Genomic DNA, 226454 nt, shown 5'->3' with positions numbered 1-226454 from the left:
CTGCCGGGCAGGAGCAGGTTGGTGGTGATGCCGAAGCTCGCCACTTCGGCGGCAAGCGTCTTGCTCCAGCCGGCAAGCGCCGGGCGCAGCGTATTCGACAGCGCCAGGTTGGCGATCGGTTCGATCACGCCCGATGAGGCGACCGTCAGGATGCGGCCCCAGCCCTGCGCTTTCATATCAGGCAGCAGTGCATTGGTAAGGGTGATCACGCGGGCGACCATGGAGAGGAAGTAGGCTTCGAGCTTTTCGGCCGTCATCTCCTCGGTCGTGCCGGGCGTCGGTCCGCCGGTATTGTTGACGAGGATATCGAGGCCGCCGAACTTGTCCTTTACGGCCGTCGTCGCCGTCTCGACGAAGCGCTCGTCTGCGAGGTCGGCCCAGGTCCAGTCAGCCCGGCCATTGCCTTCGCTGTTGATTGCCTTGCAATTGGCCTCGAGCTGCTCGCCGCTGCGCCCGCAGAGCAGCACGTTGGCGCCCTCCCGCGCCAACGCCACGCCAATGCCGAGGCCGAGCCCGCGTGAGGAGGCGAGAACGAGTGCCCTTTTGCCCTTGATGCCGAGATCCATGATATCCTCCGATGTCTTCGAGCGATGTATAAGGCGCAGGCGACGAAAAAGGAAAGGGAGAGCGGTAACCCGACCGGGGTTTCCCAATTGACGTTAACGTAAGCGTTATTATAAATTTTCGATCGGCTGAATATCATTGTGCGAATTGAGGATTGGCTGTCGCATCCCGGCTCGACAATGCTTCGTCGTTTTGACAAGACAGGGACCATGGGATGATGGCCACAGGTGGCCAAGCGGAGACGAATGAATGACCGAGACGACTGAGCTGCCCGAGCGCGAGAGCATGGAATTCGACGTCGTGATCGTCGGAGCAGGCCCTGCCGGGCTTGCGGCGGCGATCCGGCTGAAGCAGGTCAATCCGGAATTGTCGGTCGTCGTGCTGGAGAAGGGGGCCGAGGTCGGCGCCCATATTCTCTCGGGCGCCGTCGTCGATCCCATCGGCATCGATCGGCTGCTGCCCGGCTGGCGCGATGAGGCCGATCATCCCTTCAAAACTGAGGTGACAGACGACCAGTTTCTGCTGCTCGGCCCGGCCGGCTCGATCCGCCTGCCGAATTTCATGATGCCGCCGCTGATGAACAATCACGGCAACTACATCGTCTCGCTCGGCAATGTCTGTCGCTGGCTGGCCGGCAAGGCCGAGGAGCTCGGCGTCGAGATCTACCCGGGCTTTGCCGCAACCGAGGTGCTCTACGACGACAAGGGCGCGGTGAACGGCGTTGCCACCGGCGACATGGGCATCGAGAAGAACGGCGAGCCGGGTCCCAACTATACCCGCGGCATGGAGCTGCGCGGCAAATACACGCTGATCGGCGAGGGCGTGCGCGGCTCGCTCGCCAAGCAGCTGATCGCCAAGTTCGCCCTGCAGAAGGATCGCGAGCCGCAGAAATTCGGCATCGGCATCAAAGAGCTCTGGCAGGTTAAAGCGGAGCACCACAAACAGGGCCTGGTGCAGCACTCCTTCGGCTGGCCGCTCGGCATGAAGACCGGCGGCGGCTCCTTCCTCTATCACCTCGAGGACAATCTGGTGGCGGTCGGCTTCGTCGTTCACCTCAATTACAAGAACCCCTATCTCTACCCGTTCGAGGAGTTCCAGCGCTTCAAGACCCATCCGGCGATCCGCGGCACTTTCGAGGGCGGCAAGCGGCTCTCCTATGGGGCGCGCGCCATCACCGAAGGCGGTTACCAGTCGGTGCCGAAGCTCTCCTTCCCCGGCGGAGCGCTGATCGGCTGTTCGGCCGGTCTCGTCAACGTGCCGCGCATCAAGGGCAGCCACAATGCGGTGCTGTCGGGCATGCTGGCGGCCGAGAAGCTGGCGGCGGCGATTGTATCAGGCCGCAGCCATGACGAAGTCGTCGAGATCGAGAACGACTGGCGCCAGGGCGACATCGGCCGCGATCTCAAGCGGGTCCGCAACGTCAAGCCACTGTGGTCGAAGTTCGGCACCGCCCTCGGCGTGGCACTCGGCGGCCTCGACATGTGGACCAATACGCTGTTCGGCTTTTCCTTCTTCGGCACGCTGAAACACGGCAAGACCGATGCGCAGTCGCTGGAGCCGGCCTCGCAGCACAAGCCGATCGCCTATCCGAAGCCGGATGGTGTGCTGACCTTCGACCGTCTGTCCTCGGTGTTCCTGTCGAACACCAATCACGAGGAAGACCAGCCGGTGCACCTGCAGGTCAAGGACATGGCGCTGCAGAAGAGCTCCGAGCTCGGCATCTATGCCGGCCCGTCGACCCGTTACTGTCCGGCCGGCGTCTATGAATGGGTGGAGAAGGATGGCGACAAGGCCTTCGTCATCAACGCCCAGAACTGCGTGCACTGCAAGACCTGCGACATCAAGGATCCCAACCAGAACATCAACTGGGTGCCGCCGCAGGGCGGCGAGGGACCGGTCTATCCGAATATGTGAGGGCGATTGCCGGCTGCGGCCGGCAATTTCACCCGCTGACGCCTTCGTGATCATATTCCCACGGCCGTCCTTAGCGATTCATTAACCATAATTTCCTTAGCTTGCGACATCGTGTTGACGCACTAAGGACACATTCATGACGATCTCCCGTCGCGGCTTTCTGATCGCTCTGCCGCTCTTTGTTGCCGGCTGCTCTTCGACCGGTCTCAACAGCCAGACGAATTACGCTGCGCTTCCGGACGAAAAATTTCCGCTGAAGCAGGTGCCGATCGACAAGATCAAGCCGGAGCTGCGCCGCCAGGAGGTGGCTTACGAAAGCTCTCACGCGCCGGGCACGATCGTCATCGACACACCCGCGCGTCGCGCCTACTACGTTCTCGGTGACAACAGGGCGATGCGCTATGGCGTCGGTGTCGGCCGCGAAGGGCTGGCATTTGCCGGCAATGCCTATATCGGCCGCAAGGCCGAATGGCCGAGCTGGACCCCCACGGAAAACATGCAGCGCCGTGAGGAGCGCTACCGCCGGCTTGCCGGCGGCATGCCGGGCGGCCCGAACAACCCGCTCGGCGCGCGGGCGATGTATCTCTATCGCGGCGGCAACGATACCCATTTCCGCATCCATGGCACCAACCAGCCGGAATCGATTGGGCTGGCGATGTCGAGCGGCTGTATCCGCATGATGAATCATGACGTGATCGACCTCTATAGCCGCGTCGAAGTCGGCGCCAGGGTTGTCGTCATCCAGGCTTGAGCGGCTAAAGCGGACCCATCAAAAAAGCCGCCGCAGTCCTGGCTGCCGGCGGCTTTTGGCTTGGCGCCGACGTTGGCGCGTCAGCGGCGGCGTGCGGCAATCCCCGTCGAGAGCGCCACGCCGATGCCGGTGATGACGGCGGCGCTGATTTCGGCTGTGCCGACCGTTTCGCGGAGCAGGAAGCCGCCCCCGAGCGTCGCCAGAACCGGCGTCAGCGCCGTGAAGGCGGCGGCCTGCGTTCCGCCGAGGGTGCGGACGGCCGTGCCATAGGCGACCATGGCGACGAGACCGGAAAGAATGCCCTGGCTCAACACCTGCAGGCCAATTTCGGGAAGCGTCGCTTGCGGCAGTGAGATGCCGAAGACGAGGGCCAGCACAGCCATGATCAGGAAAGACCAGACGGCAATCAACGCGCTGGCCTGAATGGCGGTCAGGCCCGAGCGGCGGAAAGCATGCGTATAGCTTGCCCAGAGCACGGCGCCAGCCGGCAGCAGGACAAAGCTCGTCCAGGGCAGGGAGGCATCGCCAAGGCTGCGGGCGAGCAGGATGAGAACACCGCCGACGATCGCCAGCAGCCCGGCGATGCGCGTGACATCGGGCCGCTCCCGAAACAGCAGAATGCCGATCAATGCCGTGGCAAGCGGCATCGAGCCGCCGAGCAGGATGCCCGAAGAGGCGGCCGGCGTGGAGTGAATGGCAAGGGTCGTCACCAGGAAGAAGATTGCGCCGCAGCCGGCGACCATGATCGTCAGCACATGCAGCGGCAGCCCCTTCGGCAGCAGGCCGATCCGAAGCCAGACGGGCGAAAGCACGAGCGCCGGAATGCCGAAGCGGATGAGGCCGATATCGACTGGGCCGAGCGAGGTCGCGGCGCTGTGGCGTGTCGCCAGAAACCAGGTCGCCCAGATCAGCACGGTAATCGTGCCGGCGGCATAACCGAGGGACTGCGAAGGCAATTTGTCGTTTGAAAATGCGATCGTGCTCATCGTCCTAATCCTTTCCTCCGTCCGGATCCTGTCCGGTTGAAGGAAAGATTAACGCCAGATGCCGGGGCATGTCCTTGCTATCTGTGGCTGGAAATTCGTGCTATACGCAATCTTCTGCCAAATGATGCCAATGGATATTATGAAAATGCCAAATCTCGATAAATTCGATATCGCCATCCTGAAATGCCTGCAGGAGGATGCGCGTGCCACCAATGTCGAGATCGCCGAGAAGGTCAATCTTTCCCCGTCGCCCTGCCTGCGCCGCATCCGCAATCTCGAACGCTCCGGCATCATCCGCGGTTACACCGCCGATATCGACCGCAAGGAAGTCGGTCTCGGCCTGACGGTCTTCGTCGAATTCAAGGTCGTCCACCACAGCCGCGAGAATTCCGAGGCGCAGCAGAAGGCGCTGCTTGCCATCCCCGAGATCGTCTCCTGCTTCCTGATCTCGGGAACGGCCGATTTCCTCGCCGAAGTGGTGGTGGAGGATCTCGCCGCCTATGAGCGGCTGCTAACGGAGACGCTGCTGACGCTGCCGAACGTCAGCGACATCCGGTCGAACTTCGCCATCCGCAGCATCAAGACGCACGGGCCGCTGAAGCTGCCCGAGGGAAAATGATTTCTCGGCCTAGTGCTCGGAGCCCGCCGCAGCCTCTCCGTCCCTCGCTCCGCTCTCGCAGGGCACGTCCCCTCTCCCCGTTTGACAAGGAGAGGGCTAGGGTGAGGGGCAAATCCCAGGCGCTACAGCAGCGTCCCGCTGAGGATGAGCAGCGCCACCGAGAAGTAGATGACGAGCCCGGTGACGTCGACCAGCGTGGCGACGAAGGGGGCCGAGGCGCTGGCCGGATCGAGCCGCAGCTTCTGCAGCACGAAGGGCAGCATCGAGCCGCAGATCGAGCCGAAGGTGACGATCCCGATCAGAGCGGCAAACACCGTGATGGCCACCATCTGCCAGTGCGGGCCGTAGTCGTAGAGCCCGGCGGTCTGCCAGAAGACGATGCGGATGAAGCCGACGAGGCCGAGGATCGCGCCGAGCACGATGCCGGTCGGCAGTTCGCGGAAGAGCACCTTCCACCAGTCCGAAAGCTTCAGCTCGCCGAGCGCCAAGGCCCGGATGATCAGCGATGTCGCCTGCGACCCGGAATTGCCGCCCGAGCTCATGATCAGCGGGATGAACAGAGTCAGCACCACGGCCTTTTCCAGCTCGCCCTCGAAATGCTGCATGGCGCTTGCCGTCAGCATTTCGCCGAGGAAGAGTGCGGCAAGCCAGCCGGCGCGCTTGCGGATCATGCCGGCGAAGCCGATCTTCATATAGGGCTGGCCGAGCGCCTCCATGCCGCCGAACTTCTGGGCCGCTTCCGTCGTATCGGCGATCATCGTATCGATCACGTCGTCGACGGTGACGATGCCGAGCATCCGCCCATGTTCGTCGGTCACAGGCAAAGCGAGCAGATCGTGCTTGCGGATCAGCCGGGCGACATCCTCCTGCTTCATCAACGGATCGGCCGCAACCGGAACGCCCTTCTGCGCCACCGTAAGAATGGAAGCACCGGGCTCGCCGGTGATCAGGCGGCGCAGCGTCACCACATGCATGAGGGCATGGCTTGCCTCGTCGAGCACATAAATGGCGTAGACGGTCTCGCGCGAACGTTCGACCTGGCGCACATGGTCGAGCGTCTGGCCAACGGTCCAGCTGTCAGGCACGCTGACGAACTCCGTCGTCATGATGCCGCCGGCGGTGCGCGGCGGATAGCCCATCAGGTGCTGGATGGCGATGCGCACCGGCTCGTCGAGGCTGGCGAACAGCCGGGCGCGGGTCTCGCCGTCGAGTTCGAGCAGCACGTCGGCGACGCGGTCGTTGGACATGCCGTGCAGCAGCCGTGCGGCATCCTCGGCGCTCAGCAGCGCCAGGATCTGCGCCGCGTTGCGAAGCTCCGGCCGGTCGAGAATGTTGACGGCATAGTCGAGCGGCATGCCGGTCAGCACGCGGCCGGCATCCTGGACGGTGAGTGCGTTCAACGCGTCGACGCGCTCGGCGATCGTTGCACCGCGGCTGTTGTTGATGAAGGCACGGGCGGCATGGCCTGCCCGAAGAGGGAAGCGATTGATATTCATTGAGGCTCGCCTTTCCGTCGATCCGCCGTAGCGTCCCGACGGGCGAGCCGACAGGAGTCGGTCAGCGCACGAGGGCCGCGTACGGCAAGGGCAATCGACTGCTACTGTCGCTTGGCATCTGAGTGATGGCTCCGTTGAAATCCGTGGAAGACAGGTGTCATCCACGTGTCATGCTAGGTGGTCCCAAACGCGGAATAAGTCAAGCGGGAGAAATGCTTAACGCCAGAATGTCGCACCCCGCGCGATGCGACACCCAATGTTCCTTGATTGCGTCTTACAGCCCCTTACGAGAAGTTAGGCGTGCCGTCAAAATCCGGCAAGCACCGCCTTGCCCTTCATCCGGCCGCTTTCGACCATCATATGCGCCTTCTTCAGGTTGGCCGCGTTGATCGGACCGACGATCTCGGAAAGCGTCGTGCGGATTTTGCCGGCGTCGACGAGCTCGGAAACCTTGTTCAACAGCTTGTGCTGCTCGATCATGTCGGGCGTGCCGAAAAGCGGGCGGGTGAACATCAACTCCCAATGGATGGAAACAGCCTTGCGCTTGAAAGGCACGATATCGAGCGCCTTCGGATCGTCGATCAGCGCAAAACGGCCCTGCGGTGCGATCGCTTCGACGATGTCGCCGATATGGCTGTCGGTATTGGTCGTCGAAAAGATGAAGCCGGGTGCGCCGAGGCCGAGCGCTGCCACCTGTGAGGCGATCGGCTTGGAGTGATCGACGACGTGATGCGCCCCGAGTTCCTTTACCCAGCCCTGTGTTTCCGGCCGTGACGCCGTGGCGATAACGGTCAGATCAGTGAGCGCGCGGACGATCTGGATGGCGATCGAGCCGACGCCGCCGGCGCCGCCGATAATGAGGATCGTGCGGGGCGCGCCCGCCACCGGGTCCATTACTTTCAGCCGGTCGAAAAGCGCCTCATAGGCGGTGATCGAGGTCAGCGGCAGGGCGGCTGCCGCCGCGAAATCGAGACTCGTCGGTTTCCTGCCGACGATGCGCTCGTCGACAAGATGGAACTCGGCATTGCTGCCCGGGCGGCTGATCACACCGGAATAAAAGACTTCGTCGCCCGGCCTGAACAAGGTGACATCGGTGCCGACGGCCCTGACGGTGCCGGCGGCATCCCAGCCGAGCACTTTGAGCTGGTCGGCCGGCGGTGCGGAATGGGCGCGCACCTTTACATCGACCGGATTGACGGAGATCGCCCGGATTTCGACGAGCAGATCGTGGCCGCTGGCCTCGGGCATCGGCAGATCGACATCGATCAACGAAGTGTCCGAGGTTATGGGTTGGGGCGTCTTGTAAGCAACGGCGCGCATCGGAAGCTCCTGTGTTCATTGCACGGAAGCTAGATGCGCATTACGCTCAGGCAACGCAAGAATGCACAAATTCTGTACGTAGTACCAAAAAGGATACTGTCGATGTCGCTGCCCCGCGCCAAGCTTGTCAAGAATTTCCCGGGCTGTCCGGTTGAGGCGACGCTGAGTTTTCTCGACGGCAAATGGAAGGGCGTGATTCTTTTTCACCTGATGCAGGGCACCCTGCGGTTCAACGAGTTGCGCCGAAAGCTGCCGACCGTGACACAACGCATGCTGACCAAGCAGTTGCGGGAATTGGAAAAGTCAGGCCTGGTGTCGCGCACCGTCTACCCGGTCGTGCCGCCACGCGTCGAATATAAGATGACGCCGCTTGGCACGACGCTGAAACCCGTCATCCTTGCGCTGGCCGCATGGGGAGAGGAACATGTCTTCTGCAGCCCGGAGGGCCGGGAGGTGCGACTCGCTTCAGAGGGCTTCGACGCGCCCACTGCGGCGCTCCAGGCGTAGCGAGGCTGCAAAGACGAAAAGACCGAGGAAGGAGAGTGCGGCGCCGACATAACCGGTTGCCGCAAAACCATAGCCCCAGGCGATGACGAGACCACCCAGCCAGGCGCCGAGCGCATTGGCGACGTTGAAGGCGGAATGATTGGAGGCGGCGGCAAGCGTCTGCGCATCGGCGGCGACATCCATCAGCCGCGTCTGCAGCGCCGGGCCTGCGGCGAAACCGCAGCCGACGAGGAAGACCGAGAGGCCGAGCATATAGGGGTTGGCGGCGGTCAGCGAGAAGGTGGTCAGCACGACTATATTATAGACGAGCGAGCCGCCGATCGTGCCGAGCAGCGACTTGTCGGCCAGCCACGAGCCGATGAAATTGCCGGCGTTCATGCCGACGCCGAACAGCACCAGCATGATCGGAACCGCGGTTTCCGGCAGCATCGCCACCTCGGTCGTCGTCGAGGCGATGTAGCTGAACATGGCGAACATGCCGCCATAGCCGACGGCGGCGATGCCGAGCGTCAGCCAGACTTGCGGCCGGCGGAAGGCGCCAAGTTCGCGCAGGAAGCTCGCTTCTTCGGAAACCCTGTCCTTCGGAACGTGGAACCAGATCAACGCCACCGTCAGCAGGCCGACGACACCGACTGTCAGAAATGCCACCTGCCAGTCGAGCGATTGGCCGAAGAGCGTTGTTGCCGGCGTGCCGAGAAGGGTGGCCACTGTCAATCCGAGCATGACGCGCCCGACCGCGCGTGCGCGCCGATGTACCGGCACCATCGAGGCGGCGACCAAGGCCGCAACGCCGAAATAGGCGCCATGCGGCAGGCCGCTGACGAAGCGCAGCAGAGTGAAGGTCTCGAAGGTCGGCGCGACGGCGCTGAGAATGTTGCCGGCGGCAAAGACCAGCATCAGCGTCAACAGCAGCGTGCGGCGCGCCATCTTGGCGGCGAGCACGGCGATGACCGGTGCGCCGATGACGACCCCGAGCGCATAGGCGCTGATGACATAGCCGGCCTGCGGCGTCGTCACCGAGAAGGTTTCGGCGACATTGGGCAGCAGTCCCATGATGGCGAATTCGCCGGTGCCGATGCCGAAGCCGCCGCAGGCAAGCGCCAGTTGAACCAAGGCTACAGTCGTCGCCGACGGCAGTTCGGCAGCCGGCTGGATTTCGACGGGTTCATTGATCGCGATCTGGCTCACGAGAGCTCCTTGAGACGGTTCTCTGCTTGGCAATGGCCCTGGCGCGGAGGCGGGCGATCGTTTGGAACGGCAGGACGTGGAGAGGTATTGGGAACCTCTATCTATCCGTGAGGTCCCTGCCGGCGTCGAGTGCATTTTTTGCAGTGCAGCGTCCTGTTATGTGCATATGTCTGTTGCAATTTTTGCATTTCTGGCTCTTCTGAGGAAAAGCGCCGGCGCTTGAAATCGCCGATACCGCAACCATCTCAGGAGCAAGGCAGGAGCAGTTCCGCGCCAGAGAAGGGAGGCCTCATGAAGCTTGTAGGCTATTTTAATCGCGACGGCGGCACCTTCAGGACCACCGACATGCTGGCCTACGAGAAGAGGGCGGAGGCGGCTTTCCGCGAAGCAGGGCACGATTTCGAAGCCATCGTTTTCTCCGGCAAGGAGATTATTCCCGCCATGGAGCGGGCCGCCAGACGCGACGATATTGACGGCATCGTCGCCGGCGGCGGCGACGGCACGATTTCGGCGGCGGCATCGATCGCCTGGAAAAACGGCATTGCCCTCGGCGTCGTGCCGGCCGGTACGATGAACCTCTTTGCCCGCTCGCTGCGCGTGCCGCTCGATATCTGGCAGGCCCTCGATGTGCTTGCGACCGGCGAGATCGACAATGTCGATATCGCCAGCGCCAATGGCCGGCCCTTCATTCACCAGTTTTCCGCCGGCCTGCATGCCCGCATGGTGCGCTACCGCAACGCCTATAGCTATCGTTCCAGGCTGGGCAAGATCCGGGCGAGCACCAAAGCCGCTCTCGGAGTGATCTTCAATCCGCCCGAGTTCGAGGTCGAGTTCGAGGCGGCCGGGATGCGCGAGCGCCGCTGGGTGTCCGCGGTCTCGGTCTCCAACAATCCATTCGGCGAGAACGCGCTGCTCTACGCCGATAATCTCAGAAGCGGCGAACTCGGCTTCTATACGGCAAATCCTTTGAAGCCCCTCGGTGTCGCCCGCCTTGCCATCGACATGCTGCGCGGCAAGGTCCGCGAGAATGCCGACGTCATGGTGATGCACCCGGCCGAAGTGCACCTGCACTTCCCGAAACTGCGCTCCAAGGCCAATTGCGTCATGGACGGCGAGTTGCTGCCGCTCGCACGCGACGTCTCGATCCAACTGCACCCGGGGGAGCTGAAAGTCCTCGTCAAGCAGGGGCTCGCCGCTCAGGTGAATGAGGACGAACGCCGCGAGCCCGCTGCGTAAGTCGGCCGGCTGCGTAAGTCGGCGCGGCATAAGCCTCAGAGCCGCGGCAGATAGGTGCGATAGTCGAAATCCGAGACGGTGCTGAAATACGCAAGCGCTTCCTTGCGCTTGGTGTCGCCGTAGAGTGCCTGGTAACGTGCGCCGAAGATGTCGGCGATGAAAGGCGACGTGCGGAACGTCTCGACCGCGCTGAGGAAATCATGTGTCAGCCGCGTCGTATTCGCGGGCGTGTATGAAGGCGTTGTCTCCTCGCCGGGGTCGAGTTCTCGGTCGAGCCCATTCAGCATGCCGCCGAGGATTGCCGCGAGTAGCAGATAGGGATTGGCATCGGCGCCGGCGACGCGGTGCTCGATACGCGCGGCCGGCCCGTCCTTGTCAGGGATGCGGATCGCCGTGCCGCGGTGACCGCTGCCCCAGGTCAGATCGACCGGCGCGAAGGAGCCCGGCTGGAAGCGGCGGTAGGAATTGGCGAAGGGCGCGAAGATCAGCTGCGCCGCGCGCATGCTGGCGAGCAGACCGGCTGTGACCGATTTCAACAGCTTCGGCTCGCCGCCCTTGGCATCGAGGATGTTGCGGCCCTGGCTATCGATGACGCTGGCATGAACATGCAGACCGGAACCGGCAGGCTCGGAATAGGGCTTGGCCATGCAGGTCGATTTCAGCCCGTGGCGGCGCGCCGCCTGTTCGGCGATGCGCTTGAGATAGAGGCAATCGTCGGCGGCGGCCAGCGCATTGGCGCGATGCATGAGATTGACCTCGAACTGGCCCGGGCCGAATTCCGCTGTCGTCGCATCCGCCGGCAGTCCCTGCGCCTTGGCGTAGGCCTTGAGCGTCTGCAGATAGTCCTCGAGCGCATCGACGGCGCTCATGTCGTAGAGCTGAAAGCCGTTCGGTTCGCCGCGATAGGTAAGGCTTTCGGGCGGGGAGGGACTCCCGGTTTCGCGCCAGTCCCCTGACATCACGTAGAATTCCAGCTCGGTGGCGACGACAGGCGTCAGCCCGCGGCTGCGATAGCGCTCGACCACCGAAGCGAGGATGGCGCGCGGATCCATGAAGCTCGGGCTGCCGTCGAATTCACACATGGTGGCGAGCACCTGCATCGAGCCCTCCGGCGCCCAGGGCATCGGCGCAAGGCTGCGCCGGTCGGCGACGACCATGCCGTCGGGATCGCCGATCGTCAGCGACAGGCCGGTAATGTTGTCATTGTCGTCGCCCCAGATATCGAGCGACTGCGTCGACGTCGGCAAGCGGATCTCACCGGCCCAGACCTTGCCTTCGGCGCCTGATGGAAGCTGCTTGCCGCGCAGCTCGCCGTTCATGCCGACGATCAGGATCTCGAAACGCGGGTCGCCACCGGCCTTGCCGTCCATCCTGTCGCTCGCCATGACCTTGAAAATCCTCCGGGACAAGGCCAAGCTCCTGTCCCATCGATAGCAGCCTTTCAATCCGCGAGGGTCTTTCACCAGCCATGCCCGATACTTACCCGCCCTCGAACCTTGCCGCGATAGACGCAGCCCATCATCTGCACCCCTTCGCCGACATGAAGAAGCTGAATGCCGATGGCGCCCGCGTCATCCAGCGCGGCGAGGGCGTCTATATCTTCGATGATCGCGGCCGGAAATATCTCGACGGCTTCGCCGGCCTCTGGTGCGTCAATATCGGCTATGGCCGACGCGAGATCGCTGAGGCCGTCGCAAGGCAGATGAACGAGCTGCCCTATTACAACACCTTCTTCGGCACGACCTCGACGCCGACGGCGCTGCTGGCGCAGAAGGTGACGTCGCACGCCGGCGCGCGTTTCAACCATATCTTCTTCACCGGCTCCGGCTCGGAGGCGAACGACACCTGGTTCCGCATGGCCCGTGTCTATTGGAGCGCCGTCGGCAAGCCGTCGAAGAAGATCGTCATCGCGAGAAAGAACGGCTATCACGGGTCGACCGTCGCCGGCGCCAGTCTCGGCGGCATGAAATACATGCACGAGCAGGGCGACCTGCCGATCCCTGGAATCGTCCATATCGGCCAGCCCTATTGGTACGGCGAGGGCGGCGATCTCTCGCCTGATGAATTCGGGCTGAAGGTCGCCCGCGAACTCGAAGCGAAGATCGATGAGCTGGGCGAGGAAAACGTCGCCGCCTTCGTCGCCGAGCCGGTGCAGGGGGCTGCCGGCGTAATCATCCCGCCGGAAACCTATTGGCCGGAGATCGACCGCATCTGCAAGGCGCGCAATATCCTGCTGGTGACCGACGAGGTGATCTGCGGTTTCGGCCGGTTGGGCGCCTGGTTCGGCCACCAGCATTTCGGCGTCGAGCCGGATCTTGCGCCGATCGCCAAGGGGCTTTCCTCCGGCTATCTGCCGATCGGCGGCGTGCTCGTCAGCGATAGGATTGCCGATGTGCTGATCAACGAGGTCGGCGAGTTCAACCACGGCTTCACCTATTCCGGCCACCCGGTCTGTGCGGTGGCCGCCCTCGAAAACCTCCGCATCATCGAGGCGGAGGGGCTGGTCGAACGCGTGCGCGACGATATCGGCCCCTATTTCGGCAGCGCCTGGGCAGCGCTCGGCGAACATGACCTGGTCGGCGAGGCCGTCAGCATCGGCCTGATGGGCGGCTTGCAGCTTGCCGCCGATAAGAGCACGCGCACGCGTTATGAGAAGCCCGATCAGGTCGGCGCGCTGGTGCGCAACCACGCGCTGGCGAACGGCCTCGTGCTGCGCGCCACCGGCGACCGCATGCTGGCCTCGCCGCCACTCGTCATCAGCCACGCGGAGGTGGACGAGATGGCCAGGATTACCAAACTAGCGCTGGATGCGGCGTGGAAGGAACTGAAAGCGTGATTTCGCTCAGCCGACCAGGTCTGTTGCGGATGGGCGATAATCAGGCGCTTCGCAACGCTGCCCGCGCTCCGGTGGTATCGCACTATTGACGCCCCCGCCTGAAACACGGGTGAGGAACGGAGTAGCAAGGCTGGCCTAATGAAGCACCCGCTGTGGTGTGTCTCCGTACGCCGGCGGCGAGTTTGGTGAGAACGCCAACCCCACTCTCTCCGTCATCCCAGGCCTTGAGCCTGGGATCCATGCGACTGCAGCTAATGGATGCGGTGTGGATGCTCGGCTCAAGGCCGAGCATGACGGAGGGTGGGGTGGGCAGGAGAGACCCTTCACAGCGCAGGCGCCCGTGTCAGCGACGCATCCGCTAGCGAAACCAGACAATGCCAGTCACAGCCTAGCTGACTTTGGTGAAAAGGCGGACGATAGCCCATGTGCAGATCAACGAGGTCGACCACTTTAATCACGGCTATACCTATTCTGGCCATTCGGTCTACGCGACCGCCGTACTCCTATTTCACTCAGTCTGGCTGCTTGACCCAAGCATACCCGAATCGGTAGCGGTCGTCGCCGCGCTGATAGAAATAGGGCACGTCGATCACCGATGCCTCAGGCGCGGACGCGCCGAGATTGGCCCGGAGCCATTCAGCCATGGCCGGCGGAAGCCCTTCGCCTCCCCCCTTCGGCGGGATCAGCCACACGAGAAGCAGCGGTTGCCGGCCGCTAAGATCCGGGCGGAAGCCGGGATAATCCACGGAGAGGACCGGCACATCAGGGATATCCTGCCTGAGATTGCCGGCGAGCAGGCTGTCGCCGGCAAGGATCGCTGCCGGTTCGGCCTGTTTGCGCAAGCTTTCCAGCATCGTCGCATAGGGCCGGTTCAGCCGTTCGTAATGGCCGGTGAAGCGTGCGGCGGCGACGCTGCCGTAAAGGGCGGCCGGCACGCCGATCATGATGACGGCGACGACGGCCATGAAACGCCGGAACGCTTTGTCGGTCACGACGCCGGCGGCGTCGATCTTCAGGCAGAAATAGAGCGGCAGGATGAACAGCATCGGCACCAGCCAGCGATCCTTGATGCCGGCAGCACCGCCGAAGACGATCAAAAACAGAATGCCGATGACGAAGACGAGCATCATCCGCTCGACAAGCCGCGTCCATTCCGACCGAGCGGCCAATGCCGGGCGAAGGTTCTTGCCGAAGACGACGGCGAACACCGCCACAGTCAATCCGGCAAAGCTGACGATGGCAAGAGCGAGCGAGCCGACGCCCATGGCCACCTGCATAGGATAGCTGGCATTGTCGCTGGCGGTCATCTTTTCCAGGGTGCGGGCGGTGGCGAAGTCGAGATTGTCCTTCAGCCAGAAGAGATGCGGCAGGGTGATGACGAGGGCAACGATAGCGGTCACCGCCAGCCGTCGGTCGAAGATCCGCCCCCGCCAGCGCGCATCCGCCAGCGCGCCGATCAAGGCCGCGGCCGGCAGGATGGCGAAATTATATTTGGCGAGCAGGCCGAACCCGATGCCGATGCCTGTTATCAGGTAGGAGGCAAGGCTCGGCTGTTTCAGACTGCGGATGAAGCCGTAGAAGAAGATGCTGGCCGAGAAGAAGACCGCGACCGTGTGCGTCAGGTCTCGCTGCATCTCGAAAACCATTTGCGGGATGGTCAGCAATCCGAGCGTCGCGATTGCCGCCAGCGCCTTGTCGCGCAAAATGAGACGCGCGGTCAGGCCGTACAGCAGGTAGGCGCTGAGCAGCAGGAGATTCTTCACCACCGAAAGCGCGACAAGCGAAACACCGACAAACTGGAAGGCGGCATATTGCAGCCAGTTGTAGAACGGCGGCTGCGGGCCGTAACCGGCGGCGAGCCATTGCGAGCGGAAAACCTGTTCGGCCTCGTCGAGATCGAGTGAATGCGAGGTTGCCAGCCGCACACCGACCTGAATCGTGAAATAGACGGCCAGCAGCACGAAAATCCAGCGCGCGTCGCGAAGACCGGTCTTGATCATTCTATCTGGCCCCCGGCCGAACCCAGGCATAGCCGAGTGCGAAATTATCGCCCTGGCGGCCGAAATAATAGGGAAGCGATAAGGCGCCGATCTCCTGCGGCGTGATGCCCGCCGCCGTCAGCGCCGATGAAAACCGCTCCGGCATGACGGCATCCGCCGCCGTCGCCGTCTTCTTGCCGCGCCAGACGATCAGCACCGGTCCGCCTGCTGTCGTGTAGGCTGGAATGCCGGCAACGGGAAAATCGGGGATGACGACGGGCACATGGGGAAGCTGCAGACGCATGTTCCCGGCGACATAGGGATCCGAGGCAATCACCAGTGCGGGTGCGGCCTGCCGGGTCATTTCGCGGGCAAGATCGGCCATCGGCACATTCGGTCGGCTATAGGTGCCGATCAGCCCGGCGCCGACCACGCGGAAGCCGAGCGCGACCAGCACACAGGCCATCAGCACCGGCACCACCGGCCGGAAGCGGCGCAGCCCGACGGAAAGATCGAGCCCGGCCGCCTTCATCTTTGCCAGGAAGTAGATCGGCAGCACCAGCAGGAACGGATCGAGCCAGCGCTCGCGCACCGTGGTGGAACCGGTGAACAGCACGATCAGCAGGATTCCGGCGATGCTCGCAACCATCATCCGCTCCATCATCCCGGTCCAACGGTTTCGGGATGAAAGCATCAGGACAAAATCCCGACGAAAGGCGGCGGCGAAAATTGCGACCGGGAGTGCTGCAAAGGCGAGGATGGCGACGACAAAGGCGAGAATGCCTTTGCCAATCCGCACGATGCCGGCGGGTTCGTTGCCGGCGGCCATCTTGACCAGAGTGTCGGAGGAAGCGAATGCGAGATTGCCCTGCAGCCAGATCGCGTGCGGCAGGACGATGACGAGCGCGACGGCGACCGCGATCAGCATGCGCCAGTCGAGCGCTCTGCGCCGCCATTCGGCGTCAGGCAGGATGGCAATCAGCGCGACCGCCGGCATCAGCGCAAAATTGTACTTCGAGATCAGCCCGATGCCCGTTGCAATCCCGAGCAGGAGATAGCTGCCGACGCCTGGCCGGTCGAGCGTGCGGAAGAAGCCATAGAGGAACAGGGAGCTGGCAAAGAGCAGCGCCGTCGTGTGGGTGAGATCCTGCTGGGCCATGTAGGAGACCTGGGGCAGGGTGATCAGCGCCAGCATGCCGACGGCGGCGAGCGCCTGGTCCTTCAGTGCTTCGCGCCCGGCAAGGCCGTAAAAGAGGTAACACAGGAAGAGCAGGATATTCTTCGGCACGATCAACGCGCCGATCGACATGCCCGTCACCGAAACGACGGCATATTGCATCCAGTTGTAGAAGGGCGGCTGCGGGCCGTAGCCCGCCAGCAGATATTGCGAGAAGAAGGACTGCTCGGCCTCGTCGAGCTCCAGCGAATGCGGAAGCGCCAGTCGTAGCCCGACGTTCAGCACGAAATAGGCTGCAAGCAGCAGAGCCGCGATTCCGATCGTCCTCGTCGCGCGTTCCAGCATCGTGCTGCCGGCTTAGGCTTGGCTTTGATCGTCGAAGATCTGCCGCACGATATAATTCGGAGAGGCGTCGTCACGGTAATAGGTGCGCGCGATCATTTCCGCCAGAATGCCGGTGGTGATCATCTGCACCGACGACAGCAGCAGCACGACGCCGACCATCAGCATCGGCCTCGTGCCGATGTCATTGCCCATGATGAACTTGTCGAAGCCGAGGTAAAGCAGGATCAGCATCGCGACGGCGCCGAGACCGAGACCCAGCGAGCCGAAGAAATGCCCCGGCCGCGCCTTGTAGCGCATGAAGAACATCACCGACAGCAGGTCGAGGATGACGCGGAAGGTGCGCGAAATCCCGTATTTCGAAACGCCGTGTTCGCGGGCATGGTGGGTGACGGCCATCTCGCCGATGCGCGAGCTCGGCACGACGCCGGCCACCCAGGCCGGGATGAAGCGGTGCATCTCGCCCATCAGCTTCACCTGCTTGATGATCGAGGCACGGTAGATCTTCAGGCTGCAGCCGTAATCGTGCAGCTTGACGCCGGTGATGCGGCCGATCAGGTAGTTGGCGCACCAGGAGGGTATCTTGCGCAGGAACAGACCGTCCTTGCGGTTCTTGCGCCAGCCGACCAGGAGGTCGAGTTCGCGCCGCTCGAGCTCCGAGACCATCGCAGGAATGTCCTTCGGATCATTCTGCAGGTCGCCGTCCATCGTCGCGATCAGGCGGCCCTGGGCGGTATCGATGCCGGCCTGCATGGCGGCGGTCTGGCCGAAATTGCGCTGCAGCTCGACGATTCTCAACGCCAGCCCCTCGCGCCCGACGTATTTGCGGGCGTTGACGAGCGTCGCATCCGTGCTGCCGTCGTCGACGAGGATCAGTTCCCAGCGATGAGGATATTGGGACATCGCTGCAAGGATACGTTCGACCAGCGGGCCGACGCTTTCCTCTTCGTTGAAAACGGGCACGACCAGCGACAGCTCGAGCGATTGTACCGGATCATTCGTGCCGCGAATGGGCTCTACCGTTGTCTGCAACTTTCATCTCCAAAAGGCCGGGCGGACTGGCAGTCCTTACTGCCGCCACCGCGTTTGCGGAAGCCTACTACATGAACTGCCCGTCCGTTGCCAGCGGCCAATGCCGGTTTCCCCGCAATCGGCCGACTTGCCGCAGCGCTATTTCGCGCCTCCCTCCACCCAGGAGTAGCCAATGGAGAAGGTATGTTTGCCGTCACCGAAAAGATAGGGCAGCGTCAGGGTATTTATCTCTTTCAGATGGATACCCGATCTGACGAGATCGTTGGCGAAGCCGGGAGAGATGGTTGGATCATTTGCGGTTTCGCCGCGCCAGACAACCAGCACCGGCCCCTTCGCCGTTGCGTATTCCGGAACCCCTGGGCCGGGAAAGAACGGGATCACGACGGGAACGTCGGGAAACTCCAGCTTCATATTGCCCGCCACGAACTTGGTCCCCGCCACGATGAGAACCGGTTTGCGGGTCGCTGTCAGTTCGGTCACGTAGTTCGCGAAGGGCACGTTCGTTCTCGTATAGGTGCCGATATATTGAATGGCGACGATCCGCAGCAACAGGATCGACAGGATGACGATCATGAAAACCGGCACCACGGGCCGGAAGCGTGCAAGGCCGGCGGAGAGATCGAAACCTGCTGTCTCCAGTTTCAGGAACAGATAGATCAGCAGGACGAGCAGGCACGGGTCGAGCCAGCGCTCATGGATGTCGCTGGCGCCGGCGAAGACGACGATGCCGGCGAAGGCGAGCAGGCTGACAACCATCATCCGCTCGATCACCCGGATCATCGGACTGGACGAAGAGAGCGCCCGGAAGAAATCCCGCCGGAAGGCAGCCGCGATGAGAACGATCGGCAACGCGGTGAAGCCGAGCACGGCGATGACGAGGGACAACAGCCCCTGTCCGATGCGGGGGAGGCCGGCCGCGGCCTCATGCTCGGCAGTCATCCGCTCCAGCGTCGGGGCCGAGGCGCTGACGAGGTTATCGGGCAGCCAGAGCGCATGCGGCAGAACGATCAGAATGGCGATGACGGCCGCCGGGAGCAGGCGCCAGTCGAACAGGCGGTTGCGCCACTTCCAGTCCGGCAGCACGGCGACGAAGGCGGCAAAAGGCAGGATGGCGAAATTATACTTGGAGATGAGGCCGATGCCGGTGGCGATGCCGATGACGAGGTAACTGCCGATCGTCGGCTGGCGCAGCGTCCGGAAAAAGCCGAAGAGGAAGAGCGAGGTCGCAAACAGCAGGGCAACGGTATGGGTGAGCTCGCGCTGCGCCATCAGACCGACCTGTGGCAGGGTAATCAGGCTCAGCATGGCGATGGGCGGGAGCAAACGGCTCTTCAGCACCTCGCGGGCAGCCAGACCGTAGAAAAGATAGCAGCCGAACAGGATGATGTTCTTCGGAACCGAGAGCGCCCACATCGTGATGCCGGTCACCGAGACGATGGCGTACTGGATCCAGTTATAAAAGGGCGGCTGCGGCCCGTAGCCGGCCAGAAGATATTGCGAGTAGAATGATTGCTCTGCCTCGTCGAGATCGAGCGTATGCGGCAATGAGATGCGGAGCAGGATGTTCAGCAGGAAATAGACTGCCAGAAAAATGCTGGCGCTCTTGATGCTTATGGTAATGCGCTCCAACATCGATCTCCAAGTCAAGCCGGCAAGGCCTCGCCATCTGTCGGTCTGCCGCGCGGATCGCCGGCTTGAGGCGATCCCGCCGTCACCGTCATCAACTCCGCCGTTGTGCGCAACCTTCATTTCTCCTAAAACGCCGGGGACGGAACCGAGGCCCATGCCGACGCCAAGCGAGGAATGCCTACTACATGAAGAGTTCGATCGTTGAAAGCCAGCAGTCCTGGTTTATGCGCAATCGCATGACGGCGCTAACGGTCGTAATTGTCGCAGCCTATGCGCTCTTCGTGCAGTGGTTCTGGGGGTGGCCCGTCATCATCAGCCAATGGGCCGATGTCGGGGCAGGTCCGGTGATCGGCGCCCTCGTGGCTCTGACGGGCACCTATTTCCTGCGCACCTGGCGCATCTACGACTATTTTCCGCAGGAGACCGCGGGACGGTTCGCGACCCTCTTCCGGGTCACGCAGATCCACAATCTCCTGAACATCATGCTGCCCTTCCGGACCGGCGAAACCAGCTTTCCCCTGTTGATGCGCACTGAATTCGGCGTTCCGCTGACGCGCGGAACCTCGGCACTCCTAGTCATGCGGCTGCTCGACCTGCACGCTCTGCTGGCGGCTGCCGGCATCGGCTTTGCGCTCGCCGCACCCGATGCGCTCGTCGCATGGTCGCTTTGGGCGGCCTTCCTGCTGCTGCCGGTCGCAGCCTTCGCCGCGCGCAAGCCGCTGTTGCGCGTCGCCGCCAGGCTTCTGCCTGCAAAGGTGCAGAAATTGGTCGTTGAGATCGAAAACGGCTTGCCGCTCGATGCCGCGGCCTTTGCACGCGCCTGGGCGATGACCATCGTCAACTGGCTGGTGAAGGTGATCGTGCTTACATGGGCGCTCGGGCTGATGGGCGTTGTGCCGATGGCGGCCAGCTTCGGCGGTGCGCTTGGCGGCGAACTCTCCTCCGTCCTGCCGGTGCACGCGCCGGGCGGGGTCGGCACCTATCCGGCCGGCATCACTGCCGGCGCCATTGCGCTCGGAGCGTCGAGCGAGCGGGCGGCGCTCGCCGTGCTGGCGCAGGCGAGCGTCAATGCCCATCTGCTAATCATCGTCTCGGCGCTGACGGGCACGGCGATCTCACTGCCGCTCGGGCGCCGCGGCAAGCGCTGAAATCCGCTTTCGCAGAAACGCCTGCTCCGGCTCCTGCCGGCAGAGCGACAAGGCCGTCTGGTAGGCTGCGATCGCCTCTTCTCTTCGGCCGAGCCGGCGCAGAAAATCGGCACGGGCCGAATGGGCAAGGTGATAGGCCTGCAGTTCCCGGCGTCCCAGAATGGCTTCAATCAGATCCAGCCCCTTTGACGGCCCCTCGGCCATCGAAATCGCCACCGCGCGGTTGAGCTCGACGACCGGTGAGGGCTGGGCTGCCAGAAGCAGGTCGTAATAGAAGGCAATCCGCGGCCAGTCGGTTTCCTCGGCGGTCGCCACCTTCGCATGTTCGGCAGCGATCGCTGCCTGTACCGTATAGGTGCCGATCTCTTCTGTCCGCATTGCCTTGGCCAGGAGCGCCAGGCCTTCCGAGATCTTGGCGCGGTCCCAGAGCGAGCGGTTCTGATCTGCAAGCAGCACCAGCGCTTCCTCCTCGCTGCTGCGGGCGCTGCGGCGGGAATCCTGCAGCAGCATCAGCGCCAGGAGTCCGCAAACATCAGGATGCGGCAGCAGCGCCAGCAGCAGCCGCGCCAGCCGGATGGCCTCTCCGGTCAGGTCGGCGCGAACGACCGCGTCTCCCGAAGAGGCGGAATAGCCTTCGTTGAAGACGAGATAGATGACATGCAGCACCCGGTCGAGCCGCTCGGGCAGCGCCTCGCGGCCCGGCACTTCATAAGGGATGTTCGCGGTCCGGATCCTGCCTTTGGCGCGCACGATCCGCTGGGCGACCGTCGGCGCCGGAATGAGGAAGGCATGGGCGATCTCTTCGGTGGTCAGTCCGCAGATTTCCCGAAGCGCCATCGCCGTCTGCGCGTCCGCCGGGATAGCAGGGTGGCAGCAGGTGAAGATCAGCCGCAGCATGTCGTCCTCGATCGCTTCCATCTCGCCCCTCTCCGTTTCGTCGACGCTGTAGAGGCTGTCCTCGATGTGCTGCTGCGCGGCATCGAAACGCGCTCGCCGGCGGATCGCGTCAATCGCCTTGAAGCGGCCGGTCGACACAAGCCAGCCGGAGGGGTTGTCGGGAACGCCGTCGACCGGCCATGTTCGTGCGGCCGCTGCAAAGGCATCGTGCAGCGCTTCCTCCGCACGGTCGAAATCGCCGAGCAATCGGATCAGCGTCGCCAGCACCCGGCGAGACTGGCTTCGGTAGATCTCCTCGATGACGCTTTCCAAGGGAAGCACCTCAGTTCGGAAGGGTGAGTGTTCGCACCGGTCTCAGTTCGACCGCGCCGTAGCGGGCCGACGGAATTCGCCCGGCGATCTCCTTCGCCTTTGCCATGTCAGGCGCCTCGATGACGTAGAAGCCGGCCAGATGCTCCTTCGTTTCGACATAGGGGCCGTCGGTAACGGAGAGCCTATTGTTTCGAACCCGCAGCACGCTCGCCTGGTCAGGCATTTCGAGCGCATCGGAATGGATCATGAAGCCGTCGCGTTGCAGTTCCTCGTCGAAGGCGAAATGCGCTTTGATGAGGTCGACGCCTTCGTCAGCTGTCAGCCTGCCGTCGGTATCGGTGCTGTTATAGATCAGGCAGATGTAGCGCATCGCTCAGCACTCCTCCTTAATCGAATAGGCCGGCCGCACCTCGATCGCGCCATAGCGCGCCACGGGAAAGGTCGCGGCGATCGCCGTTGCTTCCGCCATATCCTTGGCCTCGATCAGCACGAAGCCGCCGAGATGTTCCTTGATCTCGGCGAAAGGGCCGTCCGTCGCCGTCACTTCGTTGCTGCGAACCCTGACCGTCACGGCCGTCGACGGCTCGCGCAGCGCCAATGCGACGAGCAGGTGGCCGCTGTCGCGCAGTCGGTCATCGTTGATGATCGAATCCTTCGTCAGCTTTTCGCCTTCGTCGGCGGAAATGGCGTTGATCTTCGCGGTTTCGAACCAGACCTGGCACAGATATTTCATTGCCGTCTCCTCACGTGTCTTTTCCGAAGGAATGAATGGGCCGCACCTCGATCGCACCGAGCTTTGCAAGCGGGATGCCGGCGGCGATGCGGATCGCTTCGTTGAGGTCCTTGGCCTCGATCAGGATGAAACCGCCGATCGCCTCCTTCGTCTCGGCGAAAGGGCCGTCCGTCACCGAGGTCTCACCGCTACGCACCCGCACGGTCACCGCCGATGTCGGCGGCTGCAGCGCCTGGGCGACGATCATGTGGCCGCTTTCGGCAAGGTCCTTGTCGTAGTTCAAGGAATTCGCGCCGAGCTCGGCCTTCTCCTCTTTCGTCATCGCGGCGAGCACCGCGCCGTCGAACCAGACCTGACAGAGATATTTCATCGCAGACAGCCTCCTTGGGATGTTTCAATGACTCTGGACGATCGAGCTTCACACATTTCGACAGCGGCAGAAAAAAATCTTTGTCGCCGCCGGCTGTCGAAATCACAAGGCGGCACTCGACAAGGCTTCATCGAAACCTGTCGAGGAGAACGGCAATGAGTATTCTTGAAATCGCGCTTGCAAGCCAGATCTGGGCTCGCCGCCACGACCAGCGTCGCCAGGCGTTCGACGAAGGCGATGGGCTAAAGATTCTGCTGCGCACCGCTTTCATCGTCGTCGGCTTCACCCTGCTGATAGCAGGGCTGAACCTCGCTGCCGGCAGACCGCAGGTGGTGGCGCAGCAGCCGGCGCCTGTCGTGGCAGGCAGATGAGGAAACGGCCTACAGCAATTTCCTGCAAAAATGCGCGGCGCTTTTGCCGGGCAAAGCGCGAAGCGCCTTTACCGGGAATGCTTGAAAACAAAGAGATTTCCGTGATTCGAAGAAACGGAAATACTCTATTGGAAGGCCGTCTCGAAGAAACTGCGCAGCTTGCGCGAATGCAGGGCTTCCTTCGGCATGGCGGCCAGCTTCTGCACGGCGCGGATGCCGATCTGCAAATGCTGGTTGACCTGCGTGCGGTAGAAGGCCGTCGCCATGCCCGGCAGTTTCAATTCGCCGTGCAGCGGCTTGTCGGAGACGCAGAGCAGCGTGCCGTAAGGCACGCGGAAGCGGAACCCGTTGGCAGCAATCGTTGCCGATTCCATGTCGAGCGCGATGGCGCGCGCCTGCGATAGCCGCCTCACCGGTCCGCGCTGGTCGCGCAGTTCCCAGTTGCGGTTGTCGATCGTGCCGACGGTGCCGGTGCGCATGATGCGCTTCAGCTCGAAGCCCTCGTAGCCGGTGATTTCGGCGACGGCGGCTTCCAGCGCCACCTGCACTTCGGCGAGTGCCGGGATCGGCACCCAGACCGGCAGGTCGTCGTCGAGCACATGGTCCTCGCGCATATAGGCATGGGCAAGCACATAATCGCCGAGCCGCTGGCTGTTGCGCAGGCCGGCGCAGTGGCCGAGCATCAGCCAGGCATGCGGGCGCAGCACGGCGACATGGTCGGTGATCGTCTTGGCGTTGGAGGGACCGACGCCGATATTGATCATGGTGATCCCGGCATGGCCCTTCTTCTTCAGATGGTAGGCCGGCATCTGCGGCAGGCGGGCAAGTGTCGCATCCGTTTCCGGCCCGCTCGAGCCGGGCAGGGTGACGATATTGCCGGGCTCGACGAAGGCGGTATAACCGTCGCCGCCCTCTGCCATCTGCTTGCGCGCCCAGCTGCAGAATTCGTCGATATAGAACTGGTAGTTCGTGAACAGCACGAAGTTCTGGAAATGCTCGGCATGCGTCGCCGTGTAATGCGACAGCCGGGCGAGCGAATAATCGATACGCTGGGCGGTGAACGGCGCAAGCGGCGAGGGCTCGCCCGGCGGCGGGATATATTCGCCGTTGGCGATCTCGTCGTCGGTGGTGTTGAGGTCGGGCGTGTCGAAGATATCGCGCATCGGGACGTCGACGAAGGCGGAGGCCGATGCTTCCACATGCGCGCCCTCGCCAAAGGCGAAGTGCAGCGGAATCGGCGTCGTCGATTCCGAGACGATCACCGGAACATTGTGGCTCTTCATCAGCAGCGACAGCTGCTCCTTCAGGTAATGCTTGAAGAGCTTCGGCCGGGTGACCGTCGTCGTGTAGATGCCGGGCGCCGTGACGTGGCCGTAGGAGAGGCGCGAATCGACATGGCCGAAGCTGGTCGTCTCGATGCTCACCTGCGGATAGAAGGCGCGGTAGCGCGAGGCGATCGGAGCGCCTTGGGCAAGCTCGGTGAAGCTCTCGATCAGAAACGCCGTATTGCGCTCGTAGAGTTCGGTCAGCGTCTCGACGGCCTTGGCGGGATCATCGAAGCTCTGCGGCTGGAAAGGGGATGGAGAGGAAATGTCGAGGGGCGACAAAGGGGAGATTCGTTTGTTCATGACGCATTATAGAGAGTTGTTTTTGACAAGCAAACGACGTGCGCCGGCGGAAATCGATTTTTTATCTTCGTCCGTGTCTGTACTGCTCACCGCACCGTCGGCGCGCAGAAGGTCCCGTTTCTCTCCAGGCAGGTATAGCTCGCACCGAAATGCGACTGCGTGCCGCCGCCGCCCTCATGCACGACGACCGCCGAAAATGTGACCGCGAAGATCGCTGCGAACAGCGTGATGATGCTGAAACGTCTTGCCAGAATGTAGAGGTTCATCTCATGCCCCGATACGGCAACCTAACCATGACAAGAGTTTTGTCATGCGGCGGCTGAACGGGTGCTGAGATGCCGGTTCATCCACCGTTCAGCTTGCGGGGCAGGGGCGGGCGATTGTCGTCAAGATCGGCGGGCGGAGAAACTTTCGAAGCATGCCCGCATTTCCGCCGGCATGCTTGTGCGTTTTGAATGTTTGCTGCGCGGCCTTATCGCATCAGAGCCGCGTCCAGGTCTGCGACTTGCAGAGGATTTTCAGGACGCAGCCCTGCATCCGCAGCGAATTGCCGGAAACCTTGCCCGAGCCGCTATAGGTCTTGTCGGCGGCCGGATCGGTGATCTCGCCGGCGTAGCTGCCGCCGGTGCCGGCAAGCGTGCCGATTTTCCGGCCGCTGTATTTGCCGGTTTTCAGCGTCACGCAGTAACTGCCGCCGCAGGCCGCGATCACCGCCGTTTCGCCCGAGGCGGTTTTCCAATTACCGACGATCGGCTCTTCGGCATGCGCGGTGCCCGCGATCATGGCGATGGCGCCGGCGAGAATGAAGCTGCGGATCATCTTTTCCTCCCTGATGTCCTTTTTGACCGGCCGCGAAAATAACTGACGCGAACGTAAAGGTAAATACAGGCGATCGGCTATTGCCGGAGATCGCCGAAAGCAGAAAAAAGCGAGAGGTCGAGGCGTTTAAACTGTCGTCTGCTGTTTTCATGATGAACGATCGGTTTATTTTCGAATCTGAATCTTTCGTAAAATTCGAACGAAAACCCCTAAGCTCCAAGGCATCCGATGTTTAACAAAAATCCAATTTTACCAAGTGTTTGCACTTTGTTTGTCTCAAATTAATCATGGATTTTAGGCGTTTTTTGAAGGCCGTTCGGCATAGTGAAGCCATCAAACGAGCGGGGCCAACCCGCCGAAACTGAAGGGCTGCAAGCCGCGCTAGACGGCAAGGTCCGGAGGTAAAACAGGGTAAGTCATAAACAGGCTAACAGGGATAAAACCGATGGCACGCTTTGAAATGCACAATGCTGAAACGGCCACCATGGGTGGCGACAACAGCGCCGATGTCTTCTGCGAAATGGGTCTGATGTATGCGACCGGCCGCGGCTGTGCCGTCGATCTCGTCGCTGCCCACAAATGGCTGAACATTGCCGCAATCAAGGGCAACGACCGCGCCGCCGAGCTTCGCGCCGACGTGGCCGCCACCATGAACAAGATGCAGCTCGTGGAAGCGTTGCGCGCTGCCCGCGAATGGATGACGGTTCACTGAAACCGTCTCCTGCTGGCAGTTTGACAGAAATAACAACCTCGAAAGAGGGGCGGGCGCGGCGATTCGAAACGCCGATGCCGGGAGAAGAGCACCGCGGCCGGATATCCTCCACCGGCCGCGGCTCCTCGTTAAATTATCAGCATGATGTCGTCCGAAAACCGCTCACGCTTTTCGGCATCACGCTTGATCAGCCGATCGCCTTCAGCACCTGCGGCAGGGTTTCCTCGAACAGCGCCATGTCGATCTCCGGTCCGACGCTGACGCGGATGCAGCGATTGAGCGGTGCCACACCGGGCATGCGGATGAAGACGCCATGCTCCATCAGCCCGTCGACAATCGCCCGCGCATAAGCGCCGTCGCGGCCGGCGTCGATTGCCACAAAATTCGTCGCCGAGGGCAGCGGCTCAAGGCCGTTTGCCCGGGCGATGCGGCCGATCCGCTCCCGCGCCGCATGGATCTTGCCGACCACCTCGGTGAGATAGGCCTGGTCCTTGAGGGCGGCGAGCGCGGCGGCCGTCGCCAACCGGTTCATGCCGAAATGATTGCGGATCTTGTCGAAGGACTGCGCCGTGCCCGGCGTCGAGATGACGTAGCCGGTGCGGGAGCCGGCAAGGCCATAGGCCTTGGAGAAGGTGCGGGTGCGCACGATGTTCGGCAGATCGATCAGCGAAGCGATCGACGGCAGCGAATTTGCCGGCCCCGTCTCGCTATAGGCTTCGTCGAGCACCATCAGCGTCGTCTCGGGCAGTGCCCGAGCGAAAGCGACGATGCTGTCGGCGTCCCACCAGCTTCCCATCGGATTGTCGGGATTGGCGAAATAGACGAGCGGCGCATTCTCGCGCCTGACGGTATCGAGCAGTCCGTCGAGATCCTCGCGGTCGTTGACATAGGGCACGGTCACCAGCCGCCCGCCGAAGCCGGCGACATGGAAATTGAAGGTCGGATAGGCGCCGAGCGAGGTGACGACCGGCGCGCCGGCTTCGATCACCAGCCGGACGATCTGGCCGAGCAACTCGTCGATGCCGCCGCCGATGGCGATATTGGCGGAGGAGGTGCCGAGATGATCGCCGAGCGCCTCCTTCAGCACGAAATTTTCCGGATCATTGTATTTCCAGATATTGCCGGCTTCCTCGCTTATCGCCGCAAGCACGGAAGGGGCCGGGCCGAAGCCGTTCTCGTTGGCGCCGATGCGTGCCCAGACGGCACGTCCGCGCTGGCGCTCGATGGCCTCGGGGCCGACGAAGGGAACTGTGGAGGGCAGAGCGCTGATGAGGGGCGTGAAGCGCGAAAAGGCGGACATGCGAAGGCAAGTTCCCGGACATGTTGACGGTTGGCGCAACAATAGGCCGGGGTACGGCCAAGGCAAGCAAGATTATTTCGACAGCTGACCGATGGGCGACGCTTGCGGGCGGAAGATCGGCGCACGCCGTGCATCGATCGCTTCCATGTTGCCGACAAGGAAATCGGTGCGCACCACGCGGCGCAGGACCTCGGGATCCATCAGGTTGATGAACCGCACGCCGATGCGTTCTTTGTGACGGTAGACCTCGGCACAGCCGATCCGATAGGCGAGGCCGAGAATGTTGAGATAATAATGCTTCGGCAGACCGGCGGTGGTCGACACGATGAAGGTGGCGCCGCCTTGCGAGATATCGATGATCTCGGCGCTTCGCATCGACACGCCGGTGAGGCACGGCCGGACGGCGACGATACGGGCGGGGCGCTTGACGTGGAACTCTTCCCAGCGCAGGTCGTAAATGGCGGATTTGACCGTGGCAAGGTGTGTGGCGCGGAGCATAGTCATCTTACATTCTCCGTCAGGCAGGGCACAGTTGGGGTTCTTGCTCCGGCCAAGGTCACATGAATGTTTTGCGCATTCGTCAAAGATAAAATGACAATTTTAACGAGTTTAAATTTTGTTCCCAAGCGGGACGCCCGATGTTCCCAATCGGGACGCGGGTCGTCAGTCCAATACCCGTTTCAGCCGACACCGCCTGCACAAATTGCCGCGGCGGCGAAAGACGGGAAAACAGCGATGCTTGGAAACCGGATCGCCGCTCCAATCGATTCCCGGCGCAATTTCTCGAACTCTTTCAAGGGCCGGACGTTCTGTCTTGATCGATGAAGCATGGCGCGCTTCGATGACGACAGCGAGGAGTTGAAGATGACCGACGTCAGAATTCCCGGAAAATCATGGGTCGTAGTCTGCAATGGAGCCAAGGCCCTGATCATGCAGAATGCCGGCGATGCCCAACTGGTGAACCTCAAGGTGTTGGAAACCCTGACGCAGCCGAACGAGCCCGATCGCGAGATCGGCACCGACAAGCCCGGCCGCAGCCACGCCGCCGATGGGTTCAGCCGCAGCGCTGTTGAAGAGACCAACTGGCAGGAGCAGGCCGAAGCTCAATTTCTGAGACATGTGGCGGAACGAATGGACGAGCTGTCCCAGACAAAGGATGCACACCGCATCGTCCTCATCGCGCCGCCGAAGGCGCTCGGCACCTTGCGCCCAGCGCTCAGTGCCGAGACGCAGGCAGCGATTTCGACGGAATTGGCGAAAGACTATACCAATCTGCCGATCGATGAGATCGAGCGACATCTCGCCGCCTGAGACAAGTAAGAGCAAAGCGGGTTCCATTCTCTTTACAGAGGTTAGGTTGATGCCGTGATTTGCCCTCACCCTAATCCTCGCCCCGTAAAAAAGGGGCGAGGGGACGTGCCATACGAGAGGTGGGAGAGGGACGGAGAGGGGGTCGCGACCAGCGGCTCGACCCCGGTTGGGGGCGCAGCCGGATGGGCTGCCGGATTTACCAAGAAAAATACGTAAAAACAAATGGATAGAGTGATTTCCGCCAGTTCAGGAAATCTCGAATCCTTTGGCGGACCCCTGCGGCCTCTGCCCCGCAAACAGATCTTCATGATCGGCAAACAGCGCTGCCAGGCGGTCGATGACAATCCTGACGTCCGGCCGTTGCCGCTCATCGTCATGCGCGACGATCCACATCTCGTAGGTCAGATCGTCGATGACAGGCCCGGCGCGCACGAGCTTGCGCTCCTGATCGCCGATGAAACAGGGCAGCACGCCGCGGCCGGCCCCGCCACGGATCAGGTAAAAGAGCATATGCGGCGTGTTCGTCCAGCTGGTGATCCAATAATCCGGCTGTTCGAACGTCCATTTGTCCGCCGGCGTGATCGCGGTGTCGGTGCCAAGCGAAATCCAGTTGCAATTGGTCTGCGCAAAGTCGGCCGCCTGGTAAGCGGCATGGGCCACTTTGACCGAACGGCGGATCGCGACGTTGCCGCTGTCCGGCCGGCTATGGCGAATGGCGATATGCGCCTCGCGATAGGTGAAGTCGACGCTCGCATCACAAGTCTTGTAGCACATGCGGAAACTGTCCTTCGGCGTCCAGACGCCGGCCAGATGGTCGGCGATGAAGCGCAGGGTCCAGCTGTCGGCGGCTGTCGAGACGATCGGCAGCATCAGCACCTCGCCGCGCCAGTCGGAGATCGCCTGCGCCGCATCCTGCATCCGCCGGACGCGATCGAGCAGCTCCTGCCCGTCCTTGGCCAGAAGGTAACCGGTCGGGCCGCGGCTGAACAGCGAGCGGCCGGTCACCCGTTCGAGCGCCAGCATGCGCCGTCCGATCGTCGGCGCGCTAAGGCCGGTGCGTGCTGCCGCGGCCGAAAGCCCGCCGCCGGTGGCGACATGGAAGAAGAGTTGCAGATCGTCCCAGCTCGCATCTTTCATGGATGAAAACCCCCTTTCCCCGGCGCCTCTACATAGCCAGCGCGTTAAGGCCTAGCTCAAGTGCTCCAGCAATAGATGGAGGATAGGCAATGCTTCTCAACTGGGTAGTTCTCTTCGAGGAAGTCGAAACCCGCAAACGCCGCATGCGCCGCGATCCCATGGCCGATCCGCTCGATGGCCCGGAATGGCGCGGACTTCTCTGGATCATCCCGATCATCGCGTATCTCTCCTCAAGAAGAGGCGAGACGAGGCCGCGCCGCGATAAGGCGCGGATTGAAGGAAGCCTCAGGTTTCGAAGCTCAGTCGCAGCACGTGGTGCAGGAATTCCGGATTGAGCAGCATGTTGAAACTGACCGTCACCAATTCGCCTTCGCGCTTGACCATGGTGGCGCCGATCTCGTCGTGGATGCCGAGGATTTCGAGAAAGAAATGGCTCGGCATCTCCAGGCCCGGGCTGACTTCGAGCATCGCGCCGGCCAGCGTGATCGTGCGGATCAGGCAGCGCACCTGCGTTCCGGTGCTGAGGTGATGGCCGACGAAAATGATGTTGCCTGGCCTGTCGAGGTTGAATTCCCTGTAAGCCCGTTCCGGCTTGGGGTGTTCTGTGTCGAGGTGCATCTGAAAGGCCCTTTTAGCCTCCGCTATCATATGACAAAATTAGCACGAGATTACTGATAGCTGCTGAATAACATTGTTAAGATTGAAGTTTTCTCGGGAGATTGCCGGAAATCGCATCGATTTCGGGCGGTTTTGCCCCAACTGTGTTCATTCCCGGTGCATATCGGCCATTCTTGACATGTCGGCGGCCTTCGCGCATACAAAGTCCCGGTTCGAGGCACCGGCCGCTCGCGGATGAAAATCCATGGTGAAGTCCTCGCGATCATGGTCACGGCCCCTTGTGCATGCTGACTGACGGCAATGCGAGCTCCCATCCACAGTCGAAGAGCATGCCTTTTGCGAAGGCCCACTCCATGACGACGACCTATCCCGGGATTGACGAATTGAAGGCCCAGGCCAAGCGCCTGCGCCAGGCGATGAGCGATCGCGGCACCGCGCTGACCCACAGTGCGGCGCTCGAAATGATCGCCCGCCAGCACGGCGCGCGCGACTGGAACACGCTGGCAGCGCTGGCGGCGAAACCCAATGCGGCTGCGAAGACACCCCTTTTCGTCGGGGCGCACATTCGCGGCCGTTATCTCAATCAGCCGTTCACCGGCGAGGTTCTGGCGCTGTCGGCCCTGCCGGGAGGCGAACTCCACAGGATCACCATCCATTTCCACGAAGCGGTCGATGTCGTGACCTTCGAGAGCTTTTCAGCCTTTCGCCGGCGTGTGAGCGCGCAGATCGATGCCGACGGCGTCTCGCCGAGGAAAACCTCGAACGGCGTGGCGCATCTGGTGCTCGATCTATAAATCACTTTTGATTCGCTTTGAGGCCGTCTGAATCCGGATGATGTCATCCCGGATCGGACCTCGCCATGTCGCACGGATTCTCCATGACCGATCTTTCCCACGGCAATGCTTTTCTCACCGGCTGGTTGCCGGGCGTCTTCATCAGTACGGCGGCGCCGATCGTCGCGATCACCACGCTCAACGGCCTCTTCACCGTCGTCGACGCCTATTTCCTCGGCGCCTATGTCGGCCCCGATGCGCTCTCTGCCGTCAGCCTGATTTTCCCGGGCCTGATGCTGCTGATCGCCCTGCAATCGCTCGTTTCGAACGGTATGGCGAGCATCCTCGCCCGCCGGCTCGGGGCCGGCGATCGCCAGGGCGCGGGCAGGGTATTTGCCGGCGCCCACACGTTGGCGCTGGCCGTCACCCTGGTTCTCAATATGCTCTACTGGACCTTCGGCCGCCAGATCATCGATACCGGTGCCGGCACGGCCGCCGTGGCCGATGGCGCCATGCTGTTCATGGGTGCGATGATTGCCTTTGCGCCGGTGAGCTTCTTCCTGTCGCTGCATCTCGACGGATTGCGCTGCGAAGGCAAGATCGGCTTCATGACGCTGGTGACGCTGTCGGCCTCGCTGCTCAACATTCTCGCCAATTGGCTGTTCATGGCGGTGATGCATTGGGGCGTGCTCGGTTCGGCCGCCGGCTCCATCGCCTCGCAATTCGGCTGTCTCGCTGCCGTGCTTGCCTATCGCTGGCGCCGGCCGGCGGCACTCAGGCCTTCTCGAGGATTCGCCCTTGCCGAATGGCGCGGCATCGTCGCCTTTGGCGCGCCGATGAGCCTCGGCTTCATCGGTATATCGCTGGCATCCGCCGCCATTCTCGTCAATATCTCGCTCTGGAACACACATGATTATGTCGCGACGATCGCCGCTTACGGCATCATCACGCGGATCATGACCTTCACCTATCTGCCGCTGCTTGGCCTCAGCATCGCCCTGCAGACGATTGCCGGCAACAATCACGGCGCCGGCCTCGGGCTTCGCGTCGGCCGCAGCCTGCAGATCGCCATGCTTTCGGCGCTCGTCTATTGCAGCCTGGTGGAAATCGCGGTCGAACTTTTGGCTGGCCGCCTCGGCGCCGTCTTCGTCGCCGATCCCGCCATTGTCGCCGAGGTCAGGCGAATTCTGCCCTGGACGATCGGCGCCTATTTTCTCTTCGGGCAGATGCTGATCCTGTCGTCCTATTTCCAGTCGATCGGCGATGCACCGCGCGCGGCGATCTTCGGCCTGTCGCGGCCCTATCTGCTCACCCTGCCGCTCACCTTCCTGCTGCCCTTCGTCTTCGGCGAGCAGGGGATCTGGATGGTGCCGGTCTTTGCCGAAGCCGGCATGGTCGTTCTGGCCGTGCTGGTGCTGTCTCAAAACGCCAAACGCCGCGGCTGGCGCTACGGGCTTCTGCCTGGCTGAGGTGGCAAAGCCGCGCGAGTAAGCGCGGCTTTGCCGGATATTCTATTCCCTGCCTGCGAGAGCCGCCGATGTCGCGGCTCATCCTCGTTTGGATGGAGCCAGTCAACCATCGACGGCAGCTTCGTACCGTCAGATCATTTCGCGATCTAAAGCAGCCCTCACGCCTTCACCAGCCACTCGTGCTCGACGGCATTGTGGAATTTCCAGATCCGCTGCGGCCCGGCCATGACATTGAGGTAATAGAGATCGTAGCCATGGCAGGCCGCGCACGGATGGTAGCCTTTCGGCACCAGCGTCACGTCTCCGTCCTCGATCGCCATCGCTTCGTCGAGCGAGCGGTCGTCGGTGTAGACACGCTGGAAACCGAAACCTTGCGGCGGATTGAGCCGATGGTAATAGGTCTCTTCCAGAAAGCTTTCGTTCGGCAGGTTGTCCTGATCGTGCTTGTGCGGCGGATAGGAGGAAGTATGGCCGCCCGGCGTGATCACCTCGACGACGAGCAGCGAATGCGCCGAATTGTCGTCCTCCGGCATGATATTGTTGACGTAGCGCACATTCGTGCCCTTGCCGCGCGTCACCTGCGGATGGGTGCCGGGCGGGATTTCCTTCGCCTGGTAGGTGCCGCCGCCGGGCGCCGAGCAGACGGCGAGCTCGAGATCGGTCTCCGCCGTCACCGACCATGTCGATTCCATCGGGATGTAGAGCGCATGCGGAGCGCCGTCGAAGGGGCTCATCCGCTCGCCGAGGGTACCGAAATCCGTGGTGCCGGCGGACGCTTTCCCCTTGCCGGTGACCCAGACGAGGCAGATTTCCCGATCACCGGTCTCTCCCGAAACCGTTTCGCCCGGCTTCAAGCGATGCAGATCGAAGCCGACATAGGTCCAGCCGGCATTCTCAGGGGTGACATGCGTGACGCGGCCATGCGTGCCGGATGGTTTCACCTTGAGGTTTGGCATTGGTGTTTCTCCTCGTAACGTTAGCGGGCGCGGCCCCCTCATCCGGCTGCCGCCACCTTCTCCCCGAGGGGAGAAGGGATGTGCCGCGCCGGCCAGTTCCCCCTTCTCCCCAGCGGGAGAAGGTGCCCGAAGGGCGGATGAGGGGGCTTCTTGCCCCGGCGATGCTATTCAGCCTTCCCCTTGCGGGAGAGGGTTCTTCTTTTCCGTTATCCCTTGGGAAAACCTTCCGTTTCCACGGTATAACCCGCGGCCGTCATCACCCGCATCAGTTCGGCATGACCGATCTCGGCCATCTTCTGCGGCGGCGCTTTGCGCGGATCCTGTTCGGCCTCGACGACGAACCAGCCCTCATAGCCGTGGTCGGCGAACCGCTGGACGATGGCGCCGAAATCGAGCGAACCGTCGCCCGGCACGGTGAAGGCGCCCAGCGCCACCGCATCGAGGAAAGACTGCCGGCTGCGGTCGAGACCATCGACCACAGCTTTGCGGATGTCCTTGACGTGAACATGATTGATGCGGGCATGGTGATGGTCGATGGCGCGCAGCACGTCGCCGCCGGCAAAAGCCAGATGCCCGGCATCGAGCAGCAGCGGAATGCCTGCGCCCGAATTGCGCATGAAGGCATCGAGCTCCGGCTCGGTTTCGACGACGGCCGCCATGTGGTGGTGGTAGGAAAGAGGCATGCCCTGCTCGGCGCACCATTCGCCGAACTCGGTGACGCGGCGCGCATAGGCCTTCATCTCGTCGTCGGCGAGGCGCGGCTTGGTCGCGAGCGGCTTGGAGCGGTCGCCCTGGATGGAGCGGCCAACTTCGCCATAGACGATGCAGGGCGCATTGACCGCCTTGAACAGTTCGATCATCGGAGCGATGCGGTCCTTGTTGGCCGCAAGCTCCTCATTGACCAGCGTGCCGGAGAACCAGCCGCCGCACAGCGTGACGTCGGCGGCGCGCAGGATGGGCAGCATTTCTTCTGGGTTGCTGGGGAAACGGCGCCCTTGCTCCATGCCGGTAAAGCCGGCGCTGCGCGACTGCCGCAGGCATTCCTCCAGGGACACATCGTCGCTGAGTTCGGGAAGGTCGTCGTTCCACCAGGCGATGGGTGACATGCCGAGTTTGGCCTTCATCAACATTCTCCTTAAATATAACGCAGGAGGAGCGGTTCCGCTCCTCCGAAAAATGACAGCACTGATTTAGCCGATGCGCTGGGCGGCGCGTGCTTCGATGTAACCCTTGCGCGCTTTGTTGACCTCTTCGCGTGGGCTGACCTCGGGCACCGCGACATCCCACCAGTGGCCGCCGGCCTCCGTGGTGATCAAGGGATCGGTGTCGATGACGAAGACCGAGGTTCGGTCGTTCTTCTTTGAGCTGGCGATCGCCTGCTCCAGCTCCGCGATCGAGCCGACCTTGACGGCGATGGCCCCCATGCTTTCGGCATGCGCGCGGAAATCGATCTCAGGCATCACCTCGTGGTAGGAGTCCTTCAGCAGATTGTTGAAGTTGGCGCCGCCGGTTCCCATCTGCAGCCGGTTGATGCAGCCATAGCCGCGATTGTCGAGCACGACGATGTTGAGCTTGAGGCCTAGCATCACCGAGGTTGCGATCTCGGAATTCATCATCATGTAGGAGCCGTCGCCGACCATGACGACGACATCGCGTTCGGGACGCGCCATCTTGGCGCCGAGGCCGCCGGCGATTTCGTAACCCATGCAGGAAAAGCCGTATTCCATATGATAGCTGCCGGGCGCCGTCGCCGGCCAGAGCTTGTGCAATTCGCCGGGCAAGCCGCCGGCGGCGCACAGCAGCGTCGTGTTGTCGCCTCCGATCGTGCGCACCACTGCACCGATCACCTGCGCATCGGAGGGCAGGGCGGCATTGGTCGTCGCCATGGCGTTCGCCGCCGCTTCCAACCAGGCCCTTTTCTCGGCCGCGGCTTTCTCGGCCAGCCCCGCCGGCGCCTTCCAGCCGGAAAGGCCCGCCGAAAGCGCCTTCAGCCCTTCGCGGGCATCGGCAACGACAGGATGGCTGTCATGTTTCACCGCGTCATAGGCGGCGATATTGAGCCCGATCATCTTGAGGCTATCGTTCTTGAACAGCGCCCAGGAGCCGGTGGTGAAATCCTGGCAGCGCGTGCCGACGGCGATGACGAGGTCCGTCTCTTCGGCGATCGCATTCGCTGCCGATGTGCCGGTGACGCCGACCGAGCCGAGCGCTAGCGGCAGGGTTTCGTCGATTGACGACTTGCCGGCCTGGGTGACGACGACGGGAATGGCGTGGGCCTCGGCGAAGGCCGCCAGCTCCTTCGTCGCCTGCGAATAAAGCACGCCGCCGCCGGCAACGATCACCGGCTTCTGCGAGGCTTTGATCAGCGCGATGGCATTGGCGAGCTCATCCGCATCCGGCTGCGGCCGGCGGGTCGTCCAGACCTTTTCCTCAAACAGGCTCTCCGGATAATCGAAGGCTTCGGCCTGAACATCCTGGCAGAGCGACAAAGTCACCGGACCGCAATCCAGGGGATCGGTCAGGACCTGCATGGCGCGCTTCAGCGCCGAAATGATCTGCTCCGGCCGGGTGATGCGGTCGAAATAGCGCGAAACCGGGCGGAAGGCGTCATTGGCCGAAACCGTGCCGTCGCCGAAATCCTCGATCTGCTGCAGCACCGGATCCGGCGCGCGGTTGGCGAAGACGTCGCCCGGCAGGAAAAGAACGGGAATGCGGTTGACGTGTGCGACACCGGCCGCCGTCACCATGTTCAGCGCGCCGGGACCGATCGAGGTCGTGCAGGCCATGAAGCGCGTGCGGAAATTCGCCTTGGCATAGGCGATCGCGGCATGCGCCATGCCCTGTTCGTTGTGGGCGCGATAGGTCGTCAATTCCCCGCGCACCTGATAAAGCGCCTCGCCTATGCCGGCGACGTTGCCATGGCCGAAGATCGCCCAGACGCCGCCGAATATCGGCACCTTTTTGCCGTCGACAACCGTCATCTGCTTCTTGAGGAAATGCGCGACGGCCTGCGCCATCGTCAACCGAATCGTCTTGCCCATCGGGGTCTCCCGGAGTTTTAACTCTTTATCTTTTTCCCTCCCCAACCCCTCCCACAAGGGGAGGGGCTAACCTGTTCGGCTCTTTGCGTTCCCGCCGCAACGTTTCATCCGGAGGATGCTCGATGATGGCGTGAGGCGGTGCCTCAAGTTAAGTCCCTCGCCCTTGTGGGGAGGGGTTGGGGAGGAGCTTAATTCTATTGCTACTGAAGCCCGCGCGTCTTCAGCCACGCCTCTGTCAGTTGCCGGAAGCGATCGGCCATGTCGGCGATCGCCTCCTCGTCGTTCATGGCGCCCGAAAGCCAGGCGCGCGCCGCATCGGCAAAGATCGTCCGGCCGACGGCGAAGCCCTTCACCGAAGGGGCTGCCAGCGTCGCCTCGAAGCAGGAGATCAGTTCCTCGGCGGGCGCCTCGAGGCCCAGAAGCACGATACCGCGGCACCATGGATCATTTTTGGCAATCACCGCATCGATCTTCTTCCAGGCTTCGCTGGAAGCCTGCGGTTCCAGCTTCCACCAGTCCGGCTTGATGCCGAGCGCATAAAGTTCTTCCAGCGCGGTCGCGATCGTATCGTCGGTAAGCGGTCCGTTCTTGCCGGCGATGATCTCGACCAGCAGCTCGCGGCCGACCTTGCGTGCGGCTTCGAACAGCGTGCGCAACTTCTCCTGCTGCTCGCTCTTCAGGGCCGCCGGGTCGTCGGGATGATAGAAGCACAGGCATTTGATGCAATGGCCGAGCGGCCATTCGACAAGCTGCGAGCCGATATCCTGGCTGAATTCGAAGCGCAGCGGCTTCGAGCCCGGCAGCTCCACCGGCCGGCCGATCCAGGAGAAATTCTTCGTCGCCGCATCGAAAAAGGCGTCGCGGCCGAAGCGTTCGTCGATCAGCATGCCGTAGCCGTCACGGCCGTTCGAAACGCGCGCCGCCGCTTCGACCGCCAGCCGCTTGAAGGCGACGATTTTCTCGTGACCGACGCCGACTTCATCGGCGACGCTGACAAGTTGCGAGCGGTGATCGATCGCCAGCGCCATCAGCAGCGGGATGTCGCCGCGCCGGGTCGATGCCCAATGTATATGGTTGATCGCCTCGTCCTTGCGCAGCGCCCGATGTTTGCTGCCGGTCTTCAGGAAGAAGTCGAGCTCCGCCCAGGTCGGATATTCCGGCGAGCAGAGCAGCCGGGAGACGGCGAAAGCCCCGCAGGCATTGGCCCAGGTGGCGCAGGTCTTAAGCGGCTCGTCGCGCAGGAAGCCACGCAGGAAGCCGGACATGAAGGCATCACCGGCGCCGAGCACGTTGAACACCTCGATCGGGAAACCCTGGCCGACGATGCCGGCTTCGAGGTCGTCGGCGATCGGTCCGTCATAGACGATGCAGCCCATGGCGCCGCGCTTCAGCACGATCGTCGCCGGCGTCAGGCGGCGGATTTCCTTCAGCGCGCCAAGCACGTCGTCGGCGCCGGAGGCGATGAGGATTTCCTCCTCGGTGCCGACGATGAGATCGCAATCGGGCAGCGTCTCTTTCATCTTCGAGGAGACACGGTCGGATTTCACGTAACGCTCGAAGCCTTCCGCATGGCCGGCAAGGCCCCAGAGGTTCGGCCGGTAGTCGATGTCGAAGATCACCTTGCGGCCGTTCGCCTTGGCGATGCGGATTGCCTTGCGCTGGGCCGCCTCGGTATTCGGGCGCGAGAAATGCGTGCCGGAAACGAGTACGGCGCGCGACGACCTGATGAAGCTTTCATCGATATCGCCTTCCTCGAGCGCCATGTCGGCGCAGTCGGAACGATAGAAGATCATCGGCGATACGCCCTCGGCCTCGACCGCAAGCAACACGAGCGCCGTCAGCCGCTCCTTGTCGGTGACGATGCCGTCCGTTGCTACACCTTCGCGTGCCGCCTGCTCGCGGATGAACCGTCCCATCTGCTCGTCGCCGACGCGGGTGATGAGGCCGGATTTGAGGCCGAGCCGCGCCGTGCCGATGGCGATATTGGACGGGCAGCCGCCGACCGATTTGGCAAAGGAGGCGATATCCTCCAGCCGCGAACCGATCTGCTGGCCGTAAAGATCGACCGAGGAACGGCCGATGGTGATTACATCAAGCGCCGGCTCCGGCTGTGAACCCGGATTCGATTGTACCATGATGTCCTCCCGCTAGATTTTGCGCGGCTTCCAGTGCCTGCGAATTTCAATAATGAAACATTGGTTCCGATATTTTGTCAATTCGGAATGTTTATTCCATTTTCGCTTTTCCAGCTTTTGCGTGCTGTCGCTTGCGCCGCCGCTCGGCGATGGCGACCGGCAGTGCCATGGTCAGCGCCATTGAGGCCGACAGCGAGCGGAAGCCGGCGAAATCGGCCTCCGCCACCTCGAACCAATGCGTGGCGCAGGCGGCAAGCGGCGAGAAGGCCGAATCGGTGATCGCGATGATGGGGACGCCGCGGTCAGCGAGCTCCTGGCTCTGGCTGAGGCTGTCGGCCGCATAAGGCGAGAAGCTCGCGGCGATCGCCGCATCCTTCGGCGTTGCGAACTGCACCATTTCGGGATCGACGCCGTTCGGCGACGCGACGATCTGGTGGCGGATGTTGAGCTTGGAAAAAGCGTAGGTCATATGCGCCGTCAGCGGATAGGAACGCCGCTTAGCGATCAGATAGATCGTTTCGGCGGCGGCCAGGATATCCACCGCTTTCGTGAACGTATCGCTCTGCACCGTCGCCGCCAGCCGGTTGACCGACTGGCTTGCCGCTGCAATGAAGCCGGAGAGGAGGTTGGCGTCCTCGTCGTCGCCGCTCGCCTGCTCCAGTGTGACGAGCCGTTCTTCATAACTCAGCGTCCGGTCGCGCAGCCTTTCGCGGAAGATGCTCTGCAGATCGGAAAAGCCTTCGTAGCCCAGATGGTGCGCCAGGCGCACCAGCGTTGAGGGCTGGACGTCGGAGGCAGCGGCAATGCTCGCCGTCGTGCCGAAGGCGATTTCGTCGGGGTTGCCGAGCGCGAAGGCGGCGACCTGCGCCAGCCGCTTCGGCATGCTCGCCTTGCGCTCGATGATGGTGCTGCGCAGGCTTTCGAAATCGCGCGGCACACGTGCGTGCCTCTGGGGGTCATTATCCATGCTTGCGGCTCACGGGATGAAACAAATATTCCATATTGTCGAGCATAAACGATTTCAAACACCGCGCCTAATTGTTTTTAATGGCCTGTAATTCAAGGCGTTTAAACGGTTTTGGTCGGGAAGGACGCGGAAGTGCCGGTGAACGGTGTCTTGCCAAAATGATCCAAATATTCCAAAAAATCCGCGCACAGTCCTGGAGGAGACGGAAATGAAGCCACTTGGCATCGGGTTGATCGGCACGGGTTATATGGGCAAGTGCCATGCGCTGGCGTGGAATGCGGTGAAGACCGTGTTCGGCGATGTCGAGCGTCCGCGACTCGTGCATCTGGCTGAAGCCAATGCCGGGCTTGCTAAGGCCCGCGCCTCCGAATTTGGCTTCGAGAAGGCAACCGCCGACTGGCGGGCGCTGATCGCCGACCCGGAGGTTGACGTCGTTTCCGTCACCACACCCAATCAGTTCCACGCCGAGATGGCGATTGCAGCCCTCGAAGCCGGCAAGCATGTCTGGTGCGAGAAGCCAATGGCGCCGGCCTATGCCGATGCCGAGCGCATGCTGGAAACGGCGGAACGATCCGGCAAGGTGGCCGCCCTCGGCTATAATTACATCCAGAATCCCGTCATGCGGCATATCAAGACGCTTGTCGGTGAGGGCGCCATCGGCACGGTCAACCATATCCGCGTCGAAATGGACGAGGATTTCATGGCCGATCCTGACGTCTTCTTCTATTGGAAGTGCGAGCTTGCCGCCGGCTACGGCGCGCTTGACGATTTCGCCGTGCACCCGCTGTCATTGCTCTGGTATCTATTCGGCCACGTCGAGGCCGTCATTACAGATATGGTGAAGCCCTATGCCGACCGTCCGCTCAGCGCGGGTGGCCGCCGCGCCGTCGAAAATCACGACGCCGCCAACGTGCTGATGCGGCTTGGCGGCGGCATCTCCGCCGTGTTGATGGCGAATCGCGCCGCCTGGGGCCGCAAGGGCCGCATCGCCCTGCAGATTTACGGCTCGAAAGGCTCGATCGTCTACGATCAGGAGCGGATGAACGAATTCGAACTCTATCAGGCCGAGGGTCGAGGCTCCGAACAGGGTTTTCGCAAGATACTGGCGGCACCTGCCCATCGGCCCTATGATCGGTTCATTCCGGCGCCCGGCCACGGCCTCGGCTTCAATGATCTCAAGATCATCGAATGCCGCGAGTTGATCCGGGCAATATCGGGGGAACCGTCGTCGATCGTGACATTTAAAGACGGTCTCAGGATAGAGAAGTCGGTGCATGCCATGGCACAGTCATTCCACGAGCGTCGCTGGATCGAAATCGGCTGAAGGTAAGAAGCCGCTTTCCGTTGACGGCGCTCCGGGCAGGGGATAGGCCTTGACGTGGTTGTCGGGCGCAGTTTCGGGAGTGAAATCGTGACGGATAGATTGGTGATCATCGGCGCGGGGCAGGCCGGTTTCGCATTGGCGGCCAAGCTGCGAGCATTGAAGGATACGCGCCCGATCACCCTTATCGGCGCCGAGGATGTGGCGCCCTATCAGCGCCCGCCGCTTTCGAAGAAATATTTGCTCGGCGAAATGAGCTTCGACCGCCTGCTGTTTCGCGACCAGCACTGGTATGGCGACAATGACGTCGACCTTCGCCTTTCCACTTGGGCCGAGGAGATCAAGCCGGACAGCAAGCAGGTTCTGCTGCAGGACGGCTCCGTTCTCGACTACGGCACGCTCGCGCTGGCCACCGGCTCGACGCCGCGCCGGCTGCCGGCCGCAATCGGCGGCGATCTCGAAGGCGTCTATGTCGCCCGCGACAAGCGCGACGCCGATCTGCTCGCCGACGAGATGCGTCCCGGCCGTCGCGTCCTGATCATCGGCGGCGGTTATATCGGCCTGGAGGCGGCGGCCGTTGCCCGCCATCTCGGCCTTGAGGTCACCGTCATCGAGATGGCCGACCGCATCCTGCAGCGCGTTGCGGCGAAGGAGACGGCTGACATCATGCGCGCGATCCATGAGGGCCACGACGTGGTGATTCGCGAGAAAACCGGACTCAAGCACTTGATCGGCAAGGACGGCCGTGTCGCTGGTGCGGCGCTTTCCGACGGATCGACTATCGACGTCGATTTTGTCGTCGTCGGCATCGGCGTCGTGCCGAACGATCAGCTTGCCAAGGAGGCCGGCCTCGAAGTTGCCAATGGCATCGTCGTCGACGAATTCGCCCGCACTTCCGATTCGGCGATTTTCGCGGCCGGCGATTGCGCCGCCCTTCCCTGGCAGGGCGGACGCATCCGGCTCGAATCGGTGCAGAATGCCGTCGATCAGGCTGAAGCGGCCGCCGCCGTCATCGCCGGCGGCAATGATCCTTATGATCCCAAGCCCTGGTTCTGGTCCGACCAGTACGACATCAAGCTGCAGATTGCCGGCTTCAATCTCGGTTATGACGATACGTTGCTGCGCCCCGGCGCCCGCGAAGGCGCCCATTCGGTCTGGTACTTCAGGGAAGGCCGGTTGATCGCCGTCGACGCGATCAACGACGCCAAAGCCTATGTGACCGGCAAGAAACTGCTGGAATCCAGAATTAACCCCGACCGATTGAGTCTCGCCGACCCCGCCGCCGATCTTAAGAGCCTGCTCCGCTGAGCCAGGAGGCGATACCGCAAGGAAAGAGCCCTTTGCCTGACACAGAGGGCGCGGCCCTCTGCTGAAAGGCCGTGATTGCAATGGTTGGTTAACCTTTGGTCGCGTGTCATTTTGCGATCCGAGGGTCTGCGAATCGAAACCGTTTCGCGCTCGCTCTCCCCGAGCGGCTGGTGGTAGAGCGCGGTCTCCTATTGAAGAGACGCGCGATCGAATTATGCAGATCACGGGCAGGCAGCAATGCCCCCGTTGCCCAACCCGGTCGAAATGCCGGCCGCTGCATTTCTTCTAATGAAAACTCAAAAAACCCTTGCATTCACAGACCGGTCACCATAGTTAGGCCGCACCGGAGAGGTGGCCGAGTGGTCGAAGGCGCTCCCCTGCTAAGGGAGTATACGTCAAAAGCGTATCGTGGGTTCGAATCCCATCTTCTCCGCCATTTCGATTTCCGCAGCGCATGTCGTGTCTTACCCTCCGGCGGGGAATCATGGTCGCTTAGTCGGCTATGCCTCGCAGTCGCGCGGTGGAGAAATCTCCTCCCTTCGATAGAGAGAGAATCGCCGACGGGAATCACTTCCCGCGTTCCTGTCCTCGGCGACCGGCGGAAGTGGATCGGTGAACGGCCGGTTACGCTTCCGAGGATCCGGAAGTCTCCGACAACAATCGGATTTTGTCAGAAAAGCGTCATGAATGTGTCGAAAGACGCATGTCCAGCACGTTGTCGATCTCGCCTAAGTTGCCGCAAAACCAAGCTTTTCTTAACAAACTATAAAAGAAATCGGGGCCGGCTGCCCGACTTGTGTCCTTTCAGCAACAGAATGCGGGGAAGGCTCCTTCAAACCCCTTGTTGGAGCAAGTTGGTGATTGCGTGACGGCCGCCGTCTTGTATTTTCACCCTCGGAAGCAAGGGCGACGGATCGTCCACTTCTTGAAACACGGGGATGGGGCAGGGAACGCTGCTCAGCGAAAGATCCCAAACCCGATCGAAACTTTGAATTGGAGGTCATTTATGAACATCAAGAGCCTTCTTCTCGGCTCCGCTGCTGCTCTGGCAGTAGTTTCCGGTGCTCAGGCTGCTGACGCTATCGTTGCTGCCGAGCCGGAACCGGTTGAATATGTTCGCGTCTGCGACGCTTACGGCACCGGCTATTTCTACATCCCGGGCACTGAAACCTGCCTCAAGATCAACGGCTACATCCGTTTCCAGGTTGACGTTGGTGATCAGCCGCTCAACGGTTCGCTCAGCAACGACTCCGATTGGGATGCCCGTACGCGCGGCCAGGTTCAGTTCACGGCCAAGAGCGACACCGAGTATGGTCCGCTGACCGGCGTCATCGTCATGCAGTTCAATGCTGACAACGCGTCGGATCAGAGCGCCAAGCTCGACTCCGCTTACCTCGACATCGCTGGCTTCCGCGCTGGTCTGTTCTACAGCTGGTGGGACGACGGCCTCTCGGGCGAAACCGACGATATCGGCTCGCCGGTCACGCTGCATAACTCGCTCCGTTATCAGTACGAAACCGACGCCTTCTACGCTGGCATCAGCGTCGACGAACTCGAAGACGGCTTCTACAAGTCTGACGAAGATCCGAACAACGTCGGCGTTGCCGTCGGTCTCGGCGGCAAGGCTGGTGCGTTCAGCTACCAGATCACTGCCGGCTATGACGTCGACAACGAAGAAGGCGCTGTCCGTGCAATGGGTACGGTTGACATCGGTCCGGGCACGCTCGGCCTCGCTGCCGTATACGCTACCGGCCCGAGCTCCTACTACACCAAGGCTGAATGGGCTATCGCTGCCGAATACGCAATCAAGGCCACCGACAAGCTCAAGATCACTCCTGGCGTCCAGTACTACAGCAACTACTACGTTGCCGGCGACGACTTCAGCGATGACGACGCTTGGAAGGTTGGTCTGACGGTCGATTACCAGATCGTCGACAACTTCTACGCCAAGGCTTCGGTTCAGTACCTCGATCCGGAAAACGACGACGACTCGACGGCTGGCTACTTCCGCCTGCAGCGCTCGTTCTAATCTGATCTGACTTCGGTCAATCAGGAAAGCCCGGCTCTCGAGCCGGGCTTTTTTTGTATCTGCACGAACGGCAAAGAGGCGGTTGCGCATCGGCCTGGAAATTGGAGCCGGTTACGGAAACCCGCCGGCTTGCAAGGCTATGGCGCCTTTGCCTGTCTCAAAAGACGCGCGGCTGCAGCTGAACGGTCTCCGTCAGCTATCGGCAGCTGGCGAGGAAAGCTCCAATGGCTGCAGGGATGTCGCCAAGATGGAGGAGGGGCGCATGCCCTTGTCCCTGAGCTGCGTGCAGGATCAGGCTCGGATGCCGGCGGGCCATTTCCGTAGCCGTCTCCTTTGAGAGCAGAGCGGTATTTTCGCCGCGGATCAGCATCAGCGGCAACCGGCACAGGCTTTCGAATTGCTCCCAGAGCTCGGGCAGCGGCTGGCTGAAATCGACCGATCGCAGCGCCTCGGCGATCGCCGGATCGAAGTCGGCGACCGGTCTTCCGTCGGCGTCGCGGTAAAGCGCAAGCGCGATCTCGCGCCAGTCTTCCCCTGCAAGCGCGGTAAACGAGGCACCGTGATTCTGCTGCAGTATATCGGCCGCCTCTTTCCAATCGGCCGGCTTCCTGCCGCTGTTCAAGTAGTCGCGAATGAGTGCCAGCCCCCCGGCCTCGATCGCAGGGCCGATGTCGTTCAGGATGACGGCTTCGAGAAGATCCGGCCGTGTCGCCGCGATCAGATGCAGGATCAGTCCGCCGCGCGATGTGCCGATGAAAACCGCCCGCTCGATGCCGAATGCAGCGCAGGCGGCAATAACGTCGCCGGCCTCGACGGCGAGAGTGTAATTGGCCTTGTTCTCATCCCATGCGGAATTTCCGCGTCCGCGCGAATCGAGCGCGATGACCCGGCGTGGGCCTGTCTCGTCGCGGCAGAGACGCAGCGCAAGCGGGTGAAAATCCCGGCTATTGCGGGTCAGACCGGGCAGGCAGATCACCGGCAGCCGTCCGGCGGCTGCCGCCCCGTCCGGCCTGTAGTCGCGGGCATAAAGCGTCAGCCCATCGGCAGAAGAATAATATCGTTCCTGGAAACCGCCTGCATCCATGTCCGCCATCGCATCCTCAAGGCCTATCTGAACCCGAAGATGTAGCCTGCTTTTCAAGCCGCGCCAAACGGCTTCAGGAGGCGCTGCGTCCGCCGATCAGGTCGCGCTCGATATCCGTCGACTGGCCGAGGCGAGCTTTGTAGACTTCGTAATTCTCCATCACGCGCTGCACGTAGTTTCGCGTCTCGGGGAAGGGGATGCGCTCGATCCAGTCGACGATCTCGTCGATCGGCCTGCCGCGCGGGTCGCCGTAGCGGCCGATCCATTCCGGCACCCGCTTCGGCCCGGCATTATAGGCGACGAAAGTGAGAATATAGGAGCCGCCGAAGGCCTCGATTTGCTCGCCGAGATAATGCGCGCCGAGCGTCGCATTATATCCGGCATCGGCCGTCAGCTTGTCCTTCGAAAACGTGATGTTGTGGCGCTTGGCCACCGCCTGGGCCGTGCCGGGCAGAAGCTGCAGCAGACCGCGCGCATTTGCTGCCGAAACGGCGGCCGGATTGAAGGCGCTTTCCTGCCGGGCGATGGCATAGGCGAGCGCCTTGCCGGAGCCGGATATATTGGCATTCGCCGGGATCACTCCGACGGGAAAGGCAAGCGCTGCGACGTCGATGCCGCGGCCATAGGCGATCTTGCCGATCTGCAGCGACAGATGGTGATTGCCCGATTGCTCGGCCTGTGCTGCGAGGATAGCCAGTTCCCCCGGGCTCTGCAACTGGTCGGCAAGCGCGAGATAGAGAATGTCGGCGCGCCAGCCGTGACCTGCAGCCTCGAGCCGGGTGATCGCCTGCACGGCTTCGCGCGCCTGAAGGTGCTGGCGGTCGGCCGTGCTCGGCGCGGGATAGGTGACATTGAGCGTTTTCCGTCCCAGCCTTTCGGCTGCGAGCTGGCCGTAGAAGGTGCCGGGAAAATTTGCGGCCTTGCCGTAGAATTCGCCTGAATTGCCGGGGCCACCGGCCTCGGCTGCCCGCCCGAGCCAATACCAGGCGCGCGACACCGAGATCGGTCCGTTCGACGTCGCCAGAATTTTGCGGAAATGTCTTTCCGCCGTTGTCGGGTCCCGCAGGCCGCGAAGCGCATACCATCCGGCGTGGAACTCGGCCTCGACGATGTCGGTCGGGCTGGTTGCCGCGTAGTTTGCGACGATGCGGTAGGCCGGTTTGAATTGTCCCTGGTCGACGAGGCCGCGGCTGACGATCCGCTGCTCGTTCCACCATTCGCCGGAATTGACGAGTTCGCCGGCCTCGCGCGGCATCTTCTCCAGCAGGGCTGCCGCCTCGGCATATTTGTCCTGCTTGCGCAGATATTCGATCTTCGCAAACAGCAGGCCGGCATCGCCTCGCCATCTCGCGTCGACGGCATTAAGCAGCGCGCCGGCGTTGGCGGCTTTGGCGTCGACGGCGGCCCAGGCCTTGTAGAGCGATTGCGCCTCACCCATGTCGCCGAACCGCTTGGCCTGGGCCACCCGGCCGCGATACATCAGATAGTCCATCCGCGCCTTGTGGTCGGCCGGTGTCAGCAGGGCGGAAAATTCAACGAGGATCTTGTCTTCAGCCGCCTTGTCGAGCGCCTCCGTGCGCCAGAGCTTGCGGATATATTTTGCCGCCTGCGCCTGCTTGCCTGAGGCAACCAGCGCCCGCCCGAGAATGACGGCGCCCTGCATCGTCTCGGGCGCGGTGTCGCCGAAGGCGGCGAGCACGGCTGATGGGGCGGGGTTTTCATCGAAGAGTGCCCGTTCGGAATAGGCGCGCAGCCGCGAAAGGCCGGGCCATCCCTTGAGCTCCTGCACTGCGCTGGCGATCTCATAGGAGGGAACGCCCTTCAATCCGGATACGGCGATCGCCCAGGTGAGGATATGGCGGTCGAGCATCCCCTGCCGCATGCTGTCGCGGATCGACAGAGCCAGTTGCGGATTCTTGGCGCCAAGCGCGTCGAGACCGGTTTTCAGATCACTGGCGACCGGCGCGATGGCCGGATTGCGCGGGATGGCGCCGGTGGTCAACGCCTCCGGTATCGATGTCTCGGGAACGAAGCCGATCGGCTTGACGTCAGCCGCAGGAAGGTTTTCGCCGGCAAGCGGCGACGCAATGCTGCCCCACGCGGCGGCAACGAAGCCGAAGGCGGTCAGAATCAGGACAGCTTTCTTCATCCGGGATCTCGCAACGAAAACACGCCCTACCCATTTGGCTGGAGGCATCTTAACGAAACCTTACCGTACCAGGTAAAATTCATTCACATCTGCTATCGGATTTTGCCCTAAACCGAACTCTCCGCGCTTGTCGCGATGATTTCGGCGCTCTATGGTGCGCAACTCTTAGTCATGGAATGCGGCCGAAGCAAGGATTTGGTCGTGAGGAGCTTTGCATGTTCAATGGGTCCATTCCCGCCCTCGTTACCCCCTTCACCGATACCGGATCGATCGACGAAGACAGCTTCGCCGCCCATGTCGACTGGCAGATCAAGGAAGGCAGCGGCGGTCTCGTTCCGGTCGGCACGACAGGCGAATCGCCGACGTTGTCGCATGCCGAACACAAGCGGGTCGTGGAACTCTGCATCGAGGTGGCCGCAAAACGCGTTCCCGTCATGGCCGGCGCCGGTTCGAACAACACGCGTGAGGCGATCGAGCTTGCCCAGCATGCCGAAAAGGTCGGCGCCGACGCTGTGCTTGTCGTCACGCCCTATTACAACAAGCCGACGCAGAAGGGGCTGATCGCGCATTTTTCCGCGATCGCCGAGGCCGTCGCTCTGCCGATCTATATCTACAATATACCCGGCCGTTCGGTGGTCGACATGACGCCGGAAACGATGGGTGCGCTCGCCAAGGCGCACAGGAATATCGTCGGCGTCAAGGATGCGACGGGCAAGATCGAGCGTGTCTCCGAGCAGCGCATCACCTGCGGCAAAGACTTCAGGCAATTGTCCGGCGAGGATGCCACGGCGCTCGGCTTCAACGCTCATGGCGGCGTCGGCTGCATCTCGGTAACGGCCAATGTCGCCCCGCGCCTCTGTGCCGATTTTCAGGCGGCAACGCTGGCCGGCGAATACACCCGCGCGCTGGAATATCAGGACCGGTTGATGCCGCTGCACAAGGCGATCTTTCTTGAACCCGGTCTCTGCGGCGCCAAATACGGCCTCTCCAAGCTCGGCCGCATGAGCCGCAACGTCCGCTCGCCGCTGCTGTCGACGCTGGAGCCGGCAACCGAATCGGCGATCGACGCAGCTCTGCGCCATGCCGGGCTGCTGAACTGAAGAGACCGCCCGTCTTCACAAGGCCGGGTCGTTCCCTTACATAAAGGGCAGCAATGAGGGCGCGGCTTTTCGCGCGCCTCGAAGGAAATATCGTCATGGCCCCCAAAGGCAGCCAGCGCGTGGTGAACAAGGTCGTGGCCGAAAACCGCAAGGCCCGTTTCAACTACGAGATCATCGATACTTACGAGGCCGGCCTCGTGCTGATGGGCACGGAGGTCAAGTCGCTGCGCGAAGGCAAGGCCAATATCGCCGAATCCTATGCCTCGGATGAGGGCGGCGAGATCTGGCTGATCAATTCCTACCTGCCGGAATATCTGCAGGCGAACCGCTTCAACCACGAGCCGCGCCGGCGCCGCAAGCTGCTGCTGTCGGGCCGCGAAATCCATCGCCTGCGCTCAGCGGTCAACCGCGAAGGCATGACGCTGATCCCGCTGAAGATCTATTTCAACGATCGGGGACGGGCGAAGATGGAACTGGCGCTCGCCAAGGGCAAGAAACTTCACGACAAGCGCGAATCCGAGAAGGAGCGCGATTGGAACCGGCAGAAGAGCCGTTTGTTGAAGGATAATGGCTGAGCCATCATGCCGCAGCTGATCGGCTCGCCGCGCTTTCGATCAGTCCTCGAAATCGCTGGCCGGGGCGACCTCGGCCGGACGCGGCGCCCGCTCCGACGGATCGCGACCGATCTCAGCCTTCAGAGACAAGAGGTCGATGAAATGATCGGCTTGGCGGCGCAGGTCGTCGGCGATCATCGGCGGCTGGGTCGCCATCGTCGAGATCACCGAGACCTTGCGGCCTCTGCGCTGCAGCGCCTCGACCAGGTTGGTGAAGTCGCCGTCGCCGGAGAAGATGACGAGATGGTCGACGGTTTCGGATTGCTCCATGGCGTCGATCGCAAGCTCGATGTCCATGTTGCCCTTGATCTTCCGCCGGCCCATGGAGTCGGTAAACTCCTTGGCGGGTTTGGTGACGACCTTGTAGCCGTTGTAATCGAGCCAGTCGATCAAAGGACGGATCGATGAATATTCCTGATCCTCGATCAAGGCGGTATAGTAGTAGGCGCGTAGGAGGTAGCCGCGTTTCTGGAACGCTTTCAACAGCTTGCGGTAATCTATGTCGAAACCGAGGCTCTTGGATGCAGCGTAGAGGTTGGCGCCGTCAATAAAGAGTGCAATTTTTTCGCGTGGGTCAAACATCGCTTACCAATTCCTAATGAGAGAAATGGAAATTCGCAGGGCATCAAATTTCAATAAATACAATGGCTTATTGTGATTTTTGATTTGATCCTTACTTTACTAAGTGTTCATATAAGAGAGATTTAGGGCACGATTCGTCATATTCCAAGCAACCTTCGGTGGAATTGTGACATTCCCCATGGAAATTTAGCTCAGCCACGGATAAAGACGAGGGGAGCCGGAACGAAAAACTTGTATTTGCCCGGTTTTAATTGTATCGGGCGTGTTAATCCCGAAATGACGACCGTAAAGGACAGGCAATGGCCCGTGTCACAGTTGAAGATTGCATTGACAAGGTAGAGAACCGGTTCGAGCTGGTTCTGCTCGCCAGCCACCGCGCCCGGCTGATTTCCCAGGGTGCCTCGATCACCATCGACCGCGACAATGACAAGAATCCTGTCGTCGCTCTGCGCGAAATCGCCGACGAGACGCTGTCGCCCGATGACCTCAAGGAAGATCTGATCCATTCGCTGCAGAAGCATGTCGAAGTCGACGAGCCCGAGCCCGATCCGGCCAGCATGATCGCCGCCGGCGGTGTTGCCGCAGCCGACAGCGAGGAGCAGGACGACCTGCCGGAGACGATCACCTTCGACCAGATGTCGGAAGAAGAGCTGCTTGCCGGCATCGAGGGCTTGGTGCCGCCGGAAAAGAGCGACGATTATTAAGCGCGCCGTCCGGTTCTGATCCGGAAAAGAGCGACGATTACCAATCGTCAATCTTGCGCCTTTATTGCTTAGGCATATTATTGCCCATGTGTGCGCCAATCGTTGATTGGCGCGCTTTTATTTTTACCGGAGTGGCTTTGGAATGATGCGGCAGTACGAGCTCGTGGAGCGGGTTCAGCAATACAAGCCCGATGCCAATGAATCACTGCTGAACAAAGCCTATGTCTACGCCATGCAGAAACATGGCCAGCAAAAGCGCGCGAGCGGCGATCCCTATATTTCCCATCCGCTCGAGGTCGCCGCCATCCTCACCGACATGCATCTCGACGAATCGACGATCGCGGTTGCCCTTCTGCACGACACGATCGAGGATACGACGGCGACGCGCGCCGAGATCGACGAACTCTTCGGCGAGGATATCGGCCGGCTGGTCGAGGGCTTGACGAAGATAAAGAAACTCGATCTCGTCACCAAGAAGGCCAAGCAGGCCGAAAACCTGCGCAAGCTGCTGCTCGCCATATCAGACGATGTGCGCGTGCTGCTCGTCAAGCTCGCCGATCGCCTGCACAATATGCGCACCCTCGATCACATGTCGGCCGACAAGCGCGCCCGCATCTCCGAGGAGACGATGGAAATCTATGCGCCGCTCGCCGGCCGCATGGGCATGCAGGACATGCGCGAGGAACTGGAGGAGCTCTCCTTCCGGCACATGAACCCGGAAGCCTACGAAACCGTCACGAAAAGGCTGGAAGAGCTCTCCAAGCGCAACGAGGGCATCGTCAAAAAGATCGAGGCCGAGTTGCGCGACCTGCTGGTCGCCAGCGGCCTGACCAGCGCCTATGTCAAGGGCCGGCAGAAGAAGCCCTATTCGGTCTTCCGCAAGATGCAGTCGAAGTCGCTGTCCTTCGAACAGCTTTCGGATGTCTACGGCTTCCGCCTGATCGTCGAGGACATCCCGTCCTGCTATCGGGCGCTCGGCATCGTGCATACGCGCTGGCGCGTCGTGCCTGGCCGCTTCAAGGACTATATCTCGACGCCGAAGCAGAACGATTACCGTTCGCTGCATACCACCATCGTCGGTCCCTCCAGCCAGCGCATCGAACTGCAGATCCGCACCAGGCGCATGCACGAGATCGCCGAATTCGGCATTGCCGCCCATACGCTCTATAAGGACGGCGCCACCAATGCCGACGGCGACATCCTTTCGCGCGAATCCAATGCCTATTCCTGGCTGCGCCACACGATCGAGGCGCTCGCCGAGGGCGACAGTCCGGAAGAATTCCTCGAGCACACCAAGCTCGAACTTTTCCAGGACCAGGTCTTCTGCTTCACCCCGAAGGGCAAGCTGATTGCCCTGCCGCGCGGCGCCACGCCGATCGACTTCGCCTACGCCGTTCACACCAATATCGGCGACACCACGGTCGGCGCCAAGATCAACGGCCGCATCATGCCGCTGGTGACGCGGCTGGCCAATGGCGACGAAGTCGAGATCATCCGTTCCGGCGTGCAGGTTCCGCCGGCCGCCTGGGAGGAGATCGTCGTCACCGGCAAGGCGCGCGCCGCCATTCGCCGCGCCACCCGCATGGCGATCCGCAAGCAATATGCCGGCCTCGGCCACCGCATCCTCGAGCGCACCTTCAACAGGGCCGGCAAGATCTTCTCGCGCGAGGCGATGAAGCCCGCGTTGCACCGTCTCGGCCAGAAGGATGTTGAGGATGCGATCGCCGCCGTCGGTCGCGGCGAGATGTCCTCGCTCGACGTGCTGCGCGCCGTCTATCCCGACCACCAGGACGAACGCGTCACCGTCAAACCTTCCGGCGACGACGGCTGGTTCAACGTCCGCAGCGCGGCCGGCATGATCTTCAAGATCCCCGGCAAGACCAAGGCCGGGGCCGAGGGCGGCCATTCCGAACTCGACGCCGATGTCGATATCGGCCCGATCCGCGGCCTGTCCGGCAATGTCGACGTCAAGTTCGCCTCGACAGGCGCCGTGCCCGGCGACCGCATCGTCGGCATCATGGATCAGAGCAAGGGGATCACCATCTATCCGATCCAGTCGCCGAGCCTGCAGCGCTTCGATGATCAGCCCGACCGTTGGATCGACGTCCGCTGGGACCTCGACGAAGCCAACAAGTCGCGCTTCATGGCGCGCATCATGGTGAATGGATTGAACGAGCCCGGCACGCTCGCCAAGGTCGCCCAGACGGTTGCAAGCCTTGACGTCAATATCCGCCTGCTGAACACCGTCCGGGTGGCAGCCGATTTCACCGAAATGATGCTCGAGGTCGAGGTCTGGGATCTGCGTCAGCTCAATCAGCTGCTCGCCCAGATGAAGGAACTCGACTGCATCGCCACGGTCCGGCGGCTCTACGAATAGGCTTTTGTCTGTCAGCAGAAGTCTCGTCCCCAACAGCAGCAGATTTGAGTGAGAGCCACTTGGAAATCCCGGGTCAACCACAGGACAAGGCTGCTTTGGCTGCCCGAATTCTGAATCAAGCCGCCTGATGCCGCGTTTGATCTTCCCGATCGGTAAGAAATGCGCAGTTGGCTCTGAATTCTTAGCGATCGGGAAGATCGTCAGCTCAAGACTTCGACAATTGAAGCGAATAATGTCCGCTTAGGGCCTTTCGCCGCCAACACCTGAGGACAGCACTGCGCGAAAAACCCACCGAGGGTCGGGCCAGCGCTGGGAAAGTAAGGACGAAGAAGGTGTCGCGACACCCTAAGCCCGACGGCCTGAAGGTCCATCGAAATGCTCTACCACGTCGCCAAGCTCCACCCACGGATGTCTCGATTGTTCGAAGACTGATATTGCAGGCGGCGAATAGGCCGGATCGGCAAAGGAACCGACACCTACACCGATCCAGGACGGCGCGACGTCGGCCCTCCAATAGACTGTCGAACCGCAGGTAGGGCAAAAATGCATGTGAACCTTGCGACCGCTGTCGGCGGTGCGAACGAATTCCGTCGACCTTCCGGATATTTGGACACAGTCAATGTTATAGAATGCGTTGGCGCTGAATGGTGCGCCCGTTCTCGTATTGGCTCCGGCCCAGCCAACCGCCTATGAACTTGCTGACGCGCCAAAGGCACTCGCGGCTTTGCAGGACCGCTCCAGCGTCGGCAGGTTGGCGCTGCGTCCCTGAACCAAGTCGAGACGTCGGGCACCTTGATCCGTCGATCTGGCTTCGCCACGCACACGCTCTGTGGGCCAGCATCGAGTGTCTGCAATCAAGTGATCGCTTTCGAGGTGCGCTGGGACATCCGTTCTCGGCGCAATCGAGCTTCATCTATAACCTATGACTTGAACTGTACCAACGAGCCGACTCCGGGCTCGCTACGCGCAGTCGACCTTCTTAGCGTAATAGCGATGGTCACGCAGTTCTATTTCGCGTGGCAGCCGTTTCGGGTTTGGATGGCAGTGTCGAGGATTTTAGGCAGGGCGTATCCGCGAAGGTGTTGGCTTTCGCTTAGCAATGTGAATACTAGCAAGATCGATTTCTTGGAGCTTTTGATGACACTTTCCGGCTTTCTGGCCTATTCCGGCGCGTTGACTCTCGCCGCAATCATACCGGGACCGCAGATCGTTGCCATCGTTGCGCAGGCGCTTCACGCCGGCTATCGCAAGGCCGCATGGATGACTGCCGGCATGGTGGTCGGCGACGTGCTCTATCTCTCGTCGGCATTGGCAGGGCTCGCCTATATCGCAGCAACCTTCACCACTTTGCTGATCGTCATCAAATGGGCTGGCGTCGCCTATCTCTGCTGGCTCGCCTATCAATTCTGGAGCGCCCCCAACTCGCTGCAGCCGCAGCAAGAATCCTCCACCGCAGGCGGCGTGTTCGGCTCCGGCGTTCTGGTGACGCTTGGCAATCCGAAATCTGTGTTGTTCTACGTTTCTATTCTGCCGACAGTCGTGGATGTGAATGCACTATCGGGCACGGATATCGTCCTGCTGCTTGTCACGACGGCCCTGATCCTCACGGTCGCCCAGTATCCCTTCGCTCTCGCGGGCGCTCGGGCGCGAATGGCGCTTACATCGCCGAGGGCGATGTTACTGATGAACCGTAGTGCTGCTCTCTGCATGGGAGGCGCAGCCGTGGCCATCGCGACACGTGCGAGGGATTGATGCCACGCTCCGCCTTTCCGCGTCGGCGACTTCGAGTTCGCCAACACGCCCGTCAACGAGCCTCTAGTTCGGGACCTTGCCACCGCCACCTTCGTCGCCAAGCAGCGTAACGTCGCTTTCGGCGGCGGCACAGGGACGGAAAAAGCGCTCATCCGCGATGGCACACCAAGACCTGTCCTTTAATGTGGTTCACACCCCTATTAGCTTCACTTCGAAGTTGCCGACCATGTCAGTCGGCCAGTCAGTCGTGATGCGTCTCGCCTGCTGGAGCGCTCCCAACGGAGAAGATCTGGTGCGGCTGTCCGAAAACTTCCTGATGTCGCTCAGAAGGTCCACAGAACGGCTCGTCAAATCAGCAGCCGCGTCAGAGCATCCTCGTCTTTTTACCACGTGCTGGAACGACTGGATTATGCGCTTAGCCAACTCGTCCCGGTCCTGATCCGTCGCGATCCGTCATACCGAACAGACTGGTCGAATACCCTTGGCAGATGGCAACCCCTCGTCGCCCATCAAAGCTTGTACTTCCGCTAACTTGGATCTGATCCAAGGAGGGTAGGGCGGGAAAGGGTCTGTTCACGAATCCGGGCGCCTTGTTGCTACGAAATGACATCCTATCCGCTGAGATCAACTGGACGAATGATCTCGGCTCCAGCTCTTCTGGTGGAGATGACGCCGCGGGCAATCGGCCGCACTATACCGTCTTTCCGAGTCGACGGCTTCGCCCAGTTTTAGGTGGACGGGATCGTTCGCTGCGACGCTCGAGCCACTGGCTGCACATCGCGTCATTCGCTGATAATCTAGCCGGAAGCAACAGGAAGATTGGACATGATACCTCTCGGCAAGCCAATCGAACAAATTCTAGGGGTCGGCGCCCTACTTCTCCTTGCGGTCGGCTGCGCTCTCGTCCTTCTGCCCTTCCTCTCAGCTATCCTGTGGGCCGCGGTGATCTGTTTCTCGACGTGGCCGGTTTACAGGAGGTGCGAACGGGCAGTCGGTGGCAACAAAAGCGTGGCCGCCGCCATGATGACGTTGCTGGTCGCCCTTGTTTTGGTCGCACCGTTCGCCGTGGTGGTGCCGACGTTGACGGACAGCGTGAGCAACCTGCTCGCGGCTGTGAACCAGGTTCTCGAGCAAGGCCCCCCGACGCCGCCGCGCTGGGTCGCAGGACTGCCGGTAATCGGCGAGAACCTGGCTGCCTACTGGGAGCGCTTGGCCCACAATGCGCCTGCGTTCACCGTTGAACTCAAGAAGCTGATCGGCCCGGCCACAGACTTTGCAGTAGCCAGCGGGGCGGTGCTCGGCGCCGGGCTCCTCGAACTCGGGCTGAGCGTATTCATCGCCTTTTTCTTCTTCCTTCACGGCCGGCGGATGGCAGCCCACGTGCGCGCAGTCGGCGAAAGATTTGCGGGGCTCCGCGCTCGAGAACTGCTTATGGTCGTGGGCGCAACTGTCAAGGGCGTCATTTATGGCTTGATAGGCACGGCACTCGCCCAAGCCCTCCTAGCCGGCATTGGTTTTTGGATCGCCGGAGTACCTCAGGCGCTGCTGCTTGGTTTCCTTACCTTCATCCTGTCGTTTCTGCCGGCAGGCCCCCCTATTGTATGGGGCTCCGTGGTGCTATGGTTCCTTGCCCAGGGAGCCGTTTGGAGGAGCATCTTCGTCGCAGCGTGGGGCTTGCTCCTTGTCAGCAGCATCGACAACGTCATCAGACCCTACATCCTGGGCAAGGCCAACAACCTGCCGGTGTTGCTCGGCCTCTTCGGACTCCTTGGTGGCGTCATCGCCTTTGGATTTATCGGGATCTTCCTTGGGCCAACGCTGCTGGCGGTCGCCTACAGCCTCTTCCGTGAGTGGACCATGGCCGAAGTCGAGGAACGCGGTAACCCCACCCCGCCTTCCGACTCCGACTGATCGAATTTCAATGAGAGTTTAACCGACGCCAAAGGCACGCCACGGCCCATGCCTTTGACGATGTTGCTCTCGACGACCTGCCTGCCCTTCGCGTCCATCCAAACTCTGCGGGTATGGCCGTGTATCAAACTCGCTCCGAGTTGGCTCGGTAGCAAGGGCGTGCACCACAGACCATTTTTGGCGATCTGCTCGGCATTCCGTGCTCGGCCCGTCTGGTCATGCGTACCGTTCCAGATTGAAACCGAAGGCCGGGCCCGTGGTGGTTTGATGCGCTCTTGAGAACGGATTGGAGCTCGGAGAGAGTCGGCGGATTGCATGAGCGAACTAGCAACAGACCCATTTGGGTCAAGTACTCGCCTGCTTCAATTTCCCACAGTCGGCGCTGCCGAATTCAATGGCTATCACCAGAGAGGCCGGCCTCCCATCGCTCTTTGCTGTCTTAGGGCGACATTTTGTGACCGTTTTAGAGGCAATGTATGCGTTCACTGCATGGCTGTCCCCATGTTGCGGGCGGTGGTAATTAACCTTTGCCGGGACTATCTTCTGATCGTCGAAAACGTAAACAGAAGATGAGACAAGGAAATGTTTGATCCTATCAGGAAAATCGCTCGCGCTCTTCGCGCTCCGACCACGCAGGAACGTGAAATGGCCTATCTGAACGGCTCGTTCGATCGTATCGATCTCGAGTTTCGCCAGCGCCAGGTCGACCGCGGTCTGTTCCGCAGCCGCTAATAGCGGATTTATACTTGGACGAGTGGGGGACGTGCGTTACGAACGCCCCTCGGCATGAGGCCGCTGCTCCGCAGAGAAAATTGAGCGGCTGTTTTTCGGGTGGTATCATTTGCCGCTCTTGTCACGGTCCCGTGCGCTGCACTAAATAGCCGCCATGTTGTTTCGCCGTCGCAAACCTGTGGGTTTCAAGGAAAAGATGCGGGAGCTTCTGTGGCCCCGAAAAGGTTTCCTTCGCCCGATCCGTTATCTGACAATGCGCATTCTGCGCCTGAGCGCCTCGCCGCATGCGGTTGCGGCCGGCGTGGCCGCGGGCGTCTTCGTCTCGTGGACGCCTTTCATCGGAGCGCATTTCGTCATGGCTTTCGTCATCACCTATTTCCTCTCGGGCAATATGGTGGCGGCCGCCCTCGGTTGCGCTGCCTTCGGCAATCCGCTGACCTATCCCTTCATCTGGGGCATCACCTGGGAGATCGGCCATCTGCTATTGAGCCGCGAGGATCATCTGGCCGGTCAGGCGGTGGATCTCGCCGCCCTCTTTCACAAGCTGAACTTCGCCGAATTATGGAAGCCGGTGCTGGAGCCGATGCTGATCGGCGCCATTCCGCCGGCCGCCGTGACCTCCGTTGCACTCTATGCGTTGACGTTCTACACCGTGAAGGGGTTTCAGACGCGCCGCCGCACGCGCCTGATGGAGCGGGCGCGCCTGCGTCTGGCGGGGCCGGTCAGCGACATGCCGAGCGTATGAAACCCGTGCAGAATGCTTAAGCGACGGAAGGGTCCGGCATGATCATCGGCATTGGCAGCGATCTGATCGACATTCGCCGTGTCGAAAAATCGATCGAGCGCTTCGGTGAGCGCTTCACCCATCGCTGTTTCACCGAGATCGAGCGCGCCCGTTCCGACCGCCGGGCAAACCGTGCCGAATCCTATGCCAAGCGTTTCGCCGCCAAGGAGGCCTGTTCCAAGGCGCTCGGCACAGGCCTCGCCCAGGGTGTCTTCTGGAAGGACATGGGCGTCGTCAACCTGCCGAGCGGCAAGCCGACCATGGTTCTGTCAGGCGGTGCCGCCGCAATCCTCGAATCGATGCTGCCCGCCGGCCACAGGGCCGCCATTCATTTGACAATAACCGATGATTATCCCTTGGCGCAGGCCTTTGTTATCATTGAGGCGTTGCCTGAGAGCCTCTGATCGTGACCTCGGCGAGCGTTGATCGCGACCTCTCGTCGCTTTTGATGTTGTCGCCATTGCCGCAACCGGCCGAAGCCGCTAGAACAGGATGATCTGAAGCCGGTCGGCCTGAATCCTGTTCTGGATTAAAGAGTTGGAGCATGATGTTGTCCGAAAGCTGCTGACACTTTTCGGCATCATGCCCTACAGCGCCGCGCGTCTCCTCAGGTGCGCAGAGGACGCCGTAGCACTTTGAATTGCTGCATAATTCCCTAAATCGATATTGGTTTAGGGAATTATGCAGTAAGAGAACGACAGAAAGAATTGCGCCTCTGCGGCGTCTTGAAGGAATAAGACTGCGTGTCCGAAAAAGTCCAAACCAAGCCGAACGCCCTCTGGGAAAATATCAAGGTCATCATTCAGGCGCTGATTTTGGCGATGGTGATCCGAACCGTGCTGTTCCAGCCCTTTACCATCCCGTCCGGCTCGATGATGCCGACGCTGCTCGTCGGCGACTACATCTTCGTCAATAAGTTCGCTTACGGCTATTCGAAATATTCGCTGCCCTTCTCTCCCGATGTCTTCAGCGGTCGTCTGTTCGGCTCCGATCCGAAGCGCGGCGACATCGTCGTGTTCCGCTTCCCGCCCAATCCCGATATCGATTACATCAAGCGCTGTATCGGTCTACCTGGCGACCGCATCCAGGTCACCGACGGCGTGCTCTACGTCAACGGCAAGCCGGTTCCGAAGGTTGCGGACGGCAGCTTCACCTCGGATTACAAGCTCGATCCGGGTGAGGACGTACCGGTCTTCCGCGAAACTCTGGACAATGGCAAGACCTTCGACACGCTCGACCAGTCTCCGGTTTCGCGCGGCGACAACACCCGTGAATTCATTGTGCCGGAAGGCCATTATTTCATGATGGGCGACAATCGCGACAATTCCCTCGACAGCCGCTTCGATGTCGGCTTCGTGCCGGCTGAAAATCTCGTCGGCCGCGCCAGCGTCATCTTCTTCTCGCTCGGCAACGACACGTCTTTCCGCGAAATCTGGAAGTGGCCGACCAATATGCGCTGGGACCGCCTTTTCAAGGTTGTTGAATGAGCAAGGCGCAGATGCTTTCTGCGGCGGACCGCGCAAAGCTTGAAAGCCTGATCGGTCATGACTTCGCTGAAAAGGCACGACTGGATCGCGCGCTGACCCATGCCAGCGCCCGGACGGAAAAGGGCGGCAATTACGAGCGGTTGGAGTTTCTCGGCGACAGGGTCCTCGGACTCTGCATCGCCGAGCTCCTGTTCCGCACCTTCGGCACGGCGGGGGAAGGCGAGCTCTCGGTTCGTCTCAACCAGCTCGTCAGCGCCGAAACCTGCGCTGCGGTGGCCGACGAACTCAACCTTCACCTCTATATCCGCACTGGCGCCGATGTGAAGAAGCTGACCGGCAAGCGCATGATGAACGTGCGCGCCGATGTCGTCGAAAGCCTGATCGCCGCGATCTATCTCGACGGCGGCCTCGAAGTCGCACGCCGCTTCATCCTGCGCTATTGGCAGGGCAGGGCGGCCAGGGCCGATGGCGCCAAGCGCGACGCCAAGACCGAGCTGCAGGAATGGTCGCATGCGAAATTCGGCGTCACGCCGATCTACCGGGTTGATGAACGCAGCGGACCGGATCATGATCCGCGCTTCAAGGTGACGGTGGAAGTTGCTGGCATAAAGCCGGAAACCGGCGTAGAGCGGTCGAAGCGTGCCGCCGAACAGGTGGCGGCGACCAAGATGCTCGAGCGCGAAGGCATTTGGCAGCAATCGCCTGCCGGAAATTGACGGGACAATGACACAAGAAGAAGAAATCGCGGCTGAAGCTGCTGCAGAAACCCATGGTCCGACGCATTCGGGCTTCGTCGCGCTGATCGGAGCGACCAATGCCGGCAAGTCGACGCTGGTCAATCGCCTCGTCGGCGCCAAGGTCTCGATCGTCAGCCACAAGGTGCAGACGACCCGCGCGATCGTGCGCGGCATCGCCATTCACGACAACGCCCAGATCGTCTTCATGGATACGCCGGGCATCTTCAAGCCGCGCCGCCGGCTCGACCGCGCCATGGTGACCTCGGCCTGGGGCGGTGCGAGGGATGCCGATCTGATCATGCTGCTGATCGACAGCGAGCGCGGCCTGCGCGGCGATGCCGAAGCCATCCTCGAAGGGCTCAAGGAGGTCCAGCAGCCGAAGATCCTGGTGCTGAACAAGATCGACCGCGTCAACCGCGAGGATCTGCTGGCGCTGGCCGCGAGCGCTAACGAGAAGATCGCTTTCGAACGCACCTTCATGATCTCGGCCGAAAACGGTTACGGCTGCGACGACGTCATGGACTATCTTGCAGCGACCCTTCCCGAAGGGCCGTGGTACTATCCGGAAGACCAGATCTCCGATCTGCCGATGCGTCAGCTCGCCGCCGAGATCACCCGCGAGAAGCTGTTTCTGCGGCTGCACCAAGAGCTTCCCTATTCCTCGCATGTCGAAACGGAGAAGTGGGAAGAGCGCAAGGACGGCTCGGTGCGCATCGAGCAGGTGATCTATGTCGAGCGCGACAGCCAGAAGAAGATCGCGCTCGGCAAGGGTGGGGAAACCATCAAGGCGATCTCGACGGCGTCCCGCAAGGAACTGTCGGAGATTCTCGAACAGCAGGTTCACCTCTTCCTGTTCGTCAAGGTCCGCGAGAATTGGGGCGACGATCCCGAGCGGTTCCGTGAAATGGGTCTCGATTTTCCGAAATAGCGGTGGCAAGGATTTTATCGGGCAGACGCCAGTCCCTTGTTTCCTTGGAAAAAAACCGCTTCGTTGCGGAACGAATTCATGGCTTTGCGCATTCCCTGCTCGACGGTGCGTCGATGAGGGGCCGCCGGTTTGCAAGACCGCGGGAGCAGGCATGGCAACGTCGAGACCCATCCATTCCTTCAAGACCCCTTGCCAGCTGTGTCCCTTGCGGCCCCTGCCGCATTTCAGGGAGTTCAGCCGCGACGAGCTGGAATTCGTTTCCCGCTTCAAGCGTGGCGAACTCGCCGTCGATGCCGGCTCGACCATCCTCGTCGAGGGCGCCCATAGCGCCCATCTGTTCACCGTGCTTTCCGGTTGGGGCTTCCGCTACAAGATGCTGGAAGACGGCCGCCGCCAGATCCTGAATTACATCATGCCGGGTGACCTGATCGGCCTGCAGGGAACGATTGCCGGCGAGATGCAGCATTCCATCGAAGCGCTTTCGCCGGTTTCCCTCTGCGTCTTCGAGCGCGACAGGCTGATGACGCTTTATAACAAGCACCCCTCGCTCGCCTTCGACATTACCTGGATCGCCGCGCGCGAGGAGCGGATATTGGATGAACATCTCCTCAGCATCGGCCGCCGCACAGCACTGGAAAGAGCGGCCTATCTGCTCGCGTTCCTGTTTGAGCGCGGCAGGAAGCTCGATCTTTTCAACGGCCGCAAGTTCATCCCCATCACCCAGCAGCACATCGCCGACACCCTCGGTCTTTCCATCGTTCATACCAACAAGACTTTGAAGAAACTCAGCGAACGGGGATTGATCCGCTGGCAGGAGCGCGGTTGCGAGGTGCTGAACGGTGAGGAACTGATGGCGATTGCCGGCTGGGATGGGCTTGGAGAGGGCAAGCGCCCCTTCATCTGAAGCATGGCGCGCAAGAGCGGGCAGCGTCTTGCGATAGCGACATAGGCGAAAAAGACCTGAAGCGCGAGGTGTGAGCTGAAGGTTGGGTTGCGCGCCGCGGCTATCCGACAGATGCGGCGTGCGGAAACGCACAGCCGGCCTGTCTATGTCTTTTTTAAATGCGCATTAGCATCTGGCAAAATAAGGTCGGCCCTCGTCTTTCCTCCGATTTGATTCTTATTGGCCGGACAGAAAAATGGTTTATTCAGAAGTGGTGGCGGAATTCACCGATAGCGTGCCATGCGGGGCACCGGAGGGCAATGATGTTGGCGAAACGGCCGGGGCGCTGCGACGGGCGCTCGACGAGGGGCATGGAATCATGAGCGCAAACCGTGTTCTGGTTCTTGAGGACAGTCTGATCATCGCCATGGAGGCGGAGGATATTCTGCGTCTGGCCGGTGTCGACGGCATCGACATCGTCGGCAGCCTGGAACAGGCGAGGGCGGCGATTGCTGCGGAAAGCTATGATTTCGCCCTTCTCGACATCAATCTCGGCGAGGGCATGAGCTTCGGATTTGCCCGCCATCTTCTCGATGTCGGCATCCCCTTCGGCTTCGTCAGCGGCTATTCCGATATACGCGATTTCCCGCCCGACCTGCAGCATATACCGCTTCTGGTGAAGCCTTTCGACGAGAAGGCGATGCGCGAATTCCTGCAGAGGCTTCTTCCGGCCGCGGCATGACCCGGCCAGACGCCGAAATCACGCTGTAACGCTTTGAATTACTGCATAATTCCCTAATTCGATTTCGATGGCGGGAATTATGCGGTAGGATGGAATCGTCAGCCGCAGGGACTTCTTTCGATGCAGTGGCAGGACCACGCGATCATTCTGGGCGTCAAGCGCCACGGTGAGACGAGCGTCATCGCCGAGGTGATGACGCGTGATCGCGGCCGCCATCTCGGCCTGGTGCGTTCCGGCCGCTCTCGCGCCATGCAGCCGGTGCTGCAGCCGGGCAATGCGGTGGAGGTTATCTGGCGCGCCCGGCTCGACGAACATCTCGGCGAATTCCGCGTCGAGCCGGTGACGCTGCGCGCCGCGCGCCTCATGGAGACGGCGACCGCCGTCTACGGCGTCCAGGCGATGGGCGCGCTGCTGCGGCTGTTGCCGGAGCGCGACCCGCATCCGCACCTTTTCGACGCGTTGGAGGTCATCCTCGATCATCTGCACAATCCTGCAGACGCCGGCGAACTCTTCGTGCGTTTCGAGCTGGCGGTGCTGAACGATCTCGGCTTCGGTCTCGATCTTGCCGAGTGCGCGGCGACCGGCGCTCGTTCCGATCTCGCCTATGTCTCGCCGAGATCCGGCCGCGCCGTCAGCCGCAGCGCCGGTGCGCCGTGGGCGGACAAGATGCTGCTCCTGCCGCCCTTCCTCGGCGCCGAAGGCAATCACGCGGCGGACTTCGATAGCCTGGCAGCGGCATTCCGTCTGACGGGATTCTTCCTGCATCGCCATGTCTACGAGCCGCGCGGCATGGAGGCTGCGGCGGCGCGTGACGGCTTCGTCCAGGCCGCACTCAAGGCGCTCAATCCAGCCTTGCGGACGCTTTCCGGTCCAAACGGCGTCTCCGCCTGACCTCGTTTTTTACTGCTGCAAAACATCCTCCGGATTTGGCGGTTTACCCGCCTGGGAGCTCTTCCTATGTCTTGAAGGGCTGCCAACCACGGAGGAACTTCATGCTGACCAAGACCGCATCACCGACGACCATCACGCTCTGGAACGGCCGCGAAATTCCGCGCCTCGGCATGGGATGCTGGGCGATCGGAGGTCCTTTCTTCGCCGGCGACACGCCGCTTGGCTGGGGTGAGGTCGATGACGACGAATCGGTGGAAGGAATTCATCGCGCCATCGCCCTCGGCATCCGCTTCTTCGACACCGCCTCGAATTACGGCGCCGGCCATTCGGAGGAGGTGCTCGGCCGGGCGATCGGCAATCGCGACGACATCATCGTCGCCACCAAATTCGGCTTTGCCACGGATCCGGAAACGAAGCAGGCAACCGGCGCCTTTGCCGATGAGGCGTTCATCCGCCGCTCCGTCGAGACATCGCTGCGCCGTCACAAGCGCGACCGCCTCGATCTCCTGCAATTCCACATCAATGATTTTCCGCTGGAGCAATCGGATGCCGTCTTCGATACGCTGGAGGCGCTGCGTGCCGAAGGCAAGATCGATGCCTTCGGCTGGAGCACCGATCATCCCGATCGCGCCGCCCGCCATGCCGGGCGCAAGGGCTTTGTCTCGATCCAGCATACGATGAATGTCTTCGAGCCGGTGCCGGAGATGATCGCCGTGGTCGAGCAGAAAGGCCTGATCTCGATCAATCGCGGTCCGCTGGCCATGGGCCTGTTGACCGGCAAGTTCACCGCCGACAAGGCGGTCGGCGCCAAGGATGTCCGCGGCGCAGCGCTCGAATGGATGGTTTACTTCAAGGACGGCCGCATGGCCCCGGAATTTGCCGCAAGGCTTGATGCCGTCCGCGACCTTCTCAAATCAGGCGGCCGCACGCTGACGCAGGGGGCGCTCGCCTGGCTCTGGGCAAGGTCGCCGCGCACCTTCCCCATTCCGGGTTTCCGCACCGTCGCTCAGGTCGAGGAAAATGCCGGCGCGCTGGAGAAGGGGCCGTTATCGGCCGCTGTCATGGCGGAGATCGATGCTGCACTCGGGCATGCATGAGAGGCGGTGAATCTGCCCCAAGGCTCCCTCATTCCTGTGCCTGTCACAGGAAGGGGGAGAATGTTGCAGCGTTTTCGGAAGAAAGCGCCGTTCAACTAGCCTTCCCCAATTCGACCTATCCGCGGGCACGAACCTTCAAGGCCCAGCCCTCCGGCCTCTCCGCGATGATCTTCACCGTATCGCCGATCATGATCCTGCCGCTGCCGCGCGGCGTGACGTTCCAGCCGAACAGCGGGCCGGGCACGCGGCGGTCGGCCGACATGCGGATGCGGCCCATGGCCGGCATCGGGTTTGCCACTTCGCGTGACCCGGTCAGCTGGTCCTGCGTCGTCATGATGCAGCGCGAGCAGGGCTTGACGAGATCGAAGCGGATGCCGGCGATCTCGATCGCCGCCCAGCGATCCTCCGGCCAGGCTTCGTCGGTATCGATGACGATATTCGGTCGGAAGCGCTCCATGCCGACTCTCCCTTCGCCATGGGCGGCGAGATCGTCGTTCAGTGCCTGCAGCGAGCCGGTCGTCGTCACCAGGATCTGGTAGCCGTCGGTAAAGCTCACCGGCGTGCCTTCGCCGGCCCATTCGGCATTCGCCGTCCGCTGTGCCTGCCCGTCGAAAAACACCAGCCGCACTTCGCGGCCGAGCCATTCGGACAGTTGGCGGTTGCTCCCTGCATCGGCGACGGCGGCGCTGACGGTCGATTTCCACACGCTCACATCCATGCGGCTTTCAGGCCGGGGCGGCGGCACCGATATCTCAGGCTTGCCCTGCATCAGCAGCCGGAAGGCGCCGGCCTCTGGCCGCACTTCGATGCGCGCGAGGTCCGGCAGTTCGCGCTGGGTGATGAAGTGGCCCTGCGGGTCGGTGATCATCGCCCGCCGGTCGCCGGGAAGCCCATAGGCGTCAATATCGGCGGCGGGCAGCGCAATGGCGCGAGCGCTCTTGAGCGGGTAGATGAAGAGGTCGCTGACACGCATGCCGTTCTCCTAAATTTCGTCCATGAATGCCGAGAGAAAATCACGCAGACTTTGGTCACGAGCAGCTGCCAGCCGGCGGCCGGTCTCGGTCTGGAACCCTTCCGCCAGTTTGAACAGCTTCGTCTGGAAATGGTCAATGGCATAACGCTTGTCATCGAGGGGACGGTTCGATGCCGCCGGGTCGAACGGATCATAGAGCCCGGATCCCATCCGTCCGCCGATATAGAAGCAGCGTGCGACGCCAACCATGCCGATCGCGTCCAGCCGGTCGGCATCCTGCAGGATCTTCGCCTCGATCGTCCGAGGCGTCACCCCGGCGGAGAAACTGTGAGCGGTGACGGCATGCGCCACGGCGCCGATATCCGCCGCGCTCCAGCCGAGTTCGGCCAAGATTGCCGACGCTTTTTCTGCCGCCAACGCCGATGCTTTGGCCCGCAATGGGGAATTCTTTTCGACCGCGACGCAATCGTGCAGAAGCACGGCAGCGGCGAGGATGCGTCCGTCTCCACCTTCGCCCGCGTGGATGCGCATGGCGTTTCTGAAGACGCGCAGGATATGGGCGAGATCGTGTGAACCGTCGTCGCCTTCGGCCGCATGCGCAATCAGCGACGCAGCGAGCATCTCATGAGGGGAGAAGGCTTCGGCCTTGAACATTGCGCCACCTGTTATTGGGGAAAATCGTCCATAGCGCACCGGCCGAAAGCGAGGCTTCCGGGAAGCGGCGCGGCTACGAAGAGCTGCAGAATACGGAGCGAGTTTTGTAGCGGCTTGCCAGGCGAGTCGCAATCATGAGGAGTTCGGCGCTGACCTCAGGAGAAGTCTGTCGCACCGTCGCTCGCCGGCGGCATGGAGAGAAGGTGCGGCACATCGCGAGCGGGGCGCGGCGGGCTGATGTGATAGACTTGGACCTCGTCGATTCCTCGCATTCGAGCAGCGCCAGCTGGGCGGCGGTCTCGACGCCTTCGCCGGATTAATATTCGGTTGCAGTGCAGCAGGCGCACGCGCGATCCGAACCCGTGTTTTTACAATTAAAAACCGCTGAAATATCAGGGAGGCTGGCGACAAAGGGCCGATCTGACAGTCATCCGTTAATGCCCGTCAATCTTTATTAATGAGAAGTTAACAACTTATTGACGCACTGCGCAAATCAGTTTAACCACCGAGTCACTCGTTATTTTCCGCTCTCGTATTGCGTACAAACACCACCGGCAAAAGGCGGTGAATGGAGGTTTGTATGACCCGTACCACATCCGTTTCAGATACTTCATATGCATATCTTGCGACACTTTCGCGGCTCGATTCCAATGGTGACGGCGTGCTCAGCCGCGGCGAACGTGCCGCCGAAGAGAAGCCCGGTATCATCAAGCAACTGCTGGAAGACGACACGGCCAGCGACACGCAACCGAAATTTTCCGGCAGCCTGATTGCGTTGATGATGGACACGCGCGACACAGCCACGACGAGCAGCATCGCCGTTTCCTATCCATTGCAGCAGACCGCGCCGACGACCGGCGATCAATCCGACGATCTTTACCGCAACACCTACGGCCAGTTCGATTTTGACGCCGTCGCCTGACGGCTCTAGGTCCAGGCGATCTGCAAGCCGGCCCGTTGGCCGGCTTTTTCGTTGGATGGTCCGCAGAGGAACACCTTCCGGGTTGACACGTTCAGAAGGACAACCGGAGGGAAGGAGATCTCCATGAAAGCCATGCGCATCATCGCCGCCGTGAGCCTGCTTGCGATTGCCCTGCCGGCAGGCGCTCAGGACAAGCAGACGGCGGTTGCCAATTTCGTCGGCAAGGACGGCAAGGAAACCGGCCGCGCCCAGCTGACCGCCGCCGCCAATGGCGGCGTCCTGATCGAAGTGGAGATATCGGGACTGCCGGCGAATAAATGGGTGGCCTTTCATGTTCACGAGACCGGCCGCTGCGATGCGACAACCCATCACGAGTCGGCAGGCGGCCATTTCAACCCGAGCACGGCCGAGCACGGGATTCTGGCGGCCAAGGGACCTCATGCCGGCGATATGCCCAATCAATATGTCGGACAGGACGGCGTGTTGAGAGCCCAGATATTCGACGGCATGGTCACGCTTGACGGCAAGAAGGATGGCATCCGCGGCCGCGCATTGATGGTGCATGCCAATTCGGACGATTATCGCAGCCAGCCTTCCGGTGACGCCGGGGAGAGACTTGCCTGCGGCGTCGTTCAATAGGCCGACGACCGCCCCCGCGCAGCAATGTTTCACTGTCGCGTCGGCTTTTCGGCCGTCGCGGTGCCGTTGGACCTCTTTCCCGGCGCGGAGTTTGAATCGTCCCGCAAAGCGGCCGGATCGTCCTTTTCGTCGAAGGCAAGTTTTACCCGCTTCACCATGTCACGGCTGACCTGCCACCAGTCAGCGGTCTTTGCCCAGTAGCGCAGCGTCACCGATATTGTGCTGTCACCGAGGCTGTCGATGAAAACGCTCGGTGCCGGTGACGGCAGCACCCTGGGACTGCCTTTGGCAATGCCCATCAACGTCTCCATCGCCAAATCAAGATCGTCCTCACGAGAAATGCTGACCTTCAGGTCGTTCTGCCGCGTCGGTTCGCGGCTGAAGTTGGTAATCGGCGTGTTCCAGAGCGTCGAATTCGGTGCCAGCCGATAGAGCCCGTCGCCGGTCCTGAGTTCTGTCGCAAACAACCCGATCTCGCGCACCGTGCCGGCCACGCTGCTGGTCTCGATATATTCGCCGACGCGGAACGGTCTGAGGATCAGCAGCATGATGCCGGCCGCAATATTCTGCAGTGTCCCTTGCAGCGCCAGCCCGATCGCCAGGCCGGCTGCGCCGAGGGCGGCGATGATCGAGGCGGTCTGGACGCCGAATTGGCCGAGCACGGTGATGAACACCAGGATCAGCAGTGCATAGCGGATGACATTGGTGAAGAAGCGCGCCAATGTCTCGTCGATGCCATGGATGCGCGACAGGCCTTCATAGGCCCAGCGGCTGACGAAGCCGGCCAGCGTCCAGCCAACGACGAGCAGGATCACCGCTCCGAGGATGGAAAAGGAATACTGGACTGCGAGCGCGCTTGCCTGGCTGAGCGCCGTCTGGGTGGCAAGAAGGACGTCGGCTGCTTGTTGTTCCATGATTTGGCCCTGCGAATTGTGCGTGGTCGAGGGCAAGATGGAGCAGCCGGCGGCAGCGTCAACCGCAGGCGGCGTCCCGAATCCCAAGCAAAAAGGCCGCATTGCCGTCGGCATCGGCGCCGCGCCCGATCGTCCGTACGGCCGCGACGAGCCGGCCGCCGCGGTCAAGCAAGGTGTCGCCGATCTCGATCAGCCGGGTATTCGGCGTCGCGAAAGGCGAGGCGGCGCGCAGCCGCCGGGCCAGCTCTTCCTCGCTCTGATCCGGTGCGAGGGACAATGCGGCGATGAGAGCGGCCGCCGGCGATCGCGACACGCCCATCCAGCAATGGATGAGCAGCGGCGTCTCCTGCCGCCACGATGCGGCAAACTCGATAATCCCCTGCACATGCGTTTCATCAGGCGCCACGAGACCGCCGGTGCCCTTGAACGTGATGTCGTTCATTGCAAGCGTCAGGTGGCGCTCGGGCGCGATCACGCCCGGCCGGTGAAAGGCCTGTTCCCTAGCGATCAGACTGATCATGTCGCGGGCCTTGTGGCGCACCGCCATTTCGGCGATGCGTGACAGCGGCGAGACGACGATGAAGCTCACGATCCCATCTCCCGCTCAGTCTCGATCGCCGCGAAACGCTCGCAGAACAGCCGCTGCGCTTCCACTGCCGGAAGCGGTTCGATCATCAACATTTCCCTGTTGATGCCGCGCGGCTGGCCGAAGAATTTTTGCGCTTCGGCCGGCGTGAAGCCGGCAAGCACCGTCGCCTCGAAATAGGCGGCAATCGTGTCGGCCTTCTTGATCCGGTCCTTGAGGTCGCGTGTGGGATGCGGCGGCAGGCCGAAGCGCAAGTGTATGGCCGCCTCCAGCCGCATTTCCACCGTCTTGTAGCCGCCGCCGACCACCGATTTGAACGGCGAGATTATGTCTCCGATCACATATTCCGGCGCGTCGTGCAGCAGCGCCATCAGGCACTCCTCCGGCCGGGCATTGTTGAAGCGGCGGAAAATATCTTCGACGACGAGACTGTGCTGCGCCACCGAAAAAGCATGATCGCCCGACGTCTGGCCGTTCCAGCGGGCGACGCGCGCGAGCCCATGGGCGATGTCGGCGAGTTCGACATCGAGCGGCGAGGGGTCGAGCAGGTCGAGCCTGCGCCCGGACAGCATGCGTTGCCAGGCGCGCGGAGCCTTAGTCGTCACGCGCTGGCCTCGTCGGCGCTGGTGGGGAAGACAAGGCCGGACCATGGCGGCAGGGCGAGAGAAACCGACGCCCCGTCGGCCAGCAGCGGCGTGCCTTCCGCCATCGCGGCACCGGCGCGGTCGATGCGCACGATCGCAAGGCCGCTGCCGCCCTCGACGGAGCCGAGTGTGCCCACTGGCTTGCCGGCAGCAGTGATCGCGGTGCCCGTCCCCGGCAGCGCCGCTGCGGCGGATACCGTGACGACGCGCCGGCGCGCGGTGCCGCGGTGCTGCATGCGCGAAATCACTTCCTGTCCGACATAGCAGCCCTTTTTGAAGGAGAGGCCGCCGTTCAGATCCATCAGCACGTCATGCGGAAAGGCATCCTGCAACGCGAAGTCCGATCCCGATATCGCAATGCCGTGGGCGATACGCAACGCGTCGTAGAGCGCCTCAGCGCCATCACCGTGCCGTCCCGGCCGGCGGGTCAGCGTGATGCCGGCCTTGGCGAAGCGGCTGTCCCAGACGCCTTGGCTGTCCCGGACGCCCTGGCTGTCCCGGACGCCTTGGCTGTCCCCGCCGCCCTCGGCATCCCTGATGCCATCGGCATCTTCGCCCCAGCAAACGCTGATGCCTTCTTCGGCGACAGGCGCAAGCGTCACGGCGGCCCGCAGCTTGTATATCGTCAGCCGCTTCATGAGCCCGTCACGCTGGCCGGCATCGCTTTCGATCACATAGCCGTCGCCGTCCTGCCAGATCATGAAGTCGAATAGGATCTTGCCCTGCGGTGTCAGCAGCGCCCCAGGCCGCGCCTCGTCTGAAGCAAGCGAGGTGATATCGGTGGTGATCAGGTTCTGCAGGAACGATTGAGCGTCCGCGCCGCCGACGGAGAGCAATGAGCGGTCTTTCAGGAATACGGATGGCATGGCGGAACCTGTCGCGTTGGTCATCGCTCAGAGGTATGACTTCATAAGGTGGATCGCAAGCGCCATGCGGCTTGCGTGAGGCGTCAGTCGCCTGCCGTGAAGAATTTCCATTTGCCGTCGGGCGTAATACCGAGGCGGTAGAAGTTATATCCGCCGAATTCCTGCATGTCGGACAGATCGCCGGCGGTGACGATGCGCAGCAGTTCAACGCGTTCCGGCGGCGTCAGTGACTTCAAGTCTTTCTCGGCGAAATAGGGCCAGACATACATGTCTTCGGGTGTGCCCTGGCCGACATGCACGAAGCCGGTCGAGACGATGTCGAGCATGATGGCGAGGATTTCGTCCCCATCGGGATCGCCGGAGAGATCCTTCAGCGTGCCGATCGGATCGTCTGTGGGCTCGCCGACGGTTACCTGCGTCTGTTCTGCGCCGGCGCCCATCAGCGGCCGCAGCCGTTCGAGATCGCCGGAGGCCGCCGCCTCGACGATCTGCTGGCGCATCTTGCGCACCGGCTCGGGCGCCTTGCTGATGTCGTGGATCACCTCGACGGGCTTGGAATTGTCCTGCGTGCCCGGCGTTTTGTCGACGCCCTGGCTGTTCTGGCTGTTGACCAGCGGATCGGCCATGGGAACGCCGGGGGTGGTGCCGCCCTGCGGCTGGCTCTGCCCCTGGGCGTTTCCCTGTGCCGGCTGATCGTTCGGTTGGCCGGGGATCTTGTGCAGTTCGGAAAGCGCATAGGCCGAGGGCGCAAGGGCGAGGCTGCCGGCGGCAAGGCTGAATGCAAGCATCACCGGCGCGAGCGGAATTCGCGAAACTTTCTCTTTACCGATGCGCATCGAACTCTCTGATAATAACTATTGCAGGGTGCGGTTGGCGGAGAATTCGCCGGCAAGCATACGGTCGCGCAGCGAATCGAGCAGAGCTTCGGCGCTGCTTTCCCCATGCAATCTAATGGTCTCGCGCAGTGCATGCGCGATGGCGGCATCAGCAATGATCTCAGGCTCGATCCCGTCGGCCATGCCGTCGGCCCAAGCCTCGTTCTGGTACTCCAGAGCTGCCTGCATCTTTTCGTGGACGATCATGTCGTCGATCTCGTTGAGGCTTGCTTCCATTGTCTTTTCCTCAGAACTTCTCATCTCTTACTGCACCGTTAACAACACTAACAGCCTTTTCCCAAAACGACACGTCCGCATGCGAAAACAGGTTAATTAAACGTCAATTTCCAAAGCGCGAGGTAATTTCTGTGGCAAGTGTTGCACCTTCGTTACGGTAGCGCTCTTCTGCCACGATGGCCGCCGGGGTGCAATCCGTATAGACCGAGGCGAAGGCGCGATAGCCGCGATTGAAGGCTGCAGTGAGCCTTTCCTTGCGTGGCGGCTCGTTGCCGGCCTCCGAATCGAGCAGCTGCTGCATGCCCTTTCGCCACTCATCACCGCCCGTCGCCTTGCAGAGGGTTCTCAGATAATGCACCGAACCCAGCACTTCAGCGAGCCGCGCCAGCTTGTCGTCATAAGGTACGATCGCGGCCGGTGGCGCAATCTCCTCCTCCTGTGGAGGCGGCGTGTTCTTGCCCTGAGCCATGGTGGGGCCGGCGAGCACGAGCAGGGACAGGACAACGCGTCGAACGGGAATCATGCTCCCAGTTGATACGTCGAGCATGACGGCAACAAGGCGCGCTTGAAAGTTTCCACTTCTATTCGCCGCCCGCCAGAGCATGATGCCGAAAAGTGTCAGCGGTTTTCGGATGACATCATGCTCTAAACTTAATTCAGAATAGGATGATTATCGGCCGGTTGGCCGATAATCATCCTGTGCCAGCCGTTCCGCGCATTCGAGCACGCTCTGCGGCACCGGCAGTCGCCGAATCTCATCCACCGTGTACCAACCCAGCGCCGCTGCATCGTCTGCGGCTTCCGCCACCATGTCCCGGTCGGCCTCGACGCGAAAGACCGACAGGAAGAAATGGCTCTTGAGGCTGCCGTCCGGCCCGTGCGTCTTCAGGTCATAGGTCGAAAACAGCCGGGGATTATGCGCCGCGATGCCGGTTTCCTCGCGGAATTCCCGCAGCGCCGTCTGCTCCGGCGTTTCGCCCGGCTCGGCGCGCCCACCGGGAAAGGCATACATGTCGGCGGAAGGCGGGTTGCGTCGCAACACCAGCAGGAATCGCCCGTCGCGTTCGAGAATGGCAGAGGAGGCGGCTTTGGCGGTGGAGATCATAAGACTGCCCTCGTTGTGACGATCGATTCTATCGCATGGACCGATTGTTGCATGCCGCCACTGCCTGGCTTCCGCAATTTTCGTGTGGGCCGTCTCGGAAGACAAGGCCCGAAAGGCGGCGCAGCGGTTCCCGAGATGAGGACATGTATGCAACAAATATTCCAGATTTTCGAAAGGGCTTTGCGTGACCTATATCATCTACGCCTTCGCCGCCGTTTTCGAGATTGCCGGCTGCTTCGCCTTCTGGGCGTGGCTGAAGCTCGAAAAGTCCGTCTGGTGGCTGGCGCCGGGTATGATCTCGCTCGCGCTTTTCGCCTGGCTGCTGACGCTGGTGCCGAGCGAAGCCGCCGGCCGAGCCTTCGCAGCCTATGGCGGCATCTATATTCTCGCGTCGCTCTTCTGGCTGTGGCTGGTCGAAGGCCGCGTGCCCGATCGTTATGATATCGGCGGCGGATTGATCTGCCTTGCCGGGGCGAGCGTCATCCTCTTTGCGCCGAGGGGCTGAAGTCGCACAAGCTCAACGCGGTCGCTCTTTGGTCGCGGCATGTTCTTGTCTTAAACCCTGTACAGTCTCGCGCGGCATGCTCAGGCGCCTTGACCGGACTCGGACCGAGTGCAAAGACAGGCCGATGTGTGGACGTTTCGCCCTGACAAATTCCAGCGCAGAGCTGAGCAATTTCCTCTCCGGTGTCGATCTCGACGATTTTCCGGCGCGCTACAACATCGCCCCGACGCAGCCGATCCTCGTCGTCATAGCAGGTGAGGGCAAGGAGCGAGGCAGCAACGTGGCCGACCGGCGCGCGGTGTTGGTGCGCTGGGGTTTTACCCCGGCCTGGGTCAAGGACCCGAAGGAATTTCCGTTGCTGATCAATGCGCGCGCCGAGACTGCGATCGGCAAAGCCTCGTTTCGGGCGGCGATGCGTCACCGCCGCGTGCTCATTCCGGCCTCGGGTTTTTATGAATGGCATCGTCCGCCGAAGGAAAGCGGCGCCAAGCCGCAGGCCTATTGGATCAGGCCGCGCCACTGCGGGATCGTCGCCTTTGCCGGGCTGATGGAAACCTGGTCCTCGGCCGATGGCTCGGAGGTCGATACCGGCGCGATCCTGACGACGTCGGCCAATGCGGGGATCTCGGCGATCCACGATCGCATGCCGGTCGTTATCAAGCCGGAGGACTTCTCGCGCTGGCTCGATTGCAGGACGCAGGAACCGCGTGAGGTGGCCGACCTGACGCAGCCCGTTCGGGACGATTTCTTCGAGGCCGTACCGGTCTCCGACAAGGTCAACAAGGTCGCCAATATGGGGCCTGATCTGCAGGAGCCAGTCGTCATCGAGCGGCCGCTCAAGGCACCCGAGAAGCAAAGGCCGAATGACGGCCAGCTCAGCTTTTTCTGAAACGCTATCGGCCGCATATGGCGTGGTGGCCTGTTCGGCTCATTCGCGATGTCGGGGGCATGTCGCGCAAAAGCGTGTTGCGGTTTTGCGGCAACGACATGCCTGCGAACAAGACCCATAGCGCAAGAAACGAATCCGCTAGATCACGACGCTTTAGAAACATGCCGCAGTCTTGGGGCAACGGCATGCCGGAAACTGGAAGGTGAAGCGCAGGTGACGGCAGTTCGAAGCTCGACGCTTCAAGCGGATTTCTTGACGCTCTCCGGCTTGTTCTTCGCCATCAGCGATGCTGCGGCAACGGCCTTCAGGCCGACGGGGCGATAGTTGGCGGCGAGGTCCGGCTTGGCCGTCTGCTGTTCGCCGGTACTGTTCTTCTTCAAAGTCACGGATACTCTCCTTTACGTGGTTCTTCCCTGGATATTTTATTTTTGCAGTTTCGCCAGAAATAGCGACAAATCGGCGGCGTCGCTTATCAGGAATTGTGAACGCCCACCATAATTCGCGAGGCTTAACTGAAGCCTACGTTGGTTAATACTTACTGAAGGAAGGGGTTCCAAAAAAACTGCGCAGCCGTTTTCCCCGGGAAAGCTCATGGCTTTCCCCGGAAGAAACGCACGTTTTCCGGGAATGTGCGAAAACCAGGGGAGACGCATTTCCAGGGGAAGAGGCCAGGAAATGCTTGAAGGTCAGATGTGACGGCCGATATCGTCGTCGCCGACGCCGGGCTCCTCGATCGTCAGCGTCCCATATTTCCGCCGCCATTTCCGCGCGCCGAAGGGAAGCGATACAAGGTAGGCGGCAACCGTAAACACCATCACCTCCCAGGTGTAGCTCATCAGCAGAGCCACATAGAGTACGACGCCGAGCATCATCGGCAGCACGAGATCGCGCCGCAGCCGGTTGCCGTCCGATTTGCCCGACCAGACCGGCAGCCGGCTGATCAGCAGGAAGGCGATGAACACGGTGTAGACCGACGAGACGAAGGCGAAGGTGCGGTCGGTCGCGATCCCAAGGAAGCCGAGATAGACCGGCAGCAGCACCAGCATGGCGCCGGCCGGCGCCGGCACGCCGACGAAATATTCCGACTGCCAGCTCGCCTTGTTCTCGCGTTCGGCCATGACATTGAATCGGGCAAGGCGCAGTCCGGCGGCGATCGCATAGATCAGCGCCGCGATCCAGCCGAGCGAGCGCGCCTGGTCGAGCGCGAAGACATAGACGACGAGGGCGGGCGCGACGCCGAAATTGACGATATCGGCAAGCGAATCCATCTGCGCCCCGAACTTCGAGGTCGCCTTCATCAGCCGTGCGACGCGCCCGTCAATGCCGTCGAGGAATGCGGCGACGAGCACCATGGCGACGGCGAGCTCGTAGCGATTCTCGAAAGCCAGCCGGATGCCGGTCAGCCCGGCGCAGATCGCCAGAATGGTGATGAGGTTCGGAAAGACGAGACGGAGCGGGATCTCACGCAGACGCGGGCCGCGGGCGGAATCATCCGGACCATTGGGCTCGAAGGGCGGAAAAGGCGTTTCCATATCGCGTTCCAATCTAAACCTAGCTGCGGCGGCTGATGACGGGACCCTTGGCCGAGGCGAATTCGGCGATGACGGTTTCTCCGGCGATCGCCGTCTGGCCGAGCGAGACACGTGGCGCCGCACCGGCGGGCAGGAAGACGTCGAGCCGGGAGCCGAAACGGATCAGCCCGAAGCGCTCGCCGGCATCCACCGGCTCGTTGGGATTTACCCAGCAGAGGATACGCCGCGCCACGAGGCCGGCGATCTGGACGACGCCGATCTGGCCGTGGCGGGTTTCGATCACCAGGCCGTTGCGCTCGTTGTCCTCACTGGCCTTGTCGAGCTCGGCGTTGACGAAGCTGCCGGAGCGGTAGTTGATGCTGACGATGCGCCCGCGCATCGGCGCCCGGTTCACATGGCAGTTGAAGACGTTCATGAACACCGAGATGCGCAGCATCGGCTCGGAGCCGAGGTCGAGCTCGGCCGGCGGGGTCACCATCTGGATCGCCGAGACCCTGCCGTCGGCGGGAGAAATCACCAGATCGTCGTCCTGCGGGGTCACGCGCTCGGGATCGCGAAAGAAATAGGCGCACCACAGGGTGAAGATCATGCCGATCCAGAAGAGCGGCTTGAAGATCCATCCGAGGATCAGCGAGGCGACGAAGAAGGCGGCCACGAAGGGATAACCCTCCTTGTGCACGGGGACGATCGTGTTGCGAACCGTGTTGAACAGGCTCATGGCTGCCGGTCTCCTTGCGTTGTCGTTTTTTGCTGGTTAGCGAAAAACCGCCTCCGGGGCAATGCTGCGGCCTCGGCCCCCGTTCGACTGCCGGGGTTCTGAACAACAAAAGCCTGTACCGGCGTCTGGTTCCCCAATCAGTTCGCCGGCGTAAGCCGCGCGATCACGCCCATATCGTCGCTTTCGCGCACCTGTTTCAGGTGCTCCTCGGCCTGTGTGGCCTCGCGCTGGCGGTTCCACATCGAGGCATAGAGACCGTTTTTATCAAGCAATGAGGCATGCGTTCCGCGCTCGGCGATCTCGCCGCTTTTCAACACGATGATCTCGTCGGCGCTGATGACGGTGGACAGCCGGTGAGCGATGACCAGCGTCGTCCGGTTCTTCGAAACCAGGTCGAGCGCCGTCTGGATTTCCCGTTCCGTCGTCGTGTCGAGCGCCGAGGTCGCCTCGTCAAGGATAAGAATCGGCGGCGCCTTGAGGATAGTACGGGCGATCGCCACCCGCTGCTTCTCGCCGCCCGAAAGCTTGAGCCCGCGCTCGCCGACTTTCGTTTCGAAACCCTCTGGCAGCATTTCGATGAAATGCGCGATCTGCGCCACCTCGGCCGCGGCAAAAACCTCGCTATCGCTGGCCGACGTGCGGCCGTAGCGGATGTTGTAGGCAACGGTGTCGTTGAAGAGCACGGTATCCTGCGGCACCATGCCGATCACCGAGCGCAGGCTCTTCTGCGTCACCGTGCGGATATCCTGGCCGTCGACCGTGATCGTACCGCTCTGAATATCGTAGAAACGATAGAGCAGCCGCGACAGCGTCGATTTGCCCGCACCCGACGGGCCGACGACGGCGACCGTCTTGCCGGCCGGCACGTCGAAGGAAATCCCCTTGAGGATCGGACGGGCCGGGTCGTAGGCGAAGTGCACGTCCTTGAAGGAGATCGCGCCCTGGCCGATCCTAAGCTCTGTCGCATCGGGCGCGTCCTTGACCTCGGCCTTCACCTGCAGGAGATCGAACATCTGCTCGATATCCGTCAGCCCCTGGCGGATTTCGCGGTAGACGAAGCCGATGAAATTGAGTGGCGCGGAAAGCTGCAGCAGCATCGAATTGACGAAGACGAAATCGCCGACCGTCTGCTCGCCGCGCTGGACGGCCAGCGCCGACAGCACCAGCATGATCGTCGTGCCGATGCCAAAGATGACGCCCTGGCCGAAGTTCAGCCAGCCGAGCGAGGTCCAGACATCGGTCGCCGCCTTCTCGTAGCGCTCCATCGATTTGTCGAAACGCTTGGCTTCCATCTCCTCGTTGCCGAAATATTTGACGGTTTCGAAATTGAGGAGGGAGTCGATCGCCTTGGTGTTGGCGTCGGTATCGCTGTCGTTCATCGACCGGCGGATGGCGATGCGCCAGTCGGATGCACGGATCGTGAACCAGATATAGGCCCAGACCGTAAAGGCGGTGACGGCGAGATAGGAAAATCCGTAACCCCACCAGAAGATCGCGGCCGTCAGCAGGAATTCGATGACGGTCGGGACCGAATTGAGGATCGTGAAGCGCACGATCGTCTCGATGCCCTTGGTGCCGCGCTCGATGATGCGCGAGAGACCACCGGTCTTGCGTTCCAGATGGAAGCGCAGCGACAGCTCGTGCATGTGCACGAAGGTCCTGTAGGCGAGCTGGCGCACCGCATTTTGCCCGACGCTGGCAAACAGCGCGTCGCGCAGCTGGTTGAGGCCAAGCTGGATCAACCGGGTGACGTTATAGGCGATGACAAGCGCGATCGCGCCGGCAACGAGCGGCGGCACGGTGCCGGCCAGATCCATCCTGCCGTTCAGCGCGTCAGTCGACCATTTGAAGAAATAGGGGACGAGTAGCAGGACGAACTTGGAGATCAGCAGATAAACCGAGGCCCAGACGACGCGCATCTTGAGGTCGGGCCGGCCGGCCGGCCACATGTAGGGCCAGAGGTTAAGAAGCGTGCTGAGCAGGTGGGATTCCGAGACAGTCTTGCCGTTTGCCATGCGTGTCTCCAGCCCGGTCGGATTGCCGCGGTCGTGTGTGTCGATGCCGGCAAAGCGCGAACGGGACGTGCTCGAGCGCTTCCCAATCACCGCCAGATAGGGTGCCGGGCGGATGAATACAACAAATGCGGGGTTCAGGAAAAGCTAAAGCGCGTCGCATCAAATTTGATTCCTGCGACGAGCTTTAGCCCTTTGTTTTTATGCATGTCGTTGTCCCGGAACCGCTGCACACTGTCGGGCGACATGCATTAGGCCGGACGGTTATCCCGCCCGGCCCCATCATGTTCTTCTGCTATGTTTACAGTTGCCGGTTGGATAGGCGTTTGCGGTGCAGTTCCTCGGCATTCGGCAAGGCATCCTTCGGCAGGCCGAAAATCTGGCCGGGGCGGATGCGGTCGGGATTAATGATCTTGTCCTCGTTGGCGATGTAGATCGTCGTATAGCGTACGCCGAGGCCATAGGTCCGGCGCGAGATCTGCCACAGCGTGTCGCCGCGGCGAATGATGACCGCCGCGTTGTTGGCCGTCAGCGGCGCCTGTTCGATCGTCCTCGGCTGGTTGCCGGCAGCCTCGTTTGCAGCCGGTGTCGCGGACGCGGGCGCAGCCGGCGCGGGTGCTGTGGTGAGTTCGGCGATCAGCGCGCCGAGCCGGTCGAGCGCGGCGCCGACCGACCTCGCGTCCTGCGGCAGCCCCTGCAGCACTTTCAACGCATTGGAAGCAGTCTGCGAGGCCGCGCCGGAGGCTTGCTTGAACGGGTCGGACGCGTCGGCCGCCGGGCGGAAGTCGGCCACCGAGCGCAAAGCGAATTCCGTTGCCGAGCGTGCCGCGGCAAGCTGTTCGGCGCCGGGCAGCTTGCCATCGGCAAACAGTCCCTTCAGCAGGCCGAACGCCTTGCCGGCTTCGGCCTTGAGCTTGCCGAGTTCGCCTTCGTCGAGCGGCACCATCGGAGAAGCGCCATTTGCATCGGTGGGGCCGACTTGAGCGGCAACCCTCACCTGGTCGCCCGCCGGGCGATTGAAATTCACGGCGGCGCGCACAATCACCTTGCCCGTGGGATCGACGACGTCGACGCGGATCTTATGGTCGCCGACCGAGAGGGTCGCAACGCCTTCGATGACGAAATGGCCGTCGGGGCCGGCAGTATCCTGGCCGACAAGGCTGTCGTCGGCATAACCGAGAACCTTGGCATTGGCGCGCGCCGTGCCGGCAATGAATATCTTGTTACCCTCGATCTCGACGGCGTTGACCATCACATCGGGCGCAGTGGCCTTGTCGGTTCCGGCCGCACCGGGAACGGCCGGCGCCCCATCCGTGCCACCGGCGGCGGGCAGGCCAGGGGTCTGCAGCGCCAGCTCACCCGGCGTTACAGCTGGGGCGGCAGGAGCGCCCGCTGCAGCGGCAGCGGTCTCGCCGGCCGCGGTCTTGCCGACAGGCGACGCCATCGGATTGGAGGCGTCGGCGACTTCGGTTCCGCCCGTCGGCGCCGTGATGATGCGGCTTGCGGTGCCGGGCTTGGAGACCATGGCGAGCAGATTGGCGCCATTGCCGTCCTTCGGCACCGAAACGGTCGCGACCTCTTCGGAAAGTGTGGTCTTGCCATCCTTGCCCGTCACCTTGAGCACGAGCTGGTGGTCGCCGGCCGGAAGCGGATTGTCGAGCACGGCGGCGAAGTCGCCGCTCGGACCGACATCGGCCGTCGTCACGACCTTTTCGCCGTCGAGCACTTCGAGCTTGCCGTTCGGCTCGGCGGAACCGGCGATGACGGTCGAACCGTCAGGCTCGACGCGCAGGACGTCGAAGGCCGGAAGTTTCGGGCCGGCATTCGCCGCCGCAGCGGCGGGCGCGGGCGCTCCGGTCAGCGCAGCCTCGGCCCTGGCGATTGCGGCTAGCGCATCGGTGACGTTTTCAGGCAGCGACTGCACGATGGCGAGCGCCTTGGCGCCACCTTCCTTGGCCTTCGTGGCAACGGCTTGCGTTGCGGGATCGACGCCCTCGGGAATGGTGAAGCCGGTAAGTGCGGTGAGCGCATTGATCGTCTTGGTCTTAGCGGCGGTGAAGACATCGATGGCCGGGCCTTTGCCGTCGGCAAACAGCGCCTTGAGCTCGCCGAGCGCCACGCCGGCATCGGCCGAAAGACGGCCCAGCTGATCAGCTACCGCAGCAGGGGAGCGCGATGTCTTTGCCGCTTCGTTAACCGTGTTCTTGAGCTCCGTGCCCGCCTGGTTGATAGCGTCGCCGACCTTGGTTGCATCGCCGCCGATGCGCGGCATGACAAAGAGCACCATAAGTAGGATTGCGGATACGAGCACTGCAAGGGCCAGCAAGCCGGCACGGTTCTTCATCATTATGTCTCCCAAGGCGGCAATTTGCCGTAGTACCGAAAATTGCTAGCGATTCCCGTTGCTTTTCACAAGCATTCAAAGCAATTAGACAAGCTAGGCACGCTGCTTTTCAGTCAATTTTCTTGACTGCATTGAAATGAAATAGTTGTTTCGCCTCCATGACCGAACAATCTGTATCGATTCGATCCATCTGCGTTTACTGCGGCTCGAGGCCCGGACGCGATCCTTCCCACATGGCGGCCGGGCGCGCTCTCGGAAGAGAGATCGCCGAATACGGCCTGCGCCTCGTCTATGGCGGGGGTACCAAAGGCATCATGGGCGCGGTTGCAAGCGGGGTGCTTTCAGGCGGCGGTCAGGTCACGGGCATCATCCCGGAGTTCCTGATCGATATGGAAGCGACTCGCCATTCGCTCGGTCAGCTCAACGAACTCATTGTAACCCCTGACATGCATGCGCGCAAACACACCATGTTCGAACGCTCCGATGCCTTCGTGGCGCTGCCCGGCGGCATCGGTACGCTGGAGGAAATCGTCGAGATCATGACCTGGGCGCAGCTCGGCCGCCATGAAAAGCCGATGGTCTTTGCCAACGTCAACGGTTTCTGGGATCCGATGATGGAGCTGATGCGCCATATGACCGAAGAAGGCTTCCTGCACACCGCCCACCGGGTGCAGCCGCTCGTCGTCGATGACGTCTCGGGCATCATTCCGGCGATCATGGCCCAGGCAGCCCAACTCGCCGCCGATCGCGACGGCGAGGACGAGGTGATCTCGAAAATGTAGGCGGGGCAGGCGGCCTTGGCGCGGTCAAGCTATGTTGCGAGCGAATTCAGCTATAGGCGAAACAAGCTGCGTCACCTGAGATCGCATCCATCGATTGGCGGGATCATTGTCGCTTGCCGCCGACCAGACCATCGATATCGGGCTTACCGTTAAATCGAGGGGAACGTCGGCGACTGCCAAGCCAAACAGGCCGGCATACCGCTTCACAATTCTGGTCGGCAGCGTCGCGATCAAGGGCGCTTCCAGGACAGCAGTCAGCACAGTCAGGAATTCCGGCGCTGCCACCGACACGTCGAGCCGCACGTTGATCCGCTTCAACGCATCATCAATGCAGCCTTCGATGGCATCCTTCTGTGAAACCAGTGCATGCTTCAGCCCGACATAGCTGTCGCGGTCCAATGTTTGGGGAAGATCGAGAAGCTTCGGATTGTAGCAGCACATCAGTGATTGCTCGAACAGCAGGCTGCGCCGATGCCTGTTGTTGCCGTCATCGTAGCAGCCGACGCCGAGATCGATGACGTTGTCGTCCAGAAGCTTGTGGACCATCTCGGGATTGACCGCACGGGCGAGCACTCTGATACCAGGCGCCGTCTCGTTCAACATAGCGGCGAGACGCGGCACGAGCAGCACCTCAAGCTCGCTGGAAAAGCCGATACGGAAAATCTGCTCGGCCTGGCCGGGCTCAAAGGCAGCAGGCGTTACGATCGCCTGCTGCGTACGGCTGAGTATCTGCTCCACCGCCTCGGCGAAACGCAGCGCGCGATGGGTCGGCTGCATGACCTGGCCGACACGCACGAATAGTTCATCCTGAAGCAGTGTGCGAAGAGTTCCGAGATTGTGGCTCATGGCAGGCTGCTGGATTTTCAGACGAACAGCAGCTTTCGTTACGCTCCGCTCCTTCATCAGCGCATCGAACGCGACGAGCAGGTTCAAGTCAAAAGACCACAAATTGAAATGATCGATGGAGACAATTTCATTCATCGATTTGATCGTTGCACGAAATCTCCCTATTGTCCATAGGCATCAGACAGCGCTGTCCCCGATTCCAGTTCAACTTGAAAGGAAATTCCATGAGCGATCTTGGAAAGGAGTATCGTATTGCCGGCGTGACGGTGAGGAAGGTGCAGGAGCGGTATCTGCACAACGTCCCGCCCTCGTTTCTCTATCCGGCTGCCGCTTCTGAGGAACTCAGGGCGATCGAGCCGCGGCTTTCCGCCGTCGATATGGAAGAGGGCCGCGATGCCCTTGTGGTGAGTATACACACTTGGCTCGTAAGGACGCCCGACCACATCATCCTCATCGATACCGGCTCGGGCAACGACAAGGAAAGACCACGTAATCCCAGCTTCCACCATCAGACCATCCCGTTTCTCGACAGGCTGCGCCAGGCCGGTGTCGGGCCGGAAGACGTCGATTTCGTCATAAATACCCATCTCCACGTCGATCATTCCGGCTGGAATACCGTGCTTGAGGACGGAAGATGGATCCCCACTTTCAAAAATGCGCGCTACATCTTCCCCCGCGCCGAGCAGGAATATTACTCGTCAACGGCAAGCCACAACGACGTCAACATTCCCAGTTCCGGCGTCTATGAAGACAGCGTGCGACCCGTGATCGAGGCAGGGCTTGCTGATTTCATCGACAGCGCAGGCGGTCCTTTCCTGGATCGATTCACCTTCTTGCCGACACCTGGCCACAGCATCGGCCATATGTCCGTTCTTCTGGAATCGGACAATGAAGCGGCGATTTTTGCCGGCGATGTTATGCACCATCCCATCCAGGTGGAGCGTCCCGACCTCAACACGGTGTTCTGCGAATTCCTGGATCAGGCTGCCCAGTCCAGACGGCGTGTCCTCGAGTTCGCAGCCGATAATCGCGCCATTTACTTCTCCACGCATTTCCCCGGCTCGTCTGCTGGTTATGTGACCCGCGACGGCGAAAAATTCAGGTGGTCCTATGTCTGAGAACAAACTCGCATCTTCAGCTTTTGACGCAGGCGAGATCGTATTCGACGAGCATTACGTCGACAGCGGAACCGACGGCATCAAGCTCTATCTCCGCAATAAGCGAAGGAGAGATCACAAAGCCTTTCTCGCGGAGAAAACAATCGTGATGGTGCACGGGGCGACCTTCTCATCCGGAAGTCTCTACGATGTTCCATTCAACGGGATCTCCTTCATTGACTTCCTTGCATATCAAGGCTTCGATGTCTTTGCGGTTGATGTCCGGGGCTATGGAAAGTCGACCCGCCCGCCGGAAATGCAGGCGGAGCCCGATCTTAACCCGCCGCTTGTCGCCACCGACACTGGTGTTGCGGACTTCGCTACGGCGGTCGATTTCGTCCTCCGACTTCGTGGTCTCAACGCCGTCAACGTCTTCGCAATGTCATGGGGTGGTACCGTGGCGGGCGCATATGCTGCGCGCAACGGCGACAAGGTTGTCAAGCTCGCGCTGCTCGCGCCGCAATGGCTTAGCGACATTCCCATCCCGATCGACCAAGGCGGCCCCCTGGGTTCCTATCGGCTTGTTCCAGTTCATGCCGCCTTGGCGCGTTGGTTGAGCACGGCACCCGAATACGCGCGTGAACGGCTTGTTCCCGAAGACTGGTTCGATCTTTGGGCAAAATTCACGCTTTCAGAAGAGACCTCGGAAGCTGACAGGGAGCAAGGAAAACTCCGAGCCACCAACGGGCCAATCCAGGACATCCGCACCTACTGGAAAGCGGGAAATCCCTATTATCAGCCGAGCGAAATCCGCGCCCCGGTGCTGCTGTTGCACGGCGAATGGGACATCGACGTTCCGCTTGATCTGGCGCGGACCTATTTCGAGCAGCTGACCGGCGCCTCCTACAGGCGATGGGTGGAAATCGGGGAGGCGACGCACCTCGCTCTCATGGAAACCAACCGCATGCAGGCCTATTCCGAGGTTGCCCGCTTTTTCGATGAATCCTTCCAACCGGAATAGAATTCGAACCAACGGGCTCCGGGATCGGATTTCGGAGCCCGCTTCCTCCGTTAAGTCCGCCGCAAGTCCGGCGCGGCCATCAAGCCACTCGTTCCCATGACAATTCTGATCACCGCCATTCTGGATGCCGGACGAAGTGCCGTCGACATAGCGATATTCACCTTTCTGCCGTTGATGATCGTGACCTTCTCGCTGATGCGCTATCTCGAAGGCATGAGCGCATTGCGATGGATCGGCGGGAAGGCCAATCCGCTCTTCAGATTGTTCGGTCTGGACGGTTTCGGAGCCTTGGCGGTTATCCAGCTCAGCCTCGTCAGTTCGGCTGCCTCGGTCTCGGCCCTGTCGCTCATGGCACACAAAAGAATGTCGGAGAGATGCCTGGCCGCTGCCTTTGCCGCGGTGCTTGCGGCCGCGCCGGCAAATGCCAGTTTTCCGCTAGCAAGTCTCGGTGTCGATCCCGGCTTGATCATCGTGAACGGTATTTGCGGAGCGCTTGTGGCCTCCACTCTTGCCTGCTGGATGGTTGGACGCCGCTCCCTGTCTGGAAAGATCTGTTCCTGTTACAAGGTGGATGAGTCCGTCGCCGTAAGGCTCGATCTGCTGACGGCGATCAACCGCGGTGGCGCAGATGCCGTTCGGGTCATTTCTGCAATCTTGCCGGTGCTGGTGATCTCACTTGCAATGGTCAGGCTTATCCAAAGCACAGGTGCACTTTCGGCCTTTACGTCCGTCGCGCTGCCCTTGCTTCAGTTGCTCGGCGCCTCGCAGCAGGATGTCCTGTTCTTCCTCACAAAGTGCCTGGCAGGATCAAGTGCAGCGGTCACGCTGTTACTCGACGTCCACAAGGAGCTGAGCATTCCGCCTGAGAAAATCATTCGCGGGTCGGCATTTCTGCTAAACCCTCTCGACCTTCCCGGTCTTTCCATCCTTATCGCTTCGGTGCCAGCGCTCCGGTCGGTGGCAGCCATCGCCATCGTGAGCGCATTGGCCGGAATCCTTGTCCGCACAGCGCTGCTGTCCTGGCTTTGAGCCAACGCGCTCCTGCTTTGATGGATCGATCGTTACGGATCACCGACTACATGCTTCGGGCTGTGGCCAGGAAAAGCTCGCAACTAGTGCCCTCGGCTTCCCTTCAGCATCGACCAGCTATAGAGAAACAGCCCCGCCCAGATCAGCGGGAAGGCGATCATGCGCGCCGTGCCGAATGGCTCGTGAAAGACGAAGACGGCGATCAGGAAGATCATCGTCGGCGCGATATACTGCATGATGCCGATCGTCGAGAGTTTCAAGAGCTTGGCGCCGTTCGCATAGATCATCAGCGGCACGGCGGTGATGACGCCGCAGCCGAGCAGCAGGATCGTGTCGGCAAGGCTGGTGCGATAGAGGTGGCCCTGGCCGCTGCCGAATTCGAGATAGAGGATGTAAAGGAGGGCCGGCCCGCTGAGGATCAGCACTTCGAGGAAGAAACCCTGGTTCGGCCCGAGCGGCAGCGTCTTGCGCAGCAGGGCGTAAAAACCCCAGCTGATCGCCAGCGTCAGCGCTACCCAAGGGATGCCGCCGCTGTCCAGTGCGAGAATGGCGACGGCAAGTGCTGCAAGCGCGATCGCCGCGATCTGCAGCGGCTGCAGCTTTTCCTTGAGGAACACTGCGCCGAGGAAGATGCTGAACAGCGGATTGATGAAATAACCGAGGGCTGCGTCGAGCGAATGGCCGGCGCCGATCGCCCAGACATAGGTGCCCCAGTTGATGGTGATCAGCGACGCCGTCAGCGCCGCCATCGCCAACATGCGCGGCGAACTGAGCGCTGCGCGGATATCCCCAGTGCGCCCGAGTACGATCAGCACGATGCCCGCCAGCGGCAGCGACCAGATGATGCGATGCGCGATCACCTCGGCCGGCGAGATATGCGCGACCGCCTTCATGTAGAAGGGCAGGAAGCCCCAGAGCAGATAGGCCGTCAGCGCGAAGGCGAAACCGCGCGGACTGTCTTCGTTCTTGGCCAGCGGAACGGATATATCGGTCGACATCGGCGTGTTTCCATCTTTGTTCTTCTTCTGATCCGGCCTAGCTTAAGCGCCGTGAATAGGCCAATTCATTTCGTTGAATGAAGAGTGAGAGGATTTGAAGCGGAAACGCGGCATGGGCGGAAGATGACGGCATCCGCCGCCTCGCAGAACCGGCGGAACAGATTTATTCCGCCGCGATCTTGCCCGCCAGCTGGCGGTTCTTCATCAGCTTGTAGATGACGGAATCCATCAGCGCCTGGAACGAGGCGTCGATGATGTTCTCCGAGACGCCGACCGTCCACCAGCGCACGCCGTCGCTGTCGGTGGATTCGATCAGCACGCGGGTGATCGCCTCCGTGCCGCCATTGAGGATACGCACCTTGAAATCGGCGAGCACTAGATCGTCGATCTCGTGCTGGTATTTGCCGAAATCCTTGCGCAGCGCCAGGTCGAGCGCGTTGACCGGGCCTTCGGCATCGGCAACCGACATCAGCGTCTGTCCGTCGATGGTGATCTTGACCACCGCCTCCGAGACGATCTTCACGCGGCCGAGACTGTCGAAGCGGCGCTCGATCATCACCCGGAAGCCTTCGATGGTGAAGAATTCCGGGATGGTGCCGAGCGTGCGATGCGCCAAGAGCTCGAAGCTCGCATCGGCGCCCTCATAGGCGTAGCCGATGGATTCCCGTTCCTTGACGATCGAGATCAAGAGATCGAGCTTCGGATCGTCCTTGGCGACGGTGATGCCGCGCCGCTTCAGCGCATTGATGAAGTTCGCCTTGCCGCCTTGGTCGGAGACCATGACCTTTCGGAAGTTGCCGACGCTTTCCGGCGGCACATGTTCATAGGTCTTCGGGTCCTTCAGCAGCGCCGATGCGTGGATGCCGGCCTTGGTGGCGAAGGCGGAAGCGCCGACATAGGGCATCTGGTGGTCGGGCGAGCGGTTGAGCAGCTCGTCGAAGGCATGCGACAGCCGGGTGAGGTTGAGCAGCCGCTCCTCGTCGATCGCCGTTTCGAACCGTGTGTTGTAGGCACTCTTCAGCGCCAGCGTCGGGATCAGCGTCACCAGATTGGCATTGCCGCAGCGTTCGCCGATGCCGTTCAGCGTGCCCTGGATCTGCCGGACGCCGGCTTCGACCGCTGCCAGTGAATTGGCGACGGCCTGGCCGGTGTCGTTATGGGCATGGATACCAAGATAGCGGCCGGGAACGCCGGCTGCGATCACCGCCTCGACGATGGCACGGATTTCCGGCGGCTGCGTGCCGCCATTGGTGTCGCAGAGCACGACCCAGCGGGCGCCGCCCTCATAGGCGGTCTTGGCGCAGGCGAGCGCATAGGCCGGATTGGCCTTGAAACCATCGAAGAAGTGCTCGCAATCGACGATCGCCTCCTTGCCGGCGCCGACCGCCGCCTTGACGCTTTCGGCGATGCTTTCGAGGTTTTCCTCATTGGTGCAACCGAGCGCCACCGCGACATGGTAATCCCAGCTCTTGGCGACGAAACAGATGGCGTCGGATTTCGCCTGCAGCAGCCCGGCAAGGCCCGGATCGTTGGAGACCGAAACGCCCGCCCGCTTCGTCATGCCGAAGGCGACGAAGGTCGCTTCGCTGGTGCGCTTCTCGCTGAAAAAGGCGGTGTCGGTCGGATTGGCGCCGGGATAGCCGCCCTCGACATAGTCGAAGCCGAACTCATCCAGCATGGCGGCGATCGCAATCTTGTCCTCGACGGAAAAATCGATGCCGGGCGTCTGCTGCCCGTCCCGGAGCGTCGTGTCGAAGAGGTAGATGCGTTCTTTCATGTCGTGTCCTCCCGCCAGGCGGGTGTTGTTGGAATGCGTATGCTGCCCCTCATCCGGCTGCCGCCACCTTCTCCCCGCGCGCGGGGAGAAGGCTAGGGTGAGGGGCTGCCTTGTTCAGGGCAATCAGTCCCGCTTGCCGGCAAACTTGTCCGTCGCCCGGATCAGCCGATCGAGAATCCCGGGCTCCGAATAGGCATGGCCGGCACCTTCGATCAGGTGGAACTCCGCCTTCGGCCAGGCCTTGTGCAGCAGCCAGGCATATTTGGCCGGGCAGGGCATGTCGTAGCGGCCATGCACGATGGCGCCGGGAATATCCTTCAGCCTGCCGGCGTCGCGGATCAGCTGTCCTTCGTCCATCCAGCCGGCATTGACGAAGAAATGGTTCTCGATGCGGGCGAATGCATAGGCGAATTCCGGCTCCTCGAACTTGCCGCTCGTCGAAGGCTCGGGCAGCAGCGTGATCGTTTCGCCTTCCCAGATGCTCCAGGCCTGCGCGGCCGCAAGGCGCACGTTTCTGTCCTCATGCGTCAGGCGGCGATGATAGGCCTGCATCATCTCATGCCGCTCTTCCGGTGGGATCGGAGCGATGAAGCGCTCCCACTTGTCCGGGAACATCTCCGAGACGCCGAACTGATAGTACCAGTCGAGTTCGGCTTTGGTCAGCGTATAGATGCCGCGCAGGATGAGCTCGGAGACGTGCTCCGGATGCTTTTCGGCATAAGCGAGCGCCAGCGTCGAGCCCCAGGAGCCGCCGAACACCTGCCAGGTCTCCACGCCGGCCATTTCACGCAGGCGCTCGATATCGGCGACGAGGTCCCATGTCGTGTTGGCATTGAGCTCGGCATGCGGCGTCGACCGTCCGCAGCCGCGCTGGTCGAACAGCATGACGTCGTAGAGGGCCGGATCGAACAGCCGGCGGTGGGCCGGCGAGAAGCCGCCGCCCGGGCCGCCATGCAGGAAGACGACGGGCTTGGCGCCGGGTGTTCCCGATCGCTCCCAATAGATCACATGGCCGTCGCCGACATCGAGATGACCGGAGGCATAGGCTTCGATTTCGGGATAGAGGGTGCGCAGGATTTCGGTCATATCTTCACGCCTTTTTCGGGCCAGACTTGGGTGTCGTGATCGGGATGCTGAAAGGAGATGATCGCCTCCTGTCGGGCATAGAAATCCGGGTCCTTGTGCACCGGGGCTTCGAAGATCGTCTCGACCCAGGGTAGTCGGGCGTCGTAATTGACCTGGATCTGCGGCGCGAGATCGCCGCGGTCGTCGAACGCGCCGATCGCAAGCTCCAGGCCACCAGGATGACGATAGGTCATCGGCGTACCGCAATTGCTGCAGAAGCCGCGGTCGATATTAACGGAGGACTGAAAGTAGCTCGGCTCGCCGCGCGTCCACTCCATTCCTTCTTCGGGTGCCGTGACCAGCGCGGAAAAGAAGCCGCCGAACTGCTTCTGGCACATGCGGCAATGGCAGATCGAGGGTCGCCCCAGTTCGCCTGCGATGCGGAAACGCACGGCGCCGCACTGGCATCCGCCTGTTCTTATCCTATCCGTCATAGGCGTTCTCCGAATGGCCAGCTTTTCGTATCGTGGTCGGGGTGCTGATGGTTGCTTGCCGCGATCGCGTTCTCGCGGTCGGGCGTTTCAGGCTGCGGCTCCACCGGCAGACTGTCGATCGCGTGAAACCAGGACATCTTGCGGCCGGTGCTCGATTGCATCACGGGCTTGACCGCATCGGGCTCATCAAGCGAGCCGAGCGTGATGTTGATGAAGTTAGCGCCCGGGATGTCGTAAAACAGCGGCGTGCCGCAATCGCTGCAGAAGCCGCGCCGCACCAGATCCGAGGACCGGAACCATTTCGGCGCGCCGCGCGTCAGCTCGAAATCCTCGCGCATGGCAGCCGCAAGCGGCAGGAAATAGTTGCCGGCCGCCTTCTGGCACATGCGGCAGTGGCAGATATGGGGATAGCCGAGTTCGCCGCGGGCGCGATAACGAACCGCGCCGCATTGGCATCCGCCGGCCTGTTTCGTCATTTCGCTCAAGCGCGATCCTCCGGTGGCCAGACCTGCGTGTCATGGTCGGGATGTTGATAGGAAACGAGTTCGTGCAGGAAGGAGCCTGCCGTCAGATCGGCCTCGGTCCGCTCTCCCGGCAGTTCGTGCAGGCGATCGACGAAGCCGAGCTTGCATTCCACCCCCCATTGAATGGTCGGCGGCAGCGACGACGGATCGTCGAAGGCGCCCGCAGCAATCGCCATTCCGTCTGGCGCTTCATAGGTCAGCGGCGTGCCGCAGTCACCGCAGAAGCCGCGCTCGACGAAATTGGAAGAGCGGAATTTTTTCCGCTCCCCCCGCGTCCATTCGAACTCGGCGCCGCGCACCGAGACGAGCGGCGCATAATAAGCCCCGAACGCCTTCTGGCACATGCGGCAATGACAGATCGACGAATCCTTGAGTTCGCCGCTGACACGGAAGCGGATCGCTCCGCACTGGCAGCCGCCGGTATGGGTGGTCATGACAGATCCTCCCGCAGCGACGTCGATGAGAAAAAGAAAACCCCTCCCAACCCTCCCCACAAGGGGGAGGGCTCTCTCGTGGCGCCGTCTTCGTTTCCATCTCGAATGTTTGCAATTGGCGTGAAGTCGCTTCGGAGCAGCGCGGCGCCGTAGCCCCTCCCCCTTGTGGGGAGGGGTTGGGGAGGGGTCTTATCCCAACCCACCACTCTCACCGCTTCACCTCCCACGTCGTCAACCGCTCGCCCGACGCTGGATCCTTGCCGTCCTTCAGCTGAATGCCTTTCGCCGTCAGCTCGTCGCGGATCTTGTCGGCTTCGGCAAAATTCTTCGCCTTCAGCATTTCCAAACGCATCGCGACCAGCGCATCGACCGCCGCTGCGACGGCTTCGTCGATTTCGGCCCTCTTCGGCAGCACCCCGAGGAGGGCAGCCGTCGCGGCAAAACGGGCGCCGGCGGCAGCATCGGTATGGGCGGCCTGCGCCAGCGCATGCAGCGCCTGCACCGCCGCCACAGTATTGAGATCGTCCGCCAGCGCGTTCAGCACAGCCTCGTCCGGCTTGGCGTCGCCGGGTTCCGTCGCCGGCCATTTGGCGAGCAGCCGTTCGGCCTCTTCCAGCCGCTTGATCGAGAAATCGATCGGCTCGCGGTAATGCGTCATCAGCATGGCAAGACGCAGCACCTCACCCGGCCATTTGCGGCCGCCGAAGACCTCAGTGTGCAAGAGATCGTGGATGGTGACAAAATTGCCTTCGGACTTCGACATCTTGCGGCCTTCGACCTGCACGAAGCCGTTATGCATCCAGACATTCGCCATCACCTCGGTGCCGTGGGCGCAGCGCGACTGGGCGATCTCGTTTTCATGATGCGGGAAGATCAGATCCAGCCCGCCGCCATGGATGTCGAAGACATCGCCGAGATAACGCCGGCTCATCGCCGAGCACTCGATGTGCCAGCCGGGCCGGCCGCGGCCCCATGGGCTCTCCCAGCCGGGCTCGTTATGGCTCGACAGTTTCCAGAGCACGAAATCGCCGGGATTCTTCTTGTGCGCATCGACGGCAACGCGGGCGCCGGCCTGCTGCTCGTCGAGCGGGCGCTTCGAGAGCTGGCCGTAATCCGCCATAGATCTGGTGTCGAACAGAACTTCGCCTGATGCGACATAGGCATGACCGTTGGAGATCAGCTTCCCGATGATCTCGATCATTTCCTCGATATTGTCGGTAGCGCGCGGCTCGACGCTCGGCTCCAGGCAGCCGAGCTCGGCGACATCGGCGTGAAACTGCGTCTCGGTCTTCTCGGTGACCGCGCGGATCGCCTCGTTGAGCGGCAGACCCGGATGATCCCTCAGCGCCCGCGCATTGATCTTGTCGTCGACGTCGGTGATGTTGCGGGCATAGGTGACGTGATCCTCGCCATAAACATGGCGCAGCAGCCGGAACAGCACGTCGAAGACGATGACCGGCCGCGCGTTGCCGATATGGGCGAAATCATAGACGGTCGGGCCGCAGACATACATGCGGACGTTGTCGGCATCGATCGGCGAAAACACCGATTTTTCCCGCGTCAGCGTGTTGTACAGCTTCAGTTCCGGCGTGCCGCCCATACCACTCTCCCATAAGTACATCAGAAAATATTGCGACCGGCGGGCCGGGGCGTTTCGCATCTTGACTATTTGGGAGACGAAAACGGCCGGGCCAGCGCGTGCGCTAGCGAATAATCTTCCGGCAGATAATGCAGATAACCGTTTTCATGGCGGGATTTATGGCGCGGGAATGGTCTTTGGTCAAGAGGGGGCGAGGAACGATCCGGCGGCGCGGTGCGTCTGCCATTTCGCGGCACAAATCGCTTATAGGCAGTTGGGAAGTTGCTGATAATGGGGGAAATGCGTGAGAGGTTTGGTTCGGGGGATGATTGGAGCGACTGGAATTCTGGCAGTCGCATCGGCTGCCTATTTCGCATACGATTTCGGAATGCTTCGTTTCAACAATCCATCTTTGTCGACCTATCCGGTCCAGGGCATCGACGTCAGCCATCACCAGGGCGATATCGATTGGAAGACGGTGGCCGCGCAGCCGAACGTGCGTTTCGCGATTATGAAGGCGACCGAGGGCGGGGATCACCGGGATTCCCGGTTCGCCGACAACTGGCAGCGTGCCGGAGACGCTGGGGTGGTCAGGGGTGCCTATCATTTTTTCACCTTCTGCCGCCCCGGCAAAGATCAGGCGCAGAATGTCGTGGCGACCGTGCCGAAGGCGCCGGAGACCCTGCCCATCACCGTCGATCTGGAGTTTGTCGGCAATTGCGCCAAGGTCCCGACGCTCGAGGAAATGGTGGCGGAGGTGAACGCCTTCTTCGCTGAGCTTAAAAACACCTTTCCGGAAAAGCCGATTTTCTACGTCACGCAGGAATTTTATGATCAGTATCTGAAGGGCAATGAATCTCGCTTCCCCGACCATTACCTCTGGCTTCGAAGCGTGTTCCAGGAACCCCAGCAGGAAGGATGCAGTCGTTGGTCGATCTGGCAATTTGCCGACAACGGCACTGTCGACGGCATTCAGGGGGCGGTGGATCTCAATGCACTGTGCCCGTCGGAAACGGGTTTCGCACATCTGTTTCCGGCCGTTGCTGCCAAGTGAAACCCCGGCCTATTCCGGCAGGCGGTAGTCGACGAGCTTGTTCTCGCGCACGATAAACAGCTTGCCCGTCTCGGTGACGCCGGGGCCGAGCAGCGGCAGGATCGCTTTGGCGACCTCGGAAGGGTGCGGCAGCGTCTGCGGATCTTCGCCCGGCACGGCCTGCGCCCGCATTGCCGTGCGGGTGGCGCCCGGATCGACGCTGGTGATGCGCAACGGCGTCGATTGCGTCTCGCCGGCCCAGGTGCGGGCGAGCGCCTCGACGGCAGCTTTGGAGGCGGAATAGGCGCTCCAGAAGGGGCGGCATTTGTGCGCGGCCCCGGACGACAGGATGACGGCGCGGCCGGCATCCGAGCGGGCGAGCAGCGGGTCGACGGAGCGGATCAGCCGCCATGTCGCCGTCACGTTGATGGTCATCACTTTTTCGAACACCTTCGCCTCGATATGGCCGATCGGCGAGATGACGCCGAGCACGCCGGCATTGGCGACGAGGATGTCGAGCTTGCCCCAGCGCTCGAAGATCGAGCCGCCGAGCGCATCGATCGCGTTCATATCGGCGAGATCGAAGGGCACCAGCGTCGCGCTGCCGCCGACCGCCTTGATCGCATCGTCGAGATCCTCCAGCCCGCCGACCGTGCGGGCGCAGGCAATGACATGGGCGCCGGCTTTGGCAAGTTCCAGCGCCGTGAAATAGCCGATGCCGCGCGACGCACCGGTGACGAGTGCGATCTTGCCCTCAAGATTGATGTTCATCTGTCCGGTTCCGGATTGGCTTGCGAAGGTGAGGGGCGCAATTGGGCCCCACGGAAGCGAAGTTCAAAGTGGCAAGCGGCTCAGCCGTTGCTGGCAAGCATCGAAAGCTTGTTGCCCATGGACTCGCCGTTCTTGTCGAGCAAACGGGTCGGGTAGTCACCGGTGAAGTAGTGGTCGGTGAATTGCGGGCGGGCCGGATTGCGGTCCTCGCCGCCGACGGCGCGATAAAGCCCGTCGATCGACAGGAAGGCGAGCGAATCCGCGCCGATATATTTGGCCATGGCTTCGACATCGGCATACTGGTTGGCGAGCAGCTTGTCGGCATCGGGCGTGTCGATGCCGTAGAAATCGGGGAAGAAGATCATCGGGCTTGCGACGCGAAGATGAACTTCGCGCGCGCCGGCTTCGCGGATCATCTGCACGATTTTGAGAGACGTCGTGCCGCGCACGATGGAATCATCGACGAGCACGACGCGCTTGCCTTCGATCATCGCCCGGTTGGCGGAATGCTTCAGCTTCACGCCGAAGGCGCGAATCTGCTGCGTCGGCTCGATGAAGGTGCGGCCGACATAATGGTTGCGGATGATGCCGTATTCGAAGGGAATGCCGCTTTCCTGCGCATAGCCGAGCGCCGCCGGTGTGCCGCCGTCCGGCACCGGCACGACCACGTCGGCCTCGACCGGCGCTTCCTTGGCGAGGTTCATGCCCATGTTCTTGCGTGTCGTATAGACGTTGCGGCCGCCGACAACCGAATCCGGCCGGGCGAAATAGACATATTCGAACAGGCAGAGGCGCTCCGGCTGCGGCTTGCCGGGCTTGCGGGCATCGATGCTGATCGAGCCGTCGGGCTGGATTTCGCAGATGATGACTTCGCCGTTTTCGACATCGCGGATGAACTTGGCGCCGATAATGTCGAGCGCACAGGTTTCCGAGCAGAAGATCGGCTTGCCGTCCAGTTCGCCCATGACGAGCGGGCGGATGCCGGTCGGGTCGCGCGCGGCGATCAGCTTGGTGCGCGTCATGGCGAGCATCGAATAGCCGCCTTCCATCTGGCGGATCGCATCGATGAAGCGGTCGGAGGTGGACGCGTGGCGGGAGCGGGCGATGAGATGAAGGACGACTTCCGTATCGGAGGTCGACTGACAGATGGCGCCGGTGGCGATGATCTGACGGCGGAGCGTCAGGCCATTGGTGAAATTGCCGTTATGGGCAATGGCGATACCGCCTTCTTCCAGTTCGGCAAAGAGCGGCTGCACGTTGCGCATGGCCACTTCGCCTGTTGTGGAGTAGCGGGTATGGCCGATCGATATGCTGCCGGGCAGGCGGGCGAGCGTCATCGGATTGGTATAGTGGTCGCCGACGAGGCCCATATGGCGCTCCTGGTAGAAGCGCTTGCCGTCGAAGGAGACGATGCCGGCCGCTTCCTGTCCGCGATGCTGCAGGGCATGCAGGCCGAGAGCCGTGAGTGCGGCGGCATCGGGATGTCCCAGAATTCCGAAAACGCCGCATTCTTCGTGCAGCGTATCTCCGTCGAGCGGATCGTCGGTCGGGAAGGAATGGGACTGGTTCATTTCTGCGGGCCTCTGCTCTCACAAGAATGGATCGGCATTTCCAGTATCATATATCGGAAACTGATCCGATAATGTCATGCTGAACGACATCCGCTTTCAAAGCCCGCTCGCCGGGCTCTGAAACGGCTGAGGTCCGGCGGAGCTGAATGCCCGGCCGGACCTTTATTTCACGTCCCGCTCAAATGGCAATTGCCGGACGGCGGATCAAGCTCTTGAACACTGTGTCAATTCGTCGGCTGCTGTGTACCGCCTGCAGGCGCGTCTTCCGCCGGAGCCTGATCGGTGGCCGGCGGTGTGGTGCCTTCGCCGCCCTGCGCCGGCGACTGCATCTTATCACGGAAGCTTGCCTCGATCATCTGGGCAAATTGCTCCGGCAGGACGGCCTTCAGCTTCACCACCATCGAATCCAGGAAGGGCTTCGACTTGGCCTCATTGACCCAGGTCGGCCGGTGGTCGACATCGACGAGCCAGTTCCAGAACGCGACGGCGACGACCATCAGCAGCAGGCCGCGCGCCGCGCCGAACAGGAAGCCCAGCGTGCGGTCGAGCGCGCCGATGCGGCTGTCGATGATGAAATCGGCGATCTTCATCGTAATGAAGGAGATGACGATGAGTGCGATCAGGAAGACGACCGCGGCCGAACCGGCAATCGCGATGCGGTCGTCATCGGTGTATTTCTTCGCATAAGGCAGCAGGTACGGATAGAGGTAGTAGGCGGCGGCGGCCGAACCGCCCCAGCTTGCGATCGAAAGGATCTCGCGGGAGAAGCCGCGGACCATCGCCAGTACGGCGGAGAAGAGCACGACGCCGATGACAATACCGTCGAAAATCGTAATGGGCATATAATATCAACTCCAGGACTGCCGCTTGGCGGCCGTGTCGTGCCTTATCGTGTGCTTCCTATATCATCACCGTTCCCGGCAATGAAAGGATCAAACCTCGTCTTCCACACGCAACGCTCCCTTCGATCCGGCGATGCGCGCGACCAGATCCGGCAGGCTTTCGACCTCATTCCATCGCCCGCCGGAACCCTTCGGCAGCTCGGCGGAGGCGGAAGGAAGCAGCGCTGTCGAAAAGCCCAGCTTCTCGGCTTCCTTGAGGCGCTGGGCGGTGTGCGCAACCGGTCGGATGGCGCCCGACAGGCTGACTTCGCCGAAATAGACGCAATCGGCGGGAAGGGCAATACCGGCGAGCGACGAAACGAGCGCCGAGGCAACGGCGAGATCGGCCGCCGGTTCGGAGATGCGGTAGCCGCCGGCGACGTTCAGATAGACGTCGTGCTGGCCGAGCCTGACGCCGCAATGGGCCTCCAGCACCGCCAGGATCATCGACAGCCGGGCCGAATCCCAGCCGACCACGGCGCGCCGCGGCGTGCCGAGCGAGGTCGGCGCCACCAGCGCCTGCACCTCGACGAGCACGGGCCGCGTGCCCTCCATGCCGGCGAAGACGGCCGCACCCGGCGATTTTTCGTTGCGCTCGCCGAGAAAGAGTTCGGATGGGTTGGCGACTTCGCGCAAGCCTCTGTCGGACATCTCGAAGACGCCGATCTCGTCGGTCGGGCCGAAGCGGTTCTTGACCGTGCGCAGGATACGGTAGTGATGGCCGCGATCGCCTTCGAAGTAAAGCACGGCGTCGACCATGTGCTCGACGACGCGCGGCCCGGCGATCTGCCCGTCCTTGGTCACATGCCCGACGAGCACCATGGCTGCACCCGTCTGCTTGGCGAAGCGGATCATCGACTGCACGCCGGTGCGCACCTGCGTCACCGTTCCCGGCGCGGATTCAGCAAGCTCGCTCCAGAGCGTCTGGATGGAATCGATAATGACGAGATCAGGACGTTTGCCCTCGGCGAGCGTCGCCAGAATATCCTCGACATTGGTTTCGGCCGCCAGCATCACGTCGGTATCGGCTGCCGCAAGGCGCTGCGCCCTCAGGCGAACCTGCGCCACCGCTTCCTCGCCGGAGACGTAGATGATCCTGTGGCCGCGCCGCGCAAGGGCCGCGGCCGCCTGCATCAGCAGCGTCGATTTGCCGATGCCGGGATCGCCGCCGATCAGCACCGCCGAGCCGCGCACGAAGCCGCCGCCAAGCGCGCGGTCGAGTTCCGAAATGGCGGTATGGATGCGCGGCGCCTCCTCGATCTCGCCGGACAGCGCCGTCAGCGCCACCGGCCGGCCCTTCTTCGGCGTCTTGCCGGGGCCCGAGCCGATGCCGCCCATCGGATCTTCCTCGACGATGGTGTTCCACTCGCCGCAATTGTCGCATTTGCCGGCCCAGCGGTTATGCACCGCGCCGCAATTCTGGCAGATGAATTGTGTCCTGGCCTTCGCCATCAATGATTGCTTTCGATAAAATCTTCAGGTGACGCATCTTCCCGCCCATGCAGGACACGTATGACGTGAAGTTCGCCGTCTCGGACGACGAAATAGATGCAACGATTCTTGTGAATAACGGCTCTGAGACCCGGGCTCAGCCAGCTGCGATTGACGCCCGTAAAACCAATCTTCTTGCCGATCTGGTCGATGAGGCGCCTGGCGGCGACTGGAGCGTCCGTTGCTATATAGCGGAACATGGATGTCAGATCGTCGATGGCCTTGCGGGAGACGGTGAAGCGGCGGGATCTAATTATCGGTCTCCGCGGCTGCCTGCAAAATCAACGCCGTCAACTCTTCGGCACTGTCAAAAGACACGAGACGCCCTGTCTCGATATCGTGCTGGCCTTCTTGAATGAGGGCCCGAAGCTTCACGATCTTCGCTTCGCGTTCGCGCAGAAGCTCGAGAGCGGCCTGAACGACATCATTGGCATTGTCGTAATACCCGGCCTTGATCTGCTGCTCGATAAAGGCCTCTTCGGCGGCGTTGAGACGGATTGTCGTCATGGCAGACTCCTTTGCTGCTATATAGCAATCTGCCAAGAATATTCCTACTCCTCGGCCACATAGCGCCGCTCGTAGCGCAGCCCCATGCTGGTCAGGATCTCGTATCCGATCGTCCCTGCCGCCCGTGCCACGTCGTCCAGCGCCATGTTCTTGCCGAACAGCTCGACATAGTCCCCGGCGCGCACGGCGTTTTTAGGCAGATCGGTGACGTCGAAGATCGTCAGATCCATGGTGATCCGGCCGGCGACCGGGACCTTGTGTCCGGCGATGAAGCCATGTCCGCCCTGCGGCACGGCCTGGCGCAGCGGCACGCCGCCGCTCGACTGGCTGCGCATATAGCCGTCGGCATAACCGGCCGAGACGATCGCCAGCCGGCTGTCGCGGCGCAGCTGCAGCGCTCGCCCGTAGCTGACGCTCTCACCGGCTTCGACGCTGCGCACCTGGATGACGCGAGCCTCCGCGGTAGCGACCGGCCGCATCGGGTTCGCCAAGCCGCTGACCGCTTCGCCGCCATAGAGCGCGATGCCGGGGCGGGTCAGGTCGAAGTGATAGTCCTCGCCGAGAAAGATGCCCGCCGAGGCGGCAAGGCTTGATTCGATGCCTTCATAGGCGGCGGTAACCCTGCGGAATGATTCGAGCTGTTGCCGGTTCATGACGTGAGTGGGATCGTCGCCGCAGGCGAGATGGCTCATGACGAGCACCGGTGCGAAGCTTGCCGGCCGCGACACGTCGTCGGCAAGCGCGATCGCATCGTCGATATGCAGCCCCAGCCGGTTGAAGCCGGTGTCGACATGCAGCGCGCAAGGGTAATCGCCATAATCGGCAAGCACTGCCATCCAGAAGGCGAACTGCTCGTCGGAGGAAATCACCGGCACCAGGTCATTGTCGAAGAAGCGCCGTTCGGTGCCCGGCCATATGCCTGACAGCACGAAGATGCGCGCATCCGGCGCATAGAGGCGAAGTGTCACGCCCTCATCGACGGTCGCGACGAAGAAATCCCGGGCGCCTGCCGTGTAGAGCGCTTCGCCGGCATCCTCGATGCCGAGGCCGTAGGCATCCGCCTTGACGACGGCTGCGGCGCGCGCAGCGCCGGAACGGTGCGCCATGTCGCTCCAATTCTCCGTCAGCGCGGTGAGGTCGACGGTCAGCCGCAGGCCTGCCGAAGCAAAGGTGTCGTCTTCGGGGGCGTCGAGAAATTCGCTCATGATCCACATCGAAAAGAGGCCGGAGTAGGATTCTCCGGCCACATTAAAGGTCGATTTTGTCCAGGGAAAGCCCGATGCTGCAGCATCGCCGGGAGTTCAATGCTCTTCATACTGGATGAAAGAGGGATCAGCGAGATCGGCAAAACGCGTGAATTCCGCCTGGAAGGCGAGCTTCACCGTGCCCGTCGGCCCGTGGCGCTGCTTGGCGATGATGACGTCGGCCGTGCCCTTCACCTTGTCGAACAGCGCTTCCCATTCCGGATATTTCGGATCGTGGGGATCACGCGGCTCCTGGTTCTTGACGTAATATTCCTCGCGGAACACGAACAGCACGACGTCGGCGTCCTGCTCGATCGAACCGGATTCACGAAGGTCGGAAAGCTGCGGCCGCTTGTCGTCACGGCTTTCGACCTGACGCGACAGCTGCGACAGCGCAATGATCGGAACGTTGAGCTCCTTGCCGAGCGCCTTCAGGCCGGTGGTGATCTGGGTGATTTCCTGGACGCGATTGTCGCTGGATTTACCCGAGCCGGTCATCAGCTGCACGTAGTCGACCACGAGCACGTCGAGGCCGCGCTGACGCTTGAGGCGGCGCGCGCGGGCCGAAAGCTGAGCGATAGAGATACCGCCGGTCTGGTCGATATAGAGCGGCACCTTCTGCATCATCATCGAGCAGGCGACGAGCTTTTCGAAATCGGCATCGTTGATGTCGCCGCGGCGGATCTTCGAGGAGGAGACTTCCGTCTGTTCGGAGATGATACGGGTGGCGAGCTGTTCGGACGACATTTCGAGCGAATAGAAGCCGACGACGCCGCCATTCCTGGCCTTCATACTTCCGTCCGACTGCACCTCGCCCTCGTAGGCGGCGGCGATATTGTAGGCGATGTTGGTGGCAAGCGAGGTCTTGCCCATGCCCGGGCGCCCGGCGAGGATGATCAAATCCGAACGCTGCAGGCCGCCCATCTTGGCGTCCAGCGAGTGGATGCCGGTGGAAATGCCGGAAAGGCCGCCGTCGCGTTCCTTGGCGACGGCCGCCATGTCGATCGCCAGCGCAACGGCGTCGTTGAAGGACTGGAATCCGCCGTCATAGCGGCCGTTTTCCGCGAGTTCGAAGAGCCGCCGTTCGGTATCCTCGATTTGCGACTGTGGCGGCATGTCGAGCGGTGCGTCATAGGCGATGTTGACGACGTCCTCGCCGATGGTGATCAGCGCCCGGCGCAGCGCCAGGTCATAGATCGCTCTTCCGTAATCCTCGGCATTGATGACGGTGACGGCGTTGCTGACCAGGCTCGCCAGATATTGCGAAACCGTCATGTCGCCGACCTTTTCGTCGGCCTTGAGGAAGGTCTTGATCGTTACCGGGTTGGCGATCTTGCCCATGCGGATAATGTCGCCGGCCACCTCGAAGATCTTCCGGTGCAGCGGTTCGTAGAGATGGATCGGCTTGAGGAAATCCGACACCCGGTAATAGGCGTCGTTGTTCATCAGGATGGCACCCAGAAGCGCCTGCTCGGCTTCGATGTTGTTGGGTGCTTCGCGATAATGCTGCTCCGAGGGAGCAACAGCTGCAATCTTTCGAGCGGCGTCGTTCATCATCATCCGTTCTGTCTTTTTCCAACTCCGGATTTGCAATTCCGGATGGAGAAAATCAAGGGGCTGCAAAAGGAGCGGAGGCCCGCATCGCCTAAATCCCGAACGCTGTGCACGTTGTTCGACTTCTCCACAGTCCAGGGGCGACACAAGCGAGAAATACCGGGAGTGTCACCCTGAGGACACGGTACGGAGCCGACTCAGCTCATTCGTTCCGGAGATGGACATGGTAACGCGATGACATCGGGCACGCAGCAAAAACATCAGGAAATCCCCCGATAAAAGGTCTCCCCGGTTGTTTCCCATCAAGCGAATGAAACGAAAAAGCCCGGCGCAACGGCCGGGCTTCCCTCACGCGGATCGTGTCCGGCGAGACTTATGCTTCGTCTTCGTCGATGCCGTCGGCTTCCGGATCGAAGAAATCTTCCGGACGCAGTGCGTCTTCGTCGACGCCGTAGATCGCGTCGACCGAGGTGAGTTCTTCGCCCTTGGCCTGGCGCTCAGCCTCATCGGCGGAACGGGCAACGTTCAGCTCGACATTGATTTCGACTTCGGCATGCAACTGAAGCTCGACCTTGTGCAGGCCGATCGCCTTGATCGGCGTGTTCAGGTGAACCTGGTTGCGGCCGATGTTGAAGCCTTCGGCGGCGAGAATCTCGACGACGTCACGGGCAGCGACCGAGCCGTAGAGCTGGCCGGTTTCGCCGGCGGAGCGCACGACGATGAACGACTTGCCGTCGAGAACGTCGGCGACCTTCTGGGCTTCCGACTTGCGCTCGAGGTTGCGGGCTTCGAGCGTCGCGCGCTCGGCTTCGAAGCGGGTCTTGTTGGCGGCGTTGGCGCGCAGCGCCTTGCCGAGCGGCAGCAGGTAGTTACGGGCAAAGCCGTCGCGAACCTTTACGGTTTCGCCCATCTGGCCGAGCTTGGAGATGCGTTCGAGAAGGATGACTTCCATTTTCTTTGTCCTTTCTGTGTCTCAGATTTTCGTATCGGGTTGTTTGGGGGCATCGGCATCTTTCGCCGGGGTCAGCGCGATCGCCTTGCGCGTATCGACGAGACCGAGGACGAGGATGAGGAGAGCTGGCAGCAGCATGAGCATGGAGGCCAGGTAGCAGAGGATGAGGGCCGGCAAACGCCAGTCTTTGCCGCGCGTGCGGAAATGCAGCGAGGCGAAGCCGGAGAGCATGAAGCCGGCGCCGAAAGTGCCGATCACGGTTGCGCCGATCAGCGCCGGAACGCCGCCGAAGAAGCAGGCGGCAAGCCCGGCGAGGAAGACGAAGATCGAGTTGCGGTTCATGCGCAGCGATGAGGGAATGTCCTCGCGGGGGCGAAGGCCGCGGCCGGATGCTGCGACGATGCGCACCGCGAAATAATAGGCTGCGAACAGCATCGTCACCCACATGCCGCCCTGCAAAGCCGGCAGCATCAACAGGATCAGCGATTTAGTCTGCGCGGTCGCCGCCGGATCCGGCATGAATTCCGGCTGCTGCTGCTTGACGGAGGCGATCAGCAGATCGACGATCGGATCGGTGATCTCAGGCCCGTAGCCGATCATCACACCGATGACGATGACGGCGAACGTCACCAGGCCGCAAAGATGCAGCAGGATATCGGAGAGCGGATACCAGGCGAGCAGGTGGTCCGGACCGCCGAGTTCGGATGCGGGGCGGGCGAGATTGGCGAGGTGGCTGAGCCAGCCGGCCGGCAGCAGCGTCACCAGCGTCATGATCAGCGCGAAGGAGGGCGAGATGAAGGCCGCGCCAAGTGCGGCTGCAGTGACGACGGCCACAATCGCGGCGACATTGCCCCAGCCGAGCCCGACAAGCAGGATCGGCAGTGCCGAAGCAGTATAGAGGAGCGCGCTGAAAAACGACGGCTGCACGCTCGCGCCGAGCACCAGCAGGGCAGCGGTCAAGCCGGCGAGTGCGCCGGTCAGCAGCGTTTTAAGATCCAGTCGTTTCAAGGTCGCTGTCCTGCTTCATCAAGCAGTTAGAGGATGTTGCTGAATCGAATTCAGAAACGTCTCAACATGGGTTTTAACAGTTCCGATCCGCGCCCATCGCGGAAGGGAGGCAACCCCCGGATCAGAAATCCGGGGGTCACATATTCTATCAGGCGACGACGTACGGCAGCAGGCCGAGGAAACGGGCGCGCTTGATCGCCTGGGCGAGTTCGCGCTGCTTCTTCTGGGAAACGGCCGTGATGCGGGACGGAACGATCTTGCCGCGCTCGGAAATGTAGCGCTGCAGCAGACGGACGTCCTTGTAGTCGATCCGCGGTGCGTTTGCGCCGGAGAACGGGCAGGTCTTGCGGCGGCGATGGAACGGGCGGCGGACTGGTGCGGAGGAAGCTTCAGACATTCTTATATCTCCTTATGCACGGTCTTCGCGGGGAGCGCGATCTGGACGCGGGCCACGCTGGAAGTCGCCGTCACGGCGCGGCGGACGGTCGCCGAATTCGCGGCGCGGGCCACGGTCGCCGCCTTCACGCGGGCCGCGGTCGTCGCGGTCGCGCTTCTGCAGCATGGCAGACGGGCCTTCTTCGTGCTTTTCGACGGCGATGGTCATGTAGCGAAGAACGTCTTCGCTGATGCGCATCTGGCGTTCCATTTCCTGGATCGCAGCAGCCGGAGCATCAATGTCCATCAGCGCATAGTGCGCCTTGCGGTTCTTCTTGATGCGGTAGGTGAGGGACTTGAGGCCCCAGTTCTCGATACGCCCGACCTTACCGCCGTTAGCTTCGATCACGCCCTTGTACTGTTCTACGAGGGCGTCGACCTGCTGAGCGGAAATATCCTGCCGGGCAAGGAATACATGTTCATAAAGAGCCATGACAGCTTTGCCTTTCTTGCGTTTGGTTCAACCCGATATTCGGCGGCTAAGCCTCAACGACTGCTCCTGATTGGGCGGACCCAGGCAAGAAAGCGTTTTCCGAGACGGTCGAGAGCGGAGACACGGGAGGCTGGAACGCTTCCGTTCCGAACGATTTCCGAGGAAACCGGCCCTCCGTTCAGCCACCAGCCAGAAGACCGGGTTAACGAACAGCGCGGCTTATACGGATTTTTTGGGGAAAGGCAACCCCAATCGGACATTCGAGCCCGACTGAGATCAAGCGGTAGCGCCGGGGCGGGCCATCAAAGCGTCAGCGGATACTGCCGGTGCACCTTGGCAATCTCCGCCAGCACCTCGTCCGAAAGCTTTAGCTCGGCCGCGCCGAGATCGATTTCCAGCTGTTCCATCGAGGTCGCGCCGATGATGACCGAGGTCATGAAGGGCCTCGATCGGCAGAAGGCGAGCGCCATGACTGCCGGGTCGAGACCGTACCTTGCGGCGAGCGCCAGATAGGCCTTGGTCGCCGGCTCCTGCAGCGGCTGCAGACGGCCGCCGATATCGGGATTGATCGAGGCGCGCGACCCCTTCGGCCTGCCGCCATCGACATATTTGCCGGTCAGGATGCCGCCGGCGAGCGGCGAATAGGCGAGCAGCCCGACGTCCTCGTGATGCGAGAGTTCGGCGAGATCGAGGTCGAAATGGCGGTAAAGCAGATTGTACTCGTTCTGAACGCTGGCGACGCGCGGCAGGCCCTTCTGTTCGGAGAGGGTCAGGTATTTCTGGATGCCCCAGGTGGTTTCGTTGGAAAGGCCGATCGCCCGGATCTTGCCTTCCTTGACCAGCGCGCCGAGCGTTTCCAGGATGTCGAGCATGTTGGCGACGGCCTTGTCGCGATCCTGGTTGAAGGGGTTGTAGCTCCAGTTCTGCCGGAAGTGGAAATGGCCGCGGTTCGGCCAGTGCACCTGATAGAGGTCGACAAAATCCGTCTTCAGCCGCTTCAGGCTGGCCTCGAGCGCCAGGCGGATATTCCTCGCGTCGGCGCCTTCGCCGCCGCGCAGATAATCGCGGCCGCGGCCGGAGACCTTGGTGGCGAGCACGATTTCCCTTCGCTTGCCGGTCTTTTCGAACCAGCTGCCGATATAGTCTTCGGTCCAGCCCTGCGTTTCGGGCGAAACCGGGGTGGTCGGATAAAGCTCGGCGGTATCGAAGAAATTGACACCCTTTGCGACGGCGTAATTCATCTGCGCATGCGCGTCGGCTTCGCTGTTCTGCGAACCCCAGGTCATGGTACCGAGGCAGATCTCCGAAACGGAAATGTCGGTACGGCCGAGTGAATTGTACTTCATGCAAAAACCTTAGGGGTTGGAGCCTTGGGGAGGACCGGGCAAATCTAGGCCGGATTTGACGGAGCGCAAGAGCAAAAACCCGGCTTTTGCGCCGGGGCGAAAGGCTTTGCGCAGAAGGTGCCGCCACTTGACTCTGCCGGAAAGAATGTCAATTGGAGGCAAAACAGCCTCGAGGGGCGCAATCAGGGACATCAGAATGACCATTGCTTTCACTTTTCCCGGCCAGGGCAGTCAGGCCGTCGGCATGGGCAAGGATCTGGCCGAGAATTTCGCGGAAGCCCGCGCCGTTTTCGAAGAAGTCGACGAGGCGCTCGGTGAAAAGCTTTCGGACGTCATGTTCAACGGTCCGGAGGACACGTTGACCTTGACGGCGAACGCCCAGCCGGCGCTGATGGCCGTCTCGATCGCCGTAGTCCGTGTTCTCGAAGCCAAGGGGCTGGATCTGAAGTCCAAGGTCGCCTTTGTCGCCGGCCACTCGCTGGGCGAATATTCGGCACTTTGCGCCGCCGGCACCTTTTCGCTCGCCGATACGGCGCGGCTGCTGCGCATTCGCGGCAATGCCATGCAGGCCGCCGTCCCCGTCGGCGTCGGCGCCATGGCGGCGATCATCGGGCTGGAACATGCCGACGTCGCAGCCGTCTGCGAATCGGCGGCCGCCACCGGCGCCTGCCAGATCGCCAACGACAATGGCGGCGGCCAGATCGTCATTTCGGGCGAGAAGGCGGCCGTCGAAAAGGCCGCCGGTCTGGCAACCGACAAGGGCGCCAAACGCGCCATCCTGCTGCCGGTCTCGGCTCCCTTCCATTCCAAGCTGATGGCGCCCGCCGCAGAGGCGATGCGCGCAGCGCTGGCGACGGTCGCCAAGTCGGATCCCGTGGTGCCCCTCATCGCCAATGTCCGCGCCGCCCCGGTGACGGGTGCCGACGAGATCACGAACCTCCTGGTCGAACAGGTGACCGGCCAGGTCCGCTGGCGCGAGACCGTGGAGTGGTTCGCCGGCAATGGCGTGACCACGCTTTATGAACTCGGTTCCGGCAAGGTGCTGACCGGTCTTGCCCGCCGCATCGACAAATCAGTCAACGGCATCTCCGTCGGCGGTCCGGCGGATATCGACGCGGCCGTCGCCGCCCTCATGGCCTGATTGATATCTCCAGATATAAGGAACGTTTCCATGTTCGATCTTTCCGGCCGCAAGGCTCTCGTCACCGGCGCATCGGGCGGTATCGGCGAGGAAATCGCCCGCCTTCTTCATAAGCAGGGCGCCACCGTCGGCCTGCACGGCACCCGCGTCGAGAAGCTGGAAGCGCTGGCGGCCGAGCTCGGCGAGCGCGTCAAGATCTTCCCGGCCAACCTGTCGGACCGCGATGAGGTCAAGGCGCTCGGCCAGAAGGCCGAAGCCGAACTCGAAGGCGTGGATATCCTCGTCAACAATGCCGGCATCACCAGGGACGGCCTCTTCGTGCGGATGAGCGACGAGGACTGGGATGCCGTTCTCGAAGTCAATCTGACGTCGACGTTCCGCCTGACGCGCGAGTTGACGCACCCGATGATGCGCCGCCGTTATGGCCGCATCATCAACATCACCTCCGTCGTCGGCGTCACCGGCAATCCGGGGCAGGCCAACTATTGCGCCTCCAAGGCCGGCATGATCGGCTTCACCAAGTCGCTGGCCCAGGAAATCGCCACCCGCAACGTGACCGTCAACTGCGTCGCACCCGGCTTCATCGAAAGCGCCATGACCGGCAAGCTGAACGACAAGCAGAAGGAAGCGATCATGGGGGCGATCCCGATGAAGCGGATGGGCACGGGCGGCGAAGTCGCTTCGGCGGTTGCCTACCTCGCGTCCTCCGAAGCTGCCTACATGACCGGCCAGACACTGCACGTAAACGGCGGCATGGCGATGATCTGAAACGACAAACCATCGGCATGGGGATAATTACGCCAATAGCATGTTGAGCAATCACGAAGCGTTGATTTTCTGGCTTTGCGGCAGACTTAAACCATGTTAAGCGGGCCATGACTGTGAACAGTCGTCCCGAGAAAGCAGACGGACCGGCGGGCTTTTCGCAAGCCTCGGAAATCTCTGAAGCCGGGTAAACGAGTTTGCCGAGGATGTCTGAAAACATCGCAGGCTGAAACAGGGTAGGGGTGCCGCAAGGGCATTCCGATCAGGACATAAGGTCGAGGAAACCGACATGAGCGATATCGCAGAACGCGTAAAGAAAATTGTTATTGATCATCTTGGCGTCGATGCCGACAAGGTCGTCGAGAGCGCCAGCTTTATCGACGATCTGGGCGCCGACTCGCTCGACACGGTCGAACTTGTCATGGCTTTCGAAGAAGAATTCGGCGTTGAAATCCCCGACGACGCTGCCGACTCGATCCTGACGGTCGGCGATGCAGTGAAGTTTATTGAGAAGGCCCAGGCCTGATCCTGTAGATTTGAGAAAGGGCGGGCCTGGAGTCCGCCCTTTTCTTTTCGGCCTATTTCTCCATAGAACATAAGAGACGGGGGAAAGCACGCGATGAGACGTGTCGTCATCACTGGTACCGGCATGGTATCACCCTTGGGATGCGGAACTGAGGTGACGTGGTCGCGGCTGCTCGCCGGCCAGAACGGCGCCCGCCTCGTCACCGAATTCGAGGTCGACGACCTTCCCGCCAAGATCGCCTGCCGTATTCCGCTCGGTGACGGCGCCGACGGCACCTTCAATGTCGATCAGTGGATGGAGCCGAAGGAACAGCGCAAGGTCGATCCCTTCATCATCTACGGCATGGCCGCCGCCGACATGGCGCTGGCCGACGCGAACTGGCATCCCGAGAGCGATGAAGATCAGATCGCCACCGGCGTGCTGATCGGCTCCGGCATCGGCGGCATCGAAGGCATCGTCGAGGCAGGTTACACCCTGCGCGACAAGGGCCCGCGCCGTATCTCCCCCTTCTTCATTCCCGGCCGCCTGATCAATCTGGTTTCCGGCCAGGTGTCGATCCGCCACAAGCTGCGCGGACCCAATCATTCGGTCGTCACCGCCTGCTCGACCGGCGCTCATGCGATCGGCGATGCCGCGCGGCTGATCGCGCTGGGCGATGCCGACGTCATGGTCGCCGGCGGCACGGAATCCCCCGTCAGCCGCATTTCGCTGGCAGGCTTTGCCGCCTGCAAAGCGCTGTCGACCCAGCACAACGACGACCCGCAGAAGGCTTCGCGTCCCTATGACCGCGACCGCGACGGCTTCGTCATGGGCGAAGGCGCCGGCATCGTCGTGCTCGAAGAGCTGGAACATGCCAAGGCGCGTGGCGCCAGGATTTACGCCGAGGTCGTCGGCTACGGCCTGTCGGGAGACGCCTATCACATCACCGCACCCTCCGAAGACGGCGAGGGGGCCGGCCGCTGCATGGCGATGGCGCTGAAGCGTGCCGGGCTGACGCCGGCCGATATCGATTACATAAACGCTCACGGCACTTCGACCATGGCCGACACGATCGAACTCGGCGCGGTCGAGCGGCTGGTCGGCAATGCGGCGTCGAAAATCTCCATGTCCTCGACCAAGTCGGCGACCGGACACCTTCTCGGCGCTGCCGGCGCCATCGAGGCGATCTTCGCCACGCTGGCCATCCGTGACAATATCGCGCCGCCGACGCTCAATCTCGACAATCCCGAACGCGAGACGGCGATCGATCTTGTTCCGCACAAGGCTCGCGAGCGAGAAATCAACGTGGCCCTGTCCAATTCGTTCGGATTCGGCGGCACGAACGCATCGCTCGTGCTGCGCCGTTACGCGCAGTAAAGGGCTTGCCATAGCAGGCGCGCTAGAGTTGAACGACCGGCAACGGGTTCGTTGAACTGTGGCAGAACCTGTTTTTGCCGCATTGCTTCGCGAAATAGCGGAATGAGGGCCAAGTTTTAGAGGATTGCCGGTGAGCGATACGACGAACCAGAGCAACGACAGCCAGGCGCAGAAGGGACCGATCATCCCGAAGTCGCCGAACGAGGCCCTGCGTCCGGAACGCGTTCCGGAGCCGCCGAAACGCTCCAAGAACGCGCGCAGCCAGATCGTCCTCTTTCTGAACTTCATCATGACGATGGCGGTCCTGGTCTGCGTCGTCGCGGTCATCGCCTTCTACTACGCGACATCGACCTATCAGAGCCCGGGTCCGCTACAGACGAACACCAATTTCATCGTCCGCAACGGCGCGGGTCTCGCCGAAATCGCTTCGAACCTCGAGCGCAATGCGATCATCTCCGATGCCCGCATCTTCCGATATCTGACGGCGACACATCTTTCCGCCGGCGAGAGCCTGAAGGCCGGCGAATACGAGATCAAGGCGAAAGCCTCCATGAGCGATATCATGGAGCTGCTGAAATCGGGCAAGTCCATTCTCTATTCGGTTTCCTTCCCCGAAGGCCTAACGGTTCGCCAGATGTTTGACCGCATGCTGCAGGATCCGGTCCTGGAAGGCGACCTGCCGGCCGCACTGCCGGCCGAAGGCAGCCTGCGTCCTGACACCTACAAGTTCTCGCGCGGTACCAAGCGTTCGGAGATCATCGAACAGATGGCGGCGGCACAGCAGAAGCTCGTCGATCAGGTCTGGGACAAGCGTGATTCCTCGCTGCCGCTGCGATCCAAAGAGGAATTTGTCACGCTCGCCTCCATCGTCGAGAAGGAGACCGGCGTTCCCGACGAACGTGCCCATGTCGCCTCCGTTTTCCTGAATCGGCTTGGCAAGGGCATGCGCCTGCAGTCCGATCCCACGATCATCTACGGGCTCTTCGGGGGCGAGGGAAAGCCGGCCGACCGACCGATCTACCAGTCGGACCTGAAGCGGGACACGCCCTATAATACCTATGTCATCAAGGGCCTGCCGCCGACGCCGATCGCCAATCCCGGCAAGGATGCGCTGGAAGCCGTCGCCAACCCTTGGAAAACCCAGGATCTCTATTTCGTTGCCGACGGCACTGGCGGCCACGTTTTCGCCGCGACGCTCGAAGAGCACAATGCCAACGTCAAGCGCTGGCGCAAGCTCGAGGCCGACAAGGGTTCGGATCCGAACATTGCGGTCGACGGCCAGCCGGAAGAGCAGCCGGGCGAGAACGGCGCGACTGTCGTGCCGCCGAAGAAAAAGAAGATCAACTGACGGATTTCGGGAGGCTCGCATGGCTTTGCAGTCCATGACCGGTTTTGCGCGGCGTGAGGGAACGAGCGGCCGCTGGCGCTGGGCATGGGAATTGCGCTCGGTCAACGGCAAGGGCTTCGACCTGCGCCTGCGGCTGCCGCCCGGCCTTGAACGCATGGAGGCGGAGGTCCGCCGCCTTGCCGGCGAAAGTTTCAGCCGCGGCAACCTGCAGGCCTCGCTCTCGGTCACTGCCGACGAGAACCGTTTCGAGGCGGTGCTGAACAGGCAGGCGCTTGCCGCCGTGCTTGCCATGCGCGAGCAGCTGGTGGACGTGATCGATCCGGCGCCGCTGAAGCTCGATACGCTGCTTCTGGTGCGCGGCATCGTGGAGTTCCGCGAGGGCGAGGACGGCGAGGATGCTCTGGCCGCCCGGGATGCCGATATTGCCGCCGGCCTCATGGGCGCGCTTGCCGACCTCCGCGCGATGCGCGAACAGGAAGGGGCGGCGCTCTCCCGCATTCTTCTCGATCACGTCGCAACGATCGAGGGCCTGACGCGGACGATCGAGACGGATCCCTCGCGCTCGCCGCAGGAGATCGCCTCCCGGCTCGTGGCACAGGTCGCCTTGCTGATGGACGGCATGGCTGCGCTCGACCGCGACAGGCTGCATGCCGAAGCCGCGCTGTTGGCGACCAAGGCGGATCTGCGCGAGGAAATCGACCGCCTGAAGGCGCATGTCGCCGCAGCGCGCGATCTCCTGGTGAAAGGCGGACCTGCCGGACGCCGGCTGGACTTCCTTGCACAGGAATTTAACCGCGAATCGAATACCATCTGCTCGAAGTCGAATGCCTCGGCGGTTACCGCCGCGGGGATCGAGTTGAAAGTCGTGATCGACCAGTTCCGCGAGCAGGTCCAGAATTTGGAGTAAGACATGAAACCGGCGAAATCCTCGCCCGTGCAGATCGCCCGCCGCGGTCTGATGCTTGTCATCTCGTCGCCGTCAGGCGCCGGCAAGTCCACCATCGCGCGCACGCTGCTGGAGCAGGACAGGCAAATCGGCCTCTCCGTCAGCGTCACCACGCGCCAGCGCCGCCCGAGCGAAGTCGAGGATGTGCATTACCACTTCAAGAGTGTGCGCGAGTTCGAGCGGCTGCGCGATAGCGACGCGCTGCTGGAATGGGCCGAGGTGCATGGCAATTTCTACGGCACGCCGCGCGAACCTGTGGAGCAGGCGATGGCCGAGGGCCGCGACATGCTCTTCGATATCGACTGGCAGGGCGCCCAGCAACTGCAGGAGAAGATGTCGGCCGACGTCGTCTCGATCTTCGTGCTGCCGCCGACCATGACGGAACTCCAGTCGCGGCTGCACCGCCGCGCCGAGGATTCCGAGGAGGTCATCCAGACGCGTCTTGCCAACAGCCGCGCCGAGATCGGTCACTGGCGCGAATATGACTATGTCATCGTCAACGACGATCTCAACGCTGCCTTCGACTCCGTCCAGTCGATCGTCAAGGCCGAACGCCTGCGCCGCGACCGCCGCCATGGCATGTTCGATTTCGTCCGTGGATTGCTGGAAGAGACGCCGTCGCTCTAAATAAAAGCATATCGCGCAAAGCTGCGCACCGGTTAAGGGCGCTTTAAAGGCTGCTTGCCAGAAGGCAGAACTCCTCGACGGACAACGTCTCCGCCCGCCGCGCCGGATCGATCCCGGCCTTGACGAGCAGACTCTCGCCGCCGAGTGGCTTCAGGCTCTGGCGCAGCATCTTGCGGCGCTGGCCGAAGGCGGCCTGCGTCACCTTTTCCAGATTGGCGACGGAGCAGGGGATGGGATTTTCCCGGGGCGTCAGATGCACCACTGTCGACGTCACCTTCGGCGGCGGTGTGAAGGCTTGCGGCGACACGTCGAAGGCCATGCGTGCCTCGGTCCGCCAGCCGCAGAGCACGCCGAGACGGCCGTAATGGTCGTCGTCCTCGCCGGCGACGATACGCTCGCCGACTTCCTTCTGAAACATCAGCGTCAGCGACTGCCAGAACGGCGGCCAGGCTCCCGGCAGCAGCCAGTTGACCAGCAGCTGCGTGCCGACATTATAGGGCAGGTTGGCGATGATCTTGACCGGGCCTTGCGGCGCCAGGGACTCGAAATCCGTCTTCAGCGCATCTCCTTCGATCACCTCCAGCCGGCCGGGATAGTGATCGGCGATCTCGGCGAGCGCCGGCAGGCAGCGCGTGTCCCGCTCGATGGCGATCACCTTCCTGGCGCCAAGCGCCAGGATCGCGCGCGTCAGCCCGCCTGGGCCAGGGCCGACCTCGATCACGGTCGTTCCTTCGAGCGCTCCTGCCGTGCGGGCGATCTTCTGCGTCAGGTTGAGATCCAGCAGGAAGTTCTGTCCGAGCGCCTTGCGCGCATCGAGGCCGTGACGCTGAATGACGTCGCGAAGCGGCGGCAGGCCATCGAGTGCTGCCATCAGCGGCGGCTTTCCCAAGTGCGGCCGAGTTGGAAGGCGAGCTTCAGCGCCGCAACGAGGCTCTGCTCGCGCGCCAGCCCTTTGCCGGCAATGCCGAAAGCGGTGCCGTGATCCGGCGAGGTGCGCACGAAGGGAAGTCCTAGCGTGACGTTGACGCTATCGTCGAACCCGAGCGCCTTGGCGGGGATCAGGGCCTGATCGTGATACATGCAGATGGCGACATCGTATCGCGCCCGCGCCTCGTCATGAAACATCGTATCGGCGGGCAGGGGGCCGATGGCGTCGATACCCTCGTCGCGCAGGTGCTCGATTGCCGGGCGGATGACATCCTCGTCTTCCCTGCCGATTGTTCCGGTTTCGCCGGCATGGGGATTGAGGCCGGCAACCGCGAGCCGCGGCGCATCGATGCCGAAGCGCTGCCTCAGATCTTCGTGAGCGATCCGGCAGGTTTCCATGACCAATTTGTCCGTCAGCGCTTGCGGCACGTCCCGCAGCGGAATGTGAATGGTGACGGGAATGGCCCTGAGCTTCGGTCCGGACAGCATCATGACAGGGGTCACCGGCCTGCCGGTTGCCCTGGCGGCGAGATCGGCGAGAAATTCGGTATGGCCGGGAAAGCGGAAGCCCGCCTCATAGAGCACGGCCTTGGCGATCGGATTGGTGACGACTGCGAGCGCCTCGCCGCCGATGACAAGCGATACGGCTTTCTCGATCGCCGCGATCGTGCCTTTCGCCGTAGCCACATGCGGCTCACCGGCCACGACCTCAATACCAACAGGCACGCTCATGACGGGCAGTGCATCGGCAAATATGCCGGTGGCCTCGTCGACCCTGTCGATCTCACGGATAGAAACCGCCAGGTTGAGCTGGCGGGCTCGCAAGGCCAAGACATCAGGATCGCCGATCAGGAAAAAAGGCGGGAGCCCAAGTTCACGCCGCCGGAGCCAGGCCATCAGCGTGATATCCGGCCCGATGCCGGCGGGATCGCCCTGGCTCAGCGCAAGCGGCCGTGAGAACGGTATAGCCATCGTCGGTCAGCGATAGGCGATCTGCGCCTTCTTGCGCAGTTCATCCAGATATTTCTTGCTGTTCTCGTTTTCCGGCGGACCATTCTTGGCGGCCTTGGACTTGTCGAGATCCTCCTGGCGGAAGACCATTTCAGCGGCCTGGTCGTCGGAAACCTGACGTTGGCTGCAGATCGCCAGATATTCGACACCCTTGTCGGTGACGCGGGTGCCGGTCGTGTTGCCCTTGGCCTGCTCGACCAGAGGCTTCCACTCCGGCGGGATTTCGGGAGCGAGCATGCGGCCGAGGTCGCGCACGGCGACATCGCGCATCGTTGCGGCAAAGACCTTTGCCTGGTCGCAGCCGGGGAATTTCGAGCGCGACGCCTCGGCCTCGCCCTTGCGCTTGCCGGTGATGGCGGCGCGCTTGGCTTGCGGGATGACGAAGATGATCTGCTGCAGCATATATTCCGTCGTCACCGGCTTCTGCTTGTTGTTCTGCATCATGCGCGAGACGAGATCATAATTCGACAGCCGCGAGGTAGAGCCGTAGCGCGCATTGACGACACGCGGCCAGCTCATCTGCACGGCGATGAAGCCCTTGAAATGGTCGACGCCGACGCCGGCGCGGTCGAGGATCTGCGACATCTGCTCAACGGAAAGCTTGTTGCCGGCCGAAAAGCGCGCGAAAGACGCGTCGACGTCCTGCTGCGAAACCGACATACGGACGCGGGCGACCTCCTGCCGCTTGAGCGTTTCGTCGATCAACTGCTCCTTGGCGGTCTTGGCATCGGCCTTCGTATGCTGCAGGCGCAGGAAGGCCTGCCGCTTGGCGACATCGCCGCTGGTGATGGCAGTGCCGTTCACCACGGCCTGCACTTCGCTTGCCGCCAGCGCCGGGCCCGCAAGGCCCGTCAGCAAGGCAAGTGCCGCGCCGGTGAGAAAGGCGGTTATGGCTTTTTTCGCGTCAATCATCTGTTGACCTCCCAATAGCGCCGCGAGACGGTATTCGCGGCGTTCTTACCACAGTGCGAGACACGCGGAAATCGCTTCCGTCACGGCGCGAATCCCCTATGCCTCAGATATCGGCTGGCGGCAATGTCCTGCACAGGCTTACGGCGAAAGAATGACTTGAGGCCATGTTCACGTCGTCCGCCGCTAGTTGGAGAGGGTATCGGTGCCGATCTTGATGTCGCCGAGCGTGCGGAACGTCAGCCGCGCGCCGATCGTCCAGTCGCTTGCCGACTCGTCCTCGGAATCCCTGCTGTCCGTATAGGCGATCGTGAAGATCGTGCATTCGTCCTCATAGGAAAGGCCGAGCGTCCGGCGGCTGATCACATCATTGTTCAGATCCCAGGCGATGCCGCCGAATATCGACCAGTAATCCTTGAACTTGACTTTGCTGCTGGTCTGGATCTCGTCATTGTCCTCGGCGAAGCCATAGGCCGGCTGGGCGCTGAGATGGGTGTAGGTCACCTGCGTCTGGAAGGTGTCGTTCTGGTAGGCCGTCGTCAGGTCGCCGCGCCGGAACTCGAAATCCTTCTCGTCGAGACGGTAGGAGGCGGCGACGGAGACACCGTATGGCGTTTCGACGCCCCCGAGACCGACATAATCGGACCGATCGGTTTCGAGGCCCGAATCCGCGCCGACATTGACGAGGTCGTCGGTCGCGAACGAGTTCTGGCCGGCGATCTGGTAAGACTGGCCGAAGATGCCGTGCAGCTTGTAACCGCTGTCGAAAGTCCCGGTATACTGGACGCCGACATTGGCGCGGGTGCCGCCTTCAATACGATCGTAGCCTGAGAACTTGTCGCGGTCGAAAAGCGACGTGGCGTCGAAGACGAAGCTTTGCGCATCCTCGTTCGGCAGCCGGCCGGCGAGTTGCTCGTCGGGGCGGGCATAGATCTGCGCGATCGGCTCGAGGATATGCGTGCTGTTTTCCGTCGTCATCAGAATTGGATAACGCACCTCCAGCCCGGCGGTGAGCATCGAACGGGTGGCGGAATTGTCGTCAAGGTAATTGCCGGCGTAACCGGTCGGATCGTTCATGTTCAGCGCGAAAGCGTCGCCGCGCGCGGCCAGAAGCGGCGTGATCACCAGGCCGGTCGGCGTGACGTAGGTGCGTTTCCACTGAAGTTCGGCGGTCAGACGCGACGTCTGGCCCTTCAGGCCGCGGAAGCGGTCGAATCCGTCGACAGTATAGAAGTCGTCATGCGTGCGCGAAATATTCGTCAGGTTGACATCTGCGGACAGTTCGCCGCCTGCAAGCGGCTGGGGGGCTACATAATGATAATCGAGCGCGGGATAGACGATCGCCTGCTGTTTTTCGGCGGTGTTCGTGCGGTCGGCATCCTGGACGTCGAAATAAAACGCCCGCATGTCGAAATAATTCCGCTTGCCAAGCCCGGTCAGGTAGATCTGGTTCGTGCGATCGGTGCCGCTCAGGCCGCGGAGCTTGTATGTCTTCGAGAAATTGTTGTCGCTCTGCATCATGACGTCCCAGCCGAACGTCCAGCGCGGATTGATGCGGAACTCCGCCTTTGACGCCACCATGCCGCGCTGCTCGGCTTCGGCATCGCTGGTACCGGAGCTGAAATTGCCCGGGCTCGCCTGGTCGATGCCGGCGACGCGCAGGATATGCGTGCCGTTTTCGAAGCGCTGACGGAATTCGCCTTCGACGAGGAAGCCCTGGGCCGTGTAGCCGGTTGCGGTGACCGTCGCATCCATGCTCGGCGAGATCACGTAATAATAAGGAATGGAAAGACCGAAGCCGAGATTCTGCGACAGGCTCATCGTCGGGAACAGGAAGCCGGACTTGCGCTTCACCGTATTGTCGGGAACCTCGATGAACGGCACGAAGGCAATCGGGTAGCCGAGCAGCTCGAAGCGAGCCCGCTCCAGGCGGATCGTATGAGTCTCGCCGTTCTGGATCACGCGCTTGGCCTTGACCTGCCAGAAGGGCGCACGCTTCGGATCTTCGGCGCAGGGAAGGCAGGCGGTGTAGACGCCCTTGTTGAGAATCATCTTCGTGCCGCCGACACGCTCACCGCTTTCGGCGACGATACGCGTATTGTCGGCGGTCTCGATGCGCAGCGAGTTCAGGAACCCGTCGGCAAAATTGTCGGTCACGTCTAGGTTGTCGGCATAGATGCGGTTGCCGTCCGGGCTGACGAGCTCGACATTGCCGATCGCCATCATCCGGCCGGTCTTCTGATTGTACTCGACCTTCTGCGCGACCATTTTGTAGCCGCCATAGTTGATCTGTACGCCGCCGACCGCCGAGACGAGCTCGGCGTCACGGTTATAGACGAGTTCGTTGGCCGAAAGCAGAAGCTTGGCCCCTTCGGGAATCTTATTCTCGATATTTTGCTCAGGCGTGCTGGCCTGGCCGTAGGAGGCCGGGGCGCTGCCGAAATAGGAACATAGAGCCGCACCGACAAGCAGGGCAACCAGTTGTTTACTAAAATACTTGCGGTCGCCTACCGCCACTAGCCGTCCTCCTGATGAAGCAAAATAGTCGCGCCCAAGGCCAGCGCGACGACCACCGGTATCCAGGTCGCCACGAAGGGAGGCACGACTCCACTGCTTCCGAATGCTTTTACAAGCACGGTGATGACATAAAGCATGAAGCCTGACAGGATTCCACCCAGAATCACGGGGCGGGATTGGTTGAACCGGCTAAATTTTAGGGACACTGTTGCAGCAATGAGAGTCATGGCCACTAGCAGCAATGGCTGGGACAACAGAGAGTTGAATTGCGTCTCCAATGCCTTGGTCGAGATGCCGAAGGATTTGGCCGCCGCGATGCGGTTGGAAAGGTCAAAGAAACCAATTGTTTCCGGCGCTGTCAGCCGCTCCTGGACGAAATCCTGTTTCAGATTGGTGCGAAGTTGGACCGAAGCTTTGCGCAGCGGGATTTCCCCAGGCTTACGCTCAACGACGCCGTTAAGCTGCCAGTAACCATCTTCCAACTTTGCCGTGGCGGCATCCTGTCTCAGAATGACTCGGCCGCTTGAATCGAAATGGATCAACACGGCGTCAACCAGCTTGGTGCCGTTCTCCTGGACCGTCTGCGCGCCGATGATGACATCGTCGCGGCCGCTGATCTGGCGCAGCCACGGAATCTGCGGCGCCTTGCGCAGAACCGCGTTTTCGCCGCGCCAGTCGGATTCGACGAGCAGTGCCTGGCGCTGTCCCCAGGCGGCAAGCGGATTGAGCGCCGTCATCGTCAGTACGCCGAGCGCCAGCGAGCCGGCGATGAAGGGAAACATGAACTGCCAGACCGAGATGCCGGCCGCGCGGGTGACGACGAGCTCATATTTGCGATTGAGCCCGATCAGCACCGTCATGCCGACGAAGAGCGCGATGAAGGGGATTGTCTGCTGCAGGATGAGCGGCAGGCGCACGGCGGTCATCACGATGCCGCCGCCGATGGTGTAGCCGGGCAGACCGGACATGCGGCCCGCCGTCTCGCTGAAATCGAGGAGGAAGGCGATCGCCGACACGCCGATCAGGAACCAGCCCGTCGTCGCCAGGTAGCGGCGAAAGAAATAGCGCGACAATGTCCCGAACATCATTGGGCAGCGCCCCCGCCGGACCTGCTGGTCGCGGCAAGCAGTCTTTCCTGCATCCGTCTCCAGGAGGCCGATATCCGCTCCCAGATGAACGAAGGCATGACCAGCCGCTTGTGCATGCTGAGGAAAATGATCGAGACGATGCTGCTGACGATCGGAATGGCGTAGAGAACGGCGATATATTCCGGATCGGTGTCGATTTGGTTCGCCGCGTAGAAGGCAGCCCATCGGAACGCGAAGGCATAGGCGAGCGCGCTCACCATCGGATGCAGCCGTGCTTCGCGATGCGACCGCGCATCGCCGGCGATCGCCAGCGAAAACAGGGCAAAGACGACAGGCAGGATCCAGTCCGTCAGCCGCCGATGCAGTTCGGCGCGATAGCTCTGCGGCCGGATCGTAAAGTCTTTGTCGTTCGGATCCGGATTGAACAGGAACCATAGGTCGCGGTCGCTGGCTTTCAGTGTCGCCTGACCGCGGTTCTCCGTCATGTCAGAGAGGTCGAAGGAATAGGAATCGAAATTGATGACCGAGACGTTGCCGTCAGGCGTTTTGCGGTGCACCTCGCCGTCATGCATGATCAGCGTCGTGCCGGTATCGTCGACCGCGCCTTCCTTGGCGTAATAGATCAGCTCATAGGCCGGGTCCCGCTCATCGGCGACGAACAGGCCTTTCAGCATGCGGCCCGCCAGACGCTTCGAGATCTGCACATAGAGACCCTCGTCGATCTTGCGGAAGGTTTTTTCCTCGATAACCGAGGAGAGCAGATCGGCATAGGTTTCGGCGATCATCTGGCGCGCCACGGTCTTTGCCCGCGGCTCGACGATATTATCGACGAAGAAGGAAAAGACGCTGATGACGGCGGCAAGCAGCAGGATCGGGCGGATCAGAATACTGCGCCGTGCCCCGGCCGCGTCGATGACGGTCAGCTCGGAATCGTTGTTCATCGTCGTCAGCGTCTGGGTGATGGCGATGACAAGCGCGAAGGGCAGCACGACAGGAATGATCGACGGCAGGATCATCGTCGCCAGCTTGGCGAACGACCCGATCGACTGGCCGCTGTCGGTGACGAGGTTGATGCGCTGCAGCACCTGTGTCGTCCAAATGATCGCCAGCACGGGCAGGAGCGCCACGAGAAACATCTGGCCGACGCGCCGCAATATGTATGTCTCGAGTAGTTTCATGCCGGCCCTTGAAAGCACCTGCAGGCCCCAAACGGCTTGCAGGAGAATCCCTCTACGCTCTTTGTCGCGCTTTTGCGACAAGCAGGTGTCAAAAATTCATTCAAATTTCAGAATTTTTTTGGCTCTGTTGCGACTCAGTTAACGCCAGAAGCGCTGCGAAGACGACAAGCGAGGACAGCCATCCGAGCGTCACGTCGGAGAGGTAATGCGCGCCGAAGGACAGCCGCATGGCCGGCGTGAGGATCGAGATCGCGGCGACCGGCGGTACCAGCGCGTAGCGCAGCGATTTCGGAACGAAGAGCAGCAGGCACAACAGCCAGCCGGCGCTCGCCGCCTCGCCGGAGACGAAGGAGCAGTTTGACACGCATTTGCCGGCAAGCGAACCGGCCTCGACGAAATGCAGGGCGCCGCCGAAAATATCCGTCTGCACCGGCCGCGGCCGGCCCCAATGTTCCTTCAGGATGACATTGACGAATAGCACCGGCCCGATCAGCAGCGTTCCCAAGGCGACTTTGAGCTTGCGCGCCCGCTCGGCATTGAAGGTTGCGCCGTGCTGCTGGTAACATTCGATGAGCTTCCACACCATCACGATCGCCACGACATAGGGGAGGCGGAAGAAGATCGTGCGCAGCAGGTCGAAGTCCCCCGAGTCGCGATAGGGAAAGCCGCCGCAGATGCTTCCGGCAGCGACGGTCGCGTCGCAATCGGTGCTCACGAAAAAAAGCTGGGAAAAATAGATGTCGATCCCGGGGAAGGCGCGGAAGACGATCAGCAGCCCCCACCACGCCCAGAACAACAGCATGAATGCACCGAAGGTCGTCTTCGGCAGGCGGATCACCGGGCCCCGCCATCGATTTTTCGAAAAAACTGTCAACGCGAATATCTACGAAACTGACGAAAACATGTGGGCCTGGACGGCCGCGGGCGACCATAACAAGTGTCGCAAGCCATTGACAGACCCGACAAACGCGAAATTATCCGCCAGGGACGGATTTCAGAGAATCCCAGCGGAGAAGACATGTCAGCAAAGTTTGAAATTTCATTCTCGAAGTCGGCGAAGCTCCATGGCGGGCTGGCGATCCTGTTGAAGACTGCGGAGGCCGACGGCGCCGCAGGCGCTGAAACGGCCGATCCGGCAGGCGTGATCGCCAAGGCTGCGAAGATCGCGCGATTCTCCGGAAAATCCATGGCCGCGCTCGATATCGTCGCCCCGGAAGGTGCGCCGGTCGAACGCATCGTCGTCCTCGGGCTTGGCAAGGCCGCCGAACTCACCGCCCATGACTGGCTGAAGGCCGGCGGTGCTGCGGCATCGAAAATCAAGAATACCGACAAGGCTGCCATCTTCATCGACGTCCCCGGCCTGACGACGGACGCGCGCGCGGCCGCCGATTTTGCGCTCGGCATGCTGCTGCGGGGCTACAGCTTCGACGCCTATAAGACAAAGAAGAATGACGACGAGGAGAAGCCGGCGAAATCCGTCAAGGTGACGATCGTCACCGCCGATGCGACCGGCGCCAAGAAGGCATTTTCCGATTCCGAAGCGATCGCAGGCGGCGTCAATCTTGCCCGTGACCTTGTCAACGAGCCGCCGAATGCACTTGGCCCAGTCGAATTCGCCGCCAGGGCAAAGGAACTGGAAAAACTCGGCGTCGACGTGGAAATCCTGACCGAGAAGGAAATGCGCCGTCTCGGCATGGGCGCCTTGCTCGGCGTCGCCCAGGGTTCCGTGCGCCCGCCGCGTCTCGCGATCATGCAGTGGAAAGGCGGCAAATCCAAGGATCGTCCGATCGCCTTCATCGGCAAGGGCGTCGTCTTCGACACCGGCGGCATTTCCATCAAGCCGGCCGCCGGCATGGAGGACATGAAGGGGGATATGGGCGGCGCCGCCGCCGTGACCGGCCTGATGCATGTGCTCGCCTCCCGCAAGGCCGCCGTCAACGCCGTCGGCATCATCGGCCTGGTCGAGAACATGCCTGATGGCAACGCCCAGCGTCCCGGCGATATCGTCACCTCCATGTCCGGCCAGACGATCGAGGTGATCAATACCGATGCCGAGGGCCGCCTCGTGCTCTGCGACGCGCTCTGGTATTGCAATGATCGCTTCAAGCCGCAGTTCATGATCAATCTCGCCACCCTGACCGGCGCAATCGTCGTGGCGCTCGGCAATGTGCATGCCGGTCTGTTCTCCAATGACGATGAGCTTTCCGGCCAGCTGACGGCGGCCGGCCTTTCGACCAATGAGAAACTCTGGCGCATGCCGCTCGGCAAGGATTACGACAAGCTGATCGACAGCAAGTTCGCCGACATGAAGAACACCGGCGGCCGCCAGGCCGGCTCGATCACCGCGGCACATTTCCTCAAGCGTTTCGTGCAGGAGACACCCTGGGCGCATCTCGATATCGCCGGCACGGCGATGGGCTCGCCGCAGGATGAGATCAACCAGTCCTGGGGATCGGGCTTCGGCGTGCGCCTGCTCGACGAGCTCGTTCGCGCCCATTATGAAGCCTGATGACCGACATTCTCTTCTACCATCTGACCGAAACCAGGCTGGAAGACGCGCTTCCGCCGCTCATCGACAAAAGCGTCGAGCGCGGCTGGCGCGTCGCCGTTCAGACGCGTGAGCCGGCGCGGCGCGATGCGCTCGATGCGCATCTTTGGACGTTCCGCGAAGAGAGCTTCCTGCCGCACGGCACCGACGAGGCCGATTTCGCCGAGAACCAGCCGGTGCTTTTGACGATCACGTCGGACAACGCCAATGCGGCGACGGTGCGTTTCATCGTCGACGGCGCCGAGCCGCCGCCGGCAGACCTTTACGAGCGCATCGTCTTCATGTTCGACGGTCACGATCAGGAGCAACTGGAAGCGGCGCGCGCGCAATGGAAGAGGCTGAAAGGCGAGGGGCATAACCTCACCTATTGGCAGCAGACGCCGGAAGGACGGTGGGAGAAGAAGGCCTGACTAGGCCCCTAGAGCCTTTCCTGGTTAGATTGAAGCATTCTGCCGGAGCAGGTTTTCGTCAGGGCAGAGGCGATTGGCGACGGGCATATCCCTTGGTACGTCCGAGCCGATCGCCTCTGATCCTGGCTAGAGATGCCCGGCCCACCGGCCGCACCGCTTCGCTATGACGAAGCGATAAGTGCGTCCGGCGCTTTTGAGTCTTGCAGATTTGCCAGGCAAATCTGCGGGAGGGTTGGCTGAAACGGGCCGGCTGATCGACCGGCCGGCTTGGCCGTAGAGCTGGGCTACGACGCGCGCCGGCCGGTCGACCATCCGACTCCGTTTGAGCCAACAGAATGATTCAATCTAACCAGGAAAGGCTCTAGGATGGTCCTTGCCGTCGGGCTGACAGGCAAGGATCGCGAAGTGGCTCAATCGTGGAAGGCTTCGACGAATTTCCGCTTGCCGAGCATGAAGGCGTCGGCGACATGGCGCAGCGGCGCCAGATCGACATCCGATTTGCCGGCCTTGATGATTTCAGCAAAGCGACGGTAGAGCGAGGGATACTCCTGCTCCGGTTCGGCGAAGGTCAGCGTCCCGTTGATCGAAAGCTTGGCGCCGCCTTCGGCAAGCACCATCTGGCCGGCTGCCGTTTCGGCGACGATGTCCCAGCTCTGCTTGCCGGTCTGGCGCCAGTCGAATTCGGCGCGAACCGGCAGGCCGTCGGCATTGCGGAAACGAATGTCGGCGGCGATCGGCGCATCGCGGTTTTCGGGAAATTCGAGCACCGCCTCGGTGATGAAGATCGGTCGCGGCAGGATGTGGGTGACGATCGATAGCGCATTGATGCCGGGATCGAAAACGCCGAGACCGCCGGCCTGCCAGATCCATTCCTGGTTCGGATGCCAATGGCGGACATCCTCTTTCCAGATCACATGCACGCTTTCAATCGTCGTCGAAGCAAGAAACGTCTTGGCGGCTTCGACCGCCGGCGCATAGCGCGAATGCCAGCTGGCAAAGAGCGACGCGCCCTGCTTTGCGGCAAGCGCCTCGAGATCGGCCACTTCGCTCAGCGTCGCGCCGGGCGGCTTTTCCAGGAAGACATGCTTGCCGGCGACGAGCGCCTTATAAGCGGCCTCGTAGCGGTATTGCGGCGGCATGCAGAGCGAAACGGCGTCGATCGAAGGCTCGGCGTCGAGCATCGCCTCGATCGTCGTATAGCTGTTGATGCCTTCGACCGTGCCGTGGCGGCTGGCCGTGGCGACGAGTTTGAAATCGGCGTTCTTGGCGATGGAGGGGAGGTGCTGGTCGCGGACGATCTTGCCGACGCCGACGATGGCGAGATTGATGGGAGACATGGTGTTTCGCTCGAACCTGTGAAAAGTATGATTTATTGCGCGTCTTGTAGCAGAAAGAGGAGCGCCGACAAGCTCTCCGCTTCATTCTATTGCATCATCCTACCCCATGATGGTCTGGCGAAGGAAGCTGTAACCCATCGCCGCGCGGGCGGCGCGCTCTTGCGAATCGCCGTCGCCGCCATGCCCGCCCAGGCCGAATTCATGGAAGAGCGGCTTGTGTCCTTCCTCCTCCAGCCGCGCGGCAAAGCGGCGTGCATGCGAGGGGTGCACACGATCGTCATTGGTGGAGCTTTCGATATAAATCGGCGGATAGGCGATCTCGCTCGCCGGCCTGACATTGTGAAGCGGTGAATAACCGAGCATGAAGTCCCGATCCACCTGGACTTCCGGATCGCCATATTCGTCCATCCAGGCCTGCCCTGCGCTAAACAGGTGGAAGCGGGTCATATCGAGCACCGGCACCTGGCACCAGATCGCGCCGAAATCGTGCGGATAGCGCGTCAGCATTACGCCGGTCAGCAGGCCGCCATTGCTGCCGCCCTGGCAGGCGATCCGCGACGGCACGGTGTAGCCGCGGGCGACGAGATCGCGGGCAATGGCGACGAAATCGGCAAAGGCCCGGTCTCGCCCCTGCCGTTTGGCGCTGCGATACCAGTCCGGCCCGAATTCACCGCCGCCGCGGATATAAGCCTGTACATAGGCGCCGCCTTGCTCAAGCCAGCGACCGGTTACGCCGGAATAATTCGGCGACAGCGCAACGTCGAAGCCGCCATAGCCGTAGATCAGCACCGGCAGCGCGCCCCTGGTCCACTGTCTCGGCAGGACCAGCCGATAGGCAACCCTCGTTCCGTCTTCGGAAACCGCCTCCAGCAGCTCGGACGACATGCCGGTCGCATCGAAATAGCTCGGCGCCACGGCGGTGAACACCGGCTCGGGCGGCTTGCTGCGATCGGAGAGTTCCAGGCGATAGCAGGTGGGTGGCTGCAGGAAACCCTGACCGACGATGTAGAGCGTGTCGTCGCCGAGATGCAGATCCGCATAGAGCGGCCTGAAATGAGCCGTCTGCATATCCGCCGGCAGCGCGATTTCCCGCTGTTCGGCATTGGGCTTCGTCAGGTCGAGCACCATGAGACGCGGGCGCAGCCGATCGGAGACGATGAACACGCACCACTCGCGCATCAGCATCATCTGCGAGATCGACTGGCCTTCACCGGGTTGAAACAAGATCCGCTCCGGCCCGAGCGGAACTGTCTCAGAGTTCGGATCGAAGCGCTGCAGCACCAGGCTGCCTGTCGGAACGCGCTCGTCGGTCTTTGCCCGCCAGAGGCAGTGATCGTGGTTGAACTGAAAGTCCGCCTCCTTAGGCAGGTCGATGCGCCGTTGCCTGCCGTCATCGGATATCAGGTAGGCGCTGGCGACGCCGATCTCGTGCGCGGCGACGAAGATGTCGATCAAGCCGACATCCGCCGAGGTGCCCGACAGGGCAGGGTCGATAACGAGATTGAAGCCATAGACGTCTTCGTCGGCGGCTGCGAAGAGGATGGCGGCATCTTCCGGCCGCTGGCCGCGTTTCAATCGCCGCCCGACGCGCGGCCATCCCGAACGGGTCGCCGAAAATCGGTCGATCGAACCGAAATAGCAGATCTCGTCGCGGCTTAGCCAATTGGCATGCGATCGCGCCGCCGGCGTGTCGAAGCCGCCCGTCACGATCTCTTTGTTCTCTGCGTCGAATTCGAGCAGGCGGACAAGGTCCGAGCCGCCGTCCGAAAGCGTGAGCAGCACGCGCGTCGGTTCCCAGGGGCAGGTGACGACGCCGCGCCAGGTCCAGCGCTTGCCTTCACTGAGGCAGAAGGCGTCGAGATCGAAGACCTCCTCCCAATCGGCCTCCGGCAACGGCTGCCGATCGGCCGGCAGGCGCAGCCAGACGCCGAGCGGATTGTCCTTGGACTGGCGGAAATCGAACAGCCACTTGCCGCGGCGCATCGGCACGATCAGCCGGTCCTGACGCTCGATCAGCGTCTTGATCGCGTCGCGATCCTCAGCGAATTCCGGCGTCCTCAATGCCACGTCGGACAGCGCGTTGTGTTCGTCGATGAACTGGCGGGTGCGCGGATCCTCGTCCGCTTCGAGATGAAGGTTCATGTCCAACCTGCCGGCTCCTGTTTAGCGTCTTAAGACGCTGTAGCATTTTGAATTGTGCAGGAGCCAATATTTTGTAGAGTTAGGGCGAAATTGGCGCAGGCCGCGTGAGGCCGAGATGTTCGCGAAGAGTTGAGCCGGCATATTCCCTGCGGAACAGGCCGCGTTCCTGCAGGATCGGCACGACCAGCTGCGCGAAGTCTTCCAGGCCTCCGGGGAAAAACGGCGGCATCACGTTGAAGCCGTCGGCGGCACGGCTGTCGAACCATTGCTGCATCCGGTCGGCGATTTCGACCGGCGTGCCAAGGACGATATGGTGGCCGCGGCCGGCGGCAACGCGCAGCGCCAGCTGCCGGATCGTCAGATCTTCGCGTCTTGCCAGCGCGGTCAGCAGTTCGGCGCGGCTGCGTAACTGGTCGGAGATTGGCAGATTCGGTAGGGGGCCGTCGAGATCGTATTCGGCAAGGCTGTGGCCGATACGTTCTTCCAGAAGCGGCATGGCGCTTTTGATATCAGTCCACCTGTCGAGGTCTGCAAGCTTGTCCGCAGCCTCCTTGGCCGTGCGGCCGATCACCGGCAGGAAGCCCGGCATGACGGCGACGTCGTCCGGCTGGCGCCCGAAACGAGCGACACGCTCCTTGAGGCTTCTGTAAAAAGCCTGCGCCTCTTCCAGGCTCTGCTGCGCGGTGAACACCACGTCGGCGGTGCGGGCGGCAAGATCCTGGCCCGGCCCGGACGAGCCGGCCTGGATCAGGATCGGGTGGCCCTGCGGTGGGCGCGGAATGTTCAGCGGTCCCTTGACGGAGAAATACTTGCCCTTGTGGTCGAGGATGCGGAGCTTGGCCGGGTCGGCGTAGACGCCGCTCTGCTTGTCCTTGACGAAGGCATCGTCGTCCCAGCTGTCCCAGAGGCCGCGCACGACGTCGACGAATTCCTCGGCCACGGCATAACGCTCGTCATGCTCGGGATGGGTCTTGGAGAAATTGTTTGCCGTGCGGGCATAGGAGGTCGTGACGATATTCCATGCGGCGCGGCCGTGGCTCAGATGGTCGATCGAGGCGAAGGCGCGGGCGGTGTGGTAAGGCTCTCCGTAGGTCGTCGACGCCGTTGCCGCCAGCCCGATCCTGTCGGTCACCACGGCCAGCGCGGAAAGCAGCGTTAGCGGTTCGAAACGGGCAATCGTCGAGGGATGCGCATCGACGCCGCTGGTCAATCCGTCGGCCAGGAAGACCATGTCGAATTTCGCCGCCTCGGCGATCTCAGACACGCGCTTCAACAAGCCGAAATTCTCGCTGCCCGCCTCGGCGTCAGGATGGCGCCAGCCGGATACGTGGTGGCCGGCTCCTTGCAGGAACAGGCCCAGATGGATTTCTCTCTTGCGGGTCATGGCAGAATCTTTCGTCAAACGAGGTTTTGGGCGGCATCTTGATTGAGCAGCGCCAGGAGTTGGCGAAGGTCGGCGGTGCTACTCATTGTCCGGACGAGTGAGGGGATGTCGGCGAAGGCCGGATGGCGACCGGTCGCGTCACGAAATTTTTCGGTCGGATCGGTCAGCCCCGGCAGGCCGTCGAAACGGCGCTGTATCGTACTGCCGTCGGCAAGCGCGATATCGACGATCACGAAGCGGGTCTGTGGATCGCTCGACATGCGCGCCGCGGCCTCGTCATGGCGGCGGCCGGCGCGCTTGGCGAGCGCAATCAGCCGCGGCGCGACCGGCTGCCCGTCAAAGTGATCGAGCCGCAAGGCGCCGTCGATTAGGGCCGCCGCGAACACGTATTCCGGGCTGAAGCGCGCCTCGATCCCATTGGTGGGCCTGCTCACCACCAAGGCGGCATCGGCACCGGGTGGATAGGTGAAGGTGATGCGCTCGATTGCGTCCGCGCGCAGGCCTTCGCGGTTGAGGTCGATGCCGAGAGAAGCGACCGGATGGCTGGCGGTGCAGCAGGGATAGGCCTTCAGCGTCAGCCCGGGCGCGACGATCTGCCAGGGTGAGTCCCAGCCCTCGGTCAAGGCGGACAAGCGTTCGGCGCCGAAAGCAAAGACCGAATGGAAGCCGACCGGATTGTCGAGGAAATCGGACGCGCCGCCAAAGCCGGCCGTCGCCAATCGCGCCGACAGGAGCCCCGATCGTGCCGCCATGCCGGCATGAAAGGGTTTGGCGTCCTTGCCGAACTGTAGCCGCAGGCCGGACGATTGGGTTGCCGCAAGGCCGAGTGCGACAGCGGTCTCGTCCACCGAGGCGCGTGTCAGATGGGCGATTGCGGCAGCCGCGCCCACTGTCCCGAGCGTTGCAGTGGCATGGAAACCCTTCTCGTAATGCTTCGAGCCGAGAGATAATCCCAGCCGCGCCATGGCTTCGAGCCCGACGATATAGGAGGCGACCAGCGCCTCCGCGGAAATTTCGCGCTCGGCAGCGAGCGCCAGCAGGGCCGGGATGATCACCGTTGTCGGATGGCCGCGCACGCTTGCATGCACGTCATCATAGTCGAGCACATGGCCGGCATAACCGTTGACGACCGACGCCGCCAGCGGATCGGTACGGCGCGCGCTTCCAATCAGGATCGCTGCGCCCGGCAGATCGGCTCCGACGGCAGCGACCAGAAGGCCGGTGGTCCTGTCTCGGGCGCCGGCAATCGCACAGGCGAGAAAATCGATGATCGCCAGACGGGCAGCGTCCATCGCTGCGGAATCCTTCAGCGGATCCGATGAGGTGATCGCTTCGGAGAATGCCGAAGTCAGTGGAGCCGACGGGCTGGTCATGACAGTTCCTGGACGGCTTCGGTGCGAACCGTTCCGCGACCGCCGGCAAGGCCGCCGACGAACTGGCGGATACGGGGGTTGTCGAACGTATGGAATATTTCTGCAGGGGAGCCGTGGTCGACGATCCGTCCGTTCTCGGTGAAGACGACTGTGTCGCTTATCTCCTCGGCGAAGCGCATTTCATGGGTCACCAGGATGCTGGTCATGCCGTCTCGGATGAGGTCGCGGATCACCCCCAGCACTTCGCCCACCGTCTCCGGATCGAGCGCCGAGGTCACTTCGTCGAACAGCACCAGCTCCGGCTTCATCGCCAGTGCGCGGGCAATCGCGACGCGCTGCTGCTGGCCGCCGGAAAGCTGGCCGGGATAGGCGCCGGCTTTTTCGGAGAGCCGCACCTTTTCGAGCAGTTCGCGCGCAAGTTTTTCGGCCTCGCCCCGCGCAACACCGAGGATGCGGGTCGGAGCCAGGACGATATTGTCCAGCACCGTCAGGTGCGGAAAAAGATTATATTGCTGAAAGACGATGCCGACGCGCTTGCGCAACGCAATGCGCTCGCTTTCCGTGGCCAACTGGTCGACGCGGGTGCCGCCGACCGTGATGCGGCCGCGCTGCGGCGTCACCAGTGCGTTGATGCAGCGCAGGATCGTCGACTTTCCGGAGCCGGATGGGCCGATAATGGAAACCGCATTGCCCCTGTTGACGGTCAGGTCGATGCCCCTCAGCACCTCGGTCTGGCCGAAGGAAAGGTGTATGTCTTCCAGTCGTACGATCGCGTCGTCGCTTTTTGTGTTCATCGTCTCAAATCCTGGGGCCTGCGTTGAAGCGCTGCTCGAGGCGTCGGGTCAGGCGGGCGATCGGGTAGCAAAGCGTGAAAAAGGCGGCCATCACCACGATGTAGGCGATGATCGTGAAATCGAGCCGGCGTACGGCCGTGCTGGCATCGGTTGCCGCATGCAGCAATTCGTGCACGCCGACCAGCGAGGCGAGCGAGGTGCCCATGGTGATGGAGGCCAGTATGTTCATCCATGGCGGCAGCGAGCGCCGCAGGCATTGCGGCAGGATGATCCAGCGCAGCGCCTGGCTGCGGGAAAATCCCAGTCCTTTTGCCGCTTCCCATTGCGTGGTCGGGATCGAAAGGATGGCGCCACGGGTAATCTCGGCCACATAGGCGCTGGCCGGTATGGCAAGCCCGATCACCGTTTTCAGCCAATCGGGGAAGGGCAGGTAGTTGCCGAACACGACGATCTCGAAGGGAAAGATGTAAGTCGTGGCGAAAATCAGCACGAGATGCGGGGCATTGCGGAAGGCCTGCACATAGGCGACGACCGGGTACCGCGCCGGCCTGTAGGGCACCAGTTGAAGAATGCCGAAGATGGTTCCGACCACCGTTCCCAATGTCATCGCACTGAGGCTGATGACGACGTTCATCAGGAAGCCGGAGGCGAGATAGGGAAGCCACTCCACCAGTTCGCGCCCGAGGGTGAGATCGGCCAGCGACCAGAGGAGAATGACGGCAGGCAGTGCTGCGAAACCGATATTGCGCAGCAGGTGGCCGCTCTTGCGCGGCTCGGAAAGCGCCACTGTCGTCATAGGCCATACCCCGGAACGGCGAGCTTGCGCTCCACCCACAGGCCGACGCGGGCGACGACGAGATTGATGATACTGAAGAACAGCAGGATGACGATCATCAGCGACACCACATTGTCGCGCTGCGTCCACACCATGATCGAGGCATAGGTGATCTCGCTGACTGCAATCGCATTGCCCACCGTCGTCAGTTTCACCAGGTTGATGAGGTTGTTGACGATCGCCGGCAGTGAAGCCCGGAATGCCAGGGGAATTTCGACGTAACGAAGGATCTGCAGCTTGCTGAAGCCGATGCCGCGCGCCGCCTCCACGGTCGAAGCCGGAACCGCTTCGATGCCGGCGCGGATTGCCTCGGCATGCAAGGCGGCGATGTGCAGCCCGACCACCGCCACCACCCAGAAGAACGGCGTCAGCGGATTGTTCTGCGCGCCGCCGACCAGGTTCGACACGAAGGTATTGAGGACGAGGAAGCTGAACATCAGCTGCACCAGCGTCGGCGTGTTTCGGGTGATTTCCACGAAGGCGCGCACCGGCGCAGAGTGCCAGAGCCTGCCCGATGTCAGGCAGGCGGCAAACAGCAATCCGGCAATCAGGCTGACCGGGATCAGCAGGGCGATCAGATAGAGCGTGGTCATGAAACCGTCACGCCATATCTGCGCCTCGTAGCCCGTTGCCAGAAACTCGTAGTTCAGGCCAAGCCTGTTCGTCAGGTCGACGAACAGGCTGGTTATGCCGCTATCCCACATGTCGATCTACCAGTGCGACCCGTCTCATTTGCTGGCTGACAGGGTCTTGCGCTCCTGCTCGAGATATTCGGTGTTGCTGAGCCTGTTCGCCTTGGCAAACTCCAGCAGCTTTCCGGAGGTATGGAGCTGGCGGATTGTCTTATCGAGTGCCTCGGCCGTTTCCTTTTCGCCTTTGCGAACCCAGATGACGGAATCGGAAGGGATCAGTTCCGTCGGGAAGAGAATGGCGTAGTCCTTCCAATCCTCAGGGCGATCCTGCAGCAGCAGGCCAAGGGTTGCGCCGACATGCACCGCGACCACGCAATTGCCCCCCTGCAGCGCCAGCAGCGATTCCGGCTGGCTCGGCAGGCCTTTTACCTCGGCGCCGTATTTTTCGATCAGCGGCTGGGTGTAGTTCGACCCCTGCGAAACGCAGACCGGCTTTCCCTTGAGATCTGCCCAGTCCTTCAGGCCGCTGTCCTTGCGTCCGACGGCAGCGCCGCCGCTGCGGTCGTATGGCGTCGGCACCCAGTCGAGGACTTTGGCGCGATCTTCGGTGTATTGCATGTTGGCAATCAGAATATCGACCTTGCCCTGCTGGAGAAATTGCACCCGGTTCGGCGGCGTGACGGCGACCGTTTCGAGTTTGACGCCGAGATCGTCGGCGAGCGCTTTTGCGATATCGAGATTGTATCCCTTCTGAGTTTGCGATGTCGGATCGATATAGCCGAACGGCGCGCCGGACAGGATGACGCCGACGGTGAGGGTGCCGCGAGCTTTAATGCGATCAAGCGTGGCATCGGCGAATGCCTGCGTTGCGGCCAGCAGCGAAATCGACATGGCGAAAAGCGCCTTTGCCAGAACCTTATGTGACATGTTTGAGCTCCATTGCGAGACGAAGGAAGGAAAGACAGGGATGGAAAAGAGAAGTCCGATGACATCGAAGCCGGCGATGAGCTGGCGCTTCGGGCATGATCTCGCTCATGCCTCGTCTCCGGACACGTTGAAACTGCCGGCCTGAAGAAGAGCCGCGACCGCCTTTCGGGCGATCTCCGCCGGCCTCGCTTCCGGTCGCAGGACCGATGCGGCAAGCACGCCTTCGTAGACAACCAGCAATTGCTCGCCGACCTCGTCGTGAGCAGGGCCTTGCGGGACAAGCCGGCCGAAAAGTTCGCGAAGAAATACCTTATGCGTGCGCGCCACGTCCTGGATCGCTGCCGAGCCGGGATTTTCGGTCACCGCAATCAGGAAGGCGCAGCCCCGGAAGCTTTCGCTGCGCGTCTTGTCGGCCAGACTGTCGAAGATCGCAAAAATGGCCGACGCACCGCCTTTGCCAGCGACAAGCTTCTCCAGCTGATCACTGACCAAGTCATGGCGATGGCTGAGATAAGTGACGATGAGGCCCTCTTTGCCGTTGAAATGACGGTAGAGAGTGGCGCGGGCAATTTTTAGCTCCCGTACGATTTCGTCGATGCCGACCCGATAGGTGCCGCGCCTGTAGAAAAGGTCGCTTATCGCATCGATTATTCTTCCGCGGGGCGACAGTTGGGCAGTTTTGAAAGGCATCGGTGACCGGAGAGAGAGAAGGAACGTTCTTTCTCGAACAGATCACCAATATGGTCGATTTTATAGATTTTATTTTTCGAAAAGCGCGGAGGCTTTGAAAAATCCACCGCGTGGGACACGGTGCATCGGCTTCCCGTTCATCGCATCCTCACGAAATCGGCCGAAGCGACGAGGTTGTTCGGGGCCTGCGTCTTCTCTGCGTGACGGAGACCGGCGTCGTGGCGAAATAGTCCTTGCTGTCGATGTCGACATCCATGACCACCATGTCGCGCATGGCGATGGCGGCTCGACTGTGGCTATCCCGCCATCGCTTCTTCGTATTCCGACGACAGCATCAGCCATTCTTCCTCGGCAGCAGCGAGTTTTGCCGCGGCCTCACCGCGCTGCTTTGCCTTTTCGGCGGCCTTGGCGGGCGTTTTCTCGTAGAGAGCGGGATTTGCAAGTTCCGCGTCAAGCGCATGAATCTGTTTCTCCAGCTTCGCCGTCAAGGATTCGATTTCGTTGATCTTTTTCTTCAGCGGCGTCAGCGAGGCGCGCCTCTCCGCATTGAGCTTGCGTTGATCGGCCTTGGAGGTCGCATCGTCAGCCGGCTGCGGCTTTTCTTCTTTTTTTTTGCCCGAGGCGACGATCAGGTCGCGATATTCGTCCATATCGCCTTCGAAGGCGGTGACGGTGCCGCCGTTGACCAGCCACAGCCGGTCGACCGTCGCCTCGATCAGGTGACGGTCGTGCGAGATCAGGATGACGGCGCCTTCGTAATCGTTCAGCGCCTCGATCAGTGCGCGCCGGCTGTCGATGTCGAGATGGTTGGTCGGTTCGTCGAGGATGAGCAGGTTCGGCGCATGGAAGGCGGCAAGGCCCATCAGCAGGCGAGCTTTTTCGCCGCCGGAAAGATCCTTGGCGGCGGTCGCCATCTTCTCGGTCGCCAGTCCCATCTGGGCGACACGGGCGCGCACTTTGGCCTCCGGGTCGCCAGGCATCAGCCGCCGCACATGCTCCACCGCCGACTGCTCGGGGATGAGGTCGTCGAGCTGGTGCTGCGCGAAAAAGCCGATCTTCAGGGAGGGCGCAAGCTTCACTTCGCCACTCTCCGGGGCAAGCCTGCCGGAGATGAATTTCGCGAAGGTCGATTTGCCGTTGCCGTTCGAACCGAGCAAGGCGATGCGATCGTCATTGTCGATGCGCAGATTGAGGTTCTTCAGGATCGGCTTGCCCGGCTGGTAGCCGACGGCGCCGCCCTGGACCGCGACGATCGGCGAGGCCGGCTGCTTTTCGGGCTCGGGAAAGGTGATCGGCTGTACGTGATCCTCGATGACGGCCGCAACCGTGCCCATGCGCTCGAGCGCCTTGACGCGCGACTGCGCCTGCCGGGCCTTGGAGGCCTTGGCCTTGAAACGATCGATGAAGCTCTGCAGATGTTTGCGCGCCGCCTCGTTCTTGGCCTTGGCCTTCGTCTGCAGTTCGTCGGCTTCCGCCTTCTGCCGCTCGAACTGGTCGTAATTGCCGCGGTAGAAGGTGAGCTTTCTCTGGTCGAGATGGACGATGGAATTGACCGCATTGTTCAAGAGGTCACGGTCGTGGCTGATGATGATGACCGTGTGGGGATAGCGGCGGATATAATCCTCCAGCCACATCGTGCCTTCGAGGTCGAGATAGTTGGTCGGCTCGTCGAGCAGAAGCAGGTCCGGCTCGGCAAACAGCACGGCGGCGAGCGCCACGCGCATGCGCCAGCCGCCCGAGAAGGAGGAGGCGGGGCGAGTCTGCGCTTCCCTGTCGAAGCCGAGGCCGGCGAGGATGCTCGCCGCGCGCGCCTCGGCCGAATGCGCATCGATATCGACGAGGCGCATCTGGATTTCGGCGATGCGGTGCGGATCGCTCGCCGTTTCCGCTTCGGCAAGCAGGGCCGCGCGCTCCTTGTCGGCGGCAAGCACGATCTCGATCAGGGGCTGCTCGGTTCCCGGCGCTTCCTGGGCCACCTGGCCGATGCGCGCCGCCTTCGGGATCGACACCGATCCGCTCTCCGAGCCGAGATCGCCGGTAATGACGCGAAACAGCGTGGACTTGCCGGCGCCGTTGCGGCCGACGAGGCCGGCCTTGGTGCCCGACGGCAGCGACAGGCTGGCATTGTCGAGAAGCAGGCGCCCGGCGATGCGGGCGGAAATTTCGGTGAGCGTGATCATGGCCGGCGTTTTGGCCGAAAGCGCCCGCCAAGGCAAGAGCTTGTCCGTGGCGAGAATACTTGTCCGCTTCTCAGCGGCCGAAGGCCTGCACCGGCTGGCGAGGGTTCGATTGAGCGGCGAGAAGGGCGACGCGGGCATTGGACTGCAATTGCCCTGGTGTTGCCGCGTCCGTGCTGAGCGCCACGCCGACCGAAATGGTCAGCCTGCCGCTATCGCCCTTGTCTGAAGTCGCGAAGACCAGATTGTCTTCGACGGAGGCGCGCAGGCGGTCGGCAATCGCCATCGCATCCTGCATGCCGACATTGGAGAACAGCAATGCGAATTCGTCCGCCGCGGTGCGGGCGACGAAGTCGTTCTTCTTGACCGACTTTTGGAAGAGGCCGGCGAGCTTCTTCAAGAGCTTGTTGCCTGCCGGCGTGCCATATCTGTCATTGAGATCGGTGAAATTGTCGACATCGACCATGACAAGCGCACTGCCGGCGGCACCCTCTTCGCGCTCGTAGAGGTCGGCGATCACGCGATTGAGCGCGATGCGATTGGGAAGTCCGGTGATCCTGTCGGCGACGGCGGCCGCCTGCATCGCCGAAATGCCGCGCTCGAGCGTTTCCAGCCTCTTGATGTCATCCGCCAGCCTGGCGCCGATTTGCATCTCCGCGGACGACACGCTCGTCAGCGAGGCCGAGAGGTAGTCGAGCTCGCCGATGAAGGCGGCAAGGCTTTGGTCTTCATGACTGGAGACGGATTTCAGGATCGTGTCGCAGGCGCGCGCGAAGGCATCCCGGTGCCGCAGCCCTTCGGCAAGCCTCTCCGCCACCTCGCGCAGCAAGCGGCTCGCCTCGTTCCGCGACGTCTCGCCTGCCAGCCCGCAGTGGCCGACGAGGCGGTATTTCAAGCCGAGCTCGTCAAGCATCGCTTGTTGCGGCTGGGACCCGAGTGCGGCGATATCCTGGGCAAGGCCTCCGTTGAGCCCGACGATTGCCTCATGGAAGAGTTCATAGTTGCGCGGCAGCCCGGCGACGTTGAGACGCGCCATGTGCTGGGCGATCTTCTGGATGTCCGCAATAGGCCCAGGGCGCACCGCCTCGCGCGGCACCAGTGCGTTTGCGCTTGCATTCGGCATGACGATTCCTCGCGGCCCCGGCCTTTTCCGTCATTCCGCTATGCCCCGCAAGCTTTTAAGAGAGGCTGAATCTCTGGATGGGAAGCGCTGGATTCCAGGCGCAACCGGTAAAGGCGGTTAATGCCCTGTTGATGCGGAGACGCTCACATCCACTCGCGGCCCTCGCTGCGCAGGAAATAGATGAGGTCGAGCCCGAGGCTCGGCTTGCCGAGCGCCGTCAGCGTCATGTGGCACTGGCCGCGATGGTGGGTCTGGTGGTTGAAGAGATGCGAGAGCGCGGTCCACAGCGGCTGGGTCATCACGATCGGTTGGGTCACCGGCGAGTAGGTGAAGTTGGCGGCCAGGCTTGTTTCGTCCAGCGTGCCCGTCCAGGCGATGATCCGCTCGTCCTCTGCCTTGCGTGCAACGGCAAGTGCATCGAACTCCTCGAAAAGCACGGCATCGAGGCTCGTCGGCGCCTCGCCGGTGCCGGTGAAGCGCTTCATCCAAATTCGGTCGGCAACGAGCAGGTGGTTGAGGGTTCGATGCAGCGAGCCGAAGAAGGCGCCGCGGTCGCTGCGGAATTCCGGCTCGCTGAGTTCGGCCGCCGCCGCATAGACCTGGGCATTGGCCCAGTGATTATAGGCGGCGAACATCCTGTATTGCCTGAGCATGCGCTCCTCCTGTCTTGGCAAGGGCAATCTAGCTTGCTTCCGCAGAAATCGCAGTGATGACGCCATGAAATTTCCTGATTTGATCGCAGGCGCGTTCTGTCGTCGAATGCAGGGAGTTGCGATCTCGAAAGGACTGTCATGACCAGAGCTCTCTATTCCCTCTGCGGCGCCGATGAGCGGCGCTTCTTTTCGCCCCATTGCTGGAAGGCGGTGATGGCACTGGCGCATAAGGGGCTCGACTTCGAAGAGATTCCGACGACCTACGCCCGCATCCGCGAAATCGGCGGCGGTGTCTCGCCGACCTTGCCCGTCCTCGACGACAACGGCCGGCTGATCCCCGACAGTTTCGCCATCGCTCTCTATCTGGAGGAAGCCTACCCGGAGCGGCCGTCCCTCTTCAACGGCGAGGGCGGCAAGGCGCTGTCGCGCATGGTGGAGGGCTATTCGCAGATGATCGTTCATCCGGCGATCATGCGGATTGCGCTTCTCGACATCCATGCGATCCTCGACGAGGGAGATAAGGCCTATTTCCGTCAAAGCCGCGAAGCGCGTCTCGGCAAGTCGATGGAAGTCATTGCCGCCGGCAGCGAGGCGGAGAAAGCCGCCTTCGGCGCCAAGCTGGAGCCCCTCCGGCATATGCTGAAGTTCCAGCCTTTCATCGGCGGTGGGACGCCGCTCTTTGCCGACTATATCGTCTTCGGCGCCCTGCAGTGGCTGCGTGTCTGCGCGGGTCTAGCCATGCTGGCCGCCGACGATCCCGTGATCGCCTGGTTCGAGCGCTGCCTCGATCTCCATGAAAGCCGCGGCCGGACTGTGACAGCGGCGTGAAATTGCCGTCGACCTCTTGTTTTCGGGCGTTGGGGCGGGTAAAGACCGCCCACTTTTCCCGAGAAAACAGAGGATTTGACTATGGCGATTGAACGCACCTTCTCGATGATCAAGCCGGACGCAACCAAGCGCAACCTGACGGGCGCCATCACCAAGATGCTCGAAGATGCGGGCCTGCGCGTCGTCGCCTCCAAGCGCGTCTGGATGAGCCGCCGCGAAGCCGAAGGCTTCTACGCCGTTCACAAGGATCGTCCCTTCTTCGGCGAACTCGTCGAAGGCATGACCTCCGGCCCGACCGTCGTCCAGGTTCTGGAAGGCGAAGGCGCCATCCTCAAGAACCGCGAGATCATGGGCGCGACCAACCCGGCAAACGCTGATGAAGGCACGATCCGCAAGGTCCACGCCCTGTCGATCGGCGAAAATTCCGTTCACGGCTCGGACGCTCCGGAAACGGCTGCCCAGGAAATCAAGTACTGGTTCTCCGACACCGAAATCGTCGGCTGAGGCCACGCTTCGGCATTGGCTGGCAACGCCTTGAATTGACTCTCGAAAGCCGGGGCCTCGCTCCGGCTTTTTCTATTCCGGTCCTATGCCGGGCATTTGTCGGTGTTCGAGAAATCGACGCTGCCGTCGGGCTTGAAGACCTCCGGGTTCTTGTCATAAAACGCACCGACCACGAGCGGCTTGCTCGGCAGCACGGTCTGATCCAGGTCGGATCGGAACTGCGTCTTCAATTCCTGCAGCACCTTGCCGTCCTTATCGACCAGCCGGATGCTGACGGAATAGGGACGGTCCTTGCGCACGCAGTGCAGGTTTTCACTCTGCAGCGCGATCTTGTCGTCGATCGGGTAGATTTTCTGGTTCAGCACCAGCGGCGCGCCGCCTTGAGGATTTTCGAATTCGGCGATGATGACCGAGCCGTCGGGAATGGGACCGGTTTTCTTCAGCGTCAGCAGATAGGTGGCGCTCGCCACCCGATAGTTGAAGACGAAAAGATGGCCGGTGACCTCGACCAGGTTTTCCGCCTGGCGCTGGCAGGCGGACAGCGCCAGGCCAATTGCCGCCGCTGTGACGATCAGATGTTTCCTCATGGGATTTCCTCCTTCTTGCGGCGGTAGTGCCGGTTCGCCTTGGCGCGGTTGCCGCAGACCGCCATGTCGCACCAGGCCCGGCTCCTGTTCTTGCTGCGATCGATGAACAGCCAGCCGCAATTGCCGCAGATCTTCATGCGCTCCGGATCGGGCATGGCGATCAGCCGCAGCACCGAATGGGCGGTCGCCGCCGCCAGGCTGAGGGGGTTTGCTTCGCGCAGCACCTTTGCCACCGACTCCAGCAGTGCCGCCAGCGATTGGTCGCCGCCGCCCGTCAGTATACGCTCGCGGAAATAGCGGTCGATCGCTTCCCGCAGCGCGATGAAATCCGCCTCGTTTTCCCTAGCCACCGGGACGATATTGCCGAAGAGGGCGCGTTCGGCGCAGAATTCGGCGGCAGCGTGCGGAAAGTCGTGCATCTGATTGCTGACGGCAAAGCGGTCGATCCGCCGTGCTGGATCGTGGCGCAGAACGACGCTGTTGGCGACATCGAGCGCCAGTGCGCCGCCGGCAAAGCGGTGAGGGGTCCAGGAAAAGCTCATGATGAAATTATAACTGGCGAAATGAGTTTTACCAGTTATAATTTTGGTGACGCGGAGTGTCCGGAATGGCCTATCTTCTGCAGCAGCTGGCGAATGCGGTTCCGCTTGCCGCCCTCTATGCCGCGCTCGCCTTCGGGTATGCGGTCGCCTTCGGCGTCACCAAGCGGGCCGACATCACCTATGGGGCAATTTTCGCCTTCTCCGGCCAGATCCTGCTGCTTTTCACCGAGCTCGCCTTCAATCGTTTCTGGCTGGTGCTGCCGGCCGCCCTTGCCGTCGGCACCTGTGCCGCGATCGCCTATTCGCTGGCGGCGGGCATCTGGATCGGCCGTTCGATCATGCTGCCGCTGGTCAGCAAGTCGCCGAATACGGTGATCGTTGCCGCGCTCGGCATCATGATCGTGTTGATGGAAACCGCCCGGCTCGCCGCCGATACCAGGGCGATCTGGCTGCCGCCGTTTCTGAACGACACGGTGGTCTTCTGGCGCGACGGGCCGTTCAAGGTGACGCTCACCTATATCCAGCTGATCGACACGGCGCTGATGGCGGCCATCGTCGCGGTGGGTGCGCTGATCCTCAGGCGCACCGCCTGGGGCCGCATCTGGCGCGCCGTCACCGACGATCCGTTGGCCGCCGAGCTCTGCGGCACTAGCGCCAGCCGCGTTTTCCTTGTCGCCTATGCGGCCGCCGCCCTGGTCGCTACGATCTGCGGCATCCTCGCCACCTTCTATTACGGCTCGATGGATTTCGGCGCCGGCCTGATGTTCGGGCTGAAGGTGCTGCTGATCGCCGCGGTCGGCGGCTATTCCGATCCGCTCCGCTCGGCCGGTGGCGCCGCCGGGCTTGCCGTCGTCGAAACCCTATGGGGCGCCTACGGCCCTTTCGTCTGGCGCGATCTCGTCATTTTCTCGCTGCTCGTCCTATTGCTGGTCATGAGCCGCAGAGAGCGCGTGGTGCTCTGAGCAATTCCAGCAAAAGTGCGCAGCGGTTTTGCGTCCGGAATTGCGTAAAACAAAAAGAGCGGCGCATTTCCGTCGCTCGGATAGTCAGGAAATGCGCTGATTTATTTCCACTTGTCGCGTGCTGCATCGTCGGCATCTTTTGCCGCGACCCAGTCGCCGGCGGCGCCGTCCTTGCCGTGCTCCTTCTTCCAGAAAGGGGCCGCGGTCTTCAGGAAATCCATGACGAAGTTGGCGCCGTCGAACGCCGCCTGCCGGTGCGGCGCGGCCGCGATGACGAGCACGATATTCTCGCCCACGGCGATCTTGCCGTAGCGATGGATGGCGGTGAGGCCGAGCAGCCCGAAACGCGCGATGGCGAGTGCGCCGATGCGGGTCATCTCGGCTTCGGCCATGCCGGGGTAATGTTCGAGTTCGAGAGCGGCGAGCATGCCGCCGTCATCGCGGCATAGGCCGGAGAAGGTGACGACGGCGCCGACACCGGGTTTGCCTTTGGAGAGCAGGTCTACCTCGGCCTGAAGGTCGAAACCCTCGCGCTGGACGCGGATCGTGGGGGTGATGGTCACGGCGAAATCCTCCGCTGCTTTGATGCAGCTGCAAAGAATGCGGAAGCGCTGTGCCGTGGAAGCCCCCCTCTGGCCTGCCGGCCATCTCCCCCACAGGTGGGGAGATCACAAGTGGCACGACCTTCCTGCCCCTTTACCGTTCCGCCGGGCTGAAACGTTGATTGTTTGGGCGAGCCGGCACTCCCAGCCAATCTCCCCACCTGTGGGGGAGATGCCCGGCAGGGCAGAGGGGGGCGATCTGGCACGGCCGTCACCGCAATCACCCCCCCGTCATCGGCGGAAAAATCCCGATCTCCCGCGCGCCGGATATCGGCTCGTCATGCTCGACATGCTCCATGTCGAGCGCCACGCGGATCACCTCGGGATATTGAAGTGCGGCCTGATATTCTTCGCCCAGCGTCTTCAAATGATTCAGAAGATCGGCGACGGTGACGACGGAGGAGGGGAGGTCGATCTCCTCCTCCCCCTTACCGATGCGCTCACGCACCCAGGCGAAATAGACAAGTCGCGTCATTCTTCGTCATCCACGATATGTTTCAGCCCGGCGCGGAAATAATCATAGCCGGTATAGATGGTCAGCAATGCGGCGATCCACAACAGCGCGATACCGGTCTGCGTCGTATAGGGGAAAATCTCGTCGCCGGCAGGGCCTGCGAGCAGGAAGGCGATGGCGACGAGCTGCAGCGTCGTCTTCCATTTGGCGATCCGTGTCACCGGCACGCTGACCTTCAGCGCCGCCAGATATTCACGCAGGCCGGACACCAGGATCTCGCGGCAGAGAATGGTGATTGCCGCCCAGATCGACCAGCCGGCGATGGTCTGGTCGGCCGCGACCAGGAGAAGGATCGAGGCGACCAGCAGCTTGTCGGCGATCGGATCGAGCATGCGGCCGATATTCGACGTCTGGTTCCAGATTCGGGCGAGGTAACCATCGAGGAAATCGGTGAGCGAGGCGATGATGAAGATCCACAGCGCCACCCAGCGCGCCGTATTGCTGATCGACAATCGGCCTTCGATGAAGAAGCAGAGGACGATCAGCGGCACGGCGAGGATGCGGCCGTAAGTCAGAAGGTTGGGGATGCTGTACGCACGCGATGCCATGGGATCGTTTCTCTGAACTGATGCGCCGCGATAGCGCCGCGCGTCTTTACGAAAATCGATTCCGATTTTCGGGGCCGATGCCGTAGATGACGGCTTTGACCGCAGACCGTCAACATTGTTTCTGTCTTTTCACTGCCTTTGCGTGGAATTTGCGACGGCCGCCGGTTATTTCGCGGCGTCCTCGTGGAAATGGTTGTAAACTTGCCTGGCGACGGCTTCCGAGATGCCCTCTACGGCCATCAGGTCGGAAAGAGCGGCGCGCGAAACCGCTTTCGCCGTGCCGAAATGCTGCAGCAGCGCCCGCTTGCGCGATGGGCCGATGCCGCCGATCTCGTCGAGCGGGTTTTTGACCATTTCCTTCTTGCGCCGCGCCCGATGCGAGCCGATCGCGAAACGGTGTGCCTCGTCGCGCATGCGCTGGATGAAGTAGAGCACCGGATCGCGCGGCGGCAGCGTGAAGCTCTCCCGCCCCGGCGGAAAGAAGCGTTCGCGCCCGGCGTCGCGGTCGACACCCTTGGCCACCCCGATCGCCATGACGCTGTCGGTGATGCCGAGCTCGGCGAGGATGGCGCGCACTGCCGTCATCTGCCCCTGGCCGCCGTCGATCAGGATTACATCGGGCCAGGCCGGGAAGGGCATGTCGGCGGCGTCGGTTGCCGTTGCCTGCGCTGTCCGGTCGGGAATGCCTTCCTCCTTGATCAGCCGCGAGAAGCGCCGCGTCATCACCTCCTTCATCATGCCGAAGTCGTCGCCGGGCGTGATGTCGGTCGATTTGATGTTGAACTTGCGGTACTGGTTTTTCACGAAGCCTTCCGGCCCCGCCACCACCATGCCGCCGACGGCATTGGTGCCCATGATATGCGAGTTGTCGTAGATCTCGATGCGCTGCGGCGCATAGGCAAGCCCGAAGGTGTCCTTGAAGCCTTCGAGCAGCCGTGACTGCGACGCTGTCTCGGCAAGTTTTCGCCCATGCGCCTCGCGTGCATTGCCGACGACATGGTCGACGAGATCGCGCTTTTCGCCGCGCCGCGGCACCAGGATCGACACCTTGTGGCCGGCCTTTTCGCTGAGCGCTGCGGCGAGCAGCTCCAGTTCCTCGACCGTCTCCGACAGCATGATCTGTTTCGGCACCGGCTTGTCGTCATAGAACTGCGCCAGAAAGGCATTCAGCACTTCGGCGCTGGAAAGCTGCGGATCGGCCTTCGGGAAATAGGCACGGTTGCCCCAGTTCTGGCCGGTGCGGAAGAAGAATACCTGGATGCAGGAGACGCCGCCTTCGTGATGGATGGCGAAAACGTCGGCCTCCTCGACTCCAGCAGGATTGATGCCCTGGTGGCTCTGCACATGCGAAAGTGCCGCCAGGCGGTCGCGATAGATCGCCGCCCGCTCGAAGTCTAGATCCTCGGCCGCCTGGTTCATCGCTTCGGCCATGTGCGATTTCACCTTCTGGCTCTTGCCGGACAGGAAGTCCTTCGCCTCCTGCACCAGTTCGGCGTAACCCTCGTCGCTGACCTCATGGGTGCAGGGCCCGGAACAGCGCTTGATCTGGTAGAGCAGGCAGGGGCGGGTACGCGTTTCGAAGACGCTGTCGGTGCAGGTGCGGATCAGGAAGGCGCGCTGCAGCGAATTGATCGTCCGTCCGACCGCGCCGGCCGAAGCGAAAGGCCCGAAGTAATCACCCTTTCGCGCCCTGGCGCCGCGATGCTTGAAAATCGCCGGCGCCCGGTGATCGCCGGTGATGAGGATATAGGGAAACGACTTATCGTCGCGCAGCAGCACATTAAAGCGCGGCCGCAAGCGCTTGATCAGATTCGCTTCCAGCAGCAGCGCTTCGGTTTCCGTGCGCGTCGTCACGAATTCCATGTTCGCCGTCTGCCGCACCATCTGGGCGATGCGGTTGGAATGTACGCGGCCGACGGCGTAATTGCCGACGCGCTTCTTCAGGCTGCGCGCCTTGCCGACATAGAGCACGTCGCCTTCGGTATTGAACATGCGGTAGACGCCGGGGCTGTTCGGCAGCCGCTTGACGAATTCGCCGATCAATTCCGCGCCGATGAGCCCGGTCTCGTTGAGGCTGCCGGCGTTCCAGTCGACCGCTGCCGCAAGAGGGGCGGCGGAAACCTCGCCTTCCACCTCGATATCGTCTTCGCTCTCATCCGTATCGTCGTAGAGAACGCCGCCATCCGGCAGCTTTCGTCCGTTCATTCCGTAATCTCCGCCACGTCGGGCGTCTGCCAGGCGAGGTGCTGGCCGCCGTCGAGGGCAATCATCTGGCCGGTGATCGAGGGCGTGTCGAAGAGGAAGCGAATCGTTTGTCCGAACTCGCCGAATCCCGGCCCTGCCTTCATGATAAGCCCGTCGATCTGAGCCTGGAAGTCCTCTTCCGATTGCCGCGCGCTGCGCACCGTCGGGCCGGGGCCGATGGCGTTGACGCGCAGCTTCGGCGCAAAGGTCTGTGCCATCGTCTGCGTTGCCGTCCAGAGCGCCGCCTTGGAGAGCGTGTAGGAGTAGAAGCCCGGATTGAGCGCCCAGACGCGCTGGTCGATGATGTTGACGATCAGTCCGGTCGTTTCGTCAGGCAACTGCTCGGCAAAGGCTGCGGCAAGTATAGAGGGCGCGCGCACATGAATATCGAAATGCTGCGCCCATGCTTCCGCATCGAAACCGCGGGCCGAATCCTGGCGGAAGATAGAGGCATTGTTGACCAGCAGGTCGATCGGACCGAGTGCTTCCGAGGCTCTTTTTATCAGCTCGCTGGTTTCGCCGATATCGGTAAGGTCGGCCTTGAGCGCGATCGCCCGATACGCCTTCCGCCGCAATTCCGCCGCCAGCTCTTCGGCTTCGCCGAGGGAGCCGTTCGCATGGATGGCGACGGAAAAGCCATGTGCAGCAAGGTCTTCGGCGATTGCCCGGCCTATTCTCTTGGCAGCCCCGGTTATGAGGGCGGCGCGAAGTCTTTTGTGGTTCAAAATCTTGCCTTCTGATCCCGCGAGTCTGTTGGCAGACTATATAGGTGGCCGGGGAGATTATATAAATAGGCTGCTGCGGTCGCCTTCGTTGCCCTGATATTCTATGTATTATTTAAGAATGCGATTTCTTAAAATAAGTATTTTAAGTTTAACACTTCTGTATGGTTAATGAAGTGTATGTTGCGCTTAAGCAACATCGAATTTCGGCCATGTGGCAGCCACAATGATATCACAATTTGGCTCTTTCAAATCCGCATTTCAGTTTCAATTTCAGTCTCGATCCGGAAGGGACATCTGGCAATTTCCCCGCCAATGCTTCGCTGATAGACAGATGAAAAGCGGCGCGGGACTGAAAGGAGAAAAGTATGCGTGTACTCATTGCTGGCCTCATGGCCTCTGCTTTTGCAATCGCGGGCGTCTCGGCAGCTCAGGCGGCCGATGCCGTCGATCAGGTTCCGGAAGCACCGATCGCCCAGGACGCCCCGGTCAAGCCGGCCGGCAACTGGGAGGGCTTCTACCTCGGCGGCGCCGGCACCTACAACATGGGTGACTTCGGTTCCGACCGTCACACCTACGGTTTCGGCGGCCAGGTCTTCACCGGTTACAACTGGCAGCAGGGCCAGATCGTTTACGGCGTTGAATCCGACCTCGGCTACAGCGGCGACGACGTTTCCTCGGGTGGCGTCAAGAACAAGTATGGCTGGAACGGCTCCGTTCGTGGCCGCGTCGGCTACGACATGAACCCCTTCCTGCTCTACGGTACGGCCGGTCTTGCCCTCGGCAACATCAAGGTCTCCGACGACACCTCGGACGAAAGCAAGACGGCTTACGGCTATACGGTCGGCGCCGGCGTCGAAGCCTTCGTGACCAACAACATCACGACGCGCCTGGAATATCGCTACACCGATTACCAGAGCAAGGGTTACGACCTCGACTCCGGCAGCTTCTCGCGCGGCTACGACGAGAACAGCGTCAAGCTCGGTATCGGCGTCAAGTTCTAAGCCCAACAAAAGCATCCAAACATGAAGAAGCCGGGCATTTCGCCCGGCTTTTTGCTATCTGCTCGTTGTTTGCAGGCGCGCCGCCCGGTTTTCGGACTATGCGCTGGGTTTGAGCTCTTGATAGGCCGGAAATTTCTTTTCGAACTGCGCCAGCCAGTCGATCAGCGGCGCGTGATCGGCTTCCCACTGGCCCTTGAATCGCAGATCGAGATAGCCGAGCGTGGCGGCGAGCGCGAGATGTCCGCCGTTGAGTTTCTTGGCCGATTTCGGGAGATTGGCGCTGAGATGAGCAAGCCCGCTCGTCGCTTTCTTCCATTGCCGGTCGATCCAGGGCTGGTGAACCTTTTCCTCATCGCGGAAGCGTCGCTCGTAGATGATCGCCAGAAGGCAATCGCAGATGCCGTCCGAAAGCGCCTCCAGGACTTCCACGTCGGTGCGTTTGCCCTTCTTGGAAGGATAGAGCTTGCCCTTCGCCAGCCGGTCGAAATAGTGCATGATCGCCACACTGTCGAAGACCGATGCGCCGTCGTCGGTCAGAAGCGTCGGGATCTTGCCGAGCGGATTGTTTTCCACCAGGATCGCCGGCGCGGTATTCGTGTCGACCCGGATCTCGTTCAGCTTCAGACCCAGAAAATGAGCGGCCATCCGCACCTTGCTGGAATAGGGCGAGGAGGGCGACCAAAGAAGCTTCATGCGACACCTGATGGATTATGGGCCAATGCATCTCGCCCAAAAGTGTACAGCGGGTTTGGGACGGCGACATGCATAAAACAAGGAACTAAAGCGCAGCGCATGAAGAACATGCGATGCGCTTTAGGGGCGAACTATTCCCGAAGCGGATCGCCCGGTCAATCGTCCTTCACCGTCTTATTCTCGCCGCGCAGCCAGAAGGCGCGGTGCGAGGCGAAGCGGTCCTGCGCGAGATGGTCTTTCAGCGCCGGCAGCAGCTGATGCAATTCGTCCTTCAGCGTGAAGGGCGGATTGACAATGACGAGGCCGGAGCCCGTCAGTCCTGTCATGCCGCGATCGCTGCGTACGATCAGTTCGGCGCAGAGCATTTTGGGAATGTCGAGCGCCTTCAGCGTCTCGTGGAATTCCTTGATCGGGGCGCCCTTCTTCAGCGGATACCACAGACAGTAGGTGCCGCCGGGAAAGCGCCGATAGGCCCTCTCCAGCCCCTTGGCCAGGCGCTGATATTCGTCCTCCTCCTCGAAGGGCGGATCGACGAGCACGATGCCGCGCTTTTCTTTCGGCGGCAGATGCGCACCGAGCGCCAGCCAGCCGTCGAGTTCGGTGATGCGGGCATGGTGATCGCCTTCGAACAGCCGATGCAATCGGGCATAGTCCTCGGGATGCAGCTCCATCGCCGACAGCCGGTCCTGTGGCCTGAACAGTATGCGCGCCAGTTTCGGCGATCCGGGATAAAAGCGGATGCCGCCCTCGGGATTGAGTTCGCGAATTGCCGAGAGGTAGGGTTCCAGCAGCTCGGAAACCTGCGGTCCGAGCTCGGCCTCCATCAGCTTGCCGATGCCCTCAAGCCATTCGCCGGTTTTCTGCGCCTCCTCGGAGGAAAGGTCGTAGAGCCCGATGCCGGCATGCGTGTCGAGCACGCGAAAGCCACCTTCCTTCTTCTGCATATAGCGGATCAGTCGCGCCAGCACGGCATGTTTCAGCACATCGGCAAAATTGCCCGCGTGGTAGATGTGGCGGTAGTTCATTTTCGCTGATGTCCGTATGAATTCGCGTCATGGGGAGTTTTTCTGGCTTTTGGCCATTCAAGCCTTGGAATATACAAATGCCATGAACATTGCGACCCCCATCGACACCAAATCCCCGAAGTCGGACACCAGGTTGGGCCACACGGCCTGTCCGCACGACTGTCCCTCCACCTGCGCACTGGAGGTCGAACTATCTGAGGACGGCCGCATCGGCCGCGTGCGCGGCGCCAATGATCATTCCTACACCGCGGGCGTCATCTGCGCCAAGGTCGCCCGTTATGCCGAGCGGCTCTATCATCCCGATCGGCTGATGCATCCCTTGCGCCGCAGCGGCGCCAAGGGGGCAGGGCAATGGCAGCAGATCTCATGGGACGATGCGCTGGACGAGATCGCCGAAGCCTTCGTCAAGGCCGAGGCACGGGACGGCAGCGAGGCGATCTGGCCCTATTTCTACGCCGGTACCATGGGCTGGGTGCAACGCGATTCGATCGACCGTCTGCGTCACGCCAAGCGCTATTCCGGCTTCTTCTCGTCGATCTGCACCAATCCGGCATGGACCGGCTTCACCATGGCGACCGGCGTGCTGCGCGGCCCCGACCCGCGCGAGATGGGCCGCACCGATTGCGTCGTCATCTGGGGCACCAATGCGGTTTCGACCCAGGTCAACGTGATGACCCACGCCATCAAGGCGCGCAAGGAACGCGGCGCCAGGATCGTCGTCATCGATATCTACGACAATCCGACGATGAAGCAGGCCGACATGGCCTTGATCGTCAGGCCCGGCACCGACGCGGCCCTGGCCTGCGCCGTCATGCACGTCGCCTTCCGCGACGGCTATGCTGACCGGGATTACATGGCGAGATATGCCGATGATCCCGATGGTCTCGAAACGCATCTGAAATCCAGGACGCCGCAATGGGCGGCCGAGATCACCGGCCTTTCTGTCGCGGAGATCGAAGCCTTCGCCCGCCTCGTCGGCACGACGAAAAAGACCTTTTTCCGCCTGGGCTACGGCTTCACCCGCCAGCGCAATGGCGCGGTCGCCATGCATGCGGCCGCCTCAGTCGCCACCGTGCTCGGCTCCTGGCAATATGAGGGCGGCGGCGCCTTCCACTCCAACAGCGATATCTTCCGCATGAACAATGCGGAACTGACCGGCCGCTCGATGAAGGATGCCGATATCCGCATGCTCGATCAGTCGCAGATCGGCCGGGTGCTAACCGGCGATCCGGTGGCGTTGCGCCATCGCGGCCCGGTGACGGCAATGCTGATCCAGAACACCAATCCGGCCAACATTGCTCCCGAGCAGCGCCTGGTCAGACGCGGCTTTGCCCGCGACGACCTGTTCGTCGCCGTGCATGAGCAATTCATGACCGAAACGGCCGAGATCGCCGATATCGTCATTCCCGCGACGATGTTCGTCGAGCATGACGATATCTATCGGGCCGGCGGCCAGAACCATATCCTGCTCGGGCCGAAGCTGGTCGAGCCGCCGCCAACCGTGCGCACCAACCTCTTCGTCATCGAGGAACTGGCAAAACGCCTCGGCGTCGCCGATCGCCCCGGCTTCGGCTTCACCGCCCGCGAGATGGTCGACCGCGTGCTCGAATCGAGCGGCCTGCCGGGTTACGATTATTTCCTCGAACACAAATGGTTCGATCGCCAGCCGCCTTTCGAGGAGGCGCATTTCCTCAACGGCTTTGCCCACCCCGACGGCAAGTTCCACTTCCGCCCGGACTGGATCAACCAGCCGGCGCCGAACAAACCTCCGGCGGCGATCGGCGCGCTCGGCCCGCATGGGGAGCTTCCCGCCTTCCCCGATCAGGTCGATGTCATCGAAGTCGCCGATCCCGAGCATCCCTTCCGTCTGGCCACGTCGCCCGCCCGCAACTTCCTCAATTCGAGCTTTTCCGAAACCAAGACGTCGCGCCAGAAAGAAGGCCGCCCGGAGGTCATGATCAATCCCGCCGACGCCGAGGCCAATGGCATTGCGCATGGCGACCTTGTCCGCATCGGCAACGGCCGCGGCGATCTGCGCATCCATGCCCGCATCACCACCGAGGTCAAGCCGGGCGTGCTGATCGCCGAAGGCCTCTGGCCGAACAAGGCGCATGTCGACGGTGAGGGCATCAACGTTCTGACCGGCGCCGACCCCGTTGCGCCCTATGGCGGAGCGGCCGTACACGACAACAAGGTCTGGCTTCGCAGGGACACAGCATGATGCAGCCGAAATCACGCATGAAGATCGTCAGCGAGCAAACGCTGTCGAATGGCTGGACGCGGTTGAGCAGCTATCTGCTCGATTACATCGATCGCAAGGGCGCGACCCAGCAGTTGAAGCGGGAGGTCTACCACCGCACGCCCGCCGCCTGCATCCTGCTTTATGATCCCAAACGCGACCTCGTCGTTCTCGTCCGCCAGTTCCGCCTTGCCGTTCACCTGAACGGCGATCCCGCCTGGATGATCGAGGTGCCGGCCGGCTTGCTCGACGACGACCATCCCGAGGCGGCGATCCGCCGCGAGGCGATGGAGGAGACCGGCTATCGCCTGCGCGAGGCGCGCTTTCTGTTTAAATGTTATATGTCGCCGGGCGCCATCACAGAAGTCGTCCACTTCTTCGCAGCCCTCATCGACACCGAAGACCGCGTCGCCGAAGGCGGCGGCCTGGAGGAGGAGCACGAGGATATCGAGGTTCTGGAAATCCCGCTCGACGATGCCGCCCGGATGATCGAAGCCGGCGAGATTTTTGACGCCAAGACGATCATGCTGCTGCAATGGGCGGCGTTGAACAGGAACAGGATCGGATAGCGGTCGGGCGTCTCGGGCGACGCGCCGGTTGCACCCATGACGGCTCCCGCATCGCGCGGCCAGCGCTTGAGAATTCATACGTTTGTCACGAAGCGGTTCTATCCGCTGCGTTTTGTCGATCATCGGATGCGGTCAGGAGAAAGCCCATGTGGCTCAGCAATTTCACCCTTGTTCTCCCCGACCAGGTGGTGAGCGACGGTTCCGTGCGTATTGAGGATGGCGCCATCGCGGAGATCCGGCCGGAGCCGGTCGCCGGGGCTGCGATCGACGGCGGCGGGCGGCTGCTGATGCCGGGATTCGTCGATCTGCACGGCGACATGATCGAGCGCGAGATCGCGCCGCGGCCGAATGCGACGATGCCGATCGATTTCGGCATCCACGAGCTCGACAAGAAACTTGCCGCCGCCGGTGTCACCACCGCCTTTGCCGCCGTCTCCTTCGCCACCGAAAGCGTCTACGGCCACGTCCGCTCGCTGGAGACGACATCGGCGGTGATCGAGGGCATCAACCGCCTGCGCGACAATCTCTTGATCGACCACCGCGTCCATGCCCGCTACGAAATCACCAATGTCGGCGCCGCGCCGGCGCTCGAGCGCCTACTGAACGCCGATCAGATCGACATGGTCTCCCTCACCGACCACACGCCCGGCCAGGGCCAGTACAACAACCTGCAAAGCTATATTCTCAGCATTTCCGAGCGCCGCGCCATCTCCGAGGAAATGGCCGCCGAGATCGTCGCCAAGCGCATCGCCATGCGCAATAACCCCGACATCGAGGCCAAGCTGAGGGAGATTGTCGCGCTGTCGCTGAAGGACAAGCTGTCGCTTGCCTCGCATGACGATGACAGCGTCGAGAAGGTCGCCGAAATGCACGATCTCGGCGTCACCATCAGCGAATTTCCGGTCACCGCACCCGCCGCGGAAGAGGCGCGCCGCCGCGGCCTCTGGACGCTGATGGGCGCGCCGAACGCGCTGCGCGGCCAGTCGATGTCGGGCAATCTCAGCGCCCTCGATGCCGCCAGGGCCGGCCTCTTGAGCGTCATCGCCGCCGATTATCATCCGGCCGCCTTCGTGCCCGGCATCTTCAAGCTCGCCGACACGGTGGAAGGCGGCCTGCCGGCCGCCGTCGCCATGGCGACCGGCAACGCCGCCCGCTCCGCCGGCCTCCTGGACCGCGGCGAAATCGCCATCGGCCAGCGCGCCGATCTCGTCGCGGTCGAGCTCGGCGACATCAACCGCATCCGCGCCACCTTCCGCGCCGGCCGCTTCGTCTATAGCGACGGCACGCTGCATCCGTTGCGGGCGCTGGCTGCTTAAGCGCGATCACCGATCAGCGAGATGAGCTGAGCTTTGGGCGCAACGCCCGAGGCATCGGCGCTTACGGCCTTGCCGCCTTCCATCGTCACGCGGCCTTCGGCAAAGAGCCGCAGCGCCTGCGGATAGATCTGATGTTCGACGGTCAGCACCCGCGCAGCAAGGCTATCGGCCGTGTCGCCGGAAAGAACCGGAACGGCGGCCTGGCCGATCACCGGTCCTTCGTCCATGCCTTCGGTAACGAAATGCACCGTGCAGCCGGCGATGCGCATGCCGGCGTCGATGGCGCGCTGATGGGTGTGGAGGCCGGGGAAGAGCGGCAGCAGGGAAGGGTGGATGTTGAGCATCCGGCCTTCGTAGCGCTGGATGAAGGTCGGCGTGAGCAGCCGCATGTAGCCGGCGAGGCAGAGGATGTCGGGTGAAAGTTCGTCGAGCGCCGAAAAGATCGCCGCCTCGTGCGCATCCTTACTGGCGTAATCCTTGCGGGAAAAGGCGAAGGTGGCGATGCCTTCGGCCGCCGCCTTGGCAAGCCCGCCGGCCTCCGCCTTGTCGGAGATCACGCCGACGATCTCGGCCGGATAATCGGCGGCCTTCGCCGCCGCGACCAGCGCCATCATGTTGGAGCCGCCACCCGATATGAAGACGACGACGCGTTTGCGCGGCGTGCTCATATGGCAAGCGTACCCTTGTAGACCGTGCCGGCAGCGCCCTCGGCGCGGGCAATCATGCGGCCGAGCGTGACGACCTTTTCGCCTTCGGCTTCAAGCACCTTGGATACCGCGGCAACATTTTCTTCGGCGACGACGACGATCATGCCGATGCCGCAGTTGAAGGTGCGCAGCATTTCCTTGGCTTCGACGCCGCCGGTCCTGGCGAGCCACGAGAAGACCGGCGGAACCTTGACGGCCGCAAGGTCGATCTCGGCCGCCAAATGCTTCGGCAGCACGCGCGGAATATTTTCCGGGAAGCCGCCGCCGGTAATATGGGCGAGCGCCTTCAGCGCACCCGTCTCGCGGATCGCCTTCAGCAGCGGCTTCACATAGATGCGGGTCGGCTCCAGCAGCGCTTCGCCGAGCTTCTTGCCTTCGGCAAACGGCGCCGGCGCATCCCAGCCGAGGCCGGAAAGCGAAACGATCTTGCGCACCAGCGAGAAGCCGTTGGAATGGACGCCGGAGGAGGCGAGGCCGAGGATCACGTCGCCCTCGGCGATGTCACCGGAGGGGAGCAGCTTGCCGCGTTCGGCAGCGCCGACGGCAAACCCGGCAAGATCGTAATCGCCGGAGGAATACATGCCCGGCATTTCGGCCGTCTCGCCGCCGATCAGCGCGCAGCCGGCCTCGCGGCAGCCGGCGGCAATGCCGCCGACGATCGCAGCACCCTGGTCGGGGTCGAGCTTGCCGGTCGCGAAATAATCGAGGAAGAACAGCGGCTCGGCGCCCTGGACGACCAGATCGTTGACGCACATGGCGACGAGGTCGATGCCCACAGTCTCATGATAGTTCGCGTCGATGGCGATCTTCAGTTTGGTGCCGACGCCGTCATTGGCGGCGACGAGAACCGGATCGGTAAAGCCCGCGGCTTTCAGGTCGAAGAGCCCGCCGAAGCCGCCGATCTCGCCGTTGGCGCCGGGACGGCGCGTCGAGCGTACCGCCGGCTTGATCTTCTCGACGAGGAGGTTGCCGGCATCGATGTCGACGCCCGCGTCGCTATAGGTCAGGCCGTTTTTCCCAGACTGGCTCATGCTGGTCTCCGATGGCTGTTTCAGGCGGCGGACGCGCCGCGTCATCTGCCGGTCGCAATTGCATGACAGGGCCGTTTATGCAAGCGCCGCATGGCAAAAGCCCCCAATTTCCCGCGTCTTCCAGGAGGCTTTCCGGGATTTGGCGCGACAGGGTTGACCATCTTTGCGCCTGCATCCTATGTGCTGAATGGCGGCGGCGCATCGGGTGCGGCGTTTGGCGGCGGCGAGCGATCAGCGGGGAAGCAATGCCACAGCAAATCAGCGGCAACAGTCTCAAGCGTCAGATCTTCTTCTGGCTGGCGGTGCTCGTCTTCTTCATCGTCTTTCTCTATGTCTTCAGTTCGATCCTCCTGCCCTTCATTGCCGGCATGGCGATCGCCTATTTCCTCGATCCGGTGGCAGACAGGCTGCAGCGGCTCGGCCTGAGCCGCATGATGGCGACGATCGTCATCTTGATCGCCTTCGTGATCACCTTCACGCTGGCGCTGATGATCCTCATTCCCGTGCTCGTCAGCCAGTTCAACGATTTCGCCGAGCGGCTGCCGGGCTATATCAGCCAGTTGCAGCAGTTCATTGACACCTCCAAAAACTCGCTGCTGCCGGAATGGGTCCGGAGTCAGGCCGGCACGATCAAGGATAATTTCTCCGGCATCCTCTCCGAAGGCATGGGCTTCCTGACCGGGCTCTTCGCCCAGATCTGGAATTCCGGCAAGGCGATCGTCGACGTCATATCGCTGCTCGTCGTCACCCCCGTCGTCGCCTTCTATATCCTGCTCGACTGGGACCGCATGATCTCCAAGGTCGATCATTGGATTCCGCGCGATTACGTCGCCGATGTCCGCCAGATCGCCAAGGAGATCGATCAGGCGATCGCCGGCTTCATTCGCGGCCAGGGCTCGCTCTGCCTCATCCTCGGTATCTATTATGCCGCCGGCCTCTCGCTCGTCGGCTTGAATTTCGGCCTGCTGATCGGCCTCTTTGCCGGCATGATCAGTTTCATCCCCTATGTCGGCTCGCTGGTCGGCCTCGTTCTTTCCGTCGGCGTGGCGATCGTGCAGTTCTGGCCGGATTATCCCTGGATCGGGCTGGTGCTCGTCGTCTTCTTCAGCGGCCAGTTCCTGGAAGGCAACATTCTGCAACCGAAGCTCGTCGGCTCCAGCGTCGGCCTGCATCCGGTCTGGCTGATGTTTGCGCTGTTTGCCTTCGGGGCGCTCTTCGGTTTCGTCGGGCTTCTGGTCGCGGTGCCGGCCGCCGCCGCCGTCGGTGTCCTTGTTCGCTTCGCGCTTTCGCGCTACCTTCAGAGTGATCTTTATTTTGGCGGGTCGCCGAGCGGCCGCGCTCAGAAGACGAAATCAGTTCCCAATGAATGACGTGAAGAACGCTGATCCGAAGCGCAAGGCCGGAGAGCAGCTGCCGCTGGTCTTTTCGCACGATGCCGCCAGCGGCCGCGACGATCTCCTGATCTCGGAGCGTCTTGCCGCCGCCGTGTCGATCGTCGATGCCTGGCCGGCATGGCCATCGCCGGTCGTCGTGCTTGCCGGCCCGGTCGGTTCGGGGAAATCGCATCTCGCCCGCATCTGGCGGGAGTTGAGCGGTGCCGTCAGCATTCACCCCGAGCTTGGCTCGGACGCCGCCGTCGCCGCCGCCGCCGGCCCGGTGCTGTTCGAGGATGCCGACCGCCTCGGCTTCGACGACAATGCGCTCTTCCACGTCATCAACAGCGTTCGCGAACATGGCACCAGCCTGTTGATGACCAGCCGCCTCTGGCCGATCTCCTGGCCGGTTTCGCTGCCCGATCTGCGCTCGCGCCTGAAGGCTGCGACGGTCGTCGAGATCGGCGAACCCGACGAAGGACTGCTGTCGCAGGTGATCGTCAAGCTCTTCGCCGACCGGCAGCTTTATATAGATGACAAACTCGTGCTCTATATCGTTAACCGCATGGAGCGGTCGCTGAACGCGGCCCAGACGATCGTCGAAAGGCTCGACCGGCTGGCCCTGTCCCGGGGCACGAAGATCACCCGGTCTCTTGCTGCCGAAGTATTGAATGAATTGGGAAATTCGGAACCGGCCGATTGACTGTCACAGTTCCGTCGTGAAACTGATATAATTGCCGTCGCGATTGAAAACGGGGTAGTGGACCATGGATAGCGCAGTCGCAGAACATCAGGAACTCACTCCGGAAACCAACGACAACACGCCCGCTCTGGAAGAGCTGCTGACCAGCCCGGAGCGCTTCATCAATCGCGAATTCTCCTGGCTGCAATTCAATCGCCGTGTGCTGGAAGAGACGTTGAACACCGAGCATCCGCTGCTCGAGCGTGTCCGCTTCCTGTCGATCTCGGCCGCCAACCTCGACGAGTTCTTCATGGTGCGCGTCGCCGGTCTCGAGGGCCAGGTGCGCCAGAACATCGCCATCCGCAGCCCTGACGGCAAGACCCCGGCCGAGCAGCTCGACTCGATCCTGCAGGAGATCGACCATCTGCAGATGGAGCAGCAGGCCTCGCTCGCCGTGTTGCAGCAATACCTCGCCAAGGAAGACATCCTGATCGTGCGCCCCGGCGCGCTCAGCGATGCCGACCGCCAGTGGCTGGCCGCCGAATTCGAACAGGCGATTTTCCCGGTGCTGACGCCGCTGTCGATCGACCCGGCCCACCCGTTCCCGTTCATTCCCAATCTCGGCTTCTCGATCGGCCTGCAGCTCGTCAGCAAGAACGGCCGCGAGCCGATGACGGCGCTCCTGCGCCTGCCGCCGGCGCTCGACCGCTTCGTCCGCCTGCCCGATGATGCGAATACGATCCGCTACATCACGCTGGAAGATGTCGCCAACATCTTCATCCACCGGCTCTACCCAGGTTATGAGGTACAGGGCTCCGGTACCTTCCGCGTCATCCGCGACAGCGATATCGAAGTCGAGGAAGAGGCCGAGGATCTTGTCCGCTTCTTTGAGACGGCGCTGAAGCGGCGCCGCCGCGGCAAGGTCATCCGCATCGAGACCGACTCGGAAATGCCGGCTTCGCTGCGCCAGTTCGTCGTCCATGCGCTCAGCATCCCCGATAACCGCGTCGCCGTTCTGCCGGGTCTTCTGGCGCTGAACACGCTTTCGGAGATCGCCAAGGCGCCGCGCGACGACCTGAGGTTTCTTCCCTATAATGCGCGATTTCCCGAGCGCGTCCGCGAACATGCCGGCGACTGCTTCGCCGCCATCCGTGAAAAGGACATGGTCGTCCACCACCCCTACGAATCTTTCGACGTGGTCGTCCAGTTTCTTCTCCAGGCTGCGCGCGATCCTGACGTCCTGGCGATAAAGCAGACGCTTTACCGCACCTCCAACGACAGCCCGATCGTCCGTGCGCTGATCGACGCCGCCGAGGCCGGCAAGTCGGTGACGGCGCTGGTCGAGCTCAAGGCCCGCTTCGACGAAGAGGCGAACATTCGCTGGGCGCGCGACCTCGAACGCGCCGGTGTGCAGGTCGTCTTCGGCTTCATCGAGCTCAAGACCCACGCCAAGATGTCGATGGTCGTCCGGCGTGAGGAGGGCAAGCTCAGGACCTATTGCCATCTCGGGACCGGCAACTACCACCCGATCACCGCGAAGATCTATACGGATCTCTCCTATTTCACCTGCAATCCCGTCATCGCCCACGACATGGCGAACATCTTCAACTTCATCACCGGCTATGGCGAGCCCGAACAGGGTATGCAGCTGGCGATTTCGCCCTACACGATGCGCCCGCGCATCCTGCGCCACATCGAGGAAGAGATCCAGCATGCCCGCAACGGCGCGCCGGCGGCGATCTGGATGAAGATGAATTCGCTCGTCGATCCTGATATCATCGACGCGCTCTATCGTGCCAGCCACGCGGGGGTGGAGATCGATCTCGTCGTGCGCGGCATCTGCTGCCTGCGTCCGCAGGTGCCCGGTCTCTCGGAGAAGATCCGCGTCAAGTCGATCGTCGGCCGCTTCCTCGAGCACAGCCGCATCTTCTGCTTCGGCAATGGCCACGGCCTGCCGTCCGACAAGGCGCTGGTCTACATCGGTTCGGCCGACATGATGCCGAGAAATCTCGATCGCCGCGTCGAGACCATGGTTCCGCTGACGAATCCGACTGTTCACGAGCAGGTCTTGTCACAGATTATGCTCGGCAACGTGATTGACAATCAGCAAAGCTACGAGATATTGCCCGACGGTACGTCGCGCCGCATGGAAGTGCGCAGGGGCGAGGAACCGTTCAATGCGCAGCAGTATTTCATGACCAATCCGAGCCTGTCGGGCCGTGGTGAAGCTCTGAAGTCCAGCGCGCCGAAACTGATCGCCGGCCTGCTCGAAGGCCGCAACAACAAGTAATACTGGACCTAAATGGTTGAATCTGAAGCCCAGGGGCGCCTTCCGGGGATCGCTCCGGTCTCCGTTGTCGACATCGGATCGAATTCCATTCGTCTCGTCGTCTACGAAGGCATGTCTCGCTCGCCGACCATTCTTTTCAACGAAAAGGTCCTCTGCGGCCTCGGCAAGGGCATAGCCGTCACCGGCAAGATGGATGAAGAGAGCGTCATCAGGGCTCTGGCGGCGCTGCACCGTTTCAAGGCCCTGTCCGACCAGGCACGCGCCGCCACGATGTATGTTCTGGCGACGGCGGCCGCCCGCGAGGCGAGCAACGGCCCGGATTTCATCCACCAGGCGGAAACTATTCTCGGCCGCAAGGTCCGCGTGCTCTCCGGCGAGGAGGAGGCGAAATTCGCCTCGCTCGGCATCATCAGCGGCTTCTTCAATCCCGACGGTATTGCCGGCGACCTCGGCGGCGGCTCGCTGGAACTGATCGATATCAAGGGCAAGGAAGTCGGCAAGGGCATCACGCTGCCGCTCGGCGGCCTTCGCCTGTCGGAATATGCCGGCGGCTCGCTTTCCAAGGCCAGAGCCTTCGCCCGCAAGCAGGTGAAGACGGCAAAGCTCTTGTCGAAAGGCGAGGGGCGCACCTTCTACGCCGTCGGCGGCACCTGGCGAAACATCGCTAAGCTGCACATGGAGATGACACATTATCCGCTGCACATGATGCAGGGTTATGAAGTCTCGCTCGAAGCGATGATGCTGTTCCTCGAACAGGTGGTGACCGCGCGCGATTCCAAGGAGCCGGCGCTGCAGGCCGTGTCCAAGCATCGCCGGTCGCTGCTGCCCTTCGGCGCCGTCGCGATGAAGGAAGTGCTGAGCGCCATGAGGCCGTCGATGATTTCCTTCTCGGCGCAAGGTGTGCGCGAGGGATATCTCTACTCGCTGCTGTCCGAGCCCGAGCGCCGCCTCGATCCGCTGCTGGCCGCTGCCGGTGAATTGGCGATCCTGCGTGCCCGTTCGCCCGAGCATGCCCGCGAACTGGCGGAATGGACCGGCCGGATGATGCCCTTCTTCGACGTCCAGGAAACCGACGAGGAAAGCCGCTATCGCCAGGCCGCCTGCCTGCTCGCCGATATCAGCTGGCGCGCCCACCCCGACTATCGCGGCCTGCAGGCGCTGAACGTCATCGCCCACTCTTCCTTCGTCGGCATCAGCCATCCCGGCCGTGCCTTTATCGCGCTGACCAATTATTACCGTTTCGAGGGTCTGCACGACGACGGCGCCACCGGCCCGCTGGCGCAGATCGCCACGCCACCCTTCATCGAGCGCGCCAAGCTGCTCGGCGGCATGCTCCGCGTCGTCTACCTCTTCTCGGCCTCGATGCCGGGCATCGTCAAGAACCTGACCTTCCGCAGATCATCGAACCCGGACTTCGACCTCGAATTCGTCGTTCCCTCCGAATACCGCGATTTCGCCGGCGAACGCCTGGACGGCCGCCTGCAGCAGCTGTCGCGGCTGACGAACAAGAGGCTGGCGTTTCGGTTCGAGTAGGGCTTCGCAGCGGCCGTTGTACCGTGTCAGCCCCCTCTGCCCTGCCGGGCATCCCCCCACAGGTGGGGAGATCACAAGCGGCTTGAACTTCCCGCCCATCTATCGTTTCGCCGTGCCGGACGCTCATTGTTTGGGGAAGCCAGTAAGCCCAGCCAATCTCCCCACCTGCACGGCATGCCGTACGATATACCACCAAACCAAACAAAAAGGGCGGCGCTCACGCACCGCCCCTCCATCTCACATCAAACCCGAATTACTTCGCGTTCAAAAACTCACCAACCTCAAGCAGGCTGAACTCGTTATTGTCGGCCTTGTCGACGGCGCGGCCCGCCGAGAAGGGCAGGTTGTTGTCGTTGCCGATGATGATGTGGGTGGCGTCGACGCGGTCGACGTTCTCGATCGTCACGAACGGCATGTCGTAGACGCCGTCCTTGGCCCCGGCCTTCTTCTTGTTGGCCGGGTCCTGGATGTTCAAGAGGTCGATATAGCCGATCTTGCGGACGGCCTTGCCGGCATTGGCGTCGTTGAACTCGATCTTGTAGACGCGCTTCAGTTCGGCCGGCGCCTCGAAGCAATCCGGCTTCGGCTGCTTCGGGTCGGCGCAGGCCTTGTCCTTGCTGCCGGCGCCGCTGTCGCGCTCGATGACGAGGGCGGTCGTATCGTCGAGCATGTTGAAATCGCCGATCGACACGCCCTTGTCCTCGAACGGATAGAGCCAGCTGCGGCCGGTCCACTTCTTGGCGGCGACGTCGAATTCGATGATGCGGATGGCGGTGTGGCCGTCGGCCGTTTCCATCGTGCCGTCATCCTTGTAAATGGCGCCTTCGAGCAGGCCGTAGAGCTTGGCGCCGTCCTTCGACATGGCAAGGCCTTCGAAGCCGCCGGAGCGCTTCAGATTGAAGACCGGCATCTTCGCGGCCGGATTGCCCGGCAGCTGGATCAGCGGATTGTCGGGCGACAGCACCGGCTTGCCGTCGAGCGTGGTCGCAATGACATCGGTCAGGCGGCCCGCCGTGTCGAATTTCAGGATATAGGGGCCGAACTCGTCGCCGAGCCAGAAACCATCGGCAACCGGCTGGATCGATTCGATGTCGAAGTCGGCGCCGGTGAGGTAGCGCGTGTCGGTGCCTTCGAGGACGATCGGGAACGGAGCGATCTTGTTCGGATCGGAGAGGAAGAGGTTCTTGACGACTTCAGCCTTGTTGGCGGCCCAGTCGAACTTCATCTCATGCAGGAACAGCATGGAATCGGAAGAATTGGCCTTGGAGCCGAAGCCGTTGTCGGAGAGCGTCCAGAAGGTGCCGTCGGCCATCGTCTTGATACCCGAGAAACCCTGGATCGGCTGGCCGTCGAAGGGAAGCTTCAGATCGGTCACACGTGCGCCGTCCTTGCCGGGAACGGTGCCGAGCGCTTCGGTGCGCTTGCGGTCGGGCGTCGTGAACTTGCCGGAATGCTTGAGGAACTCGGGGGCGTCGGCCGGAGCCGCAACCATGGCGTTGGCAGGCAGGATCGCCTGGCCGGCGAGCTTGGCCGGGAATTGCTGCTGATCGGCCGAAACGGGACCGGCAATCAGAATGAAAAGCGATACGGAAGCAAAAAGTACGTTCTTCATAATATCCCCCATGGAACGGATGCGAACGGCTTCCGCTTAGCAGGGCTTCCGTGTCAGCGAATTGACGGTTGAGTGAAGCTTTGGTGACGGGGTGATAAGAGGGTTGCTCAGCCGTGCAGAACGACTGCGGGCGTGTTCAGCACGGTCACCGCCCGCGAGGAAAGCGCCATGACGCCGAGCGCCTGGCCGCGTCCCTTGACGGCATGGATGCCGAGATCGTCGCAGGAGATGTCGTCGGGAAAGGTCATGCGCCGGGCAAGCTCCGCGGAGATCAGCACCTGCCGGTTCAGGCTGCGGCAGAGCGTCTCCAGCCGGGCGGTCGTATTCACCGTATCGCCGAAATAGCTGATCTTGTGGTGATCGACGCCGACTTCCGCGGTGATGATCTCGCCGCCATGAAGAGCGGCGCGAAGCTTCGGCACCTGTCCGTAATTTTTCCGCCAGCCGGCAGCATTGGCTTCGATATCGGCGATGATATCGAAGATGCAGCGCACGCAGCGCCCATCCTTGACACCGCGGGCAAGCGGCCAGGTAATGATCGCCGCATCGCCGACATAGTCGTTGATCATGCCCTTGTGACGCCGGACCGGCTCGGCGAAGGTCGCAAACAGCGAGCTCAGCAGCTGCTGTGCCCGGAGGTCGCCGTGCTTTTCGGCAAAAGCCGTCGAATCGACGAGATCGATGAACAGGAAGACACGTTCTTCCTTGACCGGATTGCGATAGCGGCTGATGAGCATGCTGATGAATACTTCGCGGCCGAGCAGCTCCCGCACGCGCAGGATGAAGATCAGCGCCGAGCAGACGGCAAGCGCATAGAGGAAGACGTCGAACGGCATGATGACGAGATCGAGGAGCGACGACGGCTTCAGCACGCCGAGCGAGCGAAGCAGCAGGCCGGCGCAGGCAAAACCGATGCTCATCAGGATTTCGTAGATCACCAGTTCGGTGATGATGAAGGCGAAAGTCGGCAGCTTCTGGATGCGCCGGTAGAGCCCGCGAAACAGTACCTTGCGCTCGAAGGCGATGATCGGCATGCCGATGAAGAGCGCGAAGATCGCGCCGATGACCGGCGTCTGATCGGAGTAGAACATCGAATCATAGACGACGCCGCTCGCCGCCAGGACGAGGACGATCAGGATCCAGTTCTGCGTCGGAGATATTTCCCGCATGCCGCCCCTTCGCTTCGCAGTTTCGCCCGCCCATTGTTTCAGCTGGGAAAACAGCGTCAATCGAATTCGATTTGGTGTCAGAGCGGGACGGTTTCAACCTTCCGGCCGGCGAATCGCAGTCCGATCTGGCCCTGGATCAGCTGCAGCGCCGGCTCGCCGAAAAGATCGCGCCGCCAGCCGTGCAGGGCAGCGACGTCGGCCTTCTCGCCATCGGCGGCGATCTTGTCGAGATCCTCACTGTTGGCGATCACCTTCGGCGCGACGCCGTGTTTTTCCGAGATCAGCTTCAACAGCACCTTCAACAGCTCGACGGCGGCAGCTGCGCCCTCCGGCGCCTGCGTCTGCCGCGGCACATGCGGCATATCGGCCTTCGGAAGAGCGAGCGCCGCGTTGACGGCTTCGACGACCGCCGTGCCGGAGGCGGAGCGCTCCCAGCCTTTCGGAATGGTGCGCAGGCGGCCGAGCGCTTCGGCATCCTTGGGCTGCTGCTGGGCGATCTCATAGATCGCATCGTCCTTCAATACGCGCGAACGCGGTACGTTGCGCGCCCGCGCCTCGCGCTCGCGCCAGGCGGCGACATATTTCAGGATCGCCAGTTCCTGCGGCTTGCGCAGACGCATCTTCAGCCGCTGCCAGGCATCGTCGGGATGCATGTCGTAGGTTTCGCGCGCCTCGAGAATATCCATTTCCTCGCGAAGCCACGACGTGCGGCCTTCGCGATCGAGCTGTGAACTCAGCGACAGATAGACGTCGCGCAGATGCGTGACGTCGGCCAGCGCATATTCCAGCTGCTTGTCGGAAAGCGGCCGGCGGCTCCAGTCGGTGAAGCGCGATGACTTGTCGATATGGACGTTCTTGATGCGGCTGACCAGCTGATCATAGGAGACGCTGTCGCCGAAGCCGCAGACCATCGCCGCGACCTGCGTGTCGAAGATCGGGTGCGGAATGAGATTGCCGCGATTGAAGATGATTTCGATGTCCTGGCGTGCCGCATGAAAGACCTTCAGCACCTTGGTGTCGGCCATCAGCTCGAAGAAGGGGGCGAGGTCGATGCCCTTGGCCAGCGGATCGACGAGAACCTCCAATGTCGGGCTGGCCATCTGGATCAGGCAGAGCTCCGGCCAGAAGGTCGTCTCACGCAGGAATTCGGTGTCGATGGTAATGAAGTCGGACTTGGCCAGCTCTTTGCAGGCGGCCGCCAAATCGGCGGTGGTTTCGATCATATCAATTCATTCGCAAGGAAAAGGTCGGTTGAACCTTCCTTCTCCTTTCGCTTCGATATGTCAATACAACAGCATAAGCTTCGCGCACTGCTGACGAAGAATCACGTCCAAACTGAGGCAAGCAAATGCTTCAGCTCACTCTGACATAGCTGGTCATGCCGGTCTTCTGATGTTCGATGATGTGGCAATGCAGCACCCAGTCGCCAAGATTGTCGGCGACGAGGGCCAATTGCACCTTCTCGTCCGGCTGGACGAGGTAGGTATCGGAGATGAGCGGCATCACCTCCCGCGTCGAGGACGAGATTACCGTGAAGCTCATTCCGTGCAGATGGATCGGATGGGCGTGCGGCGTGGTGTTCTCCAGATTGACGACATAGCTCTTGCCGAGCTTCAGTTCCGCCAGCGGCGCCGTCGGATCGGGGGTGTCGCCCGGCCAGGGCACCTTGTTGATCGCCCAGAAGCTGTAGCCGAGCGTGCCGCAGATACTTTCGACAGCGGCATTTTCCGCGGTGGCGCTCAACACCAGCGGGATCTCTTCGGCGGCGGAAAGATCGGCCTTGGGAACGGGGTTTTCGCCAAGCGGGCCGAGATCGCCGATATCGCGTTTCAACGACTGTCCGACGGCACGCAGGCTGGCAATCGTCTTCGGCGTCGTGCCGCGGATATCCTCGAGCGTGGCGACGGCGCCTTCGCCGTCCGGCATGCGCACGGCAAGGTCGAGCCGCTGTCCGGGCCCGATCTGCAGGAGCTCGAGGGGAAAGCGCTTCGGCACCGGATTGCCGTCGATGGCGATGACGGTCGCATCGGCGCCCGCCATCTTCAGCGAGAAAATGCGCGTCACGTCGGTGATGGCGATGCGCAGCCGCACCAGCCCGCCTGCCGGCGCGTCATATTGCGGCTCCCGATGCCAGTTGGCGGTGCGCACCGTGCCGTAGGTACCGCTTTTGGCGGCATCGCGCGGCCGGAAAGGGGTGATGAACTGCCCGTCACCGCCAAGCCGCCAGTCGCGCAGGTTCAGCAGCACCTCGGCATCGAATTCGGGATCCGCCGGATCCTCGACCACGAGCATGCCGGTCATGCCGTGGCCGATCTGCGTCAGCGTGTTGCAGTGCGGGTGATACCAAAAGGTGCCGGCGTCGGGCGGGGTGAAACCATAGTCGAAGCTGTCGCCGGTGTAGATATAGGGCTGGGTCACGAAGGGCACGCCGTCCATGCGGTTGTCGATGCGCAGCCCATGCCAGTGGATCGTCGTCGGCTCGTCCAGCTGGTTGTTCAGCCGTGCCGCATAGGGCCGCCCTTTGACCATCCTCAGAACCGGCGGCATGCCGTCATGGCCCCAGCTCATGACATCCCGGGTCGGTCCCGCCTCAGTCAGCATGGCCTCGGTCTTCACCGCCGTCAGCAGCTGCGGCGCCGGTGCAGCCGCGGCAAGCCCGAATTTGCCGGCAATGCCCATGCCGACGCCGTAGGCGCCCGCGACGGCGGATGCCCTGAGAAGGTTGCGGCGGGTCAGCAAGGGCATGCGCGGCTCCACGATGAAAATGCACCTCCTTTTAAAGTTGACCGACATCTTCATCAATACGGCAGGCGCGGCCAAACTGCCGCAGCATGCGGGCCGCAGCTTCGCTATAAACGCGTGCCAATCGCGCGGCGAGCACGCGCCAAGCCTTGACAAATCGGAGCGTCCATGCGCTTTTCCGCCCGATTTTCTTGTCGGCGCTTGAGGGCCTTTGAACCCTTGCTGCCGTCTTAAGCCACATGCCAGGAATTGAGATCATGCATCGCTATCGCAGCCACACATGCGCCGCCCTCCGCAAGACGGATGTCGGCTCGACCGTCCGTATCTCCGGTTGGGTCCATCGCGTTCGCGACCATGGCGGCGTTCTGTTCATCGACCTTCGCGACCACTACGGCATCACCCAGGTCGTCGCCGATCCCGACAGCCCGGCCTTCAAGCTGGCCGAGACCGTGCGCGGTGAATGGGTCATCCGCATCGACGGCCTCGTCAAGGCCCGTACCGAAGACACCGTCAACAAGACCATGGCGACCGGCGAGATCGAGCTCTATGCTCAGGAGATCGAAGTGCTCTCCGCCGCCAAGGAATTGCCGCTGCCGGTTTTCGGCGAGCCTGAATACCCTGAAGACGTCCGCCTCAAATACCGCTTCCTCGATCTTCGCCGCGAAACGCTGCACCGGAACATCGTCAAGCGCACCCAGGTCATCTCGGCGATGCGTCGCGAAATGGGCGCTGTCGGCTTCACCGAATATACGACGCCGATCCTGACGGCCTCCTCGCCGGAAGGCGCGCGCGACTTCCTCGTTCCCTCGCGCATCCATCCCGGCACCTTCTACGCGCTGCCGCAGGCGCCGCAGCAGTACAAGCAGTTGCTGATGGTTGCCGGTTTCGACCGCTATTTCCAGATCGCGCCGTGCTTCCGCGACGAGGACCCGCGGGCAGACCGCCTGCCGGGCGAATTCTACCAGCTCGACCTCGAAATGAGCTTCGTCACCCAGGAAGACGTCTGGAACACCATGGGTCCGCTGATGACCCAGATTTTTGAGGAGTTCGCCGAAGGCAAGCCGGTCACCAAGGAATGGCCGCGCATCCCCTATGACGAGGCGATCCGCAAATATGGTACGGACAAGCCGGACCTGCGCAACCCGATTGTCATGGAAGCGGTGACCGAGCATTTCGCCGGCTCCGGCTTCAAGGTCTTCGCCGGCATGATCGCCTCCAACCCGAAGGTTCAGATCTGGGCGATCCCGGCAAAGACCGGCGGCTCGCGCGCCTTCTGCGACCGGATGAACGCCTGGGCACAGAGCCAGGGCCAGCCCGGCCTCGGCTATATCTTCTGGCGCAGCGAAAACGACAAGCTCGAAGGTGCTGGTCCTCTCGCCAAGAACATCGGCGAGGAACGCACCGAGGCGATCCGCACCCAGCTCGGCCTCGGCGATGGTGACGCCTGCTTCTTCGTCGCCGGCGAGCCGGAAAAATTCTACAAGTTTGCCGGTGAGGCGCGCACCAAGGCCGGCGAGGAACTGAACCTCGTCGACCGCGATCGTTTCGAACTCTGCTGGATCGTCGACTTCCCCTTCTTCGAATGGAACGACGAGGAGAAGAAGGTCGATTTCGCCCACAACCCGTTCTCGATGCCGCAGGGTGGTCTCGATGCGTTGCAGAACCAGGACCCCCTGACGATCAAGGCCTTCCAGTACGACGCCGTCTGCAACGGCTTCGAAATCGCCTCGGGCTCGATCCGCAACCAGTCGCCGGAAACCATGGTCGCCGCCTTCGAGAAGGTCGGCCTCAGCCAGCAGGACGTCGAGGATCGTTTCGGCGGTCTCTATCGCGCCTTCCAGTACGGCGCCCCGCCGCATGGCGGTGCGGCCTTCGGCATCGACCGCATCGTCATGCTGCTCGTCGGCGCCAAGAACCTGCGTGAGATCTCGCTGTTCCCGATGAACCAGCAGGCCCAGGACCTCCTGATGGGCGCGCCGACCCCGGCAACCCCGACGCAGCTGCGCGAGCTCTCGATCCGGCCGATCCCGCCGGTCAAGAAGGACTGAGTTCTTCCGATTTTGGAATGTGGGAAGCCCGGCGATGGATGTCGCCGGGCTTTTTGCTGTCGCTCACAATGCCGCATAGATCGCCTCGCGAAGATCGACCGTGAACTTGCCCCACATGCCCTCCAGCGTCGTGTTGGTCAGCGCAACGACGGTGAGTTGGTTCACCGGATCGATGAACCAGCTATGGCCGTAGACGCCGCCCCATTTCAACGTGCCGGCCGGGAAGGGAACGCCGGCCTCAGCCGGATCGGTGATGACAGACCAGCCAAAGCCGAAGCCGGAGCCGGGTTCGTGCTGCTGTCGAAGCCCGCTGGCCTGATCCGTCGTCATCATCTGCACGGTTTTGCTCGAGAGCAGCGGCTTGCCGCCCCTGCGGATGGTTTCGAGAACGGCGAGGACGTCGGCTGCTGTTCCCGCCATGCCGGCGCCCCCCGAATGATAGGAGGCGGTGTCGAAGATGCGGTTCGGTGCGAACCGGATGGGACCCATCAGCGACATCACCGTTGCATTCTCGCCCATGAGCGCCGGTTCCGGTGAAGCGTTCATATAGGCAGCGCCGAGCCGGCCTCGGTCCCGAACTGAAAACGCGGTGTCGGCGAGCCCAAGCGGTCGCGTGACCAGTTCGGCAACGGCCTCACCCAACGACATGCCCGTCTCCGCCTCGATGACGCCGCCGAGGACATCCATCGCCACCGAATATTGCCAGTCGCTGCCCGGCGCGAAGCGCAACGGCACGCTGGCGATCCGCTTGAGATTCTCGGCGAGCGGCAGTCCCGGCTGGTCGAGGCCGTCGGAAATGCCGGCACTGATATAGGGACCGCCCTCCGCTTCGGAGAAGCTGTAGCCGAGCCCGGACGTATGGGTGAGCAAGTGGCGGATGCGAATGGTTGCTTCGCTGCCGTCAGGCAATCGCGGCCGGAAGTCCGGCAGCCATCGCGTTAGCGGGTCGTCAAGCCCGATCCTGCCTTCCTCGATCAGCCGCATCGCGACGATGGTGACGATCGGCTTGGTGATGGAGGCAAGCCTGAAGATCGTATTCTCGCGCATCGCCAGACCGTTTTCGCGGTCGGCCAGCCCGGCTGCGCGGCGATGGACGATGTCGCCGTCACGGGCGACGAGCACCACCGCTCCGACGAGCCGCTTTTCATCGAGCGCACTTGCGATTGTTGCGTCGACGGCGACCGGAAGCAATGAATTCCTGTCGGAAGCGGCCGCTTCAAGGGGAAGACTCATCACGACAATCCTTCTATAATCACAATGACCATTCCTGAATTAGATCAACGGATCATGATTTCTAGAGTGACCATTGTGAAAAATAGCTCGGCTGCGAAAAATCCAGGCGTTCGTCGCCGCGGGCGCCCGCCCGCTTTCGATCGCGAAACCGTGCTCTCGGCGGCCCGCGAAACCTTCTGGGCCTATGGATACGAAGGCGCCTCGATTGCAGATCTCACGGCCGCCATGGGCATTACTCCGCAAAGCCTCTATGCCGCCTTCGGCTCGAAGGCCGCTCTCTATCGCGCGGCGCTGCAGCAATACCGGGCGCTCAACGCTGAGACCTTTTCCGCGCTCGGCGAGCCGATCGATACCGTTTCTGCCTTCGAGCGGATATTGCGGGGATCGGCCGCGACGTTTTCGGCGGTGGAACATCCGAAAGGCTGCATGATTTCGACGGCCGTGCTGAACTGCGCCAGCGAGAACGATGTTATCGCCGACCATGTTGCGGCGCTGCGTCGCAACTCGCTGGATGCCTTTACGGCAAGGATCGAGCGGGGTGTCCGTGAGGGTGATATGAAGGCCGATACAAACCCTCGCGGACTGGCGCGCTTCCTCGGCGCTATCGTCCAGGGCATGTCCGTGCAGGCGAGGGACGGCGCATCGATGGAGGAGTTGCTTGATATCGCAAGCTTTGCCATCGCCGAAGTCGCCCGCCACCGCGGCTGAAAAGCAAAAGGCTCGGCGGAGTGGTCCGCCGAGCCTTTTCGTGGTCAGATCAAAGCGATCAGTCGTTGGCCGAAACCTTGACGCCGAGCACCTGCGGCAGCGTGTTCGGAGCGCCCATGGCGGCGCCGACGATCGTCGGGAAGGGCACCGGCTTTTCAGGGGCGGCCTTGACGGTCAGGCTCTTCGGGTCGTCGAGGAAAGTGTTGACGGCGGCCGAAACGGCATTCTGCAGTTCCGGGATGTTGAGCTGGGCCAGCATGATCGGCGTCATCGCCTTCAGCGAATCCGCCATCTGCTTGCCTGATATGTTCTGCTGAGCGCCGGCATAATCGAGCGCCCGCTTGGTGATCGAGGCATCCTCGAAGCGCACCTGCGCACCTTCGAAGGACAGCTGCTGCATCAGACCCAGCATGGCAAGGCCGAGCGCCTGCTGCGCCTGTTCCTTATTCGGATTGGCTTCGGACTCCTTCATCGCATCCTGCATCGTTTTCACGAAGGGCATCGTATAGCCGGAGATCTTGAAGCCGAGGTTGAGCTTGCCGATATTGGTGAAGTCGAAGGCGATTTCCGAAACGTCGATCGTGCCGGGCCCGAGCTCCCAGGCGCCCTTCATGGTGATGTCGCCCTGGACGTGCTGCAGGGCGAGTTTCTCGATCGCATCCTTGCTCTTGGGATCGTCGGTCTTGGTGAGATCGGCCTTCATGCTCTTGAAGGCGCCGTCGAAATCGAAGCCGGATTCGTCCTCGCGCAGCGTCACATTCATGTCGCTTTGAAGCACCGAGAAGACTTCCGCGCCGTCCTTGACCACTTTCAGCGGGCCGATATGGGCGGTCTCGTAAAGCATCATGGTGTCGAGCGTGTCGCCGCCTGGCGTTGCCGGGACGGAGATGCCGCCGAGCGTCAGCTCCTGCGCCGTGACTGTTACGCCGTCTCCCGTCTTGTTGATGTCGGGGAAGGCGGCTTCTTCGATGTAATAGCCGCCATCCTCGTCTTCTTCGACGCCGGACAGGGTGACTTCGCCGATGGGCAGGCTTTCGCCACCGGTCGGCTTAAGCGTAACATTCTTCAACGTCACGGCCGTGCCGTCGATATTGACGCCGTCAGCGGAGATCGTTCCGCCTTGCGCTTCATAGGCGGCATTGATCTTCTTCAAGAGATCGGCGCCATCGAGAGCGAAAGCCGAGCCGGCGAGCGAGAAAAAGGCTGCGCCCGACAGCATCAGCCGCGTTGTCCGGTAAATGTTCATGGGTGATTCCTCTGGTGGCGTGGTGGCGGTTGGAACTCTGCAGTTACGCTACTACGGATTGGGCCCGCTTTATATTTGCGGACTTCTAAATTTCCGTTGAAAGGAACGGCAAACGAAGTCCAAATTGCGGCGAAGGGTTTGTCTCATCCTTTGATGTCAGTCCCAAGACTTCATCCACAGCTGCAATACCCCGGATTCCTTGCCCGCCGGCCTCTTCTGGGCTAGTCAAGACCCATGGGACAAGAGATTTTGCCGCCTTCCGGCGGAGACGACGACAATATCCAACCGGTCGACCTTAAGGCGGCGCTCGAGCAGCGCTATCTTGCCTATGCGCTGTCGACCATCATGCACCGTGCTCTGCCTGACGTGCGCGACGGGCTGAAGCCCGTGCATCGCCGCATTGTCTATGCGATGAACGAGATGGGGCTGAGGCCGACTTCGGCCTTCAGGAAATGCGCCAAGATCGTCGGCGAGGTGATGGGTAATTACCATCCGCACGGCGACCAGTCGATCTACGATGCGCTTGCCCGTCTCGCCCAGGATTTCTCGCAGCGCTACACCCTGGTCAACGGCCAGGGCAATTTCGGCAATATCGATGGCGACAGCCCGGCCGCCATGCGTTACACCGAATCGAAGATGACGGCGGTCTCCGAACTGCTGCTCGAAGGCATCGATCAGGACGCTGTCGACTTCCGCGACACCTACGACGAATCGAATTCCGAGCCGGTCGTCCTTCCCGGCGCCTTCCCGAACCTGCTCGCCAATGGCTCCTCCGGCATCGCCGTCGGCATGGCGACCTCGATCCCATCGCACAATGCCCATGAGCTTTGCGACGCCGCCCTGCATCTGATCAAGCATCGCGATGCGACCGTCGAAAAGCTTGTCGAATTCATTCCCGGCCCGGATTTTCCGACCGGCGGCATCATCATCGACAGCCGCGACAGCATCATCGAGAGCTACCGCACCGGTCGCGGCGGTTTCCGTGTGCGGGCGAAATGGCAGACCGAGGATCTCGGCCGCGGCGGCTACCAGATCGTCATCACCGAAATTCCCTTCCAGGTGCAGAAATCGCGGCTGATCGAGAAGATCGCCGAGCTGCTCATCGCGCGAAAGCTGCCGCTGCTCGAAGATATCCGCGACGAATCGGCCGAGGACATCCGTGTCGTCCTGGTGCCGAAATCCAGGAGCGTCGATCCGACGATCCTGATGGAATCGATGTTCAAGCTGACGGAGCTCGAAAGCCGCTTCCCCCTCAACATGAACGTTCTGTCCATGGGCCGCATCCCCAAGGTCATGGCGCTGAACGAGGTGCTGAAAGAGTGGCTGGATCACCGCCGCGAGGTTCTGCAGCGCCGCTCGCGCTTCCGTCTGGCCGCGATCGAAAGACGTCTCGAAATCCTCGGCGGCCTTCTGGTCGCCTATCTGAATATCGATGAAGTCATCCGCATCATCCGCGAGGAAGACGAGCCGAAGCCCGTCATGATGGCGCGATGGGATCTGACCGACAATCAGGTCGAGGCGATCCTCAACATGCGGCTGCGCGCCTTGCGCAAGCTGGAAGAATTCGAGATCCGCAAGGAGTTCGACGAGCTCACCAAGGAAAAGAGCGAGATCGAGGCGCTGCTAGCCTCCGACGACAAGCAGTGGCAGACGGTTGCCTGGGAAATCGGCGAAGTGAAGAAGAAATTCGCCAAGGCGACCGAGGTCGGCCGCCGCCGCACCCAGTTCGCCGACGCGCCGGAGGCCGATGAGGAGGCGATCCAGCAGGCGATGATCGAGAAGGAACCGATCACCGTCGTCATCTCCGAAAAGGGCTGGATCCGCGCGCTGAAGGGCCATATCGCCGATACGGCGACGCTGACCTTCAAGGAAGGCGACGGCTTGAAGGTGGCTTTCCCGGCGCAGACGACCGACAAGATTCTGATCGTCACGACAGGCGGCAAGGCCTTCACGCTTGGCGGCGACAAGCTGCCGGGCGGTCGCGGCCACGGCGAGCCGCTGCGCATCATGGTCGACATGGACAACGACCAGGCGGTGTTGACCGCCTTCGTCCACGATCCCGCGCGCAAGCAACTGATCGTCTCCACAGCCGGCAACGGCTTCGTCGTTGCCGAGGCCGAACTGGTCGCCAATACGCGCAAGGGCAAGCAGATCATGAATGTCGCGCTGCCCGAGGAGACGCAGCTGCTGGTGCCTGTCAGCGGCGACCATGTCGCCGTCGTCGGCGAAAACCGCAAGCTTCTGGTCTTTCCCTTAGCACAGGTGCCGGAAATGTCGCGCGGCAAGGGCGTTCGCCTGCAGCGTTACAAGGATGGCGGCATTTCCGACGTCCGCTGCTTTGCGATATCGGACGGCCTCGTCTGGGAAGACAGTGCCGGCCGCACCTTCACGAAGAACAAGGACGAGCTTGCCGAATGGCTCGCCGACCGCGCCAGCGTCGGCCGCACCGTGCCGAAGGGTTTTCCGCGTAGCGGCAAATTTGCCGGGTAGAGCAATTCCTTTTCTGTCTGGAATTGCATGAAAACGAAGAGACGAGCATTTTCCTGATTCGAACAGACGGAAATGCTCTGAGCCATAAAAATTCCGTGCCCGGCTCTTGGCGGGCGCCGGAACTTCTCTATCTCATCGCTGTTATCCAAAAGAAGAGAAGGCCGGTTCTATGGGCGGATGGAACGGCTGTGGCCCGCGCGCCTGGGAAAGGCGCGCGTGCCCTACCGGAGGAAAATCGATGCCCGCCAGCACCATCAAATTACATGTCAGCCATACCTACCGAGCGCCTCCCGCTGTCGTCTATGACGCCTGGCTCAACCCCGAAATCGCCCGCCGCTTCCTGTTCGCCACCGATGACGGTCACGTCATCCGCGCCGATATCGATCCGCATGTCGGCGGCCGTTTTTTCATCGTCGACCGCCGCCCGACCGGCGACGCCTTCCACCAGGGCGTTTTCCTGGAATTGAAGCGCCCGCGCCGTATGGTCTTCTGCTTCTCCGTCGAAGAGCACGACCACAATTGCGACCGCGTCGAAATCGACATCGAGCCGCTCGGCGGCGGCAGCCGTCTGACGCTGAGCCACGAAATGTGCGCCGAATGGGCCGCACATGAGGAAAAGACCAGGCAAGGCTGGGCGCATGTGCTCGAAGGGCTTGGCAGGGAGCTGGACCAGCAGTTCAAGGCGGCCGGCTGAGAACTATGCTGAAATCGAGAAGGAAGCGCGGCGGCTGACCATATTTACTCCGCAAGCGGCCTGCGACTCTTCCTTCGCACCATCCAGCCCGAATGGGCGGCGATCGCCGCCACCAGGATACCGCCGCCGACGAGTGTCATCGTCGCCGGCATTTCCGCGAAGATCAGCCAGACCCAGATCGGCGCGAGCACGGTTTCGAGCAGGTAGAACATGCCGACCTCAGGGGCGGAGAGGTAGCGTGGTCCGGTCGCCAGGCACCAGAAGGCGACCGGCATTACGATGGCGCCGTTGAGGAGGACCCATCCGGGATGGGCGATGGAAAGCCCCGAGGGCAGAGCTTGCGCAAGCCCGAGCGCGGCCGGCAAAATGGCGGCAAGCAGCGGCACGAAGCCCATGTCCCGGCGCGAGGCGCGCCCGATTGTAATGGCTGATGCAAGAATGAGCGCGCTGACAATCGCCATGGCGTCGCCAAAGAAATGGCCGCTGGAAAGCCCATCACTCACGATCAATCCGACGCCGACGATCATGAACAGCATGGCGATTAGCGTTGCGGCCTGTGGCTTCTCCTTGAGAAAAGTCCAGGAGAGAAGTGCCCCGAACATCGGGTTGAAGGCGACGATGAAGACGACATTGGCCGTGGCCGTATTGAAGACGGCGAGCACGAAGGTGAGGGAGGAGAGGCCATAGAGCAGGCCGGCGAGCAGGCCGGCTCGCCCCGGCACGAGCACCGGCCATCTGCCCCAGGCAAGGCGTATTGCGCCAAGGATGAGGAACGTGGCGAGAACCGTGGCTGCGCTTCGCACCCCCAGGATTGACCAGATATCGCCATCGCCAAGCCGTACGAGCGGGATATCCACGGAAAGCGCCAGCCCGCCGACCGCCGTCAGCAGCAGACCCTTCCGATGGTCGGAAAGAGCGGTGGGGGACATTCAGTCCTGATTGCTTTCGCGCATGGAGGAGGGATCGAAACGTTCCCAGCCGCGCGGGGTCAGATGTTCTTGCGGCTGGAAGCGCGTCTTGTAGTCCATTTTCCGCGACCCTTGAACCCAGTAGCCGAGGTAGACATGCGGCAGGCCGAGCGCCTTGGCGCGCCTGATATGGTCGAGAATCATGAAGGTGCCGAGCGAACGCCGCTCGAGCCCGGGATTGAAATAGGAATAGACCATTGACAGCCCGTCGCTCATCGTATCGGTCAGCGCCGCGGCAAGCAGCTCGCCTTTCGGCCGCTCTTCCAGTCCGGAACCTTCCTCGCGCCGGCGGTATTCGACGATTCGCGTATTCACATGCGTGTCTTCCACCATGATCGCGTAGTCGAGCACGGTCATGTCGGACATGCCGCCCTGCTGGTGGCGGTAGTCGAGATAGCGTCGGAAGAGCGAATATTGTTCGCTGGAAGGCTGGGCGGTGAATTCGGTGGCGATGACGTCGGAATTGGCGGCAAGCACGCGCTTCATCGATTTCGTCGGCTCGAATTCCTGGGCGAGAATCCGCACGGAAACACAGGCGCGGCAGGATTCGCAGGCCGGGCGGTAGGCGATGTTCTGCGAGCGGCGGAAACCGCCTTGCGTCAGGATGTCGTTCATCTCGGCGGCTCGCGGGCCGACCAGATGGGTGAAAACCTTGCGCTCCATCTCATGCGGCAGATACGGACACGCAGCCGGAGCCGTCAGATAAAACTGCGGGGATGGCGTTGTCTGCGTATTCATTTGTCGCGGAAGTTTCCTTGTCGAGACAGTGCCGTTTTCCGACAGCATGACCTAAGAATAGAAAACGTCAACAGCGGGACGATTTCCGTCCTTCATTTCGGTCTTCTAAAGTTAAATATGGAGCGTCTGCAACAGGCGGCAAAGGGAAGGCGGAGACTTTATTTCGTCTCCGCCGCGCTTCAAGCGGTGCGCACCGTCACCGTGCCGACCAAGAGGTCGTGGATCAGGCGGCTGCGTTCGATAAACAGGCCGGCGAGCAGGATGAGCGGGGTCAGCACCGAGTTGAGGATCCAGAACAGCGCCAGATGCACGATCGCCGTCAGGAAATCCATCGGCCGCCCATCGACGCGCACGATCGCGATCCCCATTGCCCGCATGCCGAGCGAGGCCTGGCTCGGTCCGCCGACGGTCAGGCCGAAGTAAATCCCGGCGACGATGACGAAGAGGGCAGGGTAGAGAAGGAAGCCTAGCCCGAGCGTGATGATCGACAGGAAGAACAGCACGATCGCTGCGGGGATCCACAGCAGCGCCACGATGAGGTAGTCGAGGATGAAGGCAAGGACACGGCGGCTCAACACGCCGCTATAGGCGCGCCAGTCCTCCGGTGCGGCAAAAAGCGGATTGGGGTTGTAGCTCATCTCGATCTCCTGCGAAAAAGCGATGCCGCTGATATGGTGTCGGTAGGGCGAAATACAATAATCGCCCTACACTCACCGTTTTCCGAGAATTTTCGCCACCTCGACCGCGAAATAGGTGAGGATGCCGTCACATCCCGCCCGCTTGAACGACAAGAGCGTTTCGAGCATCGCCCGCTCGCCGTCGATCCAGCCATTCATCGCCGCCGCCTTGATCTGGCTATATTCGCCGGAGACCTGATAGGCGAAGGTCGGCAGGCCGAAGGCCTCCTTCATCCGCCAGCAGATGTCGAGATAGGGCAGGCCCGGCTTGACCATCAGCATGTCGGCGCCTTCCTCGACGTCGAGGGCCGCGTCGCGGATCGCCTCGGTGCCGTTGGCGGGGTCGATATAGTAGGTCTTCTTGTCGCCCTTCAGCAGTCCGCCGGTCGAGATCGCCTCGCGATAGGGGCCATAGAAGGCGGAGGCGAATTTCGTCGCATAGCTCATGATGCCGACGTTCTGGTGGCCGGCCGCATCGAGCGCCATGCGGATCGCGCCGATGCGCCCGTCCATCATCTCCGATGGCGCGATGATGTCGGCGCCGGCATCCGCCTGCATCACCGCGGCGCGCGCCACTTGATCGACCGTCTCGTCATTGACGATCTCGCCGTCTCTCAGGATCCCGTCATGGCCATGGCTGGTGAAGGGGTCGAGCGCCACGTCGGTGATGACGCCGATATTGGGCGCCGCCTTCTTGATCGCCGCCGTCGCCTGGTTGATCAGGTTATTGGCCTCAAGGCTGTTCGAGCCGGTCTCGTCGCGCAGTTCCAGTTCGATGTTCGGAAAGGTGGCGAGCGCCGGAATGCCGAGGCCGGCCGCTTCGCGTGCGGCTTCGACGGCTTTGTCGATGCTCATGCGGTTGACGCCCGGCATGGCCGCGATCGGATCGACGATGCCGGAACCCGGCACGATGAAGATCGGCCAGATAAGGTCGTCGACGGTCAGCCGGTTCTCCTGCACCAGCCGGCGCGTCCAATCCGCCTTGCGGTTGCGCCGCATGCGGCGATGGCCGGTGATGTCGTCGACGAGATGCGTCCTGTCCTGCATGATATCTATCCCCAGCCCATTCCATTTATCGGAGCGCTCATTATCATGGCGCCCGGAAAATCCAAACCGGACGATTGGCCGCGGCGGAAAACACCCTTATGACGATACAACCGGAACCGATGTCTGCGCCATGGAAACCGATAGCCCGACGATCCCGAAACGCACACTGGCGGATCTCCTCTTCATTCTCTTCCTGAGGCTGGTCGCCCTATCCTGCTTCTGGTTCGGCCTGCAATACTGGGCGATGCTCGTCGGCTATTCGCTGGTCGGCGCCGGCCGCTTCGATCTGTTGAGCCTGCCGTGGAAGGTTGCGAGCACCAGCCTTGCCGTGCTTTTCCCGGTCGCGTCCCTCGGTCTGTGGCTCACCGTCTCCTGGGGGCCGGTCATCTGGGTGCTCGCCGCCGGCGGCCAGGTCCTGATGTATGGCCTGCTGCCGGATATTTTCGGCCCCAACAAGCTGATCATCCTGCTGCATCTCATGGTCGCCGCTGTCTACTGCATTTTCCGCCTGCTGCTGTGGCTGGAAAAGCGCCGGCACCGCCGCCAGGTAAGCGTTGATTTACCCTGAGACAACGTGGGGTTTCCAGTAAGGCTCCGTTAAGCCTGCGGTTTAAGTCGAATTTTATATGTATTCGATAGGGTCTCACTCAAGGCGGGAAGAAAACGACACCGCCAATCAAACAGTGAGGCAGTCAATATGAACACGAAAATCAAGCCGCAGGCGGTATCGAACTTCCGTGACCAGCAGGATCAGGGCATCCGTGATCTTTACATGGAATCCCTTCATCTTGTTGAACGTCTTCACCGTCGTCTTCTCGACGTCATCAAGGACGAATTCGACCGGCAGGGCCGCAGCGACGTCAACGCCATCCAGGCGCTGCTCCTTTTCAACATCGGCAATTCCGAGCTGACCGCCGGCGAGCTGCGCTCCCGCGGCTACTATCTCGGCTCCAACGTGTCCTACAACGTCAAGAAGCTGGTCGATCTCGGCTTCATCAACCACCAGCGCTCGCGCATCGACCGCCGCTCGGTCCGCATCAGCCTGACCGAAACCGGCCAGGACATCGCCGAGACGGTCGCCAAGCTCTACGAACGCCACATCGCCTCGATCGACAAGGTCGGCGGCATCGGCACCGACGAGTTCACCCAGATGAACAAACTGCTCCAGCGCCTCGACCGCTTCTGGAACGACTCGATCATGTATCGTCTCTAAAATCCCTGACCTCCTTTCAGGGTTGCAGAAAACCGGACGTGTCCCTGCGCGTCCGGTTTTGCCGTTTGCCCGCGTGGCATCTTTGCAACGCAGGGCAGGCAAGCGTTCTCGCCTGTATTCAAGCCGTTTTTTAGCCGTTATTAACCGGCACCGTTTAGCCCGTCATGGTTCGTTGCGTCGTGTCTCCGGCGGCCGGCGGTCTATCTTCCGAGCCGGTAACACGAATTGGCCATATTGGTGTGGCAGCGGAAGGTTAACAACCGGCGCTTGAACCGATCGGAAATGTTCAGGCTGTCGCATCGCGCTTCTGTGATGGGGCTAGCGGAATTTTTTGATGCGCCGGACAACGAATGCACAGAGATCTGCGTTACGGCGCAGTGATATCGCAAAGAGCCGCGGCTTTCCTTTATCGCGGCATTCAGTGGTTGGGACTATGTCGAAGAAAAACGGAATTGAAGCTCTCTCGCGCCGCGCTTTCCTGGCGTCGGCGGCAACGGTTGGCGCCGGCGCGCTTGCTGCCGGGCCTGCATTTGCGCAATCGGCGCTCGATGGGCTCCTGAACGCGCCGCGGCGCGGCAACTGGGACGACCAGTTCGACGCCAAGGCGGCTTCGCGGACGGCGACGGCCGTCGTGTCCAACACGCCGATCCTCGGGCCTCAATCGGTCGCCAGCGCCCAGCAGGCGATCATGCAGTATCAGCAGATCGCGGCCGCCGGCGGCTGGCCTGAAGTCAATCCCGGCGATCAGCGCCTGCAGCTCGGCGTCAGCCATCCCGCCGTCCAGGCGCTGCGCCAGCGTCTGGCGATCACCGGCGACCTGCCGCGCGAAGCCGGCATGTCGAGCGCCTTCGATTCCTATGTCGACGGCGCCGTCAAGCGCTTCCAGGCGCGTCACGGCCTGCCGGCCGACGGCGTCCTCGGCGAATTCACGCTGAAGGCGATGAACATTCCCGCCGATGTCCGTCTGCAGCAGCTGAACACCAACCTCATCCGTCTGCAAACCTTCCCCGAAGACCTGGGACGCCGTCACCTGATGGTCAATATTCCGGCCGCCTATGTCGAGGCTGTCGAAGACGGCAGTGTCGCGACGCGTCATACCGCGGTTGTCGGACGCTTGAGCCGCCCGACGCATCTCGTCAATTCGAAGATCTACGAGGTCATTCTCAATCCTTACTGGACGGCGCCGCGCTCGATCGTCGAGAAGGACATCATGCCGCTGATGCGCAAGGATCCGACCTATCTCGAAAAGAACGCCATTCGTCTGCTCGACGGCAAGGGCAACGAAGTCGCCCCCGAGACCGTCGACTGGAACGGCGAGGCACCGAACCTGATGTTCCGTCAGGACCCCGGCAAGACCAACGCCATGGCGTCGACGAAGATCAACTTCTACAACAAGAACGGCGAGTACATGCACGACACGCCGCAGCAGGGCCTGTTCAACAAGCTGATGCGCTTCGAATCTTCGGGCTGTGTCCGTGTGCAGAACGTGCGCGACCTGACGAACTGGCTGCTGCGCGAAACCCCCGGCTGGAGCCGCCAGCAGATGGAGCAGGTGATCGCAAGCGGCGTCAACACGCCGATCAAGCTCGCGGCGGAAGTTCCGGTCTATTTCGTCTACATCTCTGCCTGGGGCATGCCCGACGGCATTGTCCAGTTCCGCGACGACATCTATCAGATGGACGGCAATGCCGAATTGGCGCTCGATACCACGGCTGGCATGGAGCAGCCGGTGCAATAAGCGGCGACCTCTGCATCGCACCCTCGAACCGCGCCCTCCCGGCGCGGTTTTTTTTATTGCGGCGAGGGGCGCTCTATCCCGGAACTGCGATTCATCGGCGCCGCGCTGTCGCAAAGTGACTGGAGCGCGCGCTTTGCTCAGCAAATGTCGTTCTTCGTATTGCCCTTACCACAGGGGAAGGATAATACCTTCGCGCATTCCAGTTGAGGAGCCCGCCCATGACCAATGCTTCCACCGAATCCTTCTTCAATCGCTCGCTTGCGGACGTCGATCCCGAGATTTTCGGCGCGATCGGAAAGGAACTCGGTCGCCAACGGCACGAGATCGAACTGATCGCTTCCGAGAACATCGTCTCCCGCGCCGTGCTGGAAGCTCAGGGCTCCATCATGACCAACAAATATGCCGAGGGTTATCCAGGCAAGCGGTATTACGGCGGCTGCCAGTTCGTCGATATCGCCGAGGAACTGGCGATCGAACGCGCCAAGAAGCTGTTCGGCGTCAATTTCGCCAACGTCCAGCCGAATTCCGGCTCGCAGATGAACCAGGCCGTGTTCCTGGCGCTGCTGCAGCCCGGCGATACCTTCATGGGCCTCGATCTCAATTCGGGCGGTCACCTGACGCATGGTTCGCCGGTCAACATGTCCGGCAAGTGGTTCAATGTCGTCTCCTACGGCGTGCGTGAAGGCGACAACCTGCTCGACATGGATGACGTCGCCCGCAAGGCCGAACAGCACCGGCCGAAGCTCATCATCGCCGGCGGCACCGCCTATTCCCGCATCTGGGACTGGAAGCGCTTCCGCGAGATCGCCGACTCGGTCGGCGCCTATCTGATGGTCGATATGGCCCACATCGCCGGTCTTGTCGCCGGCGGCCAGCATCCCTCGCCGTTCCCGCATTGCCATGTCGCGACGACGACGACGCACAAGTCGCTGCGCGGCCCGCGCGGCGGCGTCATCCTGACCAATGAAGAAGATCTGGCCAAGAAGTTCAATTCGGCCGTCTTCCCCGGTCTGCAGGGTGGCCCGCTGATGCACATCATCGCCGCCAAGGCGGTGGCCTTCGGCGAGGCGCTGCAGCCGGAATTCAAGGAATATGCCGCTCAGGTCGTCAAGAACGCCCGGGCGCTTGCCGAAACGCTGATGTCAGGCGGTCTCGACGTCGTCTCCGGCGGCACCGACAACCATCTGATGCTCGTCGACCTGCGCAAGAAGAATGCCACCGGCAAGCGCGCCGAGGCAGCGCTCGGCCGCGCCTATGTCACTTGCAACAAGAACGGCATTCCCTTCGACCCGGAAAAGCCCTTCGTCACCTCGGGCGTGCGCCTCGGCGCGCCGGCCGGCACGACGCGCGGCTTCAAGGAAGCCGAATTCCGCGAAATCGGCAACCTGATCGTCGAGGTTCTCGACGGCCTGAAGGTTGCCAATTCCGACGAAGGCAATGCTGCGGTCGAAGCCGCCGTGCGCGGCAAGGTGGTCAACCTTACAGACCGCTTCCCAATGTATGACTACATGGGGTAAGGAGTAGCGATGCGCTGCCCCTATTGCGGTTCGGAAGATACTCAGGTCAAGGATTCGCGCCCGGCGGAGGACAATACGTCCATCCGCCGGCGGCGTATCTGTCCGGATTGCGGCGGCCGCTTCACGACCTTCGAGCGCGTGCAGCTGCGCGAGCTGATGGTCATCAAGAAGACCGGCCGCAAGGTGCCCTTCGACCGCGACAAGCTGGTGCGCTCCTTTGAAGTGGCGCTGCGCAAACGCCCCGTCGAGCGTGACCGCATCGAGCGCGCCGTCTCCGGCATCGTCCGCCGGCTGGAAAGCTCCGGCGAGACCGAAATCTCCTCCGAGCAGATCGGCCTGCAGGTGCTGGAAGCCATGAAGAGCCTCGACGATGTCGGCTTCGTGCGCTACGCCTCGGTCTATCGGGATTTTTCGCTTGCCGAGGATTTCGAGAAGGTTATTTCCGAAATCAACGCCAAGATCGCCCGCGACCCGCTGGACAGATGAGCCATGAGCGTCACGCCGGATGACGAGAGTTTCATGGCGGCGGCGATCCGCCTGTCGCGCCGGCATCTCGGCCGCACCGCCACCAACCCCTCCGTCGGCTGCCTGATCGTTAAAGACGGCGTCATCGTCGGCCAGGCGGTCACCGCCCTCGGTGGCCGTCCGCATGCCGAGCCGCAGGCGCTCGCCGAAGCCGGCGAGGCTGCCCGCGGCGCCACCGCCTATGTCACCCTCGAACCCTGCTCGCATCACGGCAAGACGCCGCCCTGTGCCGAGGCGCTGATCGCCTATGGCGTCGCGCGCGTCGTCATCAGCGTCACCGATCCCGATCCGCGGGTCTCCGGCCGCGGCATTTCCATGCTGCGTGACGCCGGTATCGAGGTAGATGCAGGCCTGCTGGAAGCCGAGGGCCGGCGCTCGCTGGCCGGCTATCTCACCCGCCAGACGAAGAACCGGCCCTATGTGACTCTCAAGCTTGCCGTTTCTGCCGATGGTATGATTGGCCGTGCGGGGGAGGGGCAGGTGGCGATCACCGGCTCGGAGGCTCGCGCCGAGGTGCAGGCGCTGCGGGCCGAAACCGACGCGATCCTGGTCGGCATCGGCACGGCGATATCGGACGATCCGCTGCTGACGGTGCGCACACCCGGCCTGGAGGCGCAGTCGCCGATCCGTATCGTGCTCGACCCCGCGCTGGTATTGCCGCTGACGAGCAAGCTGGTTGAGACGGCGCGGGACGTGCCGGTGATCCTTGTGGCGAGCGAGGAAGTTTCGCCTTTAGCGGCGGATGCGGAGGGGTTACCCCCCTCTGTCCTGCCGGACATCTCCCCCACAAGGGGGGAGATTGGCAAGGAGCGCGAACCGAATTCCCAAAACGACTCGTCGTCACGATCAACGGCAGATGTAGGGCAGGGAGCCAGCCCCCAGCCAATCTCCCCACCTGTGGGGGAGATGCCCGGCAGGGCAGAGGGGGGTAACACACCCGCCGACGCCACCGACCTGGACTCCCGCCGTGCCGCACTCGAAGCCGCCGGCGTCGAGATCGTCTACTGCAATCCCTATCATCCGGAAATTCTGTTGCCCGCACTTGCGACACGCGGCATTTCCTCGCTTCTGGTCGAGGGCGGCGCCAAGACGGCGCGGCTTTTCCTGGAAGCCGGTCTCGTCGACCGCATTCAGCTTTACCAGGCGCCCGTCATCATCGGCGTGAACGGTATTGAATCGCCGCTTGATGCAACCGACATACCATCCGGTTTTGCCCATACGGGCACGCAGATGTTCGGCGTTGATCGCCTGGATGAATACGAAAGAAGGCTTTGATGTTTACCGGAATAGTCACCGATATCGGCACCGTCGAATCCGTTTCTCCCTTGAAGGAGGGAATTCGGCTGCGGGTCGCGACCGCCTACGATCCTGCCACCATCGATATGGGCGCCTCCATCTCCCATTCCGGCATCTGCCTCACGGTGACCGGCCTTCCGCAGGAAGGCAGCAACGGCCGCTGGTTTGAGGTCGAGGCCTGGGAGGAGGCGCTGCGGCTGACGACGATCGGCACCTGGCGGGAAGGCAGCCGGATCAACCTCGAGCGGTCGCTGAAGATCGGCGACGAGCTCGGCGGCCACATCGTTTCCGGCCATGTCGACGGCAAGGCGGAAATCCTTTCGGTGACATCGGAGGGCGACGCCACGCGTTACCGCCTGCGCGCACCCGAACATCTGGCGAAATTCGTCGCCCCCAAGGGATCGATCGCGCTCGACGGCACCTCGCTGACCGTCAACGCGGTCGACGGCACGGATTTCGACGTCCTGCTCATCCGCCACACGCTCGAAGTCACGACGTGGGGCGAGCGCAAGGCCGGCGATTTCGTCAATTTCGAAGTCGACACCATGGCGCGCTACGCCGCCCGGCTGGCGGAATTTCCCAGCGCCTGAATCGCAAAACTGTTCGGTATCCCGCTGTCGCGTCTGGCCGGCCAGATAGTTCACCAAACCGGAGAGAGCTTCGTCAGATATTGGCCGTAGGCACTCTTGCCGTGCTTCTCCGCGAGTCTGGCGAGGTCGTCCTGCGAGATGTAACCCATGCGCCAGGCGACTTCTTCGGGGCAGGCGATCTTGAAGCCCTGGCGTTTCTCCAGCGTGCTGACGAAACCTGCGGCATCGTGCAGGCTATCAGGTGTGCCGGTGTCGAGCCAGGCATAGCCCCGGCCCATCAGTTCCACGAAAAGCTGGCCGCGCTCGAGATAGGCGCGGTTGACGTCGGTGATTTCCAATTCGCCGCGCGGCGACGGCTTCAGGTTGGCGGCGATATCGACCACCTGCTGGTCGTAGAAATAGAGGCCGGTCACCGCCCAGTTCGATTTTGGCTCCTTCGGCTTCTCCTCGATCGACAGCGCATTCATCTCTTCGTCAAAGCCGACAACGCCATAGCGTTCCGGATCGGTGACGTGATAGGCGAACACCGTCGCGCCTTCCCCACGACTCGTGCCGGATTTCATGATTTCCGGCAGTCCGTGCCCGTAGAAGATGTTGTCGCCGAGAACGAGAGCCGAGCTGTCGCCGTGCACGAAGTCGGCGCCGATGATGAAGGCCTGGGCGAGGCCGTCCGGGCTCGGCTGTACGGCATAGGTCAGCGAAATTCCCCATTGCGAGCCGTCGCCGAGAAGGCGCTTGAAGGCTTCGAGGTCGTGGGGTGTCGTGATGATCAGCAACTCCCTGATGCCGGCGAGCATGAGCGTCGTCAGCGGATAGTAGATCATCGGCTTGTCGTAGACCGGCATCAACTGTTTCGAGACGGCCTGCGTGATCGGATGCAGACGCGTGCCGGTGCCGCCGGCAAGAATAATTCCCTTCATGCTTTCTCCTTAAAGACCTTTGTTCAAAAGGTCTTGCATGACGATTGTCATGGACTGCTTCCACTCGGGGAGCCGGATTCCATATGTTCTGGCGAGCTTGTCGCCGTTGAGACGCGAATTGGCGGGACGCTTTGCCGGTGTAGGATAGTCCGTCGTCGGGATGCGCTCGACGCCGACGTTTCTGCCGCCCGATTTAAGAAGCGCCGCGAATATCTCTTCGGCGAAATCAGCCCAGCTTGCTTCGCCGCTGCCGGTCAGGTGAAAGGTGCCGCGGAGCGATGGCGCGGGGTCCGCGACAACACGGGTCGCGATCGCAAGAATCGCGTCGGCGATGTCGAGTGCCGAGGTCGGGCATCCCCACTGATCGGCGACGACGCGAAGATGATCGCGCGTCTCGGAAAGCCGCAGCATCGTTTTCAGGAAATTGGTGCCAAACGGCGAATAGACCCAGGCGGTGCGCAATATGACATGGTTCTGGTTCGCCGCCGCGACGGCCTTCTCGCCGGCGAGCTTCGAACGCCCATAGACCGAGATGGGCGCGGTCGCATCCTCTTCGCAATAGGCGGAGGCCTTGTCGCCGCTGAACACGTAGTCGGTCGAAATGTGGATGACCGGGACCCCGATCCGCGCGGCAGCCTCGGCCACCGCCCCGGCGCCTGCCGCGTTGACGGAAAAGGCAAGCTCGGCTTCGCTCTCGGCTTTGTCGACCGCCGTATAGGCGGCCGCCGAGACGATAACGTCCGGCCGCAGAGCCGAGAAGGCGGCTGCGACGCTTGCAGGATCCGAAAGGTCCATTTCCGGACGGCCGACCGTGATGATTTCCACGCCCGTTTCGGCGCCGCGTCTGAGCAGCGACTGAACGACCTGGCCCTGTTTACCGGTGACGGCAATGCGCATCGCTTGTCACCCCTTGAAAACGCCGAGGCGTTCGCCGGAATAGACGGTTTCGCGCAGCGGCCTCCACCACCATTCGTTTTCCAAATACCAGTGCACGGTCTTCTCGATGCCGGTTTCGAAGGTCTCTTGCGCCTTCCAGCCGAGTTCGCTTTCGAGTTTCGTGGCATCGATCGCATAGCGTGCGTCGTGTCCGGGGCGGTCCGTGACGTTGGTGATCAGACGCGCATGCGGTGCCTTGTCGCTGTAGACGCCGTCGAGAATGGCGCAGATGCGATGAACGACATCGATGTTCCTGCGCTCATTGCGGCCGCCCACATTGTATTTTTCGCCGGGGCGCCCTCTGGATGCGATCGTGAAGAGCGCGCGGGCGTGGTCTTCGACATAGAGCCAGTCGCGGACATTTGCGCCGTTGCCGTAAACCGGAAGAGGCTTGTCCTCGAGTGCGTTCAGGATCATCAGCGGGATGAGCTTTTCCGGGAAATGGAACGGGCCGTAATTGTTGGAGCAATTGGAGACGACGACGGGCAGGCCGTAGGTGCGGTGCCAAGCGATCGCCAGATGATCGCTCGCGGCCTTGGAGGCGGAGTATGGCGAGGACGGATCGTAGGGCGTCGTCTCCTCGAAGAGACCCTCGTCGCCGAGCGAGCCGTAGACCTCGTCCGTCGAGACATGCAGAAAACGGAAGGCGCTCTTGCGGTGAGCTTCAAGCCCATCCCAATAGTGCCGTGCGGCATCCAGCAGGCTGAACGTGCCGAAGATGTTGGTCTGAATGAAATCAGCCGCGCCCGAGATCGAGCGGTCGACATGGCTCTCGGCCGCGAGATGCATGACGATATCAGGGCGGAAGGACGCGAGTGCTTCCTGCATCCTGGCGCGGTCGCAGATATCCGCCCGCAGGAATCGATAGTTCGGCGCCGATTCGACGGATTTCAGTGATGCAAGATTGCCGGCATAGGTCAGCGTGTCGATATTCAGCACCTCGGCGCCGATCTCGCTGACGAGATGGCGCACCAATGCCGATCCGATGAAGCCCGCTCCGCCCGTGACCAGTATGCGCATCGTCGATCAATCCTGGGGTTGTTGTGCTGAATAGGGAAAATGGTTTGGCAGATCGGCGAGCCGCGGCAGCGTCTTGTCCTTGTCGGACGATACCATGTCTCTCTCATCGAAGGGCCAGCGAATGCCGATCGCCGGATCGTTCCACGCGATGCCCCGATCATGCTGCGGGCTGTAGGGTGCGGTTACCTTGTAGCTGATGACGCTGTTCGGCTCGATCGTTGCGAATCCGTGTGCGAAGCCGGGCGGTATCCAGAGCTGTTTGCCGGTGTCCGGCGAGAGCTCCTGAGAGAGCCATTTGCCGAAGCTCGGTGATCCCACGCGGATATCGACGACGACATCCATGATCCGGCCGGCAAGGCAGCGCACCAGCTTGCCCTGTGCAAAGGGCGGTATCTGGAAATGCAGCCCCCGAACGGTGCCAGCCTGCCCCGAAAGCGATTCATTGTCCTGGACGAACGTGACGTCGGCCACATTTTCCCGGAACCAGGCATCCTTGAATACTTCGGAGAAGTAGCCGCGGTGATCGCCGAAACGTGGCGGCGTGATTGCAACGATGCCCTCGATGGCGGCGGTCTCAATGTGCATGACTTACCTTTTCTGCGGCCTTCATCAGGCCCCCGCCTTCATAACGCTCATCAGCATCTCCGCCTGCGAGCGGCTCTGGATGGCCGCAAGACCTTTCGCGGCAATGGCATCGCGCTCGTCGGCATCTGCGATCAGCTTGTAGCAGCGCCCGATCATGTCGTCATAAGGCTCGATTGCCAAGCCGCCGATGAAGGGCTGGAGGTCCGGATCGCGGATGTCGCCTTCCGTCAGCACGCAAACGCGATTGGCGAGCAGGTAGGAAATGCGCACGATCTCGAAGACGCCGCTCGCATAATGATGGATGTTGATGACGATCTTGGCGCGGGCAATCGCCGCATCGCGTTCCGCACCATAGATGTTGAAGAGATGCGCGACCTTGAGCCCGGCGTCCTTCAGCGTCTTCAGAATATGGTGGCGGCGTTCGTTCATCGAGCCGTAGAAGAGCACGTCGATATCTTTGACGGGGGCGTGCTGGATCTGGCTCAGGCAACGGCTGTACCCGATTTCGAGCACGCCGGCGTGGTCGATTCCCTTGGTGGCGAGGTTTTCGCGGTTGCGCGGGCTGTAGTCGAGCACCGGCATCGCCCTCAGGATCGCCACATAGCGCGAATTGATCCAGCTGCTTTCTTCAGACACCTGCTCGAGGTTGATGAGAACGCTGTCCTGCGGCAGGTGGCCGACGATTTCGGCCGGAAGCAGGTTGCCGCCATAAATGATCGGCGCACGGCCCGCGAACTCGTTCATGTTCCTAACGATCGGTGCCGAACCGCCGAGTTCCTCGAAGGCGCCCTGCAGGCCGAGCGCGACTTCGTCGAAGGCGTGGCTGTGATTGTAGTTTTCGGGCGTCACGATCCAGATGCAATGGCGATCCTTGTGGGCCTGCCATCCGCCGGCAAAGGGCTGCATTGCGTTGGCAAGCGGCTGCTCGATCTTCGGCGCGGCCGGTATAGCGGTCCTTTCCGTACGCACCGGCTGCTGCGGCACCGGGGAGGCGCCTGAAGCGTGCGGAGCATAGGCGCGCATCAATTCGCGGCCGCCGATGAATTGGCCGCGCGGCATCCAGCCGGGCGGGTCATCAGCCCCCCAGATCAGATGCGGCTGCTTGATGAGCGGTTGGCGGCCTTGCTGCCACGCGGTCAGGAGAGCATCGTCACGGCTCTGAAGAAAGGCTTCCTTGGCGGCGAACAGGCCATGCAGCATCCGGCCGAGGCGGACACCAAACTTCCATTCGAAATCGGCAAGGGTCGGTACGAAGGCGGCGATCTTCAATCCGGAGGCGATAGCCTGCTGGACATAAAGGCCGAGCAGACGCTCGATCACGAAGGGGCGCATCTTCGCGTTGGCATCGCGTGAGTAGTGAGCCGTACCGGAATAGGCGTTGCCCGCCGGCGTGCCGGCGCGCGCCTGGCTTTCCAGTGATTCGAGAATGCGTTCGCAAAAGGCGAAATACCCGGACCAGAATTTCCGGTTGCCGCAGAAATAGTTGCAAAACATGAAGGCAATCTTGTCCTGCGGCGGCGCGATCGGATAGCCGAGTTCCTGGAGATGCAGGAAGATCGGCTCCATGCCGGGGTGACCACCAAGCAGCGAATGTTCCCAGACGTTGCTGTAGATTGCCGCGTGGCCGATCAGCGGATTGTAAAGATAGGCGTCCGCACCTTCCGCTCTGGCCTTTTCCGCTTCCGTGACGAAGGACGGGAAGCTTGTCACCGACTTCATCTCGAATTTGCTCGAAAGTAGCCCCCAGAACACGTCGTCGCCGAGGCCAATCGCCTCGTGATGCCGATGCAGAGTGAGGAAGAGTTCATATTCGCGGGTCGTTGCCTGCGTATTGAACGAGATGTCGAACGGCATGGCCGCCGCGTCGAGCTGGCTGCGCTGCGAAGGATCGAGATAAGGCTGATAGATAATGACGGATCCCGTGCCGGCAGCCTTCTCCGTGAGAAGCGCCAGATCAGGAAGACCGGCCGGTAGAGCGGAAATGGGCTGATTGATCGTCAAGGTATTGTCCTTCGCGATGGCCGCCGTCTTCGTGATTCACGAAACAGCATTCGGCTGGTTCGGGTGTCGACTATTGGATGTGAAGCTTGCGCCACACTGTTGGCAGGAATTTCGCTGGTCAGCTTGGGAACAGGTTAAGCCGTGATGTTCGTGCCAGGCCAATTGCTTGATAGGGCCCAACTCGGACGGCGTCATGAAAAACGAAAAGATCTATGTAACGAAGCCCAGCCTGCCGCCGCTCGAAGAATTCATTCCTTCGCTGGAAGCGATCTGGAACAATCGCATCCTGACCAATGGCGGGCCGTTCCACGAGCTACTGGAGCAGGAGCTCTGCAACCATCTCGGCGTGAAGCACATCAGCCTCTTTTCCAACGCCACAGTTGCGCTGCTGACGGCCCTTCAGGCGCTCCGCGTCACGGGCGAAGTCATCACCACGCCTTATTCCTTCGTAGCCACGTCGCATTCGCTTCTCTGGAACGGCTTAAAGCCCGTCTTCGTCGACATCGATCCGGTGACGCTCAATCTCGATCCGGCGAAGATCGAGGCGGCGATCACGCAGCAGACGACGGCGATCATGCCGGTGCATTGCTACGGCCACCCGTGCGACGTCGATTCGATCCAGAAGATCGCCGATCTCTACAATCTCAAGGTCATCTATGACGCCGCCCATGCCTTCGGCGTGGAAGACGAGCGGGGAAGCATTCTCAATCACGGCGACCTTTCCATCCTGAGCTTCCACGCGACGAAGGTGTTCAACACATTCGAAGGCGGGGCGATCATCTGCCCTGATGTCAAGACGAAGACCCGCATCGACCAGCTGAAGAACTTCGGTTACGTCGATGAGGTGACCGTGGTGGCGCCGGGCACGAACGGCAAAATGAGCGAATTCAACGCTGCGCTCGGCCTCTTGCAGCTGAAATACATTAACTTCGCCCTCGAAAGGCGTGGGCTCATCGACGCCGCATATCGCGAGCGTCTGCGCGGCGTCGCGGGTATAGAATGCCTGCACCGTTCCGGCGAGACCGTCTCCAACTTCTCTTATTTCCCGATTCTCGTACGCCCCGGCTATGCCATTTCGCGCGATGAGCTCTATGAGCTGCTGAAGGAAAACGGCATTCATCCGCGCCGTTATTTCTATCCGCTGATCTCAAGCTTTTCGATGTACCGCAGCCTGCCTTCCGCGCAGCCCGCGAATCTGCCGGTCGCAACCGAAGCTGCACAACAAGTGCTCTGCCTTCCCATCTATCCCGACATGGAAATGGAGATCGTCGACAAGGTCTGCGCGATCATTGCTTCTTAGGGGTAGATGAAATGAAACTGGCTATCATGCAGCCGTATTTCTTTCCTTACATTGGTTACTTTCAGCTGATCAGTGCGGTCGATAAATTCATCGTTTACGACAATATCAAATACACGAAAAAGGGTTGGATTAACCGAAACCGCATGTTGCGCGACGGCCGAGACGCCACATTCTCTCTGCCGCTGAAGGCCGCGCCGGATAGTTTAGACGTGTACGAACGCAGCCTGTCGGCGGACTTCGATCGCAACAAGCTGCTGAATCAAATTCAAGGCGCTTATCGACGCGCGCCATTTTTTTCCAATGCTTTCCCGGTGATCGAGCAGGCGATAGGCTTCCCGGACAACAATCTTTTTTTCTATATTTTCAACTCAATCAGGGAAATCTGCGGCTACCTTGGCATCAGGGCAGACTTCGCCGTTTCCTCTGAAATAGCGATAAATCACGATCTCAAGGCCCAGGAAAAGGTTTTGGCACTTTGCGAGAAAGCGGGCGCGGAGGTCTACGTGAATGCAATAGGGGGTATGGAACTTTACTCTCAAGACGCGTTTGCTGCGCGCGGTATAGAACTGAAATTCATCAAGTCGAAGTGTGTGGAATATTCTCAGTTCGGTGCTGATTTCGTGCCCTGGCTGTCAATTGTGGATGTCATCATGTTCAATTCGGTGGAAGAGATTCAGAGGAATATGCTGGGTGCGTATGAGCTCATTCAATCTTAGGTGCGGACGAGTGTTTCCTTTCGGCGGTCTGCCAAGAAGAAGATATCGGTGAAGCAATGTTCAAATGGAAGAAGTTAGGCAAGGTTTTTACGCCGCAGGAAGTGACGGATCGTCCGTGGCTTAAGGAGTTTGCTCAAGCGCCTGCAACACTGCTTTTCGACGATTTTGTGCGAATATACTTTTCCTGCCGCCCACCAGCAGATCAGGCCGGGCAATATGTCTCGCATTCTGCTTATATTGACGTGGATAGGGCTGACTTGTTTAAGATCATACGGATCAGCGAACGTCCGGTCCTGGATTTGGGCGGTCTCGGCGAATTCGATCAATTTGGTACTTATCCGATCTCCGTAGCCAGGGATGGCGACCTCATACGCGCTTACTATGCCGGCTGGACGCGATGCGAATCCGTGCCATTCAACGTCGGTATAGGATTGGCCTTGAGCACGGACGAAGGCCGGACCTTCTCTAAGGCGGGTTGTGGACCCGTCGTGCCATACTCGCCGGATGAGCCCTTCGTCCTGAGTGGTCCCAAGATTCGGCGTTTTAACGACCGGTGGTACCTGTTCTATATCTCTGGTTCCAAGTGGATCATGGCCGATGGGCGTGCGGAGCCTGTGTACAAAATCCGTCTAGCCACCTCTGAAGATGGCGTGCACTGGACGAAAGCGAACAGAGATCTGATCGAATCTGTCGTCGAGACCGATGAGGCACAGGCGAGCCCCGATGTGATCTTTGCCGGCGGGCGCTACCACATGTTCTTCTGCTATCGTCACAGCACGAATTATCGCGGCAAGGAAAAGGGATACCGTATCGGCTACGCCTCGAGCAACGATCTGGTCAACTGGCAACGTGACGATAGCAAAGCGGGGCTGACGGTGTCCGACACAGGCTGGGATGATGAGATGGTTAGCTACCCGCATGTCTTCGAGTTGGATGGCAAGACCTATATGGCCTATCTCGGCAATCAAGTCGGGCGCAACGGCTTCGGCCTTGCTGTTCTCGACGGAAAGCTCGGTGACGCATGACCAAGATGCGATGGAAGAAGCTGGGCAAGATCTTTGATCCCACGCTGCATCATCTGCCCGCAGGCTGTGTCGAGTTTGCGCAGTCGCCCCAGGCGCTCGTTTTCGATGGCTTTATACGAATCTACTTCTCAACGCGCGCAACTGACGTGAACGGCAAATATCTCAGCCATGTCGCTTTCGTCGATATGGAGAAGACTCTGGAGCGGGCCATTCGCGTTTCCGACAGGCCGGTTATTGAACTCGGCAAACTCGGTTGCTTTGACGAGCATGGCATCTTCCCGATGAATGTGATGCGACACGAAGGGAAGATCTACGGCTACACATGCGGCTGGAATCGAAGGGTTGCGGTCTCGGTCGATACGGCAATCGGGCTTGCGCTCAGTGACGACGACGGGATGTCGTTCAAGAGGATCGGCGATGGGCCGGTCTTGTCGGCGTCTCTCAAGGAGCCGTGCCTGGTCGGCGACGGCTTTGTGAAGTTCATCGATGGCATCTTTCACATGTGGTACATTTTCGGGACTGGGTGGAAAGAATACTCCCCGGGCGCGCCTCCGGATCGCACTTATAAAATTGGTCATGCGACCTCGCCAGACGGCATCAATTGGCAGAAGGAGGAAGGCAGGCAGATCATACCGGATCGGCTTGGTGCCGACGAAAGCCAAGCTCTGCCGACCGTCATCCGGATCGATGATCGCTATCATATGTTCTTCTGCTATCGGCAATCGTCGGATTTTCGCACTAACAGGAAACGCGGCTATCAAATCGGCCACGCCTATTCGCACGATCTGATCAACTGGTCACGCGATGACCTTGAATTGGGGATTGAAGGAACGAACGGCGAATGGGATTCCGACATGTTGTGCTATCCGCACGTCTTTGAGGCGGATGGGTCAATTTACCTCCTCTATAACGGAAACCAGTTTGGCCGGCATGGATTCGGCGCTGCAATATTGGAACGTGCTGCATGACGCCGGATTGGGGCCACAACCTCGCTTCGGCAAGCGACATCGCCTACCACTTGAATGAATGCGGAACTGTTTTCGCCGAGGGACTTCGCGCACGCGTGGACATCGACGCTTATGCGCTGAAAATCCTGCTCAATGCCGAGCGCTTTGAGGCATGGTCTGACGGTAGGTTGATCGGGCTTCTGGCCATATATTGCAACAATCCCCAACAGACATCGGCATTCATTACGAATCTAAGTGTGTTCGAAGAATGGCGCGGCAGGGGGATAGCGGGAGCGTTGCTTGAGCGGAGCATGGCTTTGGCCAGGCAGAAGAGGTTTGAAACGATACGCCTCCAGGTCGAGGCGAAAAACATGGCCGCCGTCGCTGTCTATCGCAGATATGGGTTCGTGGTGCTGGATAGCGAACAGTCAATGCTGACAATGAAGCGAGATTTGGGGTAGAAGATGGCTGAGAAGAAGCGCGATTATAATAGTGAAATCAAGGATGCTAGTGATCATCGCTACGCATACAACTTCGATTTTGACGTCATGCATCATTATATGCTGAAGTCTTTCATGCCCTTTTTCCGCTCCGGAAGCCTGCTTGAACTTGGAAGTTTCCGGGGCGATTTCACGAAAAGGATCGTTCCCTATTTCGACGATATCACCTGCGTAGAAGCCTCCGATGAGGCAATAGCCGTCGCGCAGAACGAACTGGGCGACAGCCTGACATTTATCAATGACGTGTTCGAAGACGTGAAGCTCCCCAAACGCTATGACAATGTCCTGCTGACACACGTTCTCGAGCATTTGGACGATCCGCTAGGCGTGCTGAAGCGCATCAATGACGAATGGCTATCGGAAGGCGGTAGGCTCTTCCTGGTATGCCCGAATGCGAATGCCCCGTCCCGCCAGATCGCTGTTAAAATGGGTTTGATAAGCCACAATTCCGCAATCACGAAGGCGGAAGCGGAGCATGGTCACCGCATCACATATTCACTGGATACCCTGGAGCGCGATGCAAGTTTGGCAGGGTTGAACGTTGTGCATCGGTCCGGCATTTTCTTCAAAGCTCTGGCAAATTTCCAGTGGGATCGTTTGCTTCAGACCGACATCATTTCCAGTGAATATCTGGAGGGTTGTTATCAGCTGGGGCAAGTCTATCCCGATCTCTGCGCCAGCATCTTTCTCATGTGTGAAGCAGGCCGAGCGCAATAGGCTGCGCTTTGCCGAACTCGACTTTCTAAATTCCAAGGATGTCCGATGCCGCGCGTATCGATCTGTATTCCAGCATACAAGGCCGACTATTTCGAACTGTGCCTACGAAGTGCGTTGGCTCAGAGCTTCACCGATGTCGAAATTCTGGTGTCGGATGATTGTCCGACTGATGAAATCCAGGCGATCTGCCGGAACTACGAAAGGTTTGTCCAATACAGCCGCAATCCGAATCCCGGTCCCGAGAACAATGTGCGCAGGCTGGTGGAAATCGCGAGCGGCGAATACATCAAATTCCTGTTCGATGACGACGTGTTACACCCTTTCTGCATACAGTTCCTGTTAGAGGCGCTTGAGTCGACAAAGGAAAGAAACACGCGTCTTTCATTTTCTCCGCGTTATTTGATTGACGGAAAAAATCATACTACTGGCTTCATCAACCACTTCAACGCTTCCGGAGATAGCCTCAAGATCGTTTCTGGCGACGACTTCTTGCGATTGACGGCTCTCAATCACGTCAATCTAGTGGGAGAGTACACAACGGCTTTATTTCGGAAGAAGGATGCTTTCGATAGCAATGGTCAATTCCGGTTGTATAAGATGCAAGGCGATCTCTTTCCTGGTTTGATTGATTTATCAGCATGGGTGGAACTGGCGCAGCTCGGCAACTTCGTCATCCATCCCACCCCGCTTTCCTATTTCAGGCGCCATGAGAACGCCACGTCGAACCCGCAAATCAACTGGAAGTTCATTTATGCAATCACTTACTATGAGGACGTGTTAAATTTCGCGTTTGAAAGAGGCTACTTGCCAGCAAGCGACTTGCCTACCTCATATCGTAACCTGCTGAATATCTACCGGCACTGGCAGAATTCGTTCCCCCAGCTTGGAGCAAGAATTGCGCAAATTGAAGAAGCACTGATGTAAATAAAGGTGGCACACTCTCGGGCATTCGCTCCGCGTTCCACGAGCCTCGGCCCATGCGGTGGATGCTCTGCGCTACGCTGTCCGCTCGACGAAATTCCCTAACGCGAAAACTGAATGACTTCGCCATTATACTGCGCGCGCGCCATCTCGCGGAAGCCGAGCTTGGCTGCGAGCCTGAGCGACGCCACGTTCTCGGGGCTGATGATGCAGCTCATTGCCTTTCCTGGAAAATGCGCTTCCGCCCAGCCGATCAGGGCTGTCAGCGCCTCGGTGGCATAACCGCGGCCCTGGGCCGCCGGCATCAACGCCCAGCCGACCTCCATCGTTCCCTCGATTGACGGTTCCATTTCGCGGCGGGCTTCGAGAAATCCGGCTTCGCCGATGAACCGGCCGCTTGCCTTTTCCTCGATCGCGAGAAAGCCGAAGCCCATATGATGCCACATGCCGGCAATGCGCAGCATACGGGCCCAGCTCTGCTCGCGCGTCGAGGGCGCGCCGCTGATGAAGCGGACAACATCCTCGCTCGCCCACAACGCGGCATGCGCTTCGAAGTCGTCGAGGTGGTGAGGGCGAATCGTCAACCGCTGCGTTTCGAGCGTGGGGATGTCGGTCACATCAGATCCTCCGGGAGTTGCGCCGTCACGCGCCGGCTTCGCCGTCCCAGTAATCGAGCGGATTTTCCGCGCGTCCCATATGGCGGAATCGCCCGGGCCTTGCGCCATCCCGATTGGTCTTGGCGAGAAACTTTCCGGAATCCGGATATTCGACGATCTCGGTCTTCGCCATCGTCGAGATGCCGAGATAGACGAGAGTCGCCGTGCCGGTATTGATGATCTGGTGCGCCGTTTCGGGGCCGCCGGCCGGCGCGCCGAGCACGTCGCCGGCTTTGATTGCATGGCGCTCGTCGCCGAAGCGGTATTCGCCGGTGCCCGCGATCACGTAGAAGAGCTCGTCTTCGACATGGTGATTGTGGAAGGGGCAGCTCGATTTGCCCGACGGCACTTCGTTATAGCTGATGCCGAGACCGGCCAGACCAAGACGTGCGCCGAACGAGGCGTCGGCGCCTTCGTAGAACTCGCCCTGTTTCCAGTGGTCGAGCGGGAGATCGGCGATATTGATCACCGCTTTCGGTTCCGTTGCCATGATGTCCTCCTGTTGCAGGAAGAGAAGCTATCATCTTGGCGGAAAATTCAATGCCCGTCTGCGCTGATCCGTGAAATCCCCGGCATGGGCGGAGAGGAGACCGCCGCCCATGCCTCGAGCGCCGCGCTTCGGGCGGAACGCACCGGGACACTCGATCGTTGGCAATGCCTGGAACCTCAGCGGACGTAAAAAGTCAGGCTTCCGTCAGCCGCCTGTTCGGCATTGACGATGTTGCGGACGTCGACGCCTTCATTGTTGAGCCGGCGGGCAAGTGACCGGTTGGCGTCGATCGAAGCCTGGATGCCGCGGATGGCTTGGCCGGAGCGTTCCGGCGCCGAGCGCGGACCCGTCGTCTCGTCGTCGAGATTGCGCCAGTTATGGACTTGCTCGACGTTGAAGTCATTGCCCTGGAAGGTCCTGAGCGTCTGCTCGATGCCGTGGGCGGTGTTCATCCCAAGGCTTTCGGCCCGGCTGGCGCCGGCAAATGCAAGCGAGGAGAGGGCGGCGGCGACGGTGATTGTGACAACGCGGTTCATGATTGTATCCTTTCATCTGCTTTGACGGTCGGCTGTCTTTGCAGGGGATCGTCTTGTCACGACATGGAATTGGCGTTGCCCTCTTCGCGATTCAATGGGCTAAGCCACTGAAAATACATTAAAAATTCTTCATGAAAATTGCCTTCGAATTGCCGTTTTCCAGGCGTCCGGGGAAACTGGTTTGAAAGGCCTGCTCAGCTGTGCAGCTATCCCTTTGCCGATATTTCGTCTTTGGCGTTGCGGCATCGGGCGAAAGTGCTTGCCATTCCGATGAAGGCATGTTTTGACCGCGGCCTGCCGAGTGGAAAACGCCCCATAAACCGAAGGTGAACCATGCCGAGAGAGACCGCTCCCCATATTTTGATCGTTGAGGCCCGCTTCTACGACGACATGGCCGATGCCCTGCTCGAAGGCGCGACCTTCGCATTGCAAGAGGCCGGCGCTACCTTTGAGGTCGTCACCGTTCCCGGCGCGCTGGAAATTCCGGCAGCGATTGCCATGTCGCTCGATGGAGACGACAATGGCGGCACGCATTATGACGGCTATGTCGCCCTCGGCATGGTCATCCGCGGCGAGACCTATCACTTCGAAATCGTGTCGAACGAGTCCTCGCGCGCTTTGATGGATCTCGCGGTCAGCGAATCCCTTGCCATCGGCAACGGCATCCTGACCGTGGAAAATGACGAACAGGCCTGGGCGCGCGCACGCCGCTCCGACAAGGACAAGGGCGGATTTGCCGCTCGCGCAGCGCTGACGATGATCGAGCTGAAGCAGAAACTGGGTGCATGAAGAATGAGTGACGACAAGACGGAACGGCCGGTCAAGACTGCGAACCAGCGGGGCGCTGCCCGTCTTGCTGCCGTTCAGGCGCTTTATCAGATGGATGTCGGCGGCACGGGCGTTCTGGAAATCGTCGCTGAATATGAGGCCCACCGCCTCGGCCAGGAAATCGACGGCGCGACCTATCTGAAGGCCGATGCCGGCTGGTTCCGCTCCATCGTCTCCGGCGTTGTGCGCGATCAGGTCCGCCTCGATCCGCTGATTGCTGCAGCGCTACAGGATGATTGGGCTCTGTCGCGGCTTGACAGCACCGTGCGCGCTATCCTGCGCGCCGGCGTCTTCGAACTCATTGACCGCAAGGACGTTCCGGTGGCGGTCATCGTCACCGAATATGTCGAGATCGCTCAGGCCTTCTTCGAGGACGACGAACCGAAGCTCGTCAACGCCGTGCTCGACCGCATCGCCAAGCAGGTGCGCGGCGAGGCGAAGAAGTAACTTCTTAGACGCCAAACGATCTTCCCGTTTCTTTCTTCATGCCGCAATGGTTTTCGCCCGTTGCGGTCTTGACGCCACGTGATCGACCACGCAATCTCCGCACCGCTTAGCTGTGGCATTTCTGTGGAGAGGAAAGGCGATTCGGCGGCGTATCTGCCGGAGGAGGAGTGAACTCCGGCCTATGGAGGAAAGAGCGAAATGACCATTCTTTTATGCGTAATCGCATGCGGTCTGCTCTCGGTGGTCTATGCCGCCTGGGCAACTCGGTCGGTGCTTGCCGCCGATCAGGGCAACAGCCGGATGCAGGAGATCGCGGGCTATATCCGGGAAGGCGCTCAGGCCTATCTGACGCGCCAGTATCGCACCATCGCCCTTGTCGGCGTCGTCGTCTTCATCGCAGCCTGGCTGCTTCTTTCCGCCACGGCCGCCATCGGTTTCCTGATCGGCGCCGTCCTTTCCGGCGCTGCCGGTTTCATTGGCATGCACGTCTCCGTCCGCGCCAACGTGCGCACCGCGCAGGCCGCGTCCGCCAGCCTCTCCGCCGGCCTCGACATCGCCTTCAAGTCGGGTGCGATCACCGGCATGCTGGTGGCGGGTCTCGCGCTGCTCGGCGTCTCCATCTACTACACTATTCTGACCGTCGGGCTCGGCCATGAGAGCGGCTCGCGCGAAGTCATCGATGCGCTGGTGGCGCTCGGCTTCGGCGCATCGCTGATCTCGATCTTCGCCCGTCTCGGCGGCGGCATCTTCACCAAGGGCGCCGATGTCGGCGGCGACCTCGTCGGCAAGGTCGAAGCCGGCATTCCCGAGGACGATCCGCGCAACCCGGCGACGATTGCCGATAACGTCGGCGACAATGTTGGCGACTGCGCCGGCATGGCCGCCGACCTCTTCGAGACCTATGCGGTCTCCGTCGTCGCCACCATGGTTCTCGCTGCGATCTTCTTTGCAGGCGCGCCGATCCTCCAGTCGGCGATGATCTATCCGCTGGCGATCTGCGCCGCCTGCATCATCACATCGATTGTCGGCACTTTCTTCGTCAAGCTCGGTGCAAACGGCTCGATCATGGGCGCTCTCTACAAGGGCCTCATCGTCACCGGCCTGCTGTCGATCGTCGGACTTGGTGCTGCCACCTCGCTCACAATCGGCTGGGGATTGATCGGCTCCGTCGGAGGCACCGATATATCAGGCGCGAACCTCTTCTTCTGCGGCATCATCGGTCTTGTCGTCACCGCGCTGATCGTGGTTATCACTGAATATTATACTGGCACCGGCAAGCGTCCGGTCGTCTCGATCGCGCAGGCCTCGGTCACCGGTCACGGCACCAATGTCATCCAGGGCCTGGCGGTCTCACTGGAATCGACGGCACTGCCAGCGATCGTCATCGTTGGCGGCATTCTCGCCACCTACCAGCTCGGTGGACTGTTCGGCACCGGCATTGCGGTCACGGCGATGCTCGGCATCGCGGGAATGATCGTCGCGCTCGATGCGTTCGGACCGGTGACGGACAATGCCGGCGGTATCGCCGAAATGGCGCATCTGCCGCCGGAGGTGCGTAAGTCCACCGATGCGCTCGATGCCGTCGGCAATACCACCAAGGCCGTCACCAAGGGTTATGCCATCGGCTCCGCTGGTCTCGGCGCCCTGGTTCTCTTCGCGGCCTACTCCTACGACCTCAAATATTTTGCGGCGAATGGCGACAGATTCCCTTATTTCGCCGGCATCGGCGAAATTTCCTTTGATCTTTCCAACCCTTACGTGGTGGCGGGATTGATCTTCGGAGGTCTCATTCCCTATCTCTTCGGCGGCATCGCCATGACCGCCGTCGGCCGCGCCGCCGGCTCGATCGTCGAGGAGGTGCGCCGCCAGTTCAAGATGAAGCCGGGCATCATGCAGGGCACGGAAAAGCCGGATTACGGCAAGGCCGTCGACCTTCTGACCAAGGCGGCCATCCGCGAAATGATCGTGCCGTCGCTGCTGCCGGTGCTGGCGCCCATCGTCGTCTATTTCGGCGTGCTTCTGATCTCTGGCTCCAAGGCCTCGGCCTTTGCCGCGCTTGGCGCATCGCTGCTCGGCGTCATCATCAACGGCCTCTTCGTCGCCATCTCGATGACGTCTGGTGGCGGCGCCTGGGACAATGCCAAGAAGAGCTTCGAGGACGGCTTCGTCGACAAGGACGGCGTGCGTCACATGAAGGGTTCGGATGCGCACAAGGCCTCCGTTACCGGCGATACCGTCGGCGATCCCTACAAGGACACCGCCGGCCCCGCCGTCAATCCGGCGATCAAGATCACCAATATCGTGGCACTGCTGCTGCTCGCCGTTCTCGCCGGTTGATGGCTGCAACAGCGGCTGGCAGCCCTTCACCCTAACCCTCTCCCCGTAAAAACGGAGAGAGGGGACGTGCCATGCGAGACGTTGGTAAGGGACGGAAAGAGTGCGACTATCGCCCTTCGCCCCGGAGCGGGGTCCGAAGGACGGTGCCGGCAGGCGGATGAGGGGCCGGTGTCGGCAATCTCCTTGGCCGGGATGCCGGGTAAAAAACGAGGTTTGTCAACAAAAAACCCGCCGGAGCGATCCGGCGGGTTTTGTCGTTGACGCTTGTCCGATCAGCGCAGGCTGCTCGGATTTTGCGGTGTGCCGCCGGCGCCGCCGCCGAACAGGCTGCGGGCCGCGCTCGCGGCGCTGCCGCCGGAAAGCATCTGCTGCAGGAAGGTGAGTTCCTTGCCGCCGGTCGGCGTAACGCGCCCGATCGTGTCGAACACCTTGCCGTCCTGCAGCGTATAATTGGCGCGGCGGCTGACGACGCCGTCCTTGTCGAAATAGATCGCCAGAACGCTCTGATCGACGACCTTCAGCTTCTGGAAGGCGACCGAACGCGTGCGCCGCTGCGAGATGTAATAGAAGACTTCGCCGTCGAAGGTCGCCGTCGTCGACGGGGTGCCGAGCGAAAGCAGCGCCTGCTCGCGGCTCGAGCCTTCTGGAACGAGGTTCAGCGACTGCTGGTCGGCGACGTATCCGCCATTGAGCACGGTGCCGGTCTGGCAGCCCGAAAGAGCAGTGGTTGAGGCGATTATGAAGGCAATGGCCGCGCTGCTGAAGAACTTCATGTCAGACTTGAAATACCGTTTCTTCAACGACATCTACTCCCTTGAGTGTCGATAGCAGCCGTTTGGGCCTTGCACGCTTCCTCCTGCAAAACCATTGTGGCCATTCCGGGTCGAATGTCCCGAATTTGTTTCACTGACGCCTCGAAGGCGTCGTCCCGAAACTGGCCACGATCGGCATTGCAATTCGCGCCTGCTTCGGTAAACCAGCTTTCGAATTCATGCAACAAGGCCAGACGCCAGCCGGCGTGAAGATTGAGGCATTTCCGGAAAAAACAATGATCTTCGGACTCTTCCGCAAGAAAAACAACAATCAGGCGATCGTCGACAGGCAATATGCGGCGCTGACGGCCGCCGCGCGCATGCCGGAACTTTATGAGCGGCTCAATGTGCCGGATACGGTCATGGGCCGTTTCGAAATGCTGTCGATCGTGATGATTCTGTATTTTCGCCGCACGCGCGCCTCTGCCGTCAGCGGCCAGGAGATCGCCCAGGAGATCGTCGACGCCTTTTTCCAGGACATCGACTATTCGATCCGCGAACTCGGCATCGGTGACAACAGCGTGCCGAAACGCATGAAGAAGCTCGCCGGCATGTTCTACGGCCGGCTCGAAGCCTATTCGAAGGCGATGAATGCCGGCGAACGCGAAGCGCTTGCGCTGGCGCTTCAGCGCAATATCTACCCCGAAAGTCCGGCGCCGGCCGATATGTCCGGCCTCGCCGGCTGGATGGTGGCGGCAGAAGCCCATCTGTCTGCCGTTCCGGAAGAGATGATCGCCAGCGGCTCGGCAACGCTGCCGCCGGTTGCCTGAAGGAGGAAATAATGAAGAACGATCGGGACGACGTTCCCTTCTCCTATCACGTCAAGGTCGGCCATATCTCCGCCAACCCCGTTGAGGTCCATATCGAGGCCGACGCCAGCGAATTGAAGGCGCTCGCCGAGGCCTGGAACGTCGTCTCCGTCGAGGCTCTGAGCGCCGATCTGCAGATTGGCCGCTGGAAGCGCGACGGCGTGCGCGTAAAGGGCCGCGTGCAGGCGAAGATCGTCCAGTCCTGCGTCGTGACGCTGGAACCTGTCGAAGCCGCCATCGACGAAAACCTCGAGCAGATTTTCGTGCCCGAGGGTTCCAAGCTTGCCCGCCAGCCCGGCAATGACGCCGGCGAAATGCTGCTCGATCCAGACGGTCCTGACCTGCCCGAGACCTTTGTCGGCGATACGATCGATGCCGGCGAGGTGGTCGCGGAATTCGCCGCTCTTGCGATCGACCCCTATCCGCGCAAAGAGGGCGTCGAGTTCGAAGGTCATATCGAGGATAGCGGCGAGAACGATAAAAAGCCCTCCGCTTTCGCGGTTCTCAAGGACTGGAAAAAGGACTGAAGCCTCGCTCGTATTTGACACAATTCAGTTGTATGCGACGCCAAAACCAGTATTTTGGCCGAAATTTCGCCCCTCGGCGGAAAGAAGGATCAGGGACGCGTGATCAGAATATCTCTCGACCTCATGGGTGGCGACTTTGGTCCCCAGGTTGTCATCCCCGGCGCTGCCAAGGCGCTGGATCGGCATCCGGATATTTCTTTCGTTTTTTACGGTCTTAAGGAACAGTGCGATCCTGTTTTCGCCAAATTTCCGAAACTTAGGGAAAAATCGGTCTTTCACGATTGCGAGCTTGCAGTCAGCATGGAAGAGAAGCCGAGCCAGGCGCTGCGCCGCGGCCGCTATGTCTCCACCATGTGGCGTTCGATCGAGGCGGTGAAGACGGGCGATGCCGATGTCGCGGTCTCGGCCGGCAATACCGGGGCGCTGATGGCGATGGCGAAGTTCTGTCTTCGCACCATGGCCAATATCGAACGCCCGGCGATCGCGGCGATCTGGCCGACGCTCAAGGGTGAGAGCATCGTACTCGATGTCGGCGCGACGATCGGCGCCGATGCGCAGCAGCTGATGGATTTCGCCCTGATGGGTGGCGCCATGGCGCGCGCGCTTTTCGAGATCGAACGCCCGACGATCGGCCTTCTGAACGTCGGCGTTGAAGAGGTGAAAGGCCAGGAAGAGGTCAAGGAGGCTGGTAGGCTGTTGCGCGAGGCGAATATCGATTCACTCGAATATTCCGGCTTCGTCGAGGGCAACGATCTCGGCAAGGGGACCGTCGACGTCGTCGTCACCGAAGGCTTCTCCGGCAATATCGCCCTCAAGACCGCCGAAGGCACGGCCAAGCAGATCGCCGAATATCTGCGTGCGGCCATGTCGCGGACGCTGCTCGCCCGCATCGGCTATCTCTTCGCCAAAGGCGCCTTCGACATGCTTCGCGAGAAACTCGATCCGAGCAAGGTCAACGGCGGCGTGTTTCTCGGTCTGAACGGCATCGTCATCAAGAGCCATGGCGGTGCCAATGCCGAAGGCATCGCCGCCGCGATCGAGGTCGGCTACGACATGGCCAAGAACGGCCTCAATCAGAAAATAGAAAACGATCTTAAGAAATATCATGCCAAGCGCCTGCCCCCGATGGGCCCGGAAGCGGCATGAGCGATGGGGTTCAATCGAATATGATCCGTTCAGTGGTTCGCGGGTTCGGAGCCGCACTTCCGAAGCGCGTGATGACCAATCGAGATATGGAAGCCATCGTCGATACGTCGGACGAATGGATCGTCCAGCGCACCGGCATCCGCCAGCGTTACGTGGCCGGCGACGACGAGACGACGGCCTCGCTCGGCGAGGCGGCCGCGCGGGCGGCGCTCGAAAATGGCGGCCTGACGCCAGCCGACATCGATCTCATCATCTGCGCCACCTCTACGCCCGACAACACGTTTCCGGCGACCTCGGTCAACATCCAGAACCGTCTCGGCATGCGCCACGGCTTCGCCTTTGACGTTCAGGCCGTCTGCACCGGCTTCGTTTATGCGGTGACGACTGCGGACGCCTATATCCGCGGCGGCCTTGCAAAACGCGTTCTGGTGATCGGCGCCGAGACTTTTTCGCGCATTCTCGACTGGAACGATCGCACAACCTGCGTGCTCTTCGGCGACGGCGCCGGCGCGATCGTGCTGGAGGCGGCCGAAGGCGAGGGGACGTCTGCAGACCGCGGCGTGCTGACCGCGCATCTGCGTTCCGACGGTTCGCACAAGGACAAGCTTTATGTCGACGGCGGACCGTCGACGACGGGCAGCGTCGGCAAGCTGCGCATGGAAGGCCGCGAGGTTTTCAAATACGCCGTCGGCATGATCACCGATGTCATCCAGGCTGCGTTCGATTCGACCGGCACCACCGCCGAAGATCTTGACTGGCTGGTGCCGCACCAGGCCAATCGACGCATCATCGACGGTTCGGCGAAGAAGCTGAACATCGATGCGGAAAAGGTCGTCGTCACGGTCGATCTGCACGGCAATACCTCGGCCGCCTCGATCCCGCTCGCACTTGCGACCGCTGCCGGCGACGGCCGCATCAAGAAGGGTGACCTGGTGATGCTCGAAGCGATGGGCGGCGGCTTCACCTGGGGCGCCGTTCTGTTGCGCTGGTAAGCGCAAATCCTAAAAAACTGGCGGCGAACAAGAGCTTGACCGTGAGGCGCAAGACAAATACTCTTCGAACGCTTTCACAAAATAATTTGTAATGGGCGGGGACCATGACGGGAAAAACAGTGACGCGAGCAGACCTGGCGGAATCCGTTTTCCGAAAGGTTGGGCTTTCCCGGACAGAATCCGCCGAACTTGTCGAAACCGTCATCGACGAAATCTGCAACGCCATCGTGCGTGGTGAAACCGTCAAGCTTTCTTCCTTCGCCACCTTTCAGGTTCGCGACAAGAACGAGCGGATCGGCCGCAACCCGAAGACCGGCGAGGAGGTTCCGATCTCTCCCCGCCGGGTCATGACCTTCAAGGCATCGAACGTGCTGAAGACGCGCATCCTCAAGGCGCATGTCGCTCGCAAGGTCAAACTGAAGCCGCAGAATCCGGCTCTCTGATATCGGTCTTCCGCCTGCTCGGAACGGCTTTTTTCTCTCGCATCATCCATCGCCTGTGCGCAACGTCGACACATGACTTGAATTGTCGGCGCCAAACCTTTGAAATATGGTGAGTCGCCGTTGGATCGAGCCTGCGAGGTTGCGTAGCAGTATGACGTTGGACAAGAGCCCCGATGCCTTTCGCACCATCAGCGAAGTCGCAGACGATCTTGATCTGCCGCAGCATGTGCTGCGCTTCTGGGAAACGCGGTTTCCTCAGATAAAGCCGATGAAACGCGGCGGCGGCCGACGCTACTACCGGCCGGAGGATGTCGACCTTCTCAAGGGCATCCGGCATTTGCTCTATGATCACGGCTATACGATCAAGGGCGTGCAGAAGCTTCTGAAGACCAACGGCAACAAGTTCGTCATATCGGTCGGCCATGGTGATCTCGCCAGCGTCGAGGCGCTTGCCTCGGGCGTGCAGGAGACGGGATCGGGCGAGCCGCGCGTCGGCATGGCCGAGGAGGACCAGATTGTCGGCCGCGCCAAGCCGCCCATCACCCGCCGGTTCTTCAACTTCGTCGCCGGAGACGACGATCAGCCGGAAGTCTCGATCGGCAAGTCGAGCGTCGGCAAGGAAGACAGGGCGCTGCTGCAGGAGGCGCTTTACGACCTCCTCGAATGCAAGCGTCTGCTCGATCAGGTGCGTTGAGGAAACGCTCTCAGGCTTCGGCAAGCAGCTTCATCGCCTGTTCGAGCTCGCTGAGCTGGAAAGGTTTGCGCAGCACCGGCAGCGTGCTTGGGGTGCTGCCTTCCGGTGCACTGCCATAGCCCGTCGCATAGAGATAGGGTTTGCCACGCTCGTCAAGCAGCTTTGCGACCGGCAGCGAACTCCGGCCTGCAAGTGAGACGTCGAGGATGGCGGCGTCGAACTCCGTGTCCTTGGCAGCTGCGAGCGCCCGTTCCAGATCGGGCGCAGTCGCGCAAACCCGATAGCCGAGATCGCTCAGCATGTCCTCGAGCAGCATGGCGATCAGCGCATCGTCCTCGACGATGAATATGTCTTTCATGATCCCGTCCACCCATTCCCCTTGCTGGGCACGAAGTTTATGTGGACCGCTTGTGCAGCTCGTCAAGATGCTGCACGCAGCGGTGGTAAAACCTGTTGTGCTAAAACCGCACCGCGGTTTTACGGCACGATATGTGTAAACATAAAAGCCCAAGGCCCGGCAAGCGAATCTGAAAGATCGCGCCGCGCTTTCGAAACAGCATATTGCCCGGCGAAATTCGTTGTGCAAAAGCTGGGATGCCGTTTCAGCGACGGCTACTGCATAATTCGCGAAATCGGAATCGCTTTACGGAAAAAATTATGCAGTAATTCAAAGCGTTGCAGCGTCATTTTGCGCGCGTCTGAAAGGACGCGCGGCGCTGTGAGAAGGGGTATGGAATGGATTTGCTGAGTGCCACGGATTGGCTGCGTCACAGGCCGGGCTATACCTATCCGCTGGCGGTTGCCTTCGTTGGTCTGACGTTTCTTCTGCGACTCGCCGCCAGCGATTATCTCTCCGGTTTTCCCTTCCTGAGTTTCCTCCCGGCGATCTTGCTCGCCAGTTTCATCGGTGGCGCAGGACCGGGCCTTGTCGCAGCCATGGTTGCGGCCTTCGTCGTTCAGCAGTTTTTCGTCGAGCCGCATGATGCATTCTGGCCGGTCAGCGCCGGCCAATGGGTTGGCCTTTCAACCTATCTGGTCAATGCCGCGATCATCATCGGACTGATGGAGATGATCATCATCGCCCATGGCAGGCAGAGTCGGCTCAGCTCCGAGCTCAACGGTTTCAACGCGCGCCTGGAGGAGACGGTGGCCGAGCGCACTGCCGCACTCAGGCACGAGATGGAAGAGAATGCCGCCGCCCAAGCGCAGGTCCGCCAGCTGCAGAAGATGGAGACGATCGGCCAGCTCACGGGCGGCGTCGCCCATGATTTCAACAACATGCTGGCGATCATCATCGGCAATCTCGATCTTGCCCAGCGGCGCATGACCGGACATGAGGATCCGCGCCTGCTGAACTCCCTTCAGAATGCCAGAGACGGGGCCCAGCGGGCCGCGGTGCTGACCGCGCGTCTTCTCGCCTTCTCGCGCCAGCAGCCGCTCGCCCCGGAGGTGATCGACGTCAACAAGCTGGTCGGCGGCATGTCGGAGTTGCTGCGACGCACGCTCGGCGAACATATCCGGATCGAGACCGTGCTCGCCGGCGGCCTCTGGCCGAGCTTTGCCGATTTGAGCCAACTCGAAAACGCCATGTTGAACCTGGCCGTCAACGCGCGCGACGCCATGCCCGGCGGCGGTCATCTGACGATCGAGACTGCCAATACCGAACTTGATGAGCGATATTCGCGCATGCATTCGGAGGTCGAAGCGGGCCAATATGTGATGATCAGCATCACCGACACCGGCACCGGCATGTCGCCTGACGTGATCGACCGCGCCTTCGATCCGTTTTACACCACCAAAGGACCCGGCAAGGGGACGGGCCTCGGCCTCAGCCAGGTCTACGGCTACATCAAGCAGAGCGGCGGCCATATCAAGATCTATTCGGAGATCGACCGCGGAACGACGGTGAAGATCTATCTGCCACGCCATGTCGGTAAGGCGGATGCGCGCCTCGCTGCCGCCGGCGCCCAGCCGATCCCCCAGGGCAGCGTCAACGATACGATCCTGGTGGTGGAGGACGATGAACACGTCCGCACCATGACCGCCGAAAGCCTGCATGAACTCGGTTACACCGTATTGCAGGCGGGAAGCGGCGTGGAGGCGCTTCTCCTTCTCGAGGAGAATTCCGATATCGACCTGATCTTCACCGATATTGTGATGCCGCAGATGAGCGGGCGTCAGCTTGCCGACGCCGTTCAGGAAAAATGGCCAAGAATCCGGATCCTTTACACCACGGGTTACACGCGCAATGCCATCGTCCACAATGGCGTGCTGGATCACGGCGTTTCGCTGCTCGCCAAGCCATTCAGCCTGGAGCAACTCGCCCATAAGATCCGCGAGCTTTTGAATATGCCGGTGAGGGTGGGAGGCGAGGAGGCGTGAAGGCGCGCGCGACGCGCGTCTCCAGCCTCCCGATCACCTTATTCAAGAACCTGAATCACGCGGTGCGTCTTCGGCTCGACGATGACCCGCCGCTCGTTGATGACCGTGTAGCCATAGCCGTCGACATTGGGCACGGTATGGATTTCGACAGTATCCGGCAGCGTTGCGCCAACCGTGATCTCACCATCATAGACGACCGATGGCGTGTTTTGCTCCATCACATAGGTGCGCACCTCGCCGGGCAGGACGACGGAGCCGGTCGGTGCGGGATCGGTGATGACGACGGTGCTCTGTGCGAAGGCGGCCGAGCAGAGGGTCAGCATGGCGGCCGTGGCCAGCATGGTCTTGCGCATGGGAGGTTCTCCTTTTTAAACCCTGGACATCAAGGCAACGTCGGCCATGCCGCATAGTTCCGCCCCGGCCTGCCGCCTTGGCGGGGGTCGGACATGCCGATTGTTTGTTGCTAAACGACTTTGTGCACCATACGGTTGAGCTGTCCGAATCATGTTCAGTGCGAGTCTTCCGATGGCATCAGGGGCGGGCTCTTTACTCTTCATTAACCATGTCGGCGGCTTATGTCGGGTGAACGGCCGGGCGGTCGTTGATTCGAAGGTCCGTCGCGTTTCGGTTTGCGAATGGATATCTGGAAAGACGATTGCGGCGGCTCGAGACATGCGCTTGCGGAAGACGATATCGCTGGTGGCAGTTGCGGGCATGATGGCCGGCTGCACGTCGACCGGCGGTGTGCGGCAGCCTTCCGGGCCGGAGACGGTGGCGCCTGAAAAGGCGTTGGTTCTGCCGCCGCCGGGTGGCCCGTCGATCGTCAGCGTCGTCGAGCGCAAGCGTGGCAATGGTGTCGAACAGACGGTCTCGCTGTTTACGTCCTCCTCGGTGCCCGGCCAGAATTTTCTGAAGATCCAGTTCTTCGGCGCCTCCGGCGCCAATCCCGGAACGGGCAATGCCGGCTTCAGCATGATCAACGAGAGCGCTATTGCCCGCGAAATGGCCCACGCGGCCCCCGGCGTACCAATGGCGGCCTCGGTGACCTTCCTGCAGAACGCTTATGGCCCATTCGGCTATGCCTCCGGCCGAAGCCGCGCCGGCGACGCCTGCATCTTTGCCTGGCAACAGATCCGCTCGAGCGCGGCCGCCAATACGCAGGCCCGCAATTTCGGCATGATCCAGCTGCGTCTGCGGCTATGCGATGCGCGCGCATCCGAGCGCCAGCTGCTCGGCATCGTCTACGGCTACACCATATCGGGCACCTTCGACGGGGTGATCCGGAACCCCTATGGCGCCCCGCCGCCCGCCGACGCGGCGCTCGGGCGTACCGGCAATCCGATCTATCCCGACGAGGGCGGATATCGCGCCAGTCCGATGCCGATCGGTTATGAGCCGGCGCCTGCCGTCGTCCGCCGGCCGCGGACAGCTCCGCTTCGCAGCGCCCCGAGCGGGCAGCCGGCGCAAGGCGCCGCACCGCTGCCGGCGCCCATCGGCCCGCGGGTGCCGCTGCCCGGCGAGGCGCCACAGACGAGCGCGGCGCCGGAGGCGGCCGGCGCACCGTTGGTACAATCGGCAAGGGCGATCGGCGTCACCGTGCCCTCACCGGACTGCCTAGGCGACGCGGCCATGACGGCCGTCTGCCGGAGATAGAGCATGATGCCGAAAAGCGGGAGCGGTTTTCGGGCGGCATCATGCTCTAACTCTTTAACTTAGAACAGGATTCAGATTTGGGCGAGCTGACCTGAATCATCTTGTTCCAGCAAGGGTGCCCGGGTGTCGGACGATGCCTCGGCGAGCAATTTCGAAGGAACGTCGATGCGCAAAGCCCGCAGCGTCTTCATATGGGCCCTGGTTTCGCTCTGCATGATCGTGTTGATCACCCTGCCGGTTAACCTGCAGACCCAGCTCATCACCAGCATTACGGTTGTCACGGTGATGGCGCTGATCAAGATCCTGAAGGGCGAGGGGACGTGGCGCCTGGTGGCACTCGCTTTCGGCACGTCGATCGTGCTGCGCTACGTCTATTGGCGCACCACCAACACTTTGCCGCCGGTGAACCAGCCTGAGAATTTCATTCCCGGCCTGCTGCTCTACCTTGCCGAAATGTATAGCGTGGCGATGCTGGCGCTCAGCCTTTTCATCGTCGCCACACCGCTGCCGCCGCGCCCATCGCGTGCCGCCAATCCCGGGCGTTTGCCCCATGTCGATGTCTTCGTGCCTTCCTACAACGAGGATTCCGGCCTTCTCGGAAACACGCTGGCTGCCGCCAAGGCCATGGACTATCCGGCCGATAAGCTGCATGTCTGGCTGCTCGACGATGGCGGCACCTTGCAGAAACGCAATTCCGGCAAGTTGCTCGAGGCTCAGGCGGCAGCGGCCCGCCACGTCGAACTGAAGCAGCTTTGCCAGGATCTTGACGTCACCTATCTCACGCGTGACCGCAACGAGCACGCCAAGGCGGGCAATCTCAACAACGGCATGAAACATTCGACCGGCGAACTCATCGCCGTCTTCGATGCGGACCACGCGCCGGCCCGCGACTTCCTGCTCGAGACCGTCGGCTATTTCGAAGACGATCCGAAGCTCTTCCTCGTCCAGACCCCGCACTTCTTCATCAATCCGGATCCGTTGGAGCGCAACCTGCGCACCTTCGACAAGATGCCGAGCGAGAACGAGATGTTCTACGGCATCATCCAGCGCGGCCTGGACAAATGGAACGCCGCCTTCTTCTGCGGTTCGGCCGCGGTACTGAGCCGCAAGGCGCTTGAATCGCAGAACGGCTTTTCCGGCATCAGCATCACCGAGGATTGCGAGACGGCCTTAGCGCTGCATGGCAGCGGCTGGAACAGCATCTATGTCGACAAGCCGCTGATCGCCGGCCTGCAGCCGGCCACCTTCGCGAGCTTCATCGGCCAGCGCAGCCGCTGGGCGCAAGGCATGATGCAGATCCTGCGTTTCCGCTTCCCGCTGCTCAAACGCGGACTGTCGATCCCGCAGCGCCTTTGCTACATGTCCTCGACGCTATTCTGGCTCTTCCCGTTCCCGCGCACGATCTTTCTGTTTGCGCCGCTCTTCTATCTGTTCTTTGATCTGGAGATCTTCACCGCCTCCGGCGGCGAGTTCCTGGCCTACACGTTTGCCTATATGCTGGTGAACCTGATGATGCAGAACTACCTCTACGGGTCGTTCCGCTGGCCGTGGATTTCCGAACTCTACGAATATGTCCAGACGGTGCATCTGCTGCCGGCGGTCGTCTCCGTCATGCTCAATCCGAGGAAGCCGACCTTCAAGGTCACCGCCAAGGACGAATCGATTGCCGTCAGCCGCCTGTCGGAGATCAGTCGTCCGTTCTTCGTCATCTTTGCGGTGCAGATCATCGCGCTCGTCATCACCTTCTACAGAATTTATGCCGAACCCTATAAGGCCGACGTCACGCTCGTCGTCGGCGGGTGGAATGTCATCAATCTGATCATGGCCGGCTGCGCGCTGGGCGTCGTGTCGGAACGCGGCGAGCGCGCCTTGTCTCGCCGCGTCCGCGTCAACCGGCGCTGCGAATTCGGCGCCAACGGCAAATGGTACGCGGCCTCGATCGAGGACGTTTCCGTCCATGGCGCCAGGCTTCACATCTTCAACAAACAGCTTGATGAGATGATCATCGGCGCACCTGCCGAAATGCGCTTCCGGCCCTATAGCGGCGCCGAGCTCGAAACCCTGCCGCTTATCGTCCGCAACATCGAGCCGTCGGGCGATATCAGCAATGTCGGTTGCCAGTATGTGCCGAAAAGCGCCCTCGACCACCGCCTGATCGCCGACCTGATGTTCGCCAATTCCGGCCAGTGGACTGAATTCCAGACCTCGCGCCGCCGCAATCCGGGCCTGATCCGCGGCACCATCTGGTTCCTCGGCCTGTCGCTTTATCAAACCAGCCGCGGCCTCGTTTACCTCTTCCGCAGCATGCGGCGGGAGCGGGAGGCACAGCAGCAGGCGGCAAAGGTCAATGCCGGATGAAAAGCATCGTCGCCGCTTCGCTTCTCCTGCTGAACACTTCCGCCTTCGCTCAGGCGCAGACGGCGCCCTTCGACATGTCCGGCGAGAGGCTGCCCGGCGCATCCGTCGCCCCGAGGCCGACGCCGCCCGCTCCGCCGGTGGCAGCACCGGTGCCCGCCACGCCTCCGGTTTCCGTAACACCCGCACCGGCGACGCCGGCAGCGCCGGCGCCCGTTCCTGCGCCGATCATTGTCCAGCGGCAGCCGGCGCCGGCGCCCCAGCCTGGCGCGGCAGCAAATGCCGCTTCGCCACCGAGCCCCCGCGATATCAGGCATTATCTTGTGCCCTTTTCGAAATTCAGCCTCGGCGGCGAATACGACCGCCGCTCATGGTCCGTCTATCTGACGCCCGAGCAGGCGGCGGCCAAGGCAAGTTTCACCTTCGCCTATCAGAATTCGATCGTCGTCGCGCCCGAGGCCTCGACGCTGACCGTCTATCTCAACAATCGCCCGATCGGCCAGCAGCGCGTCGGCTCGCCGGACGCCCCATCAGCCGTCACATTCGAGGTTCCCTCCGGTCTGCTGCAGCCGGGCGCCAACGTCGTCACCTTCCAGGCCGATCAGCGCCATCGCACCGATTGCAGCATTCAATCCACTTATGAACTCTGGTCGAACATCGATCCGGCCGGAACCTATCTGAGCTTCGCCGGCAGGAACGCCGCGGAACTCTCGAGCGCCGACGCAGTTCGCGCTATCGGCGTCGACGGCGCCGGCAGGACGGAGTTCGATATCGTCGTCCCGGCGCTGGAGCAGCCGGGAACCACCGAGCCGCTGCTGCGGCTGACGCAGGGCCTGTCGGTGCTGAGCAGCATGCCGAACCAGATCTTTGCCTTCAACACCGCCTCGCTTCCGGCCGCCGGTCCCGGCAGGCTCGGCGTGCTCGTCGGCACTGCGGCGGAGCTGCGGCCGCTCTTTCCCGGCCTGCCGCCTGGCGCCGAAAGTGCGCCGCTCGCCGCTTTCGTTACCGATCCGCGCAGCGGCTCGCCCGTGCTTCTGATCAGCGGTCCTTCCTGGCAGGCGGTCTCCTCGGCGATCGATACTATCGTCTCGCCGGTGGACAGGCCCGCCGATGTCCGCCGCGACGTGCTGACCACCGAACGCTGGAGCGCACCGAACGCGCCGCTGATCTTTTCCGATACCAGCATTCCCTTGTCCCAGCTCGGCGTAAAAACCACCGAATTCGCCGGCCGCCGGTTCCGGACCAGCTTCAATGTCGCCGTGCCGGCGGATTTTTATGCCAATGCCTATGGCGAGGCGAAGGTGCTGCTCGACGCCGCCTATACCGATAAGGTTCAGCCCGGCAGCCACATCGATATCTACGTCAACGACAACATCGCCTCCACAGTGCCGCTCACCTCGACGACAGGTGGCATTCTCCGCCATCTGCCGATCCGGGTGACGATGCGTCACTTCAAGCCGGGTCTGAACACGGTGGCAATTGAGGCGATCCTGATGACGAAGGGCGATGCCGCCTGCGCGCCGGGCAGCAGCGCCGATACCAATGCGCGCTTTGCCCTGTTCGATACCTCCGAATTGCATATCCCGGATTTTGCCCGCGTCGGTCAGCTTCCGAATCTGGCCGCAATGGCCGGCACCGCCTATCCCTATGGTCGGGCAACCGAGCCGACACCGCTCTTCATCGATCGCACTGACGCCGACACGCTGTCGGCCGCCGCCACCCTGCTCGGGCAGATGGCGATCATGGCCGGCCATCCGATCGCCGTCGAGAGTGTGGCCTCGCCGAACACGATCGGCGATCGCGACGCCATCTTCATCGGCTCGATCTCGCAGATGCCGGCGACCGCGCTGTCGCAGGCCAATGTCTCCACGGCAAGCCAAGCCTCGTGGCGTCCCGTGGTCGACGCGCAGCCCGGCGTCGTCGATACCGGCACGGCCTTCGAAGAATGGAATTCCAAGGTCAGCGGCGGCCTGTTGCGCGGACAGATCACTGCCTTCCGCGAATGGGTGGGGCGCAATTTCGACATTACCCGCAGTTCGCTGCAATTCATCCCCGGCGCCGAAGAAATCTTCACGCCGCCAAATGTGGCCACGCTGCTGGTTGCCCAAGGCTCCAGCCCCGCGGGCGCCGGCGCATGGACCGTGGTGACGGCGCCCTCGGCGAAAGATCTTCGCGAGGGACTGGAGGTTCTGACCGCGCAGATGAACTGGCCACAGATATCGGGCCACATCACCACCTATTCGAGCAAGACGGCCAAGATCGAGACGGTCCCCGTCACCCGCTTCGATTTCGTGCCCTCCACACCCTGGTCGATCTCCAACTATCGTTTGATCGCTGCCAACTGGCTGTCGACGAACATTCTCTCCTATGCCTTCCTGCTCGTTGCCTTCGTGCTGCTGATCGGCATCAGCACATCGCGCATGCTGAAAAATCTGGGCCGGTCGAGATGAGGTTGTGGCGCGTGCTCCTCGTTGCGGCGACGGCCATGTTCGCCCTCGCAGGCCCGCCGGCCGTCGCGCAGCAGGCGATGATCAATGCCGATGCGTGGTCCGCCTATAAGGCGAAGTTTCTCGATCCGAGCGGCCGCATCATCGATAACGGCAACGACAATATCAGCCACAGCGAGGGGCAGGGCTATGGCATGCTGCTCGCCTATCTCTCGGCAAGCCCCGCCGATTTCGAGCAGATCTGGTATTTTACCCGCACCGAACTGCTGTTGCGCGACGATGGTCTGGCCGTGTGGAAATGGGATCCGAACGTCAAGCCGCACGTGACGGACACCAACAATGCCACGGATGGCGACATGCTGATCGCCTATGCGCTGGCGCTTGCCGGCACTGCGTGGAACCGCAACGACTACATCCTGGCGGCCTCCCGCATGGCCAAGGCGCTGCTCGCCAAAACAGTCGCGCGCTCGGCCGGCCAAATGCTTCTGCTGCCGGGCAGCGAAGGTTTTACCGCCGCTGACCGCAAGGACGGCCCCGTCATCAACCCCTCCTACTGGATTTATGAGGCAATTCCGGTGATGGCGGCGCTTGCCCCGTCGGATGCCTGGAAAGAACTGTCGGATGATGGCGTAGCATTGTTGAAGACGATGCAGTTCGGTCCGCGCAAGCTTCCTGCCGAATGGGTCAGCCTTAGCGGTCCGCCGCGGCCGGCAGAGGGTTTCGACGCCGAATTCGCCTATAACGCCCTTCGCATTCCGCTCTATCTCGCGCGCGGTGGCATTACCGACAAGGTGCTGCTGACCCGCCTGCGAAAGGGCATGCTGCAGGATGGCATTCCAGCCACCATCGATCTGACCACCGGCCGGCCGAAGACCGTGTTGTCCGATCCCGGTTATAGAATTGTTAACGATGTTGTGGCCTGTGTAGTCGACGGGACCAAGCTGCCGGTCTCCGCCCTGCAATTTGCGCCCGCACTCTATTATCCGTCCACGCTTCAACTGCTGGGGCTGGCCTATATTGGGGAGAAGCATCCGGAGTGTCTGTGAAATCTTCTCTCGTGGCGATTTCAGCGGCAGCCGTGGTGGCGACCCTCGTCACCGGGCTGAAGGATCGCGCCACCCTGCAGGAAAGGTTCGGCATCCCCGCCGTCAAGCCGGCGCCTGAACTGATGATGATGGGCCGCATCAAGCCGTCCGACGCTTCCGCCGGCAATTCCGACTTCAATGCCGAGGCCGTCGCCGACAAGATCGAGGCGATCACCTCTCCGCAACCACCAGCACCGGACACGCCGGAGCCGAACGTCGCAAGAGAGCCGTCTGCAGCAGCGCAACCTGAGGCGCCTCAGACAGCCGGTGAACCGGCGCCGGTCCCTCCGGCGATCGTCGCCGAGCCGCCGGCGCCGCAACAGGCGGCAGCGCCGCCGCCGCCTGATGTCGACGAAAGCGCACTTCGCTATTTTGCCAGCCGCGGCGACAAAGTGCGCCTGCAGGCTGAAATCTCCCGCCTGCAGGCGCTTTATCCGAATTGGGTTCCGCCGGCCGATCCGCTCGCTGTGCCGCAAAACGGCGACAAACAGCTCGAAGCCATGTGGAAGCTCTATTCCGATGGACGCTATGCGGAACTGCGCAAGGCGATCGCCGACCGGCAGGCCGCCGATGCCGGTTGGCAGCCGCCGACCGATCTGCTCGATCGGCTTGATGTCGCCGAGGCCCGCGCCCGCCTCATCAACGCGTCGGATCTCAAGCAATATGCGACTGTGGTCGATATTGGCGCCGCGACGCCAAGCCTGCTGACCTGCAGCGAGGTCGATGTTCTCTGGCGCGTCGCCGAAGCCTTCGTTCGCACCGAGCGATCGCAGCGCGGCCAGGATGCCTATGCCTATATACTGAAGAATTGCGGCGATCCGGCCGAACGGCGGGCGACAGTCGAAAAGGCCTCGACGCTGCTTGACTATCAGCCCATGCAGGCGCTGCTGGCGCTGGAGAAGCCCGCTGCCGACGGCAGCAGGGAATTTGACGCGATCCGCGACAACCTCGCCCGACGCTTCGTGGCCGAGAGCAATGAGGATCCGAAGCTTGCCATCGCGCCCAATTACATCGCCCGCCTCGAAAAGCTGGCCGAAAGCGAAGGTCTCGCCTCCGATGCGCTGCTGCTCGGCTGGTACCAGCTTCGCCGCAACAACCCTGCCGATGCCGAGAAGTGGTTCCGCGCCGCCCGAGCCAAGGAGGAAACGGCCGTTGCTTCGCAAGGCCTGGCGCTGGCGCTGATCGCACGCAGGGCGCCTCAGGAGGCCGAGGACGTGATGTTCCGCTGGCGCGCCGATTCCGACGATGCGACATCGACCTATCTTGCCGCTACCGCCAATCTGATGGCGCTGCAGCCGCCCGCCGATCTCACCGAAGAGGTGTTGCACCGCGTCGCCGCCGAGGTGATCGCCCGCAAATATGTGCCGACGGCGCAGCAGTTCGGCTGGTATGCACGCTCTCTCAACCAGTTCCAGACCGCCGCGCGCTGGTTCGAAACCGCGCTTGCCTGGAAACCGGACGACGAACCATCCGCCTATGGCCTTGCCGTCACCCGGGAGCAGCTGAACGACAGTAAGGGCGTGCTCGACCTCCAGCGCGCCTGGGCCGGCCGGTCGGCGCGCATCGCCAATCTTGAAGACTCGCTGGTGTCGAATGCCGGCGCGCAGCCGGCAAAGCCGCCGCTTGCCCCGCAGCAGCCGGCTCAGCCGGCAGAGCCGCCGCGGCCCCCGGCCGCTTCAACGCAGCCGGAGCCGGAAGTCTCCGTTCGCGTCGCAAGGCCGGCGATGCAGACGGTGGCGGTCGAGCGCGGTCCGCGCCGGGCGCGGGGCTGCTCGACGACCATCGACGCCGGACAACTCGGGCCGTCCGAGGCGCTGTCGCGCGGTTGGTGCCTGATGGAGATCAACCGGCCGATGGAGGCGATCCCGGCCTTCGAGACGGCGTTGCAGAGCCCGGTCCGCAAGATCCGCGAAGATGCAGCCTATGGCCAGAGCCTTGCCTATCTGCGCGCCGGTCTTTCCAGCAATGCTGCCGTCGCGGCAACCAAGGCGCCGCAAAGCCGCCAGCGCGCTGCCGAACTGCAGGTGGCGATCCTCGCCGATCGTGCGCTGCAGGCCTTCGACGCCGGCCGTTATCGCGAAACCCTCATCTACCTCGATCAGCGCGCCCAGCTGCAGCAGGAGCGCATCGATCTGATGGTTCTGCGCGGCTACAGCTATCTCAATCTGAAAATGTACGATGATGCGGGCCGGATCTTCGAAGCCGCCGCCGCGACCGGCAACCGCGATGCCACCCGCGGCCTCGCCGATCTGCGGAAGATCACCCATCCCGACGTCAATGACTGACATTGACGCCGCCGCCACTCTCCGTTACTCGCCTGCCTTCCGCCTCGCGCCCGCAAGGAACACCCCGTGCCCGCACTTCATGACGTCCTCGACCGCGCCTATGACGCCTTCCTCTTCGATATGGATGGAACGCTGCTGAATTCCATTGCCGTCGTCGAACGTGTCTGGAGCGAATGGGCAAGGCGCCATGGTCTCGAGCCGGAGGTCTTCCTGAAGACGATCCACGGCATCCGCGCCTCCGACGTGATCCGCGGGCTCGGCCTGCCGGGTGTCGATCCGGCCCACGAGGCGGATCTGCTGCTGGCCGAGGAGATGGAGGATGTGTCCGGCATCGTCGAGATCCCGGACGCCGTCCGCTTCCTGAATGCCGTTCCCGAAGACCGATGGGCGATCGTCACTTCGGCGCCGATCGAGCTCGCCAGGCGCCGCATGGCTGCCGCCGGCATCCCGATGCCGAAGGTCATGGTTAGCGGTGGAGAAGTCAAATCGGGCAAGCCCAGCCCGGAAGGCTATCTGCTCGGCGCCAGCCGCCTCGGGGTTGATCCCGCCAGATGCCTGGTCTTCGAAGATGCCGTCGCCGGCATCCTTGCCGGCGAGGCGGCTGGCGCCAATGTCACCGTCATCACCGAAACTCACGCGACGCCCTTCGAAACCCCGCATTTCTCGATCGCCAACTATCAGGCGTGGCAGCCCCGCCAGACCGCCGAAGGCCGGCTGAAGATCGCCGCGATCTGATTGTTGCCAGCCGAACTACTTCCTTTTTGTGGGAGGCAGGTTTTTTCCGCTTGCATTGCGCGCGCTGAAAAACTAAACGAAGCAAGCCGTTTCGGCAGGTCGGGGCGTAGCGCAGCCCGGTAGCGCACTTGACTGGGGGTCAAGGGGTCGCTGGTTCGAGTCCAGTCGCCCCGACCATTTATCCCCTTGAAATCCCAGTCAGAATATCAGTCTTAGAGGTGAGCGCCGCGGGCGTGGCCGCAAGAGATAAGGTCGGCCGTCAGTGCGGTTTCTGCGCGATTGCGATCATCGATTTCGCCAGGAGCGGAATCCTCCCGACATATTCGAAGTCGACGTCTTCGAAACCGGTTTCATGCAGCAGCGTACTGAGCGTTTCCGGCGACCAGAATTTGATATGACCGTGATCCTTCAGCGGCATGAAATGGTCATCCATCTTCCCGCTCACGGCGAGCGCCAGATTTTTCCAGTAACCGTGAAAAGGCGTCGAGACGACGGCGATGCCGCCCGGTTTTACCAGATCGTACATGGTCGCCGTGAAAGCCTTGGGGTCGTATACATGCTCCACCACCTCCAGGCTGATCACCGCATCGAAAGTCCCGTAGCGGCTGGAGAGATCTTCGTATCCGGAGCCGATTTCCAGTGGAAGATCGGGATGAACCGCTTTCGCCTTGGCGATGCCGTCCTCCGACGGATCGACGCCGACGACATCGTAGCCTTTCGCCGCCAGCACGGAGGCAGCCCCGCCGGTGCCGCAACCGAGGTCGAAGACCGCTGTTTCGTTTGCCTCGTGGAAACTGTTTTCAAGAACATCGACGACAGTCGGCAAGATATAGGAATGAGCGGTCGCCGGCTTGGCGTGGACATAGGTAGTAGCGTCCAGTTCGATAGACATTTCACCTCCTGAAAAAGTGGGCCCGCCGAGACAATGGTACGGCGGAGTTTGACGGGAGTGTGGTGGCGTTGTGGTATTAAGGTGATTAACGCCCAAGGGCGTTCGCGCTGCAGTCGATTGACGGTCCGATACAGCTCGGCCGGCGTCCTTAACGCCCTCTTCATCACATTGCGAGGGATGGTGACGTGCGGACCCAGAGACTCCCCGAAGCTGATTGACAGGGTGCCGAGAAGGTGCTGAAAACGAGCGAAATCCGGATCCGTCGGATTGCGGCGGAATAAATGGCCGATCTGCCGGCTTCGGTGGCTATTCAAAGTAAATGGCGCGAGCAAATGCCTTCTTAAATGAGGTGGTTGCAAATAATTATTTCGGCTATTTTTAGGAATCCGTCGGCCGGGTGGGTGGATAGTTGTTTTATTGTTAAGGCTATACACGATTTTGCGACAAGCGGTTCGGTTTCTTGCTTGAAAAATCTCAAACCGCTTCGCAAGTTTCGTAAATGCGTGTAGATTATCATGATCCTTGTCACAGATAGCCTGGTGCGAGCCCATGCCGGATATGAACCAGAATCTAACTTGCAGGCAGGCTCTTGCCAGTGCGTTCCAGGCTCTGACGGACGAAGCGGTCAAGGCCGGCTGGCCGGAGGGCGACGTTGCTCTCGCGCTTGCCGAACTCGCCGAGGAGCGGGTGGTCGAGATCACCGCCAAGGTGATCCTGGAAGGCTCCATGCACCCGCAGATCATTGCCGTTGGTGGCCGCAGCAGATGAGCACAAGCCACCGGAAGGCTGCGCCGTTTCCCTATTTTCTCGCCAGCAAGCCTGCCGTCTTCGCCGCCGTGACGAAGGAAGCCTGCGCCGCGCGCGGGCTGCGCAGCCCGTCCAGCGCGTCAAGGCAGTGCTGTAGCGCGATGCGATAATCCCGCCCGCGCTTGCCCGGGCATCGTTTCAGATATTCGACGGCGTCCCAGACGGTGGAAACGATCAGACTGCTGGTTGGAGAATGGACTCGGACGGGGGACGGAAAGCGTTTTTCACTCAAGATTCGTGCTCGCTGATTCCTGCTGCAAAACCCGCCGTTAACGCGCGGGACAAAATATCGTTCCACAGGAATTTGCGCAGTTGCTAAAGTTCTGAGCCACGCGCATAATCAGTTTGTTGCCGGTTGCGGAGGGCGTCCGGCGATGCAAGCGTGACGGCGTTTGCCCTCGGAGGGAAGTGCGGCGTGATGTTACGGTCATCGATTCATCCGCATGATTTACCGCTCTTTTCGGAAGATCTCGATCTGCTTTCGCAAGTGCTGGACAAGGTCTGTGTCGAACGCGGACTTGTCAGAACGGCGCCGGAGGCCGAGCGGATCGGTGCGGTCATCATTCAGCTCTACAGGCAGGGCGTGAGAGACAGCGGCAAACTCGCCGACCTTGCCAAGACCTATCTCTGACACTCGGGTCTCGTGCTTGATTTAAAGCATATCGCGCAAAAGTGTCCGCGGTTTTGCGCCAACGACATGCGTAAAACCAAAGAGCTAAAGCGCGCAAGGAGCGAATCTGAAGGATCGCGACGCGCTTTGGGGCAGGGCGACGGTTCTGTTCCGTCAATCATCATTGGCGGCGTTGAGATTTTCCGGCCGGATGCCGTCATCACTTGACGTGCGTGCCCGCAGCCGGATGCCGGGGCCGCCTTCATCCTGATTGCCGCTCGACAGGAAGATGATGCCGTGCGCCTCGAGCGTGCTGCGCACGTCGAACAGCGCATGCGGCTCGCCCGCAAAATCGCCTTTTTCCAACGCCGTCACCGTCTCGACCGGCAGGCCGCTTGCGGCGGCGAGCTCTTCGATGCTCATTCCGATCATGGCGCGCGCGCCGCGTATCTGCGTTGCTGATATCATGGCGGAAAATCTAGCGCATTCGTAGCGCTTCTCAAGTGTCCCGGCGGCGATTGCGAGTTGACCGCGGGGCCATGTCCCTTGCCTGTGCAGCCGGTTGTCTCGGATTTTTCGAGATGGCTATCCGCTGCCTACTCCCTACAGTCTTAGATTTCCCGCAATTTTACCCCGAATAGATCGTCATGCATACGCTCGACCGCGATTCCCATGCCTCCCATGAGGGCGGCGCGGTTGCCGAAGCGGCTGATCGCGATGCGCGGCGGGTAAGGCGTGCAGCGCGGCAGGAAACGCCGAATGGCGTTTACGAGTTCCGGCCTCGCGCCGATGCTGCCGCCGGTAATCACCAGTTCGGGATCGAGGGTTGCGCCGATTGCCGCAATGGCGACCGCCGCCAGCCTTGCGGTCTCTTCGATTGCGGCGACGGCGCTCGATTCTCCCGCGTTGAACGCGGCGAAGAGATCGGCCACGGTGGATGCATTGCGCCCGCCGAAGCCGATGTAGCGGCGAAGCATCGCAACGCTGCCGACGGCGCTTTCAAGAGTGCCAAGCGTAAACCCGCCGGGATCAAAAGCATCGCCGCCGATCGGGAGATAGGCGATTTCGCCGGCAGCGCCCCGCGCCCCGCGCAGCAGTGCCCCGTTGGCGATGATGCCCATGCCGACGCCCGTTCCAAGCGCGACGAACGCAAAATTGTCGATCTCGATGCCGTGCCCCTGCCAGCGTTCCCCTTGCGCGGCGAGATTGACGTCGTTTTCGACGATGACGGGCAGACCCATCCTGCTGCTGAAGACCTGCCGCAGGTCCATGGCGTCGACGCCGGGAATGTTCGGAGCGACATTGATGTGTCCGGTGACTGGATCGAGGACGCCGGGAGTGCCGAGAACGACCAGACGAAGCTTGTCGGCGGTCGTCCCCGCCGCCGATGCGAGCTCAACGATAAGATCGCTGAATTGATTGACGAGATGCATTCCGCCGCGCCGGTCGGTGGGCACTTTGGTTTCGGCAACCACGTTCCCCAACAGATCGCAGATGGCCGCAGCAATCTTGGTGCCGCCGAGATCGATTGAGACAGCCAGTCCTGCTCTGGCATTGATTTCGTAAATGACCGCATTTCGGCCCGGTCGGCCATCGGTCCGGCCGACGGGTTTCAGCCACCCTTCATTTTCAAGATCGCGCACGACCTCGGAAATCGTCTGTTTCGACAAGCCGGTCAGTTTGGCGATATCGGCGCGGGAGATCGAACGGTTGGCCAACACGGTCCGGATGACGGCGTTGGTCGATATTTTCCGTGCGATCGGAGTCTGGGCGACCGGGGATGTCATTGTCATTCGGCTGCTCGTTCCAATTAGTTCGAGGCGTATACCTAATTAGAAGAGATATCGGCCTCAACTATCACGCAGAAGAAAGTTTGAAGGTCAATCCTCGTCAACTGACACGAGTTTAGTACTTGGAAGTCGGTGATTTGTCTATGTCCTTGACAAATTGGAGGTCGCCTGTAGGCTGCGACCAGCGCGCAATCAAACGCGCGACGAAATAAACAGGGTCGAGGACAAGTATGGGTCACACATATTGTCTGGGCAGCTGCTGCATGCGCGCCAAGATCGCCCGAAAAGGAACTGGTCCTGGCCGGTTCCGCTATTTTTCCATTTTGCTTTCGGCCGGTGCCGCAACCAGGCTGTTGGGGAGTTTCCCATGTTAAAGCCCTTGGCTGATGGACAGCTGTCCTGCGAAAAACCGGTTCTACTGCCTGTCATGGCGCCACGCCTTCAAGCCGATATTCAGCCGGATGGATATGCTGATCTCGCCCTGTGGGGCGCCGGCAACCTGGGACGGGTGAGGTTTTCTGCAATCAGGGGGCCTTATACCTACGGCCCGAACCGGATTGTCGCCAAACATGGCGGCGTCTTTATCGCACAGTCGCTGCCGGTGATGTTGATCAGCGGCGTGCGCCTTCAGGGCATATATCCGGCGCGTCGTTGTGCCTGGTGGCACGAGCCGGATGGGCAAAGCGCACGGGTGAGGGGCTCTCGGAACCATCATCGCCAGACTTTCGAAATGGACTGGGGTGTGCTCATCGCGGAGGCCGCCGGTTCCGATTTGCGAATTGCCGTCGGCGCCTCAAGAGACGAAGCCGAAAAAGCGCTCGATCTCAGCAGCGAGGCCATCATGGCGCAAGCGGCGGAATATGTCGCGCGTTGTGATCTGGCGCCCGATGCCGACCCGCTGATGCGCAGCATGGTCAGCCAGGGGATCCACGCCGCCCTTTCCAGCATCAGGCGCGATGAAAACGGCGCCTTCGCCGGTCTTGCCGCCGGACAGGCCTATAGTGCTCCGGCGCGAACTTATTACCGGGATGGCTATTGGACGATGCAGCCGCTTTTGACGCTGGCACCGGAGGCGGTGCGCGACGAGATCCGGCTGCTCGCCAAGGGGGTGCAGCCGGATGGAGAAGCGCCAAGCGGCGTGATCTTGACGGGGCCTGCGCAATCTGAGGCCTGGCAGCGCTTTGTCGCCGACAGCAAGGCCAATCCCAAAACCCATAAAAGGGCAGTCCCGGAATATCACAACCGTCCGCAGGACTGGTGGAGCGACCATTTCGACAGCCCGCTTTTCTTCATTCTGTTCATCGACGACTATGTCAGGGCAATGAAGGATCTGGCCGAGGTGCAGCAGCATTGGCCGATCGTCCGGTCGATCACCGACCGCTATCTCAGCCTGGCCGGCCCCGACAGCGTTCTGCCTGTAAAACCGCGTAACGATCGCGATTGGGCCGATAACGTCTATCGCGAGGGCCTTGTCTCGTATGATCTCGGCCTTTTCGTCGGCGCCATGGATGCGGTGGCGAGGCTTGGCGAGGGGCACGATCCGGCTCTGGCCGAACGGGCGGGCGAGGCCGCAAATCTGGCCCGCCAGGAAATCGAGGCAAAACTCTTCGTCCCGGCAACGGGAGGATATCTCGACTATGGAACACCGGGCGTGTTCGTCGAGGATCATCTGGCTCTCGACAGCCTGACTTTGTCGCGGTTCGGCGCGATTTCGCGGCCTAGGGCTGTTGGCCTGCTGAGAGCGTTCGAAACCAGACTGGAAACGCGCAACAATCAGGAACAGCCCTACGGCAGCTGGGGTGTCATGTGCGCCTATCCGCCCTTCAAGCGGCCAAGCGATCTGCGATCCAAGACCGCTTTTCCCTACCGCTATCATAATGGCTCGGACTGGCCCTATTGGGATGGCGCCTATGCCGAAGAACGCCTGCGCCACGGACTTGGAGGCGCGCGCTATGCGTTGACGCGCTGGTGGGAAACCTGCCTCGACAATGGCTGGATCGGCGCGGTCGAATATTTCTCGCCGCCGTACGGGCGCGGCTCCCTGCTTCAGGGCTGGAGCGCCATGCCGGCGGCGGTCGTTTTGAAATATGGGCTTGACGCCGCAAATGCGGAGCCAATGTCATGAGTGATCTGGCTTCGTCGGTTCTAGCGGGATCGCTCATCGATCCGCATTGCAAAGGCGACGGAGCCGTCCCGCTCGAATTCG

218 protein-coding genes, 2 tRNA genes and 4 pseudogenes (2 of these 224 cut by a window edge) are annotated in these 226454 nt (G+C 61.7%); 101 read left to right on the top strand and 123 right to left on the bottom strand.

The features are described from left to right. Positions 1-566, bottom strand: the 5' portion of a protein-coding gene (locus tag K6M89_RS04640) for an SDR family oxidoreductase (protein WP_222138573.1). 223 nt of this gene lie to the left of the window's left edge; 566 of the gene's 789 nt are visible here — the first part of the coding sequence; its start codon is at positions 564-566; the stop codon falls past the left edge of the window. A gap of 247 nt (positions 567-813) precedes the next feature. Between K6M89_RS04640 and K6M89_RS04635 the strand changes: the two genes are divergently transcribed. Then, the gene (locus K6M89_RS04635; protein ID WP_222138572.1) at positions 814-2478 is read left to right on the top strand and encodes an electron transfer flavoprotein-ubiquinone oxidoreductase; all 1665 of its coding nucleotides are present in this window, start codon (positions 814-816) and stop codon (positions 2476-2478) included. Positions 2479-2614: 136 nt separating this feature from the next. Further along, entirely contained in the window at positions 2615-3229 is a 615-nt protein-coding gene (locus K6M89_RS04630) for a L,D-transpeptidase (RefSeq protein ID WP_064682023.1), read from the top strand. An 80-nt stretch (positions 3230-3309) separates the two neighbouring features. Here K6M89_RS04630 and K6M89_RS04625 read toward each other — a convergent pair whose 3' ends face one another. After that, positions 3310-4215: a DMT family transporter gene (locus tag K6M89_RS04625; protein WP_222138571.1), complete on the bottom strand. Its 906-nt coding sequence runs from the start codon at positions 4213-4215 to the stop codon at positions 3310-3312. Positions 4216-4360: 145 nt separating this feature from the next. Between K6M89_RS04625 and K6M89_RS04620 the strand changes: the two genes are divergently transcribed. Continuing rightward, complete coding sequence (locus K6M89_RS04620) at positions 4361-4834, top strand: Lrp/AsnC family transcriptional regulator (RefSeq protein ID WP_003587651.1); 474 nt, start codon at positions 4361-4363, stop codon at positions 4832-4834. A gap of 122 nt (positions 4835-4956) precedes the next feature. On the opposite strand, the gene mgtE is transcribed toward K6M89_RS04620, so the two are convergent. After that, positions 4957-6330: a magnesium transporter gene (gene mgtE, locus K6M89_RS04615; protein WP_222138570.1), complete on the bottom strand. Its 1374-nt coding sequence runs from the start codon at positions 6328-6330 to the stop codon at positions 4957-4959. Positions 6331-6636: 306 nt separating this feature from the next. Next, the gene (locus K6M89_RS04610) at positions 6637-7650 is read right to left on the bottom strand and encodes a zinc-binding alcohol dehydrogenase family protein (protein ID WP_222138569.1); all 1014 of its coding nucleotides are present in this window, start codon (positions 7648-7650) and stop codon (positions 6637-6639) included. Between the two features lie 102 nt (positions 7651-7752). On the opposite strand from K6M89_RS04610, the gene K6M89_RS04605 reads away from it, so the two are divergent. Continuing rightward, a complete protein-coding gene (locus K6M89_RS04605; RefSeq protein ID WP_222138712.1) occupies positions 7753-8157 on the top strand; it encodes a winged helix-turn-helix transcriptional regulator in 405 nt (134 codons plus the stop codon). On the opposite strand, the gene K6M89_RS04600 is transcribed toward K6M89_RS04605, so the two are convergent. Continuing rightward, on the bottom strand, positions 8116-9345 hold the full coding sequence (locus K6M89_RS04600) for an MFS transporter (RefSeq protein ID WP_222138568.1): 1230 nt from the start codon (positions 9343-9345) through the stop codon (positions 8116-8118). The two genes, K6M89_RS04605 and K6M89_RS04600, sit on opposite strands and share 42 nt — an antisense overlap. A 291-nt stretch (positions 9346-9636) precedes the next feature. Between K6M89_RS04600 and K6M89_RS04595 the strand changes: the two genes are divergently transcribed. Next, a complete protein-coding gene (locus K6M89_RS04595) occupies positions 9637-10581 on the top strand; it encodes a diacylglycerol/lipid kinase family protein (protein ID WP_222138567.1) in 945 nt (314 codons plus the stop codon). A gap of 35 nt (positions 10582-10616) precedes the next feature. Here K6M89_RS04595 and K6M89_RS04590 read toward each other — a convergent pair whose 3' ends face one another. Beyond that, positions 10617-11966: a glutamine synthetase family protein gene (locus tag K6M89_RS04590; RefSeq protein ID WP_222138711.1), complete on the bottom strand. Its 1350-nt coding sequence runs from the start codon at positions 11964-11966 to the stop codon at positions 10617-10619. A gap of 83 nt (positions 11967-12049) precedes the next feature. Between K6M89_RS04590 and K6M89_RS04585 the strand changes: the two genes are divergently transcribed. Continuing rightward, positions 12050-13417, top strand: coding sequence for an aspartate aminotransferase family protein (locus K6M89_RS04585; protein WP_222138566.1), 1368 nt, complete (start codon positions 12050-12052; stop codon positions 13415-13417). Between the two features lie 512 nt (positions 13418-13929). Here the strand turns inward: K6M89_RS04585 and K6M89_RS04580 are convergent. The 4 genes from K6M89_RS04580 to K6M89_RS04565 all read right to left on the bottom strand — a co-directional run bounded on the left by K6M89_RS04580 (position 13930) and on the right by K6M89_RS04565 (position 19579). Further along, entirely contained in the window at positions 13930-15417 is a 1488-nt protein-coding gene (locus tag K6M89_RS04580) for a glycosyltransferase family 39 protein (RefSeq protein ID WP_222138565.1), read from the bottom strand. Position 15418: 1 nt separating this feature from the next. Continuing rightward, positions 15419-16918 carry an ArnT family glycosyltransferase gene (locus tag K6M89_RS04575; protein WP_222138564.1) on the bottom strand — a complete coding sequence of 500 codons (1500 nt, stop codon included), beginning with the start codon at positions 16916-16918 and terminating at the stop codon, positions 15419-15421. 12 nt (positions 16919-16930) lie between these two features. After that, positions 16931-17947: a glycosyltransferase family 2 protein gene (locus K6M89_RS04570; RefSeq protein WP_183915224.1), complete on the bottom strand. Its 1017-nt coding sequence runs from the start codon at positions 17945-17947 to the stop codon at positions 16931-16933. Between the two features lie 138 nt (positions 17948-18085). Then, positions 18086-19579 carry an ArnT family glycosyltransferase gene (locus K6M89_RS04565; RefSeq protein ID WP_222138563.1) on the bottom strand — a complete coding sequence of 498 codons (1494 nt, stop codon included), beginning with the start codon at positions 19577-19579 and terminating at the stop codon, positions 18086-18088. A 182-nt stretch (positions 19580-19761) separates the two neighbouring features. On the opposite strand from K6M89_RS04565, the gene K6M89_RS04560 reads away from it, so the two are divergent. Continuing rightward, positions 19762-20724, top strand: coding sequence for a lysylphosphatidylglycerol synthase domain-containing protein (locus tag K6M89_RS04560; protein WP_222138562.1), 963 nt, complete (start codon positions 19762-19764; stop codon positions 20722-20724). Here K6M89_RS04560 and K6M89_RS04555 read toward each other — a convergent pair. From K6M89_RS04555 to K6M89_RS04540, 4 genes are read right to left on the bottom strand one after another with little or no spacing between them, the layout of a single operon-like run. Continuing rightward, positions 20692-21933: an RNA polymerase sigma factor gene (locus K6M89_RS04555; RefSeq protein WP_222138561.1), complete on the bottom strand. Its 1242-nt coding sequence runs from the start codon at positions 21931-21933 to the stop codon at positions 20692-20694. The genes K6M89_RS04560 and K6M89_RS04555 overlap by 33 nt on opposite strands. 10 nt (positions 21934-21943) lie before the next feature. Further along, entirely contained in the window at positions 21944-22303 is a 360-nt protein-coding gene (locus K6M89_RS04550) for a YciI family protein (protein WP_222138560.1), read from the bottom strand. Positions 22304-22306: 3 nt separating this feature from the next. Next, positions 22307-22666, bottom strand: coding sequence for a YciI family protein (locus tag K6M89_RS04545; RefSeq protein ID WP_222138559.1), 360 nt, complete (start codon positions 22664-22666; stop codon positions 22307-22309). Positions 22667-22676: 10 nt separating this feature from the next. Beyond that, complete coding sequence (locus K6M89_RS04540; protein ID WP_097580231.1) at positions 22677-23036, bottom strand: YciI family protein; 360 nt, start codon at positions 23034-23036, stop codon at positions 22677-22679. A 155-nt stretch (positions 23037-23191) separates the two neighbouring features. Here K6M89_RS04540 and K6M89_RS04535 point away from each other — a divergent pair, with 155 nt between their 5' ends. Next, positions 23192-23407: a hypothetical protein gene (locus tag K6M89_RS04535; protein ID WP_097580232.1), complete on the top strand. Its 216-nt coding sequence runs from the start codon at positions 23192-23194 to the stop codon at positions 23405-23407. Between the two features lie 125 nt (positions 23408-23532). On the opposite strand, the gene K6M89_RS04530 is transcribed toward K6M89_RS04535, so the two are convergent. The 3 genes from K6M89_RS04530 to K6M89_RS04520 all read right to left on the bottom strand — a co-directional run bounded on the left by K6M89_RS04530 (position 23533) and on the right by K6M89_RS04520 (position 25854). Further along, positions 23533-25035, bottom strand: a complete 1503-nt coding sequence (locus tag K6M89_RS04530) for an AMP nucleosidase (RefSeq protein WP_097580233.1) — start codon at positions 25033-25035, stop codon at positions 23533-23535. Positions 25036-25121: 86 nt separating this feature from the next. After that, positions 25122-25301, bottom strand: a complete 180-nt coding sequence (locus tag K6M89_RS04525; protein WP_009995126.1) for a hypothetical protein — start codon at positions 25299-25301, stop codon at positions 25122-25124. Between the two features lie 214 nt (positions 25302-25515). Beyond that, complete coding sequence (locus tag K6M89_RS04520) at positions 25516-25854, bottom strand: DUF2147 domain-containing protein (protein WP_097580235.1); 339 nt, start codon at positions 25852-25854, stop codon at positions 25516-25518. A gap of 445 nt (positions 25855-26299) precedes the next feature. Here K6M89_RS04520 and K6M89_RS04515 point away from each other — a divergent pair, with 445 nt between their 5' ends. Further along, positions 26300-26566: an SEL1-like repeat protein gene (locus tag K6M89_RS04515; protein WP_038687885.1), complete on the top strand. Its 267-nt coding sequence runs from the start codon at positions 26300-26302 to the stop codon at positions 26564-26566. 187 nt (positions 26567-26753) lie between these two features. On the opposite strand, the gene K6M89_RS04510 is transcribed toward K6M89_RS04515, so the two are convergent. Both K6M89_RS04510 and K6M89_RS04505 read right to left on the bottom strand, forming a co-directional pair. Further along, positions 26754-27866: a pyridoxal phosphate-dependent aminotransferase gene (locus tag K6M89_RS04510; protein WP_222138558.1), complete on the bottom strand. Its 1113-nt coding sequence runs from the start codon at positions 27864-27866 to the stop codon at positions 26754-26756. A 72-nt stretch (positions 27867-27938) separates the two neighbouring features. Further along, a complete protein-coding gene (locus K6M89_RS04505; protein WP_097580237.1) occupies positions 27939-28370 on the bottom strand; it encodes a pilus assembly protein PilZ in 432 nt (143 codons plus the stop codon). A 360-nt stretch (positions 28371-28730) separates the two neighbouring features. Between K6M89_RS04505 and K6M89_RS04500 the strand changes: the two genes are divergently transcribed. Next, positions 28731-29177, top strand: a complete 447-nt coding sequence (locus K6M89_RS04500; protein ID WP_222138557.1) for a baeRF12 domain-containing protein — start codon at positions 28731-28733, stop codon at positions 29175-29177. A 246-nt stretch (positions 29178-29423) separates the two neighbouring features. Here the strand turns inward: K6M89_RS04500 and K6M89_RS04495 are convergent, their stop codons facing one another. After that, positions 29424-30314 carry a LysR family transcriptional regulator gene (locus tag K6M89_RS04495; RefSeq protein WP_222138556.1) on the bottom strand — a complete coding sequence of 297 codons (891 nt, stop codon included), beginning with the start codon at positions 30312-30314 and terminating at the stop codon, positions 29424-29426. An 89-nt stretch (positions 30315-30403) separates the two neighbouring features. Here K6M89_RS04495 and K6M89_RS30915 point away from each other — a divergent pair, with 89 nt between their 5' ends. Then, the gene (locus K6M89_RS30915; protein ID WP_097580239.1) at positions 30404-30649 is read left to right on the top strand and encodes a hypothetical protein; all 246 of its coding nucleotides are present in this window, start codon (positions 30404-30406) and stop codon (positions 30647-30649) included. Here the strand turns inward: K6M89_RS30915 and K6M89_RS04490 are convergent. Further along, a complete protein-coding gene (locus K6M89_RS04490) occupies positions 30600-30932 on the bottom strand; it encodes a hypothetical protein (protein WP_097580240.1) in 333 nt (110 codons plus the stop codon). The two genes, K6M89_RS30915 and K6M89_RS04490, sit on opposite strands and share 50 nt — an antisense overlap. A 353-nt stretch (positions 30933-31285) precedes the next feature. Between K6M89_RS04490 and K6M89_RS04485 the strand changes: the two genes are divergently transcribed. Together K6M89_RS04485 and K6M89_RS04480 are read left to right on the top strand one after the other, a co-directional pair. Continuing rightward, positions 31286-31726, top strand: a complete 441-nt coding sequence (locus K6M89_RS04485) for a glyoxalase superfamily protein (protein ID WP_097580321.1) — start codon at positions 31286-31288, stop codon at positions 31724-31726. Positions 31727-31809: 83 nt separating this feature from the next. Next, the gene (locus K6M89_RS04480) at positions 31810-33174 is read left to right on the top strand and encodes an MATE family efflux transporter (protein ID WP_222138555.1); all 1365 of its coding nucleotides are present in this window, start codon (positions 31810-31812) and stop codon (positions 33172-33174) included. 158 nt (positions 33175-33332) lie between these two features. Here K6M89_RS04480 and iolB read toward each other — a convergent pair whose 3' ends face one another. Continuing rightward, positions 33333-34130, bottom strand: coding sequence for a 5-deoxy-glucuronate isomerase (gene iolB / locus K6M89_RS04475; protein ID WP_097580241.1), 798 nt, complete (start codon positions 34128-34130; stop codon positions 33333-33335). A 2-nt stretch (positions 34131-34132) separates the two neighbouring features. Here iolB and K6M89_RS31860 point away from each other — a divergent pair. Further along, positions 34133-34278, top strand: a pseudogene (locus K6M89_RS31860) (endonuclease domain-containing protein); the annotation flags it as partial. A 58-nt stretch (positions 34279-34336) separates the two neighbouring features. On the opposite strand, the gene iolE reads toward K6M89_RS31860, so the two are convergent. The 4 genes from iolE to K6M89_RS04455 all read right to left on the bottom strand — a co-directional run bounded on the left by iolE (position 34337) and on the right by K6M89_RS04455 (position 40273). Beyond that, positions 34337-35254, bottom strand: a complete 918-nt coding sequence (gene iolE / locus K6M89_RS04470; protein WP_097580242.1) for a myo-inosose-2 dehydratase — start codon at positions 35252-35254, stop codon at positions 34337-34339. Positions 35255-35320: 66 nt separating this feature from the next. Continuing rightward, the gene (gene iolD, locus K6M89_RS04465; protein WP_222138554.1) at positions 35321-37171 is read right to left on the bottom strand and encodes a 3D-(3,5/4)-trihydroxycyclohexane-1,2-dione acylhydrolase (decyclizing); all 1851 of its coding nucleotides are present in this window, start codon (positions 37169-37171) and stop codon (positions 35321-35323) included. Positions 37172-37371: 200 nt separating this feature from the next. Further along, positions 37372-39306: a bifunctional 5-dehydro-2-deoxygluconokinase/5-dehydro-2-deoxyphosphogluconate aldolase gene (locus K6M89_RS04460; RefSeq protein WP_222138553.1), complete on the bottom strand. Its 1935-nt coding sequence runs from the start codon at positions 39304-39306 to the stop codon at positions 37372-37374. Positions 39307-39397: 91 nt separating this feature from the next. After that, complete coding sequence (locus K6M89_RS04455; RefSeq protein ID WP_097606347.1) at positions 39398-40273, bottom strand: MurR/RpiR family transcriptional regulator; 876 nt, start codon at positions 40271-40273, stop codon at positions 39398-39400. A gap of 208 nt (positions 40274-40481) precedes the next feature. On the opposite strand from K6M89_RS04455, the gene K6M89_RS04450 reads away from it, so the two are divergent. The 4 genes from K6M89_RS04450 (at position 40482) to K6M89_RS04435 (ending at position 44931) form a co-directional block, all read left to right on the top strand. Continuing rightward, a complete protein-coding gene (locus K6M89_RS04450; protein WP_222138552.1) occupies positions 40482-41597 on the top strand; it encodes a Gfo/Idh/MocA family protein in 1116 nt (371 codons plus the stop codon). A gap of 87 nt (positions 41598-41684) precedes the next feature. Further along, positions 41685-42902, top strand: coding sequence for an NAD(P)/FAD-dependent oxidoreductase (locus tag K6M89_RS04445; protein ID WP_222138551.1), 1218 nt, complete (start codon positions 41685-41687; stop codon positions 42900-42902). A gap of 345 nt (positions 42903-43247) precedes the next feature. Then, positions 43248-43338: transfer RNA gene (locus K6M89_RS04440), tRNA-Ser, on the top strand. A 570-nt stretch (positions 43339-43908) separates the two neighbouring features. Next, complete coding sequence (locus K6M89_RS04435) at positions 43909-44931, top strand: porin (protein WP_097580247.1); 1023 nt, start codon at positions 43909-43911, stop codon at positions 44929-44931. Positions 44932-45127: 196 nt separating this feature from the next. On the opposite strand, the gene K6M89_RS04430 is transcribed toward K6M89_RS04435, so the two are convergent. Then, positions 45128-46024 (bottom strand): alpha/beta fold hydrolase, encoded by an 897-nt coding sequence (locus K6M89_RS04430; RefSeq protein ID WP_222138550.1) that lies wholly within the window; start codon positions 46022-46024, stop codon positions 45128-45130. A 64-nt stretch (positions 46025-46088) separates the two neighbouring features. After that, positions 46089-48164: a lytic transglycosylase domain-containing protein gene (locus tag K6M89_RS04425; protein WP_222138549.1), complete on the bottom strand. Its 2076-nt coding sequence runs from the start codon at positions 48162-48164 to the stop codon at positions 46089-46091. Positions 48165-48379: 215 nt separating this feature from the next. Between K6M89_RS04425 and dapA the strand changes: the two genes are divergently transcribed. Beyond that, on the top strand, positions 48380-49264 hold the full coding sequence (gene dapA / locus K6M89_RS04420; protein ID WP_222138548.1) for a 4-hydroxy-tetrahydrodipicolinate synthase: 885 nt from the start codon (positions 48380-48382) through the stop codon (positions 49262-49264). 95 nt (positions 49265-49359) lie between these two features. Then, positions 49360-49839 carry an SsrA-binding protein SmpB gene (smpB, locus tag K6M89_RS04415; protein WP_012557117.1) on the top strand — a complete coding sequence of 160 codons (480 nt, stop codon included), beginning with the start codon at positions 49360-49362 and terminating at the stop codon, positions 49837-49839. Positions 49840-49878: 39 nt separating this feature from the next. Here the strand turns inward: smpB and K6M89_RS04410 are convergent, their stop codons facing one another. Then, positions 49879-50460, bottom strand: coding sequence for a LabA-like NYN domain-containing protein (locus K6M89_RS04410; RefSeq protein WP_003546927.1), 582 nt, complete (start codon positions 50458-50460; stop codon positions 49879-49881). A 299-nt stretch (positions 50461-50759) separates the two neighbouring features. On the opposite strand from K6M89_RS04410, the gene rpoZ reads away from it, so the two are divergent. Together rpoZ and K6M89_RS04400 are read left to right on the top strand one after the other, a co-directional pair. Then, a complete protein-coding gene (gene rpoZ / locus K6M89_RS04405) occupies positions 50760-51164 on the top strand; it encodes a DNA-directed RNA polymerase subunit omega (RefSeq protein WP_003574261.1) in 405 nt (134 codons plus the stop codon). A 142-nt stretch (positions 51165-51306) separates the two neighbouring features. Further along, positions 51307-53541: a RelA/SpoT family protein gene (locus K6M89_RS04400; RefSeq protein WP_222138547.1), complete on the top strand. Its 2235-nt coding sequence runs from the start codon at positions 51307-51309 to the stop codon at positions 53539-53541. 345 nt (positions 53542-53886) lie between these two features. On the opposite strand, the pseudogene K6M89_RS04395 reads toward K6M89_RS04400, so the two are convergent. After that, a pseudogene (locus K6M89_RS04395) lies at positions 53887-54201 on the bottom strand (GFA family protein); the annotation flags it as partial. 477 nt (positions 54202-54678) lie between these two features. Here K6M89_RS04395 and K6M89_RS04390 point away from each other — a divergent pair. The 12 genes from K6M89_RS04390 (at position 54679) to K6M89_RS04335 (ending at position 65485) form a co-directional block, all read left to right on the top strand. Further along, positions 54679-55293: a LysE family translocator gene (locus tag K6M89_RS04390; RefSeq protein WP_097580253.1), complete on the top strand. Its 615-nt coding sequence runs from the start codon at positions 54679-54681 to the stop codon at positions 55291-55293. Between the two features lie 825 nt (positions 55294-56118). Next, complete coding sequence (locus K6M89_RS04385) at positions 56119-57204, top strand: AI-2E family transporter (protein ID WP_222138546.1); 1086 nt, start codon at positions 56119-56121, stop codon at positions 57202-57204. 582 nt (positions 57205-57786) lie between these two features. Then, a complete protein-coding gene (locus tag K6M89_RS04380) occupies positions 57787-57936 on the top strand; it encodes a DUF3563 family protein (protein WP_004675049.1) in 150 nt (49 codons plus the stop codon). 154 nt (positions 57937-58090) lie between these two features. After that, complete coding sequence (locus K6M89_RS04375; RefSeq protein ID WP_222138545.1) at positions 58091-58681, top strand: DUF2062 domain-containing protein; 591 nt, start codon at positions 58091-58093, stop codon at positions 58679-58681. 38 nt (positions 58682-58719) lie between these two features. Continuing rightward, a complete protein-coding gene (gene acpS / locus K6M89_RS04370; protein WP_010028627.1) occupies positions 58720-59124 on the top strand; it encodes a holo-ACP synthase in 405 nt (134 codons plus the stop codon). A 339-nt stretch (positions 59125-59463) separates the two neighbouring features. Beyond that, positions 59464-60207 (top strand): signal peptidase I, encoded by a 744-nt coding sequence (gene lepB / locus K6M89_RS04365; RefSeq protein WP_097580256.1) that lies wholly within the window; start codon positions 59464-59466, stop codon positions 60205-60207. After that, on the top strand, positions 60204-60923 hold the full coding sequence (gene rnc / locus K6M89_RS04360) for a ribonuclease III (RefSeq protein WP_097580257.1): 720 nt from the start codon (positions 60204-60206) through the stop codon (positions 60921-60923). The genes lepB and rnc overlap by 4 nt, the downstream gene beginning before the upstream one ends. Before the next feature lie 7 nt (positions 60924-60930). Then, a complete protein-coding gene (gene era / locus K6M89_RS04355) occupies positions 60931-61872 on the top strand; it encodes a GTPase Era (protein ID WP_222138544.1) in 942 nt (313 codons plus the stop codon). A gap of 151 nt (positions 61873-62023) precedes the next feature. Further along, entirely contained in the window at positions 62024-62776 is a 753-nt protein-coding gene (locus tag K6M89_RS04350) for a Crp/Fnr family transcriptional regulator (RefSeq protein ID WP_222138543.1), read from the top strand. A 235-nt stretch (positions 62777-63011) separates the two neighbouring features. After that, positions 63012-63497, top strand: coding sequence for a response regulator (locus K6M89_RS04345; protein WP_097580260.1), 486 nt, complete (start codon positions 63012-63014; stop codon positions 63495-63497). 120 nt (positions 63498-63617) lie between these two features. Next, entirely contained in the window at positions 63618-64388 is a 771-nt protein-coding gene (gene recO / locus K6M89_RS04340) for a DNA repair protein RecO (RefSeq protein WP_097580261.1), read from the top strand. 101 nt (positions 64389-64489) lie between these two features. Next, positions 64490-65485: an aldo/keto reductase gene (locus K6M89_RS04335; RefSeq protein WP_222138542.1), complete on the top strand. Its 996-nt coding sequence runs from the start codon at positions 64490-64492 to the stop codon at positions 65483-65485. A 115-nt stretch (positions 65486-65600) separates the two neighbouring features. Here the strand turns inward: K6M89_RS04335 and K6M89_RS04330 are convergent, their stop codons facing one another. Further along, complete coding sequence (locus K6M89_RS04330; RefSeq protein WP_222138541.1) at positions 65601-66458, bottom strand: MOSC domain-containing protein; 858 nt, start codon at positions 66456-66458, stop codon at positions 65601-65603. Between the two features lie 9 nt (positions 66459-66467). Then, positions 66468-67112, bottom strand: coding sequence for an HD domain-containing protein (locus tag K6M89_RS04325; protein WP_222138540.1), 645 nt, complete (start codon positions 67110-67112; stop codon positions 66468-66470). Between the two features lie 568 nt (positions 67113-67680). On the opposite strand from K6M89_RS04325, the gene K6M89_RS04320 reads away from it, so the two are divergent. Both K6M89_RS04320 and K6M89_RS04315 read left to right on the top strand, forming a co-directional pair. Next, complete coding sequence (locus K6M89_RS04320; protein WP_170964768.1) at positions 67681-68034, top strand: hypothetical protein; 354 nt, start codon at positions 67681-67683, stop codon at positions 68032-68034. 123 nt (positions 68035-68157) lie between these two features. Next, positions 68158-68673, top strand: coding sequence for a superoxide dismutase family protein (locus tag K6M89_RS04315; protein WP_222138539.1), 516 nt, complete (start codon positions 68158-68160; stop codon positions 68671-68673). A 29-nt stretch (positions 68674-68702) separates the two neighbouring features. Here K6M89_RS04315 and K6M89_RS04310 read toward each other — a convergent pair whose 3' ends face one another. The 8 genes from K6M89_RS04310 to K6M89_RS04275 all read right to left on the bottom strand — a co-directional run bounded on the left by K6M89_RS04310 (position 68703) and on the right by K6M89_RS04275 (position 73900). Beyond that, positions 68703-69587: a mechanosensitive ion channel family protein gene (locus K6M89_RS04310; RefSeq protein WP_222138538.1), complete on the bottom strand. Its 885-nt coding sequence runs from the start codon at positions 69585-69587 to the stop codon at positions 68703-68705. Positions 69588-69645: 58 nt separating this feature from the next. Then, the gene (locus K6M89_RS04305) at positions 69646-70176 is read right to left on the bottom strand and encodes a tyrosine phosphatase family protein (protein WP_222138537.1); all 531 of its coding nucleotides are present in this window, start codon (positions 70174-70176) and stop codon (positions 69646-69648) included. Beyond that, positions 70173-70745: an HD domain-containing protein gene (locus K6M89_RS04300; protein ID WP_222138710.1), complete on the bottom strand. Its 573-nt coding sequence runs from the start codon at positions 70743-70745 to the stop codon at positions 70173-70175. Before K6M89_RS04300 ends, K6M89_RS04305 begins: the two co-directional genes overlap by 4 nt. A 29-nt stretch (positions 70746-70774) precedes the next feature. Further along, positions 70775-71683 (bottom strand): CAF17-like 4Fe-4S cluster assembly/insertion protein YgfZ, encoded by a 909-nt coding sequence (ygfZ, locus tag K6M89_RS04295; protein ID WP_222138536.1) that lies wholly within the window; start codon positions 71681-71683, stop codon positions 70775-70777. Between the two features lie 83 nt (positions 71684-71766). After that, positions 71767-72519: a hypothetical protein gene (locus tag K6M89_RS04290; protein WP_222138535.1), complete on the bottom strand. Its 753-nt coding sequence runs from the start codon at positions 72517-72519 to the stop codon at positions 71767-71769. A gap of 18 nt (positions 72520-72537) precedes the next feature. Further along, positions 72538-72795 (bottom strand): hypothetical protein, encoded by a 258-nt coding sequence (locus K6M89_RS04285; RefSeq protein ID WP_004675135.1) that lies wholly within the window; start codon positions 72793-72795, stop codon positions 72538-72540. Between the two features lie 103 nt (positions 72796-72898). Continuing rightward, positions 72899-73342: a TIGR02301 family protein gene (locus tag K6M89_RS04280; protein WP_222138534.1), complete on the bottom strand. Its 444-nt coding sequence runs from the start codon at positions 73340-73342 to the stop codon at positions 72899-72901. A 123-nt stretch (positions 73343-73465) separates the two neighbouring features. Further along, on the bottom strand, positions 73466-73900 hold the full coding sequence (locus K6M89_RS04275; protein ID WP_097580271.1) for an NUDIX hydrolase: 435 nt from the start codon (positions 73898-73900) through the stop codon (positions 73466-73468). A 184-nt stretch (positions 73901-74084) separates the two neighbouring features. Between K6M89_RS04275 and K6M89_RS04270 the strand changes: the two genes are divergently transcribed. Both K6M89_RS04270 and K6M89_RS04265 read left to right on the top strand, forming a co-directional pair. Beyond that, positions 74085-74405, top strand: coding sequence for a YnfA family protein (locus K6M89_RS04270; protein ID WP_097580272.1), 321 nt, complete (start codon positions 74085-74087; stop codon positions 74403-74405). Positions 74406-74529: 124 nt separating this feature from the next. Further along, on the top strand, positions 74530-75294 hold the full coding sequence (locus K6M89_RS04265; RefSeq protein ID WP_222138533.1) for an SOS response-associated peptidase: 765 nt from the start codon (positions 74530-74532) through the stop codon (positions 75292-75294). 239 nt (positions 75295-75533) lie between these two features. Here the strand turns inward: K6M89_RS04265 and K6M89_RS04260 are convergent, their stop codons facing one another. The 5 genes from K6M89_RS04260 to K6M89_RS04240 form a co-directional block, all read right to left on the bottom strand. Continuing rightward, on the bottom strand, positions 75534-75680 hold the full coding sequence (locus K6M89_RS04260) for a hypothetical protein (protein WP_170964770.1): 147 nt from the start codon (positions 75678-75680) through the stop codon (positions 75534-75536). A 300-nt stretch (positions 75681-75980) separates the two neighbouring features. Further along, entirely contained in the window at positions 75981-76826 is an 846-nt protein-coding gene (gene pssA / locus K6M89_RS04255) for a CDP-diacylglycerol--serine O-phosphatidyltransferase (protein ID WP_097580274.1), read from the bottom strand. Positions 76827-76845: 19 nt separating this feature from the next. Next, on the bottom strand, positions 76846-77544 hold the full coding sequence (locus K6M89_RS04250; protein WP_097580275.1) for a phosphatidylserine decarboxylase: 699 nt from the start codon (positions 77542-77544) through the stop codon (positions 76846-76848). Between the two features lie 137 nt (positions 77545-77681). Continuing rightward, complete coding sequence (locus K6M89_RS04245) at positions 77682-79559, bottom strand: ABCB family ABC transporter ATP-binding protein/permease (RefSeq protein WP_222138532.1); 1878 nt, start codon at positions 79557-79559, stop codon at positions 77682-77684. A 298-nt stretch (positions 79560-79857) separates the two neighbouring features. After that, positions 79858-81903 carry a LysM peptidoglycan-binding domain-containing protein gene (locus K6M89_RS04240; protein WP_222138531.1) on the bottom strand — a complete coding sequence of 682 codons (2046 nt, stop codon included), beginning with the start codon at positions 81901-81903 and terminating at the stop codon, positions 79858-79860. A gap of 155 nt (positions 81904-82058) precedes the next feature. On the opposite strand from K6M89_RS04240, the gene K6M89_RS04235 reads away from it, so the two are divergent. After that, positions 82059-82682 carry an LOG family protein gene (locus K6M89_RS04235; RefSeq protein ID WP_097580278.1) on the top strand — a complete coding sequence of 208 codons (624 nt, stop codon included), beginning with the start codon at positions 82059-82061 and terminating at the stop codon, positions 82680-82682. 24 nt (positions 82683-82706) lie between these two features. Here K6M89_RS04235 and K6M89_RS04230 read toward each other — a convergent pair whose 3' ends face one another. Next, complete coding sequence (locus tag K6M89_RS04230) at positions 82707-83663, bottom strand: LysR family transcriptional regulator (RefSeq protein ID WP_222138530.1); 957 nt, start codon at positions 83661-83663, stop codon at positions 82707-82709. Positions 83664-83752: 89 nt separating this feature from the next. Between K6M89_RS04230 and K6M89_RS04225 the strand changes: the two genes are divergently transcribed. From K6M89_RS04225 to K6M89_RS04215, 3 genes are all read left to right on the top strand, one after another. Continuing rightward, positions 83753-84646 (top strand): MBL fold metallo-hydrolase, encoded by an 894-nt coding sequence (locus tag K6M89_RS04225; protein ID WP_222138529.1) that lies wholly within the window; start codon positions 83753-83755, stop codon positions 84644-84646. After that, positions 84639-85646: an alpha/beta hydrolase gene (locus tag K6M89_RS04220; RefSeq protein ID WP_222138528.1), complete on the top strand. Its 1008-nt coding sequence runs from the start codon at positions 84639-84641 to the stop codon at positions 85644-85646. Before K6M89_RS04225 ends, K6M89_RS04220 begins: the two co-directional genes overlap by 8 nt. Positions 85647-85742: 96 nt before the next feature. Then, positions 85743-86675, top strand: a complete 933-nt coding sequence (locus K6M89_RS04215; protein ID WP_222138527.1) for a hypothetical protein — start codon at positions 85743-85745, stop codon at positions 86673-86675. An 83-nt stretch (positions 86676-86758) separates the two neighbouring features. Here the strand turns inward: K6M89_RS04215 and rarD are convergent, their stop codons facing one another. The 7 genes from rarD to cysS all read right to left on the bottom strand — a co-directional run bounded on the left by rarD (position 86759) and on the right by cysS (position 93567). Continuing rightward, positions 86759-87673 carry an EamA family transporter RarD gene (gene rarD, locus K6M89_RS04210; protein WP_097580283.1) on the bottom strand — a complete coding sequence of 305 codons (915 nt, stop codon included), beginning with the start codon at positions 87671-87673 and terminating at the stop codon, positions 86759-86761. A 163-nt stretch (positions 87674-87836) separates the two neighbouring features. Next, the gene (gene cimA / locus K6M89_RS04205) at positions 87837-89450 is read right to left on the bottom strand and encodes a citramalate synthase (protein WP_097580284.1); all 1614 of its coding nucleotides are present in this window, start codon (positions 89448-89450) and stop codon (positions 87837-87839) included. A gap of 123 nt (positions 89451-89573) precedes the next feature. Further along, on the bottom strand, positions 89574-90536 hold the full coding sequence (gene pip / locus K6M89_RS04200) for a prolyl aminopeptidase (RefSeq protein WP_222138526.1): 963 nt from the start codon (positions 90534-90536) through the stop codon (positions 89574-89576). Next, positions 90533-91009: a GFA family protein gene (locus K6M89_RS04195; RefSeq protein WP_222138525.1), complete on the bottom strand. Its 477-nt coding sequence runs from the start codon at positions 91007-91009 to the stop codon at positions 90533-90535. Before K6M89_RS04195 ends, pip begins: the two co-directional genes overlap by 4 nt. Beyond that, positions 91006-91485 carry a GFA family protein gene (locus tag K6M89_RS04190; protein WP_222138709.1) on the bottom strand — a complete coding sequence of 160 codons (480 nt, stop codon included), beginning with the start codon at positions 91483-91485 and terminating at the stop codon, positions 91006-91008. Before K6M89_RS04190 ends, K6M89_RS04195 begins: the two co-directional genes overlap by 4 nt. 5 nt (positions 91486-91490) lie before the next feature. Further along, positions 91491-91967 (bottom strand): GFA family protein, encoded by a 477-nt coding sequence (locus K6M89_RS04185; RefSeq protein WP_222138524.1) that lies wholly within the window; start codon positions 91965-91967, stop codon positions 91491-91493. Between the two features lie 208 nt (positions 91968-92175). Next, positions 92176-93567 (bottom strand): cysteine--tRNA ligase, encoded by a 1392-nt coding sequence (gene cysS / locus K6M89_RS04180; protein WP_222138523.1) that lies wholly within the window; start codon positions 93565-93567, stop codon positions 92176-92178. Between the two features lie 283 nt (positions 93568-93850). On the opposite strand from cysS, the gene K6M89_RS04175 reads away from it, so the two are divergent. Continuing rightward, the gene (locus K6M89_RS04175; protein ID WP_222138522.1) at positions 93851-94600 is read left to right on the top strand and encodes a glycoside hydrolase family 25 protein; all 750 of its coding nucleotides are present in this window, start codon (positions 93851-93853) and stop codon (positions 94598-94600) included. A gap of 9 nt (positions 94601-94609) precedes the next feature. Here K6M89_RS04175 and K6M89_RS04170 read toward each other — a convergent pair whose 3' ends face one another. From K6M89_RS04170 to K6M89_RS04110, 13 genes are all read right to left on the bottom strand, one after another. Next, positions 94610-95350, bottom strand: a complete 741-nt coding sequence (locus K6M89_RS04170) for an SDR family NAD(P)-dependent oxidoreductase (protein ID WP_097580291.1) — start codon at positions 95348-95350, stop codon at positions 94610-94612. Between the two features lie 80 nt (positions 95351-95430). After that, the gene (gene purF, locus K6M89_RS04165; protein ID WP_038687987.1) at positions 95431-96921 is read right to left on the bottom strand and encodes an amidophosphoribosyltransferase; all 1491 of its coding nucleotides are present in this window, start codon (positions 96919-96921) and stop codon (positions 95431-95433) included. Between the two features lie 224 nt (positions 96922-97145). Next, positions 97146-97763 carry a CvpA family protein gene (locus K6M89_RS04160; RefSeq protein ID WP_097580292.1) on the bottom strand — a complete coding sequence of 206 codons (618 nt, stop codon included), beginning with the start codon at positions 97761-97763 and terminating at the stop codon, positions 97146-97148. A 90-nt stretch (positions 97764-97853) separates the two neighbouring features. Further along, positions 97854-99254 (bottom strand): DNA repair protein RadA, encoded by a 1401-nt coding sequence (radA, locus tag K6M89_RS04155; RefSeq protein ID WP_222138521.1) that lies wholly within the window; start codon positions 99252-99254, stop codon positions 97854-97856. Then, on the bottom strand, positions 99254-99547 hold the full coding sequence (locus tag K6M89_RS04150; RefSeq protein ID WP_312038602.1) for a type II toxin-antitoxin system RelE/ParE family toxin: 294 nt from the start codon (positions 99545-99547) through the stop codon (positions 99254-99256). Before K6M89_RS04150 ends, radA begins: the two co-directional genes overlap by 1 nt. After that, the gene (locus K6M89_RS04145) at positions 99543-99800 is read right to left on the bottom strand and encodes a type II toxin-antitoxin system ParD family antitoxin (RefSeq protein ID WP_222138519.1); all 258 of its coding nucleotides are present in this window, start codon (positions 99798-99800) and stop codon (positions 99543-99545) included. The genes K6M89_RS04150 and K6M89_RS04145 overlap by 5 nt, the downstream gene beginning before the upstream one ends. A gap of 44 nt (positions 99801-99844) precedes the next feature. Next, the gene (alr, locus tag K6M89_RS04140) at positions 99845-101014 is read right to left on the bottom strand and encodes an alanine racemase (RefSeq protein ID WP_438826580.1); all 1170 of its coding nucleotides are present in this window, start codon (positions 101012-101014) and stop codon (positions 99845-99847) included. Between the two features lie 87 nt (positions 101015-101101). Beyond that, positions 101102-102598, bottom strand: coding sequence for a replicative DNA helicase (locus K6M89_RS04135; protein WP_012483300.1), 1497 nt, complete (start codon positions 102596-102598; stop codon positions 101102-101104). Positions 102599-102971: 373 nt separating this feature from the next. Further along, complete coding sequence (rplI, locus tag K6M89_RS04130; RefSeq protein ID WP_038687995.1) at positions 102972-103550, bottom strand: 50S ribosomal protein L9; 579 nt, start codon at positions 103548-103550, stop codon at positions 102972-102974. 21 nt (positions 103551-103571) lie between these two features. Continuing rightward, the gene (locus K6M89_RS04125; protein WP_222138517.1) at positions 103572-104558 is read right to left on the bottom strand and encodes a DUF2232 domain-containing protein; all 987 of its coding nucleotides are present in this window, start codon (positions 104556-104558) and stop codon (positions 103572-103574) included. Positions 104559-104706: 148 nt separating this feature from the next. Continuing rightward, positions 104707-104955 (bottom strand): 30S ribosomal protein S18, encoded by a 249-nt coding sequence (gene rpsR, locus K6M89_RS04120; RefSeq protein ID WP_004680498.1) that lies wholly within the window; start codon positions 104953-104955, stop codon positions 104707-104709. Positions 104956-104967: 12 nt separating this feature from the next. Then, positions 104968-105426, bottom strand: coding sequence for a 30S ribosomal protein S6 (rpsF, locus tag K6M89_RS04115; protein WP_004680499.1), 459 nt, complete (start codon positions 105424-105426; stop codon positions 104968-104970). 302 nt (positions 105427-105728) lie between these two features. Then, positions 105729-106772, bottom strand: coding sequence for an aldo/keto reductase (locus K6M89_RS04110; RefSeq protein WP_222138516.1), 1044 nt, complete (start codon positions 106770-106772; stop codon positions 105729-105731). A gap of 196 nt (positions 106773-106968) precedes the next feature. Here K6M89_RS04110 and fabD point away from each other — a divergent pair, with 196 nt between their 5' ends. The 7 genes from fabD (at position 106969) to gmk (ending at position 113481) form a co-directional block, all read left to right on the top strand. After that, positions 106969-107913 (top strand): ACP S-malonyltransferase, encoded by a 945-nt coding sequence (gene fabD / locus K6M89_RS04105; protein WP_222138515.1) that lies wholly within the window; start codon positions 106969-106971, stop codon positions 107911-107913. 30 nt (positions 107914-107943) lie between these two features. Further along, complete coding sequence (gene fabG, locus K6M89_RS04100; RefSeq protein ID WP_097606383.1) at positions 107944-108681, top strand: 3-oxoacyl-[acyl-carrier-protein] reductase; 738 nt, start codon at positions 107944-107946, stop codon at positions 108679-108681. A 286-nt stretch (positions 108682-108967) separates the two neighbouring features. Beyond that, positions 108968-109204: an acyl carrier protein gene (locus K6M89_RS04095; protein WP_003547058.1), complete on the top strand. Its 237-nt coding sequence runs from the start codon at positions 108968-108970 to the stop codon at positions 109202-109204. Between the two features lie 93 nt (positions 109205-109297). Further along, a complete protein-coding gene (gene fabF / locus K6M89_RS04090; protein ID WP_097580302.1) occupies positions 109298-110560 on the top strand; it encodes a beta-ketoacyl-ACP synthase II in 1263 nt (420 codons plus the stop codon). Positions 110561-110690: 130 nt separating this feature from the next. Then, entirely contained in the window at positions 110691-111908 is a 1218-nt protein-coding gene (gene mltG, locus K6M89_RS04085; RefSeq protein WP_222138514.1) for an endolytic transglycosylase MltG, read from the top strand. A gap of 19 nt (positions 111909-111927) precedes the next feature. Further along, positions 111928-112815, top strand: a complete 888-nt coding sequence (locus tag K6M89_RS04080; protein ID WP_222138513.1) for a YicC/YloC family endoribonuclease — start codon at positions 111928-111930, stop codon at positions 112813-112815. Positions 112816-112818: 3 nt separating this feature from the next. Further along, positions 112819-113481: a guanylate kinase gene (gene gmk, locus K6M89_RS04075; RefSeq protein WP_097580303.1), complete on the top strand. Its 663-nt coding sequence runs from the start codon at positions 112819-112821 to the stop codon at positions 113479-113481. Positions 113482-113524: 43 nt separating this feature from the next. On the opposite strand, the gene rsmA is transcribed toward gmk, so the two are convergent. The 7 genes from rsmA to K6M89_RS04040 form a co-directional block, all read right to left on the bottom strand. Next, entirely contained in the window at positions 113525-114352 is an 828-nt protein-coding gene (rsmA, locus tag K6M89_RS04070; protein WP_222138512.1) for a 16S rRNA (adenine(1518)-N(6)/adenine(1519)-N(6))-dimethyltransferase RsmA, read from the bottom strand. Continuing rightward, complete coding sequence (gene pdxA / locus K6M89_RS04065; RefSeq protein WP_222138511.1) at positions 114352-115380, bottom strand: 4-hydroxythreonine-4-phosphate dehydrogenase PdxA; 1029 nt, start codon at positions 115378-115380, stop codon at positions 114352-114354. The genes rsmA and pdxA overlap by 1 nt, the downstream gene beginning before the upstream one ends. A gap of 6 nt (positions 115381-115386) precedes the next feature. Continuing rightward, entirely contained in the window at positions 115387-116331 is a 945-nt protein-coding gene (locus tag K6M89_RS04060) for a SurA N-terminal domain-containing protein (protein WP_222138510.1), read from the bottom strand. A 183-nt stretch (positions 116332-116514) separates the two neighbouring features. Then, positions 116515-118845, bottom strand: a complete 2331-nt coding sequence (locus K6M89_RS04055) for an LPS-assembly protein LptD (protein ID WP_097580307.1) — start codon at positions 118843-118845, stop codon at positions 116515-116517. Beyond that, positions 118845-119933, bottom strand: coding sequence for an LPS export ABC transporter permease LptG (gene lptG, locus K6M89_RS04050; protein ID WP_064682109.1), 1089 nt, complete (start codon positions 119931-119933; stop codon positions 118845-118847). The genes K6M89_RS04055 and lptG overlap by 1 nt, the downstream gene beginning before the upstream one ends. After that, complete coding sequence (gene lptF, locus K6M89_RS04045; RefSeq protein WP_097580329.1) at positions 119930-121111, bottom strand: LPS export ABC transporter permease LptF; 1182 nt, start codon at positions 121109-121111, stop codon at positions 119930-119932. Before lptF ends, lptG begins: the two co-directional genes overlap by 4 nt. 100 nt (positions 121112-121211) lie before the next feature. Continuing rightward, on the bottom strand, positions 121212-121985 hold the full coding sequence (locus K6M89_RS04040) for a phosphatase PAP2 family protein (RefSeq protein ID WP_097580308.1): 774 nt from the start codon (positions 121983-121985) through the stop codon (positions 121212-121214). Between the two features lie 144 nt (positions 121986-122129). Here K6M89_RS04040 and K6M89_RS04035 point away from each other — a divergent pair, with 144 nt between their 5' ends. After that, positions 122130-123620, top strand: coding sequence for a leucyl aminopeptidase (locus tag K6M89_RS04035; RefSeq protein ID WP_222138509.1), 1491 nt, complete (start codon positions 122130-122132; stop codon positions 123618-123620). After that, a complete protein-coding gene (locus K6M89_RS04030; RefSeq protein WP_222138508.1) occupies positions 123620-124069 on the top strand; it encodes a DNA polymerase III subunit chi in 450 nt (149 codons plus the stop codon). Before K6M89_RS04035 ends, K6M89_RS04030 begins: the two co-directional genes overlap by 1 nt. 410 nt (positions 124070-124479) lie before the next feature. Here K6M89_RS04030 and K6M89_RS04025 read toward each other — a convergent pair whose 3' ends face one another. The 13 genes and pseudogenes from K6M89_RS04025 to K6M89_RS03970 form a co-directional block, all read right to left on the bottom strand. Then, the gene (locus K6M89_RS04025; protein ID WP_222138507.1) at positions 124480-125406 is read right to left on the bottom strand and encodes a Gfo/Idh/MocA family protein; all 927 of its coding nucleotides are present in this window, start codon (positions 125404-125406) and stop codon (positions 124480-124482) included. A 99-nt stretch (positions 125407-125505) separates the two neighbouring features. Beyond that, a complete protein-coding gene (locus K6M89_RS04020; RefSeq protein ID WP_222138506.1) occupies positions 125506-127548 on the bottom strand; it encodes a prolyl oligopeptidase family serine peptidase in 2043 nt (680 codons plus the stop codon). Positions 127549-127627: 79 nt separating this feature from the next. Next, a complete protein-coding gene (locus K6M89_RS04015) occupies positions 127628-128932 on the bottom strand; it encodes an LLM class flavin-dependent oxidoreductase (protein ID WP_222138505.1) in 1305 nt (434 codons plus the stop codon). A 14-nt stretch (positions 128933-128946) separates the two neighbouring features. After that, complete coding sequence (locus tag K6M89_RS04010) at positions 128947-130305, bottom strand: MmgE/PrpD family protein (protein ID WP_222138504.1); 1359 nt, start codon at positions 130303-130305, stop codon at positions 128947-128949. After that, positions 130302-131099 carry an amino acid ABC transporter ATP-binding protein gene (locus K6M89_RS04005; RefSeq protein WP_222138503.1) on the bottom strand — a complete coding sequence of 266 codons (798 nt, stop codon included), beginning with the start codon at positions 131097-131099 and terminating at the stop codon, positions 130302-130304. Before K6M89_RS04005 ends, K6M89_RS04010 begins: the two co-directional genes overlap by 4 nt. Before the next feature lie 4 nt (positions 131100-131103). Beyond that, on the bottom strand, positions 131104-131895 hold the full coding sequence (locus tag K6M89_RS04000; RefSeq protein ID WP_222138502.1) for an amino acid ABC transporter permease: 792 nt from the start codon (positions 131893-131895) through the stop codon (positions 131104-131106). Next, positions 131892-132638 (bottom strand): amino acid ABC transporter permease, encoded by a 747-nt coding sequence (locus K6M89_RS03995; RefSeq protein ID WP_222138501.1) that lies wholly within the window; start codon positions 132636-132638, stop codon positions 131892-131894. Before K6M89_RS03995 ends, K6M89_RS04000 begins: the two co-directional genes overlap by 4 nt. 24 nt (positions 132639-132662) lie before the next feature. Next, positions 132663-133493 (bottom strand): transporter substrate-binding domain-containing protein, encoded by an 831-nt coding sequence (locus K6M89_RS03990; protein ID WP_222138500.1) that lies wholly within the window; start codon positions 133491-133493, stop codon positions 132663-132665. A 105-nt stretch (positions 133494-133598) separates the two neighbouring features. Then, positions 133599-134183 (bottom strand): TetR/AcrR family transcriptional regulator, encoded by a 585-nt coding sequence (locus tag K6M89_RS03985; protein WP_222138499.1) that lies wholly within the window; start codon positions 134181-134183, stop codon positions 133599-133601. A gap of 193 nt (positions 134184-134376) precedes the next feature. Further along, a pseudogene (locus tag K6M89_RS30905) lies at positions 134377-134484 on the bottom strand (polysaccharide deacetylase family protein); the annotation flags it as partial. Next, complete coding sequence (locus K6M89_RS03980; protein WP_222138498.1) at positions 134480-136363, bottom strand: ABC-F family ATP-binding cassette domain-containing protein; 1884 nt, start codon at positions 136361-136363, stop codon at positions 134480-134482. The pseudogene K6M89_RS30905 and the gene K6M89_RS03980, both read right to left, overlap by 5 nt. Before the next feature lie 70 nt (positions 136364-136433). After that, complete coding sequence (locus K6M89_RS03975) at positions 136434-137483, bottom strand: GGDEF domain-containing protein (RefSeq protein WP_222138497.1); 1050 nt, start codon at positions 137481-137483, stop codon at positions 136434-136436. Between the two features lie 143 nt (positions 137484-137626). Further along, entirely contained in the window at positions 137627-138136 is a 510-nt protein-coding gene (locus tag K6M89_RS03970; RefSeq protein ID WP_097584762.1) for a DinB family protein, read from the bottom strand. 138 nt (positions 138137-138274) lie between these two features. Here K6M89_RS03970 and K6M89_RS03965 point away from each other — a divergent pair, with 138 nt between their 5' ends. Both K6M89_RS03965 and ndk read left to right on the top strand, forming a co-directional pair. Continuing rightward, positions 138275-138964: a glutathione S-transferase family protein gene (locus tag K6M89_RS03965; RefSeq protein ID WP_097584764.1), complete on the top strand. Its 690-nt coding sequence runs from the start codon at positions 138275-138277 to the stop codon at positions 138962-138964. An 81-nt stretch (positions 138965-139045) separates the two neighbouring features. Next, positions 139046-139468, top strand: a complete 423-nt coding sequence (gene ndk, locus K6M89_RS03960; protein ID WP_004680549.1) for a nucleoside-diphosphate kinase — start codon at positions 139046-139048, stop codon at positions 139466-139468. Positions 139469-139551: 83 nt separating this feature from the next. Here ndk and K6M89_RS03955 read toward each other — a convergent pair whose 3' ends face one another. Further along, positions 139552-140055, bottom strand: coding sequence for a hypothetical protein (locus K6M89_RS03955; protein WP_097584766.1), 504 nt, complete (start codon positions 140053-140055; stop codon positions 139552-139554). Continuing rightward, a complete protein-coding gene (locus K6M89_RS03950) occupies positions 140052-140597 on the bottom strand; it encodes a CGNR zinc finger domain-containing protein (protein ID WP_222138496.1) in 546 nt (181 codons plus the stop codon). Before K6M89_RS03950 ends, K6M89_RS03955 begins: the two co-directional genes overlap by 4 nt. A 65-nt stretch (positions 140598-140662) precedes the next feature. Between K6M89_RS03950 and K6M89_RS03945 the strand changes: the two genes are divergently transcribed. Then, complete coding sequence (locus K6M89_RS03945; protein WP_097584770.1) at positions 140663-141559, top strand: branched-chain amino acid ABC transporter permease; 897 nt, start codon at positions 140663-140665, stop codon at positions 141557-141559. Positions 141560-141660: 101 nt separating this feature from the next. Here K6M89_RS03945 and K6M89_RS03940 read toward each other — a convergent pair whose 3' ends face one another. The 5 genes from K6M89_RS03940 to K6M89_RS03920 form a co-directional block, all read right to left on the bottom strand. Beyond that, positions 141661-142122 (bottom strand): molybdenum cofactor biosynthesis protein MoaE, encoded by a 462-nt coding sequence (locus K6M89_RS03940; RefSeq protein WP_097584772.1) that lies wholly within the window; start codon positions 142120-142122, stop codon positions 141661-141663. 259 nt (positions 142123-142381) lie between these two features. Then, positions 142382-142636, bottom strand: coding sequence for a molybdopterin converting factor subunit 1 (moaD, locus tag K6M89_RS03935; protein ID WP_064682125.1), 255 nt, complete (start codon positions 142634-142636; stop codon positions 142382-142384). Continuing rightward, positions 142633-143223, bottom strand: coding sequence for a CDP-diacylglycerol--glycerol-3-phosphate 3-phosphatidyltransferase (pgsA, locus tag K6M89_RS03930; protein WP_010034988.1), 591 nt, complete (start codon positions 143221-143223; stop codon positions 142633-142635). The genes moaD and pgsA overlap by 4 nt, the downstream gene beginning before the upstream one ends. 165 nt (positions 143224-143388) lie before the next feature. Then, the gene (gene uvrC / locus K6M89_RS03925) at positions 143389-145428 is read right to left on the bottom strand and encodes an excinuclease ABC subunit UvrC (RefSeq protein ID WP_222138495.1); all 2040 of its coding nucleotides are present in this window, start codon (positions 145426-145428) and stop codon (positions 143389-143391) included. After that, positions 145425-146192 (bottom strand): SDR family oxidoreductase, encoded by a 768-nt coding sequence (locus K6M89_RS03920; RefSeq protein WP_097584776.1) that lies wholly within the window; start codon positions 146190-146192, stop codon positions 145425-145427. The genes uvrC and K6M89_RS03920 overlap by 4 nt, the downstream gene beginning before the upstream one ends. A 365-nt stretch (positions 146193-146557) precedes the next feature. Here K6M89_RS03920 and K6M89_RS03915 point away from each other — a divergent pair, with 365 nt between their 5' ends. Beyond that, entirely contained in the window at positions 146558-147193 is a 636-nt protein-coding gene (locus K6M89_RS03915; protein WP_222138494.1) for an outer membrane protein, read from the top strand. Between the two features lie 96 nt (positions 147194-147289). Here K6M89_RS03915 and K6M89_RS03910 read toward each other — a convergent pair whose 3' ends face one another. Both K6M89_RS03910 and K6M89_RS03905 read right to left on the bottom strand, forming a co-directional pair. Then, positions 147290-147886: a glutathione S-transferase family protein gene (locus tag K6M89_RS03910; protein ID WP_222138493.1), complete on the bottom strand. Its 597-nt coding sequence runs from the start codon at positions 147884-147886 to the stop codon at positions 147290-147292. Between the two features lie 155 nt (positions 147887-148041). Further along, positions 148042-148911 (bottom strand): 23S rRNA (adenine(2030)-N(6))-methyltransferase RlmJ, encoded by an 870-nt coding sequence (locus tag K6M89_RS03905; RefSeq protein ID WP_222138492.1) that lies wholly within the window; start codon positions 148909-148911, stop codon positions 148042-148044. A 16-nt stretch (positions 148912-148927) separates the two neighbouring features. Here K6M89_RS03905 and K6M89_RS03900 point away from each other — a divergent pair, with 16 nt between their 5' ends. The 3 genes from K6M89_RS03900 to K6M89_RS03890 all read left to right on the top strand — a co-directional run bounded on the left by K6M89_RS03900 (position 148928) and on the right by K6M89_RS03890 (position 153035). Beyond that, positions 148928-151132, top strand: coding sequence for a molybdopterin-containing oxidoreductase family protein (locus K6M89_RS03900; RefSeq protein WP_222138491.1), 2205 nt, complete (start codon positions 148928-148930; stop codon positions 151130-151132). Next, complete coding sequence (locus K6M89_RS03895) at positions 151129-151719, top strand: NUDIX domain-containing protein (RefSeq protein ID WP_097584783.1); 591 nt, start codon at positions 151129-151131, stop codon at positions 151717-151719. The genes K6M89_RS03900 and K6M89_RS03895 overlap by 4 nt, the downstream gene beginning before the upstream one ends. Positions 151720-151865: 146 nt before the next feature. Continuing rightward, entirely contained in the window at positions 151866-153035 is a 1170-nt protein-coding gene (locus K6M89_RS03890; protein WP_222138490.1) for an alpha-D-ribose 1-methylphosphonate 5-triphosphate diphosphatase, read from the top strand. Here K6M89_RS03890 and purN read toward each other — a convergent pair. Both purN and purM read right to left on the bottom strand, forming a co-directional pair. Beyond that, complete coding sequence (gene purN / locus K6M89_RS03885; protein ID WP_097584787.1) at positions 153032-153703, bottom strand: phosphoribosylglycinamide formyltransferase; 672 nt, start codon at positions 153701-153703, stop codon at positions 153032-153034. The genes K6M89_RS03890 and purN overlap by 4 nt on opposite strands. After that, complete coding sequence (gene purM, locus K6M89_RS03880; protein ID WP_222138489.1) at positions 153700-154773, bottom strand: phosphoribosylformylglycinamidine cyclo-ligase; 1074 nt, start codon at positions 154771-154773, stop codon at positions 153700-153702. Before purM ends, purN begins: the two co-directional genes overlap by 4 nt. Positions 154774-155018: 245 nt before the next feature. Here purM and K6M89_RS03875 point away from each other — a divergent pair, with 245 nt between their 5' ends. From K6M89_RS03875 to ppx, 4 genes are all read left to right on the top strand, one after another. Then, the gene (locus tag K6M89_RS03875; RefSeq protein ID WP_097584791.1) at positions 155019-156143 is read left to right on the top strand and encodes an AI-2E family transporter; all 1125 of its coding nucleotides are present in this window, start codon (positions 155019-155021) and stop codon (positions 156141-156143) included. Continuing rightward, a complete protein-coding gene (gene hdaA, locus K6M89_RS03870; RefSeq protein ID WP_010035472.1) occupies positions 156136-156849 on the top strand; it encodes a DnaA regulatory inactivator HdaA in 714 nt (237 codons plus the stop codon). The genes K6M89_RS03875 and hdaA overlap by 8 nt, the downstream gene beginning before the upstream one ends. Before the next feature lie 64 nt (positions 156850-156913). Further along, positions 156914-159118, top strand: coding sequence for an RNA degradosome polyphosphate kinase (locus tag K6M89_RS03865; RefSeq protein WP_097584793.1), 2205 nt, complete (start codon positions 156914-156916; stop codon positions 159116-159118). A 12-nt stretch (positions 159119-159130) separates the two neighbouring features. Next, on the top strand, positions 159131-160651 hold the full coding sequence (gene ppx / locus K6M89_RS03860) for an exopolyphosphatase (RefSeq protein WP_222138488.1): 1521 nt from the start codon (positions 159131-159133) through the stop codon (positions 160649-160651). Positions 160652-160904: 253 nt separating this feature from the next. On the opposite strand, the gene K6M89_RS03855 is transcribed toward ppx, so the two are convergent. The 4 genes from K6M89_RS03855 to K6M89_RS03840 form a co-directional block, all read right to left on the bottom strand. Then, on the bottom strand, positions 160905-162263 hold the full coding sequence (locus K6M89_RS03855; RefSeq protein WP_222138487.1) for an esterase-like activity of phytase family protein: 1359 nt from the start codon (positions 162261-162263) through the stop codon (positions 160905-160907). Positions 162264-162370: 107 nt separating this feature from the next. Beyond that, positions 162371-163432, bottom strand: coding sequence for an adenylate/guanylate cyclase domain-containing protein (locus K6M89_RS03850; protein ID WP_222138486.1), 1062 nt, complete (start codon positions 163430-163432; stop codon positions 162371-162373). 77 nt (positions 163433-163509) lie between these two features. Next, a complete protein-coding gene (gene rnd, locus K6M89_RS03845) occupies positions 163510-164655 on the bottom strand; it encodes a ribonuclease D (RefSeq protein WP_222138485.1) in 1146 nt (381 codons plus the stop codon). Positions 164656-164785: 130 nt separating this feature from the next. Next, on the bottom strand, positions 164786-166177 hold the full coding sequence (locus tag K6M89_RS03840) for a multicopper oxidase family protein (RefSeq protein WP_222138484.1): 1392 nt from the start codon (positions 166175-166177) through the stop codon (positions 164786-164788). A 254-nt stretch (positions 166178-166431) separates the two neighbouring features. On the opposite strand from K6M89_RS03840, the gene aspS reads away from it, so the two are divergent. Continuing rightward, on the top strand, positions 166432-168222 hold the full coding sequence (gene aspS, locus K6M89_RS03835) for an aspartate--tRNA ligase (protein WP_097606415.1): 1791 nt from the start codon (positions 166432-166434) through the stop codon (positions 168220-168222). 63 nt (positions 168223-168285) lie between these two features. Here the strand turns inward: aspS and K6M89_RS03830 are convergent, their stop codons facing one another. Next, positions 168286-169455, bottom strand: a complete 1170-nt coding sequence (locus K6M89_RS03830) for a serine hydrolase domain-containing protein (RefSeq protein ID WP_222138483.1) — start codon at positions 169453-169455, stop codon at positions 168286-168288. A gap of 66 nt (positions 169456-169521) precedes the next feature. On the opposite strand from K6M89_RS03830, the gene K6M89_RS03825 reads away from it, so the two are divergent. Beyond that, positions 169522-170163, top strand: coding sequence for a TetR/AcrR family transcriptional regulator (locus K6M89_RS03825; protein WP_376744676.1), 642 nt, complete (start codon positions 169522-169524; stop codon positions 170161-170163). Positions 170164-170221: 58 nt separating this feature from the next. Here the strand turns inward: K6M89_RS03825 and K6M89_RS03820 are convergent, their stop codons facing one another. Then, a complete protein-coding gene (locus K6M89_RS03820; protein ID WP_222138481.1) occupies positions 170222-171409 on the bottom strand; it encodes an aq_1923 C-terminal domain in 1188 nt (395 codons plus the stop codon). A gap of 234 nt (positions 171410-171643) precedes the next feature. Between K6M89_RS03820 and parC the strand changes: the two genes are divergently transcribed. Together parC and K6M89_RS03810 are read left to right on the top strand one after the other, a co-directional pair. Further along, a complete protein-coding gene (gene parC, locus K6M89_RS03815) occupies positions 171644-173899 on the top strand; it encodes a DNA topoisomerase IV subunit A (protein ID WP_222138480.1) in 2256 nt (751 codons plus the stop codon). A 238-nt stretch (positions 173900-174137) separates the two neighbouring features. Beyond that, positions 174138-174593, top strand: coding sequence for an SRPBCC family protein (locus tag K6M89_RS03810; RefSeq protein ID WP_064682147.1), 456 nt, complete (start codon positions 174138-174140; stop codon positions 174591-174593). 44 nt (positions 174594-174637) lie between these two features. On the opposite strand, the gene K6M89_RS03805 is transcribed toward K6M89_RS03810, so the two are convergent. The 4 genes from K6M89_RS03805 to hemB form a co-directional block, all read right to left on the bottom strand. Beyond that, positions 174638-175522 carry a DMT family transporter gene (locus K6M89_RS03805; protein WP_222138479.1) on the bottom strand — a complete coding sequence of 295 codons (885 nt, stop codon included), beginning with the start codon at positions 175520-175522 and terminating at the stop codon, positions 174638-174640. After that, positions 175523-176299: an arginyltransferase gene (locus K6M89_RS03800; protein ID WP_097581707.1), complete on the bottom strand. Its 777-nt coding sequence runs from the start codon at positions 176297-176299 to the stop codon at positions 175523-175525. Between the two features lie 179 nt (positions 176300-176478). After that, positions 176479-176937 carry an RDD family protein gene (locus K6M89_RS03795; RefSeq protein ID WP_009994177.1) on the bottom strand — a complete coding sequence of 153 codons (459 nt, stop codon included), beginning with the start codon at positions 176935-176937 and terminating at the stop codon, positions 176479-176481. A 72-nt stretch (positions 176938-177009) separates the two neighbouring features. Then, a complete protein-coding gene (gene hemB / locus K6M89_RS03790) occupies positions 177010-178023 on the bottom strand; it encodes a porphobilinogen synthase (RefSeq protein WP_222138478.1) in 1014 nt (337 codons plus the stop codon). A gap of 130 nt (positions 178024-178153) precedes the next feature. On the opposite strand from hemB, the gene K6M89_RS03785 reads away from it, so the two are divergent. The 7 genes from K6M89_RS03785 (at position 178154) to K6M89_RS03755 (ending at position 184902) form a co-directional block, all read left to right on the top strand. Next, positions 178154-178591 (top strand): DUF6163 family protein, encoded by a 438-nt coding sequence (locus K6M89_RS03785; protein WP_064682151.1) that lies wholly within the window; start codon positions 178154-178156, stop codon positions 178589-178591. A 129-nt stretch (positions 178592-178720) separates the two neighbouring features. Then, positions 178721-179236 carry a transcriptional regulator LdtR gene (ldtR, locus tag K6M89_RS03780; protein ID WP_004673822.1) on the top strand — a complete coding sequence of 172 codons (516 nt, stop codon included), beginning with the start codon at positions 178721-178723 and terminating at the stop codon, positions 179234-179236. Positions 179237-179669: 433 nt separating this feature from the next. Further along, a complete protein-coding gene (locus K6M89_RS03775; RefSeq protein WP_222138477.1) occupies positions 179670-180974 on the top strand; it encodes a L,D-transpeptidase family protein in 1305 nt (434 codons plus the stop codon). 218 nt (positions 180975-181192) lie between these two features. Further along, positions 181193-182491, top strand: coding sequence for a serine hydroxymethyltransferase (glyA, locus tag K6M89_RS03770; protein ID WP_097581701.1), 1299 nt, complete (start codon positions 181193-181195; stop codon positions 182489-182491). A 9-nt stretch (positions 182492-182500) separates the two neighbouring features. Next, the gene (gene nrdR, locus K6M89_RS03765) at positions 182501-182977 is read left to right on the top strand and encodes a transcriptional regulator NrdR (RefSeq protein WP_003547190.1); all 477 of its coding nucleotides are present in this window, start codon (positions 182501-182503) and stop codon (positions 182975-182977) included. Between the two features lie 3 nt (positions 182978-182980). Next, entirely contained in the window at positions 182981-184291 is a 1311-nt protein-coding gene (ribD, locus tag K6M89_RS03760) for a bifunctional diaminohydroxyphosphoribosylaminopyrimidine deaminase/5-amino-6-(5-phosphoribosylamino)uracil reductase RibD (RefSeq protein WP_222138476.1), read from the top strand. Next, a complete protein-coding gene (locus tag K6M89_RS03755) occupies positions 184291-184902 on the top strand; it encodes a riboflavin synthase (RefSeq protein WP_097581698.1) in 612 nt (203 codons plus the stop codon). Before ribD ends, K6M89_RS03755 begins: the two co-directional genes overlap by 1 nt. 50 nt (positions 184903-184952) lie before the next feature. Here the strand turns inward: K6M89_RS03755 and rfbA are convergent, their stop codons facing one another. The 5 genes and pseudogenes from rfbA to K6M89_RS03730 form a co-directional block, all read right to left on the bottom strand. Further along, positions 184953-185822 carry a glucose-1-phosphate thymidylyltransferase RfbA gene (rfbA, locus tag K6M89_RS03750; RefSeq protein WP_222138475.1) on the bottom strand — a complete coding sequence of 290 codons (870 nt, stop codon included), beginning with the start codon at positions 185820-185822 and terminating at the stop codon, positions 184953-184955. A 9-nt stretch (positions 185823-185831) separates the two neighbouring features. Continuing rightward, positions 185832-186719, bottom strand: a complete 888-nt coding sequence (gene rfbD, locus K6M89_RS03745) for a dTDP-4-dehydrorhamnose reductase (RefSeq protein ID WP_222138474.1) — start codon at positions 186717-186719, stop codon at positions 185832-185834. A 6-nt stretch (positions 186720-186725) separates the two neighbouring features. Next, positions 186726-187778, bottom strand: coding sequence for a dTDP-glucose 4,6-dehydratase (gene rfbB, locus K6M89_RS03740; RefSeq protein ID WP_222138473.1), 1053 nt, complete (start codon positions 187776-187778; stop codon positions 186726-186728). A gap of 6 nt (positions 187779-187784) precedes the next feature. After that, positions 187785-188363 carry a dTDP-4-dehydrorhamnose 3,5-epimerase gene (gene rfbC, locus K6M89_RS03735; protein ID WP_222138472.1) on the bottom strand — a complete coding sequence of 193 codons (579 nt, stop codon included), beginning with the start codon at positions 188361-188363 and terminating at the stop codon, positions 187785-187787. Then, positions 188353-190364, bottom strand: a pseudogene (locus K6M89_RS03730) (CgeB family protein). The gene rfbC and the pseudogene K6M89_RS03730 overlap by 11 nt, the downstream one beginning before the upstream one ends. Before the next feature lie 193 nt (positions 190365-190557). Here K6M89_RS03730 and K6M89_RS03725 point away from each other — a divergent pair. Genes K6M89_RS03725 through K6M89_RS03695 form a run of 7 tightly spaced genes read left to right on the top strand, consistent with a single transcriptional unit; the run spans position 190558 to position 196493 of the window. Then, complete coding sequence (locus K6M89_RS03725) at positions 190558-191664, top strand: DegT/DnrJ/EryC1/StrS family aminotransferase (RefSeq protein WP_097581690.1); 1107 nt, start codon at positions 190558-190560, stop codon at positions 191662-191664. An 11-nt stretch (positions 191665-191675) separates the two neighbouring features. After that, positions 191676-192380, top strand: a complete 705-nt coding sequence (locus K6M89_RS03720) for a WbqC family protein (RefSeq protein ID WP_097581689.1) — start codon at positions 191676-191678, stop codon at positions 192378-192380. A 56-nt stretch (positions 192381-192436) separates the two neighbouring features. Continuing rightward, positions 192437-193405 carry a glycoside hydrolase family protein gene (locus K6M89_RS03715; protein WP_222138470.1) on the top strand — a complete coding sequence of 323 codons (969 nt, stop codon included), beginning with the start codon at positions 192437-192439 and terminating at the stop codon, positions 193403-193405. Further along, a complete protein-coding gene (locus tag K6M89_RS03710; RefSeq protein ID WP_222138469.1) occupies positions 193402-194373 on the top strand; it encodes a glycoside hydrolase family protein in 972 nt (323 codons plus the stop codon). The genes K6M89_RS03715 and K6M89_RS03710 overlap by 4 nt, the downstream gene beginning before the upstream one ends. After that, complete coding sequence (locus tag K6M89_RS03705) at positions 194370-194813, top strand: GNAT family N-acetyltransferase (protein WP_222138468.1); 444 nt, start codon at positions 194370-194372, stop codon at positions 194811-194813. The genes K6M89_RS03710 and K6M89_RS03705 overlap by 4 nt, the downstream gene beginning before the upstream one ends. 3 nt (positions 194814-194816) lie before the next feature. After that, entirely contained in the window at positions 194817-195569 is a 753-nt protein-coding gene (locus K6M89_RS03700; protein ID WP_222138467.1) for a class I SAM-dependent methyltransferase, read from the top strand. 45 nt (positions 195570-195614) lie between these two features. Then, a complete protein-coding gene (locus tag K6M89_RS03695; RefSeq protein ID WP_222138466.1) occupies positions 195615-196493 on the top strand; it encodes a glycosyltransferase family 2 protein in 879 nt (292 codons plus the stop codon). 98 nt (positions 196494-196591) lie between these two features. On the opposite strand, the gene K6M89_RS03690 is transcribed toward K6M89_RS03695, so the two are convergent. The 3 genes from K6M89_RS03690 to K6M89_RS03680 form a co-directional block, all read right to left on the bottom strand. After that, positions 196592-197107, bottom strand: a complete 516-nt coding sequence (locus K6M89_RS03690) for a GNAT family N-acetyltransferase (protein WP_222138465.1) — start codon at positions 197105-197107, stop codon at positions 196592-196594. A gap of 25 nt (positions 197108-197132) precedes the next feature. After that, positions 197133-197636, bottom strand: coding sequence for a cupin domain-containing protein (locus K6M89_RS03685; RefSeq protein ID WP_222138464.1), 504 nt, complete (start codon positions 197634-197636; stop codon positions 197133-197135). Positions 197637-197812: 176 nt separating this feature from the next. Further along, complete coding sequence (locus K6M89_RS03680) at positions 197813-198172, bottom strand: hypothetical protein (RefSeq protein ID WP_222138463.1); 360 nt, start codon at positions 198170-198172, stop codon at positions 197813-197815. A 333-nt stretch (positions 198173-198505) separates the two neighbouring features. On the opposite strand from K6M89_RS03680, the gene ribH reads away from it, so the two are divergent. The 3 genes from ribH to K6M89_RS03665 all read left to right on the top strand — a co-directional run bounded on the left by ribH (position 198506) and on the right by K6M89_RS03665 (position 201784). Further along, positions 198506-198961, top strand: coding sequence for a 6,7-dimethyl-8-ribityllumazine synthase (ribH, locus tag K6M89_RS03675; protein ID WP_097581677.1), 456 nt, complete (start codon positions 198506-198508; stop codon positions 198959-198961). A gap of 3 nt (positions 198962-198964) precedes the next feature. Beyond that, positions 198965-199447 (top strand): transcription antitermination factor NusB, encoded by a 483-nt coding sequence (gene nusB, locus K6M89_RS03670; protein WP_097581676.1) that lies wholly within the window; start codon positions 198965-198967, stop codon positions 199445-199447. 198 nt (positions 199448-199645) lie between these two features. Beyond that, a complete protein-coding gene (locus K6M89_RS03665; protein WP_097581675.1) occupies positions 199646-201784 on the top strand; it encodes a sodium-translocating pyrophosphatase in 2139 nt (712 codons plus the stop codon). Between the two features lie 272 nt (positions 201785-202056). Here K6M89_RS03665 and K6M89_RS03660 read toward each other — a convergent pair whose 3' ends face one another. Beyond that, positions 202057-202590 (bottom strand): outer membrane protein assembly factor BamE, encoded by a 534-nt coding sequence (locus K6M89_RS03660; RefSeq protein ID WP_064682165.1) that lies wholly within the window; start codon positions 202588-202590, stop codon positions 202057-202059. A gap of 185 nt (positions 202591-202775) precedes the next feature. Between K6M89_RS03660 and K6M89_RS03655 the strand changes: the two genes are divergently transcribed. The 6 genes from K6M89_RS03655 (at position 202776) to K6M89_RS03630 (ending at position 207207) form a co-directional block, all read left to right on the top strand. Further along, complete coding sequence (locus tag K6M89_RS03655; protein WP_097581672.1) at positions 202776-203366, top strand: ubiquinol-cytochrome C chaperone family protein; 591 nt, start codon at positions 202776-202778, stop codon at positions 203364-203366. Positions 203367-203377: 11 nt separating this feature from the next. After that, complete coding sequence (locus K6M89_RS03650) at positions 203378-203932, top strand: YceD family protein (RefSeq protein WP_222138462.1); 555 nt, start codon at positions 203378-203380, stop codon at positions 203930-203932. Between the two features lie 99 nt (positions 203933-204031). Beyond that, positions 204032-205078 (top strand): phosphate acyltransferase PlsX, encoded by a 1047-nt coding sequence (gene plsX, locus K6M89_RS03645; protein ID WP_097581725.1) that lies wholly within the window; start codon positions 204032-204034, stop codon positions 205076-205078. A gap of 20 nt (positions 205079-205098) precedes the next feature. Next, complete coding sequence (locus K6M89_RS03640; protein WP_097581726.1) at positions 205099-206070, top strand: beta-ketoacyl-ACP synthase III; 972 nt, start codon at positions 205099-205101, stop codon at positions 206068-206070. 104 nt (positions 206071-206174) lie between these two features. Further along, the gene (locus K6M89_RS03635; protein WP_064682168.1) at positions 206175-206513 is read left to right on the top strand and encodes an integration host factor subunit alpha; all 339 of its coding nucleotides are present in this window, start codon (positions 206175-206177) and stop codon (positions 206511-206513) included. 151 nt (positions 206514-206664) lie between these two features. Further along, positions 206665-207207 carry a MerR family transcriptional regulator gene (locus K6M89_RS03630; RefSeq protein WP_004677457.1) on the top strand — a complete coding sequence of 181 codons (543 nt, stop codon included), beginning with the start codon at positions 206665-206667 and terminating at the stop codon, positions 207205-207207. Positions 207208-207217: 10 nt separating this feature from the next. Here the strand turns inward: K6M89_RS03630 and K6M89_RS03625 are convergent, their stop codons facing one another. Further along, positions 207218-207565, bottom strand: a complete 348-nt coding sequence (locus K6M89_RS03625) for a response regulator (protein ID WP_097581670.1) — start codon at positions 207563-207565, stop codon at positions 207218-207220. Positions 207566-207942: 377 nt separating this feature from the next. On the opposite strand from K6M89_RS03625, the gene K6M89_RS03620 reads away from it, so the two are divergent. Continuing rightward, complete coding sequence (locus K6M89_RS03620) at positions 207943-209589, top strand: ATP-binding protein (protein ID WP_222138461.1); 1647 nt, start codon at positions 207943-207945, stop codon at positions 209587-209589. 38 nt (positions 209590-209627) lie between these two features. On the opposite strand, the gene K6M89_RS03615 is transcribed toward K6M89_RS03620, so the two are convergent. Continuing rightward, positions 209628-209942, bottom strand: a complete 315-nt coding sequence (locus tag K6M89_RS03615) for a DUF1236 domain-containing protein (RefSeq protein WP_097581667.1) — start codon at positions 209940-209942, stop codon at positions 209628-209630. 319 nt (positions 209943-210261) lie between these two features. On the opposite strand from K6M89_RS03615, the gene bcsN reads away from it, so the two are divergent. The 7 genes from bcsN (at position 210262) to K6M89_RS03580 (ending at position 220326) form a co-directional block, all read left to right on the top strand. Continuing rightward, a complete protein-coding gene (gene bcsN, locus K6M89_RS03610) occupies positions 210262-211242 on the top strand; it encodes a cellulose biosynthesis protein BcsN (protein WP_222138460.1) in 981 nt (326 codons plus the stop codon). A 165-nt stretch (positions 211243-211407) separates the two neighbouring features. After that, positions 211408-213600 carry a UDP-forming cellulose synthase catalytic subunit gene (gene bcsA / locus K6M89_RS03605; protein ID WP_222138459.1) on the top strand — a complete coding sequence of 731 codons (2193 nt, stop codon included), beginning with the start codon at positions 211408-211410 and terminating at the stop codon, positions 213598-213600. Beyond that, the gene (locus K6M89_RS03600) at positions 213597-216047 is read left to right on the top strand and encodes a cellulose biosynthesis cyclic di-GMP-binding regulatory protein BcsB (protein WP_222138458.1); all 2451 of its coding nucleotides are present in this window, start codon (positions 213597-213599) and stop codon (positions 216045-216047) included. The genes bcsA and K6M89_RS03600 overlap by 4 nt, the downstream gene beginning before the upstream one ends. Continuing rightward, on the top strand, positions 216044-217090 hold the full coding sequence (locus K6M89_RS03595; RefSeq protein ID WP_222138457.1) for a family 8 glycosyl hydrolase: 1047 nt from the start codon (positions 216044-216046) through the stop codon (positions 217088-217090). The genes K6M89_RS03600 and K6M89_RS03595 overlap by 4 nt, the downstream gene beginning before the upstream one ends. Next, positions 217087-219414 carry a cellulose synthase gene (locus K6M89_RS03590; RefSeq protein WP_222138456.1) on the top strand — a complete coding sequence of 776 codons (2328 nt, stop codon included), beginning with the start codon at positions 217087-217089 and terminating at the stop codon, positions 219412-219414. Before K6M89_RS03595 ends, K6M89_RS03590 begins: the two co-directional genes overlap by 4 nt. A 66-nt stretch (positions 219415-219480) precedes the next feature. Next, positions 219481-220149, top strand: coding sequence for an HAD family hydrolase (locus K6M89_RS03585; protein ID WP_097664355.1), 669 nt, complete (start codon positions 219481-219483; stop codon positions 220147-220149). A gap of 100 nt (positions 220150-220249) precedes the next feature. Next, positions 220250-220326, top strand: a tRNA-Pro gene (locus tag K6M89_RS03580). An 82-nt stretch (positions 220327-220408) separates the two neighbouring features. Here the strand turns inward: K6M89_RS03580 and K6M89_RS03575 are convergent. Beyond that, the gene (locus tag K6M89_RS03575) at positions 220409-221041 is read right to left on the bottom strand and encodes a class I SAM-dependent methyltransferase (RefSeq protein WP_222138455.1); all 633 of its coding nucleotides are present in this window, start codon (positions 221039-221041) and stop codon (positions 220409-220411) included. Between the two features lie 549 nt (positions 221042-221590). Between K6M89_RS03575 and K6M89_RS03570 the strand changes: the two genes are divergently transcribed. Then, the gene (locus tag K6M89_RS03570) at positions 221591-221809 is read left to right on the top strand and encodes a hypothetical protein (protein WP_222138454.1); all 219 of its coding nucleotides are present in this window, start codon (positions 221591-221593) and stop codon (positions 221807-221809) included. A gap of 31 nt (positions 221810-221840) precedes the next feature. On the opposite strand, the gene K6M89_RS03565 is transcribed toward K6M89_RS03570, so the two are convergent. Next, the gene (locus K6M89_RS03565; protein WP_222138453.1) at positions 221841-222080 is read right to left on the bottom strand and encodes a DUF982 domain-containing protein; all 240 of its coding nucleotides are present in this window, start codon (positions 222078-222080) and stop codon (positions 221841-221843) included. Between the two features lie 186 nt (positions 222081-222266). Here K6M89_RS03565 and K6M89_RS03560 point away from each other — a divergent pair, with 186 nt between their 5' ends. Further along, positions 222267-222479 carry a hypothetical protein gene (locus tag K6M89_RS03560; RefSeq protein WP_097581654.1) on the top strand — a complete coding sequence of 71 codons (213 nt, stop codon included), beginning with the start codon at positions 222267-222269 and terminating at the stop codon, positions 222477-222479. A 153-nt stretch (positions 222480-222632) separates the two neighbouring features. Here K6M89_RS03560 and K6M89_RS03555 read toward each other — a convergent pair whose 3' ends face one another. After that, entirely contained in the window at positions 222633-222926 is a 294-nt protein-coding gene (locus K6M89_RS03555; RefSeq protein ID WP_097581653.1) for a helix-turn-helix domain-containing protein, read from the bottom strand. A 143-nt stretch (positions 222927-223069) separates the two neighbouring features. After that, positions 223070-224251, bottom strand: coding sequence for an ROK family transcriptional regulator (locus K6M89_RS03550; protein ID WP_222138452.1), 1182 nt, complete (start codon positions 224249-224251; stop codon positions 223070-223072). Between the two features lie 364 nt (positions 224252-224615). On the opposite strand from K6M89_RS03550, the gene K6M89_RS03545 reads away from it, so the two are divergent. Then, positions 224616-226373 carry a glucosidase family protein gene (locus K6M89_RS03545; RefSeq protein WP_222138451.1) on the top strand — a complete coding sequence of 586 codons (1758 nt, stop codon included), beginning with the start codon at positions 224616-224618 and terminating at the stop codon, positions 226371-226373. A 20-nt stretch (positions 226374-226393) separates the two neighbouring features. On the opposite strand, the gene K6M89_RS03540 is transcribed toward K6M89_RS03545, so the two are convergent. After that, positions 226394-226454, bottom strand: partial view of a GNAT family N-acetyltransferase gene (locus tag K6M89_RS03540; RefSeq protein WP_097581649.1) — the final stretch only. 554 nt of this gene lie beyond the right edge of the window; the window shows 61 of its 615 coding nt (coding positions 555-615); the start codon falls outside the window, past its right edge — the gene reads right to left on this strand; the stop codon is at positions 226394-226396.

The organism is Rhizobium croatiense (assembly GCF_019793465.1).
Classification (GTDB): Bacteria; Pseudomonadota; Alphaproteobacteria; order Rhizobiales; family Rhizobiaceae; genus Rhizobium; species Rhizobium croatiense.
The sequence above is the reverse complement of the archived record's forward strand: the minus strand, read 5'-3'. Positions and strand labels throughout refer to the sequence as shown.

Coding starts and splice junctions, on each gene's coding strand:
- K6M89_RS04635 (WP_222138572.1), top strand. CDS start 814: ATGACCGAGACGACTGAGCTGCCCGAGCGCGAGAGCATGGAATTCGAC.
- K6M89_RS04630 (WP_064682023.1), top strand. CDS start 2,615: ATGACGATCTCCCGTCGCGGCTTTCTGATCGCTCTGCCGCTCTTTGTT.
- K6M89_RS04625 (WP_222138571.1), bottom strand. CDS start 4,215: ATGAGCACGATCGCATTTTCAAACGACAAATTGCCTTCGCAGTCCCTC.
- K6M89_RS04620 (WP_003587651.1), top strand. CDS start 4,361: ATGCCAAATCTCGATAAATTCGATATCGCCATCCTGAAATGCCTGCAG.
- mgtE (WP_222138570.1), bottom strand. CDS start 6,330: ATGAATATCAATCGCTTCCCTCTTCGGGCAGGCCATGCCGCCCGTGCC.
- K6M89_RS04610 (WP_222138569.1), bottom strand. CDS start 7,650: ATGCGCGCCGTTGCTTACAAGACGCCCCAACCCATAACCTCGGACACT.
- K6M89_RS04605 (WP_222138712.1), top strand. CDS start 7,753: ATGTCGCTGCCCCGCGCCAAGCTTGTCAAGAATTTCCCGGGCTGTCCG.
- K6M89_RS04595 (WP_222138567.1), top strand. CDS start 9,637: ATGAAGCTTGTAGGCTATTTTAATCGCGACGGCGGCACCTTCAGGACC.
- K6M89_RS04590 (WP_222138711.1), bottom strand. CDS start 11,966: ATGGCGAGCGACAGGATGGACGGCAAGGCCGGTGGCGACCCGCGTTTC.
- K6M89_RS04585 (WP_222138566.1), top strand. CDS start 12,050: ATGCCCGATACTTACCCGCCCTCGAACCTTGCCGCGATAGACGCAGCC.
- K6M89_RS04580 (WP_222138565.1), bottom strand. CDS start 15,417: ATGATCAAGACCGGTCTTCGCGACGCGCGCTGGATTTTCGTGCTGCTG.
- K6M89_RS04575 (WP_222138564.1), bottom strand. CDS start 16,918: ATGCTGGAACGCGCGACGAGGACGATCGGAATCGCGGCTCTGCTGCTT.
- K6M89_RS04565 (WP_222138563.1), bottom strand. CDS start 19,579: ATGTTGGAGCGCATTACCATAAGCATCAAGAGCGCCAGCATTTTTCTG.
- K6M89_RS04560 (WP_222138562.1), top strand. CDS start 19,762: ATGAAGAGTTCGATCGTTGAAAGCCAGCAGTCCTGGTTTATGCGCAAT.
- K6M89_RS04550 (WP_222138560.1), bottom strand. CDS start 22,303: ATGCGCTACATCTGCCTGATCTATAACAGCACCGATACCGACGGCAGG.
- K6M89_RS04545 (WP_222138559.1), bottom strand. CDS start 22,666: ATGAAATATCTGTGCCAGGTCTGGTTCGAAACCGCGAAGATCAACGCC.
- K6M89_RS04540 (WP_097580231.1), bottom strand. CDS start 23,036: ATGAAATATCTCTGTCAGGTCTGGTTCGACGGCGCGGTGCTCGCCGCG.
- K6M89_RS04535 (WP_097580232.1), top strand. CDS start 23,192: ATGAGTATTCTTGAAATCGCGCTTGCAAGCCAGATCTGGGCTCGCCGC.
- K6M89_RS04530 (WP_097580233.1), bottom strand. CDS start 25,035: ATGAACAAACGAATCTCCCCTTTGTCGCCCCTCGACATTTCCTCTCCA.
- K6M89_RS04525 (WP_009995126.1), bottom strand. CDS start 25,301: ATGAACCTCTACATTCTGGCAAGACGTTTCAGCATCATCACGCTGTTC.
- K6M89_RS04520 (WP_097580235.1), bottom strand. CDS start 25,854: ATGATCCGCAGCTTCATTCTCGCCGGCGCCATCGCCATGATCGCGGGC.
- K6M89_RS04515 (WP_038687885.1), top strand. CDS start 26,300: ATGGCACGCTTTGAAATGCACAATGCTGAAACGGCCACCATGGGTGGC.
- K6M89_RS04510 (WP_222138558.1), bottom strand. CDS start 27,866: ATGTCCGCCTTTTCGCGCTTCACGCCCCTCATCAGCGCTCTGCCCTCC.
- K6M89_RS04505 (WP_097580237.1), bottom strand. CDS start 28,370: ATGACTATGCTCCGCGCCACACACCTTGCCACGGTCAAATCCGCCATT.
- K6M89_RS04500 (WP_222138557.1), top strand. CDS start 28,731: ATGACCGACGTCAGAATTCCCGGAAAATCATGGGTCGTAGTCTGCAAT.
- K6M89_RS04495 (WP_222138556.1), bottom strand. CDS start 30,314: ATGAAAGATGCGAGCTGGGACGATCTGCAACTCTTCTTCCATGTCGCC.
- K6M89_RS30915 (WP_097580239.1), top strand. CDS start 30,404: ATGCTTCTCAACTGGGTAGTTCTCTTCGAGGAAGTCGAAACCCGCAAA.
- K6M89_RS04490 (WP_097580240.1), bottom strand. CDS start 30,932: ATGCACCTCGACACAGAACACCCCAAGCCGGAACGGGCTTACAGGGAA.
- K6M89_RS04485 (WP_097580321.1), top strand. CDS start 31,286: ATGACGACGACCTATCCCGGGATTGACGAATTGAAGGCCCAGGCCAAG.
- K6M89_RS04480 (WP_222138555.1), top strand. CDS start 31,810: ATGACCGATCTTTCCCACGGCAATGCTTTTCTCACCGGCTGGTTGCCG.
- iolB (WP_097580241.1), bottom strand. CDS start 34,130: ATGCCAAACCTCAAGGTGAAACCATCCGGCACGCATGGCCGCGTCACG.
- iolE (WP_097580242.1), bottom strand. CDS start 35,254: ATGAAGGCCAAACTCGGCATGTCACCCATCGCCTGGTGGAACGACGAC.
- iolD (WP_222138554.1), bottom strand. CDS start 37,171: ATGGGCAAGACGATTCGGTTGACGATGGCGCAGGCCGTCGCGCATTTC.
- K6M89_RS04460 (WP_222138553.1), bottom strand. CDS start 39,306: ATGGTACAATCGAATCCGGGTTCACAGCCGGAGCCGGCGCTTGATGTA.
- K6M89_RS04455 (WP_097606347.1), bottom strand. CDS start 40,273: ATGGATAATGACCCCCAGAGGCACGCACGTGTGCCGCGCGATTTCGAA.
- K6M89_RS04450 (WP_222138552.1), top strand. CDS start 40,482: ATGAAGCCACTTGGCATCGGGTTGATCGGCACGGGTTATATGGGCAAG.
- K6M89_RS04435 (WP_097580247.1), top strand. CDS start 43,909: ATGAACATCAAGAGCCTTCTTCTCGGCTCCGCTGCTGCTCTGGCAGTA.
- K6M89_RS04430 (WP_222138550.1), bottom strand. CDS start 46,024: ATGGCGGACATGGATGCAGGCGGTTTCCAGGAACGATATTATTCTTCT.
- K6M89_RS04425 (WP_222138549.1), bottom strand. CDS start 48,164: ATGAAGAAAGCTGTCCTGATTCTGACCGCCTTCGGCTTCGTTGCCGCC.
- dapA (WP_222138548.1), top strand. CDS start 48,380: ATGTTCAATGGGTCCATTCCCGCCCTCGTTACCCCCTTCACCGATACC.
- smpB (WP_012557117.1), top strand. CDS start 49,360: ATGGCCCCCAAAGGCAGCCAGCGCGTGGTGAACAAGGTCGTGGCCGAA.
- K6M89_RS04410 (WP_003546927.1), bottom strand. CDS start 50,460: ATGTTTGACCCACGCGAAAAAATTGCACTCTTTATTGACGGCGCCAAC.
- rpoZ (WP_003574261.1), top strand. CDS start 50,760: ATGGCCCGTGTCACAGTTGAAGATTGCATTGACAAGGTAGAGAACCGG.
- K6M89_RS04400 (WP_222138547.1), top strand. CDS start 51,307: ATGATGCGGCAGTACGAGCTCGTGGAGCGGGTTCAGCAATACAAGCCC.
- K6M89_RS04390 (WP_097580253.1), top strand. CDS start 54,679: ATGACACTTTCCGGCTTTCTGGCCTATTCCGGCGCGTTGACTCTCGCC.
- K6M89_RS04385 (WP_222138546.1), top strand. CDS start 56,119: ATGATACCTCTCGGCAAGCCAATCGAACAAATTCTAGGGGTCGGCGCC.
- K6M89_RS04380 (WP_004675049.1), top strand. CDS start 57,787: ATGTTTGATCCTATCAGGAAAATCGCTCGCGCTCTTCGCGCTCCGACC.
- K6M89_RS04375 (WP_222138545.1), top strand. CDS start 58,091: ATGTTGTTTCGCCGTCGCAAACCTGTGGGTTTCAAGGAAAAGATGCGG.
- acpS (WP_010028627.1), top strand. CDS start 58,720: ATGATCATCGGCATTGGCAGCGATCTGATCGACATTCGCCGTGTCGAA.
- rnc (WP_097580257.1), top strand. CDS start 60,204: ATGAGCAAGGCGCAGATGCTTTCTGCGGCGGACCGCGCAAAGCTTGAA.
- era (WP_222138544.1), top strand. CDS start 60,931: ATGACACAAGAAGAAGAAATCGCGGCTGAAGCTGCTGCAGAAACCCAT.
- K6M89_RS04350 (WP_222138543.1), top strand. CDS start 62,024: ATGGCAACGTCGAGACCCATCCATTCCTTCAAGACCCCTTGCCAGCTG.
- K6M89_RS04345 (WP_097580260.1), top strand. CDS start 63,012: ATGGTTTATTCAGAAGTGGTGGCGGAATTCACCGATAGCGTGCCATGC.
- recO (WP_097580261.1), top strand. CDS start 63,618: ATGCAGTGGCAGGACCACGCGATCATTCTGGGCGTCAAGCGCCACGGT.
- K6M89_RS04335 (WP_222138542.1), top strand. CDS start 64,490: ATGCTGACCAAGACCGCATCACCGACGACCATCACGCTCTGGAACGGC.
- K6M89_RS04330 (WP_222138541.1), bottom strand. CDS start 66,458: ATGCGTGTCAGCGACCTCTTCATCTACCCGCTCAAGAGCGCTCGCGCC.
- K6M89_RS04325 (WP_222138540.1), bottom strand. CDS start 67,112: ATGTTCAAGGCCGAAGCCTTCTCCCCTCATGAGATGCTCGCTGCGTCG.
- K6M89_RS04320 (WP_170964768.1), top strand. CDS start 67,681: ATGGAGGTTTGTATGACCCGTACCACATCCGTTTCAGATACTTCATAT.
- K6M89_RS04315 (WP_222138539.1), top strand. CDS start 68,158: ATGAAAGCCATGCGCATCATCGCCGCCGTGAGCCTGCTTGCGATTGCC.
- K6M89_RS04310 (WP_222138538.1), bottom strand. CDS start 69,587: ATGGAACAACAAGCAGCCGACGTCCTTCTTGCCACCCAGACGGCGCTC.
- K6M89_RS04300 (WP_222138710.1), bottom strand. CDS start 70,745: ATGCTGTCCGGGCGCAGGCTCGACCTGCTCGACCCCTCGCCGCTCGAT.
- ygfZ (WP_222138536.1), bottom strand. CDS start 71,683: ATGCCATCCGTATTCCTGAAAGACCGCTCATTGCTCTCCGTCGGCGGC.
- K6M89_RS04290 (WP_222138535.1), bottom strand. CDS start 72,519: ATGCGCATCGGTAAAGAGAAAGTTTCGCGAATTCCGCTCGCGCCGGTG.
- K6M89_RS04285 (WP_004675135.1), bottom strand. CDS start 72,795: ATGGAAGCAAGCCTCAACGAGATCGACGACATGATCGTCCACGAAAAG.
- K6M89_RS04280 (WP_222138534.1), bottom strand. CDS start 73,342: ATGCTCGACGTATCAACTGGGAGCATGATTCCCGTTCGACGCGTTGTC.
- K6M89_RS04275 (WP_097580271.1), bottom strand. CDS start 73,900: ATGATCTCCACCGCCAAAGCCGCCTCCTCTGCCATTCTCGAACGCGAC.
- K6M89_RS04265 (WP_222138533.1), top strand. CDS start 74,530: ATGTGTGGACGTTTCGCCCTGACAAATTCCAGCGCAGAGCTGAGCAAT.
- pssA (WP_097580274.1), bottom strand. CDS start 76,826: ATGGAAACGCCTTTTCCGCCCTTCGAGCCCAATGGTCCGGATGATTCC.
- K6M89_RS04250 (WP_097580275.1), bottom strand. CDS start 77,544: ATGAGCCTGTTCAACACGGTTCGCAACACGATCGTCCCCGTGCACAAG.
- K6M89_RS04245 (WP_222138532.1), bottom strand. CDS start 79,559: ATGGCAAACGGCAAGACTGTCTCGGAATCCCACCTGCTCAGCACGCTT.
- K6M89_RS04240 (WP_222138531.1), bottom strand. CDS start 81,903: ATGATGAAGAACCGTGCCGGCTTGCTGGCCCTTGCAGTGCTCGTATCC.
- K6M89_RS04235 (WP_097580278.1), top strand. CDS start 82,059: ATGACCGAACAATCTGTATCGATTCGATCCATCTGCGTTTACTGCGGC.
- K6M89_RS04230 (WP_222138530.1), bottom strand. CDS start 83,663: ATGAATGAAATTGTCTCCATCGATCATTTCAATTTGTGGTCTTTTGAC.
- K6M89_RS04225 (WP_222138529.1), top strand. CDS start 83,753: ATGAGCGATCTTGGAAAGGAGTATCGTATTGCCGGCGTGACGGTGAGG.
- K6M89_RS04220 (WP_222138528.1), top strand. CDS start 84,639: ATGTCTGAGAACAAACTCGCATCTTCAGCTTTTGACGCAGGCGAGATC.
- K6M89_RS04215 (WP_222138527.1), top strand. CDS start 85,743: ATGACAATTCTGATCACCGCCATTCTGGATGCCGGACGAAGTGCCGTC.
- rarD (WP_097580283.1), bottom strand. CDS start 87,673: ATGTCGACCGATATATCCGTTCCGCTGGCCAAGAACGAAGACAGTCCG.
- cimA (WP_097580284.1), bottom strand. CDS start 89,450: ATGAAAGAACGCATCTACCTCTTCGACACGACGCTCCGGGACGGGCAG.
- pip (WP_222138526.1), bottom strand. CDS start 90,536: ATGACCGAAATCCTGCGCACCCTCTATCCCGAAATCGAAGCCTATGCC.
- K6M89_RS04195 (WP_222138525.1), bottom strand. CDS start 91,009: ATGACGGATAGGATAAGAACAGGCGGATGCCAGTGCGGCGCCGTGCGT.
- K6M89_RS04190 (WP_222138709.1), bottom strand. CDS start 91,485: ATGACGAAACAGGCCGGCGGATGCCAATGCGGCGCGGTTCGTTATCGC.
- K6M89_RS04185 (WP_222138524.1), bottom strand. CDS start 91,967: ATGACCACCCATACCGGCGGCTGCCAGTGCGGAGCGATCCGCTTCCGT.
- cysS (WP_222138523.1), bottom strand. CDS start 93,567: ATGGGCGGCACGCCGGAACTGAAGCTGTACAACACGCTGACGCGGGAA.
- K6M89_RS04170 (WP_097580291.1), bottom strand. CDS start 95,350: ATGAACATCAATCTTGAGGGCAAGATCGCACTCGTCACCGGTGCGTCG.
- purF (WP_038687987.1), bottom strand. CDS start 96,921: ATGAACCAGTCCCATTCCTTCCCGACCGACGATCCGCTCGACGGAGAT.
- K6M89_RS04160 (WP_097580292.1), bottom strand. CDS start 97,763: ATGCCCATTACGATTTTCGACGGTATTGTCATCGGCGTCGTGCTCTTC.
- radA (WP_222138521.1), bottom strand. CDS start 99,254: ATGGCGAAGGCCAGGACACAATTCATCTGCCAGAATTGCGGCGCGGTG.
- K6M89_RS04145 (WP_222138519.1), bottom strand. CDS start 99,800: ATGACGACAATCCGTCTCAACGCCGCCGAAGAGGCCTTTATCGAGCAG.
- alr (WP_438826580.1), bottom strand. CDS start 101,014: ATGTGGATCATGAGCGAATTTCTCGACGCCCCCGAAGACGACACCTTT.
- K6M89_RS04135 (WP_012483300.1), bottom strand. CDS start 102,598: ATGAACGACGCCGCTCGAAAGATTGCAGCTGTTGCTCCCTCGGAGCAG.
- rplI (WP_038687995.1), bottom strand. CDS start 103,550: ATGGAAGTCATCCTTCTCGAACGCATCTCCAAGCTCGGCCAGATGGGC.
- rpsR (WP_004680498.1), bottom strand. CDS start 104,955: ATGTCTGAAGCTTCCTCCGCACCAGTCCGCCGCCCGTTCCATCGCCGC.
- rpsF (WP_004680499.1), bottom strand. CDS start 105,426: ATGGCTCTTTATGAACATGTATTCCTTGCCCGGCAGGATATTTCCGCT.
- K6M89_RS04110 (WP_222138516.1), bottom strand. CDS start 106,772: ATGAAGTACAATTCACTCGGCCGTACCGACATTTCCGTTTCGGAGATC.
- fabD (WP_222138515.1), top strand. CDS start 106,969: ATGACCATTGCTTTCACTTTTCCCGGCCAGGGCAGTCAGGCCGTCGGC.
- fabG (WP_097606383.1), top strand. CDS start 107,944: ATGTTCGATCTTTCCGGCCGCAAGGCTCTCGTCACCGGCGCATCGGGC.
- K6M89_RS04095 (WP_003547058.1), top strand. CDS start 108,968: ATGAGCGATATCGCAGAACGCGTAAAGAAAATTGTTATTGATCATCTT.
- fabF (WP_097580302.1), top strand. CDS start 109,298: ATGAGACGTGTCGTCATCACTGGTACCGGCATGGTATCACCCTTGGGA.
- K6M89_RS04080 (WP_222138513.1), top strand. CDS start 111,928: ATGGCTTTGCAGTCCATGACCGGTTTTGCGCGGCGTGAGGGAACGAGC.
- gmk (WP_097580303.1), top strand. CDS start 112,819: ATGAAACCGGCGAAATCCTCGCCCGTGCAGATCGCCCGCCGCGGTCTG.
- rsmA (WP_222138512.1), bottom strand. CDS start 114,352: ATGGCAGCACTCGATGGCCTGCCGCCGCTTCGCGACGTCATTCAGCGT.
- pdxA (WP_222138511.1), bottom strand. CDS start 115,380: ATGGCTATACCGTTCTCACGGCCGCTTGCGCTGAGCCAGGGCGATCCC.
- K6M89_RS04060 (WP_222138510.1), bottom strand. CDS start 116,331: ATGATTGACGCGAAAAAAGCCATAACCGCCTTTCTCACCGGCGCGGCA.
- lptG (WP_064682109.1), bottom strand. CDS start 119,933: ATGATGTTCGGGACATTGTCGCGCTATTTCTTTCGCCGCTACCTGGCG.
- lptF (WP_097580329.1), bottom strand. CDS start 121,111: ATGAAACTACTCGAGACATACATATTGCGGCGCGTCGGCCAGATGTTT.
- K6M89_RS04035 (WP_222138509.1), top strand. CDS start 122,130: ATGTCAGCAAAGTTTGAAATTTCATTCTCGAAGTCGGCGAAGCTCCAT.
- K6M89_RS04030 (WP_222138508.1), top strand. CDS start 123,620: ATGACCGACATTCTCTTCTACCATCTGACCGAAACCAGGCTGGAAGAC.
- K6M89_RS04025 (WP_222138507.1), bottom strand. CDS start 125,406: ATGTCTCCCATCAATCTCGCCATCGTCGGCGTCGGCAAGATCGTCCGC.
- K6M89_RS04020 (WP_222138506.1), bottom strand. CDS start 127,548: ATGAACCTTCATCTCGAAGCGGACGAGGATCCGCGCACCCGCCAGTTC.
- K6M89_RS04015 (WP_222138505.1), bottom strand. CDS start 128,932: ATGACCCGCAAGAGAGAAATCCATCTGGGCCTGTTCCTGCAAGGAGCC.
- K6M89_RS04010 (WP_222138504.1), bottom strand. CDS start 130,305: ATGACCAGCCCGTCGGCTCCACTGACTTCGGCATTCTCCGAAGCGATC.
- K6M89_RS04005 (WP_222138503.1), bottom strand. CDS start 131,099: ATGAACACAAAAAGCGACGACGCGATCGTACGACTGGAAGACATACAC.
- K6M89_RS04000 (WP_222138502.1), bottom strand. CDS start 131,895: ATGACGACAGTGGCGCTTTCCGAGCCGCGCAAGAGCGGCCACCTGCTG.
- K6M89_RS03995 (WP_222138501.1), bottom strand. CDS start 132,638: ATGTGGGATAGCGGCATAACCAGCCTGTTCGTCGACCTGACGAACAGG.
- K6M89_RS03990 (WP_222138500.1), bottom strand. CDS start 133,493: ATGTCACATAAGGTTCTGGCAAAGGCGCTTTTCGCCATGTCGATTTCG.
- K6M89_RS03985 (WP_222138499.1), bottom strand. CDS start 134,183: ATGCCTTTCAAAACTGCCCAACTGTCGCCCCGCGGAAGAATAATCGAT.
- K6M89_RS03980 (WP_222138498.1), bottom strand. CDS start 136,363: ATGATCACGCTCACCGAAATTTCCGCCCGCATCGCCGGGCGCCTGCTT.
- K6M89_RS03975 (WP_222138497.1), bottom strand. CDS start 137,483: ATGCCGAATGCAAGCGCAAACGCACTGGTGCCGCGCGAGGCGGTGCGC.
- K6M89_RS03970 (WP_097584762.1), bottom strand. CDS start 138,136: ATGCTCAGGCAATACAGGATGTTCGCCGCCTATAATCACTGGGCCAAT.
- K6M89_RS03965 (WP_097584764.1), top strand. CDS start 138,275: ATGACCAGAGCTCTCTATTCCCTCTGCGGCGCCGATGAGCGGCGCTTC.
- ndk (WP_004680549.1), top strand. CDS start 139,046: ATGGCGATTGAACGCACCTTCTCGATGATCAAGCCGGACGCAACCAAG.
- K6M89_RS03955 (WP_097584766.1), bottom strand. CDS start 140,055: ATGAGGAAACATCTGATCGTCACAGCGGCGGCAATTGGCCTGGCGCTG.
- K6M89_RS03950 (WP_222138496.1), bottom strand. CDS start 140,597: ATGAGCTTTTCCTGGACCCCTCACCGCTTTGCCGGCGGCGCACTGGCG.
- K6M89_RS03945 (WP_097584770.1), top strand. CDS start 140,663: ATGGCCTATCTTCTGCAGCAGCTGGCGAATGCGGTTCCGCTTGCCGCC.
- moaD (WP_064682125.1), bottom strand. CDS start 142,636: ATGACGCGACTTGTCTATTTCGCCTGGGTGCGTGAGCGCATCGGTAAG.
- pgsA (WP_010034988.1), bottom strand. CDS start 143,223: ATGGCATCGCGTGCGTACAGCATCCCCAACCTTCTGACTTACGGCCGC.
- uvrC (WP_222138495.1), bottom strand. CDS start 145,428: ATGAACGGACGAAAGCTGCCGGATGGCGGCGTTCTCTACGACGATACG.
- K6M89_RS03915 (WP_222138494.1), top strand. CDS start 146,558: ATGCGTGTACTCATTGCTGGCCTCATGGCCTCTGCTTTTGCAATCGCG.
- K6M89_RS03910 (WP_222138493.1), bottom strand. CDS start 147,886: ATGAAGCTTCTTTGGTCGCCCTCCTCGCCCTATTCCAGCAAGGTGCGG.
- K6M89_RS03905 (WP_222138492.1), bottom strand. CDS start 148,911: ATGAACTACCGCCACATCTACCACGCGGGCAATTTTGCCGATGTGCTG.
- K6M89_RS03900 (WP_222138491.1), top strand. CDS start 148,928: ATGAATTCGCGTCATGGGGAGTTTTTCTGGCTTTTGGCCATTCAAGCC.
- K6M89_RS03895 (WP_097584783.1), top strand. CDS start 151,129: ATGATGCAGCCGAAATCACGCATGAAGATCGTCAGCGAGCAAACGCTG.
- K6M89_RS03890 (WP_222138490.1), top strand. CDS start 151,866: ATGTGGCTCAGCAATTTCACCCTTGTTCTCCCCGACCAGGTGGTGAGC.
- purN (WP_097584787.1), bottom strand. CDS start 153,703: ATGAGCACGCCGCGCAAACGCGTCGTCGTCTTCATATCGGGTGGCGGC.
- purM (WP_222138489.1), bottom strand. CDS start 154,773: ATGAGCCAGTCTGGGAAAAACGGCCTGACCTATAGCGACGCGGGCGTC.
- K6M89_RS03875 (WP_097584791.1), top strand. CDS start 155,019: ATGCCACAGCAAATCAGCGGCAACAGTCTCAAGCGTCAGATCTTCTTC.
- hdaA (WP_010035472.1), top strand. CDS start 156,136: ATGAATGACGTGAAGAACGCTGATCCGAAGCGCAAGGCCGGAGAGCAG.
- K6M89_RS03865 (WP_097584793.1), top strand. CDS start 156,914: ATGGATAGCGCAGTCGCAGAACATCAGGAACTCACTCCGGAAACCAAC.
- ppx (WP_222138488.1), top strand. CDS start 159,131: ATGGTTGAATCTGAAGCCCAGGGGCGCCTTCCGGGGATCGCTCCGGTC.
- K6M89_RS03855 (WP_222138487.1), bottom strand. CDS start 162,263: ATGAAGAACGTACTTTTTGCTTCCGTATCGCTTTTCATTCTGATTGCC.
- K6M89_RS03850 (WP_222138486.1), bottom strand. CDS start 163,432: ATGCGGGAAATATCTCCGACGCAGAACTGGATCCTGATCGTCCTCGTC.
- rnd (WP_222138485.1), bottom strand. CDS start 164,655: ATGATCGAAACCACCGCCGATTTGGCGGCCGCCTGCAAAGAGCTGGCC.
- K6M89_RS03840 (WP_222138484.1), bottom strand. CDS start 166,177: ATGCCCTTGCTGACCCGCCGCAACCTTCTCAGGGCATCCGCCGTCGCG.
- aspS (WP_097606415.1), top strand. CDS start 166,432: ATGCATCGCTATCGCAGCCACACATGCGCCGCCCTCCGCAAGACGGAT.
- K6M89_RS03830 (WP_222138483.1), bottom strand. CDS start 169,455: ATGAGTCTTCCCCTTGAAGCGGCCGCTTCCGACAGGAATTCATTGCTT.
- K6M89_RS03820 (WP_222138481.1), bottom strand. CDS start 171,409: ATGAACATTTACCGGACAACGCGGCTGATGCTGTCGGGCGCAGCCTTT.
- parC (WP_222138480.1), top strand. CDS start 171,644: ATGGGACAAGAGATTTTGCCGCCTTCCGGCGGAGACGACGACAATATC.
- K6M89_RS03810 (WP_064682147.1), top strand. CDS start 174,138: ATGCCCGCCAGCACCATCAAATTACATGTCAGCCATACCTACCGAGCG.
- K6M89_RS03805 (WP_222138479.1), bottom strand. CDS start 175,522: ATGTCCCCCACCGCTCTTTCCGACCATCGGAAGGGTCTGCTGCTGACG.
- K6M89_RS03800 (WP_097581707.1), bottom strand. CDS start 176,299: ATGAATACGCAGACAACGCCATCCCCGCAGTTTTATCTGACGGCTCCG.
- K6M89_RS03795 (WP_009994177.1), bottom strand. CDS start 176,937: ATGAGCTACAACCCCAATCCGCTTTTTGCCGCACCGGAGGACTGGCGC.
- hemB (WP_222138478.1), bottom strand. CDS start 178,023: ATGCAGGACAGGACGCATCTCGTCGACGACATCACCGGCCATCGCCGC.
- K6M89_RS03785 (WP_064682151.1), top strand. CDS start 178,154: ATGGAAACCGATAGCCCGACGATCCCGAAACGCACACTGGCGGATCTC.
- ldtR (WP_004673822.1), top strand. CDS start 178,721: ATGAACACGAAAATCAAGCCGCAGGCGGTATCGAACTTCCGTGACCAG.
- K6M89_RS03775 (WP_222138477.1), top strand. CDS start 179,670: ATGTCGAAGAAAAACGGAATTGAAGCTCTCTCGCGCCGCGCTTTCCTG.
- glyA (WP_097581701.1), top strand. CDS start 181,193: ATGACCAATGCTTCCACCGAATCCTTCTTCAATCGCTCGCTTGCGGAC.
- nrdR (WP_003547190.1), top strand. CDS start 182,501: ATGCGCTGCCCCTATTGCGGTTCGGAAGATACTCAGGTCAAGGATTCG.
- ribD (WP_222138476.1), top strand. CDS start 182,981: ATGAGCGTCACGCCGGATGACGAGAGTTTCATGGCGGCGGCGATCCGC.
- K6M89_RS03755 (WP_097581698.1), top strand. CDS start 184,291: ATGTTTACCGGAATAGTCACCGATATCGGCACCGTCGAATCCGTTTCT.
- rfbA (WP_222138475.1), bottom strand. CDS start 185,822: ATGAAGGGAATTATTCTTGCCGGCGGCACCGGCACGCGTCTGCATCCG.
- rfbD (WP_222138474.1), bottom strand. CDS start 186,719: ATGCGCATTGCCGTCACCGGTAAACAGGGCCAGGTCGTTCAGTCGCTG.
- rfbB (WP_222138473.1), bottom strand. CDS start 187,778: ATGCGCATACTGGTCACGGGCGGAGCGGGCTTCATCGGATCGGCATTG.
- rfbC (WP_222138472.1), bottom strand. CDS start 188,363: ATGCACATTGAGACCGCCGCCATCGAGGGCATCGTTGCAATCACGCCG.
- K6M89_RS03725 (WP_097581690.1), top strand. CDS start 190,558: ATGAAAAACGAAAAGATCTATGTAACGAAGCCCAGCCTGCCGCCGCTC.
- K6M89_RS03720 (WP_097581689.1), top strand. CDS start 191,676: ATGAAACTGGCTATCATGCAGCCGTATTTCTTTCCTTACATTGGTTAC.
- K6M89_RS03715 (WP_222138470.1), top strand. CDS start 192,437: ATGTTCAAATGGAAGAAGTTAGGCAAGGTTTTTACGCCGCAGGAAGTG.
- K6M89_RS03710 (WP_222138469.1), top strand. CDS start 193,402: ATGACCAAGATGCGATGGAAGAAGCTGGGCAAGATCTTTGATCCCACG.
- K6M89_RS03705 (WP_222138468.1), top strand. CDS start 194,370: ATGACGCCGGATTGGGGCCACAACCTCGCTTCGGCAAGCGACATCGCC.
- K6M89_RS03700 (WP_222138467.1), top strand. CDS start 194,817: ATGGCTGAGAAGAAGCGCGATTATAATAGTGAAATCAAGGATGCTAGT.
- K6M89_RS03695 (WP_222138466.1), top strand. CDS start 195,615: ATGCCGCGCGTATCGATCTGTATTCCAGCATACAAGGCCGACTATTTC.
- K6M89_RS03685 (WP_222138464.1), bottom strand. CDS start 197,636: ATGGCAACGGAACCGAAAGCGGTGATCAATATCGCCGATCTCCCGCTC.
- K6M89_RS03680 (WP_222138463.1), bottom strand. CDS start 198,172: ATGAACCGCGTTGTCACAATCACCGTCGCCGCCGCCCTCTCCTCGCTT.
- ribH (WP_097581677.1), top strand. CDS start 198,506: ATGCCGAGAGAGACCGCTCCCCATATTTTGATCGTTGAGGCCCGCTTC.
- nusB (WP_097581676.1), top strand. CDS start 198,965: ATGAGTGACGACAAGACGGAACGGCCGGTCAAGACTGCGAACCAGCGG.
- K6M89_RS03665 (WP_097581675.1), top strand. CDS start 199,646: ATGACCATTCTTTTATGCGTAATCGCATGCGGTCTGCTCTCGGTGGTC.
- K6M89_RS03660 (WP_064682165.1), bottom strand. CDS start 202,590: ATGTCGTTGAAGAAACGGTATTTCAAGTCTGACATGAAGTTCTTCAGC.
- K6M89_RS03655 (WP_097581672.1), top strand. CDS start 202,776: ATGCAACAAGGCCAGACGCCAGCCGGCGTGAAGATTGAGGCATTTCCG.
- K6M89_RS03650 (WP_222138462.1), top strand. CDS start 203,378: ATGAAGAACGATCGGGACGACGTTCCCTTCTCCTATCACGTCAAGGTC.
- K6M89_RS03640 (WP_097581726.1), top strand. CDS start 205,099: ATGATCCGTTCAGTGGTTCGCGGGTTCGGAGCCGCACTTCCGAAGCGC.
- K6M89_RS03635 (WP_064682168.1), top strand. CDS start 206,175: ATGACGGGAAAAACAGTGACGCGAGCAGACCTGGCGGAATCCGTTTTC.
- K6M89_RS03630 (WP_004677457.1), top strand. CDS start 206,665: ATGACGTTGGACAAGAGCCCCGATGCCTTTCGCACCATCAGCGAAGTC.
- K6M89_RS03625 (WP_097581670.1), bottom strand. CDS start 207,565: ATGAAAGACATATTCATCGTCGAGGACGATGCGCTGATCGCCATGCTG.
- K6M89_RS03620 (WP_222138461.1), top strand. CDS start 207,943: ATGGATTTGCTGAGTGCCACGGATTGGCTGCGTCACAGGCCGGGCTAT.
- K6M89_RS03615 (WP_097581667.1), bottom strand. CDS start 209,942: ATGCGCAAGACCATGCTGGCCACGGCCGCCATGCTGACCCTCTGCTCG.
- bcsN (WP_222138460.1), top strand. CDS start 210,262: ATGCGCTTGCGGAAGACGATATCGCTGGTGGCAGTTGCGGGCATGATG.
- bcsA (WP_222138459.1), top strand. CDS start 211,408: ATGCGCAAAGCCCGCAGCGTCTTCATATGGGCCCTGGTTTCGCTCTGC.
- K6M89_RS03600 (WP_222138458.1), top strand. CDS start 213,597: ATGAAAAGCATCGTCGCCGCTTCGCTTCTCCTGCTGAACACTTCCGCC.
- K6M89_RS03595 (WP_222138457.1), top strand. CDS start 216,044: ATGAGGTTGTGGCGCGTGCTCCTCGTTGCGGCGACGGCCATGTTCGCC.
- K6M89_RS03575 (WP_222138455.1), bottom strand. CDS start 221,041: ATGTCTATCGAACTGGACGCTACTACCTATGTCCACGCCAAGCCGGCG.
- K6M89_RS03570 (WP_222138454.1), top strand. CDS start 221,591: ATGCCGGATATGAACCAGAATCTAACTTGCAGGCAGGCTCTTGCCAGT.
- K6M89_RS03560 (WP_097581654.1), top strand. CDS start 222,267: ATGTTACGGTCATCGATTCATCCGCATGATTTACCGCTCTTTTCGGAA.
- K6M89_RS03555 (WP_097581653.1), bottom strand. CDS start 222,926: ATGATATCAGCAACGCAGATACGCGGCGCGCGCGCCATGATCGGAATG.
- K6M89_RS03550 (WP_222138452.1), bottom strand. CDS start 224,251: ATGACAATGACATCCCCGGTCGCCCAGACTCCGATCGCACGGAAAATA.
- K6M89_RS03545 (WP_222138451.1), top strand. CDS start 224,616: ATGTTAAAGCCCTTGGCTGATGGACAGCTGTCCTGCGAAAAACCGGTT.